The organism is Burkholderia sp. Bp8994 (genome assembly GCF_003853805.1).
Taxonomy (GTDB): domain Bacteria; phylum Pseudomonadota; class Gammaproteobacteria; order Burkholderiales; family Burkholderiaceae; genus Burkholderia.
This window is the reverse complement of the sequence record NZ_QTQH01000003.1, coordinates 1-224,764: the sequence shown is the minus strand read 5'-3', so window position 1 is coordinate 224,764 and position 224,764 is coordinate 1. Positions and strand designations below refer to the sequence as shown.

The following is a 224,764-nucleotide window of genomic DNA, read 5'->3' as shown; positions in this document are numbered from 1 at the left end:
GTCGCCATGGCGGCGAACAATGCGCGCCGACTCGCGTGCAATGCCCGTCGCCGGATGGAATATCCGGCCGTCGCGATCCGTTTATTTCGAGTGCGGACTCGCACGGCAAGACTGCGGATCCGCGCCGGACATCCGCGCGCTGCGCAGGCCGGCAGCCGGGATGACTGCTCGCGATCATCAACCGGAGTCATGCCATGGACCCTCTCCCATCCTGTCGTTCGCCCGCCCCGCCCGTGTTTGACGCCGCGTTTGCCGATCACCCGCCGATCCTCGCCCACGCCTGTCGCACGATGGCGCGCACGCTATGCCGCGCGGCTTGCGGCGCGGGACTGATCGCGTTGTCGTCGGCTTTCGCGTGGGCCGGCGGCGGCAATTCGATCCTGCCGGTCTCGTCGGTCACGGCGTCGACCGTGCCCGCCAACGGCGACGTCAATCCGTACGGCATCGCGTTCGTGCCGCGCGGCGTGCCGAGCTGGAGCACGCTGAAACCGGGCGACGTCGTCGTATCCAACTTCAACGCGGCATCGAACACGCAAGGCACCGGCACGACGGTCGTCAAGCTGTCGCCCGGCAAGACGCCGGCAACGTTCTTCCAGGGCAGCAATGTCGGCCTGACGACCGCGCTCGCGGTGCTGCGCAGCGGCTTCGTGCTGGTCGGCAACGTGCCGGCACCGGACGGCAAGACCGTGGTCCCCCCGGGCTCGCTGCTCGTCATCGGTCCGCAAGGCAATCTCGTCACGCAACTGTCGAGCACCACACTGCTCGACGGACCGTGGGACATGACCGTGATCGACCGCGGCCAGCGCGTGACCGCGTTCGTGTCGAACGTGCTGAACGGGACGGTCGCACGGATCGAGCTGATGATCGGCAGCGACGGCGTCAGGATGCTGCCGGGCTCGCAAATCATCGCATCGGGCTACGTGAACCGGACCGATCCCGCTGCGCTCGTCGTCGGCCCGACCGGCCTCGCGTACGATCCCGACATCGACGTCCTGTATGTCGCCTCGACCGGCGACAACGCGGTGTTCGCGATCCAGAATGCCGCGACGACGCATCGCAACGGCGGCGTCGGACGGATGATCTACTTCGATGCGGCGCACCTGCACGGCCCGCTCGCGCTGGCGCTCGCGCCGAACGGCCATCTCGTGACCGCGAACGGCGACGCGGTCAACCCCGACCCGCTGCAACCGAGCGAGATCGTCGAATTCACGGTGGACGGGCGCTTCGTCGCGCAGATGCAGGTCGATACCGTGCCGGGCGCGGCATTCGGGCTCGCGTTCGGGCGCGGCAGCAAAGGCCAGCCGGAATTCGCGGCCGTCGACGACAACACGAATACCGCGACGGTCTGGACACTGCGTTCGGACAACGGCAACGCACAATGACGCATCACGCGAACGGGCCGCGTGCGGCCCGTTCGAACCTGCGCGATCGACACATGCGATTCGCAGACGCCGGGCACCATGCCGCCTGACCGACGCCGCCCGGCGTCACCCGCCCCCACGATTGCCACCGCTCGCGCGAACCTGCGACACTGCCGGATCGTTGCCATCGTTGCCGGCCGGCACGCCACCGAGGACGCTCGCGCATGACGATCCCCTTCAAATCGCTGATCCTGCGCGGTGCCGCCGTCGCGCTCGTCGCCGCGGCCGGCTACACCGGCTACATGCTGTCGCGGCTCGCGCCCATCGCGACGGGCTATGCCGCGAAGGCGCTGTGTTCGGGCGTGTTCGTGTCGGGCCGTCCGGCCGCGTCGGTGATCGACGTCGACATCATGGCCGGCGTGCATCCGCTGCTGAAGCTGGTGCGTCCGTCGATCGATCCCGAGCATCATCGCGCCGTCGCGACCTTCGCCGGATTCGCGCAACGCGAGGCGGACTTCCGGCCCGGGCTCGGCTGCACGCTCGCGCTCGGACCGTCGCCCGGCGGGCTGCCGGCCGCGCTGCCGCCCGTCCCCGATCCGCCGCCCGCGCACGAAGCGGCGCCGGCCGCACCGCCCGCCGGCATCGACGCACGCAAGCTGCAGGCCGCGCTCGACCGCGCGTTCGACGAACCCGATCCGGCGCGGCCGCGGCGCACCCGCGCGGTCGTCGTGATGTGGCGCGGCCAGGTGATCGCCGAACGCTATGCGCCCGGCTTCGCGGCCGACACGCCGCTGCCCGGCTGGTCGATGACGAAGACCGTGACGGCCGCGCTGGCCGGCATGCTCGTCGCGCAGCACAAGCTGTCGCCGGACGCGTCGGCGCTGCTGCCCGAATGGCGCGACAGCGGCGATCCGCGCGCGGCGATCACGCTCGACGAGCTGCTGCGGATGACGAGCGGCCTGCAATTCAACGAGGACTACGACGACCCGCTGTCCGACGTCGCCGTGATGCTGTTCACGCAGCCGGACACCGCGCGTTTCGCGTCGGCCATGCCGCTCGCCGCGCAGCCCGGCACGCAGTGGTACTACTCGAGCGGCACGAGCGCGATCGTCGCGCGCGTGATGCGCGAGGCGATGGGCGGCACCGAAGGCGACTACCTCGCGTTTCCGCGCTGCGCGCTGTTCGCGCCGCTCGGCATGCGCAGCGCGGTGTTCGAGCCCGATGCGGCCGGCACGCTCGGCAGCGCGTCGTTCATGTATGCAAGCGCGCGCGACTGGGCGCGCTTCGGGGAGCTTCTGCGGCAGGACGGGGTGTGGGACGGGCAGCGGCTGCTGCCGCAAGGCTGGGTGCGCTACCTGACGCGCGCGACGCCGCTGTCGACGCGCCAGGAATTCGGCGCGCATCTGTGGGTGAAGGTGCCGGAGCCGTTCAACGATCGCGATGCGCACGCGAGCCCGCTGCCCGTCGACGCGTTTCATGCGGTCGGCCATGAAGGCCAGTTCGTGAGCGTGGTGCCGAGCCGCGAGCTGGTGGTCGTGCGGCTCGGGCTGTCGCGGCCGGAATCCGCATGGAATCACGAGGCATTTCTCGCGCGCGTGCTCGAGGCCGTACCGGCATCGGGCTCGTGACGGCCGCGGCGCGGCGGCGATGCGGCGGCACATCACGCCGCCGCGCCGCGCACGACATGCGATGCGTTACGGGTTCGCGCTGCCCGCGTACTGCTGGAAACCTTCGCGCGTCGCCAGGCGCTCGATGTAGCGCTTCACTGCCGGGAAATCCGGATGCTCGAACGGCGTGCCGAACCAGCGGTTCACCGACAGGCCGATCGGAATGTCCGCGAGCGTGAAGCGGTCGCCAGCCACGAACGCGCCGGTCGCTTCGAGCTGCGCGTTCAGTATCTGCATGTGCTTCGTCCAGCCCGCGATCGACTGCGCGATCGCCGCCGGGTCCTGGTGATCCGGCGACTTGCGCACGAGGCCGAGGAACGCGCCGACCCACGAGCGGTTCAGGTCCGTGCCCTGCCAGTCGATCCACTGATCGACCCGCGCGCGCGCCTGCGGCTCGGCCGGATAGAGCGCGTCGCCGCCATAGCGGTTCGCGAGATAGCGGATGATCGTGTTCGACTCCCACAACACGAAGTCGTCGTCCTTGATGACCGGCACGAGGCCGTTCGGATTCAGCGCGAGGTAGGCCGGGTCGTTGGTCGTGCGAAAGCCCGCGCCCCAGTCTTCCTGTTCGAACGGCAGGTTCAGTTCGGTGCACAGCCACAGCACCTTGCGGACGTTGATGGACGGGATCTTGCCGAGGATGTGCAGCATGCAGGCTCCTTGTGAGGTCGAATGCGAAGCGTTCGGGAGGCGCGACACGGCCCGGACGCGCTCCCGTCGAAGTTATACACGAGCCCGCGAGAATCGACAGCGCGTCAGGCGAAATCGCCGTTGCAGGCCCCACTGCCTCGCTCACATCGGCTTGAGCACCATCAGGAAATAAACGCTCAGCATCGCGAAGAACGCCGGATAGCCGAGCAGCTCCCAGCGCTTCGCATAGCGCCAGTACCGTTCCGGCAGCGCGGCAGCGCCGTTCGCATGCGCGAGCTTCGCCATCGCGGCCAGTTCGATCTGCAGCCATACGACCGGCAGCCAGCACGCGCCCGCGACCGCATACAGCACGATCGACGCGACCAGCCACGGCGTCGTCCACGGCCAGCCGGCCGTATGCGCGAGCCACAGCCCGGATGCGGGCTGGAACAGCACGGCCGGCGTCGTGAACCACCAGTCCGCGCGCACGACGAGGCGCGACACGGCGGCGATCGCCGGCACCGAGCGCGTGCGGTTCGCGAAGAACAGGTAGAACGCGGTGCCGAAACCCGTGCCGACCATCAGCACCGAGGACAGGATATGCAGCGTCTTGATCACGAGATAGGTGTTCATGCGTGTTCTTCTTCTGAAAAGAGGATCAACAGGATCGCCAGAATCGGCACGTTCTTGAGCACGGGGCCGAACGGCTCGGCGAGCAGGCCGGGCATCGTGACCGCGATGACGGCCGAATACGCGACGATCAGCGCGCCTTGCGCGGCCCACAGCCGGCGGGACGGCGCGACGACGGTCGCCACGCCGAACGCGAAGTCAAGCGCGCAGGCCGCGTAGAGCGCGATCAGCGCGGGCAAGCCAGTCAGGTGCGCGCGGGCGAGCATCGCGAGGCTGTCGTGCCGCGGATGGATGAACGCGCTGACGATGGCCGTCCAGATCCAGACGATCGCGAGCGCGCCCAGCAGCAGCGGCCGCCGCCACATCGCGAGCGCGTCGCGGCGCAGCGCGGGCGCGTCCGCGCCGATGAAATGCCGCAGCCCGCGCGGCGGCCGGCCGAGCACGGCCGCGAGCGCCGCGGGGTCGCCGGTGTTGCCGCCGCGCAGCATCGTCCACGTGTCGCGGGTCAGCATCGCGCCCGGCAGCGCGCCGAGCAGCGCGGCCGCCGCCCCGACCAGCGGGCCCGGCAGCGCGATGCGCGCCGCCGGCGGGAAGCCCAGCGCGGCGCGATAGACGCTCAGCATCTCGCGATACTCGACTTCGTCGCCGCCGACCGCGTCGATGACCGGGTTGCCGGCCGCCGGCGCATCGACGAGCCGCGCGACGAGTTCGGCGAGATCGTCGATGTGCACGGGGCGCAGCCGCTGATGGCCGCCCGTCGGCAATGCCTGCACGGGCAGGCTCGCGAGCATCCGGAAGAACCGTGCCGACGTGCCGGAAGCGCCGTAGACGAGCGCCGGGCGCACGATCCGGTAATCGAGCGGCAGCGTCCGCAGGAAGGTGTCGGCTGCGTATTTGCTGGCGAAATACGACGTGTCGCCGCGCTCGACGCCCAGCGCCGAGATCTGGATCACGCGTCGCACGCGGGCACGACAGCACGCGGTGAAGAGCGCGCAGGGCGCCGCGCGATGCACGGCGTCGAAGGTCGCGTCACGCCGGTCCGCAAGGATCCCGACCGCATTGATCACCACGTCGACGCCGTCGAGCCGGGCGAGCCACGCATCGGGATCGACGTCCTTCGTGAAGTCGATCGCGACGTCGTGCGGACCGACCGCATGCCGCACGCCGCGCAGCACGCGATGGCCGCCGGCTTCGAGCCGCGCGCCCAGCGCCCGCCCGATGAAGCCGTTCGCGCCGCAGAGGAGGATGTTCATGTCGCACTCCGCGGTGCGGCATGCCGGCGGATCGATCGCGATGCCCTGTTCATTTTCGTCCTTTACCTACAGTTATTTCTGTAAAGACAGAAATTTCAATTTCAAAAAAAGCGGGCTGCGTGCCCGCACGTCCGGTACCGCTTACTTCGACGACTTGCGCCTGACCGTCTGGCTGATCTTCGCGCCGATGCCGAGCGCCTTCATCAGCGTGTCGGGCTTGAGCCGCAGCATCTCGTCCGACCAGGTCGTGAGCGTCTCGACGAACTGCAGCGTGTCGCGGATGCGCTGTTCGGTTTCGCGGCTCTCGTCGGCGATCTCCGGGCTCGTCAGGCAATCGCGCAGCACCGTGAGCGTCGGTTCGATCTCGCGCTGCCGCCGCCCTTCGACGATCAGCTTGAACAGTTCCCAGATGTCGGTCGACGTCTCGAAGTGGTCGCGCCGGTCGCCCAGCACGTGCACGACCTTCGCGAGCCGCCATGCCTGCAGTTCCTTCAGGCTCGTGCTGACGTTGGAACGCGCGACGTTGAGCGTCTCGGCGATCTCGTCGGCCGCAACCGGCCGGCCGGCCAGGTACAGCAGCGCGTGAATCTGCGAGACGGTGCGGTTGACGCCCCAGCGCGAGCCCATTTCGCCCCAGTGGAGGATGAATCGTTCGGCAATCGGTGTGAGTTCCATGTCGGGGAATTTAGTTTTTTCAGTTATTTCTGTCAAGAGAGAAATAACGGGCGGCGACGCGAATGGCTGCCTCGACCGTCCCGCCCGCGGGCAACTGCGACCGCGGCCACGGCTCGCCTTTCCCGCCGTTGCGCCCGCTTCCATTACAATGCGCGGGATTTTTCCGATTTCAGGCCGTCCGCGCCTTTCTGACTAGAGGTTCTCCCATGATCATCAAACCGCGCGTGCGTGGCTTCATCTGCGTGACGACTCATCCGGTCGGCTGCGAAGCCAACGTCAAGGAACAGATCGACTACGTGACTTCGCACGGCCCGATCGCCAACGGTCCGAAGAAGGTGCTCGTGATCGGCGCGTCGACGGGCTACGGCCTCGCCGCCCGGATCTCGGCCGCATTCGGCTCGGGCGCGGACACGCTGGGCGTGTTCTTCGAGCGCGCCGGCAGCGAGACGAAGCCGGGCACCGCCGGCTGGTACAACAGCGCCGCGTTCGAGAAATTCGCCGCCGAAAAGGGGCTCTATGCGCGCAGCATCAACGGCGACGCCTTCTCCGACAAGGTCAAGCAGATCACGATCGACACCATCAAGCAGGATCTCGGCAAGGTCGACCTGGTCGTCTACAGCCTCGCGGCACCGCGCCGCACGCACCCGAAGACGGGCGAAACGATCAGCTCGACGCTGAAGCCGGTCGGCAAGTCGGTCACGTTCCGCGGCCTCGACACCGACAAGGAAGTGATCCGCGAAGTGTCGCTCGAGCCGGCGACGCAGGAAGAGATCGACGGCACCGTCGCCGTGATGGGCGGCGAGGACTGGCAGATGTGGATCGACGCGCTCGATGAAGCCGGCGTGCTGGCCGACGGCGCGAAGACGACCGCATTCACGTATCTCGGCGAGCAGATCACGCACGACATCTACTGGAACGGCTCGATCGGCGAAGCGAAGAAGGATCTCGACAAGAAGGTGCTGTCGATCCGCGACAAGCTGGCCGCGCATGGCGGCGACGCGCGCGTGTCGGTGCTGAAGGCTGTCGTCACGCAGGCGAGCTCGGCGATCCCGATGATGCCGCTCTACCTGTCGCTGCTGTTCAGGGTGATGAAGGAAAAGGGCACGCACGAAGGCTGCATCGAGCAGGTGTACGGGCTCCTGAAGGACAGCCTGTACGGCGCGACGCCGCACATCGACGAGGAAGGCCGCCTGCGCGCGGACTACAAGGAGCTCGACCCGCAAGTGCAGGACAAGGTCGTCGCGATGTGGGACAAGGTCACGAACGAGAACCTGTACGAGATGACCGACTTCGCGGGCTACAAGACGGAATTCCTGCGCCTGTTCGGCTTCGAGATCGCGGGCGTCGACTACGACGCGGACGTGAACCCGGACGTGAAGATCCCGGGCATCATCGACACGACGGTCTGACGAAACGCCCGCCGCCGCGCTCACCGAGCGGGCGGCGGGGTCGCGCTGCCGGCCGCGTCAACGCGGCGCCGGCTCCTCCAGATAGACGCCCGACGACAGCGTGGCCTTCACTTGCCGCGTGAACTCGTCGGTCGACACTTCCTCCTCCCCTGCTTCGATTGCCTCGTAGGCCTGGCGCACGACGTCGGCCGGCGTGGCCTTCGGCACGTCGAGGCCGGCCGTCAGGTCGGTATCGATGAACCCCGCATGCAGCCCGACGACCTGCGTATGCTGTTCGCGCAGCGAATGCCGCAGCCCGTTGGTCAGCGCCCACGCGGCCGACTTCGACACGCCGTAGCCCGACAGGATCGGCCGGTTCACCCAGCTCGCGACCGACAGCACGTTCAGGATCGCGCCGCCGCCGTGGCCGGCCAGCGTTCCCGCGAAGGCGCGCGACATCGCCAGCATCCCGAACACGTTGGTTTCGAAGTGATCGCGCAACGCGTCGAGCGCGCCGTCGTCGGTCAGGCTGCCGAGTCGTGCGATGCCCGCGTTGTTGATCAGCAGCGTGACGTCGCGCGCGATATCGGCGGCCGCGGCAACCGTCGCCGGATCGGTCACGTCGAGCCTCACGGGCACCACGCCCGGCAGCGTCACGCTGGCCGGATCGCGCGCGCCCGCATAGACCTTGCGCGCCCCGCGTTCGAGCGCCTGCTTCGCGAACTCGCGGCCGAGCCCGCGGTTCGCGCCCGTGACGAACACCACTGCACCTTCGATCTTCATGCTCGTTCCTTTCGGAGAAAGGATCCCGCTCGCGTCGGTTCGCCGCGCGCCCGGGATCCGGTGATAAACCACGCCGCCATCGCGGACCGAACCGTTGCTCCGCCGGTGCCGTGCCGGAAGCCGGGCAGTCCGCCGCCCACGCCACGCCGCACCGGGACCGATATCCATCCGTGCCGCGTCGGTCGCTTCGCTTCATTCGCGAAGTCGGCTACACTCGATGTCAATGTCGATCACCATTGTCTTTGCGGTGCATTGTGTCAGCGCGATTTCGACACGTCAATGGCGATCACCATTGTGTTTTTCAATCGACGCAATTGCCGGAATGAGGGAGGGATCGATGGGCGTCTCGAGACAACAGGCCGCCGAAAACCGCAACGCGATCGTCGCGGCCGCCGAGCGGCTGTTCCGGGTGCGCGGTGTCGACGCGGTGGGGTTGACGGAGCTGATGAAGGAAGCCGGCTTCACGCAGGGCGGCTTCTACAACCACTTCAAATCGAAGGATGCGCTGGTCGCCGCGGTGATGGAGAAAGCGATCCAGGACCGCGCGGATTCACCGAACGCCGGCAGCGTCGCGAAGCAGGCGACGGCGTACCTGTCGGCCGCGCATCGCGACAACGTCGAAGCCGGTTGCCCGCTGTCGGGTTTCGCGGGCGATGCGCCCCGGCTGACCGACGCGGCGCGCGCGTGCTACGCGCACGGCGTCGCCGCGTATCTCGACCGGCTGGAACGGATGGTGGCCGCCGAAGGCCCGGCCGCGGCGGACACGCGCCGCGACGCGATCGCCGTCTTCAGCCAGATGGTCGGGGCGCTCGTGCTGTCGCGCGCGATCGCCGGCACCGATCCGGCGCTGGCCGACGAGATCCTCGACGCGGGTCGGCGCACGCTCGGCGCGCAGCCCGACGATCCGGCCGTGCCGGCGTAGCGGCACGACGGGCGCCGGTCGCGCGCGATCGCTATTGCACGGCCCTGGCGGCATCCCACAACGGCCGCTGGCCGAGCGCCGCATGCCACGCCGCGAATTGCGTGCGCCACGACTCGAACGGCTCCGTCAGCGGATGACGCGGATCGTCGCTCAACGCATACGCCATCCCCTCGATCAGCCAGCGCGGCTTGGTGGCGACCGCGAGGTTGCCGAGCACTTCGGCCTGCCGGTGGTGGATCAGCTCGTGGGCAAGAAAGTAGGTCTGCCAGCCGCGCGGCGCGACGACCACGCCGAAATCCCCGAGCGTCAGTGCCGCCCGTTCGCCGAGACCGAACTGGTCGGCGCACGCGCGCGTCGAGCAGAACACGACGCGCGGCGCGTCGCGAAACGGGCCGACGGCCGCGGCCGCGCGCGCGTAGCCGTCGCGATAGAGCTGCTGCGCGATGCCGAGCTTCGCGGCATCGTCGGTGCAGATGTCCGCGCTCGGGCATGACACGCCGGGCAGCAGCGCGGGCGCGACGACGCGCAGCGGCTTGACGAGCGCGTAGGCGGCGATCGGCACCGCGACGAGCAGGCCCGTGAGGGCGAAGGCGATACGGGAGCGTTTCATCGAGGCGGCAATTCCGTTGGCGTGGCGGTGAGGTGTTCCAGCACGAATATATCGGAGCCGCGGCGGCGCCGGCCGGTTTTTCCGGTTCGCCCGGCTTCCGGCGGCGGTACTGCCGCGCCGCTGCGCCGCCGCGCATGCGCGCCGGTCGCGACCCGGATCGCGACCGCATCCGGCCCCGTTACGCGAGCTGCTTGTGAAAATAAGTCGTCGCGCACAACGCGCCGTCGGGCATCAGCGCATAGTTCGGCACGACGCCGACGCGCTGCCAGCCGGCCCGCTCGTACAGGCGCTCGGCATCGCCACCCGTCACGGTGTCGAGCACGAGCACGGTCTTGCCGGCGGCGCGCGCGGCGTCGTCGGCGGCCGCCATCAGCCGCGCGGCGACGCCCTGCCGGCGCGCATGACGCGACACGAGCATCTTCGCGAGGTCCGCTCGATGCGGCTGGTTCTCCGGCTGCGCGGTCACGAGTTGCACGGTGCCGACGATCCGGCCGGCCGCGTCCTCGGCGATCAGCAGGATGCGCTCGCCGCGCGCGACGCCGTCGGCAACTCGCGTCCAGAACGCGACGGCCGTCGAGCGTTCGATCGGCAACATGAAGCTGACGGACGCGCCGCCTTCGACGCAATCGATCAGCACGTCGGCCAGCGCGTCGATGCAGGCGCGGGCTTCGCTCGCGTCGACGCGGCGGACGGTCACAGGTTCTGTCATACCCTCTCCGGTATATCAGGCGGGGCACGCGCTCGGCCGGCGTGCGCCCGGATCGAATGGAATGCCGCCGTGCGGTCGCACCCCGCGCAACATCGGCGGATGCCCGGCAACACGACGCCCGGCCCGGTCGGCGCGTGTTACCACCCCATCATCCTAAGCGACGAAAATTCCCGTTGCATTGCCTATACTTAGCCGCATGGCTAACTTTCAACCCGGCATCACCGACGTATTCCAGGCGCTCGCCGATCCGACGCGCTGCGCGATCGTCAGCGCGCTCGGCAACGGCGTGCGGACCGTTTCGGAACTGGCCGCGCCGTTCGACATGGCGCTGCCGTCGCTGATGAAGCATGTCGCGGTGCTCGAGCGCAGCGGCCTCGTCACGACCCGGAAAACCGGCCGCACGCGCACCTGCGAGCTGGTCGGCGGCAGGCTGGCCGAAGCCGAGCAGTGGCTCGCCGCGCAGCGCGCACTGTGGGAAGCGCGCGCCGATCGCCTGGTGGAATTCGTCGAACGCCGCCACCAGGAGGAGCACGCGCATGTCAACCCGCCACGTCGACCCCGCCGAAGCTCATGACCTCGTCATCACACGCACGCTGCATGCGCCGCGCCAGGCGCTCTGGCGCGCGTGGACCGATCCCGAACTGCTGAAGGAATGGTGGTGCCCGAAACCGTGGACCACCGAAGTCCGTGCGTTCGACCTGCGCCCGGGCGGCGCCTTCCACACGTTCATGCGCGGCCCCGACGGCGGCACGAGCGACAACCCCGGGTGCTTCCTCGACATCGTGCCGGAAGCGCGCATCGCGTTCACGTCGATGCTCGCGGGCGGCTGGCGGCCGCAGGTGCCGTGGCTGGGCTTCACGGCGATCATCACGATGGCGGATGACGCCGCCGGTTGCCGCTACGAGGCACGCGTGATGCATCCCGACGCCGCGACGCGCGAGCGCCACGAGGCCCTGGGCTTCTTCGAGGGCTGGAACACCTGCATCACGCAGCTCGACGAATTTGCGTCCGCATTGCGCTGAATACGCACATGCGCGGGCCATTGCATGCCGCCGCGCGCGCGCCTAGGATTCCTGAATGAAGCGTGACGACACGCCGGCATCCGGCGTGCACCGTCGCGCGCGCTCCGCGGGAGGCCACATGCTGCAGATGCACACGCATTCGACCCGGGTCAGCCGGCACCTGAACGCACCGCGCGGGCGCGTCTACCGCGCGCTGCTCGATCCGCACGCCGTCGAACAATGGAAGGTGCCGGACGGGATGACGTGCCGCGTGCTCGCCTACGACGCGCGCGAAGGCGGCGCGCTGCGCGTGTCGCTGAGCTACGACGAACCGTCGGACGGCACCGGCAAGACCACCGCGCACACCGACACCTATCACGGCCGCTTCGTGACGCTCGTGCCCGACGAACGGATCGTCGAAATCGACGTGTTCGAAACCGACGATCCGATGCTGCGCGGCGCGATGACGATCACGATCACGCTGTCCGACGAAGCTGGCGGCACACGCGTCGACGCGGTGCACGACGGTGTGCCGCCCGGCGTGCCGGCAGCCGACAACGAGACCGGCTGGCGCATGGCGCTCGCCCGGCTGGCGGCGCTGGTCGAGACGGGCTAGCAGCGCGACGCGACGTGCTCGGTATGCGTCAACCGAGCCGGTACGCGTGCGAGACGGTCCCGCGGAACAGCGCATCGCGCTCGTCCGGGCTCGCGTGTGCGGTCAGCCGCTTGAACGCGTTCCAGCCGTTCACGTACGAATACGAGCCCTTGTCGACCGGAAAATTGCTCTCGAACATGCAGCGCTTCGCGCCGAACGCCTCGATGCACGTGAGCATCCACGGCTTCCACGCGGCGGCGAGCTGTTCGGACGACGGCGGCCGCGCGCCCTTCTCGAAATCGAACCCGTTGATCCGCATGCCGAGGCCACCGACCTTCACGAATACGTTCGGCAGCCGCGCGAGTTCGCGCATCGATGCCGACCAGCGCTGGAAGACTTCCGGCCGCTGGTCCACGTAGCTCGCGATCCGCACGACGCCGCCGCAGTGATTGACGACGATCCGCGTGTCGGGGTTCGCCTTCGCCAGATCGAACAGCTCGGGCAATTGAGGAAAGAACAGCCACGCGTCGTACGACAGTCCGAGCGGCGCGAGCTGCGCGACGCCAGCCCGGTACGCGGGGTCGAGCAACAGCCCGCGCGGCACCGCCGACAGCGGATTGGCGAGCGTCGGATCGGCATCCCAGGTACTCAGGTGTCGAACGCCGCGAAAGCGTCCGCGCCCCGCGTCGACATGCGCTTCGAGCACGTCGCGCACGCGCTCGCCGAGCCGCAGGTCCGCGTGCCCGACGATGCCTTTCGCGACGGCCGGGCCGCTGCGTTGCAGCGGCTCCGTCACGCCGGCGACGTAGGCCGTCTCGCCGACCGGCTTCAGTTCGGCCGGGCCCGCGTCGCGATAGCGCGTCAGCGCCTGCATGTAGACGGATGCCTGGACGTTGTGGCCGGATCGCGCGTCCTGCAGATAGTCGTCGAGCATGTAGATCCAGCCCGGCCGCTCGTAGAAGTGATGATGCGCATCGACGATCGGCAGATCCGGATCGAGTGCGGGTTCGAGCGCAGATGCGAGCCAGTCGCTTCGCACCGCGAGATAGTTGCCTTGGGTCGTCATGCGGGAGGGTCCGTTTTCAGCCGGCGCGCGCGTATCGGCCCATGCAGGGAGCGCGAGCGATGCGGCGGCCGCACCGAGCAACCGGCGTCGTTTGATCGAAATGGTCGCGTCCATGTCATTCGCTCCGGTCGAATGCGTACAGCGACAGCGTGAGCAGCGTCGTGATCGCCAGCACGATCGCGAGGCCGAGCATCCCGGCCGTGAAGGTGCCGAAGCCGTCCTTCAGGTAGCCGACGAGATAAGGGCCCGCGAATCCGCCGAGCGCGCCGATCGAATTGATCAGCGCGAGCCCGCCGGCCGCCGCCTGGCCGGACAGGAAGCGTGAAGGCAGCGTATAGAAGATCGTGCGACCGGCAATCGTGCCGATCAGCGCGAGCGTGATGCCGACGAGTGCGGGCCCGAGCGTCAGGAAGTGGGTCGACACGCCGAGCGCCACCGCGCCGATGGCCAGCCCGATCGCCAGGTTCGCGACCGGGCCGCCGCGCCGGTCCACCCGCTTCGCCCACCACAGCAGCGCGATGGTCGCGAAGAAGTACGGCACAGCGGAAAGCCAGCCCGTCTGCATCGTCGACATGCCGTGTGCCTTGAGCATCTGCGGCAACCAGATGCCGATCCCGTAAGAACCCATCGTGAAGCCGAACGAGATCAGCGCGAGCACGTACACGCGCACGTCGCGCAGCGCGACGCCGAAGTGCTTCTTGCGGCCGGCGGCCGCGCCTTCGCGCTCGAACGCGCGCTGCAGCGCGGCACGCTCGTCGCTCGACAGCCACGCGGCATCCGCGGGCGAATCGGACAGCAGCTTCAGCACGAGAAAGCCGAGCGCGCACGCGGGCAGCCCTTCGACGATGAACATCCACTTCCAGCCCGCAAGGCCGAGCACGCCGTCGAGCTGCAGCAGCCACGTCGACAACGGGCCGCCGATCAGCGACGACAGCGGTGTCGACACGGTGAACCACGCCAGCACCCGCGTGCGGTAACTCGCCGGAAACCACACCGCGAGGAAAAAGATCACGCCCGGAAAGAAGCCCGCTTCGCCGATGCCGAGCAGCAGCCGGATCGCATAGAAACTCGTCGGCCCGGTCGCGAGCGCGGTCGCCGCCGCCATCAGCCCCCACGTGATCATGATGCGCGCGAGCCAGCGCCGCGCGCCGAAGCGGTACAGCGCGAGATTGCTCGGCACCTCGAACACGCAGTAGCCCGCGAACATGATCCCCGCGCCCCAGCCGAACTGCGTCGCGGTCAAGCCGAGATCGCGGTTCATGGTCAGCGCCGCGAACCCGACGCTCGTGCGGTCGAGGTAGTTGAAGAAGTACGCGAGCGCGAGCAGCGGAATGAAACGCCACGCGGCCTTGCGCACGGCCCGTTGCTCGATCGACGCGTCGGTTTCGCGATCGGCGGCCAGCGCCGGGGAAGCGGATGTCATGGTTGTCTCCGTGGATACGGCGCTCCTCGCCCGCGCGATCGCACGGGCACGACGCCTGTTGTTCGTTCGATGGATCGCGGCGGCGCTACGCGCTCGCCACTTCGTTCGCCGAAGGCACATCGGCCGCCACGCCCGGCGGTTGGACGTCCGCACCATGTCCGTGCGACCCGGCGACGACGCCGGCAGCGATCAGCGCCCGGGCCTCGTCCGGCGTATAGCCGAGCTCGCCGAGCAACGCGCACGTGTCCTGACCGAGCGCGGGCGGCGCTGCGCGCAGCCGCAGGCGCTCGCCCGCGAGCGTGAGCGGCAGCAGCGCGGTGCGCGTGTCGACCGGCCGGCCGGCGCTGCTCGCGTCGGCCGGCAGCGTCACGGCTTCGAGCCCGCCCGTCGCGAGCAGATGCGGATCGTCGAACAGGTCCTGCGGCTTCGTGATCGGCGCATACGGCAGGCCGATCGATTCGAAGATCGCGCCGATCTCCGCGGCCGAATGCGCGGCGAGCCGCGCACGCAGTTCGGGCAGCAGCCACTCGCGGGCCTGCACGCGCAAGTTGTTGGTTGCAAGACGCGCATCGTCCTTCAGCGCGGCAAGGCCGAATGCATCGCAGAACAGCGCCCATTGCGTGTCCGATACGACCGCGAGAAAGATCTGCTCGCCATCCTTCACCGAAAACACGTCATAGACCGCCCACGCGGAAATGCGGCTCGGCATCGGCGACGCGGCCTGCCCCGTCACCGCGAACTGCATCATGTGCTGCGCGACGAGGAACACGTTGTTCTCGAACAGCGAACTCTGCACCTGCTGGCCGCGGCCGGTGCGTTCGCGCTGCGCGAGCGCGGCCATCGCGCCGATCGCGCCGAACATCCCGCCCATGATGTCGTTCACGCTCGAGCCCGCACGCAACGGCCGGCCTTCGGGGCCCGTCATGTACGCGAGACCGCCCATCATCTGCACCACTTCGTCGAGCGCGGTGCGATGTTCGTACGGCCCCGGCAGGAAACCCTTGTGCGACACGTACACCAGGCGCGGATTCAGCGCGGACAACGCGGCATGGCCGAGCCCGAGCCGATCCATCGTGCCGCTCTTGAAGTTCTCGCTGAACACGTCCGCCGTCGCGACGAGCCGCCGCACGATCTCGAGCCCGCGCGGATCCTTCACGTCGACCGCGAGGCTCTTCTTGTTGCGGTTGAACATCCCGAAGAAGCCCGCGCCGGAACCGCGCAGCGCACGCGTGCTGTCGCCCGCGATCGGTTCGATCTTGATGACTTCCGCGCCGAGATCGGCGAGCAGCATGCCGCAGGTCGGGCCCATCACCATGTGCGTCATCTCGATCACGCGCACGCCTTCGTACGGCAGCGCCGCAGCCGGTTGGCGATCGTTCATTGCGCGACTCCCGTCAGGCAACCTTCCGGCTGGGCCGCCGACGGCGCACGGCCGTCCGCGTAACGGAATCCCTTCGGCAGCCCCGCGTCCGGCACGTGGCCGTACAGCGGCTCGGCAGGCAGCGCCGCGTGCAGGATTGCGCGCGCGGCGAGCAGCGCATCGGCGTCGATGCCCGTGTCGATCCCCATCGACTCCAGCAGGAACACGAGATCCTCCGTGACGATGTTGCCGGTCGCGCCCGGTGCATACGGGCAGCCGCCAAGACCGCCCTGGCTCGCGTCGATCGTCGTCACGCCAGCGTCGAGCGCCGCGACGACGTTGGCGAGCCCCTGCCCCCGGGTGTTGTGGAAGTGCGCGCCGCCCGCCTTGTCGCCGACTTCGCGTTGCAGGCGCGTGAACAGCCGGCGCACCTGCACCGGATTCGCATAGCCGCTCGTATCGGACAGACCGATCTCGTCGACCCCGCATTCGGCCATCGCGACCGCCATCGCGATCGTCTCGTCGTCGGAGACAGCGCCGGCGATCGTGCAGCCGAACGCGACCGACACGCCGGCCTCGATCTGCACCGACGGAAACCGCGCGTCGCGCAGCGCGACGATCGCGCGCACCTCGTCGATCATCTGCGCCGGCGTCTTGCGGATGTTCGCCAGCGAGTGCGCCTCGGTCACCGAGACCGGCAACGTCAGCTTGTGGACGCCCGCCTCGAACGCGCTTTCGGCGCCGCGCAGGTTCGGCGCGAGCGCGGCGACGTGCAGCCCGGGAATCGCCAGCGCATGCGCGACGACTTCCCGCACGTCGGCCATCTGCGGCAACAGCCGCGCGGGCACGAACGACCCGACCTCGATCTCGCGCAGGCCGGCCGCGGCGAGTGCGGTGATCCAGCGCCGCTTGTCGGCCGTCTGCATCACGGCCTTGATGCTCTGCAGGCCGTCTCGCGGCCCGACCTCGCTGACCAGCACCTCTGGATACCCGGAAACGCTCATTCGACACCTCATAGTTCTATCTAAAAGAACATCGTTCTGTTTGACGGAACTTTAGAGGCACGTCGAATCGGCTGTAAGCGGGGTATACCCGTGAAATTGCGATTTTCTGGAACTTGTGTTCTATCAGGCAGAACGATATAGTGGATCGACCGTCACCCAAGGACCTGCAAGCCGTGCCTCCGACCTCGCTCCCCGCAGAACCCACCGGCACCGCCCCCGACTCGTCGGCCGACGCCTCCAGCGGCGTCGCCGTCCTCGATCGCGCGTTCGCGATCCTCCATGCCTTCGGGCAAACCGACGACCGGCTGTCGCTCGCGGAACTGTCGCGCCGCACCGGGCTGTACAAGAGCACGATCCTGCGCCTGCTCGCCGCGCTCGAGCACGGCGGCTTCATGCGCAAGCTCGACGACGGCCAGTACGCGGTCGGACACGAGCCGCTGCGGCTCGCCGCGCTGTACCAGCGTTCGTTCCGGGTCGGCCCGGTCGTCGAGCCGCTGCTCGAGACGCTGAGCCGCGAACTCGGCGAAACGGCGTCGTTCTACGTGCGCCACGGCGAGATGCGCTCGGTGCTCTATCGTGTCGAACCCACGCGCACGGTGCGCGTGTCGATCCGGGTCGGCGAGGAGTTTCCGGTTCACCAGGGAGCGTCCGGGAAGGTGCTGCTCGCGTTCACCGACCCGCACGATGCGCGCTGGAACGACATACGCGAACAGTTGTGGGCCGCGTCGTACGGCGAGCGCGACCCGGAGACGGCTTCGGCGTCCGTGCCGGTGTTCGGCGCGGCCGGCGATTGCGTCGGCGCGCTCACGGTGTCCGGGCCGAAATCGCGGCTGGCCGCCGCGCCGGCGATGGCCGCGGCGCTCGCGCTGCTGTTGCCGCTCGCGCAGAAGGCGACCGTCGCGCTCGGTGGCGCCGGCGCGCGCTACGACGCGCAGGCCGTGCGCGACAGTCTCGCGCGCTTCACCGCGGCCGCGGACGAACCCGCGCAGCCCTAGCCGGCACGCGCGTCCGGCGACGCGGCAGCGCAAACGCCGGCCGCATGCGACACTGGCCGCTGCCGCATGCAGCGCGCCGCCCGCCGGCGCGGCACATGCCACTGCCGTCCGGACACGCACAAGGGAACCCCACGATGAACGCCCCGCGCACCGCCACCTGGTATTTCGATTTCGTCTCGCCGTTCGCCTACCTGCAGCAGGAACGGTTCGACGAGTTGCCGCCGGCTGCCGCCTACGAGCCGAAACCGATCGTGCTCGGCGCCGTGCTCACGCACTGGGGCCAGAAAGCGCCGGCCGAGATCGCGGCAAAGCGCATCTTCACCTATCGCCACGCGCAGTACCGCGCGGACAAGCTCGGCATTCCATTCCGGATGCCGCCCGCGCATCCGTTCAACCCGATCCGGCCGCTGCGTCTCGCGATCGCGATGGGCAACACGCCCGATGCGATCCGGCGGATCTTCCGGCACATCTGGCGCGACGGCCAGGACGTATCGACGCCAGAGGGTTTCGCCGCGCTGTGCGAGGCGGTGGGCTTTCCGGAAGGCGTGACGGCCGTCGACGCGCAAGCGGTGAAGGACGCGCTGCGCGCGAACACCGATCAGGCGATCGCGCATAGCGTGTTCGGCGTGCCGACCTTCGAACTCGATGGCGACCTGTTCTGGGGCGACGATGCGACCGACATGTTCGTCGATTGCGCGACGTCCCGCGCGTGGCTCGACTCGCCCGAAGTGCGCCGCATCAGCGCGCTGCCCGAAGGCATCCGGCGCGGCTGACGGCGCGCCTCGGCGCTGGCGGCTCACGTGTCGCGTCGTTCGACGCGCAGCCGCCTCGACGCGGTGCTGTTCTCGGCATGTTCATCGGGATGACGAGCGGCGCCGCGCTCGGCGGTTCGTTGCTCGCGCAACTTGACCGGCATGCGGTGATCGCGCCGGCGCCGACAACGTCGCCACCGGCACTGGCCGTGCGCACGTGGCGCCGTCGATTTTCGGCAGTGCGATTGCACGGCAGGCGGGTCCGCAGGGCTTGCCCGCCTTTTCTTTTATTTTCGATCGGTGCTGTGCGGCCCCGCGCGGCACGGCCGATTCGTGCGAGAGACAGCCGGCATTCGTTCATCCGATGCAATACTCGGAACGCGTCGCCGGATTGCGCAGTTCAACCGATTATTTTTTCGCCCGCGCCCGGCGCACGCGCGCAATCATCGGATCATTTCTCACGGCCGCACCGCACGGCCCTCCCGAATCCGGCCCCATCGGCAAAGTAGGTTTTCTCAGGGGATTCCCGGTATTTTTTCCCATTTTCTTCGAAATTACCGGTGACATACTTGCCCCCCATTGCGCTCCGGTGCGAGCGCGCTTCCTGATCCCTGCCGGTCGCATGTCCTGTGCTGCGTGTCCGCCGGGGTCGCAGAACATGAACAATTTCGACACCACGATCCAGATCTTCCTCACCCACATTACGTTCGGACCGCTGATGAATCATGCGATCCGCGTGATCGCCGGCCTCTATACGTTCAAGGGCTTCGTCCTGATCCCCGTGCTGTGCTGGCTGTGGTTCCAGCCGGGACCGCAGCGCGAACGGCAACGCGAGCTGGTCATCGCGACGGTCGCGAGCGGGCTCGTCGCGCTCGCGTTCGGCCGGTTGCTCGCGAAAGTCCTGCCGTTCCGCGTGCGGCCGATCTACAACCCCGACCTGCACCTGCACTTCCCGTCCGAGGAATTGCGTGCGGCCACGCTGCAGGCCTGGAGTTCGTTTCCGAGCGATCACGCGATGCTGTGGATGGCGATCGCGACGGGCATCTTCATCATCGCGCGACGCGCCGGCGTGTTCTCGCTGCTGTACGCGGTCGTGTTCATCTGCGTGCCGCGCGCGTATCTCGGCTATCACTACCCCACCGACCTGATCGCCGGTGCCGCGATCGGCATCGCGCTCGCGTGGCTGCTGACGCGCGATGCGATTCGATCGCGCTTCGCGCCGCAGGTGCTGGAGGCGATCCGGCGCTTCCCCGCGCCGGCCTATACGCTCGCGTTCCTGCTGTGCTTCGAGCTGATCACGCAGTTCGACGAACTGCTGACGCTTGCGCAGTCGGTCAAGCATACGGCGATGTAACGGGACGGCGCCGCCATGCATCCGCTGCTGTCGACACGACGCCCGGGCACACGCTGCCGGCCCTGCGCGGCGGCATCGCGCCCGGCGCGCGCCGCCGTCCGGATCGTCGCCGCCGCGGCGACGGCGGCCGCGCACGTCAGTCGCGGTCGGGCGCCCCGAGCGGGAAGAACGAGCGATACGGCCGCGCTTCGTCGACCGCACGCGCGAACGACGGCCGCGCAAGCAGCCGCCGGCGATATGCGATCACGTTCGCGAACGACGGATCGATCCGGTGCGTCCAGTCCGCGTAGAACAGGAACGGTGCCGCGCCGCAGTCGGCGAGGCTGAAGCGGTCGCCGGCCGCCCATTCGCGATCGGCCATCGTGCGATCCAGCCATGCGTACGACGTTTCGAGCATCGCGCGCGCATCGGCGACACCCCGCGCATCGCGCTCGTGTTCCGGCCGCAACGCATCGAACACGACCTTCTGCTGCGGGGTCGCGACATAGTTGTCGAAGAAACGATCCATCATCCGCACTTCCAGCGCCGCGCGCCGGTCGTCGGGCACCAGCCGCGCGGGGCCCGGGTGGTAGAGATCGAGATACTCGACGATGATCGTCGCCTCGATCACGGTACGGCCCGCGTCGACGAGCACCGGGAAGCGCTTCAGCGGCCACAGCGCGGCCAGTTCCTGCATCGGCTTCGGATCGTCGTGCGCGAGCACGCGATAGTCGAACGGCGTGCCGTTCTCGTACAGCGCGGTCAGCACCTTCTGGCAATAGGACGAAAAGGGATGGGCGTAAAGCGTCGGCGTCATCGCGGGTCTCTCGGGGTTTCGGCGCCGCGTCATGCGGCGCCACGTGATCGGATACCTTGACGACGAACGGCGCCGGGCCGAATCGACACCGGGCCGAACATTTTTTTTCCGTTGCGCGGCATCGCGCCGCTACGACCGGCCATCCATCACGACGCGGCCTTCGCCGCGCCAGCGCAGCATCCCGCCGCCGAGGTTCGCGACGGCATCGAAGCCGGCCTTCAGCAGGATCACGGTCGCCTGCGCGGAGCGGCCGCCCGCGCGGCACACGGTCACGATCGGCCGGTCGCGCGCGAGTTCGCCGGTGCGCGCGGCCAGTTCGCCGAGCGGAATCGGCGTCGCGCCCGGCAGGTGGCCGAGCGGGCCGGTGAATTCGTCCGGCTCGCGCACGTCGACGACCTGCACCGCCGGCAGGTGATCCTCGAGCCACTGCGGATCGATTTCCCAGAATCCGGCGAACGTATAGACGAGCGGCGCCCAGTCGGGCGCCGCCTGCACGTCGGGCGCATTCGCGGCGAGTCCGCACTGCAGGTTCGCGGGCACCGCGACGTCGATCTGGCGCGGATGCGCGAGCCCGAGGTTGCGCATGTAGCCCGCGAAATCGTCCTCGCTGAGATCGCCGCCGAGGCGCGGATTGAAACGCCGCTCCTCGCCGACGCTCGTGACCGTGAGCCCGCGATAGTCGTGCGCGGGATACAGCAGGCATGCGGCCGGCAGCGTGAAAAGCCGGCCGTGCACCGCGCGATACAGCGCGCGCGGGTCACCCTGCTGGAAGTCGGTACGGCCGGTGCCGCGAATCAGCAGGCAGTCGCCGGTAAACGCCATCGATTCATCGTCGAGCACGAGGCTGATGCAGCCGCTCGTGTGGCCCGGCGTCGCGCGCACGGTCAGGTAGCGCGGGCCGAATGCGCAGCGATCGCCGTCGTTCAGGTAGCGGTCGGCGCCCTGCGCGCCGCTCGCGGCCGAAATCGCGATCGCGCTGCCGGTGCGCTGCTTCAGCAGCCACGCACCCGTCACGTGATCGGCGTGCACGTGCGTATCGACGGTCGCGACGAGCCGCAGCCCGAGCTCGTCGAGCAGCGCCGCATCGCGGCGCACCTGCTCGAACACCGGGTCGATCAGCAACGCTTCGCGCGATGGGCGGTCGGCGAGCAGGTACGTGTAGGTCGACGATTGCGGGTCGAAGAGTTGCCGGAAGATCATCGCGAAGTCGCTCCGTCGGCTGGGCGTGTCGGTCGGGTGAAGGGTGCGGGTCGTGCAACCCGCACCGCGTGTGGCGCCGGCTCGCGACGCACACGTTCATACAGCGTAGTTCAAAACACGCGCGCCACCGGCGTCGTTGCACGCGGCGAGACGTCACGCCGCATCCGGTCCGTCGCGCGTGCTGCCTTACACTACCGCCTGTTCTCGTCTTACGTTCACAAGAATTGCGTCGACATGTCTCTGACGATCGATCCGAAGCAAGCCGCCGCGCTGCTGGCCGTCGCCGATACCGGCAGCTTCGAGCAGGCCGCCGTGCGCCTGCACGTGACCGCGTCCGCCGTCACGCAGCGGGTCCGCGCGCTGGAGGCGAGCCTCGGCGCGCCGCTCGTGCTGCGCACGCGGCCGTGCCGGCCGACGGCGGCCGGGCAGCGCGTGCTGCAGCACCTGCGCCGCGTCGCGCTGCTGCAGGCCGACCTGCAAAGCACGCTCGCGACCGAGCGCGAATCGCCGATCTCGGTCACGATCGCGCTGAACTCCGACAGCCTCGGCACCTGGTTCCTGCCCGCATTGACGTCGGTGCTCGCGGGCGAGCGCATCCTGTTCGAGCTGATCGTCGAGGACCAGGACCACACGTTCGCGCTGCTCGAAAGCGGGATGGCCGTCGGCTGCGTGACGACCGAGCCGAAGCCGATGCGCGGCTGCGTCGCGACGCCGCTCGGCACGATGCGCTACCGGCTGCTCGCGGCCGCCGCGTTCGCGCTGCGCTGGTTTCCGCGCGGCCTGAACCGCACGGGCGCGCGCCATGCGCCGGTCGTCGCGTATTCGCGGCGCGACACGCTGCAGTCCTCGTTCCTGAAGGAGAAGTTCGGGTTGCCCGAAGGCGCGTATCCGTGCCACTACGTGCCGGGCACGCACGCGCATTTCGCGGCGGTGCGGCACGGGCTCGGCTACGCGATGGTGCCGGAGCCGCTGCTCGGCGGCACACCGCTCGACGCGCAGGGGCTCGTCGATCTCGCGCCGCTGCATCCGACCGACATCACGCTGTACTGGCACGCATGGACCGTGCAATCGCCGACGATGGCGTCGCTGTCCGCACGGGTGGTCGAAGCGGCGCGCCGGTTGCTCGCGCCGCTGCCGTGACGAACGGGTGATCGACACCGCCGGCGCGGCACGTCGCGCGGCATGCGTGGCCAAGAGAAACGCCGCCGCGCCGCCTATACTTTTTCCATCGGCCCCGCGAACGCGCCGCGCGGCCGATCACGCACATCCGGCCGTTCCCTTTTCCGTGAGGAGAACATCATGCCCCGCCGCTATATCGATTGCCGCGAGTTTCCCAGCGCGATGAATTGCTCGGTCGCAATTTCCGCCGACTCCGACGACGAACTGCTGGAGGCCGCCGTGCAACACGCGGTCTCGGTGCACCAGCACACCGACAGCGCCGAACTGCGCACGCAACTGAAAACACTGTTCCGCGACGGCACGCCGCCCGCCGACATGCTCCGGCAAGCGTAACCGCCGGCACGCCAGATATCGACAGACGGGCTGCATCGCCGCCCCCGTCGCTTCCTTGCTCCTGCTTCGCGCCACGACGCGCCGGCGCCCCCGCCGGCCGGCGCACTCGGCTTTACGTACGCCGCTGCGCGAAATACGCGCCGACCGCATCGATGAAGGTATCGATGTCCGCGCGCGACACGTCGCAGTGCGTGACGAAGCGCGACGCGTACAGCATCTGCGTGAGGATCCCGCGCGCCTTGAGCCATGCCTCGAGCGGCGCGCAATCGGCTTCGGGGAATTGCGCGAACACCATGTTCGTCGCATGCGACAGCACCTTCACCGGCTCGATGCGCGCGAGGCCTGCCGCGAGATGCGCGGCGTTCGCGTGATCGTCGGCCAGCCGCTCGACATTGTGGTCGAGCGCATACAGGCAGGCCGCCGCGAGAATGCCCGACTGCCGCATTCCGCCGCCCAGCACCTTGCGCCAGCGCTGCGCGCGCTCGACGAGCGCACGATTGCCGACCAGCACCGAACCGACCGGCGCGCCGAGCCCTTTCGAGAAGCAGATCGACACGGTATCGAACGGCGCGCACAGTTCCGCGATCGGACGGCCCGACGCGACGGCCGCATTGCACGCGCGCGCGCCGTCGAGGTGCGTGGCCAGCCCGCGGCTGCGCGCGAGCGCGACGGCTTCCTGCACATAGCCGTCCGGCAACACCTGGCCGCCGATCGTGTTTTCGAGCGCGAGCAGGCGCGTGCGGGCGAAGTGATTGTCGAGCGGCTTGATCGCCGCGGCGATCTTCGCGAGCGGCAGCGTGCCGTCGGGCGCGTTCTCGATCGGCTGCGGCTGGATGCTGCCGAGCACGGCCGCGCCGCCGCCTTCGTACTTGTAGGTGTGCGCGAGCTGGCCGACGATGTATTCGTCGCCGCGTTCGCAATGGGCCATCAGCGCGGCGAGGTTGCTCTGCGTGCCGCTCGGGAAGAACAGGCCGGCTTCCTTGCCGGCCCGCTCGGCCGCGACCGCCTGCAGGCGCAGCACGGTCGGGTCGTCGCCCCATACATCGTCGCCGACTTCGGCGGCAGTCATCGCGGCCAGCATCGCCTGGCTCGGACGTGTCACGGTATCGCTGCGTAAATCGATCATCTTCGTGCCCTGAGTGAACGCGGACCGGTACCGATGCGCCCGGCCCTGCCGAAACGAGACTCAGAGTGTACGCAATTCGCGCAGCGCTTGCCGATGCTTCGCGCCGGGCGAAAGCCACGTGACCGGGCGCCGCCGGTGCACGATCCGGATACAACCGGCACGACGCGACGCAGTCCACGCCGGCGCGGCATCGTCAACAACGCGGCGGCGGCCGGACACCCGGCATAGGCATCGGCATCGGCATAGGCCGCGCGTGCCAACGCGCGGCACCTTCGCGCACGCCGCATCGTTCCCGTGATGCGACGCGCCATATTGCCGCACGTGCGGCAGACCGCCACGCCACGACCGCCTGCGGCGCGCGCCGCGATCTTGATACGAATCAACGATTTATCTCGAAACCGCGCGCGCCGGGCTGGACATCTGCGACGAGTTGGCGCATTTCGCGGCGCAACATCGCGGCACATACTCCAGCCAACCCCGATGCCCCCTCCGGCCGGGGTCCGCCGGCACCCCGCCGGCGGGTATCGTCAAGCCTCGGTCAACTGGTATGGACACCGCATTTTCGGCCCTCGATCTGGCCCGCCTGCAATTCGCGTTCACCGTCTCCTTTCACATCGTCTTCCCGGCGCTGAGCATCGGCCTCGCCAGCTTCATCGCCGTGCTCGAATATCGCTGGCTGAAGACCGGCAAGCCGTACTACAAGACACTCTGCCTGTTCTGGTCGAAGATCTTCGCGGTCGCGTTCGGGATGGGCGTGGTTTCCGGCGTCGTGATGAGCTATCAGTTCGGCACCAACTGGTCGGGCTTCTCGAGCTTCGCCGGCTCGGTCACCGGCCCGCTGCTGATGTACGAGGTGATGACGGCGTTCTTCCTCGAAGCCGGCTTCCTCGGCATCATGCTGTTCGGCTGGAACCGCGTCAGCCCGCGCGCGCACTTCGGCGCGACGCTGATGGTCGCGATCGGCACGCTGATCTCGACGTTCTGGATCCTCGCGTCGAACAGCTGGATGCAGACGCCGCAGGGTTTCGAGATCGTCGACGGCCGCATCGTGCCGACCGACTGGTTCGCGATCGTCTTCAACCCGTCGTTCCCGTACCGCCTGTTCCACATGGCGATCGCCGCGTTCATCGTCGCCGCGCTGGTGGTGGCGGCGACGGGCGCGTGGCACCTGCTGAAGGGCCGCCGCGACAAGGGCGTGAAGAAGATGTTCTCGATGGCGCTGTGGCTGCTGCTGGTGCTCGCGCCGCTGCAGGCCGTGATCGGCGACCAGCACGGCATCAACACGCTGAAGCACCAGCCCGCGAAGATCGCCGCGATCGAAGGGCTGTGGGAAACCGAAAAGGGCGGCACGGCGCTCAACCTGTTCGGCATTCCGGACATGAAGGCCGAAACGACCCGCTACGCGGTCCAGGTGCCGCACCTCGGCAGCCTGATCCTCACGCACAGCTGGGACGGCGAGATCCGCGGACTGAAGGAATTCCGCCCCGAGGATCGTCCGAACTCGACGGTCGTGTTCTGGAGCTTCCGGATCATGGTCGGCCTCGGCTTCGCGATGATCGGCCTCGCCGCGCTCGCGTGGCTGCTGCGCCGCCGCGGCAGCCTGTATGAATCGAAGTGGTTCCAGCGCCTCGCGCTCGTGATGGGCCCGACCGGCTTCGTGTCGCTGCTCGCGGGCTGGGTGACGACCGAAGCGGGCCGCCAGCCGTGGGTCGTGTATGGCGTGATGCGCACCGCGCAGGCCGTGTCGCCGCTGTCGGTGCAGCAGGTCAGCCTGTCGATGATGACGTTCGTGATCGTCTACTTCCTCGTGTTCGGCACCGGCGTGTACTACATGCTGAAGCTGATGAAGGCCGGCCCCGCGCTGCCCGACGTCAAGCACGACGCGCGGCACGGCGAGCCCGACACGCGCCCCGATCACACCGCGCGCCGCCCGATGTCGGCCGTCGACGAGCTGATCGAGACCGTCTGAGCCCCCCACTTTCGCAAACGAGAAAACCTATGGACGTCACCGTAATCTGGGCCGCGATCATCGCATTGGGGCTCTTCATGTACGTCGTGCTCGACGGCTTCGACCTCGGCATCGGCATCGTCTTCCCGTTCTTCCCGGACGAGAAGGAACGCGACCTGATGATGAACACCGTCGCGCCCGTGTGGGACGGCAACGAGACGTGGCTCGTGCTCGGCGGCGCCGGGCTGTTCGCGGTGTTCCCGATCGTCTATTCGACGGTGCTGTCGGCGCTGTACCTGCCGCTGATCTTCATGCTGGTGTGTCTGATCTTCCGCGGCGTGTCGTTCGAGATCCGCGCGAAGGCGCGGCGCACGAAGCAGCTGTGGGATCTCGCGTTCATCGGCGGCTCGGCCGGCGCGACGCTGTTCCAGGGGATCGCGCTCGGCGCGTTCCTGCAGGGCATCGACGTGAAGGACGGCGTGTACGCCGGCGGCGCGTTCGACTGGCTCACGCCGTTCAGCCTGCTGACGGGCCTCGGGTTGATCGTCACGTACGCGCTGCTCGGCTGCTGCTGGCTCGTCGCGAAGACGGAAGGCGACCTGCAGCGGCGCCTGCATCGCGTCGTGTGGCCGCTGACCGTCGTGCTGCTCGGCTTCATCGCGGTCGTCAGCCTGTGGACGCCGCTGCAGGATCCGGCGGTCGCGCAGCGCTGGTTCGATTCGGGGCTGTTCTGGCGCCTGCTGCCGGTGCCGTTCCTGGTCGCCGGGTGCGCGGTGTGGATGCGTCGCGCGGTACGCAACCGGCACGACATGACGCCGTTCGTGCTCGCGCTGGCACTCGTGCTGCTCGGCTACGTCGGCCTGCTCGTCACGATGTTCCCGTATGCGATTCCTCAGACGATGACGATCTGGGAAGCGGCGGCGCCGCGGTCGAGCCAGACCTTCACGCTGGTCGGCGCAGCGGTTATCCTCCCGATCATCATCGCCTACACGACGATGGGTTACTGGGTATTCCGAGGCAAGGTGCGCCATGAAGACCAGCATTACTACCACCACTGATCCCGCCGCCCGCCGGCCCGACGCGCCGCGGCCGCGGATGCGCGGCTGGATGTGGTTCGTCGTCCTGTGGGCGGGCGGCGTGCTCGGCGCCGTCACGCTCGGCTATGCGTTCAAGATCTTCATGAACCTGACGCTGTTCGCGGTGAAGTAAAAGGCAGCGCGCCGGCCGGGCGATCGCGTCACGCGCGCGGCCCGGGCGCGGCGCGCATCGATCGCCCGATGGATGCGTGATCCGCTGCCTCTTCCTCCGCGTGCGTTATTGCGGCGCCCGCCGCACGACGCCGAGCTTCAATCCCAGCATGCCGAATATGCGGTTCATCGTCTGAACCGTCCCGTCGCTGCGGCCCTGCTCGATATCCTGAATCGTCTTTGTCGACACACCGGCGAGCTTCGCCATTTCGGCGCTCGTCAGCCGCATCGTCTGCTTCAGATGACGCACGGATTCGCGCAGCGACCACTCGGGATGCGCGAGAACGTCCTCGATCGCTTGCCGGCGCAACGCGAGCTGATCGGGAAGCGACATCGCGTTATAGCGTTTGTCCATCGTGTCGCCCTCGCCTAGCGCAGTGCATCCAGTTCGCGGGCGAGCCGCTCGATGCCCGGTTTCAGGAAAGCATGCACATCGTGCTCCAGTCCGAGATCGACACCCCGATCGGCGATCTCCTGCAAGCGCGGCGCCATTGCGTGCAGCCGTGCCCGCAATGCGTCGCGATCCAGCGCGGCATGCGCCTCCCCCGCCTGCGGCTCGCTCGACCGGACGACCGCATCGAGTACCCGCGCCCAGTCTGGCTGACCACCGTCATTTCCTTCCCAGCGGATGCGCCGTGCGATGCCGTCGGGGTGCAGATACATCGGTGCGAAGTCGTAAAGCGGCGTCAACGCAACGCGTCCATCGAAGTCGCGTTGCAATGCCGAGTTCCGTGCATGATTGTCTTTGTTCCCCAACGCGAGATTCGCGACGTCGCGGCACAGATACTCGGCCACCTCGGCTTGAGGATCCGTGCATCGGCGCACGAGATGCCCGCACACCTCGTCGTGACTCGGCACGACGCCGAAGCCGGCTTTTCCGGTCAGCGACGCAATACTTTCCTGAGCGAACCGGACAACGCTGCCACCAACGCGCGCGCGATCGAACCGCGGAATGAATAGCGACCGATCGCGCAGCGTCAGCGGCGCATGCACGCGCAATCCAAGACGCTGGGCCAATGCCATGTAGGGCGCTTCGTGACGAAGGATTTGTGCAAGACGCTCGTTCGTGCCACGTCCGAACTTGACGATGTAGTGCGCGACCGCGCGCGCATCGGGCAGCGTGTGATCGAGATAGAGCAGTCCGTCGTCGGCACGGGTCAGCAGCAGCTTCGGCCACTCGCCCTGCACACCCGAGGAGCCCGCGACGAAGAATCCATGTTCGGCAAGGTATTCGCTGAATGCGTCTCCGCGTGCGACAACGTCATCGTCGGTAAATCCTTGCCGCGGCCCCTGGCGCTCGGCGAGCCACTGCGCGGCTTCCTTGATCCGCAGATTGCCGATCGAGTTACCGGCTCCCGCGAGCAGCAACGGCCAGTCGGCACGCTCCTCGGCTGTTTCCGGCAGATCGAGGCGGCGCAACAACTCCTGACGGCCGAAGCCTTGCGGCAGCAAATCGATCAGGAAAGTCGGCCAATGGGGCGTCACCAGTGGCTCGAGATCGACCGGAAAACCGCATGCCATCGCGTGCGCATCGCGGGCGAATTGATGTCGAACGATCCATTCGACGTCGTAACCCGTACAGGCACGACTGCGCCAGCCCTCGTCAGGCTCGCCGAAAAGGGTGACGACGCCGATGTCGTGCCAAATACCATCGGCGTGGAGCTGGATCGTGCAGGAAGCGTTCATTTCAGCAGAAATCTATACAAATCATGCTGTTCATCGTAGCTGAATTATATAAATTTCTACCGAAATAGGAATCGAGCCCCTTGAACTCCGGAAGCAGCGGTCGAGGGAAACTGCCGCCGCTTACCGCCGCTCGCGCAGCGCCGCCTCGATCTTGCGATCGGTCTTGTACTGGCTCAGCGCATACACCGACCAGATCGCGGCCGGCAGCCAGCCGATGATCGTGAGCTGCAGGATCAGGCAGATCACGCCGGCGATCGGGCGGCCGATCGTGAAAAACTGGAACCACGGCAGCAAGAGGGCAAGCAGCAGACGCATCGGATTTCCTTTTTCGCATCGTTGAAGAACAGCGTACGCGGCCAATATGGCGCGTCACGCACCCCATTTCAAGCCGGCGCGCGCCCGGCACGCAGCCGACGCCCCGCGCCGGAACGTCCGCACCGCCCCGCCTTCTTCACCCGCCGGCCGCAAAAAAAAACGGCCCTCGCATCGCGCGAGAGCCGTATCGGAATCGCTGGAGAAGGTACTGCGCCGCGCCCGGAACATGTGCCGCATGCCGATCCGCACGCGCGTCCGCGTGTTCCCGTCAGCCGGGATGCCGACCTACGCCGAACCGGACAGCCATCGCGCAACCTGCGCGACGAGCGGATCCGCTTCGTCGAAACGCTCGACACCCGCCACCTGCGGCGCGTCGCAGATCGCGAACACCGGCTTGCCCCATTGCAGCCCCAGCGCGATTTCGGACAGCGTGCCGAGGCCGCCGCCGACCGCGATCAGGCACAGCGACGCGCGAGCGATCAGCGCGTTGCGCGTGATGCCGAGCCCGGTCGGCAGCACGACCGACAGGTACGGATTCGCGTCCCGCGCATCGTCCTCGGGCAGCAGCCCGATCGCGCATCCGCCTGCGGCCCGCGCGCCGCGCGCGGCCGCCTCCATCACGCCCTGCTTGCCGCCGCCGACGATCGCGATGCCCGTCGCCGCGATCGCGTGCGCGATCCGCTCGGCGACGGCGAGCTGCGCGTCGGTCGCGTCGCGCGGCCCGATCACGCCGACCGGCATCCGGTGCCGGCGTGCGCCGCGCTGTCGCTGTGCGAGCTGCGCCAGCGCGCCGCGCGTGTCGTCCGACCATTCAATGACGTCGTTGCCGTGCAAGTCCTTCCCCCAGTGCAAGAACGCAGGTGCAAAGCGCCGTCAGCACGATCGACAGTACGGCGGCCTGCGAGAAATCGGTCTGTCCGTCGGACAGCTTCAGGTACATCAGCAGCGGCAGGATGTTGACCTGCGTGCCGGCCAGCGCGAGCGCCGTGCCGTACGTGCCGAGCGCGATCGCACCGACGAGGCACCACGCCGACGCGATCGACGGCCACAGCTCGCGCCACGCGACGTCGAACCACGCGCGCCACGGCCGGGCGCCGAGCGTCAGCGCCGCCTCGAGCGGCCGCCGGTCGAGATTCGCGAGCGCCGGGTAGAGCATCAGCGCGACGCGCGGGATCAGGTAGTACGCGTAGGCGAACGCGAGCCCCGGCATCGTGTAGATCGCGCCGCCGACCACGGTCGGGTCCGCGCCGAGCGACGCCAGCAGCATCGTCACGAAGCCGGCGCGGCCGAACACGAGGATGAAGCCGTACGCGATCACGAGGCCGGAGAAGGCAAGCGGCACGCCGAGCAGCGCGAGCGACCAGCGGCGCCGCGCCGGCGACTGCCCGGCCAGCACGAACGCGACCGGCACGCCGACGGCGACCGACAGCGTGCCGGCGCCGATCGCGAGCGCCAGCGAGCGCACGATCGCGTCGGCGACGAGCGGATCGCCGAACACCGCGGCGAACGCACGGCCGCCGCCGTCGAACGCGGCGCCGACGAGCGCGGCGAGCGGCAGCACGAAGCACACCGCGAACAGCCCGGCCGCCGGCACCGCGCCGTAGCGGCGCAGGACGCCGCGCTGCATGGACGAAACCCGCATCGCGCGCCCCTTACTTGCCGAGCGTGGCCTGCGACCAGAGCTGGTCGACTTCGGCCTTGTGCGCCGCGGCCTTCGCGACGTCGAGCGGACGCACCTGCGGCGCGTTCGGCAGCTTCGCGGCGACATCCTGCGCCACCGGCGTGCCGGGTACGGCCGGACGCACGAAGCCCTGCGCGAACAGCCCCTGCCCGACGTCGCTCATCACGAGGTTGAGCCACAGCTGCGCGGCGGCCGGATTCGGGCCGTTCTTCACGAGACTCATCGCGTACGGCGCCGACACGCTGCCGTCCTGCGGAATCACGACTTCGGCCGCGTCACCCATGCCGTCCGCGTACTTGGCCTTGAGCCCGTCGTTCTCGTAGCCGATCAGGACCGGAATCTCGCCCTTGACGAATTTCGCGTACGGCGTCGTCCCCTCGACGCGCAGCACGTTGCCCGCCTGCTTGAGCTTGCCGAAGAAATCCGCGCCCGGCTTCGGGTTGTCGACGCTGCCGCCGTTCGCATAGGCGGCGGCGAACACGGCGACCTGCCCCTGCCCGGTCGAGCGCGGATCGAGATAGACGACCGCATTGCGATATTCGGGCTTCAGCAGGTCCGACCAGCGCTGCGGCACGTTCTTCACGAGCTTCTTGTTGACGAGCAGCGCGATGTTCAGCGAATGCACCGCGAACCAGCGGCCGTCGGCCGCGCGGAACACCGTGGGCAGCTTGTCGAAATTGACCGGCTTGAACGGCGCGACGACGTCCTTGGCCGTCGCATCGAGCGCCGACGCCGCGAAGTAGTACGCCGTGTCGGCCTGCGGGCGGCGGCGCGACTTGTCGAGCGCGACGACCGTGGCCGCCGAGCCGATGTCGTTGTACGTGATCTCGACCTTCGGGTAGCGCTTGCGGAATTCGGCGAACAGCGACTTCCAGTTCGCCCATTCCGGGCCCGTGTCGAACGACACGACGAGCCCTTCGTCGGCGGCCTTCTCGTACAGCGCGTCTTCGCCGGGATACAGCGGCGCGGCATGGGCCAGCGCCGGCGCGAGGGTCGCGAACGCGCAGAGCGCCAGCAGGCGGCGGCGCGTCGCATGAAGGAAATGGCGGCGTGCAGACATCGTGATTCTCCGTTGAATGAATGGGTCGCCCGCGCTCACGCGGCGGGCAGCACGAGCAGATGGCGCGGCTCGATCGACACGCAGCGCGCGGGCAGCTCGCGCCCTTCGCCGAGCAGTGCGTCGGTCGCGCCGGCCGGTACGAAGTCGAAGCGCTGGGTCGCGCCGAAGTAGCGCACCTCGCCGACCCGGCCGTCGATGCGGTTCGCGACGGACTCGGGCGGATCGGGCTGCAGGTGTTCCGGCCGGATCAGCACCTCGACCGGGTCGCCCGGCCGGTGCGCACCCGTATCCGCGCGCAGCGTCGTGAACCGCACGTCGACCGCGCCATGCGCGAGCACGCGGCCGCGCAGCAGCGTCGAATGGCCGACGAACCGCGCGACCTGCGCGGTCGCCGGACGCTCGTACAGGTCGCGCGGGGTGCCGGCCTGCAGCATGCGTCCGCCGTCGACGATCGCCACGCGATCGGCCATGCTGAGCGCTTCGTCCTGGTCGTGCGTGACGAGCAGCGTCGTCGCGCCGCATGCGCGCTGCAGCGCGCGGATCTCGTCGCGCAGCTGGTGGCGAATGCCGGCGTCGAGCGCCGCGAGCGGCTCGTCGAGCAGCAGCAGCTTCGGTTCGATCACGAGCGCGCGAGCCAGCGCGACGCGCTGCTGCTGCCCCCCGGACAGCAGCGCCGTGCTGCGCCCGGCCTGCGCGGCGAGGCCGACGCGTTCGAGCATCTCGAGCGCGCGGCGACGGCGCGGCGCCGCGGCCATGCCGCGCATCTTCAGGCCGTAGGCGACGTTGTCGACGACCGACAGGTTCGGAAACAGCGCGTAGTGCTGGAACACCATTCCGACCTCGCGCTGCCACACCGGCACGCCGGCCATGTCGCGGCCGCCGATCGCGATACGGCCGTCGTACCCGTCGAGCAGGCCGGCGGCGAGGCGCAGCAGCGTCGATTTGCCGGAGCCGCTGCGGCCCATCACGGCGAGCAGTTCGCCCTGGGCCGCGGACAGCGTGACCGCGTCGACGCCGTGACGGGCGCCCGGATACTGGAAGCTGACGTTTTCGAAATCGAGACTCATGACGGTTTCACTTCAGGCGTGGCACGGTGAGGACGGAGGCGAGCGTCGCGAGCACGGCAAGGACGAGCAGCACGACGGTGGCCGCGCAGGCCATCCCGGACGCGCCGTAGAACGCCTGCAGCAGCACGATCGGATAGTTGCGGTAACGGAAGCCCGCGATCAGGTTCGAGATCTGGAATTCGCCGATCGACAGCGCGGCGACCATCACGAGACCGGAAAACAGGCTGTGCCGCAGGTTCGGCAGCACGACCGTGAAGAACTGGCGCAGCGGCGTCGCGCCGAGCGTCGCCGCGCACGCCTCGAGATGCGCGAGCCCCAGGTGGCGCAAGTCGCTCAGCAGCGTCTGCAGCAGGTACGGCAGCGTCAGCACCGCGTGCGCGGCGATCATCAGCGGCAGCGTGCCGAGCCACGGCAGCGCATCGCCGCTGAAGATCGCGATGTAGCCGAACCCGAGTGTCAGCGCCGGCACCGCGATCGGCATCAGCATCACGATGCGCGCCGCGAAGCCGCGGCCGGCCAGTGCGCGGTGATGCAGCGCATAGGCGAGCGGCAGCGCCAGCACGGCATTGATCGCGCAGCAGGTGAGCGCGACGACGAGGCTCGTGCCGAATGCGCGGGTGAAGCTGCGATTCGCGGCCAGGTCCGCGAACCAGTGCGACGTGATGCCGGTCGGCAGCAGCGTGTTCGTCCACGACTGGCCGACCGAGCCGATCAGCAGCAGCACGATCGGCAACGCGAGGTACAGCCCGAAGACCGCGACGAGCGCCTGCAGCAGCAGGCGTCCCGCGATCGCGCGCGGCCGTTTGTTACGACGAATCGGAATAGCTTCGGCAAGGGCCGGAGCGGCTGGCGGATGCATGGCGAATCTCGCTGACGGACACGGAACGAGTCACGCAACGCCCGCCGGGCAGGGCCGGCACGCGTTGTCATGAAGGCCGCAGTGTGCGGATCCGACATGGCATCGTCATGAAAAAAACGTACAACGCCCGCATCGATCTGTGCGCGCAAGGAATAGTTCGCCGTGAAGCACCTGTTTCCCAACGTCGCGGAGCTGCACGCGTTCGCGACTTCCGTGAAGTACCTGAACTTCTCGTATGCGGCGCGCGAGCTCGGCCTGACGCCGAGCGCGGTCAGCCGGCAGATCGCGAATCTCGAGACGCTGTTCGGGGTGAAGCTGTTCGTGCGCGAGGGGCGCAATCTCGCGCTCACGCGGGCCGGGCAGGTTTATCACGCACGCGTGATCGGCCCGCTGCGCGAGATCGGCAACGCGTCGATCGAATTGCTGAGCGCGCGCGAGGACAGCGACCTGCTGACGATCGCAAGCGTGCCGACCTTCACGACGAAGTGGCTGGTGCCGCGCCTCGCGCGCTTTCTGGCCGGCGCGCCGGACGTCACGCTGAGTTTTCGCCGCCATCTCGCGCACGGCGACGTGTTTCCGTTCGGACTCGACGCGGCGATACGCTATGGCGACGGCGCATGGGAAGGCGTCCGCTGCGATTACCTGGACGGCCGCACGTTCGTGCCGGTCTGTTCCCGCGAATTCGCGGCGCGACATGCGCTGCGCACGCCCGCCGACACGGCCGCCGCGCCGCGGCTCGTGCATGAGCAGGCGGAAATCGCGTGGTCGCTCTGGGCGGAGCGCCACCGCGTCGCCCGGATGAACGCGCTGGCCGGGCCGCGCTTCGAACAGTATTCGGTGCTGATCCAGGCCGCGCAAGCCGGGCTCGGGCTCGCGCTCGTGCCGCGCTTCCTGATCGTCGACACGCTCGCGAGCGGCGCGCTCGTCGAACCGTTCGACGCGCCCGTCGACGTCGATGCGCAGGGGCACTACCTGTGCTATGCGCCGGAGCGCCTGGAGACGAGTGCCGCGTTGCGGCGCTTCAGGGAATGGATCCTCGGCGCATGCGCGGAGCGCTGAGCGTGCCCGGCATGGCCGGGCACGCCCGGACGGCACGGCGGCGCCGGTAACACGGCGCCGTGCCGCCCGTGCCGTTGCGTCAGTGGTCGATGCCGAGCCCCGGCAGCACGTGCGTGTTCTCGGCCACGACCGCGTGCAGCAGCTTCGGTTCGGCGCCGAGCAGCCCGAGGATCGTCGGCGCGACCTGCTTCGTGCCGACCACATCGCTCACGGTACGCGCACGATGGAGGCCCGGGTACGACACGAGCAGGCCGAGGTGGCTGTCGTCAGGCGCGTTGCCGCCGTGTTCCTCGTCCTTCTTCGTGCTCGACGTGTAGATCACGCCCGGATTCGGCTGGACGATGATGTCCGGCGTGCGGCCGTTGGCCGGATCGCCGAACCGGTCGGCCAGCGCCGCGCCGTACAGGATGGATGCCTGCGGGCCGTCGGCGCAGATCCCCGGCGCGTTGCAGCCGAGGTTCGACTTCAGCGTCTGCACCACGGCCGCGCGCTGGCTGCGGTCGCGCAGCCAGATCAGGCCGACGTCGTCGGTCTGCACGAAGCCCGTGCCGACCAGGCCCGAACCGTCGTTCAGGTTGCCCGTCGTCGTGTTGTTCTGGCCGAAGTTGCCGTTCGGGTCGACGTAGTTGTTCGCTTCGAGCAGCTTCGTCAGCGTGTCGCCGTTCTTCACGAGCTTCGTGTGATCGGTCGGCGACTGGCCGTGCTTCGCCGTGACGATCACGGCCGTCGACGTGTACAGGTTGCGCTGCTTCAGCTCGGCGACGATGCGGCCGATCGAGTTGTCGACGTACGTGATCGCGTTCGCGACCTGGCCGTTCGGCGTGAAGTTCGCGTCGAGGTAGCCGCCGCCCTTCGCGACCGGCGCCTTCTGCGCGACGCTCAGCGTCTGGAAGTTGGCGCCGAACAGCGTCGGCACCGGCGCGTTCTTCGTGCCCGTCGAATCGCGGCCGTCGATCTGGTTGACCAGCGCCTGCACGTGCAGGTTGTCGAAGCGCGCCGTGTGCGAATAGACGTCGGTATAGGCGGTGTTCGTCGCCGGGTCGATCGAGTTGATCTCGGTGCGCATCAGATCGTCGACGCCGGTGCCCGACGGGCCGTTCAGCCAGTCGTAGCCCCACGCGTGCTTGTCCGCCCACGCGGTGTAGGCGTTCGGCACGCCGGCCTTGACGGCCTCGAACACCGTGTTGGTCTTCACGTAGTTGTGCGGATAGACCGGCACGCACTGGCCGTCGACCTTCGCATGCGGAATCGCCTGCGGATTGAATGCGCCGCCGCCGTCGAGGTGCACGAGCGCGCCGCCGTTGAACGCATCGATGCCGGTCGTCTCGTCGAACACGACGTTCCAGCCCTGCTTGCCCGAGCAGGTCGTGTCGCTCGGCGCGTACAGGTTGCGGTCGTACGACACGTCGTAGAACAGGCCGGCCGTCTTCGGCGAGCCGCCCGTCACGAGCGCGGCGAGCCCCGGGAACGAGTCCGACAGGCCGGGCGTGTAGGCGTTCGTGTACGTGACGCCGCTTTGTGCGAGCACGGCGAGGTTCGGACACGTGTTCGCGCCGATGCAGCGTGCGAGATCCTGCTCGTGCAGCCCGTCGACGCTGATCAGCAGCACGTGCTTCACGACACGCCGGCCGTGGCCGGCGTCATCGCCCTGGCTGTTGCCGTCCTGCTGCGCCGCGTAGGCGCCGGCGCTTGCGAGCGCCAGCGCGCCCGCCACCATCACCGCCATTTTTCGTTGCTTAGCGAACCTGGAAATCATCACCCCACCTCATCGATTGACGTTGAACTGCGTGACCTGCCATCAGGCGCGCAAAATATCGCCGCGCCGTGGGGCGCTCGCGTGAAGCGGGGCTTTCTGTTTTCTGTCAAACGTAACCAATCGCAAGTGACACGACGCGGTCGCAAAACGAGGCGACCCGGCGCACGCCGCGACGTGTGCGCGCGAGGTTCGCACCGGGTCGGTGCATCGGGCGCGCCGTCGCCCGCCGCGCGAATTTTTTTCACGCTTGGCGTATGACTATTGGCGTGTGATAAAGGGTTTTCCCTGACCCGGAGCACGAGTATGTCGACCCTGGAAGCTCTCCGGTTCGTGCTGGACGATGCACGCACCCCCGAAATCATTCGCCACCACGTCGTCGACGCGCTGCAGTACGCGTTGCGCAACTACGGCCAGGTGTTCACCGCGAAGGAAGTCGAATGGCTCACGCATTGGGACGATGCGCGCCTGCCGCTGGCCGCGAGGAAGGAACTGGACAAGCGCGAACCGGCGATCGAGGTGCGCTGACGGGAAGCGCGCCGCCGCGCCCGATTGCCGATCGGACGCGGCGGCGGCGGATGAGGGCGTAACGCTTACTGCAGGCCGAAGTCGACGCGCGTCGTCGCGCCCTTGTCCTCGATGCCCTTCGCATCGAGCTTCGGCGCCACGACGAACATGCGGCTCGCATCGATCTTGCCGTCGAGGTACTGGCGCACGGCCTGCGCGCGCTGCTGCGCGAGCGCGCGCAGCGCGTTGTCGTCGGCCGGCGCGTGATCGGCGAGCGCCTGCTTCATGTCCGCATCGGGCAGCGTCTTCTGCAGGCCGATCAGGTTGCGCGGCTTCTTGAAGTCGGCGTCCTTGTAGGCGCGCGTCAGGTACTTGGTGTACTCGGCCGGCTCGACCTTCACCGACATCGGATCGATGCTCTCGCCCTGGCCGACCACGTCCTTCAGCTTCTGCTGGCGGACCAGCCGTTCGACGTACGCGTCGCGCAGCCCCGGCGTATCCTTCGCCGGATCGACGCGGCCGATCAGGTCCAGCCGGATCGACGGCTTCTCGGTCAGCATCTTCACGACGGTATCGAGCTTCTTCTGCTGCGCGTCGGTCAGCTCGTACGCGCCCGGCGCGAACTCGACGTAGCCGAGATCCTCGCCGCCGCTGCCGCCGAACGCATTCGCGAGCAGCGTGAACGGCGACGTGACGGCCTTCGCGATCAGGTTCAGCACCGCGCGCCAGATCAGCCCGCCGACGCTGAACTCCGGATTCGACAGCGAGCCCGACACCGGCAGGTTCACGTCGATCTGGCCGCGCGTGTTCTTCAGGAGCGAGATCGCGAGCTTCACCGGCAACTTGGTCGCCGTGTCGTTTTCGACGTGATCGCCGAACGTGAGCTGATCGATGAAGATGTGGTTGTTCGCCTGAAGCTGGTCGTTCGCGAGCTGGTAGTGCAGGTCGACGTTGAGCTTGCCCTTCGTGATCGGGTAGCCGGCGTACTTCGCCGAATACGGCGTCAGGTTGGTCAGTTCGATGTCGTGCGCGGTCGCCGTGAGATCCAGCGCGGGCTTGTCGATCAGCGGGTTCACCGAGCCCTTGATCGAGATCGGTCCGTTGCCCGCGAGGTTCGCGGCGACGTCGACCGGCGCGGACGTCGTCGAGTCAGTGCCGAACGCGCCGACCGTCCCCTTGATCGCGACCAGGTTCGCCGTGTAGTTCGGCTTGATGAAGTTGTCGGTGTAGGTCACGCGGCCGTCCTGCAGCAGGAGCTCGCCGAAATGCATGCGCACCGGATTCTGCGGCGGCGGCGCGGCCTTCACGACGACCGTCGCCGATGCGGCGGCCGGCGCCGACGCCTGCTGCGCGGCCGCGGCCGACGAGGCCTGCGCGGCGGCGGCCGGCGGCGTCATGCCCGGCGACAGCGGCACCGGTTCGGGCTTGCTCGCGTCGCGCGTCAGCGACTGCGCGGGGCCCGTCTCCTTCGCGACGACGTCCTTCAGGTTCAGCCGACCCTGCGCATCGAGCAGCACGCGGCCGTAGAAGTTCGAGAACGTCACGCGCGCGGCGTCGACGTCGGTGCCCTTCTCGTCGTGGTTCACCTTCAGGTTCGACAGCGCGAGCGAGCGCCAGCCGGCGAACGGGTCGGACGTCGCCTTGTCGAGCATCCGCACGTCGACCAGCGCGACATCGCCGCGATAGGTCGCGCGCGGCGTGTCCTTCACCTGCGCGAACGTCAGGTTGCCCTGCGCGTTGAGCAGCGCGCTCGCGATGGTCGCGTTCAGCGCGCTGCCGAAGTACGGCTCGAACGCGGCCGCGTCGAGGCGGTTGCCGTTGATCTTCAGGCCGAGCTTCAGCGGCTGCGCGGTCACGTCGCCCGACACGTTCACCGAGCCCTTGCGGTTCAGCGTCGCCTTCAGCTGCACCGGCAGCGGCTTCGTCAGGTCGTCGCTGATCTTCTGCACCGACAGGTCGAGCGGCTTGATCGCGAGCTTCACCGGGCGCGGCGTCGACAGGTCCGTGAAGTTCGCGGACGATTCCTTCACGTTCAGCGCGTCGATCCGGTAATGCCACGACGGCGCGGCCGCCGCGGCCTTGCGCGCGACCGTGCGCCTGGGCACCGCCGCCTGCGCGGGTTCGGCCAGCGCCGCCAGGTCGATCTTGCCGTCCTTCAGGCGCTTCACGTCGAGCGCGAGCCCGGTCGCGTCGACGCTCGCGATTTCCGCGCTGCGCGCGGCGACGTCGACCTTCGTGATCTTCGCGCTCGCGTCGGGCAGCACGATCGCGGGCGCCTTCGCGTCCGGCGTCGCGAGCTTCAGCGACTTCAGGCTCACCGTGCTGTCGGCGACCTGCGCGTCGAGCGGCGTCTTGCCCCAGTCGGCCTTCGCGTTGACGCTCGCGCCGAGCGTGCCGTCGAGCACGCGCGCGCGGGTCGCCTCGCCGAGATACGGCTGCAGCGCCGGCAGCGCGAGCGCATCGACCGTCAGCTTCGTGTCGGCCTGCTTCGCCGCCAGGCTGAACGCGCCTTCGGCCTTCAGGTCGCCGCCGCGCGACAACGACGTCGACAACGTGTATTTCGCGGGCGTCTTGCCCTGCAGCGTGAAGCCGTCGAGCGTCGCGGCCAGCTTCGTCAGCGACAGCGCGGTCGGCGTCGCCGGCACGCGGTCGTCGACGTTGATCGTGCCGCCGTCGATCGCGAAATGACGGATCGTCAGATCGAGCGGCGGCGCTTCCTTCGCGACGGCTTCGGCCTTCGCGCCGCTCGCGGCGGCGACGGCGGCGGCTTCGCTCGATGCGGCGGCACCCGATGCGGCAGCGGCCGGCTTGCCGGCGGCCGGCTTGCCGGCGGCCGCCTTCGGCGCGGCAGACGGCTGGCCGGCGAGCTTCTCGACGTTCAGCACGCCCTGCTTGTCGCGCGCCAGGTCGACGACCGGCTGGTCGAGCCGGATCTCGTCGAAATGCAGCACGTTGCGCAGCGGCTCGAGGCCGGCGGCCGCGACGTGCACGCCGCGCGCGGCGAACAGCGGCGCGGACGCGCGGTCGGTCACCTTCGCGTCGTTGAGATCGACGGTGCCCGACACGCGCAGCGCGGGTGTGTCGCCGCTCATCACGAAGTGCAGCTTCAGGTCGCTGCTCAGGAGGCCGCTCGTGACGATCACCGGCAGCTTCGCCGGCGCGTACGAAATCAGCTTCGGCACGTCGAGCCGGTCGAACGTCAGCGCGACTTCCGACTCGCGCGACTGCGCAAACGGCTTCGTCCTGCCGTCGATCGCGATCGGGCTGCCGTCGAACCGCGCGCGCAGCTTCGGCTGCACGAAGATGTCGGTCTTCGACGGCAGCGTCGCGATGAACGGGATGCCGAGCATCCAGTTGTCGACCACGTGCTTTTCGTTCAGCAGGCGGTCGTCGAAGTCGATCCGGCCGTCGTTGACCTGGATGTTCGACACCGAGAAAAGTGTCGGCTTGCTTTCGGGTTTGGACGGCGTCGAGAACTTCTCGATCAGGTCGGTGAAGTTGAAGCGCTGCGCGTCGTAACGGACGATATGGAAGCGCGGCGAGTCGACGCGCACTTCGTTGACGATCGGCGCGCCGCGGAACAGCGACGACCACGACGGCCTGACGACGAGCTTGCCGATGTCGATGAAGTCGCCCTGGCCGCCGCGCTCGCCGACGTGCACGCCGTCGGCTTCGAGGTTCAGCGTGTACGGGTTCAGCGCGACGCGCTGGACCGTGGACGGCCGGCCGAGCTGCTGGCTCAGTTGCTGTTCGGCGATGTGGCGGATCAGCGGCGGCGCCGCGAAGAACCCGAGCAGTCCGAATAAAACGAGGAAGATCAACACGCCAAGGCCGATACGCCGGGTCCGGCGCGAGCGTGCAACGCCGCCGAGGGCATGGAGGGTCGAGGGTACGGTTTCTTTGTCTGCGCTTGCCATGCTTGGATGCCTCGGGAATGGATGCCTGGCCGCGCCGGAAAACCGGCACGGCCGTGCACGCTATCCCGAAAGTATAGGCTCAGGTGGTAACGGAACGACGTTCGGGCGCGGCCGCCGCGCCCGCGGATCGGACAGCGGCGGCGCCCGTCGGTTCATTTCCGGACGACGACGGGCGGCATCCACGAGCCGTCGCTCGCTTGCGGCTTCGGCGCGTACAGCCGCAGCGCGAGCGCGAAATCGGTGCGCGGCGCCGGCAGCCAGTTGGCCGCATGCGTGCCGCCCGGCGATGCCGACACGACCACGTCGATCGAGCCGTCGTGGTTGCGACGCAGCCGGTCGCGGTCGCCGAGCGAGCGGCGCGCCGAGCCGACGTCGGGCAGCGCACCGTTCGTCGCGTACGGCGTGAGCGTCCAGAACCCGCGCACCGGCGGCAGCGCGCCCGGCGCGAAGTGCAGCACGTAGCGGTTCGCGCCGTTCAGCGCATGGCCGTCGCTGTCGACGCGCACGAACGCGAGCGTTTCGTCGTCGCGCGTCGCGGTGCCGAACTGCGTGTAGGCCGCGTACGCGCGCAGCGTGTAATCCTGACCGTACTTGCCGGCCGTGTCGCCGATCCAGCTCCAGCCGTTCGCGTTGAGCAGGTTCGACGGCGGTGTCGCGAGCCGCGCGCGCGCCTCGGCGACGCCGGCCGTCGCGGCGTTCAGGCGATCGCCCGTCCACAGCACCGGGTAGCCGGCCGTCACGCCGATGTCGTTCAGCTGCTCTTGCGCGTGCGCATCGTCGGCCGGCGCCGGGTTGTCCTGCAGCGCCCGCGCAAAGCGCGTGAAGAACGCCTTCGGGTCGAGCGCGGCCACCTGCTCGGCCGGCGTGCCGCCGCTCGCCGCTTCCGACGGCGCGCTGCCCGCATGGACCGCGACCGACGCGCCGCGCGCACTGCCCGTATAGACGGACAGCGGCACCACGCGGATCGTCCGCTGCAGTTTCTTCACGTTCGTGAGGTCGCGCCCGCCACTCGTCTGCAGCCGCACTTCGAGCCACGCGTTGGCCGACGGCACGTCGATCCGCAATGCGCCCTTCGGCAGCGTGCCCTGCCAGTCCTTCGCGGCGAAGGCAATCGTTTGCGCTCGCACGGCGCCGCGAGCGCCACGCGCCGCCACGCTCGACGCCGACCACAGCACGTTCGTCCACATGTCGAGCGCGCGGGCATCCCAGTAACGGCCGCGGGTGTCCGGCAGCGTCACGATCACCGGCTCGGCGCCGACGTCGAGCCAGCCGGTCGAGTCGAGCGTGTCGACGCCCGGCAGCGGCGGGTTCAGCGCGCCGACGGGCGGCAGCGCCTGCGCGTGACGCAGCGTGTTGAGCGGCGCCTGGCCCGGCTGAGCGCCGTCGCCGCCCGTCGCGGCTTCCTTCGCGACGTCCATCAGCACGAGCGGATACGCGTATACATAAGAGTCGGCCACTTCGGCGCGCATCCAGCCGGTTTTCCGCTGGATCGCATCCGGTTGCGACGCGCATCCTGCCAGCAGCATCGCCAGGGCCAGCGACGCGCCTGCCGCGCGCCGCAGAGAAATTGATTCTCGTAGGTTTTCAATCATTGAGTACTGGCCGAATATCGTTCTTGTCAGTCAACGCCTTGTTCGACTCACGATCGACGAAGGCAAGGCACCCCAGCCTGCCCGGTCGCCGCTTCGCCGGGCGGACGCTGATGTCAGGCCGGTATCATAGCGCCTGAGGGCATCCCCCAATATGCCGAATAACGGGCGCAGCAGTAGCCGGCCTGTCGTCAGCCTGAATCTCCGCTGATCCGGCCCCTTGTACGAAGCGGTCCGCCGCCTGCGCTGGCCGGGCATGACAGGCGAGAATGCGTTGGCCGTCGACACGATCCTGTATTGCATCCCCCCTTGACCTTCCCATCATGGGAATGTTGATACTGACATCACTCGCGGCTCGATCCGCGCTCCTGGGGAATCCGACATGACTGAACCACTCGCCTCCGCAGCCCTGCAAACGGTCGAACTGACCGTCGACGGCATGCATTGCGGCGGCTGCACCGGCCGTGTGCAACGTGCGCTGGCTGCGGTGCCGGGCGTCGTCGAGGCCGCGGTCGATCTCGACGCGCATGCGGCCACGGTCACCGCGCATGATGCGGTCACGCCGGCGCAGCTCGTCGACGCGGTCGGCGCCGCCGGCTATCGCGCTGCCGTGCGCGAAGCGACGAGCGCAGCCCCGGCGGCCTCGCCCGCGGGGCACGCGACGCGCGTCGCAGCACCGCCGGTAACGGCAACGGCATCGCCCGCCACCGCCACCGCCACCGCCACCGCCACCGCCACCACGATCGAACTCGATATCGACGGCATGACCTGCGCGTCGTGCGTGTCGCGCGTGGAGAAAACGCTCGCGAAAGTGCCGGGCGTCACGCGCGCAACGGTCAACCTCGCGACCGAACGCGCGACGGTCGACGCCGCAGCGGACGTTTCCGCGTCGCAACTGGCGGATGCCGTCAGGCAGGCCGGCTATGGTGCGACGCCGCTCGCGCCGGATACCGCCGCCCTCCCTGCCCCGTCCGCGTCTCCGGCATCCGCCAGCCTCGAACTCGCCATCGACGGGATGACCTGCGCGTCATGCGTGTCGCGCGTCGAAAAGGCGCTGGAGAAGGTGCCGGGCGTCACGCATGCGTCGGTCAATCTCGCGACCGAACGCGCATCGGTGCATGGCACCGGCGCGCTCGACGCCGCCACGCTGATCGCGGCGGTCACGACGGCCGGCTATCGGGCGTCGCTCGCCGCCTCGCCGGACGCGGGCGCCTCGACCGACGCCACCGCCCGCGCCGGCACCGGCGCCGCCGCGCAAGCCCCCGACGCCCGCAAGCAACGCGAAGCGATCCGCGAGCGCAATCTCGTGATCGGCTCGGCCGTGCTGAGCGCGCCGCTCGTCGTGCCGATGCTCGTCGCGCCGTTCGGTTTCGACGCGATGCTGCCCGGCTGGCTGCAGCTCGTGCTCGCGTCGATCGTCCAGTTCGGCTTCGGCGCGCGCTTCTACCGCGCCGCCTGGCATGCGGTGAAGGCACGCACGGGCAACATGGACCTGCTCGTCGCACTCGGCACGTCGGCCGCGTTCGGCCTGAGCCTGTGGATGCTGCTGCGCGACCCCGCGCACCCCGGCCACCTGTATTTCGAGGCATCGGCCGTCATCGTCACGCTGGTGCGCTTCGGCAAATGGCTCGAAGCGCGCGCGAAACGCCAGACGACGGAGGCGATCCGCGCGCTGAACGCGCTGCGTCCGGACCGTGCGCGCGTCGTCGAGCACGGTGTCGAACGCGACGTGCCGCTCGCGCAGGTGCGCGTCGGCACGACCGTCAGCATCCGTCCCGGCGAGCGCGTGCCCGTCGACGGCCGGATCGTGTCGGGCCGCTCGCACGTCGACGAATCGCTGATCACCGGTGAAAGCCTGCCGGTGCCGAAGGACGACGGCGACTCGGTCACGGCCGGGTCGATCAACGGCGAAGGCGCGCTCGTCGTCGAAACCACCGCGATCGGCGCGGAAACGACGCTCGCACGCATCATCCGCCTCGTCGAATCCGCCCAGGCGGAGAAAGCGCCGATCCAGCGGCTCGTCGATCGCGTCAGCGAAGTGTTCGTGCCGGCGATCCTCGGCATCGCCGTGCTGACGCTGATCGGCTGGCTGATCGCCGGCGCCGGCACCGAAACGGCGATCCTCAACGCGGTCGCGGTGCTCGTCATCGCGTGCCCGTGCGCGCTCGGCCTCGCGACGCCCGCGGCGATCATGGCCGGCACCGGCGTCGCGGCCCGCCACGGCGTGCTGATCAAGGACGCCCAGGCGCTCGAACTCGCGCAGCGTACCACCGTGATCGCGTTCGACAAGACCGGCACGCTGACCGAAGGCAAGCCATCCGTGACGGCGTTCGACGCCGTCGGCATCCCGCGTGAGCAGGCGCTCGCGCTCGCGGCCGCGGTCCAGCGGCAAAGCGATCACCCGCTCGCGCGCGCGGTAGTCGCCGCACACGATGCGGACGTCTTGGCCCGCGGCGGCGGCGCGGGCTCGGCCGAGATCGTCGCGGCCGATGCGCGCGCGGTGGCCGGACGCGGCGTCGAAGCGCGTGTCGACGGGCAGCTTCTCGCACTCGGCAGCACCCGCTGGCGCGACGAACTCGGCATCGTCGTGCCGCCCGAACTCGACGCGCGTGCCGCGGAACTCGAACGCGCGGGCAACACGATTTCGTGGCTGATGCGCGCCGATGCGCCGCGTGCGCTGCTCGCGCTGATCGCGTTCGGCGACACCGTGAAGCCCGGCGCGCGCGACGCGGTCGCGGCCCTGTCGGCACGGGGCGTCGCGAGCGTGCTCGTGACGGGCGACAACCGCGGCAGCGCCACGGCCGTCGCGGCGACGCTCGGGATCGGCGAAGTGCATGCGCAGGTGCTGCCCGACGACAAGGCACGCGTGGTGGCCGAACTGAAGCGGACGCACGGCGGAATCGTCGCGATGGTCGGCGACGGGATCAACGACGCGCCCGCGCTCGCCGCGGCCGATGTCGGCATCGCGATGGCCACCGGCACCGACGTCGCGATGCACACGGCCGGCATCACGCTGATGCGCGGCGACCCGGCGCTCGTCGCCGATGCGATCGACATCTCGAAGCGGACGTACCGGAAGATCCAGCAGAACCTGTTCTGGGCGTTCGTCTACAACCTGATCGGCGTGCCGCTCGCGGCGCTCGGCTGGTTGAATCCGGTGATCGCGGGGGCAGCGATGGCGTTTTCCAGCGTCAGCGTCGTGACGAATGCGTTGCTGCTGAGGAGATGGAAAGGGCGGGCGCGATGAGCCGGCGCGGCGCGAAAACGGGCGGGACTGCAACCCGCACGCTCGCCGCCGCGCGCAGGATTCAACGGCTTCGACGAATCCAGAAACAATACGCGCCGATCGCGACCAGCATTGCGCCATCGACAATACCCAGCAACGGGAGCGGATTCGTCCACTTGTCCATATTGGTCGTCCGCGCGTAGTAGGGTGGTCCGTCGCCGTATGCCTCTTCGAGATTGATCGCGTTGAACGCAAAAACGAGCAGGATCGAAATCAGCAGCGCCACACCAATCAAGATATGCAACGGGCGTTTTCGCATGTCAGTATTGAATCGTCAGTGGAACGTAGCACTCGGGCGCGTCCTTCGTCGCCGCCTCGATGTCTCGATGTCTCGATGTCTCGAACGACATTTTCCATTCCGGAATGAAGATTGATGCATCCGGCGGATCCCGCGTTCGTGCCGCCATGGATGAAGAATCCACCGCGACCGAACGCTCGGGTTCCGGGCATGACATGAATGGTCAGTCGGTGATCGCCCCATGCTGCGTATGAGTACGCCAAACTGTTGGCCCGCTCATCATAGGATCCACACTGGATTTCGGTTGCCATGCAGGTTGGGCGCCCCGCGTTCAAAAGACCAAATCGGGCTCGCGGGCCCGTCCAGAGCGCGCCACGGCCCACGCGTGTGCTTACGTCAAATCGTGTCGAAACGAAAACGTTGCGCCTGCGGTGTCGAATCTTCGTCGTTAGCCAGAGACGACCGGCTTGATCAGCGTCGTCGTGATCGGCGCGAAGCCGCACGCCCGATACAGCGCACGGGCAGCCGTGTTGTGATTGAACACCGACAGCCCGATCTCGGTGACGCCATGGCGGCGTGCCTCGGCCTCCAGCGCATCGAGCGCGCGTGTGGCCCAGCCCTGGCGGCGCCGTGACGGGACGATGTCGAGGTCGTAGATGAACAGCGTGCGGTTCGGCCCTTCGGGCACGATCGCGTACCAGAGATCGCCGACCGTGTCGCCGCTGGCAGCGTCGATCAGTTGGACGAGTGTCTGGCCGGAAGTGAGCAGGCCGTCGGGCAGCAGCGTATCGAAGCAGGCGCGGGCGCGGCTCGCCGCGTCGTCGGCCGCATTCTGCCCGGACGACACGAGATCGCGCGCGTAGCCGTCGATGGCGCGCGTGCGGTATGCGTGGAATTCACCGGCCGTCATCGGCCGCATCTGCAGCATGGCCCGGGTGTCGCGAGGGAAGTCGGACTTCCAGTGTAGCGGGACGGTCACACCGGCGCGCGATGCGACGGCGGAAAGCGGGCAGGCAGTTGCAGCGAGCGCTGCGCCGGATCAGCGAATCAGCGAATCAGCGAATCAGCGACGATACAGGACGATCGGCACGAGATTCGCACGACGCACGCGCTCGGCTTCGGCGCGACGCGCAGCGTACGAATATTCCGCGTCGAGCGGCAGGTGCGGGGAGACGAACAGGTCGTCGATCTTTTGCAGCAGGGCAAGAATGAAGCTCATGTGAGACTCCTGACAGATGGCTCTAGGGTTTTCCCTTAGATCGACTTCATTCTAAGGGTTTTCCCTGAACTCTGCCAGCGCGCCGCATCAGTTTGCCGCACCCGTGCAACCGCCAACGGTCGGTCTCCCGCGACGCGCCTTGCCAGGCCGGGGTTTGCAGGTAGGGTCGGACGATTTAGTGCGTTCGACGCACGCGCTTCGCGGCCGCCGCCTCGCGGTTCGCATTGCGTTGCAGCCGGTCGACCTGTGACAGCATCGCTTCGTGGTGTTCCGCGAGCGTCATCAGCGTTGCCTGCTGCGTCGACAGATCGGCAGCCAGCCGGTCGATCCGCTGTTGCCGGGCATCCAGTTCCTGCTTCAGGTGCGCAATCTGCCGTGTTTGCAGCACCAGCGCGGTGAGCCCCGCGAACACGACGATCGCCAGTGCCAGCAGCAGCCGGTTGACGCGACGCATCTCGCGATCGGCCGCCTGCTTCATGCCGGCCGTGTCGGCCTGCAGGGTGGCGAGCCGATCCGACAGCGGGCGCAGATGCGTGTCGGGATCGAAGGCTGGCCCGCTCGACGCGGCCGGTTGCGCGCGATCCGCCGACGGCTTCGTCACGAACGACGCCGCGGACGCCACCGGCTGCACGACCGGCGAGGCCGGCGCTGCGGCTGCTCGCGCAGCATCACGGGTACTCGCGGCAATCGCGGCAGCGACCGGCCCGGCCGGTTCGGCGGTCGCTTGCGGTTCGGCGGACGGCGGAGTGTGCTGCGCCGGAGGCACCTCCGCCCCGGCGCCGACAGCCGCTGCTTCCGGCACACTACGCACCGCTGGCGCTGCCGCTTCGCGCGTGCCGGCAGTCGCACGTCGCTTGCCGCCGGAGGATGCGCGACGCCCCTTCGTGGTCTCACCGGGCGCCCGCGCCGCGTCATCGCGTGTGACCGGCACGGCGGCACCTTCGGCCTCCCCGCCCGCTTTCACGAGACGATCGGCGATGGCCGCATCGACCGCACCACCCACCGCATCGGCATTCGCGGTCGAACGATCGGCGCTCGTCCCGGCCGCGCCGCCGGCTTCCGACACGCTGCCGGCCTTCATCTGGCCGCCGCCCGTTGCCGGCTCACCAGCTGCGCGCGCGCCGCCACCATCGGACAGCCGCGCCCCGCCGGGCTTCGTCGTGTCGGCAGCGGGCGCGGGCACGACATCGGCACCGACCGCATCGCCGTTTCCACGCGTCGAAGCAGGCTCCGTCGTCGTCGCGACGTCGGGAGCCGGATCGACCGCATCGGCAGCGGCGCCCGACGTGGCGAATCCATCCAGCGTCGCCTGCCGAGCGGCGTCCTCGCCGTCCACAACGGCGGCCACCGTCTCGGCGTCCGCCACCGCGTCATCACGCGAGACGGCCGGCGCACGCGCAGCCGGCTCGCGCACCGGATCGCCGAACAGGTCGAGCGTGTGTTCGTCCCGCGGCGCATCGCCGCCCGCGTTGCCGGACCGCGCGGTTGCCTTGGCGGCGGTGTCTGCCGCGGCCGCGACGGAACGCGGGCGCGAACGGGCCGATGAACGGTCGGAGCGGGAATGGGAACGGGAGCGAGGCACGGAAACGGATTCGGTCATGGAGTCGGATTGCAGGCCCGCGAGCGCGGAACCGAAGGTCGAACGGAATCAGTGACCGGCCATTGTCGCATGACCGATCGCCGATCCGGCCGATCGGATGCCGTCTATTCGTCGCCCGGCACGCCGCCGCCTTGCTCGAATCGCGTCACGCACGACAGCCCGCGCAGCTTGTCGCAGATCGCGCGGTATTCGAGATCCGACACGCGCCCGAGCGCGATGCGCACCTCATCGTGCTCGCCCGTGTCGTCGGCGCGCTGCACGATGAATTGCTTCACGCGCGCGCTGTCGGGGCCGAGCGCCGCGTGCAGCGAATCGAACGTCAGCGCGCCGCTCACCACCGTCAGCGCGAGCTGGCGCCGCTGCCGCACCGTGAAGTAGCGCCGCTCGAGCGGCTTGATGCCGGCCAGGATGATCAGGATGATGAGCGTCGCGGCAATCGCCGCGACGTACAGGCCACCGCCCACCGCGAGGCCGATCGCGGCGACCGACCACAGGCTCGCGGCCGTCGTCAGCCCGCGCACGATCTCGCCGCGCAGCAGGATCGAGCCCGCGCCGAGAAAACCGATCCCCGATACCACCTGCGCGGCGATCCGCGACGGATCGAGCACGACGTGGTCGCTGCTGCCCAGCACATCGGCGAAACCGAATGCCGATACGATCATGATGAGCGTCGAGCCGACACAGACCAGCATGTGCGTGCGCAGGCCGGCCGCCCAGGAAAGGCGCTCGCGCTCGATGCCGATGACGCTGCCGAGCGCAGCCGCGAGAACCAGCCGCATCACGAGTTCCAGGTTGCCGAGCATCCGATTTCTCTCCTTTTTTGGCGTCGGCCGCGCGGAATGTTTTATCCTTGGCCCCGGCCGCGCCGATCCTCCGGGCCGCGCCGACACGTTTCGATCCAAGCGCATAACCCCGTCATGTCCGTTTCCGACTCCGCTTCCGCCCAGGCCGCCCAGCTGCGCCGTCATTTCGCGCACGTCGTCTTGCCGATCTGGCAGGGTTCAGGGTTCGACCACACGCTGCGGCTACCGTTCGAGGCCGTCGACCCGGCCAGCCATGCACCGCTGCCCGTCACCCGTTATCGCGCCATGGCCTGCGCGCGGCAGCTGTTCGTGTTCGCGCAGGCCGGCAACATCGCGCACGCGGCCACGCTGTTCGATTCGCTGTGCGGCCGCTTCCGCGACCCGCGCCACGGCGGCTGGTTCTACAGCGTCGACGCGCAAGGCGCGCCGCTCGACACGACCAAGGACCTCTATACGCACGCGTTCGTCGTGTTCGCGTGTGCCGCGTGGCATGCGGCGTCGGGCGACGCCGCGGCACGCGCGGCCGCCGAGGACACCGCCGCGCTGATCCAGGACCGCTTCGCGCCGCAGCCGGGCGACGCGCTGCTCGACGCCGCGCGTCACGCCGATTTCTCGTCGTCGGGCAGCGGCGCGCTGCAAAACCCGCTGATGCACCTGACCGAAGCGTGGCTCGCGGCCGCCGATGCGTTCGGCGACGCGGCGTTCGACGATGCGCTCGCGCGCACCGCGCAGGCCGTCGAACGCACGTTCGTCGATACCGCGACCGGCTGCGTCGCCGAGCTGCCGCTCGGGGCGGCCGACAACCGCTTCGAGCCCGGCCATCAGTTCGAGTGGTTCTATCTGGTCGACGCGGCCGGCGCGCGCCTCGCGCAAACCGGGCTGCCCGGCGCACTCGCGCGCGCGTTCGCGTTCGCCGAGCAGCACGGGGTCGATCCGCAGACGGGCGCCGTGTGCGCGGCGGTCGACGCACGAGGCGCATGCCTCGACGGCACGCAGCGGATCTGGGCGCAGACCGAATACCTGCGCGCACTCGCGACGCACGGCGGCACGCCGGCGTCCGCGCCGCTCGCGCGGCAGATCGAGTGCTTCGCCGCGCGCTTCCTGCATCCGCGCGGCTGGTTCGAGTGCAAGACGGCCGACGGGCAGGTGTCGCGCGCCGACATGCCGTCGACGACGCCCTACCACCTCGCGACCGCTTACGCGGCGCTGCCCGCCGTTTCGTAACCGGCGTCGGCCGGCGACGGCGACCCGCGCTCGTGGCGAACCCCGCGAGCCGCGCGCGCGTCGCCCAGTTCGAACACCGACACCGCCTGCATCAGGTGCGCGGTCTGGTCGTTCAGCGACGCGGCCGCCGCCGCGACTTCCTCCACCAGTGCCGCGTTCTGCTGTGTCAGCTGGTCCATTTGCGTGACGGCCTGGTTGACCTGCTCGATGCCGACGGTCTGCTCGACCGACGCGGCCGTGATCTCCGACATCGTCTGCACGACCCGCGTGATCGACGCCGAAACCGTCCGCATCGCGTCGCCGGCCCGTTCGACGAGTTCCGAGCCGCCGTCGATCTGCGCGACCGACTCCTCGATCAGCGCCTTGATCTCCTTCGCCGATTGCGCGCTGCGCTGCGCGAGCGAGCGCACTTCGCCCGCGACCACCGCGAAGCCGCGGCCCTGCTCGCCGGCCCGCGCGGCTTCGACCGCCGCGTTCAGCGCGAGGATGTTGGTCTGGAAGGCGATGCCGTCGATCACCGAAATGATCTCCGCGATCCGCCCGGAGCTCTGGGCGATGCCGCGCATCCGGTCGATCACGCTGTCGACCACGCCGCCGCCGTGGCGCGTCGCGTCGAGCGCCGCGTCGGCCAGCGCGCTGGCCGCACGTGCGCTGTCGGTGTTCTGGCGCACCGTCGCGGTCAGTTCCTCCATGCTCGCGGCGGTTTCCTCGAGCGACGCAGCCTGCGTGCCCGTGCGCGCGGACAGGTCCGCGTTGCCGCCGGCGATCTCGCCCGCGCCGAGGTGGATCGCGTCGGACGCGTGACGCACGGTGCGCACGGTGTCCGCGATGCTCGCCTGCATCGCGGCGAGGCCGCGCAGCATCCGGTCGATCTCGAACACGCCACCCGCCCGCACGGCTTCGTCGAGCCGGCCCTGCGCGATCCGCTCGAAATGGCGGCCGGCTTCGTCCAGCGGCGCGACCACCGCGCGCCGCGCGGCCGCGTAAATGGCCGCGCTCGCCGCGAGCATCGCCACGAGCAGCACGATGCCGACCCACTTGAACCACTGCATCCCGCTGTCGATCGTGGCGAGCGCGTCGCGGCTCGACGCGCCGCCGTAGTCGGCGAAGCGGTGCAGTTCGGCGAGGTACGCGTCCTGGAAGCCTTGGGTCGGCTGGTCGAGGAACGCCTGGATGTTGTCGGCATCGAGGAACTGCACGAGTTCGCCCAGCGCGCCGCGCAGCGCGCGATAGCGCTCGGCGAGCGCGGCGACGCGCGCGCGGTTCGTCGCGTCGACGGCCTGTGCGGCCGTCAGCGCGGCGAACGCCTTGTCCGCTTCGCCGAGCGAAGCGCTGGCATGACGGATGATCTCGTCGGGCTTCGGGCCGCCGCGCACCATCCGCGTGCCGGCGCGCGACAGGTTCACGCGGGCGTCGAGCAGGCGCTCGGTCGCCTGGCTGGCCGCGTCGACCTGCGCGATCGCGACGTTCGACAGATCGTCGACGCCGCTGCGCGTCGACGCGAGCGCCCAGAAGCCGAGCGCCTCGATCGCGAACAGAAAGAGGCAAAACACGGTCAACACGCCGAGCAGACCCGACGCGAGCTTGATTTTTCCGAACATGGGGGAGATTCCTGGAGAGCCGACGATGGAGCAATGCCCCGGCATTAGCGGCATTTCTTCGTCGGACTTTAGGAACATCCGGCGAGAGGCGCCCGGCCAGTGCCCGCCATTCCCGTCGAATCGCCGGCAAACGAGGACAACGCGCGCGTTCGACGCAATCATCACGTCGCATCGCGCCGGCATCTGCGCGAAATGCGGACGAATTTCCTTGCTTATCCGCGGCCCCCTTCCTAGAGTTCAGCGCAAGCGGACACGCATTGGGGAAGTCGATGACGGACATCACGGACCACGCGCGCGGCGCATTGCGCGCGCAACCGTTCAGCATGCTGCTGGGCACGGAGCTGATGCATATCGGCGACAACGAAGTGTCGCTGTGCCTGCCCGTGCGGGAAGAACTGCGGCAGCAGCACGGCTTCGTGCACGGCGGCGTGATCGGCTATCTCGCCGACAACGCGCTGACGTTCGCCGGCGCGCTGGTGCTCGGCCCGCGCGTCATCACCGCCGAATACAAGATCAACTACCTGCGGCCGGCCGTGAACGGCACGCTCGTTGCGCGCGCGAAGGTCGTCTACGCGGGCCGGCACCAGGCGACCTGCCAGTGTCATGTGTTCGTCATCGACGGCGATCACGAACGGCTCGTCGCAATCGCGCAAGGCACGATCAACCGCGTCGGCGACGGCAAGATGCCGGATGCGCGGGAGGAAACGGCGTAAGGCAGATTCGTCGGCGAATCGTTCGGCTGTCTTATTGCTCGCCCTGAACCGAAAATTGAAATGGAATCTCGGGACGCGTAAATCGAAGCCGCACCTCGTTCAGGGCCGGAACAAAGCGCCGCTTTTCAAACGTGTAGTACGAAATTAATAGGCCGAGACGGGTCTCTTGTGCATCATCGAACAGATAGCTGTTCTTCGGAAATGCAAGCAATCCGGCCTTTGTTGCCAATACGGCCCGACAGGACGAAAGCAGACTCGGCAAATGAAGAAATGCCGCGCTTTTTCTAAACTCGAACGGGTTGGTCAGCAAGTAGATTTGGCGATGGCGGCCAGATTCACCAGACCCGCTGCTGTTTCCCTCCACACAGAGAGCCGACGGACGATGGTCCGCGGCTCCAGTAAAAAATATGCTCGCGCTTCCGGGGTAGATATCCACCGGATGTTCACCAGGGAAAGTCGTTGCGTTCGAAAAGCGATAGATCCTGCCGCCAATCGATATCTGGCGCTCCGCTACTGTGACGTGTACCGTCTTCCCGTCCAAGTCGATTTGAAAATCCTGGTATACGCCTCCATTGCCGCGATCGGAATATAGAAAGCTTGCGCGTTGCTGGACTGGACTGCCAAACAATGCACTCGATTGGGCCGCATAGAACTCGTCATAGCTGTCGTAGATCGTAGCGCCATGAGCGCTCCTTGCGAAGGCAACCAGGATTGCCACCAAGGTCATTGCGGGTTTCATCGGTATGCTTTTCCTCCGCTCGCCTTCAGATAGTCGGGATTGTGCTTCCAAAATACCGTATCCCCGTGCGCGGCTGTCGAAACCCACACCGAATCGTAACGCCCGCGCTCACCCCCATCGACGATCTTCCCGGTCCTTTTATTGCGGATTTTCCATCGAACGATGACCTCGCGCCGCTTCTCCGGCACGCCAAAAATGTTGTCCGATTGCGAACCCCATTTGAAGCCATCACGAACCTTGGGATGGTTTCCGTAATTGGTTTTGAAGTCCAGGCCGTCCCACCAAAATGCCCCATTCGAGGGGTCCAATCCTTCCGTAATGCTCGCACTGCCACCCTGATCGCCCTTCGCAAGGAAATAGCGGATCACGCGACGTCTCCTGGGCGTGCCGTAGTCGAACGCTTCACCAGCGTGAAGGTAAAGGCGGATACGAGACCCTCGCGCTCCGGGCTGTCCGTAATGATGTCGCCGTTATCGAGTTCGCTTCCGACAAAAGCCAGCGGCTCGAAGTCACGGTTATCCGCCAGGGCAAGACCGCTTACGATTCGCGCGGTCGAACCGTCCGCATAGTGGACCTGATTACCCACGATACCAGCCTTGCCAAGCCGGACACCGGTGTTCCAGGCACAGGTAGCGTTGCGCAGCACGCCACCTCGCGCAGTCGTTGCGCCTCGCACCGCGAGCCGGTGGCGCGGCGGCTCAGGCGAAGGCACATAAGCCGCATCGAACAAGCCTTCGACCGTCTCACCCGCCGGAACATGAATGCCCCATAACCGCTGAAGTGTTTCGACGATACGATCGCCATTGCTCAATCGGCTACCTACCAGTGCAAATGGCCTTTCTCGGCAAACCGCATAATTGCCCGCACCGTCGGTAATGACTGCCTCACTGCCATCCTCGTACGTGACGACATCGCCAACCCGGGCAACAGCAAGCCCAGCGACAGCAAGGCCGCTGCTAGCTTGGGTCACACGACCACCGCGCTCAGTGAGCGCTCCGATGGTGGCGAAAAGATAAGTCGGCGCGCTCTGCTCGTTCTTCATCTGGATCTCCTTTCTCGACGAATGGATAAGGATTGTTCGACGCAAAAATTTGCGTGATCGAGAAAGGAAAAACAATCAGACGAATTCGAAACTCCTACCGACAACGAGGATTATTTTTTTCTGTCTCAATACCTCGATGCGGTCGGCATTATCCGAGATATATCCGACTTGGGATGCGCTTAAGCTTCATCGCCCGTCAACGGCAGAAAACGTGGCGCCACGCGCGCCCGAACGTTGCCGCTCGCATCGGTACGATAGATCCCGCGCGCCGCATTGTGCGGATGCTCCAGCGCGTCGGCCACGCTCAGCACCGGCGCAAAGCATGCGTCCGTCCCTTCGAGCAGCGCGCGCCAGTGCGCGGACGGCTGCTGTGCGAACACCTCCGCGAAACGCACCTTCAGCGCCGGCCAGCGCGCGCGATCGTACTGCGACGCCGGATCGACATCGCTCAAACCGAGCCGCTCGACCAGCAACGCATAGAACGGCGGCTCGAGCGCGCCGATCGTCACGCATTCGCCGTCCTCGCAGCGATACACGTCGTAGAACGGCGCATCGTGGAAGAGGCTCGGCTGCGCGCCATCGAGCTGCCCGTTCGCGCGTGCCCACAACGCGAGCGAGCCGAGCATCGACACGATGTCGACGATCGCGCCGTCGACCACGCGCCCCGGGCCGCCGCCGCGCACGTCGAACAGCGCGCAGACGATCCCGAACGCGAGCCCGAGCGCGCCGCCCGCATCGCCGACGACGGTCGGCGGCACGCCGGGCCGGCCGTCGCGCGGTGCCGACAGCGACAGCAGCCCCGTCAGCGCGACGTAGTTCAGGTCGTGCCCGGCGGCCGTCGCGAGCGGTCCGTCCTGGCCCCAGCCCGTCATGCGTCCATACACGAGCTTCGGGTTGTGGCGCGCGCAATCGTCGGGCCCGAGGCCGAGGCGTTCCATCACGCCGGGACGCAGGCCCTCGATCAGCGCGTCGGCCTGCGCGATCAGCGCGAGCGCCGCGTCGCGGCCCGCCGGCGTCTTCAGATCGAGTTCGACGATCGTCTTGCCTTCGCGCAGCAGGTCGCCGTCGCGGCCCTGCAGCGCGTCCGGTGCGCTGGTGCGGCCGGCCGGACGCGCGATCAGCGTGATGCGCGCGCCCATCCCGGCGAGCATCCAGCCCGCGAGCGGGCCGGGGCCGAGGCCTTCGAATTCGACGATGTGGACGCCGGAAAGCGGCGCATCAAGCGACATGCGATTCTCCTGTCGATCCACGTTAGCGCTTTAGCGCTTACGTGGATCCCATGCTTCGCGGTCGATCCACGTTAGCGCTTTAGCGCTTACGTGGTCCCATGCTTCGCGGTCGATCCGCGTTAGCGCTTTAGTGCTCACGTGGGTCCCACGCTTTGGGATCGATCTGCGATGACTCACGCCAGCTCGGATCCGTGCATCACGACCGGAGTGCGCTTCCGCGCACCGGTACGGTCACCGATCCCACGCGTTGAATAGCGAATTGCCTTCGTCACGCATGCGCCAAACGAAAAAATCCCTGCGCAGCGGGCCCGCTTCGCAGGGATCGGTCCGGTTCAGCGCTGCAGGGTTGCACGCACGAACCGCGGCATGCTCAGAACGCATCCCCCGGCACCCGCACCCAGCCTTCCATCAGCACGCGCGCGCTGCGGCTCATGATCGCCTTCGTGACGGTCCATTCGCCGTTCTCGAGCTGCGCTTCCGCGCCGACGCGCAGCGTGCCCGACGGATGCCCGAAGCGCACCGCATTACGCTCACCGCCGCCCGCCGCAAGGTTGACGAGCGTGCCGGGGATCGCCGCGGCCGTGCCGATCGCGACCGCCGCCGTGCCCATCATCGCGTGGTGCAGCTTGCCCATCGACATCGCCCGCACCAGCAGGTCGACGTCGCCCGCATTCACGCGCTTGCCGCTCGACGCGACATAGTCGGCCGGCTTCGCGACGAACGCGACCTTCGGCGTGTGCTGCCGCGTCGCGATCTCGTCGAGCGTATCGATCAGGCCCATGCGCAGCGCGCCGTGCGCGCGGATCGTCTCGAACTTCTCGAGCGCCTTCGGGTTGCCGTTGATCGCGTCCTGCAGCTCGGTGCCCGTATAGCCGATCGCCTCTGCGTCGACGAAGATGGTCGGAATCCCCGCGTTGATCATCGTCGCCTTCAGCGTGCCGATGCCCGGCACGGCGAGGTCGTCGACGAGGTTGCCGGTCGGGAACATCGAGCCGCCCGCGCCCTCTTCGTCGGCGGCCGGGTCCATGAACTCGAGCTGCACTTCGGCGGCCGGGAACGTGACGCCGTCCAGCTCGAAGTCGCCCGTCTCCTGCACCGCGCCGTTCGTGACCGGCACGTGCGCGACGATCGTCTTGCCGATGTTCGCCTGCCAGATCCGCACTGTCGCGACGCCGTCGCGCGGCACGCGCGACGCATCGACGAGGCCGCCGCTGATCGCGAACGGGCCGACCGCCGCCGACAGGTTGCCGCAGTTGCCGGTCCAGTCGACGAACGCGCGGTCGATCGCGACCTGCCCGAACAGGTAGTCGACATCATGCCCCGGCCGCGTGCTCTTCGACACGATCACCGTCTTGCTGGTGGACGACGTCGCGCCGCCCATCCCGTCGATCTGCTTGCCGTACGGATCGGGGCTGCCGATCACGCGCAAGAGCAGCGCGTCGCGCGCGGCGCCCGGCGCCTGCGCGGCGTCCGGCAGGTCCTGCAGCCGGAAGAACACGCCCTTGCTGGTGCCGCCGCGCATGTAGGTCGCGGGAATCCTGATTTGAGGAATGTGAGCCATGTTTGCGTTGTCCCTGTATGACCCGGTCAAGCCGCCTGCGACGATTCGAGGAAGTCCTGCGCGAAACGCTGCAGCACGCCGCCCGCGTCGTAGATCGACACTTCCTCGGCCGTATCGAGCCGGCACGTCACCGGCACCTCGACGCGCTCGCCGTTCTTGCGGTGAATCACCAGCGTGAGATCGGCACGCGGCGTACGCTCGCCGATCACGTCGAAGGTCTCGGTGCCGTCGATGCCGAGCGTCGTGCGGTTCGTGCCCGGCTTGAACTCGAGCGGCAGCACGCCCATCCCGATCAGGTTCGTGCGGTGGATCCGCTCGAAGCCTTCGGCGACGATCGCCTCGACGCCCGCGAGCCGCACGCCCTTCGCGGCCCAGTCGCGCGACGAGCCCTGGCCGTAGTCGGCGCCCGCGATCACGATCAGCGGCTGCTTGCGATTCATGTACGTCTCGATCGCTTCCCACATCCGCATGACCTTGCCTTCCGGCTCGACGCGCGCGAGCGAGCCCTTCTTCACCGCGCCGTCGACGACCGCCATCTCGTTGATCAGCGTCGGGTTCGCGAAGGTCGCGCGCTGCGCGGTCAGGTGGTCTCCCCGGTGCGTCGCGTACGAGTTGAAGTCTTCTTCGGGCAGGCCCATCTTCGCGAGGTATTCGCCGGCCGCGCTGTTCGCGAGGATCGCGTTCGACGGCGACAGGTGATCGGTCGTGATATTGTCGCCGAGCACCGCGAGCGGGCGCATGCCCTTGAGCGTGCGCTCGCCGGCCAGCGCGCCTTCCCAGTACGGCGGGCGGCGGATGTACGTGCTCTGCGCGCGCCAGTCGTACAGCGGCGCCGCGCGCTCGCCCGCATCGGCCGCGCGCGCGAACATCGGTTCGTAGACCTTGCGGAACTGCTCGGGTTTCACGCTCGACGCGACGATCGCGTCGATTTCCTCGTCGGTCGGCCAGATGTCCTTCAGCGTGACGGGCTTGCCGTCCTGGTCGTGGCCCAGCACGTCCTTCTCGATGTCGAACCGGATCGTGCCGGCGATCGCATACGCGACGACGAGCGGCGGCGACGCGAGGAACGCCTGCTTCGCATACGGATGGATGCGGCCGTCGAAGTTGCGGTTGCCGGACAGCACGGCCGTCGCGTACAGGTCGCGATCGACGATCTCCTGCTGGATCTTCGGGTCGAGCGCGCCCGACATCCCGTTGCAGGTCGTGCACGCGAACGCGACGATGCCGAAGCCGAGCTTCTCGAGTTCGGGCAGCAGGTTCGCTTCTTCGAGGTACAGCTCGACCGCCTTCGAGCCCGGCGCGAGCGAGCTCTTCACCCACGGCTTGCGCGTGAGGCCCTTCGCGTTCGCGTTGCGGGCGAGCAAGGCCGCGGCGATCACGTTGCGCGGGTTGCTGGTGTTCGTGCAGCTCGTGATCGCGGCGATGATCACCGCGCCGTCGGGCATCTCGCCCGCCTTTTCTTCCCATTGGCCGGCGATCCCGCGCGCGGCGAGATCGGACGTCGGCAGCCGCTTGTGCGGGTTCGACGGGCCGGCCATGTTGCGCACGACGCTCGACAAGTCGAACGTCAGCGTGCGCTCGTATTGCGCGTTGGCGAGCGTATCGGCCCACAGGCCGGCTGCCTTCGCGTAGGTCTCGACCAGCTTCACCTGCTCGTCGCTGCGTCCGGTGAGGCGCAGGTAGTCGGTCGTCTGGCCGTCGATGAAGAACATCGCGGCCGTCGCGCCATATTCGGGCGCCATGTTCGAGATCGTCGCGCGGTCGCCGAGCGTGAGGCTCGCGGCGCCTTCGCCACGAAATTCCAGATACGCACCGACCACCTTTTCCTTGCGCAGAAACTCGGTCAGCGCGAGCACCACGTCGGTCGCGGTGATGCCGGGCTGGCGCTTGCCGGTCAGCTCGACGCCGACGATGTCGGGCAGGCGCATCCACGATGCGCGGCCGAGCATCACGTTCTCGGCCTCCAGCCCGCCCACGCCGATCGCGATCACGCCGAGCGCGTCGACGTGCGGCGTGTGGCTGTCGGTGCCGACGCAGGTGTCCGGGAACGCGACGCCGTCCTGCGCCTGGATCACCGGCGACATCTTCTCGAGGTTGATCTGGTGCATGATGCCGTTGCCCGGCGGGATCACGTCGACGTTCTCGAACGACCGCTTGGTCCATTCGATGAAGTGGAAGCGATCCTCGTTGCGGCGATCCTCGATCGCGCGGTTCTTCGCGAACGCGTCCGGATCGAAGCCGCCGCACTCGACGGCGAGCGAGTGGTCGACGATCAGCTGCACGGGCACGACCGGGTTCACCTTGGCCGGGTCGCCGCCGCGCTCGGCGATCGCGTCGCGCAGGCCCGCGAGGTCGACGAGCGCCGTCTGGCCGAGGATGTCGTGGCACACCACGCGCGCCGGGAACCACGGGAAGTCGCGTTCGCGCTTGCGCTCGATGATCTGCTTCAGCGAATCGGCGAGGATCGCCGGATCGCAGCGGCGCACGAGGTTTTCGGCGAGCACGCGCGACGTGTACGGCAGCGTGTCGTATGCGCCGGGAGCGATCGCTTCGACCGCGGCACGCGCGTCGAAGTAGTCCAGCGACGTGCCGGGCAGGGGTTTGCGGTTGGCGGTATTCATGATGTGGGGCGGAATTCGGGGTAAGACGTTGCGCGCGCGCCGGCGGCCCGCATCACGGGCGCCGGCGCGCGCGGCCGAAGATCAGCGCTTCTCGATCGGCACGAACTGCAGGTCTTCCGGACCCGTGTAGTTCGCGCTCGGGCGGATGATCTTGTTGTCGACGCGCTGCTCGATGATGTGCGCGCTCCAGCCGGACGTGCGCGAGATCACGAACAGCGGCGTGAACATCGCGGTCGGCACGCCCATCATGTGATACGACACCGCGCTGAACCAGTCGAGGTTCGGGAACATCTTCTTCGCGTCCCACATCACCGATTCCAGGCGCTCGGCGATGCTGTACAGCTTCAGGTCGCCCGCTTCCTTCGACAGCTTGTGCGCGACGCCCTTGATCACCTTGTTGCGCGGATCGGAGATCGTGTAGACCGGGTGGCCGAAACCGATCACGACTTCCTTGTTCTCGACGCGGCGGCGGATGTCGGCTTCGGCGTCGTCCGGCGAGCTGTAGCGGCTCTGGATTTCGTACGCGACTTCGTTCGCGCCACCGTGCTTCGGACCGCGCAGCGCGCCGATCGCGCCGGTGATCGCCGAGTAGATGTCCGAACCCGTGCCCGCGATCACGCGGCCGGTGAACGTCGACGCGTTGAACTCGTGCTCCGCGTACAGGATCAGCGACGTGTGCATCGCGTCGACCCACGACTTCGACGGCGTCTTGCCGTGCAGCAGGTGCAGGAAGTGGCCGCCGATCGAGTCGTCGTCGGTTTCCGTCTCGATGCGCTTGCCGTTGTGCGAGAAGTGATACCAGTAAAGCAGCATCGAGCCGAGCGACGCCATCAGGCGGTCGGCGATGTCGCGCGCGCCCGGCAGGTTGTGATCGTCCTTCTCCGGCAGCACGGTGCCGAGCACCGACACGCCGGTGCGCATCACGTCCATCGGATGAGCCGACGCCGGGATCTGCTCGAGCGCGGCCTTCAGCGCGCTCGGCAGGCCGCGCAGCGCGCGCAGCTTGGTCTTGTATGCGGCGAGTTCGGTCAGGTTCGGCAGCGTGCCGTGCACGAGCAGGTGCGCGATTTCCTCGAATTCGCACGATTCGGCGACGTCGAGAATGTCGTAGCCGCGATAGTGCAGGTCGTTGCCGGTCTTGCCGACCGTGCACAGCGCCGTGTTGCCGGCCGTCACGCCCGACAGCGCCACCGACTTCTTCGGCTTGAATGCGCCTGCGGCGGCCGGTGCTGCTGCGTCTTTCGTCTCGCTCATGTTTCCGTTCTCCAATGGGTATCTGGGGTGTCACGTCGGCCGGGCGCGGCGCTCGTGCGCGCGGCCCGGCTTCATGCAAAAGCGTTCCGGGAACCGTGTCCCGGCGCGCGGGCCGCGTTACTTCTTGCCCTGCGCGAACAGTTCGTCGAGCTTCTGCTCGTACGCGTGATAGCCGAGGAAGTCGTACAGCTCGGCGCGGGTCTGCATGGTCGGCACCGCCGCCTTCTGCGTGCCGTCGCGGCGCAGCGTCTCGTAGAAATTCAGCGCGGCCTTGTTCATCGCGCGATACGCGCCGCAGCAGTACAGCGCGATGTCGACGTTCGCCTCGCGCAGCTCGTCGAGTGTGAACAGCGGCGTCGAGCCGAACTCGGTCAGGTTCGCGAGGATCGGCACCTTCACCGCGGCCTTGAAGCGGCGATAGTCGTCGAGCGTCTTCATCGCTTCCGGGAAGATCATGTCCGCGCCGGCTTCCACGTAGGCGATCGCGCGCTCGATCGCGGCGTCGATCCCTTCTGCAGCGGCCGCGTCGGTGCGGGCCATGATCACGAACTGGTCGTCGGTGCGCGCGTCGACCGCGGCCTTCACGCGATCGACCATTTCGTCGGTCGGCACGACTTCCTTGCCCGGACGGTGGCCGCAACGCTTCTGGCCGACCTGGTCCTCGAGGTGCACGGCTGCGACACCGGCCTTGATGAACGAACGGACCGTGCGCGCGATGTTGAACGCGCCGCCCCAGCCCGTATCGATGTCGACGAGCAGCGGCAGGTCGGTCGCGTTGGTGATCCGGTTCGCGTCGATGAGCACGTCTTCCATCGTGCTGATGCCGAGATCGGGAATGCCGAGCGAATTCGCGGCGACGCCGCCGCCCGACAGGTACACGGCCTTGAAGCCGACGGCCTGCGCCATCTTGGCTGCGTACGCGGTGATCGCGCCGACCACCTGCAGCGGCTGCTCGGCCGCGACTGCCGCGCGGAATTTCGCGCCGGCGCTCTGAAGATGCGTGTTGCTCATGAACGGCCTCCTGAAGGAATGACCATGAACAGCAAGGACCGGGCCAGCTCGTGAATCGGGGCTAACCCACTGATTCTTAAGCAACCGGCACGGGCGAGGCAGCGCCCGATGATTTCATTTCAGCAATTTCATGTTTCAAAAATGAAATCGCGCGCGCATAATCGGTCGCCATGGACCTCTCCTCGACCAAGCCCGTCGGCCCGGCCGACCGCACGGTGCGTCCGCGCATCTGGGCGATGGGCATCAGCCGCCTGCGCGACCTGTTTCGCGAGATCGCCGGCGAATTCGACGAACGCGCCGACGTGCGCATCGTCACGCGGGCGTACGAAGACGCATTGAGCGCGATCGCGGAGGCCGGCACCGCGCGCCCCGACGTGATCGTCGCGGCCGGCTCGAACGGCGGCTTCCTGAAAACGCGGGCGCAGGTGCCGGTCGTGGTCGTGTCGCCGACCGGCTTCGACGTGATGCAGGCGCTCGCGCGCGCGCGGCGCGACGCGTCGCGGATCGCGCTCGTCAGCGCCGGCGAGACGCCGCCCGAAGTGCGCCGCTTCGTCGCCGCCTACGGCCTCGACGTGCAGTTTGCGTCATATCAGTCCGCGCAGGAAGCGGAAGCCTGCGTGCACGACCTGCACGACCGCGGCATCGAGACGATCGTCGGCCCCGGCCTCGTCACCGATCTCGCGGCGAGCGCCGGCATGGGCGCGGTGTTCCTGTATTCGCACGCGTCGGTGCGCAAGGCGGTCGAGACGGCGCTCGAGGTCGCGTACGCGACGCACGCCGAGGCGTTTCGCCGCCAGCGGCTCGACAACCTGCTGCAGCACCTGCGCGACGGCGTGGTCGCGCTCGACGCGCGCGGCCGCGTCGAAGCCATCAACGAGCGGCTCGCGTCGGCGCTCGGGGTCGAACCCGCGGCGGCCGTCGGCCGCGCGCTCGTCGACCTGCGTCCGGAACTGCGCACGCTGCGCGGCGAGGACGGCGACGCGCTCGCGACCGTGCGCGGCGTGCGCTACGTCGTGCATCGCGGGCCGCTCGTCGATCGCGGCGTCACGTCGGGCAGCGTGCTGACGTTCCAGGAATCGCGCGCGGTCGAACGGCTCGACCGCGCGCTGCGTTCGCAGCCGAACACGCAGCAGTTCGCGGCGCGCTACACGCTCGACGACGTGGTCGGCGCGTCCGCGCCGATGGCGCGCGTGCGCGATCTCGTGCGCCGCTACGCGAAATCCGATGCGACCGTGCTCGTGCTCGGCGAAAGCGGCACCGGCAAGGAAATGATCGCGCAGAGCCTGCACGCGCTGTCGGTGCGGCGCAGCTATCCGTTCGTCGCGATCAACTGCGGCGCGTTTCCGGAGGCGCTGCTCGAGAGCGAGCTGTTCGGTTACGAGGAAGGCGCGTTCACCGGCGCGCGGCGCGGTGGCAAGACCGGGCTGTTCGAGGCCGCGCACCGCGGCACGCTGTTTCTCGACGAGATCGGCGAGATGCCGCCGTCGCTGCAAAGCCGGCTGCTGCGCGTGCTGCAGGAGCGCGAGGTGATCCGTCTCGGCTCGACCGAGCCGATCCGCATCGACGTGCGCGTGATCGCCGCGACGCACCGGCCGCTGCTCGCGGCCGTCGAGGCCGGCACGTTCCGCGCGGACCTGTATTACCGGCTCAACATCCTGAACGTCGGCCTGCCGCCGCTGCGCGAGCGCGCCGCCGACATTCCGGCGCTCGCGGCCACGCTGCTCGTGCAGGCCGCGCGGCGCGAGCCGCGGCTGGCCGAACGCGTGCGCGAGGCCGACGATGCGATGCGCGTGCTCGGCGCGACGCAGGCGACGCTCGCGCGCTACCGCTGGCCCGGCAACGTGCGGGAACTGCAGAACGTGATCGAGCGGATCGCGGTGGAACTGGCCGAGGAGGTCGACGAGCACGATCCGGGCGCCGCGTGCGCGGCACTCGCGCCCGATGCGCTGCAGGCGATCGCACCCGAGCTGTTCGCGGCGCCGCCCGATGCGGCCGATGCCGACGCCACCGACGCGCAGACGCTCCACGCGCGCCGCCGTCGCGCAGAAGCCGACGAGATCCGCGCGGCGCTCGATGCGTGCGGCGGCGATCGCGATCGCGCGTGCGCGATGCTCGGCATCAGCAAGACGACGCTGTGGCGGAAGCTGTCGGCGAAATAGGTTCGGGCGGGATGGGCGCGATCGACGGGTGACGCACCGGGACGCGCGCCGCCGTCAATCGGCCTTGTGATAGTGGCGGTACGCCTTCGCGCGATTGCCGCAGGACGACATCGAGCACCAGCGGCGGCTGCCGTTCTTGCTGTCGTCGATGAACAGCCACTGGCATACGTCGTTCGCGCAGCGCTTGACCTTCGCGAGGCGCGCGCCGCCCAGCAGGTCGGTCGCCGACCACAGCACCGGGCTCAGCAGCCCCGCGAGCGTCGCGCCCGCTGCCCCGATCCGCCACGCGTAACCACCATCGATCCGCGCGAGCGCGACGCGCGGCGCCGCTTCCGCCAGAAAACCGCCCAGCAGCGCGAGATCGTCGGCTTGCGGCTCGCGCCGCTCGGCCTGCGCGTGAAAGAGCCGGTACAACGCCTCGCGCAGCGCGAGCGCGCGCGTCAGCATCGCCGGCGCGTCCTCCTTCTCGTTCTCTTGTGCTTGTGCGCGACACGCGTCGGCCAGGCCGGCCGGCACGCCAGCCTGCTCGCGGCACCACGTGAACAGGTCGTCCAGCGTGCCGAAGGTTTCGGTCGGCACGTCGGCGCCACGCCAGTACAGCGTGTTCGCGAAATCGATGCTCAGCGTTTCCGACGGCGCCGGAACCAGGCAGTCCGTCGTGACGGAAGGTTGCGTTTTGCTCATGACGCGATCGTATCTAACCACCATGCCGGTTGACAAGCATCCGGACGCTTCCTAATATAACCAGCATGGTGGTTAAAAACCGGTTTGCTGCTGTGATGTCCCCTCTTTAGTTCAAGGAGCCACAGATGATCGATCGTTTTTCGCACGACGTTGTCCACACCGGCCGCAGCCGCGCGTTCCACGACAGCATGCTCGGCGCGCTTCGTCACAAGCGGATGGCCTGGTGGTTGTAAACAGGTTTGCTGCACTGATGCCCCCCTTCAGTTCAAGGAGCCACAGATGATCGATCACCTTTCGTTCGGCGTTGCCCACATCGACCGCAGCCGCGCGTTCTACGACAGCACGCTCGGCGCGCTCGGCTACAAGCGGCTGTACAGCGACGACGGATCCCTCGGCTACGGCACCAGCGAACCGGTGCTGTGGTTGCAGCACGCGGCACGTCCGGTCGTCGCCGATCCCGATTCAGGGTTGCACCTGTCGTTTCGCGCGGCGTCGCCGGTGGAAGTCGATGCGTTCTACCGCGCCGCGCTGCAGCACGGCGGACAGGACAACGGCGGGCCGGGCAAACGCGAGCACTACGGCCCCGGCTATTACGCGGCGTTCGTCGTCGATCCCGACGGGTATCGCCTCGAAGCCCATTGCGAGCTGGGCAACGTCGTCTGATCCGCCGAGTCCCAACGCGGATGAACGACAAGGGCCCGGTTCCGCGTCATGCGGAGCCGGGCCCTTGTCTTTGTTGCACCGGGGTCGGCGTTCGACTCGCGTCGGTCGCCGCCGGCGATCCGGCGACGGGTCCGGCGGCGCTGGCGGATAGCCAGCCGGTTACGTCCGCCAGCCTCGCCCGCGCCGCGCGAGCGCTTACTGCGCGTTGCGCGTGCTCTGTAACTGCTCGCCGAGCCCCGCGATCCCGAGGCGCACCGTCTGACCGGCCTTCAGGAACACCGGCGACGGCTTGATGCCCATCCCGACGCCCGGCGGCGTACCGGTCGTGATCACGTCGCCCGGTTGCAGCGTCATGCAGGTCGACAGGTAGGCGATCAGTTGCGCGACGGTGAACACCATCGTGCGCGTGTTGCCGTTCTGATAGCGGTGGCCGTCGATCTCGAGCCACAGGTCGAGGCGCTGCGGATCGGGCACCTCGTCGCGCGTGACGAGCCACGGGCCGATCGGGCCGAACGTGTCGAAGCCCTTGCCCTTGTCCCACTGGCCGCCGCGCTCGATCTGCCACTCGCGCTCGGACACGTCGTTGACGACGCAGTAGCCGGCGACGTAATCCAGCGCGCGCGCTTCGTCGACGTCCTTGCACGTCGCGCCGATCACGACGCCCAGTTCGACTTCCCAGTCCGTCTTCACGGAGCCCTTCGGGATGTCGATGCCGTCGTTCGGGCCGCAGATCGAACTGGTCCACTTGCCGAACACCACGGGTTCCTTCGGCACCGGCATGCCGGCTTCGGCTGCGTGATCGGCATAGTTGAGACCAATGCCGATGAACTTGCCGACGCGCCCGACGCAGGCGCCGATGCGCGGCTCGCCGGAGACGAGCGGCAGCGTGGCCGGGTCGATCGCGCGCAGGCGCGCGAGACCGGCGTCGGACAGCGCGTCGCCGGCAAGATCCGGCACGTGCGCGGACAGGTCGCGAATCCGGCCGTCCGCGTCGAGAATACCGGGCTTTTCCTGGCCCGACGGGCCATAGCGAAGCAGTTTCATCGTGCTCAACCTCTGTTGTCGAATGTGACAGGATACCGGCCGACGCGGCCGCTGACGGCCACGCGCCGGACTGAATGCCGATCGTCGATGACGCGCGTCGGGCCCCGAATCCGGCAGGCCAATCGACACGCGAGGCTCGCGCAGGCGCAGCGATCGCGGCGCCGCACCGGGTGCGGCGCGCATCGAACGGGCGGCCGCCGGTCTGCGCATCGGCGACGACGGCCCGGCCTCCGCGCCATGTGCCGGCCGGTGCCGGTCGGCTTCACGCGCGGCCGCACCGTCGCTGGCCCGCCGCTCTTTGTACCATCGGCGGCCCGCCGTGAAATGGCGCGCGACGGATACCGACTATTGGTGCGCCTGCGGAGATTGCACAGCAGCATCGGGGCCGCCGAACCATCCGGCTTTACGCCCAATGCCGCGGTCCTTCGATACCGAAAGATGAATGTCGAATATTTCTTACGACCCTGTCATCGGGAACGGCACGTGATCCGTTCTTGCTGGACAACGATCGGCAAAAAGACGCCGCATTGCACACTGAACGTTTATTGTCAGGCTCGTCCGGACGGCAGTCACATCCGCATGCGGCTTCGCGAATCTGCGTGCAAACCGGCCAGCGTGCGTCGCCAACCGATTGGCCATTCCCGGACTTCCTACCATGACGCAAACGACCAATAACCCGCTCCCCGGCAGCGACGCACGGGCGTCGATGGGCGCAGCCGACCGCTATCGCGCACCCGCCCTCGACAAGGGGCTCGACATTCTCGAACTCCTGTCGGAACAAAAGGAAGGGCTCACCCGCACCGAAATCACGAAGGAGCTCGGCCGCAACGCGAGCGAGATCTACCGGATGCTCGAACGTCTCGTCGCGCGCCGCTACGTGATGCGCTCGAGCGGCGGCGACCGTTACACGCTCAGCCTGAAACTGTTCGCGCTCGCGCACCGCCATCCGCCGATGAACCGGCTGATCGCCGAGGCCTTGCCGCTGATGCAGCGCTTCGCCGATGCGGCCGAACAGTCGTGCCATCTGACCGTCTACGATCGCGGCAACCTGCTCGTGATCGCACAGGTGGACGGCCCCGGCCCGTGGGGCGTGTCGGTGCGGCTCGGCTCGCGCGTCGGGCTTGCCGATACGGCGTCGGGACGCGTGATGCTGTCGTTCCAGGGTACCGAGCAGCGCGCGCACATGCTGGTCGAGCATCGCAAGGTCAAGGGTGAAACGCCGATGAACGAGCAGGAACTCGCGCACGCGTGCCAGTCCATTCGCCAGTCCGGCTACGTGCGCCAGGACAGCCGCCAGGCATACGGCGTCACCGACCTGAGCGCGCCGATCCTCGGCCCGGCCGGCCATGCGATCGCGGTGCTGACCTGCCCATACATGCGCCGGATCGACGCGCACATGGCGCCGTCCGTGGAGGTGGTCGTCGCAAGGCTGCGCGATACGGCAGGCCAGTTGTCGATGTGCCGCGCGGAGACTTGCTGATTGTTGTCGAGCGGGCGACCGGGTTGAAATTGGTCGGGCGAGCGGGCGGGCGCGGCGGGCGGTCGTTCGGTCAGCGGGTCGGGCAGGCCGGTGCGACGCCGCCCACGCGGTATGCGATGTGCGCCGGTCGCGCAGGCGTTCGTACCGGCATTCCGCAGACCGTTTCCGGATGCGCGGACGCCGCGCTACGCTAGAATAGCGGCCCTCTCAAAAACTACGGCGGCCGGCTGTCGCGGCCGTCGTATCCGATGGATGTCATGGCCAAACTTCTGAACGATCAAGAATTCCAGCGTTTCTCCGAACTTCAGCAGAAGCAGGCGAGCTTCACGATCACGTCCGAGGAAGCGGACGAGCTGCGCGACATCGTCGCGCGCGCGCAGAAGAAGCGCGACGATCGCGCCGCAGCGATGCGGGCGATCGAGAACTACATCGAGCAGTTCGACATCACGCCCGACGAACTCTTTTCGCCCGAGCAGATCGGCGACGCCGCACGTACCTACGGCCTCATCACGGCCACCAAGAAGGAACGCACGCTGCCGCCGTCGATCACGTTCAACGGCAAGCCGTACCAATGGACCAAGACGCTTCCGGACGACGTGCGCGGCGCGCTGTTCGATGCATTCACGGCCGGCGAATCGGTCAAGCGCTTCATCGCGATGCCGAAGGACATCGCGCGTTGCGCGCTGACGATCGCCCGCCTCGAGCGCGAAACCGGCGGCATCTATGCCGACGCGCACCTCGAAGAACTCGCGATTTCGCGTGAGCAGGTGAACGACGCGGCATCGAAACTCGCTGCATAAACGCTGCCGCGGGCACGGTTCATGCGTGCCCGCACCGGTGCGGACGCCGGCAACAGCCGGCGCCGCGCCAGCCGGAGCACTGCGTTCGCAAGCTCCCGAAAAGTCTCACCGAAGCGTCCCGTAAACGCTCACCCAGACATCCCGGAAAAGCTCACCTGAAGCCCCCGGAGATGCTCACCAACCCCTTCCCGAACGTTCTCACCGACGCCTCCCGGAGATGCTCACCGGGCCCTCCCGGAAAGGCTCACCAGGGCTTCCCGCAAGGGCTCACCGGCAGATCCCCGGAAAGGCTCACCGAGCGCTCCCGTATCGGCTCACTCGACAGCTCCCGGAAAAGCTCACTCGTGGCTCCCGAAAAGTCTCACCTTTGCTCTGTTTCCGATCCTGCGCATGCGAAATGCCGGCGTTCATGCGCTCGACCATGACACCCCGGAACCGGTGATACGCGGAGGTCATCGGCACACGCAACGCGCCCGCCGCGGATGCCGTGACTCGACGCGTTCGCCGTTTCCCGCCGGTCACCGAGCGACTGTCGTACCGATCCGCGCAATCGAGCGAACCAGTCGAACGATCGGCATGCCGAACGTCGACGAATTCGCTCGGCAGTGCCTGTACACCATCGACATCATGCATGCCGTACCGACTCTGCACGATGCCGCCGGACGTGCGAGCATGCTCACCCACGCGATTACGGTTGCAGCTTCATCCTGAACCCCACCACGCCGGGTTCCTCCGTCGTCGACACGGCGAAGCCGCACGCCTTCGCCAGCGAGATCATCGCGGTGTTCTCGCGCAGCGCCTCGCCGATCATCCATCCGGTGCCGCGCGAGCGTGCATAGTCGATGATGCGGGTCATCATCAGCCGCCCGAGCCCCTTGCCCTTCTGATCGGGCCGCACGGCGATCGCGAACTCCGCCGTCTCGTTGTCGGGATCGGTAACCGCACGCGCCACCGCGAGCGTGTGCGACCGGCCCGACACGTCGGTGAACGACACGATGAAAGCCATCTCGCGGTCGTAGTCGATCTGCGTCATGCGCGCGACTTGCGAATGATCGAAGCTGCGCACCGCGCCGAAGAACCGCATCCGCAGATCGTCCGGCGTCATCGCGCCGAGCAGTTCGTTGTGTGCTTCCTCGTCTTCCGGACGGATCGGACGGATCGTCACGGTCTCGCCGCGCCATTCGAGCGTCTGCTCGAGATGGCGCGGATACGGCATGATCGCGAGCCGGCTGCGCCCGGCCGCCACCGTGATGCGCGGCGCGACCACGTATGCCCGATCGGACAGCACGCGCAGCGTGACCGACATCGCGACGACTTCGCGCACGTCGCAAACGACTTGCGACAGTGCCGTCAGCGCATCGAGCGTGGGTTCGACGGGCGTGCGGCGCGCATATGGCGAACGCTCCATCACCGCGCGGGCGAGCACCGTATTCAACGGCGGCAGCCCGTACACGACGAACGGCGCCGATACGCCATCCGCCGGCGGCACGGCATAACGGAACACCGGGCCGAAGTTCGAATCGTCGTACATGTCGACCGTGACGTCGACGATTCTGGCGCCGGCCGATTCGTCGGCCGATTCGTCGGCCGGTGAATCGGCCGGCTCGCCGTGCAGGCCGAAGTGGGAGAGCCAATGCAACGCCGCTTCGCCGGCCAGTTCATGCTCGCCGGCCTCGACCATCCGTCGCGCCTCGGCCTGCGCGGACGCAACGCATTCAGCCGGCTGCGGCGGCGTGCCCTCGGGCGTCTGCATCAGCAACTGCCGCCCGAGGTTGTAGTCGACGAGCCGTGCGTATGCGCGCGCAAGCCGCTGCGGCGTGGTGTGCACGGGAATGCCGTTCGCGTGCAGCGCGTCGCGCGTCGCCGCGTCGACCGCGCCGAAGAAACACGCGAGGATGCCGCGGTACGCGTACTGCCGCGACTCGATCAGCGTACGCGCGACCGCGTCGGCCGGCGCGCTGTGAGACGTCGAATGCACGACGAACAGCGTGCCCGTTTGCGGAAACGGCGCGAGCGCCTTGATGGCGGCGCCGAAATGTTCGGGACGCGCATCGTCGCCGAGCGTCAGCGGATTGCCGGGCGCGGCCAGATGCGGCAGCGCGGCCGCGACCGCCGACGTGGCCGCCGCGGGCCAGTCGGCCAGCACGTCGCGCACCTCCGCGACCGCATCGACCGCGAGTTTCGCGACGCCTGCGTCGCTCGTCACGAGCGTCGCCGCGCCACGCGCGGTGACGCGCCCGACGCCGAGCGTCTCGATCTCGTCGAGCAGATCGTCGAGCGCATCGACACGCACCAACCCCGCGCGCTGGAACGCCGCCGTGTAAAGCGCGTCGCCGGGATCGGCGCGCCCGGTGCGCAGCGCGAGCACCGGCTTGTTGCGCGCCGCTGCCCGCGCAGCCGACATGAACTTGCGCGCGGCGCACACGGTGTCGAGTTCCAGCAGGATCGCGCGCGTGCCGGGATCGCTGGCGAGGTAGTCGAGCACGTCGCCCGCGTCGACGTCGGCTTCACGGCCCAGCGCGACGACATGCGAAAAACCGAGGCCTCGCGCATCGGCCCAGCCGAGTACCGCGTTCGTCAGCGCGTTCGATTGCGACACCCACGCGACGCCGCCCGATCGTGCCGTATAGGCCGGCGCGCCGAAATGCGCATGCCGCGCGGGCGACAGCACGCCGAGACTGCCGGGCCCGACGATTCGGAGCACGAATGGCTTCGCGGCCTTGAGCGTGCGATCGAGCGCGGCGCGATCGGCGTCGGTGCGCGCCTCGCCGACGATCACCGCGACGCGCGTGCCGATCTCGCCGAGCTTGCGCACGATGCCGGCCCACGTGACAGGCGGCGTGCAGATCACGGCGACCGACGGCGGCGCTGGCAGCCGGTCGACGTCGGCCACGACCGAGTGCCCGTTCAGCTCGCGATGCTTCGGATTGACGGGCCACACGGGCCCCTCGAACGCACCGTCGAGCACGCGCGCCCACACCATCGCGCCGATACTGCCCGCGCGCGACGATGCACCGACGACCGCGACGGACCTGGGCTGGAACAAGGCATCGAGATGGCGGACGGTCACATCGGCTCCATACGGTAACGAAAGACGACCCGACCGGCACACGGGCACGGATGGCCGTGCACCGGTCGACGCGAACTCCAAGCATAGGCGAACCCGATGCGGCTGCCTATATGCCGAACGGCCGACTGTGCGACGCGCATCAATGCCCGCAACATGGGCCGGTCGCCGACGCCTTCGCACGACGGAATGGGCGAAGGCGACACGATGCGGTCATTCGGCCGTCACTTCAAAGGTGAGGATTTACAGGAACCATGGTGAGCAAGTTCGGGAATTGCACGGCGCAATGCGCCAATGCGCGAGAGGTGAAGGCAATCGGCGATACATCAGCACCGCGGCGATCGACAACACCAATGCACGCATGCCGCGTAATTGCAGGGTTGTTTACCGGAATTCGCGGCGATATCCGGTCGAATCGCGGTGAATTCGCAAAACGGGATCCGTCAATCGCGCGGCATTGGCGTTCAATTCGCGGTTTCAAGTCGTGCTGTCGCCACCCAAAAACAAAACGGTGCGACGGCCGCATGGCCGTTCGCACCGTCAGTCAGCGCACGAAAGGTGAGGATTTTCGGGAGTCAGTCCTTGATCAGGAAACGCGCGCGGTTCTTGCCGAGCCATGCCGGCGCACGCCCGCGGCCACTCCACGTTTCGCCCGTCTTCGGATTCAGGTACTTCGGCGGCAACGGACGCTTCGGTTTCGCGGCGGCAGCAGTGCCGATCGGCCGGAAACCGAGCTCTTCCGCGGTAATGTCGAACTCCTCGATTTTCGCCCGAATGGCGGCAATCGCATCGGCAATCGCCTTTTCGCGTTCCTTGTCGATCTTTTGCTGAAGTCTTTCGAGCTGCGCTGTCAGTTGCCTGTAGGTCGCCATATTGGATGGGACTCCGTGAGTGTTATTCATGAAAAATAGCCGACTCCAAGCGAATGGAAAAGCGCTTCACCCGATTATGGTCTCCTTATCCAGGCATATCAGGATCAATAGCCGCTTTTCCTCTTGCATGCGAAGAGAAGATTTCGCACGGCGTCATCGGTCGATTGCTGGAGGACGTCGTATTCCCCATTGCAGATGGCGCGGGCATTGTCCGTGCAATTGCTCCAGTCGCTGCCGGTGCACTGCACCTGCGTAGTCGGGCGCCCGTCAGAAGTGAACAGCGGCGCCCCACCGCCGCAGCCGCCGAGCCCCGCAACCAGGGCCAACAATCCGGCCCGACGCCAATGCGTTCGAGGCCACCGACAGACCGACGCAAGCATGTGATTCATTGTTCTTTCCGTCAACCGATTTTTGAATGCCGCGAGTATGCCACGCACCGTCGTCACACGTTCAGTCCCGCGCTCGGTCCGGCGTCCGGTCCGGGCGTCCTCGCGTCTTGTACGGCACGGCCCGGTGCGGATCGTCGGTGATGCGAACGAACACCTGCTCGACGTCGGGGAGCGCGCCGAGTTCGCGCGCCAGCGCCTCCCGATCGAATGCCGGATCGGCGCACCCTTCGACATAGATGAAGCGCCGCTGCACGGTGATCCACAGGCTCGTGCCCTGCAGACGATCGGTGCCCGCGAAATGCGCTTTCGCCGCCTCGGCGATCGGCGCGTCATACATATAGGAATTCGGTTTCGTGCAGCGGTGAGCGAGCCAGCAGGTGGTCCCGCGCTCGGCGCGGTAATGCGCGTCGTCCGTCATCTCGGCACGCGTCATCCACGGGCCGAGCGGCAGCGGGCATTCCGCGAAGCCCCGCGACAACGCGACGAACGGATCGTTGTACCAGTTGCGCCGCACCGCAGGCGAATCCTCGTCGGCCGCCTGAGCGAACGAGGACGTCGCCGCCAGTATGGCCAGCCATCCGGCCATGCCGATTCGCTTCATCGTTGTCTCCTGTCAGGCACATCACCGGTGCCGTTCGTCATGTCCGGGCGCATCGGCCACCGCTTGCTACCGCTCGATCCCGAGCGCCGCGAGTTTCTTGTAGAGCGTCGCCCGGCCAATGCCGATGCGGGCGGCCGCTTCCACGACCTTCCCGTCACAGGCCGCGAGCGCGTCGATCAGGAACTGGCGCTCCCACGCGGCCAATGCATCGGCATACGAAACGACCGGCACACCGGCGGCACCCGATGCGTCGCCCGCGTCTCGGCCGAGCGGCAACGGAACAGCCCGCATGCCCGCCGGCACGCTGTCCGGCGCCACGCGCACCGGCCCGAGGAACGGCGCGAGCGCACCCGCATCGATCACCGAGCGATCCGACAGCATCAGCGCGCGCTCGAGCGTGTTGCGCAACTCGCGCACATTGCCGGGCCACGGGTACGCGCACAGCATCCGCAGCGCATCGTCGGTCAGTTCGCAGTGCGCGGCACGGCCGTGCTGCGCGGCGAGTTCCTCGAGCGTCGCATAGACGAGCGCCGCGATGTCGGACGCGCGCTCGCGCAAGGGCGGCGCGTGAATCGTCAGCACGTTGAGCCGGTAATAGAGATCCGCGCGAAAGCGGCCGGCCTCGACCAGCGCGGGCAGGTCGGCCGACGTCGCGGCGATGATCCGCACGTCGGCGCGCACGATCCGGTTCGAGCCGACCGGTTCGAACTCCTTGTCCTGCAGCACGCGCAGCAGCTTGCCCTGCAGCGGCAACGGCATGTCGCCGATCTCGTCGAGAAACAGCGTGCCGCGATCGGCCAGTTCGAACTTGCCGACGCGTCCCTTGCGGTCGGCGCCGGTATACGCGCCCGGCGCCGCGCCGAAGAATTCGGTTTCGAGCAGCGTGTCGGGAATCGCCGCGACGTTGACAGTCACGAGCGGCTGGAGCGCGCGCGCCGACGCCGCGTGGATCGCATGCGCGAGCAGTTCCTTGCCGGTCCCCGTCTCGCCGAGCAGCAGCACCGGCGAATCGACCTGTGCCGCGCGCCGCGCCTGCCGCTTGGTTTCGAGGCTTGCGGCGCTCGTGCCGACGAAGCTCGCGAACGTGTATTTCGCGCGGCGCGCCTGCGCGAGCGAACGCTGTGTCGCGATCAGTTGCTGCTGAAGCTGCGCGTAACGGGAAAAGATCGGCGTGAGCGTCTTCAACTGGTCGAACAGCGCGAAGCCGATCGCGCCGACCGTCTCGCCCGCCTCGTTCTTCAACGGCAGGCGCGTGACGACGAGCGGCTCGCGGCCCGTCTCCATGATGTCGAGCAGGATCGGCTGTCCGGTCGACACGACCTCGCGCATCAGGCTGTTCGGAATCACCGCCTCGCAGTCGAGGCCGACTGCCTGCTGCGGATCGGCGAACCCGAAGCGCGCCGCATAACGCTCGTTCATCCACACGACGCGCGCGTCGCGATCGACGACCACCGTGCCCGCACTCGAATCCTCGAAGGTCCGAAACAGCGACTCGGCGGCGCGCAGCAGCACGTCGCCGTAATTGACGGGCAGGCGCGCCCAGTCGTTCATCATCGTGTCGTCGTCTCCGCATATGCTTGGCCGGATGTCTCCGGAACGGGACGCAGTATCTCATTTTGGAGACACGCCGGAATGCCTTGTCCGGGAAAGCCCTGCCCGATTCGATGGGCTGTCCCGACGGCCAAAGCGTCTCCGGATGGAGACGATTTATGTAGAATCTTCAGACATTGGCCGGCGCGGGCCCGCCGGCCTGCCCCGGACCCATGTCCGGCGGCGCAATGCGGCCGATGGCACGAAATCTGCAGGAACCTGGGCCGGTCCGCGGCGCGCTCCGCGATCGAACAACAACCAAAGCCATTCCAAGCTATTAGGAGACTCCCTTGTCTTTCGTGATCGTCCTCGCCGCGCTGGCGTTCCTGATGTTCGCCGCGTATCGCGGCTACAGCGTGATCCTGTTCGCGCCGATCGCCGCGCTCGGCGCAGTCCTGCTGATCGAACCCGCCGCCGTCGCACCGGTCTTCTCCGGCATCTTCATGGAGAAGATGGTCGGCTTCGTCAAACTGTATTTCCCGGTATTCATGCTCGGCGCCGTGTTCGGCAAGGTGATCGAACTGTCCGGGTTCTCCGAGTCGATCGTGCACGCCGCGATCCGCTACATCGGCCGCTCGCGCGCGAATGCGGTGATCGTCGCGGTGTGCGCGCTGCTCACCTATGGCGGCGTGTCGCTGTTCGTCGTGGTGTTCGCGGTGTACCCGTTCGCGGCCGAGCTCTATCGCCAGAGCAACATTCCGAAGCGGCTGATGCCCGGCGCGATCGCGCTCGGCGCGTTCTCGTTCACGATGGATTCGCTGCCCGGCACGCCGCAGATCCAGAACATCATCCCGACCACGTTCTTCAAGACGACCGCCTGGGCCGCACCCGCACTCGGCACGATCGGCTCGCTGTTCATCATCGTCGTCGGCCTCGCGTACCTGGAATGGCGCCGCCGTTCGGCGATGGCGAAGGGCGAAGGCTACGGCACGTCGCTCGTCAACGAGCCGGAGCGCGTCGAAGCGACGGCACTGCCGAATCCGGCGCTGGCGATCCTGCCGCTGCTCCTCGTCGGCGCGTCGAACTTCACGTTCACGAAGCTGATTCCGCAGTGGTACGGCGCTGCGTCGTACACGGTCGCGCCGGACGTGCTGCCCGGCGTGCACACGCCGGTCACGACGTCGATCAAGACCGTCGTCGCGATCTGGTCGGTCGAGGCCGCGCTGCTGCTCGGCATCGTGCTGGTCGTCCTGACCGCGTTCAAGCGCGTCAGCGACCGCTTCGCGGCCGGTTCGAAGGCCGCCGTCGGCGGTGCGCTGCTCGCCGCGATGAATACCGCGTCGGAATACGGTTTCGGTGGCGTGATCGCCGCGCTGCCGGGCTTCCTCGTCGTCAGCGACGCGCTGAAGAGCATTCCGAACCCGCTCGTGAACGCGGCCGTGTCGGTCAGCTCGCTCGCAGGCATCACCGGGTCGGCGTCGGGCGGCATGAGCATCGCGCTCGCCGCGATGTCGGACCTGTTCATCAAGGGCGCGCAGGCCGCCAACATTCCGATGGAGGTGCTGCACCGGGTCGTCGCGATGGCCAGCGGCGGCATGGACACGCTGCCGCACAACGGCGCCGTCATCACGCTGCTCGCGGTCACGGGCCTCACGCACCGCGAGTCGTATCGCGACATCTTCGCGGTCACCGTGATCAAGACGCTCGCGGTGTTCTTCGTGATCGCCGTGTACTACACGACGGGCCTCGTGTAAGCCGCCGCATCGGGCGGCGTTCCGAGCGCCGCCCAACCCTGCCGGCCGCATCGACGCGGCCGGCGCGCCTTCCTCCCTCCGCGTGTTCCCGGCTGTTCGACCGGCCGGCATTGCCGCAGCGGCACCACGGCGCGATGCTTGTCGCGACGCGCCGCACCTTCCCGATACCTCCGCTTGCAAACCAGCACGGATCGCCGGGATTCCCATCCGACACTTCGTCCCCGACCGACCGGAATCGCTCGACGCCACATTGCGGTGCAGACCGGACGGCCTGTCGCCCGTCACGTGCCGCCATCCGGGCCGTCCGCTCCACCGTTCATTGTTTCCGGCAGCAGAACACTGCGTTGGGAGCGATCGCATTTTTCCCGCGCGTGGTCGGGCCTACACTGCTTTCAACCGCCGCCGCTTCGTCAAACGAAGTCCGGCCGCCCAGCTGGAAACATGGAGGTCACGATCATGAAGCGCCTGATTCACGCAGTTGCCGTTGCCCTGGCTATATCCGCCCCGCTCGCCGCGCAAGCGCAGTCGAACCCGCCGCTCACGCGCGCGCAGGTCCGCGCCGAAGTGAAGGCGCTCAAGCAGGCCGGCTTCCAGCCGAGCGACTGGTTCTATCCGGCCAGCATCGTTTCCGCCGAAGCGAAGATCGCCCGCCAGCAAGGTGCCGGATATGACAACGACCGCGGTGCATCACCGGAGTCGGCCCGGTAATCGCCGCAACGACGCGGCCGCCCCGCCCGACCGCTCCGTCGCGAGCCGTCACGCCTTCACCGGCTCGATCAGTTTCGCGCATGGCGCTGCCTGCGGGTCGCCCGCCGGCAGCTTCGCGCACACTCCGTCGAACTGCTTCACGACCGACCTGACCGACGCATCGTGCGCGCCGCCGCCGCGCCAGCGATTCAGCTGCGTGACGACCTTGGTCAGCGCACGCAGGTTCGCCCCATAAAACGCATCCTTGGTCTTGCCGGCCTGCGCGAGCACGCTCGCGGCGATCGCTTCGATCCGTGCAGAATCGTCCGGCGCCAGCGCGACCGCATTCGCGAAATAGGTCGCGCCCCAGCGCAGCTTGGTCGCCGGTCCGCTCGCCGAGTCGTATGCCTTGCGGTACCAGTCGAGCGCCGCGGCCTTGTCGCCGCGCGCCTTCGCATTCGCGGCCAACCCCGACATGAAGTAGTACGGCGTCGCCGAACGCGGCAACTCGGCCTTCAGCAAGACGTCGGATTCGTCGTACAGCCCAGCGTCGGTCAGCGTGTCCGCCGCTTCGCTGACGAGCGCCTGCCGCTCGTACGCGTTCGCGGCGCCCTGCACCGATGCGGCAATCTGCTTGCGCGCGGTATCGACCAGCGCCGGCGCGGCGAGCGGCGCGCCGGCGTGCGCGTCGTTGCGCGCGAGCAGCACGCGGCCGTGCAGCGCCATCAGCCGGTCGATCGACGACAGCGTCGAATCGGTCGACAGGCGGGCGAGCGCCGTGTCGTACGCGTCGCGCAGCGTCGTGCGCTGCGCGGCGTCGCCGCCGAGGTATGCGACCACGCGCGCGGGCGCCGCGACCAGCACGTCCGAATCCGCCCGCGCCAGCGCCGGTTCGCGCAGCACCGCGCGCAGCGCGTCGGCGAGCGCCGCCTTGTCGAGCGCGCCGGCCTGTGCGGGATCGTCAGATGCCGCCACCACCGCCGACTTCAGCGCGAAGCGCGCGGCGTCCGCCTTCGCGCCGGCGGCACGCGCACGTTGCGACAGCGTCTGCAGCGTCAGCGCGACACGATCGGCCGGCACCGGCAGCGCGCCGTCGGTGTCCCAGGAATAGTCGGCCAGCAGATGCCATTCGGCCCGCGTCAGCGCCGCGCCGTTGTTCAGCGCGGTCGAGAGCGTCTGCCGCACCGGATGCGCGGCCGTCATCCCGAGCGACAGCGCCTGCATGTAGCGCTCGAGATCGGCCTCGCCCGGCAGCCGCGTCACTTCGGTGCCGTCCGGACGGAACAGGATCATCGTCGGATAGCCGTGCACCTTGAAGCGCTCGCCGAGCTTCTGCGCGCTTTCGGTATCGCCGTCGAGATACACGGGCACGAAGAACGACGAGCGAGCCTTGAATGCCTGCTGGCTGAAGATCGTCGACTTCACCTGGTTGCACGACGGGCACCATACGGCACCCCAGTACAGCAGCAGCGGCTTGCCGGTGCGCTTCGCGAGCGCGAACGCGGCATCGACGTCGCCCTGCTGCCAAGCGATGCCGGGCGGCAGATGCGCGCCGCCGCTCGACGGGCCCGATACGGGAGCGCCCTGCGGCGCGTTGGTGGCAAACGCCGCACCCGCGGCGGCGAACAGGCAGGCTGCAGTCAGGTTACGGAGGACGGTTTTCATCAAGGCGGGTTCCGTTGAAAGAGACGGTTGCGGATAGCGGCGTCGCGCGACGGCGGAACCGGTACGCTGCGATGGCCGGCCCTTGCGCACGAAACGGCGAAGCGAAAACACGACGAAGCGATGCAACAACGAAGGGCATCGACGGATGGCACGACGCATGCCGGCATCGGCCGTGGGCATCGCGTAGGGATCACGCAGGCATCGATGCGAAAGGCCCAGACCGGCCGCTGCATGCGCACACCGCGCAGCCGTACCAACCGCGACAACCACGGCGACCGGCAAATCATTTGACGATACGATTCTCGCCGCCGGTTGAAAACGAACGAATTCTCGAATGGATATGAAGCGTGACGTCGCCGACGTGCGCGCCTGGGCGGTCGACGCGACCACTCACTGCGCTGCATGCGGCGCTGCATTGACTGCCGTCGGTCGCTGCACGCGATCGGGTACACGGAGGCAGGCACGACAAGGCGCACGGCATGGCCAATACATGCACATGCCGCGGCCGATGCAACGACGCGCCGGCCCGCACGCGCTTCAGCACGCGTCCATCACTGCCGCCCCTTGATCCGCGCCATCTGAAACACCGATGCATACGCACCGTCGCGCAGCGCATAGTCCGGCGCCTCGCCTTCTATCCGGAAGCCGTGCTTTTCGTACAGTGCGATCGCCGCCGGATTGTCGATGAAACCGACAGCGACGCCAGCTTCTCCCGCCGCATGGCCGGCCGCGTCGAAACGGGCCGCCACTCGGTCAGCGACCCGGCGATGGGCCTCGCCGACCGCTTCTGACGGCACCCGCGCCTCCCGGCCGCGCACCGGCCGGGCGCCGGGCGCGGATCGGTCCGATCCGGCCAAAACGCCCGCCCGGCGCGGCTCAAACATCAGAAGGATGGCCGGTGCAGCCCTCATTCAGGGACCACGAAAATGCTCCGTGTTGTGGCCCATTCGCGTTAAACTTCGTCAAGCTGCATTCAACAACGACATCTTCGCCAACCTGGCACACACGATACGAGGATAGGTTCGATGCGCACTACCGGCTCATCCGGGGCAATGACCCTGCTCACCGAACATGACCCGGCCGACGGCCGCGAACTGCGCTCGCTCCGGCTCGAATCGACCGACGACGGCAAGAGCGTGCTGCTGATCGACATCGACGAGCGCAAGCCCGGCATTCACCGCGAGGTTCGCTACGAGATCACGCCGGCCGAGCTGATCGCGGCGATCCGCTCGCACGGCGCCGAACTGCCTGGCGAAAACCACGGCGCCGCCTCGCTCGTCCGCACCCCTACCCCTTCGTGATGTCGACCGGTGAGCCGCGCACAACGCACCGGCTCACCGATCCGCCCGCATCACCCTGCCGCCGTCAGGCGCTTTGCGTCATTCCCCGCCGTCCGCTTGAAAATGGCCGATAATCGGCCCATCTTCGTACCTTCCACACGCGCTTCCTTTTCGGCCAGCCGTCATGCTCCGTGACCTCGTCGCCCAATACGGGCCGCTTCTCGTCTTCGCCAACGTGCTCGCGGCGGCCATCGGCCTGCCCGTACCGGCGATGCCGACGCTCGTGCTGTTCGGCGCGATGGCCGCGATGAATCCGGCGATGATCGGCTCGCAGCTCCTGACGGTGCTGGCGCTGTCGGTGCTCGGCGCGCTGATCGGCGACACCGTGTGGTACGTCGCCGGGCGGCGCTACGGCGGCACGACGCTGAAGACGATCTGCCGGCTGTCGCTGTCGCGCGACACCTGCGTGAAGAAGACCGAACGATTCTTCGGCCGCTACGGCGTGCGCGTGCTCGCGGTCGCCCGCTTCATTCCCGGGCTGTCGCTCGTGTCGGTGCCGATGGCCGGCGCACTCGGCACGCGCTATCGCACGTTCGCCGGCTACGACGCGCTCGGCGCCGCGCTGTGGACGATCGTCGGCCTCCTCGCGGGGCTCGTGTTCTATCGGCAGATCGACTGGCTGTTCGCCGGCGCGAGCCGGCTCGGCCGCGCGGTACTGCTGGTGATCGTCGCACTGCTGGCCGTCTACGCGGCCGTGCGCTGGATGCGCCGCCGCGCGCTGATCCGCCAGCTCGCGACTGCGCGGATCGGCGTCGACGAGCTCGAAGAACTGCTGCGCGATGCGGCCGCGCCGGTGGTGCTCGACGTGCGTTCGCCCGAACACCGCAAGCTCGACCCGTTCACGATTCCCGGCGCGCAGTTCGCGGACGAACGGCACATCGAGGACATCGTCGCGCGCTATCCGTTCTCACAGAAGTTCGTCGTGTATTGCTCGTGCCCGAACGAAGTGACGGCCGCGCTGATGGCCAAGCGCCTGCTCGACGCAGGCTTCACCGATGCGCTGCCGCTGCGCGGCGGCCTCGACGCCTGGCGCGACACGGGCCGCCAGCTCACGTCGCTGGTGGAGGACATGCCCGCCGCGAACGATCCGGTGGCGGGGTTGCACAAGCCGGCCTGATCGAACGGGTCGCAGGCCGGCCGCGCGAGACGAAAACGACTGAAGGGGACGTTGCGTCCCCCCTTCGATCAGAACGCGTGCAGCGGCACGTTCACGACCAGGCGGTACTCCTTGTTGGTCGCGTCCGCGGTGTGCGTGGAACCGGTGTGCCACATCGCGATGAACGTGACCTTCGTGTCCTTCAGCTTGCCGCTCTGGAACGTGTACGACGGGATGAAGCCGAACTCGTGGTGACGGCCCTGCACCGGCGCGCCGTTGCTCCAGTAGATGCTCGACTTGCTCGGATCGTTCGCAGCCCCTGCGCTGCCGTCCGCGCCCCAGCCCGTCACGCCCCAGACCATCGCCTTGAAGCCCGGCAGGCCCGCTTCCTTGCCGTAGAACGTGTAACGCAGCTGCAGCGACTTTTCGTGCGGCGCGTTGTAGTCGACGTCCATCGAGTTGGTCAGGAAGATGCCGTTCGTTTCGTTCAGGTAGTCGAAGAACTGGTCGCCGAGCACCTGCTGATAACCGAGCAGCAGTTCGTGCGGGCCGTGCTGCGCAGCCACCGACAGGCTGTACGCGTTGTTGTTGATCTTGCCCTGCAGCGCGTCGCCCGTGTCGTGCGTCGAGTAAACGTTACCAAAGCCGGTCCACTTGATCGACTTCGTATCGCCGATGCTGTGCTTCACCGACGCGTAGTACTGGTGCCACACGTCGTCGGCCTGGTTGGCGTACAGCGCGACTTCGCCGTCCGGCGAATAGTCCCACGTGCCGCCGACGTAGGTCAGGCGATTGATGCGCGTGCCACCGTATTGCGTCGTGAGGTTGGTGAGCGTCGTGTGGCCGCGCGCATCGGTCTTCGTGAAGCTGCCGGCCTCGAGCATCACGTTCTTGAATTCGTTGCTGACGATCGTCGCGCCGAGGAACGTCGGCGGCAGCGCGCGGTTGTCGTGCTGTTCCATGAACGGGTTGTCGACGGCCTGCAGCCCGTACTTGACCACCGTGTTCGAGATGCGCGCCTTCACGTCGTAGATGCCCGGATAGGCCCATGCGAGCTGGTTCGAACCGCCGCCGCCCTTCGCGATGTGCACCATGCTGCCCGCGCCGGCACCGCCGTCGAGCTTCAGCGCCGCATACAACGACGCGTCGAAGCCGATGCCGATCAGGCCGGTCGTGTAGCCCGACTCGAAGTTCGCCATCGCGCCCTGGACCCACGCGTGACGGTGCGGGCCGCCCTTGTTGTCGAGCGTGTCCGCATAGTTGCGGAACAGGAAATTCAGGTGGCTGTCGGCAATGAAGCCGTTCGACTTCGACTGTGCCGAAGGCTCGTCGGGCGGCGTGACGGCCTGGGTCGCCTCGGCGTTGATAATGGCGTTCGGGGTCGTTGCCTGCGCAACCGACGTGCCTGCGCCGGCGGACGGCGCCGCCTGCGCGACCGTCAGCGGTGCGGGGGCCGCGTCGTCGGCGTACGCCACGCCGCTCAGCGATACGCCGGCAAGCGCCGGCAAGCCCCATGCAAGCAGCATCTTCGATGCCGTCCCGATCGTCTTTTGCTTGTTCATCGTCATTCTCGTCTTGTGTTGATGTCGTCCACGCCGGTTGCGATCCGCTTCCAGCCCCCCGGCGAGCCCGGTTAAGGACGCGCCTTTACCCGCGGCGCGAAGATCATTCGCGCCGCACCCTACCCCTGTTGACCTGCCTGGTTATGTTTGCTGCGTCACTTCACGCCGCCACGCCCGCCCGGATGCACGCGACACGCGCCGGCGAGCCCTGCCGCACTTCCGGCAACGGAACGTCCTGCGCGCACGCGTCGATCGCGACCGGGCAGCGCGTGCGGAACGCGCAGCCGGACGGCGGGTTGAGCGGCGACGGCATCTCGCCCGCCAGCAGCATCGGACGGCGAGCACGCTCGCGCGCCGGCTCCGGCGTCGGCGCCGCATCGAGCAGCGCCTTCGTGTACGGGTGCTGCGGCACGCCGTACACGTCATGCCGCGTGCCGAACTCCATCACGCGGCCGAGATACATCACGAGCACTCGCTGGCTGATGGCCTTCACCACCGCCAGGTCGTGCGCGACGAAAAGATAGGACAACGACAGTTCGCGTTGCAGGTCGCGCAGCAGGTTCACGATCTGCGCCTGGATCGATACGTCGAGTGCCGATACGGGCTCGTCGCAGATCACGAGCTTCGGCTCGCCGATCAGCGCGCGCGCGATGCCGACGCGCTGGCACTGTCCGCCGGAAAACTCGTGCGGATAGCGCAGCAGGTGATGCGCGTTCAGGCCGACACGTTCGAGCATCGTGACCACGCGGCGCCGCACTTCGGCGCGGCCGAGGCCCGCGTGGTGCGTGACGAGCGGCTCCGCGACGATTTGTTCGATCGTCATGCGCGGATCGAGCGACGCGAGCGGATCCTGGAAGATCATCTGCACTTCGCGGCGCATCGCGGTGCCGCGCAGGTGATCGGGCGCGACGGCTTCGCCGCGCCAGCGCACCGTGCCGGCCGTCATCGGCACGAGGCCGATCAGCGCGCGCGCAAGCGTCGACTTCCCGCAGCCCGACTCGCCGACGAGTCCGACCGTCTCGCCGCGCTTCACGTCGAACGACACGCCGTCGACCGCGCGCAGCGTGCCCTTCGGCGACCACGGATAGCCGCCGAGCGGCACGCGGAAATGCACCTTCAGATCGTCGACGGACAGCAGCGTATCGCTCGTCGTGCCCGTCGCGCCGGCATTGCGGCGTTCATCGACGCTCATCGCAGACCTCCCGTCAGATCGGCCAGCGGCCGGTGGCACGCGCGCACCGCGCCCGCCGCGCCATAGGTTTCGAGCGCGGGGCGTGCGGTACCGCAGCGCGCCTCCGCATACGTGCAGCGTTTCGCGAACGCGCAGCCGGCCGGCGCGGTGCCGGGCATCGGCGGATTGCCGGGAATCGCGACGAGCGGCGCGTCGTCGGCGTCGGTCAGGCGCGGCAGCGCGTTGAGCAGGCCGATCGTGTACGGATGCGACGGCGCCGCGAAGATCGAGTCGGCCGGCGCGTATTCGACGGTGCGGCCCGCATACATGACCATCACGTCGTCCGCGAGGCCCGCGACCACGCCCATGTCGTGCGTGATCAGCACGATCGCGGTGCCGCGCTCGCGGTTCAGCTCGCGCAGCAGGTCGATGATCTGCGCCTGCACGGTCACGTCGAGCGCGGTGGTCGGCTCGTCGGCGATCAGGATTTCCGGCTCGGACAGGAGCGCCATCGCGATCATCACGCGCTGGCGCATGCCGCCGGAAAACTCGTGCGGATACATGCGGATGCGGCGCGCGGCGTCGGGAATGCGCACCGACTCGAGCGCCTCGATCGCGCGCTTCGTCGCTTCCTTGCGCGACAGCTTGCGATGCAGCTGCAGCGTCTCGGTCATCTGCCGCTCGATCGTCAGGAACGGATTGAGCGACGTCATCGGATCCTGGAAGATCATCGCGATCCGGTCGCCGCGCACCGCGTTCAGCGCGCGCGTATCCATCTCGAGCAGGTTGTCGCCGCGATAGCGCGCGGCGCCCGTCGTCGCGCCGTTGCCGGCCAGCAGGCCGAGCAGCGCCATCACGGTCTGGCTCTTGCCCGAGCCCGATTCGCCGACGATGCCGAGCGTCTTGCCGGCTTCGAGCGAGAACGACACGCCGCTCACGGCGTCGATCGGCGGCGCGTCCTTGCGCGAGAAGCGCACGCCGAGGTTTTCTACTTCCAACAGAACAGCCATCTTCAGCGATCCTTCGGGTCGAGCGCGTCACGCAGGCCGTCGCCAACGAAGTTCACGCAGTAGAGCGTCACGCACAGCATGACGGCCGGTGCCAGCAGCAGCCACGGCATCGATTCCAGTTTCTGCGCGCCGTCCTGGATCAGCACGCCCCAGCTCGTCATCGGTTCCTGCACGCCGAGGCCGAGGAACGACAGCACCGATTCGGTCAGCACGATGTTCGGCACCGACACGGTCGCGTACACGACGACCACGCCGAGCAGGTTCGGCACGACGTGGCGCAGCACGATCGACGCCGGCGACACGCCGATCGCGCGCGCCGCGTCGACGAACTCGCGATTGCGCAGCGACAGCGTCTGGCCGCGCACGACGCGCGCCATGTCGATCCACGAGAACGCGCTGATGGTCAGCACGACCAGCATGAACGAGCGGCCGAACAGGGTCATCATCAGGATCGCGATCAGCAGGTACGGGATCGCGTACATCATGTCGACGACGCGCATCATCGCGGAGTCGACCCGCCCGCCCGCGAAGCCGGCGGTCGCGCCCCACGCCACGCCGAACAGGCCGGACACCAGCGTGCCGAGCAGGCCGACCTCGATCGACACGCGGCCGCCGATCAGCGTGCGCACGAGCAGGTCGCGGCCGAGCTCGTCGGTGCCGAACCAGTGCTGGTTCGCGAGCGTCGGTGCGAGGCTGATCGAGCCCCAGTCGCTCGCGGCGGGATCGGCCGCGAGCAGCCACGGACCGACGAAACATGCGAGCGTGATCAGCGCGAGCAGCACGAGGCTGAACACGGCCGCGCGGTTGTGAAGGAAGCGCGCGAACGCTAGCGCGAGCGGCGAGCGCGAACGCGGCGGCGAGTCGGTCTGCACAGGCAGACTGACGACGGGAGTAGTCGGAGTCATCGCAGTGCCTCGCTCAATAACGGATGCGCGGATCGAGCCATGCGTACGCGAGGTCGACCAGCAGGTTGAACAGCACGGCACAGACGGTCGTCAGCACGACGAGGCCGAGCACCAGCGTGTAGTCGCGGTTGATCGCGCCGTTCACGACGAGCTGCCCGAGCCCCGGCAGCGCGAACACCGATTCGGTGACGACGGCCGCCGTGATCGACGTGATGCAGACCGTGCCGAACAGCGACACGACCGGCATCAGCGCGGGCTTGAGCGCGTGGCGCAGCACGATCGTCGAGCCCGGCAGGCCCTTCGCGCGCGCGGTGCGGATGAAGTTGCTCGACAGCGTCTCGATCATCGAGCCGCGCATCACGCGCGCGAGCAGCGATACGTTGATGAAGGTCAGCAGCACGATCGGCAGCAGCCTGTACTGCCAGCCGCCGTCGCCCCAGCCGCCGGCCGGCAGCCAGCCGTTGCCGGCCGAGGTCTTCAGCAGGATCGCGAAGATCCACACCAGCACCGGGCCGAGCACGAACGGCGGCACGACGTTGCCGAAGTTGCCGATCAGCATCACGAAGCGGTCGATCACGCTGTCGCGGCGCACGGCCGCGACGGTGCCGAGCAGCACGCCGAACCCGATCGAGAGCGGGATCGAGATGCCGCCCACGCCGAGACTCACGGGCAGCGCCTTCTTCACGAGATCGTTCACCGACCAGTCGACGTAGCGGAACGACGGGCCGAGATCGCCGTGCAGCAGCGAACCGAGATACAGCAGGTACTGCTTCCACAGCGGCTCGTCGAGGTGGTACTTCGCGTTCAGGTTCGCGAGCGTCGCCGCGGACAGCTGCTTCTCCGTATCGAACGGACCGCCGGGCGTGAAGTGCAGCAGCAGGTAGCAGACGGTGATGACGGCGAGAATCGTCGGCACCGCCCACAACGTGCGTCTCAATGCGTAGGCCAGCATGATCGCTCCGCTCAGTGCTTGATCAGGTACATGTCCTGCGAAGCACGCATGTCGATCACGTTCTTCAGCGAGTAGCCGCCCACGTAGGGCTTCACGAGACGGTCGGCCGAGTACTGGAACAGCGGCACCATCGGCGTGTCGTTCATCGCCGCGTCGTGCGCCTGCGTGAGCAGCGTGGCGCGCGCCTTGTCGTCGAGCTTCTGGTTGCCTTCGTCGACGAGCGTGTCGGCCTGCTTGTTGCAGTAGCCGACGGTATTCTGCGAGCTGCCGCAGCGGATCAGGTCGAAGAAGGTCATCGCGTCGTTGTAGTCGGCGAACCAGCCGTCGCGCGCGATCTGCACCTTGCCGTCATGCCGCTCCTTCATCAGCACCTTGAACTCGACGTTCTCGAGCTTCGTGTCGATGCCGAGCTTCGTGCGCCATTCCGATGCGGTGAACAGCGCGACCTTCTTGTGCAGGTCGTTGGTGTTGTACGTGAGCGTGAACGACAGCGGCTTCGCATCGGAGAAGCCGGCCTGCTTCAGCAGGTCCTTCGCGGTCGCGACGCGCTTGGCCATCGGCCACGACGCCCATTCCGGCGTGAACGGGTGCACGCCCTTCGTGCCGTTCGGCATCAGGCCGTACATCGGCTTCTCGCCGGCCTGCGTGAGCTTCGACGTCAGCACGTCGCGATCGATCACCATCGACAGCGCCTGGCGCACGCGCTTGTCCTTCAGCGCCGCGTCGCTGTTGTTCAGGTAGTAGTAGTAGGTCGCGAGCTGCAGGCCCGGGCGCAGTTCGCCGCCGAACTGCTTGCTGACCTGCTGGAAGATGCCCGACGGGATCGAGTAGCTGTAGTCGATCTGGCCGGCCTGGTACATGCGCATCGCCGTTTCGTCGCTTTCGATCGGCAGGTACGTGACCTTGTTGATCACGACCTTCGGCGCGTTCCAGTACTTCGCGTCCTTCGAGATCACGATGCGGTTGTTCGGCTGCCAGTCGACGAGCTGGTACGCGCCGTTGCTGACGATGTTGCCGGGACGCGTCCATGCGTCGCCGAACTTCGCGACGGTGTCCTTGTTCACCGGCGCGAGCGGCACCATCGCGGTCAGTTCGGGGAAGAACGCGACCGGCACGTCGGTCGTCACTTCCAGCGTGTACGGGTCGACTGCGCGCACGCCGAGCGTCGTCGGCGCGGCCTTGCCGGCGATGATGTCCTTCGAGTTCTTCACGAACTCGACGAGGATCGTGTACTTCGAGCCCGTCTTCGGGTCGACGAGGCGCTGCCACGAGTAGACGAAATCGGCGGCCGTCACGGGCTGGCCGTTGCTCCACTTCGCATCGTGGCGCAGCTTGAAGATCCAGGTCTGCGGCGTCTTGCGCTCCCACGACTGCGCGACACCCGGCACGACCTGGCCGGCCGCGTCGATGCGGGCAAGCCCTTCGAACAGGTCGAGGCCGATCGTGTTGCCGGTCCACGATTCGATGTGCGCCGGGTCGAGCGACTCGACTTCGGCGGGCACCTGGCGCGTCAGGTCCTGTTGAGGAGCGAGCGTGACGTTCGACGGAACGGTAACGGCGTGGGCGACGGGCGTCGTCAGGGCGAGCGCGGCCAGCACGGCCGACATGGCATGCAAGGATTTCATCGTGGCAGTCTTGAGAAAGTTGTTCGGCGAGCGATGCGCGGCGGATGCCGCGGTTACGCGTGAGACGCTGACGGGTACAGCGATTGAGGAGGCCCGTGATTCTCGTATTGCATCTTAGTATTCCTTACGTTTCTTTCGACAGGCATTCCGTCTTGGAAACGAAGGAATACCTGTGCGTTAGAACAGCCGCGGCGTACCGACCCAGACCACCACCGACTCGACCTTCGCGGTGTTGACCCAGCTGTGCGGGACCGTCGACTGATAGTGCGAACTGTCACCGGCCTGCAGGACGAACGTCTTGCCTTCCAGCGTCAGCGACACTTCCCCTTCAATCACATACAGGAATTCCTCTCCTGCATGGGTCGTCACCTCCGACCGCTTCTGCCCCGGCGGCATCCGCACGAGGATCGCCTCGAGCTGACGCCCTTCGGTCACGTTGGTCAGCCTCGCGAACAGGTTCGCCGAATCGGCGAATCCGAAGAAGCGCAACTGATCGCCTCTGCAGACCGAGCGTTCCTCGCTCGGCGTATCCACGAAGTACTGCACCGTCACGCCGAGCGCTTGTGCGATACCGGCCAGCGACGTCAGTGACGGCGACGCGAGCCCGCGTTCGACTTGAGACAGAAACGGCTTCGAAATCCCCGCGGCGGTAGCGGTGTCGTCGAGCGTGCGCTTGAGTCGTTGGCGCAACGCGCGAATCTTGCTGCCGAGTGCGGCAGCGTCTGCCGCTCGCGAGTTTTCAGTGGGGGGAACCATAGCAGGCCGAAAAGTGGTCGTCAAAAAATGTTTGATGGAAAGTAACTAAGTTAATACGAGATAGCTTAATCTTCGGGTTCGCACACGTCTTCGGTGTTGAGCCCGGTGCACTAAACAGGGCACGAAGCGGGCGAAACGACGCGCTATCTTGCCAGACTCGCCGGCTTCACAGGCAAGCTGCAAGCGGCTCTCCGGGAATTTTCGGAGAACGGGCGCGAAGCTTACAAATAGATGATGAGACAAATTTTCCTGAAAGCTGCTGCCATATCGGGAGTTTCCCTGAGTGGCGCGGACCTGACGCACCGGACCGGCAAACGTTACCACTCGCGTGCCGGTCGGGGCCTCGCACCGCCTTATCGGGCGGAGTCCGACCCCGGCCCGGGCTAACCCGCCCGACTGCTCCATCGCCGACGCAAAGCCTACCCGGCCACCGTGCTCCGGCGCCAGTTCGACCCCAAGGCGACGCGCGATCCGCGCCGTCCGTTTCAAACGAGATTGATGATGCACGCACCTGTTTCACAGACCCGTTCGTTTACGACGGTCTTCCTCATCGAAATGTGGGAGCGCTTCGGCTACTACGGTATGGCCGCGCTCCTGGTCCTCTTCATGGTCGACCGGCTCGGTTTCACCGACAGCCATGCGAACCTGACCTGGGGCGCGTTCACCGCGCTCGTCTACGCGTCGCCGTCGATCGGCGGCTGGATCGGCGACAAGGTGCTCGGCGCACGTCGCACGATGATCATCGGCGCGGCCGTGCTGTGCGCCGGCTACCTGATGCTGGCGATCCCGAACGACGCGCTGGCGTACATGTACGCATCGCTCGGCGTGATCGTCGTCGGCAACGGCCTGTTCAAGGCCAACGCGGCGAACCTCGTGCGCCGCATCTACGAAGGCGACGATGCGCGCATCGACAGCGCGTTCACGATCTACTACATGGCGGTCAACATCGGCTCGACCGTGTCGATGCTCGCGACGCCGTGGATCAAGGATCACTGGGGCTGGCACACCGCGTTCGCGGTCTGCTGCGCCGGCATGCTGCTCGCGATCCTGAACTTCATGCTGATGCACCGCACGCTCGCGCACATCGGCTCGCAGCCCGACGACGAACCGATCCGCTGGAAGCGCCTCGGCGGCGTGGCGGCAGGCGGCGTTGCGCTCGCGCTGGTCACGCTGTACGTGCTGCAGCACAAGCAGCTCGCAGTCGCGAGCGTATGGACGGCGGCGTTCGCGATCCTCGCGATCTTCGCGTACATGATCGCGAAGTCGGAGCGTTCGGAACGCGCGGGCCTGATCGCGGCGCTCGTGCTGATCGGCCAGGTGATCCTGTTCTTCATCTTCTACGTGCAGATGTCGACGTCGCTCACGCTGTTCGCGCTGCGCAACGTCGATCCGCGCTTCATCCTGTTCGGCACGACGCTGTTCACGTGGAGCGCCGCGCAGTTCCAGGCGCTGAACCCGATCTGGATCATGATGCTGAGCCCGGTGCTCGTGTGGGTCTACAACGCGTTCTCGAAGAGCGGCCGTGACCTGCCGGTCGCCGCGAAGTATGCGTTCGGCTTCGGCGCGGTAGCCGCCGGCTACCTGGTGTTCACGATCAGCGGCCGCTACGCGGTGGACGGCCGCGTGTCGTCGTGGTTCATGGTGTGGGGCTACGGCCTCTACTCGCTCGGCGAACTGCTGGTGAGCGGCCTCGGCCTCGCGATGATCGCCCGCTACGTGCCGGCGCGCATGAGCGGCTTCATGATGGGCGCGTATTTCGTCGCGACGGGTGTGTCGCAGTATCTGGGCAGCGTCGTCGCGAACTTCGCGCAGATGCCGTCGCACGACCTGCCGGCCACCGAATCGCTGCCGCTGTACCTGTCGCTGTTCGAGAAGCTCGGCTGGCTCGCCGCGATCGGCATGCTGCTCGCCCTGCTGCTGCTGCCGATGATGAACCGCCTGTCGCGCCAGCATCAGCGCTGCGCGGAAGAGCGCCGCGAGGAAGAAGCGGTGCAGGCGCAGGCGATGGCCTCGGCGCAGTAAGTACTATCCCTCGGCGTGCGGCGTGCACGCCACATTCTCCCGCCAGCGCGGCCAGCACGTCCTACACTGGTTGCAACGGCGCATCCGCTCCGTCGTGATGCGCACTGGCGGGAGAAGATCATGAAAAACAAGACGACTCGGCTCTTGAGGATACTGTCGGACATCCGGCACGCGCAGCGCTGCACTACATTGCGCGCCGCCCGGGCCGCGGCCGAAGCCGATGCGGTGCTCGCGCAGCAGGACGATCCGAAGTCCGACGAACGCGACGACGCCGAATCCGACGACGCGACCGTCGTCCCCCGCTCCCGTATCGGCTCACCTCACTGAGCGCACAGCGCGGCACGTTGCGTGCCGCCTGCGCGTTTTCCCGCACCGTTCACGCGGCCGCGCCGCGCCGGCGTGCGAACCACGTTCCCGAACCGGCCACCGCCATCATCAGCCCGACCGCGCATGCGTCGGCCGCGAGGCCCACGCCGATATGCCGCAGCTCGGCGCCGTTCGCGACCGGATGCAGCAGCGAATCGATGACGAGCGAGATCGCCGCGCCCGCGACGAAGCAGATCAGGCCGCGCCGGCCGACCGCGACGACCGGCTGCACGGCCCGCGCAATGCGCGCGATCCAGCCGTAGCGCACGCAGTCGGCCATCAGCCAGGCAATCGCCGCGAAGCTCACGATGCGCGGCAGCGCGAGATCGCGCTTGAGAATACCTTCCGGCAACGGCAGCCCCGAGAACAGCTTGTAGCTCGCACAACCGAGCACGATCGCGCACGCGACGCCGGTCGCCGCGGCGCTCCAGCGCCCGAGCGCGACGTACCGGTAGAAAGGCTGGCAGCGGGCGAGCACGCCGGCGACGAACATCAGCTGCCACGCGAACGGGTTGAAGTTCCAGCGGAACGCATCGGTGTCCAGCAGCTCGGGGCCGAGCCAGCCCGCCGCGAGCCACGACGTCGCGCCGAACGCGACGAGGAGCCACGGATGGCGGCGCGCGAACGGCACGATCACCGGCGACGCGAGCGCGAACAGCACGTACATCGGCAGCACCGACGCGAGATACGGCTGGCGCTGGAACGTGAGCAGTTCGGCGAGCCCCGTGAGCGGCGACGCGAGCATCACACTGACGTCGTCGAGCGCGAGGTTCGGCGTGTCGATCCCGTAATGGTCGAGCACGGCGGACACGACGAGCATCAGCGTCGACGTCGCGAGAAACGCGCGGTAGATCTGCATCGCGCGGCGCACGAACCGCCGCTGCGCCGCGCGCGCGCCGTGCCGGTCGGCGATCGCGCCGTACGCGCTCGCGGTCGCGAAGCCGCCGAGGAACACGAACACCTCGGCTGCATCGCACAGCGCGAATGCATGGAGCGTCACGCGCGACAGCACGCTCGCGCCGATGTGATCGACGACGATCATCAGCAGCACGATGCCGCGGAAGAAATCGACTTCGATCAGGCGCGCGCTACGGGTCGGCGGCATCGGGACGGCAGGCGGCGTGTTCAACGACATGGCCGCACCTGCACGACGACGGTGCGGCATGCACCGAAGGAGGATTCGGAAGGGAGAAGGCGAACGCGATCGGCGGCGCTACGCGTATGCTCGTATCGCGCCAACCCGGCCGGCCCGGCACGAAAATGACCGTTCATGGAAAAGCCGCATACGAAGAGGAGGCGGTCAGATCAGTCTAGCGGCCGGTCGGGAGATACCCTAAGTAACAAAGTGCAACGGAATCTTCTGTTCGATTACAGGCGTGACATCGGCGATGCAACGCTGGCGAGGCCGCCAGCCAGACGTCAGCTGCACATCAGCGCGATGCCGGTTCGACGCCGGCATCGCGTGACGCGACGCAAGCAATGCGCACTGCGCGGCACGTTCGTTGCCGCCGTCGCACGGCCGGGCGGCGATGCTCAGCCGCGCGCGGGCAAGCGCCGCATCAGCATCGCGCTGTGCCACGCGGTCAATGCAACGGCCGCCCAGATCGGCCCGTACGTCGCGAGCTGCGCGACGCTCAGCGTCTCGCCGAGCAGCAGCAGCGACACCGCGACGAGCAGCACCGGTTCGACGTAGCCGAGGATCCCGAACAGCGCCATCGGCAGCATCCGGCTCGCCTTCAGGTAGCTCGCGAGCGCGAGCGTGCTGAGCACGCCGAGCCCCGGCAGCAGCACGGCCCACAGCCGCGGATGGCTGGCGACCGGCGTCGCGCTCGCCGACACCATCGCGAACGCGACCGGACACAGCAGCACGATCTCGAGCGCGAACGCGGCCAGCGAATCGGCGTTGATCCGGCGGCGCAGCACGAAATACGGCGGATAGCCGAGCGCGACGACGAGCGTCGGCCACGCGAACGCGCGCGTCGCCCATACCTCGTGCGCGACGCCGAGCGCCGCGCATGCGACCGCCGCCCATTGCAGCGGATCGAGCCGTTCGTGATAGTAGAAGCGGCCGACGAGCACCATCGTCAGCGGCAGCAGGAAATAGCCGAGCGACACTTCGAGCATGCGTCCGTGCAGCGGCGCCCACAGGAACAGCCACAGCTGCAGGCCGAGCAGCGCCGCGCTCGCGGGCAGCGCGACCAGCAGGCGCCAGTCGCGCACGCCGCGCCGCACGAGTTCGACGAGCGCCGGCCAGCGGCCGCGCAGCGCGATCAGGGCGAGCGCGCCCGGCGCGGTCCACAGGATGCGCCACGCGAAGATGTCGAGCCCCGTGAGCGGCGCGAGCAGTTTCGCGTAGGCGGACATCAGCGCGAACAGCGTCGACGCCATCACCGACAGCGCGATGCCGCGCCCGGCCTCCGGATACCCCGTCATGTTCTTTTAGCCTTGCGCGTTACTGCTGCTGGAAGCGCTCGAAGCGCTTTTCGACGTGGCGCTCCTCGAACGTCACCTCGGTCACGCGCGCGGACGGCGGCCCGTGGCGCAGCCACGCGAGCATCCGGTCGATCTGCGCGCCCGGGCCCTGGATCATCGCCTCGACGCTGCCGTCCTCGAGATTCGCGACCCAGCCGCGCAGCTTCAGCGCATGCGCCTCGCGCACCGTCGCGTGACGGAAACCGACGCCCTGCACGACGCCGCGCACCCGCACGTAGTAGGTCTCGATCCGTTCGTCCAGTTCATTGCGGCTCATCGCGTCGCCCTCCCGTCGTGCAATCCATTCAAGCCCGGCATTGTAGTCGCGTCGGCCGCTTCGCACACGGGCCCGGCGGGCCGGCTCGGCGCCGTCGCCAGTGCAGCCGCCCGCGCGAGCACGCAACTGCGGGTTTGCTGCCCGGCGATGCGTGCGTGCCGGAGGACGGCGCTCGCGTCGCCGGGCGCGCCGACCACGTACAATCTCGCCGACGCACAACCGCCGCGCCGCCCGCGCGCGGCCCTGAAGGAAACGCATGACTGATACTTCCCGCGATCTCGTTCTCGTCACCGGCGCGTCCGGTTTCGTCGGCTCGGCCGTCGCACGCATCGCGCAGCAGAAAGGCTATGCGGTGCGCGTGCTGGTGCGCCCGACCAGCCCGCGCACGAACGTCGCGGATCTCGACGCCGAGATCGTCACCGGCGACATGCGCGACGAGACGTCGATGCGCGCCGCGCTGCGCGGTGTGCGCTACCTGCTGCACGTGGCGGCCGACTACCGGCTGTGGGCGCCGGACCCGCACGAGATCGAGCGCGCGAACCTCGAAGGCGCAGTCGCGACGATGCGCGCGGCGCGCGCCGAAGGCGTCGAACGGATCGTCTACACGAGCAGCGTCGCGACGCTGAAGGTCACGAGCGCCGGCGATCCGTCCGACGAGAACCGGCCGCTGACCGCCGAGCAGGCGATCGGCGTGTACAAGCGCAGCAAGGTGCTGGCCGAGCGCGCGGTCGAGCGGATGATCGCCGACGAAGGGCTGCCGGCCGTGATCGTCAACCCGTCGACGCCGATCGGCCCGCGCGACGTAAAGCCGACGCCGACCGGCCGCATCATCGTCGAGGCCGCGCTCGGCAAGATTCCCGCGTTCGTCGATACCGGGCTGAACCTGGTGCACGTCGACGACGTCGCGCACGGCCACTTCCTCGCGCTCGAGCGCGGCCGGATCGGCGAGCGCTACATCCTCGGCGGCGAGAACCTGCCGCTGCAGCAGATGCTGGCCGACATCGCACAGATGACGGGCCGCAAGGCGCCGACGATCGCGCTGCCGCGCTGGCCGCTCTACCCGCTCGCCGTCGGTGCGGAGGCCGTCGCGAAGTTCACGAAGAAGGAGCCGTTCGTGACCGTCGACGGGCTGCGGATGTCGAAGAACAAGATGTATTTCACGTCCGCGAAGGCCGAGCGCGAGCTCGGCTACCGTGCGCGTCCGTACCGCGAAGGACTGCGCGATGCGCTCGACTGGTTCGGCTCGGCGGGCTACCTGAAGTAACACAAAGCGGCGTATTTCACGCCGCTTTGCGCACTTTGTTACACGTCGCTGACGGACCGGCACCGGCGCAGCGGTTAAAATCGCGGGTCTTACGCAGAGAAGACACGCATGAACCTGAACGAACAGATCGATTCGCTCAACGCGGGCGTCGATCAGCTCCTCCACGATCACCACGCCGCGCAGCAGGCGGCACGCAGCGCGGAAGCGTTCGCGCGCGCCGCCGCGGCGGAAGCCCAGGCCGCCGCCGCACGTCACGCCGCCGCGGAAGCCGAAGCACAGGCCGCCGCGCAGCGCCACACGGCCGCAGCCGCCGACGCCGATGCCGCGCAGCAGCGCCACGCCGACGCCACCGCCGCGGCCGAAGCCGCCGCCCAACGCCACACCGAAGCCGCCGCGCAGGCCGAGGCCGCCGTCCAGCGGCACGCCGAAGCGACCGCGCTGACCGAGGCGCTCGCGCAGCGCCACGCGGATGCCGAAGCCGCGTCGCAGCGTCATGCGGCCGCGATCGCCGAAGCCGAGGCCGCCGCGCAGCGTCATCACGCCGCCGCGACCGAAGCGGACGCGGCCGCGCAGCGTCATGCGGCGGCCGCCGCGGAAGCCGAAGCCGCCGCGAAGCGCCATGCGGAGGCGACCGCCGCAGCCGAGGCCGCGACGCAGCGCCACGCGGCCGCGATCGCCGAGGCCGAGGCACTCGCGCAGCGTCACACGCAGGCGATCGCCGAAGCGGAAGCGGCTGCGCAACGCCATGTCGAGGCAACCGCCGAAGCCGAAGCGATCACGCAGCGTCACGCCGAAGCGATCGCGCAAGCCGACGCGGCCGCGCAACGCCATGCGGAGGCGACCGCCGAGGCCGAGGCCGTCGCGCAGCGCCATACCGAAGCGATCGCGCAGGCCGAAGCGGCCGCCGAGCGTCACGCGAAGGCGATCGCCGACGCGGAAGCGCTGGTCGAAGCCGTCGTGAAGGACGCCGCGACGAACGCGGCAGCTTTGGCCATCGAGCCGGCCGTCGCGGCTGAGGCGGTCGAACCGGCCGTCGGGTCCGCCGTTGAGCCGATGACGAACGCCACCGCGCCGGCTGCCGCCGATGAAGTCGCCGCTGCGGCGGCCGACGCGATCACCGACGTCGTCGCGACCACCGTCGCCGACGCCGCGATCGAAGTCGCACCCGCGGCCGAAGCAGGCGCCGACGCCCCCGCGGACAAGGCGACGCTGCACGTCGCGCGCCCGTCGCAGAACGAACTGACGCTGACCGTCAACGGCCAGTCGATCACGTTGCACCCGGAACAACTGGGCCAGCTGATCGAGGAACTCGCGCATGCGCGCGCGTCGATGCAGCCGGAACCGCCGCCGGGCATCCCGGCCGGCTGGCGCTTCGTGACGACGAAGAACCCGATGATGGCCGTGCAGAAGCAGTCGAACGGCGATCGTCTGCTGGTCGCGCGCCACACCGGCTACGGCTGGGTGCCGTTCACGTTCTCGCCGGACGTCGTGATCCAGATGTACATGATGCTGACGCAGCGGTAAGCACGCGCGCAGCGGCGACCGGACGTCGGCCGGAAAGCAAACAGCCCGAATCGGCTCACGTCGATTCGGGCTGTCTGTTTTCAGCAATCCGGTGGTCCTGACGGCCGGCATCCGCCGGCCCGCTTCAGCGCTCCACCGGCGCCTGCACCCGCGCCTTCCACTGACCACCCTTGCCGCGCCAGTAGCGCCACGCGGACGCGAACGTCGCGCCGACGTAGAACAGCGCCACGAGCGGCAGCGCGGGCGCCCACAGCGGCGAGCGCCGGTAATAGCGCAGCATCGGCGCATACGCGGTGCACATCGACGCCCATGCCAGCCACGCCGGCCAGGCCCGCGCGCCGTATGCGAGCGCGGCCACAGGCGGCACGAGATAGATGATCGTCATCCCGAGCAGCGTGCCGGCGAGCAGCAGCGGCGAATAATGGAGCTGCGTGAACGCGGTGCGCGCGATCATGTTCCAGATGTCGCGCCAGCTGTCGTACGGACGCAGCGACACGCTGCGCTCGGCAAGGTCGAGCCGGATCGGATGCCGGCCGCTGCCGCGATGCTTGATCTGCGCGGCGAGGCTGCAGTCGTCGATCAGCGCGCCGCGGATCGATTCGATGCCGCCGGCCTCTTCCAGCGCGCTGCGCTTGACCAGCATGCAGCCGCCCGCGGCGCCGGCCGTCCGTTTGCGCGGATTGTTGATCCACGAGAACGGATAGAGCTTCGCGAAGAAGAACACGAACGCCGGGATCAGCGCCTTTTCCCAGAACGAATCGCAGCGCAGCCGCACCATCAGCGACACGAGATCGCGCTGTTCGGCCTGCGCGCGCGTGACGAGCTGGGCCACCGCGTCGGGCGGATGGCCGATGTCGGCATCCGTCAGCAGCAGATAGTCGGCCGGCAGCCCGAGCGTGCGCACCGCGGCGATGCCCTGCGACTGCGCCCACACCTTGCCCGACCAGCCGGCCGGCAGCGGCTTCGCGGCCAGCACGGTCAGGCGGTCGGCGCGGTTGATCGCGAGCGCCGCCGCGCGGGCCGCGGCGGCGGTGCCGTCGTCGCTGTGGTCGTCGACAATGATCAGATGAAAGTCGCCCGGATAATCCTGCTCGAGCAGCGACGTCGCCGCTTGCGCGATCACGTCGACCTCGTTGCGCGCCGGCACGACCGCGACGACCGCCGGCCAGCCGGCCTCGGCCGCGGCGCCGCGCGCTTCCGGCGGCAGGGCCCGCGCGGGTCGCGCGCGCCAGAAGCCGCCGCGCGCGACCAGCAGCACGATCCAGATCACCAGCGACAGGCCGGACACCAGGAAGGTAATCGCCAGCATCATCGGCACGCCTCCTGCCGGACGCCGGCGCCAGCAGCCCCGGATCGTTCGATCTCAATCGGGGTCGGAGTGAAAACACCCTTGACCGCACCAGCGGCAGGGCAATACGCGTAAGAATCGACGGTCATCGAATGGCCTTGAAATGAGCGCGACGCCGGGCAGCCGGACGGGCTGCCCGCGAAACCGCGCAGTTTACCGGGTTCCGCACGCACGAGCGCCGACGCGGCGCTGCGGCGGATGCAACACGGCCGATACAGCACCAGAGCAAGGACGGCCCGATAGGGTTAAAATGCGCGATTAATTCGGGGTTCCGGGGCCTGGCCTGGCCGGTTCGTTCCTGCCTTCATAACATCAAGCCGGGGCGAGCGAGCGGTGCCAGCTCTTCGAACCCGGCGTCTGTCGTCGGAGTTCGCTCACTTATGCGAGTCATCCTTGCCCAGCCCCGCGGCTTTTGTGCGGGGGTTGTCCGCGCGATCGAGATCGTCGATCGCGCGCTGCAACAGCACGGCGCGCCGGTCTATGTGCGTCATGAGATCGTGCATAACCGGCACGTCGTCGAAAACCTGCGTAATAAAGGGGCTCGATTCGTCGAGGAGCTCGACGAGGTGCCGCACGGCGCCGTGGCGATCTTCAGCGCGCACGGGGTCGCCCAGACGGTCGAACGCGACGCGGAAACGCGCGGGCTCGACGTGCTGGACGCCACCTGCCCGCTCGTCACGAAAGTGCACGTGCAGGGCCGCCAGTACGTCGCGGCGGGCCGCCGGCTGATCCTGATCGGCCATGCGGGCCATCCGGAAGTCGAGGGCACGATCGGCCAGATCCCGGCCGAGGTGATCCTCGTGCAGAGCGAGGCCGAAGTCGATACGCTGACGCTGCCGGTCGACACGCCGGTCGCGTACGTCACGCAGACGACGCTGTCGGTCGACGACACGCGCGGCATCATCGAAGCGCTGCAGCGCCGGTTTACCGACATCGTCGGCCCGGACACGCGCGACATCTGCTACGCGACGCAAAACCGCCAGGCCGCCGTGCGCGAGCTGAGCGGCCAGGTCGACGTGCTGCTGGTCGTCGGTGCGACGAACAGCTCGAACTCGAACCGCCTGCGCGAGATCGGCACCGAAAGCGGTGTACCGAGCTATCTCGTCGCCGACGGCTCGGAAGTGAAGGCCGAATGGTTCGCGGGCGTGCAGACGGTCGGCCTGACCGCCGGCGCGTCGGCACCCGAGGAAATGGTCGAGGATGTAATCGGCGCGCTGCGCGCGCTGGGGCCCGTCGATGTCACGACGATGGCGGGCCGTGAGGAAAAAGTCGAATTCAAGTTGCCGGCGAAGCTTACGCAAGCTGTCGCCCGCGAAGTTTAAGGAGGACATCTCTTGTCTATTCCGCTGCTCCAGCAAGTCCGCGTCGGCGCATACATCATGCGCCAACACCTGTCCGGCAACAAACGCTATCCGCTCGCGCTGATGCTCGAGCCGCTGTTCCGCTGCAACCTCGCCTGCAACGGCTGCGGCAAGATCGATTATCCGGACCCGATCCTGAACCAGCGCCTGTCCGTCGAGGAATGCCTGGAAGCCGTCGACGAGTGCGGCGCGCCCATCGTGTCGATCGCCGGCGGCGAGCCGCTGCTCCACAAGGAGATGCCGGAGATCGTCAAGGGCATCATGAAGCGCAAGAAGTTCGTGTACCTGTGCACGAACGCGCTCCTGATGGAAAAGAAGATGGACGACTACGAGCCGAATCCGTACTTCGTCTGGTCGGTCCACCTCGACGGCGACAAGGAAATGCACGACCATTCCGTGTCGCAGGAAGGCGTATACGACAAGGCGGTCGCGGCCATCAAGGAAGCGAAGCGCCGCGGCTTCCGCGTGAACATCAACTGCACGCTGTTCAACGATGCGATCCCCGAGCGCGTCGCGAAGTTCTTCGATACGCTGGGGCCGATCGGCGTCGACGGCATCACCGTGTCGCCGGGCTATGCGTACGAGCGCGCGCCGGATCAGCAGCACTTCCTGAACCGCGACAAGACGAAGAACCTGTTCCGCGAAATCCTGAAGCGCGGCGAAGGCGGCAAGCGCTGGTCGTTCAGCCAGTCGTCGCTGTTCCTCGACTTCCTGGCCGGCAACCAGACGTACAAGTGCACGCCGTGGGGCAACCCGGCGCGTACCGTGTTCGGCTGGCAGAAGCCGTGCTATCTGGTCGGCGAAGGTTACGTGAAGACCTTCAAGGAACTGATGGAAGACACGAACTGGGACAACTACGGCGTCGGCAACTACGAGAAGTGCGCGGACTGCATGGTCCACTGCGGCTTCGAAGCCACCGCCGTGATGGACACGATCGCGCATCCGCTGAAGGCGTTCGCCGTGAGCCGGAAGGGCATCAAGACCGAAGGCGCGTTCGCGCCGGACATCTCGATCGCGAAGCAGCGTCCGGCCGAGTACGTGTTCTCGCGCCACGTCGAGATCAAGCTCGAGGAAATCCAGCGCGCCGGCAAGGGCAAGCTGCAGAAGCCGGCCAAGCCGGCAACGGCGGCTTAAGCGCGTGTCGCCATGCGGAGGTTCGCGCCTCCGCATCGGCCGGCATCGAAGAAGCGCCACGGAGTTCGCTCCGTGGCGCTTTTGTTTTGTCGGGCTTGGGTTGTGTCGGCGTTCGTGCGGGGAGCGGCGCGCATCCGCGCACACATGAGCAGGCGAACGCCGCTCGCCTAGTGTCTCGACTCCGCGGCCGCGATCAATTGCCATGCCGTCGGGCCGGGGTCGAGCAGCGGGTCGGACGGCGGATCGAGATCGTGCCGATGCTCGTCGTCGGACGGCAGCGTCTGCCGCTTCGCAATGCCGATCTCGTCGCCGCATACGGTGCATCGATAGATGCCCGCGATCGTCACTTCGCTGCCCGGCGGCAGGTTCTCGCTGAATGCGCGGCCGCTTCCGCACGTGAAGTAGCCGCCGATCCTGTATAGCGCCATCGCTCCTCCTGATCGAAACGGATGCGTTCACGCCGACACGTACGATCATCGCCCACGCGACGATGGATCGTCATCGACCGAACCCGTCCGGTTCCCGTCATGACATTAGACGGCGAGCGTCGGCGCCGGGGAATGGGACAGGTATGAAACATCGCGCGGCGCCGGTCGCGTCGACGATGCTCAATGCAGAACGGCCGGTTCCCGCATCTTCGCCGCGGCTTGCGCGACGAGGGCCGGCTGGTCGGCCGACGCGAACGCACTGACGTGACGCCACAGCTCGGCGAGCCGGTGCCGCGTGAGCGTCGCGACGCACGCATCGTTCGCGGCGAGGATGCGCTCGAGCACCGCGCATTCGTCGTCGTGCAGCGTCCATGCGCCGCTTTCCGCCGCGCGCGCGACGCTCGCATCGAGCATGCGCTCCGCATCGACGCACAGGTCGATGCTCGCGTCCGCCGATACCGCGTCGTCGAGCGCGAGGAACACCAGGTAGACGCTCGTGCGCAACCGCATCAGCAACGTTTCGCTGCCGTGCTCGCCACGCAGCGCGACGAGCGCCATGTGGCATTTCAGCGAGATGTCGCGCACATGCGCGGGCGGCAACGGCAGCAGCCATTCGCGCGTCAGCGGCGGATGGCGACGGCTTTTCCGGACGGCCTTCATGATCCGCTCTCGCTGGCGGCAACGTCGTCCGCGTCGAAGCGCGGCAACCCGGTGCGGCACGCGACTGCGCCGGGGCGCGCGGCGCGATGGCCGTTCGCGCGGCGCCGCGCGGCGTACGGATCGTCACGCCGCCGCGTCGCGCACGCGCGCGGCAGCCGGCGGATCGTCGACGCGCGCCACGCGTCGGCGAGTCGGTTCGCGCATGCCATGCTCGTCTCCCGCATCAGAACGTGTTCTCGCCTTTCAGGTAGTACGCGGTCTTCACGAAGAACGCCTTTACCGGATGGCCGCTCTGCGCGGCGCTGGCCGCACGCGCTTCCATCGCGGCCTTCTCGTCGCGCGAGCGGTCGGGCACCGGGTTCCGTACGCGTTCGAGCGCACGCTGCATCGCGAGCGGATAGTTCTGGTTGCCGGCCGTCGTCGCGCGATAGCCGGCGCGCGTCATCTGCATCAGTTGCGCGTCGGTTTCGGCACGCGCCGCGGACCAGGTCAACGGCGCGACGTTCGACTGCCGCTCGGTGTCGACGGACTGCGCGAAGCTCGCGGCGGGCAGCGCGGCAAGCGCGCCGGACAGCACTGCAAGGGAAACAACGGATCGCATCATGGCCTCCAGATGGTTGCGTCCGCATCGATCTTCGACGTCGATGCGGTGAAACCATCGTATGTCGCGCGGCCGCGCGCTTGAATAGCCGATTCCGCAATTGATATTTTCGGCACTGACGGCCGGCGCGTGACGCGCGCGACTCGCCAATGCCGCCCGAGTGGAATTTCTTTATTTCATTCAACGACCTGATCGCGTTTTTGCAGACGATTCGATGCAGTGCGCGAATCGCTTTTGCCATTTTCGAAATGACGTATTGCCGAAGCGATTTCGCTCGGAGCCCGCGCCGGCCGGGCTTGCGGCACGATGCCGCGCATGCCGGCCCGCGCGGGAAATACCTCAACGAACCCGCCGGTTTCTTTGACGCGCAACCATTCTTCACGCCGATTTATCGCTTCGCGACAAGACGTGTCCGACAAGGACGCGCGATAATTGCCCATCGCGCCGCAAGTGACGGCGCTCATGCCTTCCCTATTCCTCTCACGAGTCCCGTCATGGCTGATATCGATTCCACCGCGATCAACAGTTGGCACGCACACGTCTACTTCGACGCCGCCAGCCGCGACGCGGCCTGGGCGTTTCGCCTCGTCGTCGAAGAGCGGTTCGGCGCGATCATCGAGCTCGGCCGCTTTCACGAACGCCTCGTCGGCCCGCATCCGGCCTGGTCGTACCAGATCGCATTCGACGCCACGCGGTTCGACACCATCGTGCCGTGGCTCGTGCTGAATCACGGCGCGCTCGACATCTTCCTGCATCCGAATACCAACGACGAACTGCGCGACCATCGCGACAGCGCGGTGTGGATCGGCAAGTCGCATGAACTGAATCTCGGCGCGCTGGGGGGCTGACGCGAACGGCGGAACGCGGTTGCGGTTGCGGTTGCGGTTGCGGTTGCGGTTGCGGTTGCGCTCGGCGCACGCACCATCCACGTTTCGGCCTGCGGTGAAACGTCCGACAGCGTTGCATCAATACAGTGGTGCCGTTATCCACGCTTGCCGGAACGCACCATGACCCACGCCGACACCGATGCGCACCGCATCCATCGAGACTGGCACGCCGCCGTCGTCGCACGCGACCTCGATGCGCTGATGTCGCTGTACGCGGACGACGCGATCCTCGAAACGCCGCTGATCGTCGCCACGCTGCCCGATCACGGCTCGGGCGTGCTGCACGGCAAGCCCGCGATCGGCGCGTTCTTCGCGGCAGGGCTGCGCAATCCGGGCAACCGGCTCGGACGCTGGTACCGCACGGGCCTGTTCTTTTCGAACGGCAAGCAACTCACCTGGGAATATCCGCGCGAAACGCCGGACGGCGATCAGGTCGATCTCGTCGAGGTGATGGATCTGCGCGACGGGCTGATCGCGCATCATCGCGTCTACTGGGGGTGGGTCGGGTTCAACACGCTGCGCAACGTCGCGCCAGCGGCCGGTCGCACCTGACGCCGACGACCACGAAGAACGCACGGCGCGCCTGCTCCGGCTGACACGGCCGCAGCCGCATGCGGCTGCGCCTTCGTCTGCGTCCCGCGTCGCTCACGCCACATACATCGCGACACTGACGAACTGGCACAGGCTGCCGGCCAGCACGAAAAGGTGCCAGATACCGTGCCCGTGGCGGATGCGTTCGTCGTTGATGAAGAAGTAGATCCCGGCGCTGTAGATGACGCCGCCGGCCACGAGCCATGCGGTACCCACCGGCGGCAACGCATGGATCAGCGGGCGGATCGCGACGAGCGCGAGCCAGCCCATCAGCACGTACAGGATCATCGACACGATGCGCGTGCGCCGTCCGAGCGTGAGCTCCTGCACGATCCCGAACGCGGCGAGCCCCCAGCTCACGCCGAACAGCGACCAGCCCCACGGGCCGCGCAGCGTGACGAGCGTGAACGGCGTGTAGCTGCCCGCGATCAGCAGATAGATCGCCGAATGGTCACACTTCTGCAGGATCGCCTTGAGCCGCGGGTTGCGCACGCTGTGATACGCGGTCGAGATCCCGTACAACAGGATCAGCATCGCGCCGTACACGCTGAAGCTCACGATCTTGTAAGGATCGCGGTCGAGCGCACCCATCGTCACCAGCGCGACCAGCCCTGCCACCGACAATACCGCGCCGACGAGATGGGAAATGCTGTTGAAACGCTCACCGACATGCACGACGGGTTCTCCTGCGCGGATTCATCGGAAAAAAGTAGAGCCCTATGATACCGGCGGCCGGATCAAGCCGCGCTGAAGCGGGCCAACCGCCGCAACCACGACAGGCAGCAAACATGCCCGCCCCGGCCCGCCAAATAAAAAGCGCCGCGAATGCCTTCGCGGCGCTTCCTGGTCCGTCACCGGACTGCCCTTGGTGGTGCCCTTACCGGCCGGCTTTGCCGGCCCGCTTCAGCAACACTTCCCTGCCCCCGACCCGTACCGCGCATTCTGACGCTCGCGGAAGAATTCCTCATACGTCATCGGCTCGCGGTCCGGATGGGTGTCGCGCATGTGCGCGACGTAGGTGTCGTAGTCGGGCAGGCCGACCATCAGCCGCAACGCCTGCCCGAGGTAACGCCCCGCGCTGCGCAGGTCGCTGCCCAGATCGCTGAACATCGCGGCCTCCCTTTAACGTCCGCTGCCAAGCGCCTGCGCGGCCGGCATCGCTTCGTACGGCGTCTCGCGCACGGTCGGCTTCGACTCGCGGCGCGCGCGCAGCACGGCGAGCAGCCCGTACCCCGCGATCGCCACGACGACGAAGATGAACAGGCCGGCCAGCGCCGCATCGATGTAGTCGTTGAAGATGATCCGCTGCATCTGCGCGATCGACTTCGCCGGCGCGAGCACCTTGCCTTCGTCCACCGCGGCCTGCAGCTTCGCCGCGTGCGCGAGGAAGCTGACCTTCGGGTTCGCATCGAAGATCTTCTGCCAGCCGGCCGTCAGCGTGCAGATCAACAGCCATGCGGTCGGCACGATCGTCACCCACGCGTAGCGCTCGCGCTTCATCTTGAACAGCACGACGGTGCCGAGCACCAGCGCGATCGCGGCGAGCATCTGGTTCGAGATGCCGAACAGCGGCCACAGCGTGTTGATGCCGCCGAGCGGATCGACCACGCCCTGGTACAGGAAGTAGCCCCACGCGGCCACGCACAGCGCGGTGGCGACCAGGTTCGCGGGCAGCGACTCGGTGCGCTTGAGCGCCGGGTGGAACGTGCCGAGCAGGTCCTGCAGCATGAAGCGGCCCGCGCGCGTGCCGGCGTCGACCGCCGTCAGGATGAACAGCGCCTCGAACAGGATCGCGAAGTGATACCAGAACGCCATCATCGCTTCGCCGCCGATCACCTGGTGCAGGATGTGCGCCATGCCGACGGCCAGCGTCGGCGCGCCGCCCGCACGCGCGATGATCGTCGTTTCGCCGACGGCCTTCGCGGTCTGCGTCAGCATGTCGGGCGTCAGCACGAAGCCCCATTGCGTGACCGTGTTCGCGACGGCTTCCGGCGTGGAGCCGAGCACGGCGGCCGGCGCGTTCATCGCGAAGTAGATGCCCGGCTCGATCACGCACGCGGCGACCAGCGCCATGATCGCGACGAACGATTCCATCAGCATCGCGCCGTAACCGATGAAGCGTGCGTTGGTTTCGTTGTCGATCAGCTTCGGCGTCGTGCCCGACGAGATCAGCGCGTGGAAGCCCGACACCGCGCCGCACGCGATCGTGATGAACAGGAACGGGAACAGGTTGCCCGACCATACCGGGCCCGTGCCGTCGACGAACTTCGTCAACGCGGGCATCTTCAGTTCCGGCGCGACGACCAGGATGCCGATCGCAAGGCCGAGGATCGTGCCGATCTTCAGGAACGTCGACAGGTAGTCGCGCGGCGCGAGCAGCAGCCACACCGGCAGCACCGATGCGACGAAACCGTAGCCGATCAGGATCCACGTGAGCTGCGTGCCGCTGAACGTGAACCAGGCGGCGAGCGCCGGCGAATCGTGCACGGTCTGGCCGAACGCGATCGACGCCATCAGCAGCACGAAGCCGATGATCGACACTTCGCCGATGCGGCCCGGACGGATGTAGCGCGTGTAGACGCCCATGAACAGCGCGATCGGAATCGTCGCGGCGACGGTGAACGTGCCCCACGGCGAATTCGTCAGCGCCTTCACGACGATCAGCGCGAGCACCGCGAGGATGATCACCATGATCAGGAACGCGCCGAACAGCGCGATCACGCCGGGCACCGTGCCGAGCTCCATCTTGACGAGGTCGCCAAGCGAGCGGCCGTCGCGGCGCGTCGAGATGAACAGCACGATGAAGTCCTGCACCGCGCCGGCGAACACGACGCCGGCCAGGATCCACAGCATGCCGGGCGTGTAGCCCATCTGCGCGGCGAGCACGGGGCCGACGAGCGGCCCGGCGCCGGCGATCGCGGCGAAGTGATGGCCGAACAGCACGTACTTGTTGGTCGGTACGTAGTCGAGGCCGTCGTTGTGCCGGACGGCCGGCGTCATCCGCAGCCCGTCGAGCTGCATGACCTTGCTGGCGATGAAACGGCTGTAGAAGCGATATGCGATCAGATATACGCAGACTGCGGCGATCACGATCCACAGCGCGCTGACGCGTTCGCCGTGCGCGAGTGCGATCGTCCCGAACGCGAATGCGCCGAGCAGCGCGACGGCGATCCATAGCAGGGTACTGGAAGCCCGATTCATGGCGTCTCCTGGTCTCCAATGTGGTTTTGAGTGGATCCGGCCAGGCGCCGAACCCGCGTGACGTCGATGCGTCGTGCCGCGTCTCGTGGATGCCGCGGCGATGGGCCGTAGTATTCCGCGCGACAGGGGCAGCTTACAAGCGCACAACTACGTATGCGGGGCTACGTAGAATTACGTAGACCGAGCGCGGGCGCGCACTGCGCCCGTAATGGATCGGCGCGCGACGCGACGTGGCGCGGCCCGGCGCGCGGCCGGCCGGGCATGGCAGGTCGCGCGCCGGGCCGCGTGGATCAGTGCTTGTCGTCGGCCTTCTTCGGCTTCGGCGGCGACGGCACCTTCGCGTACTGGAATGCCGGCGTGGCCTTCAGCGCGTCCTTCGTCGCGCCCGGCAGGTAGATGTTGCCGTTGCGCACGTCGAGCGACGCGATCGGCACCGCGACGTCATGCGCGGCCACGCCGAGGAAGCCGCCCGCCGACACGATCGCCGCCGACACCGAGCCGTCCGGCGCGACGATCAGGTCGCGCACCGTGCCGACTTTCTGGTTCGCGTCGTTGTACACGGCCTTGCCGAGCACGCTCTTCTTCACGCTCCAGCCTTCGAGCAGCGCCTGCGATTGCTCGACGGTCACGCTGAGCGGCTGCGCGCCGGCGATCTGCGCGTGCGCGCTGACGCTCGATGCGAGGACGGTTGCCGCGATGAGGGTCTTGTAGAACTTCATGTATTGCACTCCGGTTCGGTTGTTGTTGATTCCGGGAGCGAAGCGACGCGGGCGCAACGGCTGATCGGTGAGCGCCCCGCGCTTCGTCGGTCGCGTGGCGGCCAGCCGCGCCGCCACTGCGTGTGTGCATGACGGACCGGCGTGGCCGGACCGCAGCGTGCAACACGGCTTCATGGTAGCGGCATTCGCCGGATCGTGCGTTCGGAGTGCGACGTGACAGGCGGGGCGACACGGATGAAGATCAATGTCCGTGCGGACAGGATGTGCGCGCCGCGGCATGTCGATCGGGAGAACGTCGGAGACGGGCATCCGGTCGTCACCGGCGCACGGACCGTGCGGCGGACGTCCCCGGCCCCGCCACGCAGTCACACCGCCTCACGCGTTGCGCGAATACACCCTGCGATGCCGCACCGCCTCCGCCAGCACGTCGAGCACCGGCTCCGTCTGCGTCCAGCTCAGGCACGCATCGGTGATCGACACGCCGTACTGCAGCGGCACGCCCGGCTTCAGATCCTGGCGCCCGGCCTCGAGATGGCTCTCGACCATCACGCCGACGATCCGGTGCTCGCCCTGCGACAGCTGCCGCGCGAGATCCTGCGCGACCTCGATCTGCCGCTCGTGCGACTTGTTGGAATTCGCATGCGAGCAATCGACCATCACCTGCTCGCGCAACCCGCTCTTGCGCAGCACCGCGCAGCTCGCCTCGACGTGTTCGGCGTCGTAGTTCGGCCCGTTCTTGCCGCCGCGCAGGATCACGTGCGCGTCGTCGTTGCCGCGCGTCTCGAAGATCGCGGCCATGCCCATCTTCGTCATCCCCATGAACGCATGGCTCGCGCGCGCGGCGACGATCGCGTCGGATGCGACCTGCACGCCGCCGTCGGTGCCGTTCTTGAAACCGATCGGACAGCTCAGCCCCGATGCCAGCTGACGATGGCTCTGGCTCTCGGTCGTGCGCGCCCCGATCGCGCCCCACGCGATCAGGTCCGCGATGTACTGCGGGCTCAGCAGGTCGAGGAATTCGGTCGACGCAGGCAGGCCGAGCGCGTTGATGTCGAGCAGCAGTTGCCGCGCCGCGCGCAGCCCTTCGTTGATGCGGAAGCTGCCGTCGAGGCGCGGATCGTTGATGTAGCCCTTCCAGCCGACCGTCGTGCGCGGCTTCTCGAAGTACACGCGCATCGTGATCAGCAGGTCGTCCTTCAGCGCATCGGCGGCGGCCTTCAGGCGGCGGGCGTACTCGAGCGCCTGGTCGTGATCGTGGATCGAGCACGGGCCGACGACGAGCAGCAGCCGGTCGTCGCGGCCGTGCAGGATGTCGCCGATCGCGCGGCGCGTGTCCTCGACGAGCGTCTGCGTGGCGGCCGGCACCGGCAGTTCGTCCTGCAGCAGCGCCGGCGAGATCAGCGGACGCACGGCGCCGATGCGGACGTCGTCGATACGCGTGGTGTCCTGCGTCGCGTCGGCACTGCCTACCTCGCGATCATGGGAAGGATTGTCGAGGTTCTGCATGGTGATTCTCCGGGGGACGTCTGGAATGAGGTGCAGGCTCGATTATGGCACTCGCGCAAGGCGGCAGCGAGGCGCGGCGGGGGCATGCGATCTGCGTCAAGAGGCCGGGCGAAAGAACGGCGATCCGCAACGGATCGCCCGGGCATTCGGCGCGTTGCGCCGATGCCGCGCGTTTCGGGCGCGCGCCTGCCGACGTTTCCGGGCCTGTCGACAGGGCTTCATGGAACGGGCTTCATGCAAGCGCCGCCGGTCGCCAGCCGCAACGCGACCCGGGGCGCCGGCCGTTCGGCCGAGTGGTCGCGTGTGGCCGACGTACCGTACGATCATCGCTGTCCGCTGCCGATGACGCCTCGCCTTCTGCGCAGGCGGCACGACGCACCACCTGTCTGTGATTGATCGTACGCAACATGACCCGACACGCCACGATGACCGTATCCGAACTGCTCAGCGCCATCCGCCAGCCCTACGCCGACCTGCTCGCACAAGCGGCAGCGCAACCGGCGGCCGTCGTCGAACCGGCCTACCGGAAAGCCGACGGCACGCTGGCCACCGAAGGCCCGCTCGCACTGCCGTGCCGCGCCGACATCGTTCACACCGAAGGCGAATCGGCCGGCCAGCCGGCAATGGTCGACTCGACCACGCAACTGGACTTCGAACCGTTCGCGTTCGAACTCGAAACGGCGGCGGTGTCGATCCGGCCGTTCGTGTGGGACTGGGCGACGATCGAAGCCGACGGCATCGGCGAGGCCGCGGCCACCGACGCGTTCAGGACATGGTTCTTCGCGTGGTTCGACGCCGACGACGTAGGCGAGCCGGCCGAGGACGGCCTGCACGGCATCGTTCACTATCTGTCGGAACCGGCGGGCACGGAGCAAGGATGGCGCGTCAATGCGGACCTGGGCTCGGCGCCGGGCGCGGCCGTCGAGGATCTGCTGTTCCGGCTCGTCGACGCAGGTGCCACGCGAATCAGCATCGGCTGAATCGCTTCTCCATCCACGACTCAAATGCGCGCCGGTGTCGAGTTGGCTCGGGCGGGCAATCAGCCGGCGTCGCCCGGGGTATCGACGTCGATCCCGAGTTCGGTCGCCATCCGCTGCACGAGTGCGTTCAGCCGCGCCACTTCATCCGCAAGCCGCTTCTGCTCGGCCTTGAGCGCCTCGAACTCCGACGGCGGAACGGAATCCGCGCCGCCGCCCGCGTCCGCACCGGCGTAGTCGGCGACGTTCACCTCGCCGCACATCAGGTGCATCCAGCGGTTCTCGCGCGCACCGGGCGCGCGCGGCAGCCGGACGACGAGCGGCTGCGCACGCGCCGCGAGTTCGTCGAGGAACGCCTCGACCGACGAGATGTCCGCGAAGCCGTGCAGGCGTGCGCTGTTCAGGCGCAGTTCGGCGGCCGTCTGCGGGCCGCGCAGCAGCAGGATCGTCAGCAGCGCGATCGCCTGGCTCGGAATCCCGAGCACGCGGTTCACATTGTGCTCGAAACGCGGCACGCGGCTGCTGCTGCCCTCCATCACGAGGCTCAGGTGCTTGAGCCCGTCGAGCGCGGTCGTGACTTCGTCCTCGCTGACGTTCATCACCGGCGAGCGCGCGGTTTTCTGGTTGCAGCCCGCGGTCAGCGCATTCAGCGACAACGGATAGGTGTCCGGCACCGTGTGCTGCTTCTCGACGAGCACCCCGAGAATGCGGGCCTCGAGGGGCGTGAGTTCGCGCAGGGCGCGTGGCGTGGGCATGTCCGGCGTGGTGTTCATGGATGGCGTCGCAGCGTGCAGCGGGTGAAGGGAAACGGTCGCGGCCCGTCCGGCGTCGCGAACGGGCGAGCCATATGATAGCTCGCGACGTGAGGCCCGGCGCCACTCGCCGCCGCGGCGCGCGCACTTGCCGCGGCCGGTTTTCGTCCAACGGTTCGGCCGTGCGGCGGCGCACGGCGACGCCTGCGTTCGGCCGCACGAACGCATGCTCCGCGCTCACGCGCGGCGTCGTCCCGCGTTTGCGCGTCGCGCAGGCCGGCGCTACGATATGCGTACACCCGGACGCGCGGCGCTCGGCCGGATTCGTCCGCCAGGTCAATACCGCGCATCGCCCGTCCCGCACGCCGTGCCGCCCCGCCTGCGCGCCGCGCCTGTCAACACGCTTCAACCGTTCACTCGTTCACTCGTTCACCGCCATGATCGCCTCCTCTCTCGCGCCGCACGTGCGCGCCATCGTCACCGGACACACGCGCGGCCTCGGCGCGGCGCTTGCCGAACAATTGCTGCAGGAAGGCATCGCCGTGCTCGGCGTATCGCGCAGCGGTCATCCGTCGCTCGCCGCGCAGGCCGGCGACCGTTTCGCCGAAATCGAACTCGACCTGTCGGACACGTCGGCCGTCGCAACCTGGCTCGCCGGCGACACGCTGCGCCGCTTCGTCGACGGCGCGTCGATCGTGCTGCTCTTCAACAACGCGGGCATCGTCGATCCGATCGGGCCGCTCGACGCACAGGATCCGGCGCTCGTCGCGCGCGCGGTCGGCCTGAACGTCGCGGCGCCGCTGATGCTGTCGGCCGCGCTCGTGCAGGCGGCAGCGGCGCCGACCGAATGCCGGATCCTGCACGTGTCGAGCGGCGCCGCGCGCAACGCGTACGCGGGCTGGAGCGTCTACTGCGCGACCAAGGCCGCGCTCGATCATCACGCGCGCGCCGTCGCGCTCGATGCGAACCGCGCGCTGCGAATCTGCAGCGTCGCGCCGGGCGTCGTCGATACGGGCATGCAGGCGACGATCCGCTCGACCAGCGAAGCGAACTTCCCGATGCGCGAGAAATTCGACGAACTGAAGTCGAGCGGCGCGCTATCGACACCCGAGGCTGCCGCGCGGCAGCTGATCGGCTATGCGCTGAGCGATGCGTTCGGATCCGTGCCGACGGCCGACGTTCGCGAACTGCCCGCGCCCTGATCCGGGATAGAATTTCGCGATTGCCCTTCCCCAAGGATCCCCGATGGTCACGAAGACCACCGCACCGTTCCAGCAGATCAAGACACTCGTTCGCCAGAACGTCGATGCGGGCGACTGGCGCCCGGGGGACCGCATTCCGTCCGAACTCGATCTCGCCGCGCAATTCGGCGTCGCGCGCATGACGGTCAACCGCGCGCTGCGCGAGCTGACCGAGGAAGGCGTGCTGAAGCGCATCGCGGGCGTCGGCACCTTCGTCGCCGAGGTGAAGCCGCAGTCGAACCTGCTGATGATCGCGCACATCCGCGACGAGATCCGCGCGCGCGGCCACGAGTACCGCTGCCGCGTGCTCAGCCAGTCGCGCGAGCCCGCGTCGTTCGACGTCGCGGCCGCGTTCGGGCTGGCGGTCAACACGCCGGTGTTTCACGTGGTGTGCGTGCACGAGGAAAACGGCCGCCCGATCCAGCTCGAGGATCGCTACGTGAACCCGGCCGCCGCGCCCGAATTCATCGATCAGGATTTCCAGGCCGAGCCACCGTCCGAATACCTGTTCAACAACGTGTCGCACTACGAACTGGAGATCGAGCACGTGGTCGACGCGTCGCTGCCGTCCGGTGAACAGGCGCGGCTGCTCGACATGCGCGCCGACGAGCCGTGCCTCACGCTCACGCGCCGCACCTGGACGAACGGGCTGCCCGTCACGTTCGTGCACTTCCTGCATCCGGGCAACCGCTACCGGCTCGGCTCGCGCTTCAAGCCGGGCGCCGGACGTCACCAGACCTGAACCTTCCTCAGCGCGGGTAAGAGACCACGCGCGGCGCGCGCATGGCGTCGCTGAAGGTCGCTTGCCGTCGCTTGCCGTCGCTTGCCGTCGCTTGCCGTCGCTCGATGTCGCTCGATGTCGCTCGATGTCGCTCGATGTCGCTCGATGTCGCGCGACGTAGTCGATCCGCGCCGCTCAGATCGCCCCGACCTGCCCCGCGCCGCGCGACCACACGACCGGAAACAGCGCATGCTCGAGCGGCGCGCCGTCGGGCAGTTCGTCGGCCAGTCCCGGGAAATCGGGCGACGTCTTCCAGCGGCGCGGCGCATGACGGATATCGTCGCCGACGAAGCGGATCGAGAACGCGCGCCGGCGGTTCTGCGTCCCGCCCGACGCATGCAGCGTCAGCATCCGGAAGCACACCATGTCGCCCGGCTCGAGCGCCCAGTGACGGATCGGGAACGCCGCGCGGTCGGCTTCGATGTCGGGCAGGTCGGCGAGGCTGCCTTCCGGGAACCACTTCGCCTCCTTGTCCATGAACGTGCGCGGCATCAGCCATGGCCCCTGGTGCGAACCCGCGACGAATTCGAGCGTCGATTCGAGCGGCACCGGATCGACCGGAATCCACATGCTGACGTTGTCGTCGCCTTCGATGTTGTAGTACGGCTGGTCCTGGTGCCACGGCGTGCGCTGCCGCGTGCCAGGCTCCTTCACGAGCAGGTGGTCGTGATGCAGCCGCACCGTCTGCGTGCCCATCAGCGCCGCGGCCACCGACGGCGCGGGCGACCGCACGATGAAGTCGCGATACGCGTCGTTGTGCTGCCAGTTGCAGAAGTCCTCGAAGAACCAGCCCGGATCGTCGGGCCGGCTCGCGACCTTCGCGCGCGCGCTCGGCTGCGCGAGGTTCGCGTCGATGCCGGCACGCAGCGCGGCCACTTCGTCGGGCGAGAAGATGCCCTTGATGCATACCGCGCCTTCGTCGCGGAAGGCGGCGATCAGTTCGGGCGTCACGGCTTTCGCGACGCGTTCCTGGATACTCGTCATGGGTTGCCTGTCGATTGATTGAGCCACGGGGTCATGGAATTGCAGGGTCACGGGTTCACGGCGCGGAAGTCAGCTGCTGCTTGGCGCCGTAGATGTCGAAGTCGAAATATTTCGCGGCGATCTTCTGGTACGTGCCGTTCGCGCGGATCGCGACGATCGCGTCGTTCAGCCGCTTCTTCATCTCGGCGTCGCCTTTGCGCACGCCCATCGCGACGCCGTAGCCGGTGATGCGCACGTCGGTCACGTCGGGCCCCGCGAATGCATAACCCTTGCCGCGCGGCGTCTTCAGGAACGAATAGCCGGCTTGCGTCTTGTCCTGAAAGGTCGCGTCGAGGCGGCCGTTCACGAGATCCTGATACACCTGGTCCTGGTTCTGGTACGACACGATCGTCACGCCCTTGGTCGCCCATTCGGCCTTCGCGTAGGCCTCCTGCGTCGTGCCCTGGTCGATCCCGACGCGCTTGCCCGCAAGCGACGCCGCGGTCGGCAGCAGCTTCGAGCCGGCCGGTGCGACGAGCGCGCCCGGCGACGCATACAGCTTGTTCGAAAAGTCGATCTGCTTGAGCCGCTCGTCGGTGGCCGTCATCGCGGACATGATCACGTCGAACTTGCGCGCGCGCAGCGCCGGAATCATCCCGTCGAAACCCTGCTCGACCCACACGCATTTCGCGCGCAGCTGCTCGCAGATCGCATTGCGCAGGTCGATGTCGAAGCCGGCGAGCGAGCCGTCGGGCTGCTTCGCCTCGAACGGCGGATAAGTGGGATCGATGCCCCAGCGGATCGTCGCCGTGTCCTGCGCGAACGAGACGAGCGGCGCGAACGCCAGCGCGGAAGCGAGAAGCCTTGCAGTGCGGTTCATGGTGTGTCCTTTTGGTCTCGACGTGGCGGGGGAAGGCGCCGGGCGTCCGTTGGGGAGCGTCGTGCCGGCTGGCCCGGCGCGGTACGCGAAAGACGGGGACTTCGATGAAGCTGCGATGCAGTCTAGACCGCTTGATTTTCGAGCGCAAGCGGAAGGAATGGATGTGGGGCGGATTGAGGGAGTCGGGGAAATTAAATCGGGGCAAGGAGCGGGATAGATGAGCAAAAAATGGACATTTACACGATTTTCTCCATATTTTGAGCGTTTACCCGGGGTGATGCTTGACTGCCACAGAACGAGTTTTCACGGATTTCCGTCGAGCGAGTATGTCTATACAGCGCGACCGATCGCCGTCTCTCGCAACATTTTCTTCGCTTGAATAGACCATCCATCCTATACCGCACCCGCGTCCATGCGTGACAATGCATACCATCGAGATGTAAGATATAACTTACATTTTCGTGCGGTGAACCTGCGTCGGGAGGTGAACATGCAACTCTATGAAATCGGTCAGGCCGTTGCCAAACGGCGGGCGGAACTCGATCTCACACAGGCCCAGCTTGCAAAACTCGCCGGATTGTCTCGTCTCACGGTGAACCAGCTCGAAACCGGCAAGGTCAAGGATCTTGGAATCAACAAGCTCATCCCGTTGCTCAGCGTGCTCGGCATCGAACTCCTGGCGCAGCCGCGATCGGCCCAAAGCGGCCTCTACAAGGCCGTCGTGAGCTCGAACGTCAGCTATAAGGGTGAATTGACCGAGCGACTGCTGGCGGACGCGCTGACCACGGGACAAATTCCGGCAGGGTACGAATCGCAGATCTCCGTCATCCTCGACGAGGTACCGTTGCCGGTGGTGGTGAAGGCCGCCGAAGAAGCGGCCGCACGCTCCGGCACGCCGCTTCGCGCCATCTGGAAAAACCTGGCCGCATGGTCGAAGGACCTTCATCTGTACCGGGAGGTATGGGCATGACTGCACCGGCCGAATTGCCCGACGGCCCGTGGCAGGGGCTTTTCCGCAAAACGCTGACGCTAATCGACGAGATACGCCAGTACGGCACGGCACATCCGTTCTGGACATTTGGCGGCGGCACCGTCCCATGCTGCGTCACGGACATCGTGTCAGCAAGGACATCGATATCTTCGTACCCGACCCGCAGTACCTCGGGTACGTGAACCCACGCATCAGCGACGCCGCATCCGACATCACGACCGAGTACGAGGAACACGCCGGTTTCGTGAAACTGGTGTTGCCCGACGGTGAAATCGACTTCGTGGTCTCCCGAAACCTGATGTCTCCCGGTTACGACAAATGGATGCTGATGGACCACATCGTCAAGGTCGAGACTTCAGCGGAAATCGTGGCCAAGAAAATGTGGCATCGCGGAGATCGTCCCACCGCGCGAGACCTGTTCGATCTCTGCCTGGTCATCGAGCGGGAGCCGGAGAGCCTGATGGAGGCAAGCGCATTTCTCGTTCGCCATCGAGATACCTTCCTGCATCTGCTCGACGAACGTCGCACGTTCGTTCAGTCTCGCTTCAACGATATCTCGACACTCGGTTACACGCCGTCGTTCGACTACTGCGTGAATCTGGCCGGCGAGTTCCTCCGCCAGCTTCCCGACACCGGCACCGCGCGCAAATCGCATCCCCGCTGACGCCACTGCCCTTTCGCTGCCCCCGAAATCCGCTCGATCTTCGTATACCTCGGCTGCGCGCATGCCACAGCGGTGTCTCGCCGTTCGAATCGGCCAGGTTCACGTCCGCCTTCGCATCCACCAGCAACTGCACGATCCGCACATGGCGCTCGCCGCCGTCGCCGAGCGCAATCGCTTCCAGCAGCGCGGCCGCGCCGAGCCGGTTCACGTGATCGACCTTCACGCCCGTGTCGATCAACGTGCGCACCGTGTCGCCGTGGCCACGCTCGGCCGCCCCTCGAGCGCGCCACCGTCGGCGGCGGCACTCGTGAGCTTCATCAACACAAACGCGCCGACGATCGCCATCCGTTTGAAAAACCCCCGGTGCCTCCTTGCAAGTCCGCCCGCACAGCCGCGCCGGGTCCGGCGAAACCGCGATTGCCCGCGGTCTCGGGCCATGTTAAAAGTCGTCGCACGCATTTGAAAATGAAATGCTCGAATCCGCAAAAGTGCAGAAATGAATAGACCTTTGTTCGACCTCGACCTGTTGCGCGCGCTCGTGATGGTCGCCGACTGCGGCAGCTTCACGACCGCGTCCGCGCGCCTGCATTCGACGCAGTCGACGGTCAGCCAGAAGGTGCGGCGGCTGGAGGAGATCGCCGGGCATCGCCTGCTCGACCGCGGCACGCGCGACGTGCGGCCGACCGACGCCGGCGTGACGGTGCTCAGCTACGCGCGGCGCATGATCGCGCTGAACGACGAGATGCTGGAAGCGCTGTCGGGCGCGACCGTCGCACTGACGATCCGGCTCGGCGTGCCCGACGACTTCGCGGCGGGCCGCACGACCCACGCGCTCGCCGCGTTCAAGCGCGATCATCCGCAGGTGAAGCTCGAGGTGACGTGCGGGCTGAGCCGCGACATCTGCGCGGCCTACGATCGCGGCGAGCTCGATCTCGTGCTGATCAAGCAGCGGCGCGACAGCCGCGAGGCGGTGGTGCGCTGGCCGGAGAAACTGCGCTGGATCGACAGCGCGCAGCATCCGACGATCGACCTCGACCCGGTGCCGATCGTCGTGTTCCCGCCGCGCGGGCTTTATCGCGACGACATGATCAAGGCGATCGAGGAACGCGGCCGCCGCTGGCGGATCAGTTTCACGACGTCGAGCCTGAGCGGGATCCAGGCAGCCGTCGCGGACGGGCTCGGCATCAGCGTGCTGCCCGCGCGCGTGGTGACCGACGACCACGTCGTACTGACCGACGCGCACGGCGGCTTCGCGCCGATCGAGCACATGGACATCGCGATCCTGCATCGGCCGACCGCCGATCCGATGGTCAGCGAACTGACGAAGGCGCTCGCGGCGATGCTGGAGCACGAGCAGGAATGAGCGCAGCGATGCGGGCGGGCATCGACCGGGCGGCGGCGGATGTCGAGAAAACCGACCGTCAGAACATCGTGTTCCCGTTCGCCGCCTGCTCCGGCACCGGCTGGTTCACGTCCCAGTGTTCGACGATCTTGCCGTGTTCGAGCCGGAAGATGTCCACGATCGCGCTGCCGCGCGTGCCGGGTTCGCGCACCGCGTGCACGTGCAGGATCACGTAGTCGCCGTCGACGAACGAGCGCTTGATCTCGCTGTGCGACTGCGGATACTTGTCGCGCAGGAACGCGACGAACTTGCGGAAACCGTCGCGGCCGTCGGCCGCGTTCGGGTTGTGCTGCACGTACCGGTCGCCGACGTACGCGAGGGCGGCATCCGCATCCTTCTCGTTCAGGCCTTTCTCGTAGAACGCGAGCACCGTGCGGCGATTCGCCTCCTGCTGCGCGCCGTCCGCGCCCGCCGCCATCGCCTGCGCGGCCGCCGTCGCGAACGTCGCCGCGGCGATCCATCCTGCGGCCCGTGCGGCCATCGTGCGTGTGCGTCGCATCGTCGTCTCCCGGAAGATCAGGCTGAAGGAAGCCCGATCATAACCGGCACGATGCGGCGCCCGGTTCAGACCAGCGCGCCGTCGCGCGCGACGATCTTCCCCGACGACACGACGAGCCGCCGCGTCGGCCGCGCGACGACGGCCTCGGCGAACGTCAGCGCATCGACCAGCACGACGTCCGCGCGCTTGCCTGCTTCCAGGCCATAGTCGGCGAAGCCGCAACCGCGTGCCGCGCCGTGCGTCACGCAGTCGAGCGCGACTTCGAGCGCGTCGTCGCGGCGGAAATCGTTGCGCATGCCGATCAGCATCGCGCGTTCGAGCATGTCGGGCGAGCCGTACGGCGTCCACGTGTCGCGCACGCCGTCGTTGCCGCCGATCACGGTCACGCCGGCCGCGCGGCACGCAACGACCGACGGCACCGGCACCGCGGCCGGCGCGGTCGTGACGATCGCGACGCCGAGTTCGGCCATCCGCGCGAGCAGCGCGTCGCGCTCGCGCTCGGCGATGTCGCCGAGGCAGAAGCCGTGGCTGATCGTGACCTTGCCCTGCATGCCGAGCGCAGCCGTGCGCTGCAGGATCAGATCGAGCGAATACGCGCCCATCGATCCGCGTTCGTGCAGATGCAGGTCGAGGCCGCGGCCATGACGCTCGGCGATCCCGAACAGCACGTCGACCGCCTCGACCGGATCGCCTTCGATCGCGCACGGGTCGAGGCCGCCGAGCAGGTCGGCGCCCGCGCCGAGCGCGTCGGACAGCAGCGCGGCCGTGCCGGGCCGCTTGAGCACGCCCGACTGCGGAAACGCGACGATCTGGATCTCCACCTGGCCGCGCAGCGTCTCGCGCGTCGCGAGCACGCCGTGCAGATGGCGCAACCCGGCTTCGGTGTCGACGTCGACGTGCGTGCGGATGCGCGTCGTGCCGGCCGCGAGGAACGCGCGCGACAGCGCGAGCGACGCGGCGCCCGCGTCATGGCCGCTCGTCGCGCGGTAATTGCGCTCGTTCTCGATGCGGTCGACGAGACGCGGCCCCACCGCGTTGCGATACCACGGCATCCCCCAGTGGGTCTTGTCGAGATGCGTGTGGCCTTCGACGAGGCCGGGCAGCGCGAGCGCGCCCGCGCCGTCCTCGATCGCGCAGCCGGCGGGCGCGTCGAGCGACGGGCCGACGCGCGCGATGCGCTCGCCGTCGATCAGGATGTCGAGCGCTTCGTCGGCGTGCGTGCGGACGTTGCGGATCAGCAGGTTCGTCATGTCGGTTCCGGTGTGGTCGGTCAATCGTTCAGTCAGTTTGAAGCCGTCGCGATGCACGCACCGCGACGGCGGTCGGGTCGTCAGCGCGTGAAACGCAGCGCCGGCGCGAACGGCGCGCCGGTGTCGCTTTCGCCGCGCCGGAACACCCAGCGTTCGGCCGGCACGCCGGCGACGGCGGCCGCCGCATTCGGCGCGCGCACCGCGACGAAGCTCGCGTCGCAGCCGACCGCGATGCCGTAGTGCGCGAGGCCGAGCGCGCGCGCGCCGGCGTGCGTCGCCATGTCGAGCGCGATGCCGAGCGCTTCGTCGGTATGGAAGCCCGAGCGGTAGCCGACCATCATCGCGCGCTGCAGCATGTCGCCGTTGCCGTACGGCCACCACGCGTCGCGAATGTTGTCGTTGCCGGCGAACACGTGGACGCCCGCGTCGCGCAGCTGCTGAACCGGCGGGAATGCGCAGTCGCCCGGCGCGTTGGTCAGGATCGACACGCCGGCGTCGGCGAGTGCCGCGGCCGCACGCTCGACGTCGCCATGTTCGACCTGGCCGAGCGCATACGCGTGGCTCACGTTCACGCGGCCGCCGAGGCCGGCTGCGCGCGTGCGCGCCGCGATCCGCAGCAGTTGCGCGATGCCGGTCTCGCCCGGTTCGTGCAGGTGGATGTCGATCTTCGCGCCGCGCTTCTCGGCGATGCCGAACACGATGTCGAGCTGGCCGTCCGCGTCGCCGTCGAGCGTCGTCGGGTCGATCCCGCCGACCACGTCCGCGCCTTCGCGCACGGCCGCATCGAGGAGCGCGGCAGTGCCCGGGCACGTCGCCACGCCGGCCTGCGGAAACGCGACCAGTTCGATGTCGACGATTCCGCGCCACTGTTCGCGCGCGGCCATCACGGCGTGCAGGTTCGACATGCCGGTCGTCGCGTCCACGTCGACGTGGCTGCGCATCGCGATCGTGCCGAACGCGGCGGCCTGCGCGATCAGCGCATTCGCGCGCTCGACGATCGGCGGCGCGGCCGCGAGCTGGCGCTTCTCGACCACGAGCCGCTCGCGCAGCGAGTCGACCGATTGGTGCGGCACCCAGCGGTCGCCGACGAAACTCTTGTCGAGATGGATGTGGCCGTCGACGAAGCCGGGCAGCACAACGCGGCCGCCGAGGTCGATCGTTTCGGCGCCGGGTGCGGCAGTGCAATCGGTGCCGATCGCGACGAAGCGGCCGTCATGGACGACGAGGTTGACGGGCCGGCCGCCGGCATCGACGGCGTTGGTGAAGAAGCGATCGGTCATGAGTCGGAATGAGTGGGGCGGCCGCTGCGCGACGCCGACGCGGACAGGGGAAGGCACCGCAGCCGGCACGGCGCGACCGTTGGCAGGGATGTGCGGTCACGATATCGGACGGGGCGGCCAGTGGCCAATTAAATGTCGCGATGCCGCGCATTCGATTTCGCGATATGCGGGCGAGCTGCCCGTCGGGCGTGGCGCGAAGATGGGGTGTGATCACCGGGCGGGCGCCCGCGGGTGCCGATCGTCGCACAATCGGCGCCCTCACGCGGCTGCCGGACGGCGAACCGCATCGTCGAATCTCGGCCGCGCCGCACCGCGATTTGCGCGGCAACAGACTTTACACGTTGTTACCCGGCCGCACCGGACGCGCATCCGCCCTTTCCTTATACTCACGCCGAGTTCGCCACCCGTCCCGGAATTCGTCGGCGAACACGTTGCCGATGCAGGAAACATCATGATGCGCATGCCTTCCACGAAGACCGTTCTGTTCGCCACGCTCGTCGCCGTGGCGGCGCTTCCGCTGACCGCCTGTGTCGCGCCGGGCTACTACGGCGCGCAACCGGGCTATCCGCAGCAACAGTACGCGACGCCCGGCTACGCGCAACCCGCGTATTCGCAACCGGGTTACGTGCAGCCGCAGCAGCCGGCCTATCCGAACCAGGCGCCGCAGTACGACCAGTACGGCAACCCGCAGCCTTACGGCGGCCAGTACGGCAACGGCTACGGCACGCAATACGGCACCGTCGCGAACATCCAGCCAGTCAACGGCTCAGTCGGCACGTCGGGCGTCGCCGGCACCGTCGTCGGTGCGCTGGTCGGCGGCCTGGTGGGCAACCAGTTCGGCCGCGGCCACGGCCGCGATGCGGCCACCGTGATCGGCGCGCTCGGCGGCGCCGTCGCCGGCAACCAGATCGGCCAGCAGATGGGCGCGGCCCAACCGCCGAGCAGCTACCGGATCGACGTGCGGGTGAGCGACGGCTCGACGCGCTCGTTCGACGTGCAGTCGCCGGGCGACCTGCGCCCGGGCGATCGCGTGCAGATCAACGGCAATCAGCTGTCGCGGTATTGAGGCGGATCGCATGCGCCTGAGCTGATCGGGCGCATCACACGTATCGCGGACACCTCACGTCGCGGAGGCGGTATCGAGGCGGATCGCATGCGCCTGAGCTGATCGGGCGCATCACATATATCGCGGCCCCCTCACGTCGCGGACGTATTTCGCGTGTCCGGCGGCGCTTCGTCGCAATGGCCGGCACGCGCTTCACTTCATCCCTCTTCCACGAGTCGGCGCGGCATGCCTGTCGCGCACGGCACTGCGTCGTCACGTTCCTCACGTCGCGCGCCACATGCACGCGTTCGCGTCCAACGCAACGGCAGGTGCGTTCGCATCCGGCTCGTTTCCACGCGCATGCGTTCGGCGCCCCGAGCACGATTGCCTGCGGACTTCGCGAACGCGCAGCGATGCTCCACGCGTCATCCCGACCATCACTCGCGCCTCGGTAGCGCGCTTCACGCCTGTCGATGCGGCGTGCCGATCGCACCGGCAAATGCGTGTGTTTTCGATTAGCATCGGTCGATGCCTTGCCGCGCACGGCGCCGCAGATTCCGACCTTCCGGCACACCAACGACAACACCGACCGATGATCACGATCCGCCTGCTCGACGCCGCCGACGCGGCGCAATTCCAGTCCGTCCGCCTGCGCGCGGTCGACTCGTCGCCGACTTCGTTCCTGCCGACCCGCGACGAGGAAGCCGGCGTCCCGGTCGACGAATTCGCGACGCGCATCACGCCCACCCACGAGCGCGCCGTGTTCGGCGCATTCGACGATGCATCGCTCGTCGGCATCACGGGCGTGCGCCGCGACGCGCGCGCCAAGGTCGCGCACAAGGCGACGATCTGGGGCGTGTTCGTCGACCCCGCGTATCGTGGCCGCGGCATTGCGCAATCGCTGCTCGACGGCGCGACCGCGCATGCGGCGCATGCGTGGAAGTGCAGGCAACTGATCCTGTGCGTGAACGAGATCAACGGCACCGCGGAACGCTTGTATGTGTCTCAAGGGTTCGTCCGGTTCGGCACGGAACCGCGTTCGCTGTTCGTCGACGGCCGCTTCTACGATGAACATCACATGGTCAAGACGCTGGCATGACGCGTCGCGTTCGCGCGCATCGGCCGGCCGCACGCGAACGCCCCTCCACCCCGTTGCGCCACCGCTTGCCGGTGCTCGTCGCGTTGCTGCCTGCCTGGCGATCGTCACGTTCGTCAGCGTCATCGCGCTCACGTTGAATGCATGGATCGCCCCCGGCGATGTGACCATCGGCATGCCCGATACACCGGCGTGCCGAAGTCGTAGTTGCCGATCGTCACGCGGGAAATCGGCTGCACGGCGGGCAGCGGCGGCGTGCCGTTGTAGTCGAACGCAACCGGCCCCTGCACGACGATCGCCTGGAAACACGACGCAGTCACGCCGCTCAACGTCACGTCCGAGATCGCCACGTTCCGCGCGACCGGCGGCCGCGTGTGTACCGCATCGTTCGCGGGCTGATCGTCGCGGTCGAACGCGCCCCATTCATATGTCGTCGTACCATATTGTGCAGCCTAGACGCGATCGAGGCTGGGGATGAATTGGTTGTTTACTCCGTTTATATTGGTTTAATGCCGTAAATGTGAGTACACACTCACTTCCAATTTCGCGCCCCTAGAGATAGGTTGTCGTATGTTTATGCGCAAAAACTTCGACTGAAAAACCCCGCCCGATACGTCCGACGGGGCCACGGCCTTACTCGCCGACTGCGGAAACCCGCTCCACCGCCGGCTCGCGACCAGCCGACGCGGCCGGTTCGAACACCAGCACGACACTGGCCGGATTACGGCCGACAGTCGGCTGCCCGGTTGCGTGCACGTCCTGCACGTGCGCGCTGATCTTCACGTCATGCGTTTCGTCGTAGCCGTCGAAACCGTCGTGTCCGCGCTTCGCCAGCCTGACCGGCCGGCCGGCGCCAGGCACCGTGCCCCGGTCGCCCGCGTTGTCCGTCAGACCGACCTTCACATCGGCCAGGCCGTCAACGCCGCTCGGCGATCCGGACGGCCGCAACAGTACGACGTTGATATCGGGATTCGTCGCGCGCACGCGAATCGGCAACGTTGCGCCGACGGTCTGCTGCGCGCCGCCCGTCGCGTTCAGTTCGACCACATCGCCCAACGCCGAGTTGTCCGGCCTCGAAACGAACAGACTGTCGCCGATGTTCGCGGTCAGCGTGATCTTCTTGACGACCGCCTGCGGCGATGTCGGCCCGGCGTACGTCAGGCCGGCCAATGCGCAGCAAGCGGCGAGCGCGGCGAGTTGATGGTGGATCTTCATTGTGAGGTCCCGCTTTCAGGATGGTTGAAACCCGGTTGCCGAAATAGCCGGCCCGTTTCGAGCGCCCGATCACCATCGCATGAAAAATCGGCATTCCGTTATCCCGAAATTGGCCTGCAATGCGAGGTGGAATTCGCTTCGCTCAGCCGTATGCGTGTGCGATCGAAGCACCCGCCAGCCATTGCGATCGTGCGTCGGATACGCTGCACAGCCAGCAACGATGGCATCCGGCAGATCGCATGCGCCACGGCTTATCACCACGATAGGTCGCGAAACCTCATACCAGAATCCATGAAAACCTTCATGTTTCTGCCGGGTTTCGATTTACCTGTGCAATCTCGAAATCAAACAGGAATTCGCCGCGAACATGCCGTACTCACTTGCGCATCGGTGTCGGTAATTCTGCGTCTGTTCAGCCCCCGCCCGCCGCGCTATCGTTGCTCCACCTTCACAGCCCAGGAGTTGCCTTTGCCTTCCCGCCACGGAGTCGACCTCATCCGCGCCCGCGCGCTGTTCGATCGCGAGCGCCGTGCATTCACCGAAGCCATGCCGATCTCCCGCGCGTTGTCCGCGGAAGCGTCCGAGCATTTGCTGTTCGGCGTGCCGCTGCACTGGATGCAGGACTGGTCGACCCCGTTCTCGCTGGTCGTGAAGGAGGCGCGCGGCGCGACCTTCACCGACGTCGACGGTCATCGTTACGCGGACTTCTGTCTCGGCGACACGGGCGCGATGTTCGGCCATGCACCCGAGCCGGTCGCACGCGCGCTCGCCGAACAGGCGACGCGCGGCTACACGACGATGCTGCCGAGCGAGGACGCCGCCTGGGTGTCGCGCGAACTCGCGCGCCGCTTCAGGCTGCCGGTCTGGCAGTTCGCGCTGAGCGCGAGCGACGCGAATCGCTTCGTGCTGCGCTGGGCGCGCGCGGCCACCGGCCGCAACACGATCGTCGTGTTCAACGGCTGCTATCACGGCACGGTCGACGACGTGTTCGTCGATCTCGTCGACGGCCGCCCGGTGCAGCGCGACAGCCTGCTCGGGCAGTCCTACGACCTGCTCGCGAACACGCGCGTGGTCGAGTTCAACGATCTGGCCGCGCTCGAGGCGGCGCTGAAGGATGGCGACGTCGCATGCGTGCTCGCCGAGCCGGCGATGACGAACATCGGGATGGTGCTGCCCGAGCCGGGCTTCTGGGAGGCGGCGCGCGAACTCACGCGCCGCTACGGCACGCTGCTCGTGATCGACGAAACCCACACGATCAGCAGCGGCCCGGGTGGCTACGCGGCCGCACACGGTCTCGAACCGGACGCGCTGGTGGTCGGCAAGCCGATCGCGGGCGGCGTGCCGTGCGCGGTGTACGGATTCAGCGCCGAATTCGCGGAACGCGCGAAACAGGCGAAGCTGAGCGCACCGCCCGGCCATTCCGGGATCGGCACGACGCTCACCGCGAACATGCTCGCGATGCATGCGATGCGCGCGACGCTCGCCGACGTCGCGACCGATGCCGCGTATGCGCATATGTTCGAACTGGCCACGCGGCTAGCGACCGGGCTCGAACAGGCGATCGCGAAGCATCGGCTGCCGTGGTGCGTGACGCGCATCGGCGCACGCACCGAGTTCCAGTTCACGCCGGTGCCGCCACGCAACGGCACGATCGCCGGCGAGCAGCTCGACAGCGAACTCGAGCACATCGTGCATCTGTATCTGCTGAACCGCGGGGTGCTGATCACGCCGTTCCACAACATGATGCTCGTGTGTCCGCAGACGACGGCCGACGATGTCGACACGCTCGTCGCGCAGTTCGACGCGTGCCTGGGTGAACTGGTGTGATGTGGGACACGCGGTGTGTCCGGCCCGCCTGCATCGGGCCGACCGGACACATGCCCGACGCTACTTCGGCAGATCCGTCGAATCGACCTGCGCGCCGGGCACGCCCACGGAGCACGCACTCACTTCCCGCTCCACACGCAGCGCCGCACACGTATCGACGCGCCTACTTCGGCAGATCCGTCGGATCGAGCTGCGTGCCGGGCACGCCCGCGGTGCGCGCACTCACTTCGAGTTCGTCGCGCAGCGCCGCAAGCGTATCGCCGGCGCCGCCGCCCTGCCCCGACGCCGCACCGCCATCGAGCGCCGGCAGGATGTAGCCGTTCACCATCCGCCGGAACAGCTTCACGTTCTCCGCGTCGCGCAGGCCGCCGCCCACCGGCAGCACGCCCGTCATCACGATCACCGTATTGCGCTTCGGCAACACCGTGATGAATTGCCCCTTGAAGCCCATCGCGTCGAATTCCGGCTCGCTGTCGACGATGTTGTTGATCCACCAGTAGTAGCCGAAGTGCGGCGACACGCGCGGCGCCGTCATCTGCGCGATCCACGCCCGCGGCACCACCTGCCGCCCCTGCCAGTGCCCGCCGTCGAGCACGAGCATGCCGATCTTCGCCATGTCGACGGCGCGCAGCCGCAGCCCCCAGCCGGCCGACACGAGCCCGGTGCGATCCGCGCGCTCCCATGCCGCGCGCTTCATGTCGAGCGGGCCGAACAGGTGCGTGCGCGCATAGCGCTCGACGGGCTCGCCGGCCGCCGCGCTCAACATCGCCGACGCGAGGATCGGGTTCACGTCGGTGTACTCGAACGCGGTGCCCGGCGCGACCTTCGGCGCGGCCGACGCGGCGAGCTTCAGCCGGTCCGGCGCGGTGTAGTAGATCGGATCGTCCTTCGGGCTGAAGTCGTAATGCAGGCCGCTCGACATCGACAGCACGTGCTTCAATTCGATGCCGCGCTTGTCCGCGAGCGCGCCGCCGAGCTCGGGGCGCCACGCGGCAAGCCGCGCGGCCACCGGCTCGTCGAGCTGCACGGCGCCCTGCTCGACCAGGATGCCCGCGACGAGCGACGTCACGGCCTTCGTCACCGAGTACAGCTCGTAGGTCGAGTCGCGCGACGCGTTCGCGCCGTAGCGCTCGAAGATCAGCTTGCCGTCCTTCACGACGAGCAGGCTGTACACGTCGAGCTTCTGCTCGCGGATCCAGCGCGACAGCGCGACGAGCCTGCGCGAATCGACGCCGACGTCTTCGGGTGCGGCCGCCGCGATGCCGGTTTCATGCAGCGGCAACGCGTCGGCCGCGTGCGCCACGGACAGCATCGGTGCCGATGCCGAGGCCAGCGCCCCGCCGCCGATCAGCAACGCGGCAACCCGTGCGAGCAGCCGGCGCATGAACGGCGCAGCGGGCCGCCGTGCATCGGAACGCCACACGGACGAATGGTCACTGAAATTTGCAATCCTCATCAAATCTCCGGTGCATCGTTGAACGCGGTGGCGGTACCGGGCACCCCCTTCGTCTGCCGGCTGCGCTCGAGTTCGTCGCGCAGCGCCTGCGTGGCTGCCGCGCTTTCGACCGGCGGCCGCGCGGGCGTGAGCGCCGGCAGGATGTAGTCGCCGACCATCCGCCGATAGAGGTTCAGGTAGGTCGCGTCGCGCAACCCGCCGTCGGTCGGCAGCAGGCTCGTCATCACGACGACCGCGCGCTGCGCGGGCAGCACCGTGATGAACTGCCCCTTGAAGCCCATCGCGCCGAATTCCGGCGTGCCGCGCTCGACGACATGGCCGATCCAGCAGTAGTAGCCGTAGTCGGCCGCGGCCGGCGATGGCCTCGTCATCTGCCGGACCCAGCCGGCCGGCACGACCTGCTTGCCGTTCCAGCGGCCATTGTCGAGCAGCAGCATGCCGATCTTCGCCATGTCGACGGCGCGCAGCCGCAGGCCCCAGCCACCCGCCACCGCGCCGGTGCCGTCGGCGCCGCTCCAGCGGTAGTGCGCGAAGCCGAGCGGCTCGAACAGCCGCTCGCGCGCGAAGTCGTCCTCGCGCTCGCCCGCGGCGATCGACACGGCCGTACCGACCAGCACCGGGTTCACGTCGATGTAGTCGAAATGCGTGCCGGGCGGCTGCGCGGCACGGCTCGTCACGGCAACCTGCAGCCGGTCGGGCGCGTCGTAGTACAGCGGATCGGTGCCTTCGCGCGTCGTGTAGCGCAACCCGCTCGACATCGACATCAGGTGCCGCAGCTCGATATCCTGCTTGTCCGCGAGTTCGCCCGCGAGATCGGGCCGCGCGGCCGCGATCAGCGGCGCGACCTTCGTCGACGGGCCGAGCTTGCCCTCGCCGTCGAGAATGCCGGCGAGCAGCGCGGTGATCGTCTTCGTCACCGAATACAGCTCGTAGTTGTTGTCGCGCGTGAGGCCGTCGCCGTAGCGCTCGAACACGATCTTGCCGTCCTTCACGACGACCAGGCTGCGCACGTCCATCCGGTCGCGGCGCAGCCATTCGGACAGCCGCACGAGCGGCGCCGAATCGACGCCGGCCGCTTCGGGCACGACGCTCGGCGGGTCCTGCGGCGCGCCGCCGGCAGCCAGCGCCGGGCCGCCGCCGCATGACCCGGCGACGATCGCCGCGGCCGCGAGGCCGCGCATTGCGAGGGAAACGCTCATCGTAGCTCCTGTTGAAACGGCGCCCGCCGCGTCGCGCGGGCGCTCACATCGCAATCGCATCGCGCGACATCAGTCGAGGCACGGCTTGCCGGCCGGCAGGAACTGCCCGCGCCCCGGCTCCGCCGCGAGCAGCCGGCCGTCCTCGACGAGCAGCTCGCCGCGCGACAGGCAATGACGCGGCCAGCCCGTCACCTCGATCCCTTCATAAGGCGTGTAGTCGACCGCATGATGCAGCGACGCATTCGCGATCCGCACGCGCTTGTCCGGATCCCACACGACGATATCCGCGTCGGCGCCGACCGCGATCGTCCCCTTGCGCGGATACAGCCCGTACAGCTTCGCGGGGCGCAGCGACGTCAGCTCGACGAACTGGTGCAGCGACAGGCGCCCGTTGCGCACGCCGTCGAACAGCAGCGGCAGGCGCGTCTCCAGCCCCGGAATGCCGTTCGGGATATGGTCGAACGAGACGGCCTGCCCGCCCGGATGCTTGCCGCACGGATCGTCGTAGTTGAACGGCGCGTGATCGGACGAGAATACCGAGAACACGCCCTGCTTCAGCGCCTTCCACACCGCCTGCTGGTTCGCCGGATCGCGCGGCGGCGGGCTGCATACGCATTTCGCGCCTTCGTAGCCGTCGTGACCGTGATGACCGAGATCGGCGGCCGTCAGATACAGGTACTGCGGGCAGGTTTCGGCGAGAATTGGCAGCCCGCGCGACTGCCCCCAGCGAATCTGCTCGATCGCCTCGGCGCCCGATACATGCACGATCAGGATCGGCACGTCGACGAGTTCCGCGAACGCGATCGCGCGATGCGTCGCCTCGCGCTCGACCACGGCCGGCCGCGCGTGCGCATGAAAATGCGGCGCGACGTGGCCGTCGCCGAGCAGCCGCTCGGTCAGCCAGCCGATGCAGTCCGAATTCTCCGCATGCACCATCACGAGCGCGCCGTGCTCGCGCGCGACCGACAGCACGTCGAGCATCTGCCGGTCGTTCAGCTTCAGGTCGTCGTAGGTCATGTACACCTTGAACGACGTGTAGCCGTTCGCGATCAGCCGCGGCAGCTCGTCGGCCAGCACGTGCGGCGTCGGATCGGCGACGATCAGGTGAAAACCGTAGTCGATCAGCGCGCGCCCTTCCGCGCGCCGGTGATAGTCGTCGACGGCCGCCTGCAGCGACTGCCCCTTCGCCTGCGCGGCGAACGGCACGACGGTGGTCGTGCCGCCGCACAGCGCGGAGCGCGTGCCGGACAGGAAATCGTCGGCCATCTTCAGCCCGTCGGGCATCGGCTGGTCGAGGTGGCAGTGCGCATCGACGCCGCCCGGCATCACGAGCATGCCGCTCGCATCGAGCTCGCGCGGCGCGCGCGGCAGCCCGTGGCCGAGCATGGCCACGCGCCCCGCGCGGATGCCGATGTCGCACGAGAACCGGTCCGCCGCCGTCACGACGTCCGCGTGACGGATCACGAAATCGAGATCGTTCGACATGACGCGCGCCTCAGATCACGTCGCTGAAGAGACGCCCCCAGCCCTTCACCTGCCGCGTGTCGTAGTCGGCGAGCTGCAGCGACTTCCACACGACGGTCGAGATCGTGTCGTAGATCGGAATGCCCGTCTCTTCCTCAAGCGCCGGCACCAGGTGCGCGGCGTTCAGGTTCGTGCAGAAGATCGAGATCGCGCGCGGGCCGGCCTTCGCCACTTCGCGCACCATCCCGCCGATCTGGTCGCCCGTCACTTCGGAGAACGAGAAATTGACCTTCAGGTTCAGATGGCGCTCGGCGATGCAGTTCAGCCCCGAGCGGCGATAGTTGTCGACGATCTTCGTCTGCACGTCGTCGAGATACGGCGTGACGAGGCCGAACTCGTGCGCGTTCGTCTTCTTCAGGATCTCGTTGAGCGCGAGCACCGAGGTCGTGGCGGGGATCCCGGTCGCTTCGGTGATGCGCTGGCACAGCCGCTCGTCGGCCTCGAAGCCGAGCCAGCCGGACGACGTGCCGTTCCATGCGATCACGTCGACCTTCGCGTCCGCGAGCAGCATCGCGGCCTGGATGATCTTGTCGTCGTCGAACTGGCCGAGCGCCTGGCCCGTCAGCGAGATTTCGGTGACGGGAAAGCGCGCGAAGTGCGCGGACACGCCCGGCAGGCCGGCGACCATCGCGCTCGTCAGCGGTTCGAGCGACGTGTTGGACGAAGGGGTGAGCATGCCGAGCAGGGTACGTTTCTTCATGATGGGTTTTCTCTCTACCAATGAATGCAGTCGATGCAGTGAAAGGGGTCGGTCAGACGGGGAGCTTGTTTTCGTAGTCGATCGCGCTGGAGCACACGAACAGGCCGACGCCGGCCGCCGCGAACACCATCAGCGCAAGGAAGTAGGAACCGGTGAACTGCACGATCGCGCCGACGAGGATCGGCACGGTGATGCCGCCGATGTTGCCGCCGAGGTTCATGAGGCCGCCGAGGAAGCCGATCTTGTTGCGTGTGCCGAGCGACGACGGGATGCACCAGTACAGCCCGCACCAGCGCAGGAAGAACAGCGTCGTCGACAGCAGCGCGACGCACACGACCGGGCTCTTCACGTAGGCGACGGAAAAGATCGACACGGTCGCGATCACCGCGGCGATGCCGAACAGCGTGCGCATCACGACGTTCGGACGCCCGCCCGCGGCTTTCCACTTGTCGGCGATCCAGCCGCCGAGCAGCTCGCCGACGAAGCCGCAGAAAAAGATGATGAAGGTCGACCCGCCCATCTGCTTGATGTCGAAGCCGTGCACCTTGTGCAGGTAGTTCGGCATCCACGTGAGCAGCCCGTAGAACACGCTGTTGAAGCACATCCAGCCGAAGAACATGCACCACACCGAGCGGTATTTGAAGAAGTCGCGCGAGCGCCCCGATGCACCGGCCGGCTCGGCCGCGAGGTCGCTCGCGTGCGACGCCTCGATGTAGTCGGCCTCGAGATCGTTGACGCCCGGATGCTCGCGCGGCGTGTTGCGGATGTAGTACCACGCGAGGAAACCGGCCAGCACGGTGCCGACGCCGGCCACCGCGAACGCGAGCCGCCACGAGCCGAGCAGCGCGATCAGGCCGGCGATCAGCACCGCGCCCAAGGCCGCGCCGAGCGGCGCGCCGCCGTCGAGCAGCGTGGCGCCGCGGCCGCGCTCGGTCTGCGTCATCCAGATCGCGTTGAGCTTGCCGCCGGCCGGATAGATCGGCGCTTCGGATGCGCCGAGGCCGAGGCGCGTGAGCAGCAGCGACGGCGCGTTCGTGCACAGCGCGGCGATCGCCTGGAAGAAGCCCCAGAACACGGTCGCCGTCGCGATCACGATGCGCGGCTTGAACCGGTCGGCCAGCATCCCGCCCGGGATCTGCATCACCGCATAGGTCCAGAAGAACGAGCTGAGGATCAGGCCCTCCATCGCCGGCCCGATCTTGAACTCCTGCGAGATGTAAGGCATGGCGACGGACAGCGACGCGCGATCGACGTAGTTGATCGCGATGAGGCTCAGCATGACGACGAATATCTTCCAGCGGACGGCGGACTTGCCGACCGTCAGGGCGGCGACACCGGAGGTTGAAGACATGGACGGACTCCAGGGATGAACGAGGATGGTCAGGACGTCGCGCAACGTTGAGCCGAGTATAGGATTAGAAATTTATAATTACCGTTAGCGTAAACGCTTGGTTTCATTGAATTTGTTTTATCACTATCGTGGTGCAGGGTAAGCCCCGATATCGTGATAAGCTTGCGCCATCATGAGCCAGACACCCCGCAATCCCCTGCTTCTGCGCACGCGCGGCATGGCCGCGGAGATCGCCGCGCGCCTGCGCGTGATGATCGACGAGGGCGAACTGCCGCCCGGCGCGCGGATCGACGAAAAGGAACTGAGCCTCGCGTTCGACGTGTCGAAGACGCCGCTGCGCGAAGCGCTGAAGGTGCTCGTCGCGGAAGGCGCCGTCACGCATCGCCAGTACATCGGCTATCGCGTCGCGTCGATCGACATCGACGATCTCGTGTCGACGTTCGAGCTGCTGCACGGGCTCGAGGCAATGGCGGGCGAATTGCTGCGCAAGCGGATCGGCACGTCGACGCTCGCCTCGCTGCAGGCGAAGCACCGGCGGATGGTCGAGTGTCACGAGGCCGGCAAGCGGGTCGAGTATTTCCGGCTGAACCAGCAGATTCATCAGATGATCATCGACGCGGCCGGCAACCCGGTGCTGTCGGGCATTTATGCGTCGCTGATGTCGAAGGTGCACCGCGCGCGCGGCGCCGCGAACGCGGACACGCTGCGCTGGGCCGAATCGCTGCACGAGCACGAAGCGATCATGGCTGCGCTCGCCGATCCCGACCACGCACGGCTGCCGCAGGTGCTGCGCAGCCATTCGGAGAACACCGCGCGCGAAGTGCTGGCGATCCTCGATCGCACCGGCACGGCCGACGTGTCGGCCAAGCGGGCGGCCGAAGCGTAACGGCCTGCCGGCGAACCGAACGCGTAGCGGGGCCCTGCGAACAGACCGCCGACGGCCTGCTACGCCGCCTTCAACGCCCGTCGCGCCACCTCCGCGAAATACCGCGCGCCGACCGGCAGAATCTCGTCGTTGAAATCGTACGCCGCGTTGTGCAGCGGCACCCCGCCGCGCTCGGCCGCTTCGCCGTTGCCGATGAACACGAAGTTGCCCGGCACCGCCTGCAGGAACGCGCCGAAGTCCTCCGAGATCATCATCGGCTGCACGTCGGCGTTCACCGCGTCGGCGCCCGCGACGTGCGCCGCGGCCTCGACGGCCGTGTCGACCCATTCCGGGGAATTCACCGTCGGCGCGAACTCGTGCGTGTATTCGAACGTGCAGGTCGCACCGTGCGCGCGGCAGATCCCTTCGCTGATCTCGCGCATCCGCGTTTCGAGCAGCGTTTGCACGTCGCGCGCATAGCTGCGCGTGTCGCCCTTGATCGTCACCGTCGACGGCAGCACGTTGCGCAGCCCGTCGGTGATGAACTCGGTGCACGAGATCACCGCCTGCAGGCCCGGATCGAGATTGCGCGACACGATCGTCTGCAGCGCGAGCACGATCTGCGAGCCGATCACGATCGGATCGATGCCCATGTGCGGGCGCGCCGCATGCGTGCCGCGCCCGTCGATCCGGATCACGAAGTTGTCCTCGCTCGCCATGATGCCGCCCGCGCGCGTCGCGAACGTGCCGGCGCGCATGCCCGGCATGTTGTGCGCGCCGAAGATCGCGTCGACCGGGAAGCGCTCGAACAGCCCGTCGGCCATCATCGCCTTCGCGCCGCGGCCATGTTCCTCGGCCGGCTGGAAGATGAAGCGCACGGTGCCGTCGAAGTCCTTGCGCTCGGCCAGCAGTTGCGCGGCGCCGAGCACCATCGACATGTGGCCGTCGTGCCCGCACGCGTGCATCTTGCCCGGCGTGCGCGACGCATGTTCGCGGCCCGGCGCGTGCTCGGCGATGTTCAGCGCGTCCATGTCCGCGCGGATGCCGATCGCGCGCGTGCCGGTGCCGGCCGTCAGGTTCGCGACCAGCCCCGTGCCGCCGATCCCGCGCTGCACGTCGAGCCCGAGCGTCGTCAGGATCCGCGCGACGTAGTCCGACGTGTTCACTTCCTCGAAACCCGTCTCCGGGTGCTGGTGCAGATGCCGGCGCCAGGTTTTCAGCCGGCCCTGCAGCGTGCTTCCTGCCGTTGCGTCCAGTGCGTCCATCGTGCTTGCCTCGTCGGTCGTCAGGTCGTTCGGGGCGCTCAGGCTTCCGCGGCCGCGCGGGTCCGCGTCAGCCAGTCGCGCTGGCGCGCCAGCACCGCGTCGGCCGTCTCGCCGACACACCGCCGGTAGACGCTCGGCGCGGTCGCGCCTTCCGTGTTGATCGCCAGCACACGCGCGTTCGCATCGAGCCCCGCCTGCCGCGCCAGCGCCGGATCGCGCATCAGCACGGTCAGCCCCGCGATGCCCGCCGCGCCCGACTCGCCGGACACGAACGGCACGTCGCGTTCGCTGCCGGCGGCCAGCGCGCGCATCGCCTGCACCGCGTCGTCGTCGTCGATCAGCATGAAGTGATCGATGCCCGGCTCGAGAAAGTCCCATGCGAGCGGCGACGCCTCGCCGCACGCGAGCCCCGCCATCACCGAGTCGACGCTGCCGGTCGCCTTCGTCGCGCGCCCGGCGAGCGCGCTCTGGTACAGGCAATCGGCCTGGCGCGGCTCGACGACGATGAAATGCGGCCGCCGTGCGCCGGCATGCTCCCACAGATAGCTCGCGACACCGGCCGCAAGGCCGCCGACGCCGCCCTGCAGGAACACGTGCGTGAACGGCCGGTTATCGCCGCTGCCATCGCCGTCGCCGAGGTTGCCCTCTCCCGCCGCCTGCGCGAGCGCCTCGGCCGCGATCACGCCGTAGCCCTGCATCACGTCGCGCGGAATCGCCTCGTAGCCGTCGTACGACGTATCGGACACCACGTGCCAGCCGTTCGCGTCCGCGAGCTGCGCGGCGTGCACGACCGATTCGTCGTAGTTGCCGGCGATCCGCACGATCCGTGCGCCATGCGCGGCGATCGCATGCTCGCGCTCCGCGTCGACGTGCGCGTGCAGCACGATCACGCAGCGGCAGCCGATCGCGCGCGCGGCGGCGGCCAGCGCGCGGCCGTGATTGCCGTCGGTTGCGCTGATCACCGTCAGGTCGGCCAGCGACGCCGCGTAGCGGCCCGTGACGAGCCCCTGCGGATCGAGCGCCTCGTTGCGCCGCAACCGCTTCACGAGCCGCATCAGCGCGATCGGCGCGCCGAGCGCCTTGAAGCTGCCGAGCGGCGAACGGCACGCTTCGTCCTTCACGCTGACGCTCGCGACGCCGAGCCGCGCGGCCAGATCGGGCAGCGCGCGCAACGGCGTGCGAGCCGCGCCGACGAGCGGCCAGTGCGCGAGCCACGCGCCGCTCTCGTCGGCCGCGGCGATGTTCATGATGCGGCGCAGCGTGTCGGGATAGTCGGTGCGCGACGCGCGGGGATTGGCGATCAGCATGGCTGGAAGGGCTCCGGAAATGGGCCGCGCGGGCGGCCCGGCGGTGAATGCGGTGCGGGCGCATACGGGTTGCGCACGCCGTCGGTCCGAAAAATAATATTGCGCATCCCGGTCAATAAAATCGCCAAATCGGCGCTCCGGACGCAAAAATTTCTCATTCTTTCGAGGCTGCCGCACCATCATGCCCACTCCACTCGATGCGTTCGATCGCAAGCTGCTGATGGAAGTCCAGCGCGACGCGAACACGCCGCAGACCGAACTCGGCGCCCGCGTGAACCTGTCGACCGCCGCCGTGAACCGCCGCCTGCGGCGGCTCGCGGAAGACGGCGTGATCGTGCGCTACACGGCGGTCGTCGCGCCGGAGAAGGTCGATCATCCGCTGACGATCGTCGTGAACGTCGAGGTCGAGCGCGAGCAGATCGACCAGCTCGACGCGATGAAGCGGACCTTCGAGCGCTGCCCGCAGATCCAGCAGTGCTACTACGTGACCGGGGAATGGGATTTCGTGCTGATCCTCGCCGTGCGCAACATGGATCAGTACAACGCGCTCACGCGCGAGCTGTTCTTCGCGAACAACAACGTGAAGCGCTTCAAGACGCTCGTGAGCATGAGCCGCGTGAAGGTCGGGCTCGAGGTGCCGATGGATCCCGGCGAGTGACGCTCGAACGTCAGCGCCTGTCGGCAGCCAATGAACCGAAAAACGTCGCGACCTTCGCCTTGCTCGTCGTCTGCAATCGCGACATCAGCCCGTGATCGACCTGCCGCAACCCGTAAGTCTCGCCGATGTCGCGCTGCATCCGGCACCACAGATGGCTCGCGATCTCCGCGTCGACCATCGCGCGGTGGGCACGGCCCGTCTGCGGCAAGCGCAGCATGGTCGCGAGGTTCGACAGCCGGTGACTTTGCGCGTGCGGGTAGAGGCGCCGCGCGACGAGCATCGTGCATGCGAACGCATGCTCGGCCGCCATCCCGAGCATCGCGAGTTCGGCCTGCCAGAACCGCTTGTCGAAGCCGGCGTTGTGCGCGACGACGGGATGGCTGCCGACGAACGCGGCGGCTTCCTTCATGACCTTCGCCACCGGCGGCGCCGACGCGATCATGTCGTTCGTGATCCCCGTGAGCGCGACGACGTCGGACGGAATGCGGCGGCCGGCGTTCATGAGGCTCTGGTAGCGGTCGACGATCTGGCCGTCGCGCAGCAGGATCACGGCGATCTCGGTCGCCCTGTCGCCCATGTTCGGAGAAAGCCCGGTTGTTTCGAAGTCGAGTACCGCTACGGTTTGCATGGTCGAATCGGAGGAAGGATAGCTGGCGGCGCACGTCGGCCGGGACGTGTCTCGCCGACGCGAAAGCGCCACAGTGTATCCCCGGATGCCGCGTCGGGCGGCAAACTCGATCGTCATGCGCGGCGCACCGCCGTTTCCATCCGGACGGACCGGCACGCTCGCGCCATCCGCCGCCGAACGGCGGCGAATGTACCGAAGCTTCCGCGCGTCGGTACATCCCCCTTCCCTACATCATCGACAACTGAAGCTCGCCGCCGAATTCACGTCGCCCGAGCCGTTGTAGCGCGCGACCTGCGGATACGGGCACAACGGCCGCGTGCGTCCCGCGCCCCACGACGTCGGCACGTCCGCGTTCGGCACCGCGTTCGTCGTGTCGCGCGCCGTGGCGACGATCGCCGCGGGCGCCTGCCCCTGCTCGACCCACGCGACGAGCGGCGTCAGCATGTCGAACTGGTCGGCCGCTGGCCCGCCCGAGCAGTGGTTCATGCCCGGCACCGGATAGAAGCGCGCGAAGCCCGACGCGTCGCCGCCGTTCGCCTGCGCGAGCCGCCCGTACCAGTCGCTCGTGTCGTTGAACGAGAACACCGGGTCACCGGTGCCGTGATAGACGAGCAGCTTCGCGCCGCGCGATTTCAGCGCGGACAGGTTGGTCTCGTCAGGCGGCGTCATGAACGACCACGACGATTGCGTGTACACGCCGTTCGTCGCGAAGATCGCCGGCGCGTCGTTGTCCATGTCGAAGCCGAGCGCGAAGCCGGTGAGATTCGCGAGCGTCGCGGCGGTTTTCGGCGGCGTCATGAACGTGAATGCCATCGCGGCCGGGTCGAGCGTGACCGAATTCGACTGCTTCCACGCGGCCCAGCCGCCGCTGGCCATGCCCGGATCGTACGGAAAGCTCGCATAGAGCGCCGTGCCCGCGCTGTTGCGCGCGCCCGCGAACACGTTCTCGAGCGCGCTCTTCTGCGCGGTCGTGAGGCACGCGCCGGTGCGCGTGCCGTTCGCGCAGGTCGGGATGTCCGTCTCGACGCTGAAATGCGCCTGGCACGCGGCGACGTCCTGCACCATCCCGTCGGCCACGCCATCGAGCGCATCGCACTTGTCGAGAATCTTCGCGCCGACGAACCGGCGCTCCGCATCGGTGAAGCCGCTGCGGATGTCGGGCAGCCCGTTCGAGCCCGTCGCCGATGCGATCTTCGCGAACTGCTGCGCGCCGTACATCTCGCCGATCGCCGCCTTCGGCAGATGGAAGCCCGGATCGCCCGCGATGATCCCGTCGTAGTCGCCCGCGTTGCGCACGGCCGTGACCATCGCGTGCCGGCCGCCGTTCGAGCAGCCACCGAAATAGCTGCGGTCGGGCGTCTTCCCGTATGCGAGCCGGATCACCTGCTTCGCCATCGGCGTGAGCGCGTCGACCGCGCCGTAGCCGTAATCGATGCGCGCCTGCGGATCGAGGCCGAACAGCGGGTTCTGCGCGGCGCTGTGCCCGGAATCCGAGCTGATCACCGCAAAGCCCTGGTTCAGCGCGTCGGTCAGCGGGCCGCCGCCGCCGATTTCGCCGGTCGCGGTCACGACGTTGCCGTCGAGCCCGCCGTTCGCCTGGTAGAAGAAGCGGCCGTTCCACGCTTTCGGCAAGCGCATCTCGAAGCCGATCGCATAGGTCTTGCCGTCCACCGCGCTCACGCGCTCGTTCATCTTCCCGTCGATCACGCAGTGCTCGGCGATCGGCTTGCCGGCCACCGTCAGCGCGCCGGCGGGCGCGGTCGTCACCGACGTGAACGACGTGTTCGCATACGCGAGCTTCGCGGCGAGCGCGTCGCACGTCTGCGCCATCGCGGCCGGCGTCGCGGCGCTCAGGTGCGTCGGCGTGGCGCTGACCGAATCGTCGCCGCCGCAGCCGGCGAGCATGGCCGCCGCGGACAGCGGCGCAATACAGAGGAATGCAGATTTCCTGTTCAAGATAGCTCCCGTTCGTCTGGCTGCCGGATCAGAACATGTGCCGCACGCCGACCATCGCGCCGAGCTGCCCCATCCCTGCGCCGGGCGTCGTGCCGGGCCCGCCGCCGCTGACCGCGTAGCGTGCATGCGCGCTGTTCCACAGATACGACGACTGTGCGTAGACGGCCGTGCGCTTGCTCAGCAGATAGGTCGCGCGCAGCGTGGCCATCGTCGCGCGCGTGTCGTGCGCGCTGTTGACGATCCGGTAGCCTTCGCCGTCGACGACGAAATCGGGCTTCACCGCATACGACGCGCCAAGGAAGAACAGGTCCGAATGCGCGCCCGGCGCGGCCGGCGAACCGGTCGACACGCGCCGCCCGATCCAGCCCGCGCCGATCCGCGCGCCCGCCGCCTGCGCATACGCGCTCACGTGCGTGCGCGCGTCCTTGCCGCCGCTGCTGGTAAAGGCGACCGGCGCGACGCCGTCGAAGAAGTTCGCGGCCGCGCCGGTGCCGCCGCGCTGCTCCTCGTACGACGCCGCCGCACCGAAATACGCGCTGTCGTACTTGAGCATCACCGACCAGTTGCGGCACTGGACGGCATCGCCCGGCACCTGCCCCGCGCAGGTGCCCTGCCCCGGCGAGTTGCCGGTGCCCGCGCCGTCGCGGCCGAACGAATACGCGGCGCCGAGCGTCACGCCGCGATAGGTGCCGACGTAGGTCACCGCGTTGTCGGCGCGGCCGTTAGGCACGTATGCGTCGAACGAGCCGAGCCCGTAGATGTCGGGGCCGATGATGTCCGCGCCCTGCAGCGCGAGATAGGTCATCGTGTACTGGCGGCCGAACGCGAGCGTGCCGAAGCCGCTCTTCAGCCCGACGAACGCCTGCCGCCCGAACAGCCGGCCGCCCTGGCCGAGATCGCCGCCGCGCACGTTGAAGCCGCTTTCGAGCGTGAATACCGCCTGGTAGCCGCCGCCGAGATCCTCGGTGCCGCGCAGGCCCCAGCGCGACGGCAGCTCGCCCGTCACGCCCGGCATGCGCACGACGTGGTCGCCGGCCGCGTTCGCGTGCGACACGAACTCGACTCCCGTATCGATGATCCCGTACAGCGTCACGCTCGACTGCGCGTGCGCGCCGGTCGCGGCGAGCGCGCATGCGCCGGCCGCCAGCAAGGCTTTGGTGTGCTTCATGGTGTTCGTCTCCAGACCTGTGTCGTAATCGCGCTCTACCGGCGCTCGTGGTTGAAATGGGAAGAAATCAGTCGTGCGCCTGCGGGCGCCGGATCAGCACCAGCGCAGCGACGGCGGCGACGAGCGTGACGGGAATGCTCGCGCCGATCACGACCGACGCGCTGCGGCCCATTGCGAGCAGTTCGGCGGCGGCGAGCGGCCCGACCACCGAGCCGAGGCGGCCGACGGCAACGGCGGAGCCGACGCCGGTGCCGCGCATCGCGGTCGGGTAATAGATCGCGGCCAGCGCATACAGCACCGACTGGCCGCCGACGACGAACATCCCGGCCGCGAACGCGGCGGCGGACAGCCACAGGAGTCCAGGTGCGATCGCCAGCGCGGCAAGCGACAGCACGATCCCCGCGTACATGCCACCGACCACGCGCGATGGACGCAAGCGGTCCATCGACATGCCGATGCCGAGCACGCCGAGGCCGCTGCCGATGTTGAAGAAGATCTGCACGATACCGGCCTGGCTGCGAGCGAGCCCCTTCGCGGCCATCAGCGACGGCAGCCAGTTCAGCAGGAAATACAGCACGATCAGCGTGCAGAAGTAGCTGAGCCACAACGCCAGTGTCGTGCCGGTGCGCGAGCCGCCGAACAGCGTCTGTCCGACGCTGGGGCGCGCCGCGCCCGATGCGCTGACGTCGAGGAACGCACGCGATTCGGGCAGCAGTGCGAGCAGCAGCGGCGCGAGCAGCAGCGGGCCGACACCCCCGACATAGAAAATGTGCCGCCATTCGGTGTCGCCCGCGAGCAGCACGCCGATCAGCGACGCGATCACGCCGCCGAACGGAATCCCGCAGTACATCACGGCCACCGCGCTGCTGCGCGAGCGTGCGTCGACCGCTTCCGACGACAATGCAATGAGGTTCGGCATCGCGCCGCCAAGGCCGAGGCCGGTCAGCGCACGAACGGCGACCAGCATCGCGAAGCTCGACACCTGCGCGGTCGCGATCGACAGCAGCCCGAACAGGCAGACCGACGCGATCAGCACGTGCTTGCGGCCAACCCGGTCGGCCAGCCAGCCGCCGAGCATCGCGCCCGGCAGCAGGCCGAACGTGCCCGCGCTGAACGCGAGCCCCATCTGTGAAACCGAGAGCCCGAATTCGTGGGCCATGCGCGGTGCCGCGACGCCGACCGACTGCAGGTCGAGCCCCTCGAGCAATGCGATCGCGAAACACAGGCCGAGCGTCGTCGCGACGGCCGGCCTTGCGGCAACGGAAGTGTCCATGTCGTCTCCTAACCGTGACTCGCGCGGCATACGCGGAACGCATGCGCGGTGTCCTTGCTTTATCGTGATCGGGTCTCGTCAATTTATCAGGTAACCTGATTAAGAACCCGAAAGAAAATCCCGTCGAGGGACGGGATGATTTAATAACAGGTAACCTGATATTTCAAGTGTCGCGAGCGCGGTGTTAACCCGCAACCCGTTCGCAACCCGGGCCACGCTGCGGCGTGGCCCGGCGCGGCCGGCGGAACCGGAACGAAAGACGCGGCGGCGTGCTCAGTCGCGCAGGTTGCGCACGAACAGTTCGAGCGTGCGGTGAACCTGCGCGACGTCGTCGGCGCTCACGTCGTCGCCGAGCATCCGGCGTTCGAGCGGCCGCAGCACCTGCTCGCATTCGCGCAGGATTGCCGAGCCCTCGTCGGTCAGACGCAGCAGGATCACGCGGCCATGGCTGGGATCGGCCTCGCGCGTCACGAAGCCGCGGGCGGCCATCGCAACCATCACTTCGTTCGCGGATTGCGGCGTGATGAACGAGCGCACCGCGAGTTGCGCATTGGACAGCGCGCCGCGCGCCTCGAGCACCGACAGCGCCGTGTACTGCGCGAGCGTCACACCGAGCGGCGCGAGCGCATCGCTCATCTGGCGGCGCAGCAGCCGGTCGAGATTGCCGATCAGGTAGGTAAGCCGCTGCTGCGAACGCATGCGCGGCCTGGCTTCGCTGGCGCGGGCCGTGCGTTTCGTGCCGGCCGGTTTGACGGGTGTCGAGCTCATGAACGTGTCGGAAGGAGGATCGCGGGCCATCTTACCTCACGCGGTCCGTATATCGGCCCGCACGGCGGCTCGTGCCGGCCGCGAGCCGCCCCGGGCCGTCCACGCCCGGCTCGGACGAACCTTATGCCGCGGCAGCCGGCAACGCCGCGCGGCAGCCCGCGTCCACCAGCGCGAGCCGGTGTGCGAATGCCGCGAGCGGATAGTCGAAGAAGTAGGTGCCGACCGCGCGCTTGCCCGCACGGAACGAATCGTCTCCCGGCGCATCGCCGACGATGCGCAGCGTGCGCGCCCACGCGAACGCGAGCAGCAGCCAGCCGACCAGCGCGAGATAGTCGTCCGCGACCCGGTAGGGCAGATCCGGATCGTGCTCGCTCGCGCGGATCACGCCGGCCGTCACGCGCTCGAGCTCCGCGCACAGCGTGGCGACGCGCGCCCCGGCGTCCCTCGCCCGCTCGTCCGCCGCCTGGACGCTCTGCGCGGCTTCCGCGCGAATCAACTCGAGCAGCGCATGCAGCGCCTCGCCGCGATCCCCCAGCACCTTGCGCACCAGCAGATCGATCGCCTGGATCTCGTTGGTCCCTTCGTACAGCATCGACACGCGGCAATCGCGCACCGTCTGTTCGATCCCGTATTCGTGAACGTAGCCGTAGCCGCCGAATACCTGCAGCGCGTTCGACGCGGCCGCGAAGCCGTTCGCGGTGAAGAACGCCTTGGCAATCGGAGTGAGCAACGATGCCAGCCGCGACGCCGCGAGCCGTGCCGGCGGCTGCGGATCGTGCGCGGCGACGTCGAGCCAGTGCGCGATCCAGTAGCCGATCGCGCGCTCGCCTTCGACGATCGCCTGCGCATCGAGCAGGATGCGGCGGATCGCGGCATGTTGCGCGATCGGCGCCGCCCTGCCCTGCACGCGTTCGCGCGCATAGGCCGACGCGGCCTGCCACGCGCTCTGCGCATGCCCGACACCCTGCATGGCGACCTGCAGGCGCGCCGCGTTCATCATCACGAACATCGATGCGAGCCCGCGATGCGGCTCGCCGACGAGCCAGCCCGCGGCCGCGTCGAAACGCATCGTGCAGGTCGGGCTTGCCTTCAGCCCCATCTTCTTCTCGATGCCGTCGCACCAGACGCCGTTGCGCACACGGCCGCCCGGCGCGTCGAGCCACTTCGGCACGACGAACAGCGACAGCCCCTTCGTTCCCGCCGGCGCATCGGGCAGCCGCGCGAGCACGAGGTGCACGATATTGTCGGTCAGGTCGTGCTCGCCGCCGGTGATGAACAGCTTGCTGCCGCTGATTCGGTAGCCGTCGGCGGCCGGGTCCGGCACTGCCTGCGTGCGCAGCAGGCCGAGATCGCTGCCCGCCTGTGGCTCGGTGATGCACATCGTCGTCAGCCACTCGCCGCTCGCGATCTTCGGCAGCACGTCGCGCTTCAGGCGCTCGCCGCCGTGCGCGCGCAGGCACGCCACCGCGCCGTGCGTGAGCCCCGGCGACATCAGCCACGCGTGGTTCGCCCCCGCGAGCATCTCCTGCAGCGCGACGTCGAGCAGATGCGGCAGCCCCTGGCCGCCGCAATCGGCGTCGAGCGCCAGCGTCGGCCAGCCGGCGTCGACGTAGTCGCGGTACGCGTCGCGAAAGCCCGCCGGCATCGTCACTCCGGCACCGTCGAACCGGCAGCCCTCGAGATCGCCGGTCGAATCGAGCGGCGCGATGCGTTCGACCACGAAGCGGGCGGCTTCGTCGAGCACTTGCCCGGCAGTCGACAGGTCGAGCTCCGCCCAGTCGGGCACGCGGCGCCACAGCGCCGGCGCATCGAGCCATTCGCCGATCACGAACAGCATGTCGCGCAATGGCGCGCAATACGCGTTGCTCATCGCGCGCACCTCATGCCCGGCGCGCCGTGCCGGCGACGATCACGCCCGTGTCGGCCGCGCCCGGTTCGTACATCGCGTCGACCACTGCCGCACGGTGCATGAGCACCGCGCGCTGGTTGATCGAGCCCTTGTCGGTGACTTCGCCGAGATCGAGCGAAGGCGGCGTATCGAGCACGCACAGCCGCGTGACGAACGTCGCGCTGCCGGTCGCATCGCGGTTCAGGCGCTCGAGCAGGTCCGCGAAGAACGCCCGCACCGCGGGCGCCTCCAGGACGGTGCGCACGTCGGCATCCGGTGCCACGCCGGCCAGGCGACGGCAATCGTCGACGCGCGGGAAGATCATCACGCCGACGTCGTCGCGGTTCATCCCCGTGACGACCGCGTCCTGCACGTACGGCGCGCCGTTCGATACGATCCGCGCGCGCATGGGCCCGACGCTCACGAAGGTGCCGGACGATAGCTTGAAATCCTCCGCGATGCGCCCGTCGAACATCAAGCCGATCTCCGGCCGCGCGGGATCGACGAAACGCACTGCATCGCCGCTGCGGTAGTAGCCCTCCTCGTCGAATACCTCGCGCGCGTCGTCGCCGCTCGCGCGCCAATAACCGGCCATCACGTTCGGCCCGCGAAAGCGCGCCTCGAGCTTGCCGTCGACCGGCACCAGCTTCGCGTCGCAGCCGGGCGCGGGCAGGCCGATGTAGCCGGCCCCCGACACCGGCCCGGTGGTGAACATGCACGATGGCGCGGCCTCGGTCATCCCGAGGCCCGCCATGATCCGGATGCGCTCGCCGCAGTGCGCGAGCGTCACGCGCTCGAGCCGGTCCCACGCGGCCTGCGACAGTCCGGCGCCCGCGAAGAAATACATCCTCACGCGCGAGAAGAAGGTTTCGCGCAGCGCGGCATCCGTTTCGAGCGCCGCGGTCAGCTCTTCCCAGCCCTTCGGCACGTTGAAATACACGGTGGGCGCGATCTCGCGCAGGTTGCGCAGCGTCTCGCCGAACTTGCCGGCGACCGGCTTGCCGTCGTCGATGTACAGCGTGCCGCCGTTGTACAGCGCGATGCCGACGTTATGGCTGCCGCCGAACGTGTGATTCCACGGCAGCCAGTCGACCAGCACCGGCGGCTCCAGACCGAACTGCGGAAACGTCTCGAGCAGCATCTGCTGGTTGCTGCACAGCATCCGGTGCGTGGTCGGCACCGCCTTGGGCAGCCGTGTCGATCCCGACGTGAACAGGAATTTCGCAATCGTGTCGCCGGTGATCGCATCGTGCGCGGCATCGACGCTGCCCGGTGTCGTGTCGAGCAGCGACGAGAAACGCGTGACGCCGTCCATCCCGTCGGGTGCCGACACGACCACGCGCTCGACATCAGGCGGCACCGACGCGTCGAGCGCGGCACGAAACGCCGCGCCGTCCGACGCGAAGACCAGCCCCGGCGTGAGCAGGGCGAGCGCGTGGCGCAGCTTGCCGTAATCGCTCGACACGAGCGAATACGCGGGCGACAGCGGCGCATGCGGAATGCCGGCCCACATCGCGCCGAACGCGAGCTGCAGATGTTCGAGGTCGTTGCCCGACAGGATCGCGACGGGCCGCTCGGCCGACAGCCCGCGATCGAGCAGCGCCTGGCCGATCGCGCGGGCGCGCTCGAGCATCTGCGCATACGTGATGCCGATCCACGTACCGTCGGGCCCGCGCCGCGCGACCAGCCAGCGGTCCGGATGCGCGCGCGCGCCGCTCGCGAGCCGGTCGGTCAGCCGGTGCGGGTACGCGCCGAGCGGGGTCGTCGCGCGCAAGGTCCAGCAGCCGTCACGTTGCACGATCTCCGGCGGCGCCGTGCCGATCGCCACGGGGCGATAGCCGGCGGGAACGCGCTGTGCGGCAGCCGCGTCGCGCAGTTGGGTCGGATCCGCATCCAAGTTCTGTCTCCGGTCGGTTCCGCCCCGCGCGCGTGCGCGCGCCGGGCGGAGACTTCATTGTGTCGTTGTCTTAACTGGGGCGCCGCGGCGCCCGGGACTGCTCAGATCGGGTAGTGACGCGGCGTGGTCTGGACCGTGATCCAGCGCAGGTCGGTAAACTCGGCGATCGACGCCTTGCTGCCGAACCGGCCGTAGCCGCTTGCCTTCACGCCGCCGAACGGCATCTGCGCCTCGTCGTGCACCGTCGGCCCGTTGATGTGGCAGATGCCCGATTCGATCTGCTTCGCGACCTGCATCGCGCGCGCGATATCGCGGCTGAACACCGCCGCCGACAGCCCGTACTCGCTGTCGTTCGCGGCCGCGAGCGCGGCGGCGTCGCCGTCGACGCGCTGCACGGTCACCACCGGCCCGAACGATTCGTCCGCATACAGCTGCATGTCGCGCGTGACACCGTCGACGATCGTCGGCTGCATCACCGCGCCGCTGACTTCACAGCCGAGCGGCAGCGCGGCGCCGTGCTCGCGCGCGTCGTCCACCATCGCCGCGATCCGCTGCGCGGCGGCCGCGCTTTCGAGCGTGCCCAGCACGGCACCCGGCGCGGCCGGGTTGCCGGCCTTCAGCGTGCGTGCCTTCGCGACGAGCCGTTCGACGAACGCATCGGCGACCTTGCGATCGACGATCACGCGCTCGGTCGACATGCAGATTTGCCCCTGGTTGAAGAACGCGCCGAATGCGACTGCCTCGACCGCCGCGTCGAGATCGGCGTCGTCGAGCACGAGCACCGGCGCCTTGCCGCCGAGTTCAAGCAGCGCCGGCTTCAGGTGCTGCGCGGCGAGCGTCGCGACGATGCGGCCGACGCGTGTCGAACCGGTGAAGTTCACGCGGCGCACCGCCGGGTTCGCGATCAGCCGCTCGACGATCGCCGGCGCATTCTGCGGCGCATGCGTGATCACGTTGACCACGCCGTCGCCGAGCCCTGCGTCGTGCAGCACGCTGCCGATCAGCCGGTGCACGCCCGGGCAACCCTCGGACGCCTTCAGCACCACCGTGTTGCCGCATGCGAGCGGCATCGCGAGCGCACGGGTCGCGAGAATCACCGGCGCATTCCACGGCGCGATCCCGAGCACGACACCGCACGGCTGGCGCACGGCCATCGCGAGGCTGCCGGGCACGTCCGACGGGATCACCGCGCCGTCGATCTGCGTGGTCATCGCGGCCGCCTCGCGCAGCATGTTCGCCGCGAGCATCACGTTGAAGCCGTACCAGTTCGCCATCGCACCGGTTTCCGCGCGGCCGGTTTCGATGAATTCGCCCGCGCGCGCGTCCATCCGGTCGGCCGCCGCGAGCAGCCGCCGACGGCGCTCGGTCGGCGCGAGCGCGGCCCACGCGGGGAATGCGCGCGCCGCTGCCGCGACCGCTGCGTCCGCGTCGGCAAGCGTCGCCGCGGCGGCGCGCGACGCCACCTGTCCCGTCGCCGGATCGATCCGGTCGAAGGTCCCGCCGTCCGACGCGCCGCGCGACACGCCGTCGATCAACAAACTCACTTCGTGCATTTCCGTGTCTCCACTCGGATCCGGTTGCGTGCGGCGGCGCGCGTCAGCGCTTGTACGCCTGCAGGCCCGGCTTGATGCTCTTGTCGTCGAGGAACTGCTTGAGGCCCTGCTCGCGCCCGCCTTCCGGATCGCGGTAGTTCGCCTGGTCGAGCTTCGCGTACAGGTAGTCCTCGTTCTGCTCCCAGGTCAGTTCGCGGCAACGCTTGAAGCCGTGCTTCGCGTTACGGATCACGACCGGGTTCTTGTCGAGCAGCTTCGCGGCCAGCGCGCGCACCTCGTCGCGCAGCTGCGCGCGCGGCACGCTCTTGTTGACGAGCCCCATCTGCGCGGCCTGCGGGCCGGTGAAGGTGTCGCCGGTCATGATGTAGTAGAGCGCCTGGCGATGTCCCACGGTGTCGGCCATCGCCTTGCTGACGAGGTTGCCCGGCGGGATGCCCCAGTTGATTTCCGACAGGCCGAACACAGCTTCGTCGGCCGCGATCGCGAGGTCGCACGCGACGAGCGGCGAGAAGCCGCCGCCGAAGCACCAGCCGTTGACCATCGCGATCGTCGGCTTCGCATACATGCGCAGCAATTGCCACTGCCAGCGGCTCGCGTCGCGGCGAATCTTTTCCTGCAGGATTTCCGGGCCCGCGTCGACTTCGCGGAAATACTCCTTCAGGTCCATCCCGGCCGTCCAGGCGTCGCCCTCGCCGGTCAGCACGAGCACCTGCGCCTCGGCATCGAGTTCGATCGCCTCCAGCACGTCGATCATCTCCGCGTTCAGCGTCGGGCTCATCGCGTTGCGCTTGTCCGGACGGTTCAGCGTCACCCATGCGATCCCGCCCTCGACCTCGACCTTCACCGTTTTCCAGCGCCCTTCGTAACCCATTTTCGTTCTCCAATGACGATGCCGCCCTGTGCGACTCGCGACCAATTTACTATCAGGTAACCTGATATGTAAAGTAGAATGGAAGCGGCTCCGGACAAACCCCTAAACGGGCCCGGACAGCCGATTTCGCGCCGTGCCGGCCGACGAATCACGACATGAGGAGACACGCTTGGATATCGACAACCTGATCGCCATCGACACGCACGTGCACGCCGAAGTGTCGTGCTGCCAGCCGCCGGACCTGTTCGCGAAGGCATTCGACGACGCGGCCGACAAGTACTTCGGCACCGTGCTGAAGCAGGGCCGTCGGCCGACCATTCCGGAGACGATCGCGTATTACCGCGAGCGCCGGATCGGCTTCGTGATGTTCACCGTCGACTGCGAGACGAACATCGGCCGGCGGCGCATTCCGAACGAGGAAATCGCGCAATTCGCGCAGGACAACGCCGACGTGATGATCGCGTTCGCGAGCATCGACCCGCACAAGGGCCGCTTCGGCGCGCGCGAGGCGCGCCGCCTGATCGACGAGCATGGCGTGAAGGGCTTCAAGTTCCACCCGACGATGCAGGGATGCTTCCCGAACGACAGGCTCGCATATCCGATCTACGAGGTGATCGCGGAATACGGGTTGCCGGCCGTATTCCACAGCGGGCATTCGGGGATGGGATCGGGGATGCGCGGCGGCGGCGGGCTGCGTCTGAAGTATTCCGAACCGATTCACCTCGACGACGTCGCGGCCGACTTCCCGGACATGAAGATCGTGATCGCGCACCCTTCATGGCCGTGGCAGGAGCAGGCGCTGTCGATCGCGCTGCACAAGCCGAACGTCTACATCGACCTGTCGGGATGGTCGCCGAAGTACTTCTCGCCGGAGCTGGTGAAATACGCGAGCACGCTGCTCAGGCACAAGGTGCTGTTCGCGTCCGATTTTCCGCTGATCCGGCCGGACCGCTGGCTCGAGGATTTTCAGGGTGCCGGGTTCCGGCCCGACGTGCATTCGCTGATTCTGAAAGACAACGCAGTCGCGTTGCTGGGGCTGCAGGCCGCGCAGCAGTCGTGACCCGTCCGGCCGTGACGGCGCCGGCAGCGCGCGGCGGCGCGACCGACCGCGCTGCCGCCCGCACCGGCGCGCTCAGTTCGCGGGCTTGCCCGCGAATCGCGCGGTCGGCAACCCCGCGTAGCGCGTCCGGGCGACGAACACGCCGCCGGCATCGGCATCGCTCGCCAGCGCGTCGTCGCTCAACCCGACACGCGCGCTCGTCACGTACAAGCGGCCTTCACCGTCGATTGCGACGCAGCTGGGCTGCGCGGTCGGCACGGCCACGCGATCCGTCTCGACGCCATCGGGCCCATAACGCACCACCCGCCGGCCGCCCCACTGCGCGTTCCACAGCCCGCCGTCGCGATCCATCGTCGAGCCGTCCGGGTCGCCGTCTGCATCGGTCAGTCGCGCGAACGGCCGCACGTTGGCCACGTCGCCGCCCGCGCGGTAATCGCAGACGAGAATCTCGCGCACCATCGAATCGCAGAAATGCATCTTCGCGCCGTCCGGCGAGAACGCGATGCTGTTCGCGATCGCGGCCGCCGGCAATGCAAGCCGTTCGAGCGTGAGGTCCGGATTGAGCCGGTAGAAGCCGCCGACCGCGCGCGGCGGATCGCCGCCTTCGTCCTTCATCCCGAACACGAACGCGCCGAACGGATCGCAGCGGCCGTCGTTCAGCCGCGTCGGCAGGTCGGATTCGACGTCGACGATCCGCGTGAATTCGCCGCTGCGCAGATCGAAGAACGCGAGATGCGTCGCAAGCCCGACCAGCAGCACGTCGGGATCATGCGTGAGCGCGAAGCACGCGAGCCGTTCGGGCATCGGCCACTGTGCGAGGTCCGAGCCGTCCGCGCGGCAGCGCCACAGCCGCGCGCCTTCGATGTCCGTCCAGTACAGCGCGTGCGTCGCGTCGCACCACGTCGCGCCTTCGCCGAGCGTGTTGCGGCTGTCGACCAGCAGCGCCGCCGCCGTGCCCGGATGAGTCTGTTGCATGCCGTCTCCCGATGTCTTTCGCATTCGCAGGCGGCCGCGCGTTCGTCAGGGTCAGATCTTCATCGCGCGCCGCTGGTTGCGACGATACTGGTCGAACAGCACCGCGAGCAACAGAATTCCGCCGCGTATCAGATATTGGTAAAAGGTCGGCACGTTCAGGAGGCTCATCGCGTCCTGCACGGAGCCCATGATCAGCACGCCGACCAGCACGCCGGAGATCGTCGCGACGCCGCCCGTCAGCGACACGCCGCCGAGCACGCACGCGGAGATCACGCCGAGTTCGAGACCGACCGACGTCTTCGGGTCGCCGAGGCTCATCCGCGACGCGAGCATCACGCCGGCGAAGCCGGTCACGAGGCCCTGCAGCACGAACACCGCGATCTTGATGCGCATCACCGGCAGCCCCGCGAGCAGCGCGGCCTCGCCGTTGCCGCCGACCGCCAGCACGTTCTTGCCGAACACGGTCTTGCGCAACAGGAAGCCGAACACGACGAAGCCGACGATGTTGCTCCAGATCGGATACGAGATGCCGAGGAACGAGCCGCCGCCGAGATCGAAGAAGCGCTCCTCGGAGATCATCACCGCGTCGCCGTTCGACGTGATGAACGCGAGCCCGCGCACGACTTCCATCATCGCGAGCGTGACGATCAGAGAGTTGATCCGCCAGCGCGCGATCAGCACGCCGTTCACGAGCCCGACCGCACCGCCCGCGAGCACGCCGGCGGCGATGCCGAGCACGACGCTGTGCGTCGCGGTGATCAGCGTCGACGCGACGACGCCCGAGAACGCGACGATCGACGCGACCGACAGGTCGACTTCGCCGAGCGCGAGCACGAACATCATCGTCACCGCGATCGAGCCGATCAGCGTGACCGACAGGAGCAGGCCCTGGATGTTGCGCGGCGTGAGGAAGTCCGGCACGGTCAGCGACAGCGTCGCGAACAGCACGAGAAACACCATCACGATGCCGGAGCGGTTGATCAGTTGCCACACGCCGCCGCGCGCCCGCGCGGGCGCGGCTGCGGCATCGGGGGACGGGGAAGTGCGTTGGGGTTGCATTGCCTGGCTCATAACGTTTGCTTTCCGGTTGACTGCAGGCCGCTAGCGCGGCAGCGCGAGCTTGATCAGCGCGTCGGGTGTCGCCTGCGCCTTCGCGACCTCGCCCGCGATCCGTCCTTCCTTCATCACGATGACGCGGTCCGCCACGCCGATCACCTCGGCCAGATCGCTCGACACGATGATCACCGTGCGGCCCGCTTCCGCGAGTTCGTAGAACAGGTTGTAGATTTCCGCGCGCGCGCCGACGTCGATGCCGCGCGTCGGCTCGTCCATCAGGAACACGTCGATGCGCTCGGCCAGCCAGCGCGCGAGCACGACCTTCTGCTGGTTGCCGCCCGACAGCGCGCCGATCGGCGTCTCGCCGTCGCGGGTCTTGATCGCGAGCCGCTCGATGTATTGCTGCGCCAGCTCGCGTTCGCGCCGCGCGTCGAGCAGCACGCGCGCCGGGCTGAAATGTCGGCGCGCGCTGATGTTCAGGTTGTCGGCCACCGACGCGATCGCGACGATGCCTTCCTGCTTGCGGTCCTCGGGGCACAGCGCGATGCCGGCGCGCACCGCGTGCCGCGGGCTCGCGAACGCCACGCGCTTGCCGCCCAGCTCGACATGCCCGCCCGTGGGCCGTGCCGCGCCGTACAGCAGCTTCATCAGCTCCGAGCGGCCCGCGCCGACGAGCCCGAAGAAGCCGACGATCTCGCCGCGCCGCGCGGCGAACGACACCGGCTCGGACAGGCCGGGCCCGACGAGCCCCTTCGCCTCGATCAGCACGTCGCCGGCCGTGCGCGGCCGGTAGCCGTACACGTCCTCGATCGAGCGACCGACCATGCAGCCGATCAGCCGGTCGCGATCAAGGTCGGCGACCGATTCGAACGTCTCGATCCGGCGGCCGTCGCGGAACACCGTCACGCGATCGCACAGCGCGTCGACTTCCTCCATCCGGTGCGTGACGTAGATGATCGCGCGGCCCTCGGCGCGCAGCGAACGGATGATGCGGAACAGCTGCGTCGTCTCGCGCGCGGACAGCGAACTCGTCGGCTCGTCGAACGCGATCACGCGTGCGTCGCGCATCAGCGCCTTGCCGATCTCGATCATCTGGCGCTGGCCGATCGACAAATACTTCACCGGGATGTCCGGGTCGATGTGCTCGCCGAGCCGCTCCAGCGCATCGAGCGCGCGCACGGCAAGCGCGCGCTCGTCGACCACGCCGAGCCGGCTCGGCAGCTGGCCGAGCATCAGGTTCTCGGCGACCGTCAGCTCGGGTACCAGATGCAGCTCCTGGTAGATGATCGCGATGCCGGCCTCGAGCGCGGCGCGCGTCGACGCGAAGCGCTGCACCGCGCCGTTCAGCGTCAGCGTGCCGGCCTGCGGCTGATTTACGCCGGACAGCACCTTCAGCAGCGTCGACTTGCCCGCGCCGTTCTCGCCCATCAGCCCGTGCACCTCGCCGGCGCGCACCGACAGCGACACGCCGTCGAGCGCGCGCACGCCCGGGAACGTCACCGTAATGCCGTCGAGCGCGAGCAGCGCGCCGCCGGCCGGCGGCGGCGCGGTGCCGGGCGTGGCCACGTCGTCGTGGCGCGAACTGGCCGTCATCATCTGCATCGTCATCGCGTCGTCGCCCCGCACGTTCAGATGCCGAGCTCGGCGCGCACGGCCTGCCAGTTCGCGCGCGTCATCAGCTTGCCGCTCGTCTGCGTGTCGGCCGGCGGCGTCTTGCCGTTGCGGATCCAGTCGACGAGGTTCTGCGTGCTGTCCTTGCCGTGATTCGTCGAGCTGACCGCGATCGTTCCGTAGAAGCCGGTCGGCTCCTTCTTCTGGAACTCGGCGAACGCCTCGCCCGCGCCATTGATGCCGACGCCGATCACGTCCGCGGCCGGGATGTGCAGCTGTTCGGTCGCGCGTACCGCGCCGAGCACGGTTTCCTCGTTCAGCGCGTAGACCACCCACTTCTTGATGTTCGGATGGCGCGCGAGCACGGGCGCCGCCGCGCTGAAGCCGCCTTCGTCGTCGGTCGTCTTCTGCGGCGCGTCGAAGATGTTTTCCTTGCGGAAGCCGTTCGCGAGCAGCGCCTGCGTCGCGCCGTCGGTGCGCAGCTTCGCGGTCGGCAGCTCGTAGTTGGTGACGCGCAGCGCGCCGACTTCCTCCGGCTTCCAGCCGCGCCGCTTCATCTCGTCGGCGATCGCCTGGCCGACCTGGTTGCCGATCTTGGTCGCCGACATCCCGAGGTGCGGCACGTTCGGCAGCGGCTTGCCGGTCGAGTCGACGAGCTGGTCGTCGACCGTCACGAACTTCATGTTGTAGCGCTTCGCGCGCGACGCGATCGCCGGCCCGAGGCGCACGTCGGGTGCGCAGATCACGAAGCCCTGCGCGCCTTGCGAGCCGAGATTGTCGATCGCGGCGAGCACCTTCTCGCCGTCCGGCGTGCCGATCTTCACGACCGAGAAGTTCTCCTTCTGGCCGAGCGCGGACGCCGCGTTCTGCTCGTTGATGAACCATGCCTGCTCGGGCATCTTCACCAGGAAGCCGATCTTCAGCGGCGCGTCGGCGTGCGCGGCGCCCTGCATCCCGAGCGGCGCGAGGCAAAGCGCGGCCAGCAGCGCGCGCAGCGTGTGGCGGCGGATCGTGTGGGTCGTGCGGTTCATGCGGTGTCTCCTTGTCTGTTGGCTTGGGTCTTCAACTTGCGTCGTGCGCGTTTCGTCGTGCGCGGTCGCGCTCGCGGCGGCACGGTGTCAGCGGCCGAACGCGTCGGTCCCGACGCGCCGGCCGAACAGGAATGCGTCGGCGACGAGCCGCAACGGCCGCACGTCGACGTCGCTTTCGCCGCGCGCGATCAGCGCGCGGAACTGCGCATACAGCGCGGGGTACTCGCGCTGCGGCCCGATCTCGACCGGCTCGCCCGCAATCGACAATTGCGCGCCGCCGCGGCTGATCGCGAGCACGCCGTCCGACGTGTCGACCGCGATCTCCCATTGCTCGACGGGGCCGTGCCGCCAGTCGAATTCCGCGCGCACGGGCACGCCGTGCGTATCGGCGCACTCGAGGTCGGCCGCGATCGGCATCTGCGCGTCGCTCGGCACGTAGAGCGTCGCCTCGCGCAGCACGAGCTCGCGCGGCAGGATCCGCGTGACGATCGACAGCGCGTTGATGCCGGGATCGAACACGCCGAGGCCGCCGGGCTCCCAGATCCACTGCTGGCCCGGATGCCAGCGCCGCACGTCCTCCTTCCAGCGCACCTGCACCGCGCGGATCGTGCGCGTCGCGAGCCACGCGCGCGCCGGTTCCACCGCGCTCGCGCAGCGCGAATGCCAGGTCGCGAACAGCGTGAGGCCGCGTTCGCGCGCGAGCGCGTCCAGCGCGGCCACTTCGCCGAGCGTCGCGCCCGGCGGCTTCTCGAGCATCACGTGCTTGCCGGCCTCGAGCGCGGCACGTGCCTGCGCGTAGCGCACCTGCGGCGGCGCGCACAGCGACACGGCGTCGAGCTCGGGCTCGGCGGCCAGCAGCGCGCCCAGGTCCTGGTAGTTGCGCACGCCGTCGACTTCCGCATGACGGCTCGCGCACGCGGTCAGCACGAAACCCGGTTCGGCGGCGATCGCCGGCAAATGCTGGTCGCGCGCGATCTTGCCGATCCCGATCACGCCCAGTGAAATCACGTCGCTCATCTGCGTTTCTCCTTCGCCACTTGCTCAGTGCGCCCAGCGCAGCACGAGCGGATCGAGCCGGCGCGCGATCGCGAGCAGCTCCGCGCGCGTGTCCGGGTGCAGTTCCGGCATCGGGTGCCGTGGCCGCTCGCACGCGATCACACCGCCGGCGCGCATCAGCGCCTTCGCGGTGAGGATCCCGGACTGGCGGTTCTCGTGATTGATCAGCGGCAGCCACGTCTGATAGCGCGCGAACGCCTCGTCGTGCCGCCCTTCGCGGAATGCTTCGAGGATCGGCCGGATGCCGTCCGGAAAGCCGCCGCCGGTCATCGCACCGGTCGCGCCGGCATGCAGGTCGGCGAGCAGCGTGATCGCCTCCTCGCCGTCCCACGGCCCTTCGATCGCGTCGCCGCCGAGCCGGATCAGCTCGCGCAGCTTGTTCGCCGCACCCGGCGTCTCGATCTTGAAGTACGCGACCTGCTCGATCTCGCGCGCCATGCGCGCGAGGAACGGCGCGGACAGCGCGGTGCCGCTCGCGGGCGCATCCTGGATCATGATCGGGATGTCGATCGCGTCCGACACGCGCGCGAAGAACTCGAAGATCTGCGCTTCGGGCACGCGGAACGTCGCGCCGTGATACGGCGGCATCGCCATCACCATCGCCGCGCCGAGTTGCTGCGCGCGCAGGCTGCGCGCCGCGCACACCTGCGTGCCGTAGTGCGACGTCGTGACGATCACCGGCACGCGGCCGGCGACGTGTTCGAGGATCGTGCGCGTGAGCACGTCGCGTTCGTCGTCGGTGACCGCGAACTGCTCGGAGAAGTTCGCGAGGATGCACAGCCCGTCCGAGCCCGCGTCGATCATGAAGTCGACCGCGCGCTTCTGGCTTGCGAGGTCGAGCTCGCCGGTCTCGGAAAACGTCGTCGGGACGACGGGGAAGATGCCGCGATAGCGCGGCGTGCTGCTCGATGTCATGGTTCGGTCCTGCGTCGGTCGAAGCGGCGTTCAGCCGGAAAACACGGGGTTCAGGATTCGCCGGCGAATGTGCCCGCGGCCGGCTCGGGCGCGCGCAGCGCGGCGCGCACCACGAACGTCATCAGCACCGCGAACAGCAACGTCGCCGCGAGGAAGTACAGGCCGGCCGCGAGGCTGCCGGTCGACGCCTTGATCAGGCCGATGCCGTACGGCCCCAGGTAGCCGCCGAGATTCGCGAGCGAATTGATCGCGGCGATGCCGACCGCCGCGCTCGTGCCGGCGAGGAATTCGCCGGGCAGCGCCCATACGACGGCCTGGATCGAATACAGCGAGAACGCGGTCAGGCAGATGAACAGGAACTGCAGCGCCGGTTCGCGCACCCACGCGCTCGCGCCCATCGTCACGGCGGCGGCCGCCGACACGACGACGATGTGCCAGTAACGCTCGCGCTTGCGATCCGAATGACGCGGCACGACGAGCAGGCCGACCACCGCGAACAGGTACGGCACCGCGGACAGCATCCCCGTCGCCGCATCGCCGGTGCCGAACGCGTGGATGATCGTCGGCAGCCACAGCGACAGCCCGTAGATGCACAGCGGAAACGGCAGGAACAGCGCGGCGAGCAGCAGTACGCGGCGGTCGCGCAATGCGGCGAGCGGATTGCCGTGCGAATCGGGGCGATACGTGTCGCGATCGGCGGCGAGCTGCCGCGCGATCCAGCGGCGCTCGTCGTCGTTCAGCCAGCGCGCATGCGCGGGCGATTCGGGCAGCAGCCGCAGCGTGGGCCACGCGAGCAGCACGGCCGGGAGGCCGCTGACGACGAACAGCGTCTGCCAGTCCGACAGGCCGAACAGCCCGTGCGTCGACAGCAGCCAACCGGCGAGCGGGCCCGTCACGATGCCGGCAAGCGGCTGCGCAAGGACGAGCAGGCCGATCACGCGGGCACGGTCGCGCATCGGGAACCATTGCGTGAGGAAGTACAGGATGCCGGGATAGAGACCGGCTTCCGCCGCGCCGAGCAGGAAGCGCAGCACGTAGAAGCTGGCCGGCCCCTGTACCAGCGCCATCGCCATCGTGATCACGCCCCACGTCGCGAGGATGCGTGCGAACCAGACGCGCGCGCCGAAGCGTCCGAGCGCGAGGTTGCTCGGCACCTCGCACAGGAAGTAGCCGATGAAGAACAGTCCGGCGCCGAGTCCGTATGCGGCATCGCCGAGGCCGATCGCCGCGTTCATGTGCAGCTTCGCGAAGCCGACGACGGTACGGTCGACGTAGGCGACCACGTAAATCAGCGCGAGGAACGGCACGAGCTTGCGCGTGAGCAGGCGGGTCAGTTGCCGTTCGTCGACGGCTGCCGGCGAATCGGACCGGTCCGCCACGGCGTGCGCGGGGGGGTACTGCGTCGTCATCTTGTCTCCTGTCGGCGTACGTTGGCGCTTTAGCGCTTACGTACGCCCCATGCTTCGCGGTCGGCCACCGTTAGCGCTTTAGCGCTTACGGGGGCCCCATGCTGCGCGGTCGGCGTACGTTGGCGCTTTAGCGCTTACGTACGCCCCATGCTTTGCGGTCGGCCTACGTTGGCGCTTTAGCGCTTGCGTACGCCCCATGCTTTGCGGTCGGCCCGCATTAGCGCTTTAGTGCGTGCGTGCCCCCCATGCTTCGCGCTCGACCACGGCCGGCGCGTCACTCGTTTCCCTCAGGCCCCGCCGCGGTCCGCGTCCCTGCACGGCTATGCGCCGCTCAATGCGAATGGCTCGGCACGTCCGCGCCGCGCGTGCCGACCAGGAAGTCGAGGTCGCACCCCTCGTCCGCCTGCAGCACGTGATCGATATACAGCCGCGCATAGCCGCCCTTGCCGAGCTGCCCGGCCACGCCCGGCGCCGCTGTCGGATCGACGTCCGACAGGCGCCGCTGCAGTTCGTCATCCGAAATGTCCAGATGCAGCGTGCCGGCCTCGCAGTCGAGCTCGATCCAGTCGCCGTTGCGCACGGCGGCCAGCGGGCCACCCGCGGCCGCTTCCGGCGCGACGTGCAGCACGACCGTGCCGTACGCGGTGCCGCTCATCCGCGCATCCGAGATCCGCACCATGTCCTTCACGCCCTGGCGCAGCAGCTTCGGCGGTAGCCCCATGTTGCCGACCTCGGCCATCCCCGGATAACCGCGCGGCCCGCAGTTCTTCAGCACCAGCACCGAGCTCGCGTCGACGTCGAGCGCTTCGTCGTTGATCGTCGCCTTGTAGTGATCGAGATTCTCGAACACCACCGCGCGGCCGCGATGCTTCAGCAGCTCGGGGCTCGCCGCCGACGGCTTCAGCACCGCGCCGCGCGGCGCGAGATTGCCGCGCAGGATGCAGATTCCGCCGTCGGCGATCAGCGGCCGGTCGAGCGGGCGGATCACCTCGTCGTCGTAGTTCGGCGCTTCGCGCACGTTGTCCCACAGCGACTTGCCGTTGACCGTCAGCGCGTCCGGGTGCGGCAGCAGCCCGCCTTCGCCGAGCCGGCGCAGCACGGCCGGCAGCCCGCCCGCGTAATAGAACTCCTCCATCAGGAAGCGCCCCGACGGCATCAGGTCGACGATCGTCGGCGTGTCGCGGCCGATGCGCATCCAGTCCTCGAGTTCGAGCGGCACGCCGATGCGGCCCGCGATCGCCTTCAGGTGGATCACCGCGTTGGTCGAGCCGCCGATCGCCGCGTTCGCGCGGATCGCGTTCTCGAATGCGGCACGCGTCAGGACCTTCGACAGCACGAGCCCTTCGAGCGCCATCTCGACGATGCGGATGCCCGACATGTGCGCGAGCACATAGCGGCGCGAATCGACCGCCGGAATCGCTGCGTTGTGCGGCAGCGCGACGCCGAGCGCCTCGGCCATGCACGCCATCGTCGACGCGGTGCCCATCGTGTTGCAGGTGCCGGCCGAGCGCGACATGCCGGCCTCGGCAGACAGGAAGTGGTGCAGGTCGATCTCGCCTGCCTTCAGCGCTTCATGCAGCTGCCACACGGCCGTGCCCGAGCCGATGTTCTTGCCTTCGAGCTTGCCGTTCAGCATCGGCCCGCCCGACACGACGATCGCCGGCACGTCGCAGCTCGCCGCGCCCATCAGCAGCGCGGGGGTCGTCTTGTCGCAACCGGCGAGCAGCACGACCGCGTCGATCGGGTTGCCGCGGATCGCTTCCTCGACGTCCATCGACGCCAGGTTGCGCGTGAGCATCGCCGACGGCCGCAGGTTCGATTCGCCGTTCGAGAACACCGGGAACTCGACCGGGAACCCGCCCGCCTCGGAGATCCCGCGCTTCACGTGCTCCGCGAGCTTGCGGAAGTGCGCGTTGCACGGCGTCAGTTCGGACCACGTGTTGCAGATGCCGATGATCGGCCGGCCGTCGAACTCGTGATCGGGGATGCCCTGGTTCTTCATCCAGCTCCGGTACATGAAGCCGTTCTTGTCGTTGGTGCCGAACCATTGGGTGGAGCGCAGCCTGGGTTTCGTTGCCGACATCGTCAGTCCTGTGGTGACGGGATACCGGCGCAGTCTAGGCAGAATTTTGATAACTGGCTAATGACGTTTTAGGCGATTAAGATATCGATTCCGATATCGATATAAACCCGTACGATGCCCGAAGCCAGCCCGTGGGGAAACCGCAGCCGCCTGAAGACGCGCCAGCTCCTGCTGGTCGTCGCGCTCGCCGACGAAGGCAGCATCCACCGCGCGGCGGCCGCGCTGAGCATGACGCAGCCGGCCGCGTCGAAGCTGCTGCGCGAGCTCGAGGAATCGATCGGCGCGGTGTTGTTCGAGCGGCTGCCGCGCGGGATGCGGCCGACGCTGTACGGCGACGCGCTGATCCGCCACGCGCGCGCGGCGCTCGGCAGCCTCGACCAGGCGCGCGAGGAGCTGGCCGCGCTGAAGGCCGGCCATCTCGGGCACGTGGCGGTGGGCGCGATCACGTCGCCGGGGCTGCGGCTCGTGCCGCCGGCCGTCGCGGCCGTCAAGGGAACGCATGCGAACGTGCGCGTGTCGGTGACGATCGACACGAGCAACGCGCTGCTCGAACACCTCGCGCAGGACAAGCTCGACATCGTGCTCGGCCGGCTGTCCGCCGAACACGACAAGCTGCACCTGCGCTACGAGCCGCTGACCGGCGAGCCGGTCGCCGCGGTCGTGCGGCCGGGCCATCCGCTGCTCGCGCAGGCGCCGCTGTCGCTCGCCGACGTGCAGCGCGCCGCGTGGGTCATGCCGCCGGCCGGCAGCGTGCTGCGTCATCGTTTCGAACTCGTGTTCCAGCGCGCGAGCCTGGCGCCGCCCGCGAACGTGGTCGAGACGGCGGCGCTGCTGTTCATCACGCAGCTGATCGAGCAGAGCGACATGATCGCGGTGCTCGCGGAGGACGTCGCGCTGTACTACGCGCGCCACGGGATCGTCACGGTGCTGCCGCTGGAGATGGATTGCCGGATGGACGATTTCGGGATCATCACACGCACGGACCGGCTGCCTTCGCCGGCTGTCGAGGTGATGGCCGATGCGATTCGGGCGGCGGCGCGGGAGGTGTACGGGGTCGTGTTGTAACGCGACGCGGCCCGGTTTCGTCGAGCCTGCTCGCCTGTCGAAAGACACGCGTGCGCTCGCGTCCCGCGTTTCGGTTACGCCCGGTACGCAGCGAACCCCGCCCGTTTCACGGCATGCATCACGCTTCCGCGACCTCGATCACCGGCTCGCACCGGATCGGGAAGTTCACGGAGTTCGCCACATAGCACTTCGCATGCGCGTCATGATGCAGCCGCTCGGCGAGCGCACGATCGTCGCCCGCCTGGATCGTCACGCGCGGATGCAGCACGATTTCGGTGAAGCGCCCCGGCCCGGGGCTGTCGAGCATCGTCCCTTCCGCGTCATCCACATACGCCAGCACGCGGATGCCCGCATCGGAACACAGATGCAGATACCAGAGCTTGTGACACGCCGAGGCCGACGCGAGCAGCAAGTCTTCCGGATTCCAGCGCGCCGCGTCGCCGCGGAACGCCGCGTCCGACGAGCCCGGAATGTCCGGCTTCGAACCCGCGCGGATCACGTAATCGCGGCCGTATTCGCGATACCCCGAAGTGCCGGTTCCCCGGTTGCCGGTCCACTCCACTGCCACGCGGTACTTGTGTTCGCCATGCGCCATCTCGCTCTCCTTCGATATCGGAACGTGAGGCCGTCATTGTGGCACCGGAATGTCATTTGGTATACCATTATTCCAAAATGAGGAGCACGGGAACATGGAAGCCAGACTCGATTCGACGGCGGACGCGGTGGCTGCATCGTTGCGGGAGATGATCATCAACGGCGAGTTGCAGGCAGGCGAGCGGCTCGTCGAGCGCGACCTCGCCGAACGCTTCGGCATCAGCCGGATTCCGATGCGCGAGGCGATCCAGCGCCTCGAACGCGAAGGATTGCTGGATATCTTCAGGAATCGCGGCGCGGTCGTGCGGATGCTGAGCGCATCCGACGTGCAGGAGATCTACGACATGCGCGCGCTGCTCGAAGGCGACGCGATCTACCGCAGCGTGAAGCGGCTCGATGACGAAACACTCGCGCGCGCCGAACTCGTGCACAGGCTGCTCGGCGAATCGAACGTGCCGCGCCGGCAAGGCGAGCTGAACCGCGAATTCCATGCGCTGCTGTATTCATGCTGCGGCAACGAGCGGCAGTTGAAAGCGATCGCGGAGCTGCGCAGCCAGGTCGAGCGCTACGAGCGACTGCAGGCGACGTTGCTCGCGGATACGCCGTCATTCCAGGTCGAGCATGAGGAAATCCTGCAAGCGTGCCGCGAACGCAATGCACGTGGCGCCCGCGCGATGACGGTCGCGCACCTCGATTCGGCCCGACGCATCGTGATGCGGCTCGTCGAGGACGATCTGCGCCTTGGGGCGTGATCGAGCCACTCGTGTGATTCCATCTACCGGCCCGCGGCCGGCCTCTACTCAGGCTTAGCCCGTCGGCTTCGGCTTCGGCTTCGGCAAGCATGACACTACGCGACGCGCCCCGCGTGGCCGCCTTCTCCCGCTAAGCCATCGCGCACCGCCCCCGTCGTCCCTCGCACCACCAGCCGCGGCACCGACGCCGTCCGCACGCGCGATGCATCGTCGACCTGACCGCCCGCCTCGCGCAACGCGTTGAGCAGTTCGACCGCGAGCCCCGCGGCCTCGGCGGTCGGAATCGCGACGGTCGTCAACGTAGGACGCGTATCGCTCGCCAGATGAATATCGGTGATGCCGACGATCGACAGATCGTCGGGCACACGCCGGCCGCGATCGGCGGCCGCATGCAGCGCGCCGATCGCGGGCAGGTCGTTGGTCGCGACCAGCGCGGTCAGCCCGGGATGAGCGTCGAGCAGCCGCCCGGCCGCACGCACGCCGCCTTCGATCGAATCGGGCTCGGCCGCGACGATCGACGCGTCGAGCCCCGCTTCGCGCATCACATCGACGAAGCCGTCGTAGCGCGCCGCCTGCACACCGCTCGCCGAGCCGCCGACGATCACACCAATGGACTTGTGCCCGAGCTCGACCAGATGCCGCGTCGCAATCCGCCCCGCCTCGCGAAAATCCACCGCGACGCACGGCAAGCCTTCGGGCGGCGCATCGGGCCGCTCCCACAGACACAGCACGACCGGCACGCCGCGCCGCGCGACGTCGACCAGATCCGGCAGGTGCAGGTTCGCGTTGGTCACGAGAATCCCCTCGGAAATCGTGCCGGCGATCTGGTCGAGATACGCGCGCCCCTGCAACGGATCTTCGTTCGTATTGCAGACGATCAGGAATTGCCCGTTGCGCCGCACCGCGCGCTCGACCGCGAGCGCGAACTCCGGATAGAACGGGTTCGCGATGCTCGACACCATCAGCGCGACCGTCGGCGCGCGCCCTTCAGCCAGCGCCCGCGCGGCCAGATGCGGCCGGTAGCCGAGCGCCTGCACCGCTTCGAGCACCCGCGCGCGGGTGGCTTCGCCGACCCGGCCGCGGTTGCGCAGCACGTTCGAGACCGTCGCGGCCGTCACGCCGGCGCGACGGGCCACTTCATCCAGTGTCGCCATGATTTGCCCACTATATGAGACGTCGATCCAGTATTTGCTTCGCTCACCGAAGCGGCGCACTATCGCCGCACACCCTGCCGCCCGACCGACGGGCGCGACTCGGCCGCGATCGCGATCGGCTCTTTTTTTGATCGCGATGCTTAAGCGCTTAAGCATCGACGAAAGCGCATTAGAACATGGAGCGGAGACAATGGCGAGCATCTCGATGCGACGCGTGCAGAAAGCCTATGGCGAGCACGCGCCGGTCATTCGCGACGTCGATCTGGAGATCGGCGCGCACGAGTTCTGCGTGTTCCTCGGCCCGTCCGGCTGCGGCAAGTCGACCCTGCTGCGGATGATCGCGGGCCTCGAGGACCTGAGCGACGGCGAGCTGTCGATCGACGGCCGCCGCGTCGACGACGTGCCGGCCGCCGAGCGCGGCGTCGCGATGGTGTTCCAGAGCTACGCGCTGTTTCCGCACATGACGGTCTACGAGAACATGGCGTTCGGGCTGAAGCTCGCGCGCGTGCCGAAGGCCGAGATCGACCGGAAGGTGCGCGACGCCGCGCGGATCCTGCAGCTCGACACGCTGCTCGAGCGCAAGCCGAAGGCGCTGTCCGGCGGCCAGCGGCAGCGCGTCGCGATCGGCCGCGCGATCGTGCGCGAGCCCGGCGTGTTCCTGTTCGACGAGCCGCTGTCGAACCTCGACGCGGCGCTGCGCGGCCAGACCCGCATCGAGATCGCGAAACTGCACCGGCAGTTCGAGCGCGCGAGCGTCGTCTACGTGACGCACGACCAGACCGAAGCGATGACGCTCGCCGACAAGATCGTGCTGCTGCACGCCGGCGCGGACACCGCGCGACACGGCAGCATCGCGCAGGTCGGCGCGCCGCTCGACCTCTATCACCATCCGGCGAGCCGCTTCGTCGCCGGCTTCATCGGCTCGCCGCGGATGAACTTCCTGCCAGCCGTCGTCACCGCCTGCGACGCGCGGCGCACGATCGTCACCGTCGTGTTGTCCGGCGAAACCTTCACGCTGCCGCGCGACGGTTCCGCGCTCGCGGTCGGCGCGGCCGTCACGCTCGGTATCCGCCCCGAACACCTGACGCTCGACGCCGCGCACGACGCGACGACGCTCGCGCGCGACGTCGCGCTCGTCGAACGCCTCGGCGAGCAGACCTACGTGCACCTCGACCAGCCCGGCGGCACGCCGCTGATCGCGAAGGTGCCCGGCGACGCCCCGCTGCGCCGCGGCGAACGCGTGCACGCGCATGCGCCGGCCGCCGCCTGCCACCTCTTCACCGAAGACGGCCGCGCGGTGCCCGCGTGCGCCGACCTTCCCGTCCACCACTACGCATAAGGATCGGGCATGCGCCTCGGAGTCTGTTACTACCCGGAACACTGGCCGGAATCGATGTGGGCCGACGACGCCCGCCGGATGAAGGCACTCGGCATCGCGCAGGTGCGGATCGCCGAATTCGCGTGGAGCCGCATCGAGCCGTCGCCGGGCGAATACGACTGGGGCTGGCTCGACCGCGCGATCGACGTGCTCGGCACGACCGGCCTCGAGATCGTGATGTGCACGCCGACCGCGACACCGCCGAAATGGCTCGTCGACCGTCACCCCGACATCCTCGCGATCGGCGCGGACGGCCGGCCGCGCAAGTTCGGCTCGCGCCGCCACTACGACTTCTCGTCGCCGACCTATCTGGAAGCGTCGCGCCGCATCTGCACCGCGGTCGCCGAGCGCTACGGCCGCCACCCGGCCGTGCGCTACTGGCAGACCGACAACGAACTCGGCTGCCATCAGACGGTCGTCAGCTACTCGCCCGCCGCGCTCGTGCGTTTTCGTGCATGGCTGCAGGCGCGCTACGGCACGATCGACGCGCTGAACCGTGCGTGGGGCACCGTGTTCTGGAGCATGGAGTACCGGCATTTCGACGAAGTCGATGCGCCGGTCGGCACCGTGACCGAAGCGCATCCGTCGCACCGCCTCGACTACCGGCGCTTCGCGTCGGATGAAGTCGCACGCTATCACCGGATGCAGGTCGACGTGATCCGCGCGCATTCGCCGGGCCGCCCCGTCGCGCACAACTTCATGCAGCTCTTCACCGAGTTCGATCATTACGAAGTGGCGCGCGACCTCGACGTCGCGACCTGGGACAGCTATCCGCTCGGCGCGCTCGAGGAGCAATGGTTCGCGCCCGACGTGAAGGCGCGCTGGCTGCGCACCGGCCATCCGGATTTCGCGTCGTTCAATCACGACCTCTATCGCGGCATGTCGAAGCTGCCGTTCTGGGTGATGGAGCAGCAGCCGGGCCCCGTGAACTGGGCACAGTGGAACCCCGCGCCGCTGCCGGGCATGGTGCGGCTGTGGAGCTGGGAAGCGTTCGCGCACGGCGCCGGCTGCGTGTCGTACTTCCGCTGGCGGCAGGCGCCGTTCGCGCAGGAGCAGATGCATGCGGGCCTGCACACGCCCGACGACCGGCTCGACGAAGGCGGCCGCGAAGCGCAGCGCGTCGCGCAGGAGATCGCCGCCGTGCTCGACGCAGGTGCCGATGCCGACGCGAACGGCGCGGTGCGTGCACCCGTCGCGCTGGTGTTCGACTACGAAGCGAAGTGGCTGTTCGAAGTGCAGCCGCAAGGCGCCGATTTCCACTACCCGCGCTTCGCGTTCGAGTACTACTCGGCGCTGCGTTCGCTCGGCCTCGACGTCGACATCGTGTCCGCGCACGCGCCGCTCGACGGCTACCGGCTCGTCGTCGTGCCGCCGCTGCCGGTCGTGCCGGACGACTTCGCGGCACGGCTCGCCGCCTCCGGCGCGCATGCGGTGTTCGGTCCGCGCACCGGCTCGAAGACCGCCGACCTGCGGATTCCGCCGACGCTGCCGCCCGGCCCGCTCGCGTCGATCCTGCCGGTGCGCGTGTGGCGCGTCGAATCGCTGCGACCGAACGTGACCGAGCGGATCGACGGCACGCTGCGCGACGGCGCGCCGCTCACCGGCGACGCGCGTCACTGGCGCGACCTCGTCGAACTGCGCGACGACGACGCGCGCAGCGTCGTGCGCGCGCGTTTCGCCGACGGTCATCCGGCCTGCGTGTCGCACGGCACGCTGCACTACTGGGCCGCGCTGTTCGACGACGCGACCACCGCGCGCCTGTTCGCCGACGTCGCGGCCGAAGCCGGCCTGACACCGTCGCCGCTCGGCGACGGCGTGCGCGTGAGCCGGCGCGGCGGCCTGACCTACGTATTCAACTACGGCAGCACGCCGCACACGATCGATGCAGTGCCGCCGTCCGCGTTCGTGGTCGGCGCCGCGCAGGTCGAGCCGCAAGGCGTCGCCGTGTATCGAAGCGGTTCGTAGCAGCCGTTCGTAGCAACCGCCCCCGGCGCCGCGACGCGCCGGTCACGCACAACGACAGACAGGAATGGAGACACCCATGACACATCGCCCCCTTCGCGTCGCCGCCCGGCTTGCGACCGCCGCCGCCATCGCGTTCGCTTCGTTCGGCGCCGCGGCGCCGGCCGACGCGGGCACGCTGACGATCAACATCGCGTTCAAGGGCGCCAGCCAGCGCGCGGTCTGGCAGTCGACGATCGAAGCGTTCCACAAGGCCCATCCCGACATCGACGTGAAGCCCACCTTCGTCGACGAGGAAGCGTACAAGGTGCAGCTCCCCGCATGGCTCACGACCGTCGCGCCCGACGTCGTGAACTGGCACGCGGGCGAGCGCATGGCGTACTACGCGAAGCGCGGGCTGTTCGAGGACCTGAGCGGCGACTGGAAGAAGAACGGCTGGGATGCGATGTACGCGTCGACGCGCAGCGCATCGTCCTATAACGGCAAGCAGTATGCGGCGCCGACCGTCTATTACTCGTGGGGGCTGTTCTACCGCAAGGACCTGTTCGGCAAGGTCGGCATCGCCGACGAGCCGAAGACCTGGGACCAGTTTCTCGATGCATGCAGGAAACTGAAGGCGGCCGGCATCACGCCGATCGCGATCGGCGGCCGCGACGCGTGGACGCTCGCCGGCTGGTTCGACTATCTCGACCTGCGCCTGAACGGCAACGCGTTCCACCAGCAGCTGATGGCTGGCGACGTGCCGTATACCGATCCACGCGTGAAGAAGGTCTACACGACGTGGAAATCGCTGATCGACTCGGGCTACTTCATCGACAACGCGCTGTCCTACGATCTCGACGGCGCGCAGCCGTTCCTGTTCCAGGGCAAGGCCGCGATGATGCTGATGGGCACCTTCATCGCCGCGGGCTTTCCGCCGAACGTGAAGCAGGAAATGGGCTATTACCGTTTCCCGATCATCGACCCGAAGGTGCCGACCGCCGAGGACGGCCCGGTCGAATCGCTGCACATCCCGACCAAGGCGAAGAACAAGGCCGACGCGCATACCTTCCTCGCGTTCGTCGAAACGCCCGAGATGGGCGCGAAGCTCGCCGAAGGGCTCGGTTCGCTGTCGGCCAACGGCAAGTCGCCGGAGCCGGCCGATCCGATCTCGCGCATCGGCTTCCGGATCCTCGCCGACACCCGCGGCGGCGTCGCGCAGTTCTACGACCGCGACATGACGAAGGAAATGGCCGACGAAGGGATGAAGGGGATGCAGCAGTTCGTCGCGAATCCCGCGCAGCTCGACACCGTGCTCGCGCAACTCGAACAGACCCGCAAGCGGATCTACAAGAAGTAGCCGCGTGACCCCTGCGGCGGCCGAGTGCCGCCGCGTCCGCCCAGGAGGCTTGCCGTGTCCAGTCCGATCACGTCCAGACCCGTTGCAACGCCGGCTACCCCGGCCGCACCGCCCGCCGCCGCGCCGCCGGCCCGCAGCTCGCCTGCCGCGCTGCGCGCGCGCCGCCCGTCGCCGGCCGTGCGGCGACAACGGCGCGCCGCGTGGCTCTTTCTCGCGCCCGCGTGCGCAATGGTTGCCGTCTATGTGATCTGGCCGATCCTGTCGACGCTGTGGCTGAGCCTCTGCAACTGGGACGGGATGACCGAGCGCACGTTCGTCGGCCTCGCGAACTACGCCGAGCTGCTGCAAGCGCCGACGTTCTACACCGCGCTGCGCAACAACGTGATCTGGCTCGCGCTGTTCATGCTCGCGCCACCGCTCGGCCTCGCGCTCGCGCTGTACCTGAACCAGGCGGTCGCCGGCATCCGGCTCGTGAAGTCGCTGTTCTTCGCGCCGTTCGTGCTGTCGGGCGTGGTCGTCGGCCTGATCTTCTCGTGGTTCTACGATCCGACCTTCGGGCTGCTCGCGCTGATCGCCGGGCACGGGATTCCGGTGCTCGGCGATGCACGCTATGCGACCTTCGGCATCGTGTTCGCCGCGCTGTGGCCGCAGACCGCGTACTGCATGATCCTGTACCTCACCGGCCTCACGTCGGTGAACCCGGAGCAGATCGAAGCGGCACGGATGGAAGGCGCGCGCGGCTTCGCGCTGCTGTGGCACGTCGTGCTGCCGCAATTGCGGCCGACCACGTTCATGGCGATCGTCGTCACGGTGATCGGCGCGCTGCGCAGCTTCGACCTGATTTCGGTGATGACGGGCGGCGGCCCGTTCGAGAGCTCGACCGTGCTCGCGTATTACATGTACGACCAGGCGATCAAGTATTACCGGCTCGGCTATTCCGCGTCGATCGCGGTCGTGCTGTTCGCGATCATGCTCGTCTACATCGTGTTCCAGTTGCGCCGCATGCTGCGCAACGAGCAGTGATTTGACCTTCCGGGGAACCATTCATCATGTTTCCAACGCCCGTTGCCCACTGGAAGCCGGTATCGCGCCGGCTGTACAAGCTGTCGCTGCCCGTCGCGCTCGTGATCTGGCTGCTGCCGATGATCGCGGTGTTCGTCACGTCGGTGCGCTCGACCGAGGAACTGGTCGAAGGACACTACTGGGGCTGGCCGCGGCACTTCTCGATGATCGAGAACTATCGCGACGCGCTGACCACGTCGCCGATGCTGCATTACTTCTGGAACAGCGTGCAGATCACGGTGCCGTCGGTGCTCGGGTCGATTGCGCTCGCGGCGATGGCCGGGTTCGCGCTGGCGACTTACCGGTTTCGCGGGAATGCCGCGCTGTTCGGGACCTTCGTCGCGGGGAATTTCGTGCCGGTGCAGGTGCTGATGATTCCGGTTCGCGACTTGTCGCTGAGGCTCGGGGTGTTCAATACGGTCGAGGCGCTGATTCTCTTTCACGTCGCGTTTCAGACGGGGTTCTGTACGCTGTTTCTGCGCAATTTCATCAAGCAGCTGCCGTTCGAGCTGATCGAGGCGGCGCGGATCGAAGGCGCGGGCGAGTGGACGGTGTTCTGGCGGATCGTGTTGCCGTTGATCCGGCCGGCGCTGGCCGCGCTCGCGATTCTCGTGTTTACGTTCGTGTGGAACGATTACTTCTGGGCGCTGTGTCTCACGCAAGGTGACGAGGCCGCGCCGATTACCGCGGGTGTGGCGGCGCTGAAGGGGCAATGGACGACGTCCTGGAACCTTGTTTCGGCCGGGTCGATTCTCGCGGCGCTGCCGTCGGTCGCGATGTTCTTCGCGATGCAGAAGCATTTCGTCGCGGGGCTCACGTTTGGGGCGACGAAAGGGTGAGCCGACGCCGAGCGCTGATCGCGGCTGTCTGCTCGCGGATTCGCATCTCCCCCTCTTCATCGAGAGGATTGCCCGCTTCGGCGGGCTTTTTTGCGCGTTTCGGGTACGAACTACACCCCAATTTCGCCCGATTCAACCGCCTGAGCGCATGTCGCGCAGCGGCTAAACAGGTCGTGTCGGGCCACGCATCGAATAGGCCGCATCGCCAGCTCGACATGCTTGACACACGCCCTGACGTCATCGGCCACGCTGGTTCACGTGACTCAAGTCCACCCTTCGAGCCGCAACGTCGAGCGCACGAGCCGCTGCTCCTCCTCTTCGATCTCGCGCAGATACTCGACGCACTGCCGGATATGCTCGCTCGCCGCCTTGCGCGCCTGGTCGGGCAGCCGCCCCGTCACCGCGTTATAGAGCCGCGCGTGCTGGCGGTCGATCTGCTTCTTCAGCGGCTCGCGATGATAGAGGTTGTTCACCGACGCGAACACGGAGCTGAGCAGCAGATCGGTCAGCGACTGCAGCGTGTTGACCAGCACCGGATTGTGCGACGCCTCGCAGATCGCGAGATGGAACGCATGGTCGAGCTTCGCGCGCGCGGCCGGATCGAGATCCTGCGCATCGGCCGCCGTCATCTCCTCGTAGCGGCGCTTGATCAGGATGAAGTCGGCGGGTGTGCCGCGCAGCGCGGCGAGCCGCGCGGCTTCGGTCTCGAGCATGCCGCGCACCTCGAACAGGTCGTACAGCGTGCGCGGCTGCGAGCCGAGCAGATGCATCATCGGCGAGACTTCGCGCTGCGGGGTCAGGCTCGCGACGAACGAGCCCTTGCCGTGCGTCGTGTCGATGATCCCGCGCGCGCGCAGCAGCTTCATCCCTTCGCGCACGGCCGTGCGCGACACGCCGAGCTTCTCGGTCAGCCGACGTTCGGACGGCAGCGCCTGCCCGGCCTTCAACACGCCGTCGACGATCAGCTGCTCGATCCGCTCGGCGACGACATCGGCGACATTGCGCGCCGGCGCTTGTCGATTCTGCATTTCCATACTGGTATGACCACTTTGGACCGATGTCGCCGATTTTCGCACAAACCCTTGTGCGGATTGCGTTTCCTGTCACATCGAGTCACTTCTCAAAAACACTCTAGGAAAAACTGGTATGACCACGCGGGCGGCATCTGGACACGCCCCCGCCGCCCGCCAAGAATGCCGTCCATCGGCGTGCCGCGCGTCCTGCGGCCGCCTGCACGATGAAGATGGTGGAGACGGAGACACACGATGAGTTTCACCTACGACGAACGGATCGACGGCCCGTTGGCGACCGTCGACCGCGACACGCTCGTCGCCGCGCTCGACGCGGCGGCGCCCGGCCTCGACGTGCTGCACGAGCGCGAGGCGCTGAAGCCGTTCGAATGCGACGGCCTCGCCGCGTACCGCACGGTGCCGCTCGCGGTCGTGCTGCCCGACACGGTCGAGCAGGTGCGCGCGGTGCTGCGCGTCGCGGCCGCGCACGGCGTGCCGGTCGTCGCGCGCGGCGCGGGCACCGGGCTGTCGGGCGGCGCGATGCCGCTCGAAAAAGGCATCCTGCTCGTGATGTCGAAGTTCAACCGGATCCTGGAAATCGACGCCGACGCCGGCATCGCGCGCGTGCAGCCGGGCGTGCGCAACCTCGCGATCTCGCAGGCCGCGGCACCCTACGGCCTCTACTACGCGCCCGATCCGTCGTCGCAGATCGCCTGCTCGATCGGCGGCAACGTCGCCGAAAACGCGGGCGGCGTGCACTGCCTGAAATACGGGCTGACGGTGCACAACATCCTGAAGGCCGAGACCCTGACGATCGACGGCGACACGCTGACGCTCGGCGCCGACGCGCTCGACGCCCCCGGCTTCGACCTGCTCGCGCTGTTCACCGGCTCCGAGGGGATGCTCGGCATCGTCACCGAGGTGACGGTGAAGCTGCTGCCGAAACCGTCGAGCGTGAAGGTGCTGATGGCGAGCTTCGACGACGTGGCCGAAGCCGGCGCGGCGGTCGCGCGGATCATCGGCGCGGGCGTGATTCCCGGCGGGCTCGAGATGATGGACAACCTCGCGATCCGCGCGGCCGAGGACTTCATCCACGCCGGCTACCCGGTCGACGCGCAGGCGATCCTGCTGTGCGAACTCGACGGCGCCGCGACCGATGTCGACGAAGACGCCGAACGCGTGGCCGCGCTGCTGCGCGACGCCGGCGCGTCGGAGATCCGCGTCGCGCGCGACGAAGCGGAGCGGCAACGCTTCTGGGCCGGCCGCAAGAACGCGTTCCCGGCGGTCGGCCGCATGTCGCCCGACTACTACTGCATGGACGGCACGATCCCGCGCCGCGAGCTGCCGCGCGTGCTCGAAGGGATCGCCGCGCTGTCCGCGCAATACGCGCTGCCGGTCGCGAACGTGTTCCATGCGGGCGACGGCAACATGCATCCGCTGATCCTGTTCGACGCGAACCGTCCCGGCGAGCTCGACCGCGCGGAAGCGCTCGGCGGCAAGATCCTCGAACTGTGCGTCGCGGCAGGCGGCAGCATCACCGGCGAACACGGTGTCGGGCGCGAGAAGATCAACCAGATGTGCGTGCAGTTCAACGCCGACGAAATCACGTTCTTCCACGCGGTGAAGGCCGCGTTCGATCCGCAGCGCCTGCTCAACCCCGGCAAGAACATCCCGACGCTGCACCGCTGCGCCGAGTTCGGCGCGATGCACGTCCATCACGGCAAGCTGCCGTTTCCCGAACTGGAGCGCTTCTGATGCGACGCGAACGCGAACCCGAATCGATCGACGACAGCGCGGCGCTCGTCGCGCAGGTCGACGCCGCGATCCACGCGCGCCAGCCGCTGCACATCCGCGGCGCGGGCACGAAGGCGTTCGTCGGCCGCGCGGTCGAAGGCCGCGCGCTCGACGTGCGCACGCACCGCGGCATCGTCGCGTACGACCCGACCGAACTTGTCATCACCGCACGCGCGGGCACGCCGCTCGCCGAACTGGAAGCGATGCTCGACGCGGCCGGCCAGATGCTGCCGTGCGAGCCGCCCACGTTCGGCGGCACGGCAACGGTCGGCGGCATGTTCGCGGCGGCGCTGTCGGGGCCGCGCCGCCCGTGGGCCGGCGCGGTGCGCGACTTCGTGCTCGGCTGTCGCGTGATCACCGGCCACGCGAAGCACCTGCGCTTCGGCGGCGAGGTGATGAAGAACGTCGCGGGCTACGACGTGTCGCGGCTCCTCGCGGGCAGTTTCGGCTGTCTCGGCGTCGTGACGGAAGTGTCGCTGAAGGTGCTGCCGAAGCCGCGCGCGACCGGCGATCTCGCCTTACAGCTCGCTGCCGCCGAAGCCGTGCAACGCGTCGCGGCATGGCGTCGCGCGGGGCTGCCGCTCGCGGGTGCGTGCCACGCGGACGGCGTGCTGCGCGTGCGGCTCGAAGGCGGCGAGGGCTCGGTGAAGGCCGCGCGCGACACGATCGGCGGCGAGCGGATGGACGATCGCGACGACGGGTTCTGGGCGCGGCTGCGCGACCTGTCGCTGCCGTTCTTCGACGATCCGCGCCCGCTGTGGCGCGTATCGGTGCCGGCGGCCGCGCCGCTCGATGCGCTGCCCGGCGCGCTGCTCGTCGACTGGGGCGGCGCGCAGCGCTGGCTGAAAAGCGACGCCGCGCCGGCCGACGTGCAGCACTTCGCAGCGCAGTGGGGCGGCCACGCGAGCTGCTTCACGCCCGGCACGACGCCCGAGCCGTTCCAGCCGCTGCCGCCCGCGCTGCTGCGCGTGCATCGGCAGCTGAAGGCGCAGCTCGATCCGCATGCGATCTTCAATCCCGGCCGCCTGTACGCGAACGTCTGACGCCAACCCGACTTCGAACCGCCGATATGCAAACCAATCTCAGCGAAGCCAGCAAGGCCCTCGACCGGGCCGACGAAGCGGAAGCGATCCTGCGCGCGTGCGTGCACTGCGGTTTCTGCAATGCGACCTGCCCGACATACCAGGTGCTCGGCAACGAGCTCGACGGGCCGCGCGGACGCATCTACCTGATCAAGCAAATGCTCGAAGGCGAGCCGTGCGGCGAGCGCACGCAGCAGCATCTCGACCGCTGCCTGACGTGCCGCAACTGCGAGACGACCTGCCCGTCCGGCGTGCGCTATCACACGCTGCTCGACATCGGCCGCGCGGAAGCCGAGAAGCGCGCGCGGCGGCCTGCGCGCGAGCGCCTGCTGCGCGCGGGCCTGCGTCACGTGGTGCCGCGGCCGGCAACCTTCGCCGCGCTGCTGAAGGCCGGCCGCGCGCTGCGCCCGCTGTTGCCCGGCACGCTGCAGGACAAGATTCCGGCCGCCGTGCCCGCCGCCACGCCGCGCCCGCCGGTACGCCATGCGCGGCGCGTGCTGATGCTGGAAGGCTGCGTGCAGCCTTCGCTGTCGCCGAACACGAACGCGGCCGCCGCGCGCGTGCTCGACCGCCTCGGCATCAGCGTGACGCCCGCGCGCGAAGCCGGCTGCTGCGGCGCGACCGAATATCACCTGAACGCGCAGGATGCCGGGCTCGCGCGCGCACGCCGCGACATCGACGCGTGGTGGCCTGCGATCGAAGCCGGCGCGGAGGCGATCGTGCTGACGGCGAGCGGCTGCGGCGCGTTCGTGAAGGAATACGGCGACCTGCTGCGCTCCGACCCCGTCTATGCGGACAAGGCGCGGCGCGTCAGCGCGCTCGCGCGCGACCTCGCGGAAGTGATCGCGGCCGAGCCGCTCGACGCGCTGGCCGAGTCGACGCGACGCCGCGTCGCGGTCCACTGCCCGTGCACGCTGCAGCACGCGCAGCGGCTCGGCGGCGCGGTCGAAAGCATCCTGACGCGGCTCGGCTTCGATCTGACGAATGTCGCCGACGGCCATCTCTGCTGCGGCTCGGCCGGCACCTATGCGCTGACGCAGCCCGAACTCGCGGCCAGGCTGCGCGACAACAAGCTCGACGCGCTCGAAGCCGCGCGGCCGGACCTGATTGTCACGGCCAACGTCGGCTGCCAGACTCACCTGAACGGCGCGGGCCGCACGCGCGTGCGCCACTGGATCGAGCTCGTCGACGACCGACGGGTCGACTGATTCCACCGACCGCTGATTCCGGAGGAACATGATGCAAACCAAACCCGAACTCCAGCTCGCCGACGCCGAACGCATGCTCGCGGCCGCCCGCGTGGAAGCCGCACGGCACGGCTGGGCCGTATCGATTGCCATCGTCGACGACGGCGGCCACCTGCTCGCGTTCGCGCGCCTGGACGGCGCGTCGCCGGCCAGCGCCGTCATCGCGCAGGACAAGGCGCGTGCGGCGGCCCTCGGCCGGCGCGAGACGAAAGCGTATGAGGATATGATCAACGGTGGCCGCACCGCGTTTCTCAGCGTGCCGCTGACGGGCTTGCTCGAAGGCGGCGTGCCGGTAGCGTTCGACGGCCGGATTGCGGGCGCAATCGGCGTGTCTGGCGTAAAGTCCGAGCAGGACGCGCTGATCGCCCGCGCCGGCGTACAAAGCGTCGCGACATGAGTCAGCCAAGCCGCGCGCGAATTTTTTCCCCGGGAGGAATCACGATGATCGACCAAGCAGGACTGCAAGTCGCGCCAGCGCTGAGCCAGTTCATTGAAAACGAAGCACTGCCGGGCACCGGTATCGACAAGGCCGCGTTCTGGAGCGGTTTCTCGGCCCTGGTACACGACCTCGCGCCGCGCAACCGCGAGCTGCTCGCGGAACGCGACCGCCTGCAGCAGGAACTCGACACGTGGCATCGCGCGCACCCCGGCCCGGTGCGCGACCATGCCGCGTTTCGCGCATTTCTCGAAGAGATCGGCTACCTCGTGCCGGTCCCGTCGAACGTCGCGGCAGCCACCGCGAACGTCGACAGCGAGATCGCGACGCAGGCCGGCCCGCAGCTCGTCGTGCCGCTGTCGAACGCGCGCTATGCGCTGAACGCCGCGAACGCACGCTGGGGCAGCCTGTACGACGCGCTGTACGGCACCGATGCGCTGCCCGAGGACGGCGGCGCCGAGCGCACCACGGCATACAACCCGACGCGCGGCCAGCGCGTGATCGACTACGCGCGCGGCGTGCTCGACAACGCGGCGCCGCTCGCGAGCGGCTCGCACCGCGACGCGCTGCGCTATCGCGTGGAAGACGGCCAGCTCGCCGTCGAAACCGGCAAGGGCGTCGTGCACCTCGCGCAGCCGGCACAGTTCGTCGGCTACCAGGGTGCGGCGGGCGCGCCGTCCGCGATCCTGCTGAAGCACAACGGCCTGCACCTCGAGATCCAGATCGACGCGTCCACCCCCATCGGCCGCGCCGATCTCGCGAACGTGAAGGACGTCGTGCTCGAAGCCGCGGTCAGCACGATCATCGACTGCGAGGATTCGGTCGCGGCGGTCGACGCCGACGACAAGGTCCAGCTCTACCGCAACTGGCTCGGCCTGATGCAGGGCACGCTGGTCGAGGAGGTTGCGAAGGGCGGCAAGACCTTCACGCGCCGCCTGAACGCCGATCGCGAGTACACCACGCCGGCCGGCGGCACGCTGGTGCTGCACGGCCGCTCGCTGCTGTTCGTGCGCAACGTCGGCCACCTGATGACCAACGGCGCGGTGCTGGACCGCGACGGCAACGAGATTCCGGAAGGCATCCTCGACGGTGTCGTCACGACGCTGTGCGCGCTGCACGACCTGAAGGCCAAGCGCAACTCGCGCACCGGCTCGATCTACATCGTGAAGCCGAAGATGCACGGCCCGGTCGAAGTCGCGTTCGCCGACACGCTGTTCGCGCGCATCGAGGATCTGTACGGCCTGCCGCGCAACACGCTGAAGATGGGCATCATGGACGAGGAGCGCCGCACCAGCGTGAACCTCGCCGCCTGTATCGCGGCGGCCGCCGCGCGCGTCGCGTTCATCAACACCGGCTTCCTCGACCGCACCGGCGACGAGATGCACACCGCGATGGAAGCGGGCCCGATGATCCGCAAGGGCGACATGAAGTCGTCGGCGTGGATCCAGGCGTACGAGCGCAACAACGTGCTCGCGGGCCTGTCGGCCGGCCTGCGCGGCCGTGCGCAGATCGGCAAGGGCATGTGGGCGATGCCGGACCTGATGCACGCGATGCTCGAGCAGAAGATCGCGCATCCGCGCGCCGGCGCGAACACCGCGTGGGTGCCGTCGCCGACCGCCGCGACGCTGCACGCGCTGCACTACCATCTCGTCGACGTGCAGGCCATCCAGCAGGAACTCGAGAAGACGCCGTACGCAAGCGAGCGCGACACGCTGCTCGAAGGGCTGCTGACCGTGCCGGTCGTCGAGCGCGCCGCCTGGAGCGAGAGCGAAATCCTGAGCGAGGTCGAGAACAACGCGCAGGGCATTCTCGGCTACGTCGTGCGCTGGGTCGAACAGGGTGTCGGCTGCTCGAAGGTGCCGGACATCCACGACGTCGGCCTGATGGAAGACCGCGCGACGCTGCGCATCTCGAGCCAGCACATCGCGAACTGGCTGCGCCACGGCGTGATCACCGAGGCCTTCGTGCTCGACGTGTTCAAGCGGATGGCGCGCGTCGTCGACCAGCAGAACGCCGGCGACCCGAACTATCGCCCGATGGCGCCCGGCTACGACCAGTCGACCGCGTTCAAGGCCGCATGCGCACTGGCGCTGCAGGGCACGTCGCAGCCGAGCGGTTATACCGAGCCGCTGCTGCATCGGTTCCGGCTCGCGTACAAGGCGCAACAGCACGGCGCGTAAGCCTTCGCATGCGGGCTTTCCCGCATGCGGTTTTCACGAAGCGGGCAGCCATTACGGCTGCCCGTTTTTACATTCGAATTCATGCAAACGCTGAAACGGATAATCGATCCGAATCGCACGATTTAAGGTTCCGCGTCCGCCTGCCGTTAAAGCATGTAAATCGGCGACGGCGGTATGCGCGCTGCCCCCTCCTGGCGCAAAGCCTTGCGCTGCAACGTTCCCCACGCGACTGGCAAGTCTCTGCCAGGGCGATAATTTGATCCGGATCAACGGTCCGCAACATTTTCCGCGTGCACGAATGCGCGCGTTATACTCGGACCAATCCGCGCCGCCCGATTCGTCGGATCGTCGAATCGCGGCAACTCTTGCCGGTGAGCAGGTGATGCAGCGGTTTATCCGGCCGCCATCGCCGATCATCGGCATCATGTTCCAGATCGGTCGGGCGGAATGCGCACCGGGGGGTGCATTCCGGATCATCGCCGGCAAATCATACGAACAATCGCATCGGCCCGCCGCCCCGGCGACGATGCCCATCGATCCACGGACCATGGCAGAAACCGACTACGCAATGCCCAGCGAATCCGGCCTGACAAGCCGCGTCGCCGCCCAATTGCGCCGGTTCCTGCTGCCGCACCTGATCTTCTATTCAGGGCTGCTGATCGCACTGATCCTGTTGTTGCTGTGCGGCATCCTGCTGTACGAAGGCCGGATCGACGCACGCGATCGCGCGCGCACCACCCAGCAGAACATCGCGCTGATGGCGTCGTGGGACATCGAGCGCAACATCGAGTTCTATGCGCTGTCGCTGCAGGCGGTCGTCGAAGGCGAGAACGATCCCGCGGTCCTCGCGCTGCCGATGCCGCTGCGCCGCCAGGTGCTGTTCGATCGCGCGACGACGGCCAAGTATCTCGGCGGCATCTACGTGCTCGACTCGAACGGTGACATCGCGGTCGACGGCAAGAGCGACGTGCCGCGCAAGGCCAACTTCGGCAACGAGTCGTACTTCACGGTGCACCGCGACAACCCGGACGTCGGCCTGTACGTCAGCGACCCGTACCGTTCGCGATTGCGCGGCGGCTCGCCGAGCATTGCGCTCAGCCGGCGGATCACGCGGCCCGACGGGTCGTTCGGCGGCGTCGCCGTGATGTCGATCCGGCTCGAATATTTCCAGGACCTGTTCTCGCGCCTCTCGCTCGGCGATCGCGGGTCGATGGCGCTGATCAATACGAAGGGCCTGATGCTCGCGCGCCAGCCTTACGATCCGGCGATCGTCGGCCGCAACATCAGCAAGGCCAGCACGTTCCGCCGGTTCATGACCGCCAACGAAGGGAGCTTCGCCGATACCGCGTCGATCGACGGCGTGCGGCGCCTGTACGTGTTCCGGCACCTCGACCACCTGCCGCTGATCATCATGGTCGCACGCTCGGAGGCGGACACCTACGCCGCCTGGTACGACCGCGCGATCCCGATCGGCTCGGCGATGGCCTTGCTCGCGCTCGGCTTCGTCGGCCTGTCGATGCTGCTCGACATCCAGCTGCGCAAGCGGCACCGCGCGGAAACCGAGCTGGAAGCGCTCGCGCGCACCGACGGCCTCACGGGCCTCGACAATCGCCGGATGCTCGACGTCACGCTCGCGCGCGAATGGCGCCGCGCGGCGCGCTCGCAGCACGCGCTGTCGCTACTGTTCGTCGACGTCGATCACTTCAAGCGCTACAACGACACGCAAGGCCATCAGGCCGGCGACGATGCGCTCGCCGCGGTTGGCCGCTGCATCGCCGGATGCCTGCGCCGCCCGGCCGACTATGCAGCGCGCTACGGCGGCGAGGAGTTCGTCGTGGTGCTGCCGGACGTCGACACGCCCGGCGCCGTGACGATCGCCGAATCGATCCGCACCGCCATCCTCGATCTCGGCATCCTGCACGACACGGATGCGTCGGACCGCCTGACCGCGAGCATCGGTGTGACGACCTGCTATCCGGAACTCGACGACAGCATCCAGGCCGCACTGAAGCTCGCCGACGACGCGCTGTACCGCGCGAAGGAAGGCGGGCGCAACCAGGTCGTCGTGCAGACGGCCCCGTCCGCCGAGCGCACGCTGCGGCGCGCCTGAGCCACGGCTGGCCGCCCGGCCGCCACAGCGCCGGCCGCGGGCGAAATCGCCGACAATGTCGGCTCGCCCGGCCGCCGCGCGACACGCGCGCCCGCCGGCTCGCGCCCGCTTCACACCACCATGAGACTCAAGGCAAAGATTTTCCTTCTGGCCATCGTGCCGTTCCTGCTCGCGATCGCCGGCATCGGCTTCGGCGTGCGCCAGCAGGCGACGTCGCTCGCGCGCACGCAGCACGCGACGATCCAGGCCGCCTACCTGTCGAGCAAGGAAGTCGAGCTGAAGCATTACGTCGAACTCGCGACGAGCGCGATCATGCCGCTGTACGACGCGAGCGGCCGCAATGCGCGCGACGACGGACTGCTGCGCACGCAGGCGCTCGCGATGCTGCAGAAGATGGATTTCGGCCCCGACGGCTATTTCTTCGTATACGACCTGCACGGCAATGCGCTGATGCATCCGCGCGAGCCCGAGCGCGTCGGCCACAACTACTGGTCGATGCGCGACCCGCAGGGCGCGCTGACGATCCAGCAGCTGATCAGCGCCGCGTCCCACGGCGGCGGCTACGTGCGCTACACGTGGCAGCGGCCGTCGACGGGCAAGCCCGCGCCGAAGCTCGGCTACGTCGTCGCGCTCGAACGCTGGGGCTGGATGGTCGGCACCGGCATCTATCTCGACGATGTCGACACCGCGCTGCAGCGCATCGACGCGCGCGCGTCCGCGAACATCGAGCGCACGATGAGCTGGCTCACCGCGATCGCGCTGACCGGCGCGGCGGCGATCGCCGTCTGTGCGCTGGTGCTGAACGTCAGCGAGTCGCGCAGCGCCGACGCGAAGCTCAAGCAGCTCGCGCAGCGCGTCGTCGAATCGCAGGAGCAGGAGCGCGAGCGGCTGTCGCGCGAGCTGCATGACGGGATCAGCCAGATGATGGTGTCCGCGAAGCTGATGCTCGAATCCGCGCTCGCGCGCTTCGAGCGCGGCACCGCGCGCATGCCTGAGGCCGAGCAGGCGCTCGCATCGGGCGTCGGGCGGCTCGGCGACACGCTGCGCGAAGTGCGCCGCATCTCACACGCGCTGCGCCCGGCGATGCTCGACGATCTCGGCCTCGCCGCCGCGCTCGAGCAGCTCGTGCGCGAGCTCGGCGCGGAAAGCGGCATCGACATCGGCTATACGCAGGTGGCGCACAGCGGCGCGCGGCCGCTGCCCGCGCCGGTCAACACGGCGCTGTTCCGGATCGCGCAGGAAGCGCTCAGCAACATCGTGCATCATGCGCAGGCATCGCGCGCGGCCGTCACGCTCGACGTCGGCGCGCATGCCGTCACGCTGACCATCGCCGACAACGGCTGCGGCTTCGACGCCGAGCGTACGCAGACCGACGCGCGCCGCGGCATCGGGCTGCGCAACATGCGCGAGCGGCTCGACGCGCTGGGCGGCATGCTGACGATCACGTCGCAGGTCGGCCACACCGTCGTAGCCGCGCGCGTGCCGCTGCGCGCCGCCTGAACACGATCCCCATAACCGGAGACCTTGCCCATGAGTGCCCCCGACACCGCCCGGCCCGCTGCCCGACTGCTGCTGGTCGACGATCATCCGCTGGTGCGCGACGGCCTGCGGATGCGGCTCGAGGCGGCCGACCTGTCGGTGGTCGGCGAAGCCGGCAACGCGGACGAGGCGCTTGCGCTCGCCGCGTCGCTCGAGCCCGACCTCGCGCTGATGGACGTCGGCATGAACGGGATGAACGGCATCACGCTCGCCGGCGTGTTCCACGAGCGCTTTCCGGGGATTCGCGTGCTCATGCTGTCGATGCACGACAACATCGAATACGTGACGCAGGCCGTGCGCGCCGGCGCGAGCGGCTACCTGCTGAAGGATTCGCCCGCGAGCGAGATCGTGCGCGCGATCGGCTCGGTGCTGGCCGGGCAGACGTTCTTCAGCGAAGGGCTCGCCGCGCGGATGATCCAGGCGAGCGCGACCGCGTCGCCCCTCGACCGGTTGACGCCGCGCGAGCGCGACATCCTCGATGCACTGGCCGAGGGGCTGTCGAGCAAGCAGATCGCGCAGCAGACGGGGCTGTCGGTCCGCACGGTGGAAACGCATCGGCTCAACCTGAAGCGCAAGCTCGAGATCGAAGGGCAGGCGGAGCTGATCAAGTTCGCGGTCGAGCATCGGCGGCGGTAGGGCGGCGACGTGCGGCGCCGCAAAAGGCACTCTGCGCGTCGGTCACATTGATCAGCTCTACGATGCTGTTTTTTCTCGCTTCGCATGTGATTCGCCGAGTCGGCATCGCGCAGTGGAATCACCGCTCGACCGCTCGACTGACCACGAACGAAAAAGGCGCCCGGAGGCGCCTTTCACTCATCCAAAATCCAGACTGCGCGCAGCGACGCTCAATTCGTCCGCGAATTGTGCTTCTGCAGATACGCGATCAGGCCGTCGATCCCGCCCGACGCGAGCTGGCTCTTGAACTGCCCTTGGTAGACCTGGATCAGCCACGCACCCGACATGTCGATGTCGTAGATCTTCCAGTCGCTGCCGACCTTGCCGAGACGGTAGCCGACCGACTGGCTGTCGCCCGGCGTCGTGACCGTCGACTGCACCAGCGCATCGGCACCCGACGCGCCGCCGGCCTTGAACGAGAACTTCGCGTCCTGGCTGCCGAGCTGCGCGAGCGACGCGGCATAGGTACGCGTCATCAGCAGCTTGAACTGCTTGTACAGCTCCTGCTGCTGTTGCGGCGTCGCCTGCTTCCAGGCATCGCCGACCGCGATGCGGGTCGTGCGCTCGAAGTTCGTCGCGGGCAGGAAGCGCTGCTCGACGACTTGCGTGACTTTTGCCATGTCGCCGCCGCGCGCACCCGGATCGGCCTTCATCGCGTTGACGGTGCCTTCGACCGCATTACGGACGATGTCGACCGGCGCGCTCTGCGCGAAAGCGGAAACCGACACGGCGGCCGCCGCGACGAAAGCAAACAGATGACGTTTCATACGGATATTCGCACTCGGTGAAAAAAACGGACGGCGGATTGCATCGATCGCATCGGCCGGTGGGTCGAAGTATAGCGGCCCGGCGGCCCGCCTGCCGTGCGGTGACCGACTGTTACCTTTCAGCCCCTTTTGTCACAGGGTGCCGGCCGCTGCGCGATCGGTGCCGATTATGTCAATTTCCGCCGCCCATTCGTCCGACGATTCGCGGCGATTCCCTCCCGGCGCAGCAAATATCCTTCCCGCCCCTTTACGCTCCAACGTGGCGACCGACGTCACGTGGCGCCGGTATACTCTTTGCCTTGTCCTTGCCAGCCCCTCCCCACCGCCACATGGTGACTTCTCTCATCGTCCGACTCGTCGCATTGTCGGTACGCCGCCCCGTCTGGGTCGTCGTGCTGTCGCTCGTCATCGCCGTCTTCAGCGGCGTCTACGTCGCGCAGCACTTCAAGATCAACACGGACATCAGCAAGCTCGTCGACGCGGAACCGCAGTGGGCCGCGCTCGGCCAGGCCGTCGACAAGGCCTTCCCGCAACGCAACGGCACGATCCTCGCGGTAGTCGAGGCACCGGCCCCCGAATTCGCGACGGCCGCCGCGCACACGCTCACCGAAGCCCTGCGCAAGCAGGCCGACGCCGGCCGCATCGGCCAGGTCGCCCAACCCGGCGGCGGCCCGTTCTTCGAGCACAACGGGCTGCTGTTCCTGTCGCCGCAGGAAGTGTCGGATACGACGTCGCAGCTCGCGAGCGCGCGGCCGCTCGTCAACGAACTCGCGAAGAACCCGAGCCTGACCGGGCTCGCGACCACGCTGTCCACCACGCTCGGCCAGCCGCTCCTGACCGGCCAGGTGAAGCTGCCCGCGATGGCGAAGCTGCTCGCGCGCAGCGCCGCGACGGTCGACGACGTGCTGGCCGGCAGGCCCGCCGCGTTCTCGTGGCGCGGGCTGGTCGACAGCGATGCCGCACGCCAGCCGGCACGCGCGTTCGTCACGGTGCAGCCGGTCGTCGACTATGGCGCGCTGAAGGCCGGTGCCGAAACGACCCGGGTGATCCGCGACACGGCGAAAGCGCTCGGCATCGAGCAACGCTACGGCGCGGTCGTGCGCCTGACCGGCGAACAGCCGCTCGCCGACGACGAATTCGCGTCGGTGCAAGACGGCGCCGCGCTCAACGGCGTGCTCACGCTGCTCGCCGTGCTCGTGATCCTGTGGCTCGCGCTGCGCTCGAAGCGGATGATCGGCTCGGTGCTCGTCACGCTGTTCGTCGGCCTCGTCGTGACGGCCGCGCTCGGCCTCGCGATGGTCGGTTCGCTGAACATGATCTCGGTCGCGTTCATGGTGCTGTTCGTCGGCCTCGGCGTCGACTTCTCGATTCAGTACGGCGTGAAGTACCGCGAGGAACGCTTCCGCGATCCGCGCATCGATCACGCGCTGGTCGGCGCCGCGCACTCGATGGGCATGCCGCTCGCGCTCGCCACCGCGGCGGTTGCGGCGAGCTTCTTCTCGTTCATTCCCACGGCCTATCGCGGCGTGTCCGAGCTCGGCCTGATCGCGGGCGTCGGGATGTTCGTCGCGCTGCTGACCACGCTCACGCTGCTGCCCGCGCTGCTGCGCCTGTTCGCGCCGCCGGGCGAATCGAAGACGCCGGGCTTTCCGTGGCTCGCCCCCGTCGACGACTTCCTCGATCGCCATCGCAAGCCGATCCTGATCGGCACGCTCGCGGTCGTGATCGGCGCGCTGCCGCTGCTCGCGTTCCTGCACTTCGATTTCAACCCGCTGCACCTGAAGGATCCGAACAGCGAATCGATGGCGACGCTGCTCGCGCTGAAGGATTCGCCCGAAGCGGCCGTCAACGACGTCACGCTGCTCGCGCCGTCGCTCGCCGAGGCCGACGCGGCCGCGAAGCGCCTCGACGCGCTGCCGGAAGTCGGCCGCACGACGACGCTCACGACCTTCGTGCCGGCCGACCAGCCGGCCAAGCGCGCGGCGATCGCCGCGGCCGCGAGCGAGCTGCTGCCCGCGCTGACGCAGCCGGCCGCGCCGGCCGCGACCGATGCGCAGCGCGTCGCCGCGCTCAAGCGCGTGTCGGACCTGCTCAGCTACGCGGCGGAAGATCACCCGGGCCCCGGTGCCGCCGCCGCGCAGCATCTGTCGGCGTCGCTCGCGAAGCTGGCCGCCGCCGACAGCGCGGCGCGCGATCGCGCCGAACGCGCGTTCTCCGACACGCTGCGCATCGCGCTCAACCAGCTCGCGACGCTGCTGCAACCGCAGGACATCACGCGCGAATCGCTGCCGCCGCAGATCGTGCGCGACTGGGTCGCGCCGGACGGCCACGCGCTCGTGCAGATTTCGCCGAAGGTGCCGAAGGGCGTCGACCCGAACGACGACACGATGCTGCGCCGCTTCGCGAAGACGGTGAAGGCGGCGGAACCCGGCGCGACCGGCGGGCCGATCTCGATCCTGCATTCGGCCGACACGATCATCAACGCGTTCCTGCACGCGGCGCTGTGGTCGATCCTCTCGATCACGATCCTGCTGTGGATCACGCTGCGCCGCTTCGGCGACGTGCTGCGCACGCTGGTGCCGCTGCTCGTGTCGGGGCTCGTCACGCTCGAGATGTGCGTCGTGCTCGGCATGTCGCTGAACTTCGCGAACATCATCGCGCTGCCGCTGATGCTCGGCGTCGGCGTCGCGTTCAAGGTGTACTTCGTGATGGCGTGGCGCGCAGGCCAGACGGGCCTGCTGCATTCGAGCCTCACGCACGCGGTGCTGTTCAGCGCCGCGACGACCGCAACCGCCTTCGGCAGCCTGTGGCTGTCGCATCATCCGGGCACGTCGAGCATGGGCAAGCTGCTCGCGCTGGCGTTGACCTGCACCCTGATCGGCGCCGTGGTGTTTCAGCCCGTCCTGATGGGCAAACCGCGCGTCAAACGCGCCAAGAACCAATTGCAAGGAAACAATGAATAAGGTGCGAATCATTGCGGCGACCGTCGCTGCCAGCGCAGTGCTGAGCGGCTGCGCGACGGGCCCGAACCGCAACCCCAACGACCCGCTCGAGCCGATGAACCGGGCGATGTACAAGTTCAACGACACGGTCGACACGAACATCGCCGTGCCGATCGCGAAGGGTTACCAGAAGATCACGCCGACGCCCGTGCGTACCGCGATCAGCAATTTCTTCTCGAACCTCGGCGATCTCGGCAACATGGCGAACAACCTGTTGCAGCTGCGCATCACCGATGCAACGCAGGACCTGATGCGCGTGGCGATGAACTCGGTGTTCGGCGTCGCCGGCCTGATCGACATCGCGACGCCGGCCGGGCTGCCGAAGCATCACCAGGATTTCGGGCTGACGATGGCGCGCTGGGGCATGCCGTCCGGCCCGTACCTCGTGCTGCCCGTGTTCGGGCCGAGCACGATCCGCGACGGCGTCGGCCGCGCGGTGGACGTCCGCTTCAACCTGCTCAACTACATCGAGCCGGCCGTGCGCAATCCGATGTACATCGCGCAATTCATCAGCGCGCGTTCGGATCTGCTCGGCGCGACCGATCTGCTGAAGCAGGCGGCACTCGATCCGTACTCGTTCGTCCGCGATGCGTATCTGCAGCAGCGCAAGTCGCTGACGTATCACGGCCAGTCGGCGTCGGCCGCGCCGCCGAACTACACGGAGCCGGGTGAAGCGGGGGCGGTGCCGGCGGCCACGCCGGCCGTGCCGGGCTTGCCGAACTACGAGGATCCGGGCGAGTCGGGCGGCGCGCCGAACAACGCGCCGGCGGCGCCGGGCTTGCCGCAGTACGACGATCCGGGTGCGGACGGCGCGATGCCCGCGAGCGCGCCTGCCGCGGCCTCGGCCGCTGCGCCCGTGGCGGCGCCGAGCGGGGCGACGACGGCGCCGGCCTCCAACGGCGCGCCGATCGCGCCAGCGATGCCGACCCTGCCCGCGAGCGCACCGGCCGCGCAGTAACGCGGCACGGAACCCGCCGACAAGCCGAAGCGCGCTGCATCACGCAGCGCGCTTTTTTTGTGCGTCCGGAAAACGGGAACGGAAGGGGGAGAGGAGAAGCGGCGAACGCCGCTCAGACGATCCGCATCGCGCCCGCACGCTCGAATGCGTGCCGCGCCTGGATCAGCGTCGTGCGTGCCGCGCGCGCGTCGCCCGCGACCTGCAGCAGCGGGCCGAGCTGCGACGGCTGCTTCAGCAGTTCGCGCAGGATCGGCAGGATGGCCGTGCTGCCGTCGTCGCGCAGGCCGGCCGTCGCCGCGCGCGGCAGCGTGCGCCACGCCGGGTCGACGATCGCGCGGCACACCGCGAACGGTACGCCGCGCGACGCCGCGAAGGCCGCGGCGATATGCGATTCCATGTCGACGGCGAGCGCGCCCTTCGCGCGATGCAGCGACGTCTTTTCCTGTTCGCTGACCACCGGCGCGCCGACCGCCGCCATCGTGCCGCGCGTGACGCGTGCCCATACCGGCGTGTCGTGCAGTGCGGCGACGAGCCGCGCGCTCCAGCCCGGATCGGTCTGCACGCGGCCGAACGGCCCGTCGATCGCGTCCGCGATCACGAGCGCGCCGGGTGCGAGATCGGGCGCGAGCCCGCCTGCCGTGCCGAAGCTCACGATGCCCGCGCAACCGCGCGCGGTCGCCTCGGCCAGCGCACGCTCAAGGCGGTCGGCCCGCGCGGCAAACACGGCCTCGACGCCCTGACCGCGCGCGATGCGCGCCTCGAACGCCATCCCCGTGACGGCGATGACGGGCAACGTGCCGTTGTGCTGCGTCGGCGCCACGCGTTACATCCCGACCGTCACGCGCGTCGCGTTGGCGCGCTTCAGGTTGCGATAGCGCGCGAGCGCCCACAGCGGGAAGAACTTGCGATAGCCGTGATAGCGCAGATAGAACACGCGCGGGAAGCCGGTTGCCGTGAAGCGCGTCTCGTCCCACAGGCCTTCTTCGTTCTGCTGAGCGATCAGGTAGTCGACGCCGCGTGCAACGGCCGGGTTGTTCACCTCGCCGGCCGCCATCAGGCCGAGCAACGCCCAGGCCGTCTGCGACGCGGTGCTCGGCGCCTGCTCGAAACCGCGGTAATTCAGCTTGTAGCTGTCGCCGTCCTCGCCCCAGCCGCCGTCCTTGTTCTGGATCGACAGCAGCCACTGCGCGCCGCGCTTCATGCGCGGATCGTCCGGCGTCAGGCCGGCCGCGTTCAGCGAGCACAGGGCCGTCCACGTGCCGTACACGTAGTTCATCCCCCAGCGGCCGTACCAGCTGCCGTCCGGCTCCTGCTCCTTCAGCATGTAGTCGAGCGCGCGACGGGCCGGCTCGCTGTTCAGCGGCGTCTCGCCGAGCTGCGACAGCATCGACAGGCAGCGGCCCGACACGTCGGCGGTCGGCGGATCGAGCAGCGCACCGTGATCGGAGAACGGAATGTTGTTCAGGTAGTACTGCGTGTTTTCCGGTTCGAACGCGCCCCAGCCGCCGTCGCTGCTCTGCATGCCGACGACCCATTCGCGCGCGCGCGCCATCGAGTCGCGATACGTGTCCGTCTGCCTGAGCTTCTGCGCGCGGTCCATCGCCATCACGACCACAGCCGTGTCGTCGACGTCAGGGTAGTGCGCGTTCGCGTACTGGAACGCCCAGCCGCCGGGCCGCACGTGCGGCCGGCGCGAGATCCAGTCGCCGCGCACGTCGAGGATCTGCAGCGGGCGCAGCCAGTCGAGGCCGCGCAGCACGGCTTCCTCGGCACGCGCGTCACCGGTTTCGAGCAGCGCATGCGCGACGAGCGACGTGTCCCACACCGGCGACAGGCACGGCTGGCAATACGCTTCGTCCTCGTGCACGACGAGCAGTTTCTCGAGCGCCTTGCGCGCGATCGCGCGGTTCGGATGATCTTCCGCATAGCCGAGCACGTCGTACATCATCACCGCGTTGGCCATCGCCGGATAGATCGCGCCGAGGCCGTCCTCGCCGTTCAGGCGCTCGTCGATGAACGACACGGCCTGGCGGATCGCGCGTTCGCGCGTGTAGTTCGGGAACAGGCCGTCGACCGCGCGCAGCGCATGGTCAACCACGCGGAAGAACGCGAACCAGCCGGGGCTCTGGTGGCCCTGGCGCGGCAGCAGGCCGGCGTTGACGGGCGGGTCGATGAACAGCTCGTCGATGCGCACGCCGCGCGGGTTCTTTGCGATCGGGCGCTTCGCGTTCAGCACCAGCAGCGGCACGATCACGGTCCGCGCCCAGTACGACACCTTCGACAGGTGGAACGGGAACCACTGCGGCAGCAGCATGATCTCGACCGGCATCATCGGCACCGCGCGCCACGGAATCGCACCGTACAGCGCGAGCTGGATGCGCGTGAACACGTTCGACATCTCGGCGCCGCCCATCGCATGGATCGCACGGCGCGCACGCTGCATGTGCTCGGCGTTCTCGTCGTCGCCGATCACCTTCAGCGCGAAATACGCCTTCACGCTCGCGCTGATGTTCGGCGCGCCGTCGGTGAACAGCGGCCAGCCGCCGTCGGCCTGCTGGATGCGGCGCAGATACTTGCCGATCTTCCGTTCGAGCTCGAGATTCGGCGTCTCGCCGAGATAGTGGACGAGCAGCACGTATTCGGCGGGAATCGTCGAATCGGCCTCGAGTTCGTAGACCCAGTGTCCGTCCGCGTTCTGCGCGGCCAGCAGCGCGTCGGTCGCGCCGGCGACGGCCGCGTCGAGCCCGGCCGGCACGGTGCCGGCGGACAGGGTGGCCATTTCGGTGAGATCGTTCATCGGTCCCTCTGTTGCTTACTGTGTCTGGAGCACGTCCGCGGCCAGCTGGCCGGAACGGATCGCGCCCTCGATCGTGGCGGGCAAGCCGGTGGCAATCCAGTCGCCCGCCAGCACGAGATTGGTCCAGCGCGTACGCACGGCCGGACGTTTCATTTCCTGCGACGGCACCGCCGCAAACCCCGCGCGCGGCTCGACCACGAGCTGCCACGCCGGCATGGTTTCCGGGTTCGCGCCGGTCACGCGCGCGACGTCTTCCCAGATGCGCCGCGCGAGCGCATCGCGCGGCATGTCGAGCCAGCGGCCCGCGTCGCGGATGGTCGCCGCGAGCGGACCGCCGCCGGTGCGCACCGCGTCGACGACGCCGTTGACGACGGTCGTCTGCAGCGGGCCGTCGGCCGGTGTATCGACCGCGAAATACGCGGTCACGACCGCACTGAACGTGTCGGGCGCGGTGAGATCCGGGACGAGCGGCTGCGCGACCTCGGGCGGCACGGCCAGCACGACCGCGTCGCCCGGTGCGAGATCGACGCGCTCGCCGCCGATCGCGACCGCATCGACCGCGTTGCCGTGCGCGCCGAATTCGAACGCATCGAGCCGCGAATTCAGCCGGATCTGCGCGCCGCCGTGCTGCAGCATCCGCAGCGCCGGTTCGACGAATGCGCTGCCGAGCCCGTGGCGCGCGACGAGCGGGCGCCATCCGGGGCCGCCCGCGGCAAACGTGCCGCACAGCGCCGCGCGCGCGAGTTCGGCGCTCGCGTGGCGCGGCTCGACGTTCAGCACCCCGAGGAAATACGGCCGCAGCCAACGGTCCCACAGCACGCCGTCGCAGCGCATCGTCTGTGCGAGTGAGCGGCCGGTGCGCGCGAACGCGAGCGAGGCCAGCGCAAGATAATCGAGCGGCGTGGTGCCCGGCGCGCGCGATGCGGCGTCGAACAGCCACGACGGCCAGCGCCCGTTGCCGAAACGCAGCGTCCAGCGCTGCTGCGACGCGACGTCGACCACCGGACATTCAGGCAGCGCGGGCCCCGTGAGCCGATCGGCCGCGCCGATCGCGCGCAGGTAGCGCTGGGTCGCGGATTGCCCCGCGAATACCTGATGCAGCCCGCTGTCCAGCGTCGTGTTCAGCACGCCGTCGAACCATGAGCGGCAGCGGCCGCCCGCATGCGCATGCGCGTCGTGCAGCACGATGCGCCGCCCGCGGCGTTGCAGCTCGACGGCGGCCGACAGCCCCGCGAGTCCTGCACCGATCACGTGGACGGTTCTGGGCATCGGCTCAGAACAGCGCGTAGCGCGCGGCGATCATCAGCATGCGCGCCTTCGGCTTGCGCAGCGGCGCGCGCGGGGCGGCGAAGCCGCGCGCGATCGCGGCCTCCAGGATGCAGCGATACGCGCCCGACATGATGCGCGGCGCCTTCACCTGCGCACGCGTGCACGTATCCATCACGGCGTCCGCTTCGCGGAAGTGCTCGAGCGCGCGCTCGACGAGCGTCGCGCATACGCGCGGCAGCGCCGGATCGCGCACGATCGTCGCCGGATCGGTGATCGCGATGCCTTCGCGCGCGAGCAGCTCGCGCGGCAGGTAGCAGCGGTTGATCGCCGCGTCGTCGTCGATGTCGCGCAGGATGTTCGTCAGCTGCAACGCGCGGCCGAGGTGGTGCGACAGCTTGATGCCTGCCGCCTCCGGGATCCCGAAAATCCTCACCGACAGCCGGCCGGCCGCGCTCGCCACGCGATCGCAGAACAGGTCGAGCGTCGGTTCGTCCGGCGCACAGATGTCCTCGGCGGCGTCCATCGCCATCCCGTCGATCATCGCGTGGAAGTCCTCGCGCTTCAGGTCGAACGCGCGGATCTCGCGCTCGAGCGCGACCAGATGGCGCGGCGGCTGGCCGGCGAAGCACGCATCGATGTCCGCGCGCCAGCGATCGAGGCCCGCGTTGCGCTCGGCGCGCGGCAGGTCGCTGTCGGCGATGTCGTCCACCGCACGGCAGAATGCATAGACCTGGAACATCGCGTCGCGCTGCACGGCCGGCAGGATGCGCATCGCCAGATAGAAAGAACTGCCCGATGTGACGGCAGCGGCGTCGGTTTCTTGTTCGTCCACGACGAGATTGGAAACGGCCAAGACGAGCTCCACGGAGACACCCACGCGGGGCGATTGAAGAAGCCATGCCCGGCTGGGTTGGTCAGGGCGTCAAATGCGTGCGAGATATGCGAACGATCGACGCAGACAGGCACAAATTACCGGCCGGAAGCCGGAATTGGGCGAAAGTATAGCAATCTTTGACGTTCGATGGCGGACACCGCCGCGCCCGGGGGCCCGCGCGGGGCTTGGGAGACCGGCCGCGGCGGGGAGCGGCGCCGCGCCGCCCGTCAGCCGTAGACGATGTCGCGCTGCAGGTCGAGCGCGATGAGCCCCATTTCGCGGGTCAGCTGCAGCATCGAGCGGCGTTCGAGCCGCGAGCCCATGAAGCTCGTCACGCGCCCGTCGGGCTCCGCCGTGAACTGGAACGACGGGCCGCCGGTGCCGAACCACGCGCCCGGCACGTCGGGCGATTCCTGCCAGTCGATCTGCTCGAATACGCGCGCGATCCCCGCGCGCACCATGTCGCTCGGGCCGATCGGCGGCGCGGTCTCGCCCAGGTCGTCGAGGGAATAGGGGCCGGGTTTGTCCGGCCGCCGGTAGAAGAGGTAATCGACGTTCATGGGGCGCAATCGGGAGCAAAGCGTCAAATTAGCGCGCTTCGGCGCAAATTCAAATCAGATCAAGACGAAATGTGGCCTGTACGAGACAAAAGCGCCGCATCGCGAGAGCCGGTGCGCGCCCGCGCACGCCCGGGCCGTGCGTTCATGCCGGGGCGCGCAGCTTCGTCGACGCGGCTTCGTCTAAGATGAACATCTTTCTCAAAAAACACGGACACCATGGAGACGAACGTAACCGCCACCGCGCCATCCGACCATCCCGTTTTCGTGCTGGTGCACGGCGCGTGGCACGGTGCGTGGTGCTACGCGCACGTCGCGGCCGCGCTGGCCGCGCGCGGCTACCTGTCGATCGCGCGCGACCTGCCCGCGCACGGCATCAACGCCCACTTTCCCGCATCCTATCTCGAACGGCCGCTCGACAAGGACGCCTTCGGCGCCGAGCCGTCGCCGGTCGCGAACACCACGCTCGACGATTACGCGACGCAGGTGATGCAGGCCGTCGACGACGCGTATGCGCTCGGCCGCGGCAAGGTCGTGCTCGTCGGGCACAGCATGGGCGGCCTCGCGATCACGGCCGCGGCGGAGCGTGCGCCGGAGAAGATCGCGAAGATCGTCTATCTCGCGGCGTTCATGCCCGCGTCGGGCGTGCCGGGCCTCGACTACGTGCGCGCACCCGAGAACAAGGGCGAAATGCTGGGCCCGCTGATGCTCGCGAGCCCGCGCGTCGCGGGCGCGCTGCGGATCGATCCGCACAGCGGCGATGCCGCGTATCGCGGGCTCGTGAAGCGCGCACTGTATGACGACGTGCCGCAGGCCGACTTCGAGGCGGTGGCGAACCTGATGACCTGCGACGTGCCGGCCGCGCCGTTCGCGACCGCGATCCCGACGACCGTCGCACGCTGGGGCGCGATCGATCGTCATTACATCAAGTGCCTGGCCGATCGCGTGATCCTGCCCGCGCTGCAGCAGCGCTTCATCGACGAAGCCGACGCGTTCGTGCCCGGCAAGCCGACGCACGTGCACCAGCTCGACAGCAGCCATTCGCCGTTCGTGTCGCAGCCGGCCGTGCTGGCCGGCGTGCTGGCGGATATCGCGAAAAGCTGACGGAGGCGCGGCACGCGCGGTGTGCGGTGTGCGGTGTGCGGTGTGCGGTGTGCGGTACGCCGCAGGTAACCGCGCTGCGGCCGCGCCGCGCTTACGCGTATGCGATCGACCGGTCGCGCCCGAGCCGCTTCGCGCGATAGAGCGCGGTATCGGCCTCGTTGACGAGCACGTCGCACGCCAGCGCGCCGGCCGTCGCGCACGCGCCGCCGACGCTCGCCGTCACCGGCACGCTGACGCCTTCCGCGTCGACTGGCGTGCTGCCGATCGCGTAGCGCACCTTGTCCGCTACCCGCATCGCTTCGTCGAGATTCGTGCACGGCAGCAGCAGCGCGAATTCCTCGCCGCCGAAACGGCCGAACGTATCCTGCGCGCGCACGATCGACGCGACGCGGCGCGCCGTCTCGCGCAATACCGCATCGCCGGCCGCATGCCCGAACCGGTCGTTGATCGTCTTGAAGTGGTCGAGGTCGAACAGCAGCACCGACAGGTCGCCGCCGTAGCGCTGCCAGCGCGCGAACTCGTCACTGAGCCGCGCCTCGAAGAAGCGCCGGTTCGCGATGCCGGTGAGGCCGTCGAGATTCGCATGCTCGCGCAGCTTCGCGACCGCCTCCTCGCGCTCGCGCTGCATCACGCTCACGTGCGTGACGTCCGAGATCGTCACGCACACGGCCTCCACTTCGCGGCCGCGCGTGAGCGGCATGAACGTGCAATCCTGCTGCATGTAGTCGACGCCGCCCGTGATCGGCCGGTCGTGCTCGAAGCGAAACAGGTAGGGCCGCTGCTCCCAAGAGCTGAACGCGAAGCTGCCGAGCTGGAACACGCTCTCGAGCTTGCGCTCGAGCCACGCGCGCGGCAGCGCCGGAAAGCAGTCGAACAGGTTGCGGCCGATCACCTCGGCGGCCGGGATGCCGCTGTGGTCCTGCATGAAGCGATTCCACATCAGCACGGTCATCGCGCGGTCGAGCACGAACAGGCCGAAGCCCACCCGTTCGATCACGAGATCGCTCAACGACGCGGCAGTGGCGGTGGCGGCGGCGGTCGCGTTCATAGCGCGGACAGCAACGCGTCGAGCGCTTCGCCCATCAGCCGGATCGAGTCCTCGGCCATCAGCATCACGAAATGTGCGCGGAACGCGTGATCCTCGAGACCGAAGTTCACTTCGAGCAGCAGCGCGACGCTCCAGGCCAGCGCGGTCGGCTGGAACACGTCGTCGAACGACACGTTCGCGCCGAGCAGCCCCGGCGGGAAAAACACGGGCTTGCGGCCGAGCTCGTCGAGGATCGACGCGACGCATGCGCTCATCAGCACGTTCGAGACATCGAACACGAGTTCGTCCTGCGTGGCCATGCCGGCATACACGCCGTCGCCGAACGTGCGCTCCATCAGCGACATGAGCCGCGCGACGCCCGCGCTGCGGCACAGCACGATCGCCTCGCCCTTGATGTCGGAACGGAATCCCTGGCGCACGGCCGTCACGTTTTCGTGGATGCCCGTCATCTCGCGCAGCGCGTCGCCCGCATCGGCGGCCTTCACGACGCGCACGCGCGGTACCGACAGCTCGATGAAGTGCCCGAGCAGCAGCGCGAGCCGTGCGGCGGCACGGCCCATCGCGAGGTTGGCGATTTCCTGCAACGCGTCGCGTTGCTCCGCCGTGAACACCGATTCAGGCATACAACCCATACTCCTTGAGAATGGGCAGCAACGCCTCCGACGTCACGGGCTTGGCAACGAATGCGATCGCGCCCAACTCGCGCACGCGTGCTTGCGCCTGCGGCTGGATATCGGCGGATACCACGATCACGAACGTGTTCAGGTCTTCGTGGCGCAGTGTCTCGAGCACCTGATAGCCGTTCATGTCGGGCATCGTCAGGTCCAGAAACATCACGGAAGCCTTGCCGTCACGATAGAGCGCCAGGGCCTCGCGACCATTCGCCGCATACGCGACGTCGACGTCCCAGTCTCCCGGCAGTGCCTTTGTCAGAAGTTTGCGAGCGAGCAAGGAGTCGTCGGCGATCACGATCGGCAAAGGCATGGCGGCGAAGCGGTATACGGAATGGTCTCTCTCGCGTTAACGACCGCGCGGCGCGCTTCTTTAGGCGCCATGCGATCAAGCGCGGCCACCGCCGTGCGGCCGCGCGCGGGCGCCGCGGCGCGAGGCACGCGACACACCGCGCCGCAAACGCCGGCGGGCGCATATATCTGTCATGGGGAAAGCAAGGCGCGATTCTCTGAGTAAACCGAAGGCGGTGCAACTCGCCATTTTCACCATTTCGAACAAAATCGCTTCATTCGCCCGGCATTCCGAAAACAGCCGCGACCATTTTCGAGATAAGCACGCAAAATTTTTCTTTGTGTACGTTTGCGCTGCCGGATTCATAGCGTTTTCAAACTTTCACCGTGCCCCTGTCGGAATCACCAGGTTGCACATCGGTGCGGCGGTACGGCGCACGTGCGCAACTCGTTTATGATGGAACACCTCCGCTTCACCCGCTTTCTTCGATGACGTCCGAACGTCCCGCCGACTCCCGCACGCACACCGCACCGCCCGCCGACGACTGGCAGGACGACGGCAACTATGCGTCCGGCGCGCCCGAGCACGATTTCGCGGTCCGGCGCGTGACGCTGATCGTGCTGCTGGTCGCGGCGATCGTGCTGCCGTGCATCTACGTGTCGGTCATGGCGTACAACGACCTGAAGGCCCGCGAAGCCGCGGCGAGCGACGTGACGATGCGCACCGTGCGCGTCGCCGAGGAACATGCGCTCAAGGTGTTCGACCTGAGCGAGACGCTCGATGCGCGCATCGTCGACCTCGTGCAGGACATGGACGACGCCACCGTGCGCCGCCACGAATCCGACATCCACGAAGCGCTGAATACGATCGGCGGCGGCTATCCGCAGGTGGCCGCGGTGTCGATCTTCGGTGCGAGCGGGATGCTGCTCGCCAACAGCCTCTACTATCCGGCGCCCTATGCGTCGATCGCGAACCGCGACGACTTCGCCGGCATCCGCGACGGCCGCGTGATCGAACACATCTCGAAGCTGATGATGGGGCCGCTCAAGCTCGAGAACATCCCCGTGTTCAACACGGGCGTCGCGCGACGCCATAGCGACGGTTCGTTCGCCGGCATGGTGTCGATCGCGCTGAAGTCGTCGTATTTCAACGCGTTCTACCGCGACCTGCTCGGCGGCGCGGCCACCCCGATGACGATGGCGCTCGCGCGTTCCGACGGCGCGGTGATCGCGTCGTATCCGCCGCCGCCGTCGCTCGCGCACACCGATCTCACGACCACCTTCGGCAACGCGCAAAGCGATCCGCGCGCGGGCGTCGTGCGGGTGCGCCACGACGGCGCCAGCAGCGAGATCGTCGCGTACCGCCAGGTCGGCAGCTACCCCGTGTACGTGACCTGCGCGTACCGCACGTCGGCGATCTGGCGTGAATGGTACGAACACCTGAGCGTGCTGTTCATCTCGATGTTCGCGCCGTCGATCGCGCTGTGGTCGGTGATCTGGCTGTCGCTGAAGCGGCTGAAGGCGGAAGAGGAGGCCTGGGACCGCTGGCAGGCCGAAGCGTCGATGCGACGCTCGATCGAATCCGCGTACCGGCAGTCGCGCAAGATGCAGGCGCTCGGCAACCTGGTCGGCAGCGTCGCGCACGACTTCAACAATCTGCTGATGATCATCTCGAGCAACGTGCAGATCGCGCGGCGACGCGGCGTCCAGCATCTCGACAAGGAACTCGGCGCGATCGAACGCGCGCTGAAGAACGGCCAGTCGCTCACGCGCCAGTTGCTCGGCGTCGCGCGCAAGCAGCCGCTGCACAGCGAGACAATCGACGTCGGTCAATGGCTCGGCACGTGCCGCGAACTGCTGAAGACGTCGCTCGGTTCGAAATCGCTGCTGGTCGTCGCGATCGAGCCCGGCGTATGGCCGATCCGGGTCGATGTCGCGGAGCTCGAGCTCGCGGTGATCAATCTCGCCGTCAACGCGCGCGATGCGATGACGGTCGGCGGCCGCTTCACCGTCGGCGCGCGCAACGTGACGCTGCGCCGCGAGGACGGCTTTCCGCTGACCGGCGACTTCGTGCAGATCTCGCTCGACGATACGGGCTCGGGCATGCCGCCCGACGTGCTCGCGCGCGCGTTCGAGCCGCTCTTCACGACGAAGGCGCAGGGGATGGGAACGGGGCTCGGGCTGCCGCAGGTGTTCGCGTTCTGCGAGCGCTCGGGCGGACTCGCGACGATCGACAGCGCGGTCGGCGCCGGGACCTCGGTGCGCCTCTACCTGCCGCGCGCACGCGTCGAGGACATCGTCGCGCGACCGCAGGCCGCCGTGCACGACGCGGGCGGGCTTGCCGGCCTGCACGTGCTGCTGGTCGAGGACAACAGCGAAGTCGCGGCCGGCACCGAGGCGCTGCTCACGCTGCTCGGGCACCGCGTCACCTATGCGCCCACCGCCGACGACGCACTGCGCCTGATCGAAGGCGCGGCCGCGAACGACGCATTCGACCTGGTGATCTCGGATATCCACATGCCGGGCCGCCTGAACGGCATCGATCTCGCCGAAGCGATCGACAAGCGGCCGGGGAAGCTGCCCGTGATCCTCGTCACGGGTTACGCGGAGGAACTCGACCGCACGCGTACCGTCGACGTGCGCGTGCTGTCGAAGCCGTTCGACATCGCGCTGCTCGACGAGATCCTGCTCGGCATCCGCGAAGCGCGCGACGCACGGCACGCCGGCGCCTGACCCGCGGCATGCGGGCCGGTGCCGGCGGCGACAAGGAAACGGCGATCAGGCCGCCTTCAGCACGCGCACCCAGTCGACGTAGCGGTCGACGAAACCCTGCAGGAACTTGCGGGTGTCTTCGCTGACGATCTGGCCCTCGTCGTCGATACGCGCCGGGTCGTGCTTGATGAACATTTCCGGCTGGCCGAGCGTCTTCACGTCGAGATACGCAAGCACGTTGCGCAGGTGCTGCTGCGCGAGCGCGGTACCGGTCGCACCCGGTGACGTGCCGAGTACCGCACCCGGCTTGCCGGACCACGAGTTGTGCCCCCACGGGCGCGAGCCCCAGTCGAGCGCGTTCTTCAGCACGCCCGGGATCGAGCGGTTGTACTCGGGCGTCACGAACAGCAGCGCGTCGGCCGCCTCGATCGACTGCTTGAAGCGCTTCGCGACTTCCGGAAAGTCCGCGTCGTAGTCCTGGCTGTAGAGCGGCAGTTCGCCGATCTCGACGAATTCGAACGAGAAATCGGCGGGGGCGAGCGAGATCACGGCTTGCGCGAGCGCGCGGTTCCAGGAACCGCGACGCAGGCTGCCGACGACGACTGCAACACGATAGGACATGGCTTTCTCCTTCCGGTGAGTAAGGAATCGGGTCGATTGATTCTGGACAGGCGACAAAGGTCTGTTTATAGGCAAGCCAGCCCGCGAGCCGTCCCACGGGGCCGACCGGCCGACTTTCCACAAGGTTTTCCACAGAAATTGTGGATAACTTGACCGTCATGGTCTGATGTTACAGACCGCCCGCGTCGCGATTTCGCGGCGCGCGACGCCGGGCTTCGGCAAGCATAGCGCAGCGCGCCAGCCGGCTTCGTGAATTCGCGACGGAACATGCGTTGCAGCGCAGCGTCTCGCCCAGTAAGCTGCTCGCACACCGCGATGCGCCCGCCCGGTGGCGCGCACGCGAGCGCTTTCGCTTCGTAAGGCTCCCGACCTGCCATGCTGTCCGCGTACGACGATCCTGCCTATCTCGCGCAACTGCGGCGCGACCTGCTGCGCTTCGCGCGACTCCAGCTCCGCGACACCGATGCGGCCGAGGATGCCGTGCAGGAAGCGCTGACCGCCGCGTGGTCGCATGCGGGCGAGTTCGCGGGACGGTCCGCCCACAAGACCTGGGTGTTCGGCATCCTGCGCAACAAGCTGATCGACATCCTGCGCGCGCGGCAGCGGACGGTGAGCCTGTCCGCGCTCGATGCGGAACTCGACGGCGAATCCGCGCTCGATCGCGAACTCTTCAAGGAAAACGGGCATTGGGCGCCGCACACGAAGCCGCGGCCGTGGCCGCGCCCCGAAACGCTATTGCAGCAACAGCAGTTCTGGATGCTGTTCCAGGTCTGCCTCGACCACTTGCCGGAACACATCGGGCGCGTGTTCATGATGCGCGAATTCCTCGACGTCGAGATTGCCGACATCTGCAGCGAACTGACGTTGACGACGAATCATTGCAGCGTGTTGCTGTATCGGGCGCGCACGCGCCTGCGCACCTGCCTCAGCGAAAAAGGAATGACGACCGAAGATGCTGCCGGGGAAATGTAGGGACGTGACGCGACTGCTGTCGGATGCGCTCGACCGGTCCTTGACGCTTCATGAGCGCATGCAGGTGCATGTGCATCTGCCGACTTGCGGCGGATGCCGCGTGTATCGCGGGCAGATCGCGCTGCTGCGGACGGCAGCGCATGCGGCGGCAGGACGGGGGACGGGGGATGAAGCGGGTGGCGATCGGGATGAGTCGTCGGGCGACCGGCAGGGCTGAGTTGCTGCCTTGTGATTTCTGCTACGAGCGGTTCATTTGATGACGGCTGGGAGCGTAGCCACGGTGGACGGTTGTGATATTCGAATTCAGTCGAGCGATCCGACGCGTCTCGTGATTGCTGCTACGAGTGGTTCCATCGATGACTGCTGGCAGGGCAGCCACGGTGGACGGTTGTGCTACTCGAATTCAACCGGTCGATCCGATGCGTCTCGTGATTTCCGCGACGCGCGGCTCATTTGATGACCATCGGCAGCATAGCCACGGTGGTCGGTTGCGGCCCGCGAATTCAGCCGCATCATCCCGGCGCGCTCGCGCCGGGATGATGCGATAAGAAAAATACGCCGAACAACAATTATTCGAACAGCGCGCGCACCGACTCGGGCGGACGACCGATGGCCGCCTTGCCTCGATACACGACGATCGGACGCTGCAACAGAATAGGATGAGCCGCAATCGCTTCATAGGCCTCCGCGTCGGTCAGACTCGCACGGGCAAGATCCAGCGTCTTGTACGGCTCTTCGCCGTCGCGAAGCATGTCGCGCACCGGGCGCCCGAGCTGACGATGCAACGCTTCCAGTTCCTCGACCGTCGGCGGCGTCTTCAGATACTCGACGACATTCACCTGCGTGCCGGCGGTGTTCAACGTCTCGACCAGTGCGAGCGTCTCGCGGGACTTCGAGCAGCGGGGGTTGTGGTAGATCGTGATCATCATTCGGACCTGGATAGGAAAGGCACGTATTGTAGCCAGTCTGGTTGCGTGCGTTTCGGCGGGGACCGGCGCGCGGGCGAAAGGGGAGTTGGAGTACGGTGCGGCGTGCGGGGAGGAATCGTTCGCGCTGACGCGCGTGCAGAGCGCGTGATGCCTTTATGCGCATAAAGTGCGTTGTATGGACCATCGCCAAGGCCGTCTACGGCGGGGAGCGCAGATGAACAACGACGCATCGCTCTGGCGTGTTGCAGGTTCCGACGCGAGGGCCACCCGCACGGTTTATGCGTCGCCGAGTTTATGCGCATAAAGCTATCGCTTCGCGAGGTGGGGAGGTCCACTGATATCGCGACTGGCCCGGACACTTCGATGCCTCGAACGATCAGCGGGGCGATACGCGATCGCGTCCGTCCGGGGCATTGTCGCGGGACGTATTAATGCGCGCTTGCCGACGTGGGGCCGCCGATCGCGGCCGAGCCTCTCGATGGTTTATGCGCATAAACGCTGGGGGCGGCCAGCGCTTCACCGCTTCACCGCTTCACCGCTTCACCGCTTCACCGCTTCACCGCTTCACCGCTTCGCCACTGCACGCTGCACGCTGCACGCTGCACGCTGCACGCTGCACGCTGCACGCTGCGCACGGCACACGGCACACGGCACACGGCGTGAGTATCGCGCCGGCCTGGGTCGCGCCGCGTTCGTCATCCAGGCTCGTGCTCAAGCGAGGACGACGACTCGCAGATGCTCTCCAGCACCGCCGAAGTTTATGCGCACAAACTCCTCCGTCACCAAGGCCCCGCGCGTTCGGCTATCGACGGGGCAGGCGCCAACACATTGCGCCGATCAGCTTCTCGAACGAGGGGGCAGAAACGCCTGTCGTCACGACGATCCATCCGCTCATCATCCACCGCAGCAATCTCGCCGCCATCCGCTGCAGTCAGCCAGCGTCCCCATTCGTTTATGCGCATAAACCGATAGCCCGAATGGTTAACGCGTAGTTGGCAAACGACAATTTCATTGAAATATAAATATCGTCCTGTAGAATTCCAACGACCAAAAACAGGAGTGAAAATTGGCCGCGGAAATCATTGCAGTCACTCAACAAAAAGGTGGCGTCGGCAAAAGCACGATTGCCATGCACCTCGGCGCGGCATTCCATGAGAAAGGGAAGCGCGTCCTCGTCATCGACGCCGACGGTCAAAACACACTGGTTCACTGGTCGAGCGCATCCGGTGACAGCGACGCCGGCATCCCGTTCCCGGTCGTCAATCTCGCCGAAGCCGGCGGCCAGATCCATCGCGAGATCAAGAAGTTCATCAACGACTACGACATCATCGTCGTCGATTGCCCGCCGTCGATCACCGAGAAAGTCTCCGGCGTCGTGCTGCTGGCCGCATCGATCGCCGTGATTCCGACTTCGTCGTCGCCAGCCGATTACTGGTCGAGCGTCGGGCTGGTCAAGCTGATCCAGCAGGCGCAGGTGATGAACGAAGACCTCCGTGCCGTCTTCCTGCTGAACAAGACCGAAGAGAAGCGCATGCTGACCCGCGAGCTTAAGCGTGCGCTCGAGGAGCTCGGCTTCCCGTTGCTGAAGACGCAAATCCCGACCCGGGAAGCGTATAAGCAGGCAATGGCGCTCGGTCAGACCGTGCTGCAGATGAACGATCGCGGCGCCAAGCTGGCCGCCGCGGAAATTCGCGCATGTGCCGACGAAATCGTCGCCATGCTGCCCTGACTTTATGCGCATAAAGGAGTCACATGAAACCCTCCCAATTTGCAAAAGGATTCCAAGCGCGCCCGGATATCACGACGAGCGAGAAGCGCACGGCGCTTGATCGGCTGAATGCCATCGACGGCATCGTCAAATCCGAGACGGCCACGCCGGTCCCGACGAAGTCCGCCAAGAAGGACATCACGCCGCCACCGTCTCCGGACGTCCTGCTCGATCCGTCGATCGACGAGTCGCCGCAATATCGCGCGTGGCGCCTCGAGAACCGCTATGCGCCCGGCCAGGTAATCGAACTGCCGTTGAAGGCGATCAAGCATAGTCCGTTCAACCCGCGGCACTTCTATCTGAAGTCGTCGATTGCCGAACTCGCGGTCAACCTCGCGAAGCAGGGGCAGCAGCAGGCGATCCACGTGATTCCGGACTATGACAATCCGGGTTCGTATTTCGTCAGCGATGGCGGCCGCCGCGTGCGCGCGCTGAAGGAAGCGAACAAGGAGTCGGTAAAGGCGATCGTGATCGACGTGCCGATCGGGATCCAGAGCTACAAGCTCGGCTACGACCTGAACGTGCAACGCGATTCGCAGACGGTGTTCGACAACGCCGTCGTATGGCGCCGCTTCCTCGACGACAAGCACTTCCTGAGTCAGAAGGAACTGTCCGAGCATCTCGGCCTCGACGAGTCGACGGTCGCGGTCGCGCTGTCGATCGGCAAGCTGCCGGAAAGCGTGATGCAGGAGATGGTCGCGCGTCCCGATCGTTTCGGTTCGAACATGGCGTATCAGGTCGGCCGTTACCACAACGCGCGCGGCACCGAGGCGACGCTGCGCCTGATCAACAAGATCGTGTCCGACGATCTCAGCACGCGTCAGGTGTCGGACATCGTCAAGGGCCGCGTCGCGGCGCAGGAAACGCCGAAGCCGGCGGGCCGCCAGCGCTATGCGCAGCGTCTCGAGATCAAGCTCGGCGGCAAGTCGGTCGGCGACCTGAAGTCGTATGGCGAAGACCGCATCGAACTGCGCCTGCGCGGCCTCCCGAAGGACAAGCGCGACGCGATCCTCGAGCAGCTCGAGCGGATGCTGTTGTCGGACTGATGGAAACGGCCGGCAGGGCCTGGCGATGCGCCGGGCCCGCCGGTTGGGCGGGCGGCCGGCGGCGGCCCGTCAGAGGGGCCTGAACAGGCCTCAGGCGGCCCGCGATTGATTCAGGGTGAACGACAGCAGGTCGCCGTCGGTCGGCTCGCCCCAGGTCTTCTGAGCCAGCCAGTCGAAAAACGCCGTCTCGGCCAGCTTCGAATCGAGGCCGCGCTTGCGCCAGTCGTCACGCAGGTGCGAGCCCATCGTCGGCAGCACTTCCGACTCGAACGACTCGCGCGCCACTTCGCGCTCCGCGTCGCCCTGCTCCTCGTACAGCACCTTCGCTTCCTTGCGGCGGAACGCCGCGAATTCGCTCAACAGACGCGCCTTCAGATCGTCCGGCTGCGCCGCGACGACCTTCGCGGCAGGCGCGCCCGACGGCAGCGCGTCGACGGACTCGACCGGCGGCGCATAACCCTTCTTCAGCGCATCCTTGAACAACGCGGGCGCGCTGCGCACCGGCGGCAGCGTCGTGCTGCGCATCCGTTGCTCGGTCATCTGCAGCGCGGCGCGAATCCGGTTTTCCTCGCTGTCCGCGTAGAGCGTCTGCGCTTCCTTGAGCGGAATCCCGAGCTTCACCATCCGGTCGACCAGCGTGCTGTCGAACACGTTCGGATGCTCGTCGAGCGCGAGCATCGGCTGCTTGCGCTCGGTCACACGGAACTGGATCTCCGCGACCCGGCGCCCTTCGCGATGTTCGATCAGTTCGACGAAGATATTGGTGACCGCATTGACCTCGGCGATCGCCGGACGCAGGTAGTCGCGCTTGAAGTACTTGTACTCGCGCTTCGCCTCGTCGCCGGCTTCGGTATCAGGCGTGCCCGACAGGATCGGCCGCCACCATTCCCACGGCTCGCGCATCGTCAGGTGGCTCGGGTTCGTCAGGTAGCGCACGCAGATCTCGTAGAGCGCGAGACCGGCGCTGCTGCGCAGCTGGCTCTGGAACTGCAGGCTCAGACGCGCGTACTGGACCGGGTCGAGCAGCTTCTTCTTGATCTTCGGTGCGAACGAGAATTCGACCCACACGCGGCGGGTAGCCGGATCCTCGAGAATTTCGGCATCGGCGATCAGCGTCGAGATCCCCCACTTGCGGCCCGGCTTCTGGCTCGACGTCCCCGTGCTCCATTCAACCTGGACCGACACCATGCGGCGCAGGTGTTCCTTCACCAGCGCGGTGTCGTTCGAATCGAAGGCGGAGTTGGCGACGATATCCGACAGCAGCGCGCGATACGTATCGCCCGAGTCGTCGGCCTGCTGCGCGACGGCGAGCAGGACGTTGAACAGCTTGCGGGTCAGGAGCGTGATCTTGCCGCTCTTCGGCTGAATTGCGATCGCCTCGACGGCCTTACGCAATTCGGCTGAACTGGCACTCACCACATCCACATCGGTTTTCTTGGCGCGCTTCGTGGCCATGCGTCGGGTCGGAGGAGAAGTTTCACGGAAGGATAGCGCCTGTGGTGATGTGCGTCCAGAACGACATGCTCACCATAGCGGGTGAAGTGCGCGTGTGAAACGGCACTCACCCCAACCCTCTCCCGAAAACCCTCACCGGTCCGGATTTACAGCGTTTCGGACTCGTCCAGACGTGTCGCGGGATGCGCGGATTCACAGATTTTCGCCTGTGCTCGACACGTGCGAAACTTGCTCCCGTATCGGCTCACCTTTCGATTTGTCGTAATTTTGCGACTGCACTTCCGGGGTCCTCGTCACAGGGTCGCCACTGGACGTCGCGACATCGAGCGGACAGGCCCGCACCGGCCTGTATGCATGTACAGGCGTGGCTGTACCGAGGCGACCGCAACCACGCCCGGCACCCGGGAAGCGCGCCAAAAAGGATGCGCCTCGAGGCCATCGAAGCCGATTCACAGGCCCGGGCGCGCATTGTACAGCGCACGGAAACCGTTCGGTCCCGAAAATTCTCACCTCAACGGCTCGGAATTCTGTGCCCCGGATCCAGACGAGTCCCCGGCACACGCGGGATCGCCAGCCAGGACCTCCCGAAAAGCCTCACCTTATTGAAAAAGTGGCGCTCCAACGGACGCGGATATGGCTCCCGAAAAACCTCACCGTAACCGCCGCGGTATCAAAAATGTCAATGCCGTCCGATACTTATGTGCAGCAGGCGTTCCGCTGTGTCCGGCGATCGCCCCCCGAAAAGCCTCACCTTTGCGTTAGGCGAACGTCGGCGGCAGCTGTGTATCGACTCCTGAAAACTCTCACCTGTGCCAAAAAGTGGCACAGCAAAAATCAGATTTCTGCCAGTCCCGGCGGGCTTTTCAGCGAATTCGCCCCGTTATGGGTCCCGAAAAGCCTCACCTTTGCCCTATTTTCGAGCAAATGGCGCTCCCGAAAAGACTCACCTATCAGGCAAACGGCAGCCTGTGATCGATGTCCCGAAAAAGCTCACCTCAACGGGATCCGGGCAGGAAAACCCGGATTTCGCTCCCGAAAAGCCTCACCTTTCAGGCTTCACAGGCCCCACAGGGCACTTTTGCTGTGCAAAATGACCGTCGGTTCCCGGAAATCCTCACAGCAAATCCCTGTGGAGTCCCGTGAAACCTCACCTTTCATGAAAACTGCCCAAAAGATGGGCAGAATAGGGGCGCGAGTAAGGTCCCGCAAATTCTCACCTATGTCTGCACAGGCAGAAAACTGTGCGCGCAGGCACAGCGCGGGTTCCATGGCTGTGCGGCCCCGAAAAACCTCACCTTTGGGAAATCTCGCATTTCACTGTGATCCCGAATCCGCTCACGACCTTTCCTGCATCGGCTCACGCAGATCCCCGAACCCCATCACTTCAGCTCCCGCAGAAGATCACCTTGGTTCCCGTAAAACTTCACCTTGTCGGCCGGAAAGCCTTGCTACATAAGGCTGTGCCGTGGCGTTAACGTTTTTAACTAAGGGTTCAAGGGTGTTTACTTCTAATACTCTCAAGACATCGGTCGTCGAGTTTTCCACAGAGACCCCAACCCCTGAACACCGACAGTGAGCGTGACGCCCATCATGTGAAACAAATGCCCTTTTTCGGGGCTTGCTAAAAAACGCTTTCAGCACAAGTACTTGGCTCGCTTTCTTCGCTTTGTTTCACGGAATCGGGACGCTGGCTCATCCAGATCGGCTCACAGCGCCGATTTCTGTGCACAGTGACGTAAATTCACCGCGGCCGACAAAAACAGGTATCAAAAAATACGTATTCCGTTATGATCACAACATTTCAATGTCTGTGAGTCCTGCTATGACGCTGGATGAAATACGTGAAGCCATCCGGGAAGAACTCGAATCGCTACGCGCGAGCGGCGCGCGCCGCCAGGAGTTGTCGCTGCATGCCTGCAAGCGCCTGTTTTTCGATCTCGGCATCCGGCCGTCGGCCGCCAATGTCCGCGATCTGACCCAGACCGGCAGTGCCAGCGACATTCCGAAGGACATCGATCATTTCTGGGAACGGATCCGTGCCGCGTCGAAGGTTCGGCTCGACGGTGCGGCGATTCCGAAAGCGGTCGAGGAAAAGGCGGGCGCATTGCTTGGCGCGCTATATGAAGAGGCGTTGAAAGCGGCCAGGGAAAGTCTCGATGTCGACCGCGAGCAGATCCGCGCCGGCGTGACCGATGCGGAACAGCGGCTGCGCGACGCCACGGTTCGCCAGGAAACCCTCGAGGGCGCGCTGACGCGCAGCGAAGCCCGCAACGAGCAGCTGCAGGCGCGTGTGACCGAGCTCGAGGTGCAGCTGGCCTCGCAATCGACGCACGGTTCGGCAAACGAGGCGACGCTGCTCACCACAGTCGCCCGACTCGAAAAGGAACTGGCCGCCATGGCCGGCCGCGTCGATGCCGAACAGACGCAGAACGCGGCGCTGCGCGACCGTATCGACACGCTGCAAGCCGAATTGCAGCAGCGCACCGAACACTATGCGCAGCAGATCAAGGATGCGGTGGCGGAAGCCGAGCGCCGCGTCAAACCGATGCTGGTCGAGCTGGACTCGCTGCGCAGCATGGCGTCGACCTATCAGAGCGGTTTGCGCGACGTGCAACGCAAGGAATTCGATTTCCTTCAGCAACTGAGTTCGACCAAGGCCCGCGCGGACCGGCTCGAGGAACAGCTTCGCAGCCAGGGCGACGAGTTGGAGCGCGCGACGCGCGAGGTGAATACGCTGCGCGCGAGCCGCGGGATGAACCCGGAGATTTCCGCGCTGATTCGGCGCCTGGCCGATGCCGGTCAGCTGGATGCCGATGCGTTTTCCGCGATCGGAACGTCACTGGACCATGAAATTCCCGTGCCGACCCAGTGCCCGCATTGCGACGGCGAACCGGAGTTGTCGCACGGCGACGACGGGTTCGAAGTATCGTGCCCCGAATGCGAACATGCGTCGGGGCCCTGGCCTTCACGATTCGAAGCGATCGCACGCTTTGCACGCGATTGACGCGCCGGTCGGCACAGCGATCACACAGGTGAGGTGATTCGGGACGTGTGAGGTGAGGTTTTTCGGGAGCTGGGAAACGGTGAGGCTACGCCGCACAAGGCTGCTCACGGATCACGTCGCGTGAGCAGCCGGTTCGTCATCAGTGAGTTTCGTCCTGGTCGGAAGCGTCACCATTCGCGAGATCGTCACGCCAGTTTTTCCACGCGCGGTGCAGCCGGTTCGACGAGATCGGCCGCACGAAGCCGAGCCATTTGCCGACCCGCTCGGGCGGTACGTCGTGTTCGAACAGCTCGGCCGCATAGGTATTGCGCAGCGTTTGCGGACTCGCGCGCGCTGTGCGCGACGACGTCAGCCCGGCGGATTCGACGATCGCGTCGATCGCGCGCAGCATCGTCGCCTTGTGCATCGGCCGCCCGGCGTGCGATGCGGGAAACACGAGCTCGCCGGGAATCTCCTGGCGCTTGCGCTCCACGAGCCATGCTTCGAGCAACGCGATCGCGAACGACGCCAGATGGGTTTCGCGCGCGAAATCGGGATGCGTCGACGGGATCTGCAGCGACGTTCCGCTCGTATTGATGCAACTAATCGTGAGCACGCGTGCTTCGCCGGTCTTCACGCCGGCGCCGAGAAACGCGGCGACGAGCGCGCGGTCGCGGCGCTCTTTCCAGTACGCGGAGCCGGACACGCCGATCGGCGAAAACAGATAGGCCAGCAACTTTGCGCGTTCGGCCGGCGTCAGGAAACCGGTTGGCTCGTTGTCGCGTGCCTGACGCCAGTTCGCTTCGCCATCCTGAGCAATGAAGCGGGCCGGGTTGGTGGACGCGAACTCGGTGCGCCGGATGTGGTCGAGCACGCGTTCGATCAGCCGCAAATAACGCATTCGCTGCGTTTTCCGGATCGGAAGCTCGCCGACGAAGTTCGCGATCGTTGCGGTATCGACCGTGGCCAGGTTTTTCTGGTTTGCACGCAGCCACGCAAGAAAGGCGCCCCATTGCGCGCGGTAGACGTCGGCCGACGAACGGCGGTAGTCCTGCATGGCAAGCCACGCGTCGAACGCGGCTTCGGGCGAGATGATCCAGTCGGACGCGCCGCGGTCGAACAGATCCTTTTCTTCCGGGCGTGCCGGGGTGTCGGAGGGCGTGGGAAGGGACATGTCATTTATTCCGTTAGTTGCGTATATGGTAGCCCTTTCCGCGACGTCGCGGACAGCAGGATGCGGGAGCCGCCCACCGTGTCGGACGCTCGGGGCCTGACGTCAGTCGCCCCACGCCTTCGACGGGCGGTGAACGCGCTCGCGGGGCGCCGCTTCCTGCGATTTGGCCGCGGCTTCATACGCGAGGACCGCGAACGAGAACACGGCGGGCAGCGCGTTCGATCGGCCGAAGTCGATCGGATCGTCCGTTTCGGGAAAGGTCATGTCCGATGGCCGTTCGAACAGTTGACGCATGCCGGCCTCGTGCCGGCTGGCAAAACCGAGATCGGCGAGCGCCTCGGCTTCGATCGCGTGCAGCAGGCGCCACGACAGCGGGACGCGCTGACGGATGTAGCGCCCGGCTATATGGCGGACGATCAGTTCGAGGTCGTGCGCGGCAGCCTTGAAGCTGAGCGCGGCCAAATCTTGTTCTTCTGTCATCGCAGGCTCCTGTCGACCGGCGCGGGCGCCTCGGTGCGCCGCCCCGGCCATGCATGGCGGAATGTCCGTTTACTGTACAAACATACAGTATTTTCCGCAACTGGCCTTTCGGCCAGCTAGCCGCATCGTCAGCGATGAATCACGATCAGCAGTGCGCGCGCCTCGGCCTTGCCGGGGTTGCGGATCGCGTGCGGCGTGTCGGCCGGGTAGCGCGCGGTGTCGCCCGCCTTCAGGCGTCGGCTCGCCGCCGCGGCTTCGATTTCCATCGCGCCCTGCAGCACGGTGAGGTGCTCGCGCGTGCCGGGTTCGTGCGCGTTCGACACGAGCGCGCCGCCGCCCGGCAGCGTCAGTTCGTACCACTCGAACTTGCCGGCCAGGTCGATCGGGCCCCATACGCGCAATTGATAGCGGCCGTCGTGGCCGGCGAGCGTCGGGATGTCGTGCGGGCCGTCCACGCGGATCGTCTCCGGCGCTTTCGGCTGAGAGAACAGCTCGTCGAGCGTGATGCCGAGCGCATTCGTGAGCCGCCATGCGACCGCGATCGTCGGATTGGCCTTGTCGCGCTCGATCTCGGAGAGCATCGACTTCGATACGCCAGCCGCGCGCGACAGGTCGTCGAGCGTCAGCTTGCGCTCGTTGCGCAGGCGCTGGATTTGCTCGCCGACGCGCGGCGGCGTCACGCCCGGCGCTTGCGGTGCGGCGCTGGCAGGCGTGCGCCGCGACGCGGAGGAACTTGCCATTTGGTTTCCGTTCGCTTAGAGTTGTTCGGTATTTCGAATTTTAGTTCGGAATATCGGATAAATGCGGTCAACCGAACGACCGACTATAACAGTAGCAGGCCGTTGCGCTGCCGCCACGAGTGGCGCGCGACGGGATGCGAATCCCTGTCAGGAGCTTTGAGATGCGTGATGCCTTTCTCGCCCAGGTGCGCGGGACGCTCGACCAGATCCGCGCGGACGGTTTTTACAAGACCGAGCGCGAGATCGCGAGTCCCCAGGCGGCGGCCGTGCGGCTCGCCGGCGGTGCCGGCGTGCTGAATTTCTGCGCGAACAACTATCTCGGTCTGGCGAACGATCCGCGCCTGATCGCCGCGGCGCAGGCCGGTCTCGACCAGGACGGCTTCGGCATGGCGTCGGTGCGCTTCATCTGTGGCACGCAAACCGTGCACAAGCAGCTCGAAAGCGCGCTGGCATCGTTTCTCGGCACCGAGGACAGCATCCTCTATTCGAGCTGCTTCGATGCGAACGGCGGCCTGTTCGAGACGCTGCTCGACGAGAACGACGCGGTGATCAGCGACGAGCTGAACCACGCAAGCATCATCGACGGCATCCGTCTCTGCAAGGCGAAGCGTTTCCGCTACAAGAACAACGACCTGTCCGACCTCGAGGCGAAGCTGAAGGAAGCCGACGCCGCGGGCGCGCGCCACAAGCTGATCGCGACCGACGGCGTGTTCTCGATGGACGGCATCATCGCCGACCTGAAAGGCATCTGCGACCTCGCCGATCGTTACGGCGCGCTCGTGATGGTCGACGATTCGCACGCGGTCGGCTTCATCGGCGCGCATGGCCGCGGTACGCCCGAGCACTGCGGCGTCGACGGTCGCGTCGACATCATCACCGGCACGCTCGGCAAGGCGCTGGGCGGCGCATCGGGCGGCTACGTCGCGGCCCGCCGCGAGATCGTCGAATTGCTGCGCCAGCGTTCGCGCCCGTACCTGTTCTCGAACACGCTGACGCCGAGCATTGCCGCGGCGTCGTTGAAGGTGCTGGAACTGCTCGGCAGCGACGAAGGGGCGAAGCTGCGCGAACGCGTGCGCGAGAACGGCGCGCGTTTCCGCGAGCAGATGACGGCCGCGGGTTTCACGCTCGTGCCGGGCGCGCATCCGATCATCCCGGTGATGCTCGGCGACGCGCAGCTTGCGACCAACATGGCCGACAAGCTGCTCGCCGAAGGCGTCTACGTGATCGGCTTCTCGTTCCCGGTCGTGCCGCGCGGTCGCGCGCGCATCCGTACGCAGATGAGCGCCGCGCATACGCCCGAACAGATCGATCAGACGGTCGCCGCGTTCGTGCGCGTCGGCAAGTCGCTCGGCATCGTCTGACGGAGGCGCGACCATGAAAGCACTGGCAAAGCTCGAACGCGGCCCGGGCCTCACGCTCACGCGCGTGAAGCGCCCCGAAGTCGGACACAACGACGTGCTGATCAAGATTCGCCGCACGGCGATCTGCGGCACCGACATCCATATCTGGAAGTGGGACGACTGGGCGCAGAAGACGATTCCCGTGCCGATGCACGTCGGTCACGAATACGTCGGCGAGATCGTCGAGATGGGGCAGGAAGTGCGCGGCTTCGCGATCGGCGATCGCGTGTCAGGCGAAGGCCACATCACGTGCGGCTTCTGTCGCAACTGTCGCGCGGGGCGCCGGCATCTGTGCCGCAACACCGTCGGCGTCGGCGTGAACCGTGAAGGCGCGTTCGCCGAGTACCTGGCGATTCCCGCGTTCAACGCGTTCAAGATTCCGCCCGAGATCTCCGACGATCTCGCGTCGATCTTCGATCCGTTCGGCAACGCGACGCATACGGCGCTGTCGTTCAATCTCGTCGGCGAGGACGTGCTGATCACCGGCGCGGGCCCGATCGGCATCATGGCCGTCGCGATCGCGAAGCACGTCGGCGCGCGCAACGTCGTGATCACCGATATCAACGACTACCGGCTCGAGCTCGCGCGCAAGATGGGCGCGACGCGCGCGGTCAACGTCGCGCGCGAGTCGCTGCGCGACGTGATGGCCGACCTGCGCATGACGGAAGGCTTCGACGTCGGTCTCGAGATGTCGGGCGTGCCGAGCGCGTTCACGAGCCTGCTCGAGGCGATGAATCACGGCGGCAAGGTCGCGCTGCTCGGCATTCCGCCCGCGCAGACGGCGATCGACTGGAACCAGGTGATCTTCAAGGGGCTCGAGATCAAGGGCATCTACGGTCGCGAGATGTTCGAGACCTGGTACAAGATGGTCGCGATGGTGCAAAGCGGTCTCGATCTGTCGCCGATCATCACGCATCGCTTTGCTGCGGACGATTACGAGAAAGGCTTCGCCGCGATGCTGTCGGGTGAAAGCGGCAAGGTGATTCTCGACTGGACGGTCTGAGCGCCGGCGGGGCGGTTCGGTACGTTTGCCGGCTGCCCCGCTCGTGCGGGCATGAGCGTTTGTCGGGGCTGGGCCGCTTCGACGAACGCGTAAGGTGAGAATATTCGGGAGCTGTGTTTGCGTACCGAACGGCGGCTCGATCATGCTGCCGCGTGTCGCGCAGGCGTGGAATTCAACGGGCTGCACGTCGTTTCTCGTCAGCGATACGAGGGCGATCGCACTTCGATTCCGCAGCACTCATCGGTGACATTCAATCGCGCATGCACCTCACCCATCAGCGCCGCTCCGCTGCCCACTCCGTCGCGTCGCTCGGCGCGTGCCTTTCTTCCTGCCCTTCCGTTTTCGCTTGTCGTGCCTGAATAGTGGGCCCTTGCCGCATCATCGCGTGTCATGGTTTTGCCCTGCGTCAGCGCCAGCACGTCACCACGCAACCCGGTCACGGCTCGGCCTCGAGGCGTGAGCCGATCACCGACATGCAACTCACCCATCAGCCCGCCAGCCGGCATCGATCGGTGCGCTGCCTGCTATTCGATCCGCTCACCGTTCGGCCATCGCGGCTCGAGTTGCAGACTCAACACGACGAGCCAGCGTTTCGGGCATTGCGGTGCGATTTCGATCAGATCGCCATGCGCGCCGGACACCGTCACGAGTCCGTTTTGCGCTGCATTCCGATACGCGCGCGATGCGTCCGCCTGAAGCCAGAAGCTGACCAGCGCGCACGTGACGAAGCGGAACAGCAGCAATGTCGCGGCTTCCGGCGTGTCGCCCAGCAACACGAGCAGGCTGTCGAACGCGAGCGTCAGCATCTGCGTGACCGCGATCGTGATGACCGTCAGCTTCACCAGCCCGCGCATGCGCAGTGCTGCCCGCGTGCGGGCGCGACGTAGTGCGAGCCGCGCGCGATCGTCGTCGCTTTCGCGTCTCACGACGCCGCTCCGGCGCGCTGCGCGACGTCGATCGATGTCGTGTCGGATACAGGCATCGGCGCGCCCGCTACGCCAACCGCCTTGCACAGGATCGCGCTGTCGTAGCTGTGTCCTGCAAACCGCATCACGTCGATCAACCGAAACCCTTCGCGACGATAGAAGTCGACGAGCCGGACAGCCGCATGCGGCGCATCGAGCGCGATGTGCGTCGCGCCACGCGCGGCAGCCCGCCGTTGCGCGAACGCGAGCAGCGCACGGCCGATGCCGCGGTCCTGCCAGACCGGATCGACGGCCAGCTGGCCGAGCGTCGCGACGCGTCGGCTGCGATACGGATCGCAACGCGAATCGGGATCGTGCGGTTGCATCGTGATCGTCGCGACCAGATGCGCGTTGCCGAGCGCGACGAAACACTCGCTGGTGAGCATGCGTTCGCGCGTCGCCGACGCCGGCTGGTCGACGCCCGGACAGTTGAAGCCCGCGGCGCCGAGTGGCGCGTACGCACGATGCAGCAACGCGGTCAGCGACTCATACGAATCGCTGCGCGGATCGAAACGCCGTACCACGACGCGGCCGTCGAGCCGCTTCGCATAAGCCGCATAGGCACGCGCGGAGCGTGCGGATTCCGGTCGCTGCATGATGTCCTTTCGGCCAGACAGGGTGACCGAAGTGTAGTGAGCCCCCCGCGCCAGCTTCAAGAAAAAATGTCGTAAACGCCGGCTGCAATGCGCCGCTCGCCATCGGGACCATGCGGCGATCGGCCCTTCCGACGGCAGGGCCTTTTCACGCGGCTGTTGACGAGGGAGAACGATCGTTCTACCGTAAACCCATGAACAACACACATGATGACCTCTCCGGCGAACCGGCCGTTCGCGACCGGCTGCTCGACGCGGCCGAGGCGCTGATCTACTCGGGCGGCATCCACGCCACGGGTGTCGATGCGATCGTGAAGCGATCCGGTGCCGCGCGAAAGAGCTTTTATTCGCATTTCGAATCGAAGGAGGCGCTGGTCGTGGCCGCGCTCGAGCGCCGTGACGAACGCTGGATGCGCTGGTTCGTCGACGCGACGCTGGCGCGCGGCAAGTCGCCGCGTGCGCAGTTGCTCGGCATGTTCGATGTGCTGCGCGACTGGTTCGTGGAACCCGATTTTCACGGCTGCGCATTCCTGAACGCGTCCGGTGAAATTGCCGACGCCGACGATCCGGTGCGCGTCGTCGCGCGCATGCACAAGGCGCGCTTGCTCGCGTTCGTGCGCGAGCGGTTCGACGCGTATGCCGACGCAGCCGGGATCGAGCGCCGCGGGCTGGCCCGCCTCGCGCGTCAATGGCTGGTGCTGATCGACGGCGCGATCGCCGTGGCGCTCGTCAGCGGCGATGCCGTCGCGGCGCGCGATGCGCGCGCAGCCGCCGAATGCTTGCTCGATACGGTGTCTCGAGCGTCGCGGTAACGCGTCCCAACCGGCTGCGTTCGTGCGCGGCCCCAACCTTGAACAGGAGCATCCCATGTCCGCTTCCTCGGAAGTTCGTCCGCCCGTTCCGCCCTTCACGCTCGACACGGCGCGCCAGAAAGTGCGCGCCGCGGAGGATGCGTGGAACACGCGCGACCCGCAGCGCGTGTCGCTCGCCTATACGCCGCAGAGCCGGTGGCGCAATCGCGCGGAGTTCGTGACGGGCCGCGACGAGATCGTCGGCCTGCTGCAGCGGAAATGGACGCGCGAGCTTGACTACCGGCTGATCAAGGAGCTGTGGGCGTTCGGCGGCAATCGCATCGCGGTGCGATTCGCCTACGAATGGCATGACGACGCCGGCAACTGGTTCCGCTCATACGGAAATGAAAACTGGGAGTTCGACGAAAACGGCTTGATGGCGCATCGCCACGCGAGCATCAACGATCTGCCGATTCGCGAAGCGGACCGCCTGTACCACTGGCCGCTCGGCCGCCGTCCGGACGATCATCCCGGCCTGTCCGATCTCGGGCTGTGACGCAGCACGATGACGACGCGTGAACGCGTTCGATCACGCATCGAGCGCGCCGCCTGTGCTCAACGGTGAGGAAATTCGGGAGCCGTGTATTGAGGTGAGAGTTTTCGGGAGAAGGAGCGATTCCGTGCGGGACGGTGTGATTCTTCACGTCCCGCGTCTCACCGATCATTCTTCGCAGGAAATGGCGCGATTGCGCTGACGGAAGCGCCGTGCGCATTGCAGTGCTCGCGCTTTCGTTGCGTTGCCCGCGCGCGAATCGAATGCGACATCGACACTGGCGGGATTCGATCGGTGTGTAGCGATGCGCGATGCAACTCACCGCTCGACTTCGACGTGATGCCGGTTACGGCGATGGATCGACACGTGACCGTGCGTGTCACCGCATCGCGTTGCTCACCGTTCGAAATCACATCGATACCGACACGCGCGCGTCCAGGCCCGCACATCGGAATCAACCAGGGTGCGCGGCAGCCGGTCGTGTTGCTCACCCCTGAACATGCATCCATCGACCACCTGCGCGCGCCCTGCGCATCGTTCCGTCAGCCTGCGATCCGCGCCGCGATCGCTTCACCCACTTCCTGCGTCCCTGCCTGGCCGCCGAGATCGCGCGTGCGCGGCCCAGTGCGCAGCACGTCCTCGATCGCCGCGACGATCGCATCGTGCGCTTCGCGTTCGCGGCCCGCGCCGTTGCCGAGGAAGTCGAGCATCATCGCCGCCGACCAGATCATCGCGATCGGGTTCGCGACGTACTGGCCCGCGATGTCCGGCGCGGAGCCGTGCACCGGTTCGAACAGCGACGGAAACGTGCGATCCGGGTTCAGGTTCGCCGACGGCGCGATGCCGATCGTGCCCGTGCAGGCTGGCCCGAGGTCGGACAGGATGTCGCCGAACAGGTTCGACGCGACCACGACGTCGAAGCGGTCGGGCTGCAGCACGAAGCGCGCGCACAGGATGTCGATGTGCTGCTTGTCGACGGCGATCTCGGGATAGCGCTCGCCCATCTCGGCCGCGCGCGCGTCCCACCACGGCATGCTGATCGCGATGCCGTTGCTCTTCGTCGCGACGGTCAGGCGCTTCGCGCGGCGCTGCGCGAGCTCGAACGCGAACTTCAGCACGCGCTCGGTGCCGTGACGCGTGAAGATCGACTGCTGCATGACCACTTCGCGCTCGGTGCCTTCGAACATCGTGCCGCCGACCGACGAATATTCGCCTTCGGTGTTCTCGCGCACGATCATGAAGTCGATGTCGCCCGCGTTGCGGCCGGCGAGCGGCGACGGCACGCCGTCGAACAGGCGCGCGGGCCGCAGGTTGATGTACTGGTCGAACTCGCGGCGGAATTTCAGCAGCGAACCCCACAGCGAAATGTGGTCGGGCACCGTCGCGGGCCAGCCGACCGCACCGAACAGGATCGCGTCCATGTCCGACAGCTGTGCCTTCCAGTCGTCCGGCATCATCTTGCCGTGCTGCGCGTAGTAGTCGCAGCTCGCCCAGTCGATCTGTTCGAACTGGAAACGGATGCCGAAGCGCGCCGTCACGGCGTCGAGCGCGCGCAGGCCCTCGGGCATCACTTCACGGCCGATGCCGTCACCGGGGATGACGGCAATCCTGTACGTCTTGTCGCTCATGCAAGCCTCCTTGGCTGTTCGGGCCGCCGGCAGCGTGCGCAGCGGAACGTGACGCCATTTTATTTATTTCCATTCAGATTAAAATCGTGCGAAAGGTTAATCGACTTTCCACGAATCGTGAACAAATCGCCGAATCTCGACGACCTGCGCGTCTTCAGCCTGGTCGTCCGCCTGACGAGCTTCAGCGCGGCCGCCGAGCAGCTCGCGGTGTCGCCCGCGTACGTGAGCAAGCGCATCGCGCTGCTCGAGGCGCAGCTCGGCACGCGGCTGCTGCATCGGTCGACGCGCCGCGTGACGGTCACCGAGGCCGGTGAACGCGTGTTCGCGCGTGCCGAGAAGATTCTCGACGACGTCGATCATCTCGTCGAGGATGTCTCGACCACGCGCTCGGTGCCGCGCGGCACGCTGCGCATTTCGAGCAGCTTCGGCTTCGGCCGCCACGTCGTCGCGCCGGCGTTGCTCGACTTCTCCGCGCGCTATCCGCAGCTGAACGTGCGGCTCGATCTGTTCGACCGGCTCGTCGACGTCGCGGGCGAAGGCTACGACCTCGACGTGCGCATCGGCGACGAGATCGCCGATCACCTGATCGCGCGCCGCCTTGCCGCGAACTACCGCGTGCTGTGTGCGTCGCCCGACTATCTCGCACGACGCGGCACGCCGCGCACGCTCGCGGATCTCGCGTCGCACGACTGCCTCGCGATCAAGGAGCGCGACCATCCGTTCGGCGTGTGGCGGCTGAACCTGCGCGGAGAAACGGCAACGGTGAAGGTCGGCGGCGCGCTGTCGACGAACCACGGCGAGGTGGCCGTGCAATGGGCGCTGGCCGGGCGCGGGATCGTGCTGCGCTCGATCTGGGAGGCGGGGCCGCTGATCGAACGCGGCGCGCTGCGGCGCGTGCTGCCGGACGTGATTCAGCCGGCGAACATCTGGGCGGTCTATCCGGAACGCGTCGCGGCTTCGGCGAAGGTGCGCGTGTGCGTCGATTTTCTGGCGGAGGCGCTCGCCGGGTTGAATGCCGCGGCGAGCGACGATGCGGGCTGAAATCGGCGAAAGGTGAGCTTTTACGGGGGCATGTCTGCGACGTCGGCACATGCCCGTTTTGGGCGTGCCATCGCGTCATGGGCCGACACGACGCAACAGGCGGCGATACGTCGATGGCCGCGAGGCACGAGCCCGACCGACGATGATGCCCGCACCCGCACCCGCACCCGCACCCGCACCCGCACCCGCACCCGCACCCGCACCCAAACCGCGGCTCAAACCCGCGGCTCCGGCGTCAAGCCGCTTTCGCAGCGCTCTCCGTGCCGAGCATCAGGTCGAGATTCTGCACGGCCGCGCCGGATGCCCCCTTGCCGAGATTGTCGAACACGGCGGACAGCAGCACCTGACCGTGATCGTCATTGACGAACACGCTCAGCCGCAGGTCGTTCGTACCGTTCAGCGCCTGCGGATCGAGATGCGTGATCGTGCGCGTATCCGCGAGCGGCGTGACCTCGACATGGCGCGCGCCGGCGTAATGGTGCGCGAGACACGTGTGCAGCAACTCACCGGTCACGCCGGCCGGAAGAAGGCGCAGCTCGATCGGCACCGTCAACACGATGCCCTGCCGATAGGCGCCGTAAGCCGGCACGAACAGCGGACGATGCGCGAGCCCGGCATGCAGCTGGATCTCGGGCGCATGCTTGTGCGCGAGCGCGAGGCCGTAGACCTGCAGCGGTTTCGCGCGCGCGGCGTCGTTCGATTCGAATGCGTCGACGGCGGCGCGGCCGCCGCCCGAGTAACCGGACACCGCATGGATGCTCACCGGGTAGTCGCGCGGCAGCAGGCCGGCCTGTTGCAGCGGCCGCAGCAGCGCGACCGCGCCCGTCGGATAGCAGCCCGGATTGGTGATGCGCCGTGCACGTGCGATGGCCTGGGCGTGCCCGTCGGCCATCTCGGGGAAACCGTAGACCCATTCCGGTTCGGTGCGATGGGCCGAGCTCGCATCGATCACGCGTACCGCCGGATTCCGGATGAAGCCGACCGCTTCGCGCGCGGCGGCGTCGGGCAGGCACAGAATCGCGATATCGCACGCGTTGATCGCTTCGCCGCGCCGCGTGGGGTCCTTGCGCTCGGCATCCGGCAGCGTGACGAGCCGCAGGTCGGTGCGATCCCGCAGGCGCTCGTGGATCTGCAGTCCGGTCGTACCTTGGTCGCCGTCGATATAGACAGTAGGGAGGCTCATGATGGTCGCGTTCCTCGTTTCGGGCATCGGAAAGCCGTATCGTCCATCGAACGCCTAGAATAGGAAAAGTTGAATTTCCTGATGACCGGATTCAGTTTTCCTGAACGAGAGGTGGGCATGCGCGAGATCAGTTTGGACCGGCTGCGTACGCTGGTCGCAATCGCCGACCAGGGATCCTTCGTGGCCGCCGCGCAATTGCTTCATCTTGCGCCGCCGACGGTCAGCCTTCATGTCGCCGAACTCGAAAGCCGCATCGGTGCGCCATTGCTGTCGCGCACGCGCGGCAACGTACAGCCGTCGACGATCGGTGCGGTGCTGGTGGAGCGGGCGCGCCGTCTGCTGGCCGAGGTCGAGTCGACCCTCGACGACGTCGAGCGGCAAGTGCAGGGCCTGACCGGGCGGGTGCGCCTCGGAGCATCGACCGGGGCGATCGCCCATCTGTTGCCGCAGGCGGTGGCCCGGCTGCGCGAGCAGCATCCGGACATCGATGTCCAGATCGCGGTGCTCACGTCGCACGACACACTGGCGCGGCTTGCGCAGGGCTCGCTCGACGTCGGGCTGGTCGCCCTGCCGCAGGCGGCGGTCGCGGGGCTGTCCATCCGCGCGTGGCGGCGCGATCCGGTGCTGGCCTTTCTGCCCGCGGACTGGCGGCTGCCGGCACGCGTGACGCCGGCCTATCTGGCCGCGCGCCCGCTGATTCTCAACGATGCGACCACCCGCCTGTCGCGGCTCACGACGGAATGGTTCGCGCTCGGCGGCCACCGGCCCGAGCCGCGCATCGAACTCAACTACAACGATGCGATCAAGAGCCTAGTCGCCGCGGGTTACGGCGCGACGCTGCTGCCGCACGAGGCGGGCGCCCCGTTGCCCGACCCACGCATCGTCATGCGGCCGCTGCGTCCGGCGTTGTGGCGCGAACTGGGCATCGCGCATCGGGCCGGCCCGGTCGAGCGGTCGACCCAGCACGTGCTCGACGCGTTGTGGGCACTCGGCGCGCGCTAGGGCGCTCAGGGAACCGCGCCGCCGTCCTACAGCCGGTTGTCCTTCGCGAGCATCAGCACGCGCGCCCAGCGCTGCGCATCGCGCTTGTCCATCATCGGCAGTTTCCATTCGCCGCGCACCGCGTCGCGCACGCGCACGACGAGATGCCAGCGGCCGCCGATCGGCGCCGCCTCGCAGCCGTCGAGCTGCGACAACGTATAGCGGCCGTCCGCGCCGTCGTGCGACAGCCACAGCAGCCCCTGCGTCGCGGACACGCGCACCTCGCCCCACGCGCGATGCACGATGTGGGTCCAGCCTTGTTCCTTCGTGTTCGGTGCGATGTCGCGGCGGCGCTTGATCCACCATGCGATCAGCGCGATCAGGATCGCGGCGGCGAGCACGGCGGCCGCGATCGCGACCGGCTGGCCGAACTGCGCGGCGATGACGTGAAACAGGTGGACGGCGCCCCATCCCAGGGCGATGAGCGCGAACAGCGCAATGAAGATCGGCATGTCGAATCGGAACAGAGGACGGACCGGCGCAGCCTGCACGCCGGTCCGTCGCACACGGCATCACCGGCGGCGGTGAATGTCGTGCGTGACGAAGCCCGCGTCGTTGGTGGGCAGCGCGAGGCCGTCCTTGACCGCGAGCGTCTTGCGGATGTCGTCGAGACCCGCGCACCAGTGGTCGCGCATCGTCGACAGACCGAACTGATAGTCCTTGTAGTGGTGCTCGTACGCCTTCTGCTGATAGATCAGGTGCTGGATGTTGTATTTCTTCCCGCTCGACATCGCTTCGGCCTCGATGCACCACGGGTCGTTCTTGCGCTGCTCTTCCGGCACCTGCTCGAGCACGTGGCGCAGCACGTTGCGGTAGCGCTGTTCGCGCTGCAGCGTATCGGTGACGAAACGCGTGCGGCTCGAATACTGCACGTCCTTCGTGCGTTCCGCGACGTCGGCCATCGTGCGCGGCAGCGGCCCGCGCGCGCTCCACAGATCGACCTGGAACGCGAGCGTGTCGCGCCGCGGACGCGCGCGCAGCACTTCCATCAGCGGCGTGTTCGACACGACGCCGCCGTCCCAGTAATACTCGCCGTCGATCTCGACCGGCGGAAACGCGGGCGGCAGTGCGCCGGACGCCATGAAGTGCTCGGGCTCGAGGCGGATGCGCGAGTTGTCGAAGTACACGAAGTTGCCGGTGCCGACGTTGACCGCGCCGACCGACACGCGCGTCTCGCCCGAGTTGATCCGGTCGAAATCGCACAGCTTGAGCAGCGTCGCGCGCAGTGCCGACGTGTCGTACCAGCTGATCTTTTCCGGATGATCGGACACGCCCGGCAGCGGCGGCGGGAAGCGCGGCGAGAAGAAGCCCTGCTGGCCCTGCATCATCGCGCTTGCGGCCTGCGATGCGGTGAAGAACGTGCGGACCTGGTCGATGCTGTTGAACAGCGCGAATTCGAACGCGGCCGGAATCGCGGGAAAGAACGCCGGCTGGCAGATCGTTTCCCAGAATTGGCGCAGCCGCTCGACGCGATGTTCGGGCGCATTGCCGGCGATCAGCGCGGTGTTGAGCGCGCCGATCGAGATGCCTGCGATCCAGTCGAGCGGAACGCCCGCTTCGTGCAGCCCTTCGAACACGCCGGCCTGATACGCGCCGAGCGCGCCGCCGCCCTGCAGGACGAGCGCGATGGTTTCGTACGGCAGCGACCGCGCAGCGGCCGGCGCGCCGGCTTCGTGTTGCAGGTCCGCCGCATCGACGGCCTGCTTTTCTGTACGCGCGTGCGGTTTCATCAGTTGCTCCGAGAAATCCCGCCGTGGACGGCGGTGACGGATGGCGTGGCGTCGACTGACGGCACGCCATCGCAAGAATGGGCGGTAGTACGGGAATCGCCTCCCGTCAGGGAGGCGAGGACCTTACTGCATGAACCAGCCGTGGCTGACGACGAACGACTGGCCCGTGAGCGCGGCGCTCGGGAACGCCGACAGGAACA

Annotated in this window: 205 protein-coding genes and 3 pseudogenes; 80 read left to right on the top strand and 128 right to left on the bottom strand. The window is 67.8% G+C overall.

The annotated features are described in order from the left end of the window. Positions 1–194: 194 nt before the first annotated feature. Together DIE04_RS04580 and DIE04_RS04575 are read left to right on the top strand one after the other, a co-directional pair. Positions 195–1,382: a hypothetical protein gene (locus DIE04_RS04580; protein WP_185500309.1), complete on the top strand. Its 1,188-nt coding sequence runs from the start codon at positions 195–197 to the stop codon at positions 1,380–1,382. 203 nt (positions 1,383–1,585) lie between these two features. After that, positions 1,586–2,989 carry a serine hydrolase gene (locus DIE04_RS04575; protein WP_124486107.1) on the top strand — a complete coding sequence of 468 codons (1,404 nt, stop codon included), beginning with the start codon at positions 1,586–1,588 and terminating at the stop codon, positions 2,987–2,989. A gap of 66 nt (positions 2,990–3,055) precedes the next feature. On the opposite strand, the gene DIE04_RS04570 is transcribed toward DIE04_RS04575, so the two are convergent. From DIE04_RS04570 to DIE04_RS04555, 4 genes are all read right to left on the bottom strand, one after another. Further along, positions 3,056–3,679, bottom strand: coding sequence for a glutathione S-transferase family protein (locus tag DIE04_RS04570; RefSeq protein ID WP_044848521.1), 624 nt, complete (start codon positions 3,677–3,679; stop codon positions 3,056–3,058). A gap of 141 nt (positions 3,680–3,820) precedes the next feature. Beyond that, positions 3,821–4,291, bottom strand: coding sequence for a DUF2269 domain-containing protein (locus DIE04_RS04565; protein WP_124486106.1), 471 nt, complete (start codon positions 4,289–4,291; stop codon positions 3,821–3,823). Continuing rightward, positions 4,288–5,541: an SDR family oxidoreductase gene (locus DIE04_RS04560; RefSeq protein ID WP_124486105.1), complete on the bottom strand. Its 1,254-nt coding sequence runs from the start codon at positions 5,539–5,541 to the stop codon at positions 4,288–4,290. The genes DIE04_RS04565 and DIE04_RS04560 overlap by 4 nt, the downstream gene beginning before the upstream one ends. Positions 5,542–5,682: 141 nt before the next feature. After that, positions 5,683–6,216 (bottom strand): GbsR/MarR family transcriptional regulator, encoded by a 534-nt coding sequence (locus DIE04_RS04555; protein WP_006760784.1) that lies wholly within the window; start codon positions 6,214–6,216, stop codon positions 5,683–5,685. Between the two features lie 206 nt (positions 6,217–6,422). On the opposite strand from DIE04_RS04555, the gene fabV reads away from it, so the two are divergent. After that, entirely contained in the window at positions 6,423–7,625 is a 1,203-nt protein-coding gene (gene fabV / locus DIE04_RS04550; RefSeq protein ID WP_124486104.1) for an enoyl-ACP reductase FabV, read from the top strand. 57 nt (positions 7,626–7,682) lie between these two features. Here fabV and DIE04_RS04545 read toward each other — a convergent pair whose 3' ends face one another. Then, positions 7,683–8,387, bottom strand: a complete 705-nt coding sequence (locus DIE04_RS04545) for an SDR family oxidoreductase (protein ID WP_044848517.1) — start codon at positions 8,385–8,387, stop codon at positions 7,683–7,685. 337 nt (positions 8,388–8,724) lie between these two features. Here DIE04_RS04545 and DIE04_RS04540 point away from each other — a divergent pair, with 337 nt between their 5' ends. Continuing rightward, positions 8,725–9,309: a TetR/AcrR family transcriptional regulator gene (locus tag DIE04_RS04540; protein ID WP_124486103.1), complete on the top strand. Its 585-nt coding sequence runs from the start codon at positions 8,725–8,727 to the stop codon at positions 9,307–9,309. 31 nt (positions 9,310–9,340) lie between these two features. Here DIE04_RS04540 and DIE04_RS04535 read toward each other — a convergent pair whose 3' ends face one another. Beyond that, the gene (locus DIE04_RS04535; protein ID WP_124486102.1) at positions 9,341–9,919 is read right to left on the bottom strand and encodes a hypothetical protein; all 579 of its coding nucleotides are present in this window, start codon (positions 9,917–9,919) and stop codon (positions 9,341–9,343) included. 178 nt (positions 9,920–10,097) lie between these two features. Then, positions 10,098–10,628 (bottom strand): GNAT family N-acetyltransferase, encoded by a 531-nt coding sequence (locus DIE04_RS04530; RefSeq protein WP_044848514.1) that lies wholly within the window; start codon positions 10,626–10,628, stop codon positions 10,098–10,100. 196 nt (positions 10,629–10,824) lie between these two features. On the opposite strand from DIE04_RS04530, the gene DIE04_RS04525 reads away from it, so the two are divergent. From DIE04_RS04525 to DIE04_RS04515, 3 genes are all read left to right on the top strand, one after another. After that, entirely contained in the window at positions 10,825–11,202 is a 378-nt protein-coding gene (locus DIE04_RS04525) for a helix-turn-helix transcriptional regulator (RefSeq protein WP_124486101.1), read from the top strand. Then, positions 11,165–11,650: an SRPBCC family protein gene (locus DIE04_RS04520; RefSeq protein ID WP_124486100.1), complete on the top strand. Its 486-nt coding sequence runs from the start codon at positions 11,165–11,167 to the stop codon at positions 11,648–11,650. Before DIE04_RS04525 ends, DIE04_RS04520 begins: the two co-directional genes overlap by 38 nt. Before the next feature lie 118 nt (positions 11,651–11,768). After that, positions 11,769–12,245 carry an SRPBCC family protein gene (locus tag DIE04_RS04515; protein ID WP_044848511.1) on the top strand — a complete coding sequence of 159 codons (477 nt, stop codon included), beginning with the start codon at positions 11,769–11,771 and terminating at the stop codon, positions 12,243–12,245. A gap of 28 nt (positions 12,246–12,273) precedes the next feature. On the opposite strand, the gene DIE04_RS04510 is transcribed toward DIE04_RS04515, so the two are convergent. The 4 genes from DIE04_RS04510 to DIE04_RS04495 form a co-directional block, all read right to left on the bottom strand. Further along, complete coding sequence (locus tag DIE04_RS04510) at positions 12,274–13,404, bottom strand: amidohydrolase (RefSeq protein ID WP_124492197.1); 1,131 nt, start codon at positions 13,402–13,404, stop codon at positions 12,274–12,276. 1 nt (position 13,405) lies between these two features. Beyond that, positions 13,406–14,713: an MFS transporter gene (locus DIE04_RS04505; protein WP_124486098.1), complete on the bottom strand. Its 1,308-nt coding sequence runs from the start codon at positions 14,711–14,713 to the stop codon at positions 13,406–13,408. Positions 14,714–14,798: 85 nt separating this feature from the next. After that, positions 14,799–16,094, bottom strand: a complete 1,296-nt coding sequence (locus tag DIE04_RS04500) for a CaiB/BaiF CoA-transferase family protein (RefSeq protein WP_124486097.1) — start codon at positions 16,092–16,094, stop codon at positions 14,799–14,801. Continuing rightward, positions 16,091–17,077: a hydroxymethylglutaryl-CoA lyase gene (locus DIE04_RS04495; RefSeq protein WP_124486096.1), complete on the bottom strand. Its 987-nt coding sequence runs from the start codon at positions 17,075–17,077 to the stop codon at positions 16,091–16,093. Before DIE04_RS04495 ends, DIE04_RS04500 begins: the two co-directional genes overlap by 4 nt. Positions 17,078–17,250: 173 nt before the next feature. Here DIE04_RS04495 and DIE04_RS04490 point away from each other — a divergent pair, with 173 nt between their 5' ends. The 4 genes and pseudogenes from DIE04_RS04490 to DIE04_RS04475 all read left to right on the top strand — a co-directional run bounded on the left by DIE04_RS04490 (position 17,251) and on the right by DIE04_RS04475 (position 20,178). Beyond that, positions 17,251–18,072: an IclR family transcriptional regulator gene (locus DIE04_RS04490; protein ID WP_124486095.1), complete on the top strand. Its 822-nt coding sequence runs from the start codon at positions 17,251–17,253 to the stop codon at positions 18,070–18,072. Between the two features lie 134 nt (positions 18,073–18,206). Continuing rightward, positions 18,207–18,845 (top strand): 2-hydroxychromene-2-carboxylate isomerase, encoded by a 639-nt coding sequence (locus tag DIE04_RS04485; protein ID WP_044848505.1) that lies wholly within the window; start codon positions 18,207–18,209, stop codon positions 18,843–18,845. 39 nt (positions 18,846–18,884) lie between these two features. Further along, positions 18,885–19,051: pseudogene (locus tag DIE04_RS30340) on the top strand (MFS transporter); the annotation flags it as partial. Between the two features lie 431 nt (positions 19,052–19,482). Further along, positions 19,483–20,178 carry a phosphatase PAP2 family protein gene (locus DIE04_RS04475; protein ID WP_044848504.1) on the top strand — a complete coding sequence of 232 codons (696 nt, stop codon included), beginning with the start codon at positions 19,483–19,485 and terminating at the stop codon, positions 20,176–20,178. Positions 20,179–20,314: 136 nt separating this feature from the next. Here DIE04_RS04475 and DIE04_RS04470 read toward each other — a convergent pair whose 3' ends face one another. Beyond that, positions 20,315–20,974, bottom strand: coding sequence for a glutathione S-transferase family protein (locus DIE04_RS04470; protein WP_124486094.1), 660 nt, complete (start codon positions 20,972–20,974; stop codon positions 20,315–20,317). 129 nt (positions 20,975–21,103) lie between these two features. Further along, positions 21,104–22,174 carry an MBL fold metallo-hydrolase gene (locus DIE04_RS04465; RefSeq protein ID WP_124486093.1) on the bottom strand — a complete coding sequence of 357 codons (1,071 nt, stop codon included), beginning with the start codon at positions 22,172–22,174 and terminating at the stop codon, positions 21,104–21,106. Positions 22,175–22,408: 234 nt separating this feature from the next. Here DIE04_RS04465 and DIE04_RS04460 point away from each other — a divergent pair, with 234 nt between their 5' ends. Beyond that, positions 22,409–23,314: an HTH-type transcriptional regulator ArgP gene (locus DIE04_RS04460; protein ID WP_124486092.1), complete on the top strand. Its 906-nt coding sequence runs from the start codon at positions 22,409–22,411 to the stop codon at positions 23,312–23,314. Between the two features lie 159 nt (positions 23,315–23,473). Further along, complete coding sequence (locus DIE04_RS04455; protein WP_044848500.1) at positions 23,474–23,686, top strand: DUF1059 domain-containing protein; 213 nt, start codon at positions 23,474–23,476, stop codon at positions 23,684–23,686. A gap of 112 nt (positions 23,687–23,798) precedes the next feature. Here DIE04_RS04455 and ltaE read toward each other — a convergent pair whose 3' ends face one another. Next, positions 23,799–24,812 (bottom strand): low-specificity L-threonine aldolase, encoded by a 1,014-nt coding sequence (ltaE, locus tag DIE04_RS04450; protein ID WP_124486091.1) that lies wholly within the window; start codon positions 24,810–24,812, stop codon positions 23,799–23,801. 547 nt (positions 24,813–25,359) lie between these two features. On the opposite strand from ltaE, the gene DIE04_RS04445 reads away from it, so the two are divergent. Genes DIE04_RS04445 through DIE04_RS04435 form a run of 3 tightly spaced genes read left to right on the top strand, consistent with a single transcriptional unit; the run spans position 25,360 to position 27,969 of the window. After that, positions 25,360–26,781 (top strand): cytochrome ubiquinol oxidase subunit I, encoded by a 1,422-nt coding sequence (locus DIE04_RS04445; RefSeq protein WP_124486090.1) that lies wholly within the window; start codon positions 25,360–25,362, stop codon positions 26,779–26,781. A gap of 29 nt (positions 26,782–26,810) precedes the next feature. Next, entirely contained in the window at positions 26,811–27,818 is a 1,008-nt protein-coding gene (gene cydB, locus DIE04_RS04440) for a cytochrome d ubiquinol oxidase subunit II (protein ID WP_124486089.1), read from the top strand. After that, positions 27,790–27,969 (top strand): hypothetical protein, encoded by a 180-nt coding sequence (locus DIE04_RS04435; RefSeq protein ID WP_044848496.1) that lies wholly within the window; start codon positions 27,790–27,792, stop codon positions 27,967–27,969. Before cydB ends, DIE04_RS04435 begins: the two co-directional genes overlap by 29 nt. 105 nt (positions 27,970–28,074) lie before the next feature. Here the strand turns inward: DIE04_RS04435 and DIE04_RS04430 are convergent, their stop codons facing one another. The 8 genes from DIE04_RS04430 to DIE04_RS04395 all read right to left on the bottom strand — a co-directional run bounded on the left by DIE04_RS04430 (position 28,075) and on the right by DIE04_RS04395 (position 34,675). Next, the gene (locus DIE04_RS04430; protein WP_044848495.1) at positions 28,075–28,362 is read right to left on the bottom strand and encodes a helix-turn-helix domain-containing protein; all 288 of its coding nucleotides are present in this window, start codon (positions 28,360–28,362) and stop codon (positions 28,075–28,077) included. A 14-nt stretch (positions 28,363–28,376) separates the two neighbouring features. After that, positions 28,377–29,693 (bottom strand): type II toxin-antitoxin system HipA family toxin, encoded by a 1,317-nt coding sequence (locus DIE04_RS04425; RefSeq protein WP_124486088.1) that lies wholly within the window; start codon positions 29,691–29,693, stop codon positions 28,377–28,379. 120 nt (positions 29,694–29,813) lie between these two features. Beyond that, a complete protein-coding gene (locus tag DIE04_RS04420; RefSeq protein ID WP_044848494.1) occupies positions 29,814–30,008 on the bottom strand; it encodes a YqaE/Pmp3 family membrane protein in 195 nt (64 codons plus the stop codon). A 285-nt stretch (positions 30,009–30,293) separates the two neighbouring features. Further along, entirely contained in the window at positions 30,294–30,749 is a 456-nt protein-coding gene (locus DIE04_RS04415; RefSeq protein WP_124486164.1) for a TIGR00725 family protein, read from the bottom strand. A 70-nt stretch (positions 30,750–30,819) separates the two neighbouring features. Continuing rightward, a complete protein-coding gene (locus DIE04_RS04410) occupies positions 30,820–31,650 on the bottom strand; it encodes an ABC transporter permease (RefSeq protein WP_124486087.1) in 831 nt (276 codons plus the stop codon). Positions 31,651–31,660: 10 nt separating this feature from the next. After that, positions 31,661–32,749 (bottom strand): extracellular solute-binding protein, encoded by a 1,089-nt coding sequence (locus tag DIE04_RS04405; RefSeq protein WP_124486086.1) that lies wholly within the window; start codon positions 32,747–32,749, stop codon positions 31,661–31,663. A gap of 35 nt (positions 32,750–32,784) precedes the next feature. After that, entirely contained in the window at positions 32,785–33,816 is a 1,032-nt protein-coding gene (locus tag DIE04_RS04400) for an ABC transporter ATP-binding protein (protein ID WP_124486085.1), read from the bottom strand. A gap of 7 nt (positions 33,817–33,823) precedes the next feature. Then, positions 33,824–34,675, bottom strand: coding sequence for an ABC transporter permease (locus tag DIE04_RS04395; RefSeq protein ID WP_124486084.1), 852 nt, complete (start codon positions 34,673–34,675; stop codon positions 33,824–33,826). Positions 34,676–34,837: 162 nt separating this feature from the next. On the opposite strand from DIE04_RS04395, the gene DIE04_RS04390 reads away from it, so the two are divergent. Continuing rightward, on the top strand, positions 34,838–35,734 hold the full coding sequence (locus DIE04_RS04390) for a LysR family transcriptional regulator (RefSeq protein ID WP_044845028.1): 897 nt from the start codon (positions 34,838–34,840) through the stop codon (positions 35,732–35,734). A gap of 79 nt (positions 35,735–35,813) precedes the next feature. Here DIE04_RS04390 and DIE04_RS04385 read toward each other — a convergent pair whose 3' ends face one another. Then, positions 35,814–37,490: an alkaline phosphatase family protein gene (locus DIE04_RS04385; RefSeq protein WP_124520065.1), complete on the bottom strand. Its 1,677-nt coding sequence runs from the start codon at positions 37,488–37,490 to the stop codon at positions 35,814–35,816. A gap of 303 nt (positions 37,491–37,793) precedes the next feature. Between DIE04_RS04385 and DIE04_RS04375 the strand changes: the two genes are divergently transcribed. Beyond that, on the top strand, positions 37,794–38,015 hold the full coding sequence (locus tag DIE04_RS04375; protein ID WP_185500307.1) for a hypothetical protein: 222 nt from the start codon (positions 37,794–37,796) through the stop codon (positions 38,013–38,015). Positions 38,016–38,080: 65 nt separating this feature from the next. Here DIE04_RS04375 and DIE04_RS04370 read toward each other — a convergent pair whose 3' ends face one another. After that, on the bottom strand, positions 38,081–41,911 hold the full coding sequence (locus tag DIE04_RS04370) for a DUF748 domain-containing protein (protein WP_124486081.1): 3,831 nt from the start codon (positions 41,909–41,911) through the stop codon (positions 38,081–38,083). Between the two features lie 152 nt (positions 41,912–42,063). Continuing rightward, the gene (locus DIE04_RS04365; protein WP_124486080.1) at positions 42,064–43,503 is read right to left on the bottom strand and encodes a DUF1254 domain-containing protein; all 1,440 of its coding nucleotides are present in this window, start codon (positions 43,501–43,503) and stop codon (positions 42,064–42,066) included. Positions 43,504–43,882: 379 nt separating this feature from the next. Here DIE04_RS04365 and DIE04_RS04360 point away from each other — a divergent pair, with 379 nt between their 5' ends. Beyond that, positions 43,883–46,747 (top strand): heavy metal translocating P-type ATPase, encoded by a 2,865-nt coding sequence (locus DIE04_RS04360; RefSeq protein ID WP_124520067.1) that lies wholly within the window; start codon positions 43,883–43,885, stop codon positions 46,745–46,747. A 61-nt stretch (positions 46,748–46,808) separates the two neighbouring features. On the opposite strand, the gene DIE04_RS04355 is transcribed toward DIE04_RS04360, so the two are convergent. From DIE04_RS04355 to DIE04_RS04335, 5 genes are all read right to left on the bottom strand, one after another. Continuing rightward, complete coding sequence (locus tag DIE04_RS04355; RefSeq protein ID WP_124520069.1) at positions 46,809–47,045, bottom strand: hypothetical protein; 237 nt, start codon at positions 47,043–47,045, stop codon at positions 46,809–46,811. Positions 47,046–47,472: 427 nt separating this feature from the next. After that, positions 47,473–47,952 (bottom strand): N-acetyltransferase, encoded by a 480-nt coding sequence (locus DIE04_RS04345; RefSeq protein WP_124486078.1) that lies wholly within the window; start codon positions 47,950–47,952, stop codon positions 47,473–47,475. 135 nt (positions 47,953–48,087) lie between these two features. Next, positions 48,088–48,243: a hypothetical protein gene (locus DIE04_RS29665; RefSeq protein ID WP_167359264.1), complete on the bottom strand. Its 156-nt coding sequence runs from the start codon at positions 48,241–48,243 to the stop codon at positions 48,088–48,090. 175 nt (positions 48,244–48,418) lie between these two features. Continuing rightward, positions 48,419–49,843 (bottom strand): flagellar hook-length control protein FliK, encoded by a 1,425-nt coding sequence (locus DIE04_RS04340; RefSeq protein WP_124520071.1) that lies wholly within the window; start codon positions 49,841–49,843, stop codon positions 48,419–48,421. Between the two features lie 104 nt (positions 49,844–49,947). Beyond that, entirely contained in the window at positions 49,948–50,646 is a 699-nt protein-coding gene (locus DIE04_RS04335) for an MgtC/SapB family protein (protein ID WP_124486076.1), read from the bottom strand. 114 nt (positions 50,647–50,760) lie between these two features. On the opposite strand from DIE04_RS04335, the gene DIE04_RS04330 reads away from it, so the two are divergent. Then, entirely contained in the window at positions 50,761–51,870 is a 1,110-nt protein-coding gene (locus tag DIE04_RS04330) for an AGE family epimerase/isomerase (protein ID WP_124520073.1), read from the top strand. Here the strand turns inward: DIE04_RS04330 and DIE04_RS04325 are convergent. Next, complete coding sequence (locus DIE04_RS04325; protein WP_124520075.1) at positions 51,843–53,471, bottom strand: methyl-accepting chemotaxis protein; 1,629 nt, start codon at positions 53,469–53,471, stop codon at positions 51,843–51,845. The two genes, DIE04_RS04330 and DIE04_RS04325, sit on opposite strands and share 28 nt — an antisense overlap. A gap of 269 nt (positions 53,472–53,740) precedes the next feature. On the opposite strand from DIE04_RS04325, the gene DIE04_RS04320 reads away from it, so the two are divergent. Further along, the gene (locus DIE04_RS04320) at positions 53,741–54,184 is read left to right on the top strand and encodes a PaaI family thioesterase (protein WP_044845017.1); all 444 of its coding nucleotides are present in this window, start codon (positions 53,741–53,743) and stop codon (positions 54,182–54,184) included. 31 nt (positions 54,185–54,215) lie between these two features. On the opposite strand, the gene DIE04_RS04315 is transcribed toward DIE04_RS04320, so the two are convergent. The 8 genes from DIE04_RS04315 to prpB form a co-directional block, all read right to left on the bottom strand. Next, positions 54,216–54,923 (bottom strand): hypothetical protein, encoded by a 708-nt coding sequence (locus DIE04_RS04315; RefSeq protein WP_124520077.1) that lies wholly within the window; start codon positions 54,921–54,923, stop codon positions 54,216–54,218. Next, positions 54,920–55,291: a hypothetical protein gene (locus DIE04_RS04310; protein ID WP_260426215.1), complete on the bottom strand. Its 372-nt coding sequence runs from the start codon at positions 55,289–55,291 to the stop codon at positions 54,920–54,922. Before DIE04_RS04310 ends, DIE04_RS04315 begins: the two co-directional genes overlap by 4 nt. Next, positions 55,288–55,965, bottom strand: a complete 678-nt coding sequence (locus DIE04_RS04305; RefSeq protein WP_124520079.1) for a PAAR domain-containing protein — start codon at positions 55,963–55,965, stop codon at positions 55,288–55,290. Before DIE04_RS04305 ends, DIE04_RS04310 begins: the two co-directional genes overlap by 4 nt. 179 nt (positions 55,966–56,144) lie before the next feature. Continuing rightward, positions 56,145–57,194 (bottom strand): CaiB/BaiF CoA-transferase family protein, encoded by a 1,050-nt coding sequence (locus DIE04_RS04300; RefSeq protein ID WP_124520081.1) that lies wholly within the window; start codon positions 57,192–57,194, stop codon positions 56,145–56,147. A 370-nt stretch (positions 57,195–57,564) separates the two neighbouring features. Then, positions 57,565–58,755, bottom strand: coding sequence for a 2-methylaconitate cis-trans isomerase PrpF (gene prpF, locus DIE04_RS04295; RefSeq protein WP_124520083.1), 1,191 nt, complete (start codon positions 58,753–58,755; stop codon positions 57,565–57,567). 26 nt (positions 58,756–58,781) lie between these two features. Further along, entirely contained in the window at positions 58,782–61,376 is a 2,595-nt protein-coding gene (gene acnD, locus DIE04_RS04290; RefSeq protein ID WP_124520085.1) for a Fe/S-dependent 2-methylisocitrate dehydratase AcnD, read from the bottom strand. 81 nt (positions 61,377–61,457) lie between these two features. Continuing rightward, a complete protein-coding gene (prpC, locus tag DIE04_RS04285) occupies positions 61,458–62,630 on the bottom strand; it encodes a 2-methylcitrate synthase (RefSeq protein WP_044845011.1) in 1,173 nt (390 codons plus the stop codon). A gap of 117 nt (positions 62,631–62,747) precedes the next feature. Next, a complete protein-coding gene (gene prpB / locus DIE04_RS04280) occupies positions 62,748–63,641 on the bottom strand; it encodes a methylisocitrate lyase (protein WP_044845010.1) in 894 nt (297 codons plus the stop codon). Positions 63,642–63,811: 170 nt separating this feature from the next. Here prpB and prpR point away from each other — a divergent pair, with 170 nt between their 5' ends. Then, complete coding sequence (prpR, locus tag DIE04_RS04275) at positions 63,812–65,800, top strand: propionate catabolism operon regulatory protein PrpR (protein WP_124520087.1); 1,989 nt, start codon at positions 63,812–63,814, stop codon at positions 65,798–65,800. Positions 65,801–65,854: 54 nt separating this feature from the next. On the opposite strand, the gene DIE04_RS04270 is transcribed toward prpR, so the two are convergent. Further along, entirely contained in the window at positions 65,855–66,508 is a 654-nt protein-coding gene (locus tag DIE04_RS04270) for an ABATE domain-containing protein (RefSeq protein ID WP_124520089.1), read from the bottom strand. A gap of 255 nt (positions 66,509–66,763) precedes the next feature. On the opposite strand from DIE04_RS04270, the gene DIE04_RS04265 reads away from it, so the two are divergent. Next, the gene (locus DIE04_RS04265; RefSeq protein WP_044845007.1) at positions 66,764–67,147 is read left to right on the top strand and encodes a VOC family protein; all 384 of its coding nucleotides are present in this window, start codon (positions 66,764–66,766) and stop codon (positions 67,145–67,147) included. 195 nt (positions 67,148–67,342) lie between these two features. Here the strand turns inward: DIE04_RS04265 and DIE04_RS04260 are convergent, their stop codons facing one another. Beyond that, positions 67,343–68,191: an ureidoglycolate lyase gene (locus tag DIE04_RS04260; protein ID WP_044845006.1), complete on the bottom strand. Its 849-nt coding sequence runs from the start codon at positions 68,189–68,191 to the stop codon at positions 67,343–67,345. Between the two features lie 655 nt (positions 68,192–68,846). On the opposite strand from DIE04_RS04260, the gene DIE04_RS04250 reads away from it, so the two are divergent. Both DIE04_RS04250 and DIE04_RS04245 read left to right on the top strand, forming a co-directional pair. Continuing rightward, a complete protein-coding gene (locus DIE04_RS04250) occupies positions 68,847–69,671 on the top strand; it encodes an IclR family transcriptional regulator (RefSeq protein WP_185500306.1) in 825 nt (274 codons plus the stop codon). 248 nt (positions 69,672–69,919) lie between these two features. Continuing rightward, entirely contained in the window at positions 69,920–70,471 is a 552-nt protein-coding gene (locus DIE04_RS04245) for a hypothetical protein (RefSeq protein ID WP_044845005.1), read from the top strand. Between the two features lie 688 nt (positions 70,472–71,159). Here the strand turns inward: DIE04_RS04245 and DIE04_RS04240 are convergent. The 5 genes from DIE04_RS04240 to DIE04_RS04220 all read right to left on the bottom strand — a co-directional run bounded on the left by DIE04_RS04240 (position 71,160) and on the right by DIE04_RS04220 (position 76,954). Then, entirely contained in the window at positions 71,160–73,541 is a 2,382-nt protein-coding gene (locus DIE04_RS04240) for a GNAT family N-acetyltransferase (RefSeq protein ID WP_124486054.1), read from the bottom strand. 572 nt (positions 73,542–74,113) lie between these two features. Continuing rightward, on the bottom strand, positions 74,114–74,410 hold the full coding sequence (locus tag DIE04_RS04235) for an H-NS family nucleoid-associated regulatory protein (RefSeq protein ID WP_044845003.1): 297 nt from the start codon (positions 74,408–74,410) through the stop codon (positions 74,114–74,116). Positions 74,411–74,514: 104 nt separating this feature from the next. Then, positions 74,515–74,799 (bottom strand): hypothetical protein, encoded by a 285-nt coding sequence (locus tag DIE04_RS30030; protein ID WP_235879175.1) that lies wholly within the window; start codon positions 74,797–74,799, stop codon positions 74,515–74,517. Between the two features lie 61 nt (positions 74,800–74,860). Continuing rightward, complete coding sequence (locus tag DIE04_RS04225; protein ID WP_124520091.1) at positions 74,861–75,400, bottom strand: BON domain-containing protein; 540 nt, start codon at positions 75,398–75,400, stop codon at positions 74,861–74,863. Between the two features lie 66 nt (positions 75,401–75,466). Then, the gene (locus DIE04_RS04220) at positions 75,467–76,954 is read right to left on the bottom strand and encodes a sigma-54-dependent Fis family transcriptional regulator (protein ID WP_124520093.1); all 1,488 of its coding nucleotides are present in this window, start codon (positions 76,952–76,954) and stop codon (positions 75,467–75,469) included. Between the two features lie 326 nt (positions 76,955–77,280). On the opposite strand from DIE04_RS04220, the gene DIE04_RS04215 reads away from it, so the two are divergent. Further along, a complete protein-coding gene (locus tag DIE04_RS04215) occupies positions 77,281–78,684 on the top strand; it encodes a GntP family permease (protein WP_044845000.1) in 1,404 nt (467 codons plus the stop codon). 456 nt (positions 78,685–79,140) lie between these two features. Next, a complete protein-coding gene (locus tag DIE04_RS04210; RefSeq protein ID WP_124520095.1) occupies positions 79,141–79,392 on the top strand; it encodes a DUF4148 domain-containing protein in 252 nt (83 codons plus the stop codon). A gap of 48 nt (positions 79,393–79,440) precedes the next feature. Here DIE04_RS04210 and DIE04_RS04205 read toward each other — a convergent pair whose 3' ends face one another. Next, positions 79,441–81,036, bottom strand: coding sequence for a thioredoxin family protein (locus tag DIE04_RS04205; RefSeq protein WP_124520097.1), 1,596 nt, complete (start codon positions 81,034–81,036; stop codon positions 79,441–79,443). Positions 81,037–81,587: 551 nt separating this feature from the next. Beyond that, positions 81,588–81,725 (bottom strand): annotated as a pseudogene (locus DIE04_RS04200) (GNAT family N-acetyltransferase); the annotation flags it as partial. A 336-nt stretch (positions 81,726–82,061) separates the two neighbouring features. Between DIE04_RS04200 and DIE04_RS04195 the strand changes: the two are divergent. Together DIE04_RS04195 and DIE04_RS04185 are read left to right on the top strand one after the other, a co-directional pair. Continuing rightward, positions 82,062–82,337 (top strand): hypothetical protein, encoded by a 276-nt coding sequence (locus tag DIE04_RS04195; RefSeq protein WP_044844996.1) that lies wholly within the window; start codon positions 82,062–82,064, stop codon positions 82,335–82,337. 163 nt (positions 82,338–82,500) lie between these two features. Then, on the top strand, positions 82,501–83,493 hold the full coding sequence (locus DIE04_RS04185; RefSeq protein WP_044844995.1) for a DedA family protein/thiosulfate sulfurtransferase GlpE: 993 nt from the start codon (positions 82,501–82,503) through the stop codon (positions 83,491–83,493). A gap of 68 nt (positions 83,494–83,561) precedes the next feature. Here DIE04_RS04185 and DIE04_RS04180 read toward each other — a convergent pair whose 3' ends face one another. The 7 genes from DIE04_RS04180 to DIE04_RS04150 all read right to left on the bottom strand — a co-directional run bounded on the left by DIE04_RS04180 (position 83,562) and on the right by DIE04_RS04150 (position 91,453). Next, a complete protein-coding gene (locus DIE04_RS04180; RefSeq protein ID WP_044845036.1) occupies positions 83,562–85,034 on the bottom strand; it encodes an OprD family porin in 1,473 nt (490 codons plus the stop codon). A 160-nt stretch (positions 85,035–85,194) separates the two neighbouring features. Continuing rightward, positions 85,195–86,226, bottom strand: a complete 1,032-nt coding sequence (locus DIE04_RS04175) for an ABC transporter ATP-binding protein (protein WP_044844994.1) — start codon at positions 86,224–86,226, stop codon at positions 85,195–85,197. Next, positions 86,223–87,215: an ABC transporter ATP-binding protein gene (locus DIE04_RS04170; protein WP_124520099.1), complete on the bottom strand. Its 993-nt coding sequence runs from the start codon at positions 87,213–87,215 to the stop codon at positions 86,223–86,225. The genes DIE04_RS04175 and DIE04_RS04170 overlap by 4 nt, the downstream gene beginning before the upstream one ends. 2 nt (positions 87,216–87,217) lie before the next feature. Further along, positions 87,218–88,120 (bottom strand): ABC transporter permease, encoded by a 903-nt coding sequence (locus tag DIE04_RS04165; protein ID WP_044844992.1) that lies wholly within the window; start codon positions 88,118–88,120, stop codon positions 87,218–87,220. Between the two features lie 13 nt (positions 88,121–88,133). Beyond that, positions 88,134–89,072, bottom strand: coding sequence for an ABC transporter permease subunit (locus DIE04_RS04160; RefSeq protein WP_124486048.1), 939 nt, complete (start codon positions 89,070–89,072; stop codon positions 88,134–88,136). Positions 89,073–89,083: 11 nt separating this feature from the next. Continuing rightward, positions 89,084–90,697 carry a peptide ABC transporter substrate-binding protein gene (locus tag DIE04_RS04155; RefSeq protein WP_124486047.1) on the bottom strand — a complete coding sequence of 538 codons (1,614 nt, stop codon included), beginning with the start codon at positions 90,695–90,697 and terminating at the stop codon, positions 89,084–89,086. A gap of 177 nt (positions 90,698–90,874) precedes the next feature. After that, complete coding sequence (locus DIE04_RS04150) at positions 90,875–91,453, bottom strand: cupin domain-containing protein (RefSeq protein WP_044844989.1); 579 nt, start codon at positions 91,451–91,453, stop codon at positions 90,875–90,877. 498 nt (positions 91,454–91,951) lie between these two features. Here DIE04_RS04150 and DIE04_RS04140 point away from each other — a divergent pair, with 498 nt between their 5' ends. Both DIE04_RS04140 and DIE04_RS04135 read left to right on the top strand, forming a co-directional pair. Further along, entirely contained in the window at positions 91,952–93,475 is a 1,524-nt protein-coding gene (locus DIE04_RS04140; RefSeq protein WP_044844988.1) for a peptide MFS transporter, read from the top strand. Positions 93,476–93,595: 120 nt separating this feature from the next. Then, the gene (locus tag DIE04_RS04135; RefSeq protein ID WP_044844987.1) at positions 93,596–93,802 is read left to right on the top strand and encodes a hypothetical protein; all 207 of its coding nucleotides are present in this window, start codon (positions 93,596–93,598) and stop codon (positions 93,800–93,802) included. 49 nt (positions 93,803–93,851) lie between these two features. Here the strand turns inward: DIE04_RS04135 and DIE04_RS04130 are convergent, their stop codons facing one another. The 3 genes from DIE04_RS04130 to DIE04_RS04120 form a co-directional block, all read right to left on the bottom strand. Continuing rightward, positions 93,852–94,976, bottom strand: coding sequence for an OpgC domain-containing protein (locus DIE04_RS04130; protein ID WP_124486046.1), 1,125 nt, complete (start codon positions 94,974–94,976; stop codon positions 93,852–93,854). A 398-nt stretch (positions 94,977–95,374) separates the two neighbouring features. Continuing rightward, a complete protein-coding gene (gene rarD, locus DIE04_RS04125) occupies positions 95,375–96,274 on the bottom strand; it encodes an EamA family transporter RarD (RefSeq protein ID WP_124520101.1) in 900 nt (299 codons plus the stop codon). Between the two features lie 19 nt (positions 96,275–96,293). Then, a complete protein-coding gene (locus tag DIE04_RS04120; protein ID WP_124486044.1) occupies positions 96,294–96,590 on the bottom strand; it encodes an acylphosphatase in 297 nt (98 codons plus the stop codon). 256 nt (positions 96,591–96,846) lie between these two features. Here DIE04_RS04120 and hpnA point away from each other — a divergent pair, with 256 nt between their 5' ends. Together hpnA and DIE04_RS04110 are read left to right on the top strand one after the other, a co-directional pair. Next, the gene (gene hpnA, locus DIE04_RS04115) at positions 96,847–97,854 is read left to right on the top strand and encodes a hopanoid-associated sugar epimerase (protein ID WP_044844982.1); all 1,008 of its coding nucleotides are present in this window, start codon (positions 96,847–96,849) and stop codon (positions 97,852–97,854) included. Positions 97,855–97,962: 108 nt separating this feature from the next. Next, on the top strand, positions 97,963–99,378 hold the full coding sequence (locus tag DIE04_RS04110; protein WP_124520103.1) for a phage tail protein: 1,416 nt from the start codon (positions 97,963–97,965) through the stop codon (positions 99,376–99,378). A 124-nt stretch (positions 99,379–99,502) separates the two neighbouring features. Here DIE04_RS04110 and DIE04_RS04105 read toward each other — a convergent pair whose 3' ends face one another. After that, a complete protein-coding gene (locus DIE04_RS04105) occupies positions 99,503–100,690 on the bottom strand; it encodes a glycosyltransferase (RefSeq protein WP_124520105.1) in 1,188 nt (395 codons plus the stop codon). A 416-nt stretch (positions 100,691–101,106) separates the two neighbouring features. Here DIE04_RS04105 and ispH point away from each other — a divergent pair, with 416 nt between their 5' ends. Beyond that, entirely contained in the window at positions 101,107–102,048 is a 942-nt protein-coding gene (ispH, locus tag DIE04_RS04095; protein WP_044844980.1) for a 4-hydroxy-3-methylbut-2-enyl diphosphate reductase, read from the top strand. Between the two features lie 12 nt (positions 102,049–102,060). Continuing rightward, positions 102,061–103,221 carry an adenosyl-hopene transferase HpnH gene (hpnH, locus tag DIE04_RS04090; RefSeq protein ID WP_124520106.1) on the top strand — a complete coding sequence of 387 codons (1,161 nt, stop codon included), beginning with the start codon at positions 102,061–102,063 and terminating at the stop codon, positions 103,219–103,221. Between the two features lie 167 nt (positions 103,222–103,388). Here the strand turns inward: hpnH and DIE04_RS04085 are convergent, their stop codons facing one another. The 5 genes from DIE04_RS04085 to DIE04_RS04065 form a co-directional block, all read right to left on the bottom strand. Beyond that, on the bottom strand, positions 103,389–103,649 hold the full coding sequence (locus DIE04_RS04085; protein ID WP_124486042.1) for a hypothetical protein: 261 nt from the start codon (positions 103,647–103,649) through the stop codon (positions 103,389–103,391). 180 nt (positions 103,650–103,829) lie between these two features. Then, positions 103,830–104,309 (bottom strand): hypothetical protein, encoded by a 480-nt coding sequence (locus DIE04_RS04080; RefSeq protein ID WP_124520107.1) that lies wholly within the window; start codon positions 104,307–104,309, stop codon positions 103,830–103,832. After that, positions 104,306–104,518, bottom strand: a complete 213-nt coding sequence (locus DIE04_RS04075) for a hypothetical protein (RefSeq protein ID WP_124486040.1) — start codon at positions 104,516–104,518, stop codon at positions 104,306–104,308. The genes DIE04_RS04080 and DIE04_RS04075 overlap by 4 nt, the downstream gene beginning before the upstream one ends. Before the next feature lie 14 nt (positions 104,519–104,532). Further along, a complete protein-coding gene (locus DIE04_RS04070; RefSeq protein ID WP_124486039.1) occupies positions 104,533–104,910 on the bottom strand; it encodes a hypothetical protein in 378 nt (125 codons plus the stop codon). A 176-nt stretch (positions 104,911–105,086) separates the two neighbouring features. Continuing rightward, the gene (locus DIE04_RS04065) at positions 105,087–105,374 is read right to left on the bottom strand and encodes a hypothetical protein (RefSeq protein WP_124486038.1); all 288 of its coding nucleotides are present in this window, start codon (positions 105,372–105,374) and stop codon (positions 105,087–105,089) included. 30 nt (positions 105,375–105,404) lie between these two features. On the opposite strand from DIE04_RS04065, the gene DIE04_RS04060 reads away from it, so the two are divergent. Both DIE04_RS04060 and DIE04_RS04055 read left to right on the top strand, forming a co-directional pair. After that, positions 105,405–105,758 carry a DOPA 4,5-dioxygenase family protein gene (locus DIE04_RS04060; protein WP_044844975.1) on the top strand — a complete coding sequence of 118 codons (354 nt, stop codon included), beginning with the start codon at positions 105,405–105,407 and terminating at the stop codon, positions 105,756–105,758. Between the two features lie 159 nt (positions 105,759–105,917). Beyond that, entirely contained in the window at positions 105,918–106,349 is a 432-nt protein-coding gene (locus DIE04_RS04055; protein ID WP_124486037.1) for a nuclear transport factor 2 family protein, read from the top strand. Between the two features lie 93 nt (positions 106,350–106,442). Here the strand turns inward: DIE04_RS04055 and trhA are convergent, their stop codons facing one another. From trhA to DIE04_RS04025, 5 genes are all read right to left on the bottom strand, one after another. Beyond that, positions 106,443–107,063, bottom strand: a complete 621-nt coding sequence (gene trhA / locus DIE04_RS04050; protein ID WP_044844973.1) for a PAQR family membrane homeostasis protein TrhA — start codon at positions 107,061–107,063, stop codon at positions 106,443–106,445. Between the two features lie 228 nt (positions 107,064–107,291). After that, on the bottom strand, positions 107,292–107,498 hold the full coding sequence (locus DIE04_RS04045; protein WP_006766647.1) for a YbdD/YjiX family protein: 207 nt from the start codon (positions 107,496–107,498) through the stop codon (positions 107,292–107,294). 12 nt (positions 107,499–107,510) lie between these two features. Next, a complete protein-coding gene (locus DIE04_RS04040) occupies positions 107,511–109,589 on the bottom strand; it encodes a carbon starvation CstA family protein (protein ID WP_124520108.1) in 2,079 nt (692 codons plus the stop codon). Between the two features lie 290 nt (positions 109,590–109,879). Then, positions 109,880–110,308, bottom strand: a complete 429-nt coding sequence (locus DIE04_RS04035; RefSeq protein ID WP_124520109.1) for a PRC-barrel domain-containing protein — start codon at positions 110,306–110,308, stop codon at positions 109,880–109,882. 375 nt (positions 110,309–110,683) lie between these two features. Next, on the bottom strand, positions 110,684–111,814 hold the full coding sequence (locus DIE04_RS04025; protein ID WP_014900794.1) for a 3-deoxy-7-phosphoheptulonate synthase: 1,131 nt from the start codon (positions 111,812–111,814) through the stop codon (positions 110,684–110,686). Between the two features lie 425 nt (positions 111,815–112,239). Here DIE04_RS04025 and DIE04_RS04020 point away from each other — a divergent pair, with 425 nt between their 5' ends. Continuing rightward, positions 112,240–112,794, top strand: coding sequence for a hypothetical protein (locus DIE04_RS04020; RefSeq protein WP_124520110.1), 555 nt, complete (start codon positions 112,240–112,242; stop codon positions 112,792–112,794). Positions 112,795–112,853: 59 nt separating this feature from the next. Here the strand turns inward: DIE04_RS04020 and DIE04_RS04015 are convergent, their stop codons facing one another. Next, positions 112,854–113,564 carry a YceH family protein gene (locus DIE04_RS04015; protein ID WP_044844969.1) on the bottom strand — a complete coding sequence of 237 codons (711 nt, stop codon included), beginning with the start codon at positions 113,562–113,564 and terminating at the stop codon, positions 112,854–112,856. A gap of 416 nt (positions 113,565–113,980) precedes the next feature. Between DIE04_RS04015 and DIE04_RS04010 the strand changes: the two genes are divergently transcribed. After that, complete coding sequence (locus tag DIE04_RS04010) at positions 113,981–114,745, top strand: SDR family oxidoreductase (RefSeq protein ID WP_124520112.1); 765 nt, start codon at positions 113,981–113,983, stop codon at positions 114,743–114,745. A 43-nt stretch (positions 114,746–114,788) separates the two neighbouring features. Next, positions 114,789–115,526 carry a histidine utilization repressor gene (gene hutC, locus DIE04_RS04005; protein ID WP_044844967.1) on the top strand — a complete coding sequence of 246 codons (738 nt, stop codon included), beginning with the start codon at positions 114,789–114,791 and terminating at the stop codon, positions 115,524–115,526. A gap of 174 nt (positions 115,527–115,700) precedes the next feature. Here hutC and DIE04_RS04000 read toward each other — a convergent pair whose 3' ends face one another. Further along, the gene (locus tag DIE04_RS04000) at positions 115,701–116,549 is read right to left on the bottom strand and encodes a phytanoyl-CoA dioxygenase family protein (RefSeq protein ID WP_044844966.1); all 849 of its coding nucleotides are present in this window, start codon (positions 116,547–116,549) and stop codon (positions 115,701–115,703) included. 55 nt (positions 116,550–116,604) lie between these two features. Continuing rightward, on the bottom strand, positions 116,605–117,408 hold the full coding sequence (locus DIE04_RS03995; RefSeq protein WP_124486032.1) for an ABC transporter substrate-binding protein: 804 nt from the start codon (positions 117,406–117,408) through the stop codon (positions 116,605–116,607). 490 nt (positions 117,409–117,898) lie between these two features. On the opposite strand from DIE04_RS03995, the gene DIE04_RS03990 reads away from it, so the two are divergent. Continuing rightward, entirely contained in the window at positions 117,899–118,378 is a 480-nt protein-coding gene (locus tag DIE04_RS03990) for a helix-turn-helix domain-containing protein (RefSeq protein ID WP_124486031.1), read from the top strand. A 127-nt stretch (positions 118,379–118,505) separates the two neighbouring features. Next, entirely contained in the window at positions 118,506–119,063 is a 558-nt protein-coding gene (locus tag DIE04_RS03985; protein ID WP_260426214.1) for a nucleotidyl transferase AbiEii/AbiGii toxin family protein, read from the top strand. On the opposite strand, the gene DIE04_RS30335 is transcribed toward DIE04_RS03985, so the two are convergent. Beyond that, entirely contained in the window at positions 118,945–119,286 is a 342-nt protein-coding gene (locus DIE04_RS30335) for a hypothetical protein (protein ID WP_409333438.1), read from the bottom strand. The genes DIE04_RS03985 and DIE04_RS30335 overlap by 119 nt on opposite strands. On the opposite strand from DIE04_RS30335, the gene DIE04_RS30290 reads away from it, so the two are divergent. Together DIE04_RS30290 and DIE04_RS03975 are read left to right on the top strand one after the other, a co-directional pair. Further along, on the top strand, positions 119,206–119,526 hold the full coding sequence (locus DIE04_RS30290; RefSeq protein WP_185500305.1) for a hypothetical protein: 321 nt from the start codon (positions 119,206–119,208) through the stop codon (positions 119,524–119,526). The genes DIE04_RS30335 and DIE04_RS30290 overlap by 81 nt on opposite strands. A gap of 33 nt (positions 119,527–119,559) precedes the next feature. Continuing rightward, complete coding sequence (locus DIE04_RS03975) at positions 119,560–120,426, top strand: LysR family transcriptional regulator (RefSeq protein WP_124486029.1); 867 nt, start codon at positions 119,560–119,562, stop codon at positions 120,424–120,426. 58 nt (positions 120,427–120,484) lie between these two features. On the opposite strand, the gene DIE04_RS03970 is transcribed toward DIE04_RS03975, so the two are convergent. The 3 genes from DIE04_RS03970 to DIE04_RS03960 all read right to left on the bottom strand — a co-directional run bounded on the left by DIE04_RS03970 (position 120,485) and on the right by DIE04_RS03960 (position 123,494). Continuing rightward, positions 120,485–120,964, bottom strand: coding sequence for a nuclear transport factor 2 family protein (locus DIE04_RS03970; RefSeq protein WP_124486028.1), 480 nt, complete (start codon positions 120,962–120,964; stop codon positions 120,485–120,487). A gap of 65 nt (positions 120,965–121,029) precedes the next feature. Next, on the bottom strand, positions 121,030–122,214 hold the full coding sequence (locus DIE04_RS03965) for an amidohydrolase family protein (RefSeq protein ID WP_124520114.1): 1,185 nt from the start codon (positions 122,212–122,214) through the stop codon (positions 121,030–121,032). A gap of 80 nt (positions 122,215–122,294) precedes the next feature. After that, complete coding sequence (locus DIE04_RS03960) at positions 122,295–123,494, bottom strand: amidohydrolase family protein (protein ID WP_124520116.1); 1,200 nt, start codon at positions 123,492–123,494, stop codon at positions 122,295–122,297. Positions 123,495–123,945: 451 nt separating this feature from the next. Here DIE04_RS03960 and DIE04_RS03950 point away from each other — a divergent pair, with 451 nt between their 5' ends. Both DIE04_RS03950 and DIE04_RS03945 read left to right on the top strand, forming a co-directional pair. Then, on the top strand, positions 123,946–124,560 hold the full coding sequence (locus tag DIE04_RS03950) for a glycine zipper 2TM domain-containing protein (protein ID WP_124520120.1): 615 nt from the start codon (positions 123,946–123,948) through the stop codon (positions 124,558–124,560). Positions 124,561–125,131: 571 nt separating this feature from the next. Next, on the top strand, positions 125,132–125,638 hold the full coding sequence (locus tag DIE04_RS03945) for a GNAT family N-acetyltransferase (RefSeq protein WP_124486024.1): 507 nt from the start codon (positions 125,132–125,134) through the stop codon (positions 125,636–125,638). 90 nt (positions 125,639–125,728) lie between these two features. Here DIE04_RS03945 and DIE04_RS30020 read toward each other — a convergent pair. Then, positions 125,729–126,087: pseudogene (locus DIE04_RS30020) on the bottom strand (endopolygalacturonase); the annotation flags it as partial. Positions 126,088–126,268: 181 nt separating this feature from the next. After that, positions 126,269–126,850, bottom strand: a complete 582-nt coding sequence (locus DIE04_RS03935) for a hypothetical protein (protein ID WP_124520122.1) — start codon at positions 126,848–126,850, stop codon at positions 126,269–126,271. A gap of 468 nt (positions 126,851–127,318) precedes the next feature. Between DIE04_RS03935 and DIE04_RS03930 the strand changes: the two genes are divergently transcribed. Continuing rightward, positions 127,319–128,677 carry an aspartate aminotransferase family protein gene (locus tag DIE04_RS03930; RefSeq protein ID WP_124520124.1) on the top strand — a complete coding sequence of 453 codons (1,359 nt, stop codon included), beginning with the start codon at positions 127,319–127,321 and terminating at the stop codon, positions 128,675–128,677. Between the two features lie 163 nt (positions 128,678–128,840). On the opposite strand, the gene DIE04_RS03925 is transcribed toward DIE04_RS03930, so the two are convergent. The 5 genes from DIE04_RS03925 to DIE04_RS03905 form a co-directional block, all read right to left on the bottom strand. Further along, positions 128,841–130,061 (bottom strand): serine hydrolase, encoded by a 1,221-nt coding sequence (locus DIE04_RS03925; RefSeq protein WP_124520201.1) that lies wholly within the window; start codon positions 130,059–130,061, stop codon positions 128,841–128,843. A gap of 71 nt (positions 130,062–130,132) precedes the next feature. After that, entirely contained in the window at positions 130,133–131,332 is a 1,200-nt protein-coding gene (locus tag DIE04_RS03920) for a serine hydrolase (RefSeq protein ID WP_124520126.1), read from the bottom strand. A gap of 69 nt (positions 131,333–131,401) precedes the next feature. Further along, on the bottom strand, positions 131,402–132,817 hold the full coding sequence (gene hydA / locus DIE04_RS03915) for a dihydropyrimidinase (protein WP_124486019.1): 1,416 nt from the start codon (positions 132,815–132,817) through the stop codon (positions 131,402–131,404). Positions 132,818–132,827: 10 nt separating this feature from the next. Further along, positions 132,828–133,556 carry an aspartate/glutamate racemase family protein gene (locus DIE04_RS03910; protein ID WP_124486018.1) on the bottom strand — a complete coding sequence of 243 codons (729 nt, stop codon included), beginning with the start codon at positions 133,554–133,556 and terminating at the stop codon, positions 132,828–132,830. 52 nt (positions 133,557–133,608) lie between these two features. Further along, entirely contained in the window at positions 133,609–134,907 is a 1,299-nt protein-coding gene (locus tag DIE04_RS03905; protein ID WP_124486017.1) for an MFS transporter, read from the bottom strand. A gap of 172 nt (positions 134,908–135,079) precedes the next feature. Between DIE04_RS03905 and DIE04_RS03900 the strand changes: the two genes are divergently transcribed. Continuing rightward, entirely contained in the window at positions 135,080–135,793 is a 714-nt protein-coding gene (locus DIE04_RS03900) for a GntR family transcriptional regulator (protein WP_124486016.1), read from the top strand. Positions 135,794–135,852: 59 nt separating this feature from the next. Here DIE04_RS03900 and DIE04_RS03895 read toward each other — a convergent pair whose 3' ends face one another. Further along, positions 135,853–137,037, bottom strand: a complete 1,185-nt coding sequence (locus DIE04_RS03895; protein ID WP_124520128.1) for a M20 aminoacylase family protein — start codon at positions 137,035–137,037, stop codon at positions 135,853–135,855. Between the two features lie 38 nt (positions 137,038–137,075). After that, complete coding sequence (locus tag DIE04_RS03890; protein WP_124520130.1) at positions 137,076–138,344, bottom strand: diaminopropionate ammonia-lyase; 1,269 nt, start codon at positions 138,342–138,344, stop codon at positions 137,076–137,078. Positions 138,345–138,525: 181 nt separating this feature from the next. Here DIE04_RS03890 and DIE04_RS03885 point away from each other — a divergent pair, with 181 nt between their 5' ends. Continuing rightward, positions 138,526–139,002, top strand: a complete 477-nt coding sequence (locus DIE04_RS03885; protein WP_124520132.1) for an Lrp/AsnC family transcriptional regulator — start codon at positions 138,526–138,528, stop codon at positions 139,000–139,002. 10 nt (positions 139,003–139,012) lie between these two features. Here the strand turns inward: DIE04_RS03885 and DIE04_RS03880 are convergent, their stop codons facing one another. The 9 genes from DIE04_RS03880 to DIE04_RS03840 form a co-directional block, all read right to left on the bottom strand. After that, positions 139,013–139,630, bottom strand: coding sequence for a PolC-type DNA polymerase III (locus DIE04_RS03880; protein WP_124520134.1), 618 nt, complete (start codon positions 139,628–139,630; stop codon positions 139,013–139,015). A gap of 231 nt (positions 139,631–139,861) precedes the next feature. After that, positions 139,862–141,586 (bottom strand): tannase/feruloyl esterase family alpha/beta hydrolase, encoded by a 1,725-nt coding sequence (locus DIE04_RS03875; protein WP_124520136.1) that lies wholly within the window; start codon positions 141,584–141,586, stop codon positions 139,862–139,864. Positions 141,587–141,614: 28 nt separating this feature from the next. Continuing rightward, positions 141,615–142,754 (bottom strand): porin, encoded by a 1,140-nt coding sequence (locus tag DIE04_RS03870; RefSeq protein ID WP_124520138.1) that lies wholly within the window; start codon positions 142,752–142,754, stop codon positions 141,615–141,617. Positions 142,755–142,821: 67 nt separating this feature from the next. After that, complete coding sequence (mhpT, locus tag DIE04_RS03865; RefSeq protein WP_124486009.1) at positions 142,822–144,027, bottom strand: 3-(3-hydroxy-phenyl)propionate transporter MhpT; 1,206 nt, start codon at positions 144,025–144,027, stop codon at positions 142,822–142,824. A 273-nt stretch (positions 144,028–144,300) separates the two neighbouring features. After that, positions 144,301–144,795: a MarR family winged helix-turn-helix transcriptional regulator gene (locus DIE04_RS03860; RefSeq protein WP_027790251.1), complete on the bottom strand. Its 495-nt coding sequence runs from the start codon at positions 144,793–144,795 to the stop codon at positions 144,301–144,303. A 121-nt stretch (positions 144,796–144,916) separates the two neighbouring features. After that, positions 144,917–146,665: an acyl-CoA dehydrogenase gene (locus DIE04_RS03855; RefSeq protein ID WP_124520140.1), complete on the bottom strand. Its 1,749-nt coding sequence runs from the start codon at positions 146,663–146,665 to the stop codon at positions 144,917–144,919. 10 nt (positions 146,666–146,675) lie between these two features. Then, complete coding sequence (locus DIE04_RS03850; RefSeq protein ID WP_124520142.1) at positions 146,676–148,580, bottom strand: feruloyl-CoA synthase; 1,905 nt, start codon at positions 148,578–148,580, stop codon at positions 146,676–146,678. Positions 148,581–148,681: 101 nt separating this feature from the next. Further along, the gene (locus tag DIE04_RS03845) at positions 148,682–150,133 is read right to left on the bottom strand and encodes an aldehyde dehydrogenase (protein ID WP_124520144.1); all 1,452 of its coding nucleotides are present in this window, start codon (positions 150,131–150,133) and stop codon (positions 148,682–148,684) included. A 43-nt stretch (positions 150,134–150,176) separates the two neighbouring features. After that, the gene (locus tag DIE04_RS03840; RefSeq protein ID WP_021163522.1) at positions 150,177–151,004 is read right to left on the bottom strand and encodes a p-hydroxycinnamoyl CoA hydratase/lyase; all 828 of its coding nucleotides are present in this window, start codon (positions 151,002–151,004) and stop codon (positions 150,177–150,179) included. A gap of 169 nt (positions 151,005–151,173) precedes the next feature. Between DIE04_RS03840 and DIE04_RS03835 the strand changes: the two genes are divergently transcribed. Continuing rightward, positions 151,174–152,064, top strand: coding sequence for an amidohydrolase family protein (locus DIE04_RS03835; RefSeq protein WP_124486005.1), 891 nt, complete (start codon positions 151,174–151,176; stop codon positions 152,062–152,064). A 72-nt stretch (positions 152,065–152,136) separates the two neighbouring features. On the opposite strand, the gene DIE04_RS03830 is transcribed toward DIE04_RS03835, so the two are convergent. From DIE04_RS03830 to DIE04_RS03795, 8 genes are all read right to left on the bottom strand, one after another. Continuing rightward, a complete protein-coding gene (locus tag DIE04_RS03830) occupies positions 152,137–153,039 on the bottom strand; it encodes an SMP-30/gluconolactonase/LRE family protein (RefSeq protein WP_124486004.1) in 903 nt (300 codons plus the stop codon). Positions 153,040–153,090: 51 nt separating this feature from the next. Continuing rightward, a complete protein-coding gene (gene araH / locus DIE04_RS03825) occupies positions 153,091–154,110 on the bottom strand; it encodes an L-arabinose ABC transporter permease AraH (RefSeq protein ID WP_044847378.1) in 1,020 nt (339 codons plus the stop codon). A 30-nt stretch (positions 154,111–154,140) separates the two neighbouring features. After that, entirely contained in the window at positions 154,141–155,703 is a 1,563-nt protein-coding gene (gene araG, locus DIE04_RS03820; RefSeq protein WP_124520203.1) for an L-arabinose ABC transporter ATP-binding protein AraG, read from the bottom strand. A 20-nt stretch (positions 155,704–155,723) separates the two neighbouring features. Beyond that, on the bottom strand, positions 155,724–156,737 hold the full coding sequence (locus DIE04_RS03815) for an arabinose ABC transporter substrate-binding protein (RefSeq protein ID WP_124486002.1): 1,014 nt from the start codon (positions 156,735–156,737) through the stop codon (positions 155,724–155,726). An 87-nt stretch (positions 156,738–156,824) separates the two neighbouring features. After that, a complete protein-coding gene (locus DIE04_RS03810; RefSeq protein ID WP_124520146.1) occupies positions 156,825–157,754 on the bottom strand; it encodes a Gfo/Idh/MocA family protein in 930 nt (309 codons plus the stop codon). Positions 157,755–157,778: 24 nt separating this feature from the next. After that, positions 157,779–158,708 carry a dihydrodipicolinate synthase family protein gene (locus DIE04_RS03805; RefSeq protein ID WP_124486001.1) on the bottom strand — a complete coding sequence of 310 codons (930 nt, stop codon included), beginning with the start codon at positions 158,706–158,708 and terminating at the stop codon, positions 157,779–157,781. 50 nt (positions 158,709–158,758) lie between these two features. After that, complete coding sequence (locus DIE04_RS03800; RefSeq protein WP_124520148.1) at positions 158,759–160,117, bottom strand: MFS transporter; 1,359 nt, start codon at positions 160,115–160,117, stop codon at positions 158,759–158,761. 331 nt (positions 160,118–160,448) lie between these two features. After that, positions 160,449–162,200: an IlvD/Edd family dehydratase gene (locus DIE04_RS03795; protein ID WP_124485999.1), complete on the bottom strand. Its 1,752-nt coding sequence runs from the start codon at positions 162,198–162,200 to the stop codon at positions 160,449–160,451. 114 nt (positions 162,201–162,314) lie between these two features. Between DIE04_RS03795 and DIE04_RS03790 the strand changes: the two genes are divergently transcribed. Next, positions 162,315–163,265: a LysR substrate-binding domain-containing protein gene (locus tag DIE04_RS03790; protein ID WP_124485998.1), complete on the top strand. Its 951-nt coding sequence runs from the start codon at positions 162,315–162,317 to the stop codon at positions 163,263–163,265. A gap of 118 nt (positions 163,266–163,383) precedes the next feature. Here DIE04_RS03790 and DIE04_RS03785 read toward each other — a convergent pair whose 3' ends face one another. Beyond that, positions 163,384–163,860, bottom strand: coding sequence for an OsmC family protein (locus DIE04_RS03785; RefSeq protein ID WP_124520151.1), 477 nt, complete (start codon positions 163,858–163,860; stop codon positions 163,384–163,386). 94 nt (positions 163,861–163,954) lie between these two features. Between DIE04_RS03785 and DIE04_RS03780 the strand changes: the two genes are divergently transcribed. After that, positions 163,955–164,611 carry a GntR family transcriptional regulator gene (locus tag DIE04_RS03780; protein WP_124485996.1) on the top strand — a complete coding sequence of 219 codons (657 nt, stop codon included), beginning with the start codon at positions 163,955–163,957 and terminating at the stop codon, positions 164,609–164,611. A 95-nt stretch (positions 164,612–164,706) separates the two neighbouring features. Here DIE04_RS03780 and DIE04_RS03775 read toward each other — a convergent pair whose 3' ends face one another. Then, the gene (locus DIE04_RS03775) at positions 164,707–165,765 is read right to left on the bottom strand and encodes a LacI family DNA-binding transcriptional regulator (protein ID WP_124485995.1); all 1,059 of its coding nucleotides are present in this window, start codon (positions 165,763–165,765) and stop codon (positions 164,707–164,709) included. A 190-nt stretch (positions 165,766–165,955) separates the two neighbouring features. Between DIE04_RS03775 and DIE04_RS03770 the strand changes: the two genes are divergently transcribed. The 5 genes from DIE04_RS03770 (at position 165,956) to DIE04_RS03750 (ending at position 172,345) form a co-directional block, all read left to right on the top strand. After that, entirely contained in the window at positions 165,956–167,104 is a 1,149-nt protein-coding gene (locus DIE04_RS03770) for an ABC transporter ATP-binding protein (protein WP_124520153.1), read from the top strand. Between the two features lie 9 nt (positions 167,105–167,113). Continuing rightward, positions 167,114–169,108, top strand: a complete 1,995-nt coding sequence (locus tag DIE04_RS03765; protein ID WP_124520155.1) for a beta-galactosidase — start codon at positions 167,114–167,116, stop codon at positions 169,106–169,108. 76 nt (positions 169,109–169,184) lie between these two features. Further along, a complete protein-coding gene (locus tag DIE04_RS03760; RefSeq protein WP_124520157.1) occupies positions 169,185–170,444 on the top strand; it encodes an ABC transporter substrate-binding protein in 1,260 nt (419 codons plus the stop codon). 54 nt (positions 170,445–170,498) lie between these two features. Next, positions 170,499–171,467 carry a carbohydrate ABC transporter permease gene (locus tag DIE04_RS03755; RefSeq protein WP_409333437.1) on the top strand — a complete coding sequence of 323 codons (969 nt, stop codon included), beginning with the start codon at positions 170,499–170,501 and terminating at the stop codon, positions 171,465–171,467. A 26-nt stretch (positions 171,468–171,493) separates the two neighbouring features. Further along, positions 171,494–172,345: a carbohydrate ABC transporter permease gene (locus DIE04_RS03750; protein WP_039318652.1), complete on the top strand. Its 852-nt coding sequence runs from the start codon at positions 171,494–171,496 to the stop codon at positions 172,343–172,345. Positions 172,346–172,608: 263 nt separating this feature from the next. Here DIE04_RS03750 and glcC read toward each other — a convergent pair whose 3' ends face one another. After that, positions 172,609–173,379, bottom strand: a complete 771-nt coding sequence (gene glcC, locus DIE04_RS03745; protein ID WP_044848878.1) for a transcriptional regulator GlcC — start codon at positions 173,377–173,379, stop codon at positions 172,609–172,611. 231 nt (positions 173,380–173,610) lie between these two features. Between glcC and glcD the strand changes: the two genes are divergently transcribed. The 5 genes from glcD to DIE04_RS03720 are packed head-to-tail and all read left to right on the top strand — an operon-like array spanning position 173,611 to position 180,094. Beyond that, positions 173,611–175,110, top strand: coding sequence for a glycolate oxidase subunit GlcD (glcD, locus tag DIE04_RS03740; RefSeq protein WP_124485990.1), 1,500 nt, complete (start codon positions 173,611–173,613; stop codon positions 175,108–175,110). Beyond that, positions 175,110–176,192: a glycolate oxidase subunit GlcE gene (gene glcE / locus DIE04_RS03735; RefSeq protein WP_124485989.1), complete on the top strand. Its 1,083-nt coding sequence runs from the start codon at positions 175,110–175,112 to the stop codon at positions 176,190–176,192. Before glcD ends, glcE begins: the two co-directional genes overlap by 1 nt. A 26-nt stretch (positions 176,193–176,218) precedes the next feature. Further along, complete coding sequence (gene glcF, locus DIE04_RS03730; RefSeq protein WP_124520159.1) at positions 176,219–177,439, top strand: glycolate oxidase subunit GlcF; 1,221 nt, start codon at positions 176,219–176,221, stop codon at positions 177,437–177,439. A 31-nt stretch (positions 177,440–177,470) separates the two neighbouring features. Continuing rightward, on the top strand, positions 177,471–177,875 hold the full coding sequence (locus DIE04_RS03725; RefSeq protein ID WP_044848880.1) for a heme-binding protein: 405 nt from the start codon (positions 177,471–177,473) through the stop codon (positions 177,873–177,875). A 44-nt stretch (positions 177,876–177,919) separates the two neighbouring features. Beyond that, on the top strand, positions 177,920–180,094 hold the full coding sequence (locus tag DIE04_RS03720; protein WP_124520162.1) for a malate synthase G: 2,175 nt from the start codon (positions 177,920–177,922) through the stop codon (positions 180,092–180,094). 51 nt (positions 180,095–180,145) lie between these two features. On the opposite strand, the gene DIE04_RS03715 is transcribed toward DIE04_RS03720, so the two are convergent. Then, a complete protein-coding gene (locus DIE04_RS03715; protein ID WP_124520164.1) occupies positions 180,146–180,520 on the bottom strand; it encodes a hypothetical protein in 375 nt (124 codons plus the stop codon). A 121-nt stretch (positions 180,521–180,641) separates the two neighbouring features. Here DIE04_RS03715 and DIE04_RS03710 point away from each other — a divergent pair, with 121 nt between their 5' ends. From DIE04_RS03710 to DIE04_RS03700, 3 genes are all read left to right on the top strand, one after another. After that, positions 180,642–182,204, top strand: a complete 1,563-nt coding sequence (locus tag DIE04_RS03710; RefSeq protein ID WP_124485985.1) for a sensor domain-containing diguanylate cyclase — start codon at positions 180,642–180,644, stop codon at positions 182,202–182,204. A gap of 120 nt (positions 182,205–182,324) precedes the next feature. Beyond that, the gene (locus tag DIE04_RS03705; protein ID WP_124520166.1) at positions 182,325–183,704 is read left to right on the top strand and encodes a cache domain-containing protein; all 1,380 of its coding nucleotides are present in this window, start codon (positions 182,325–182,327) and stop codon (positions 183,702–183,704) included. A 30-nt stretch (positions 183,705–183,734) separates the two neighbouring features. Next, positions 183,735–184,379 (top strand): response regulator transcription factor, encoded by a 645-nt coding sequence (locus DIE04_RS03700; protein ID WP_044848871.1) that lies wholly within the window; start codon positions 183,735–183,737, stop codon positions 184,377–184,379. A 209-nt stretch (positions 184,380–184,588) separates the two neighbouring features. Here the strand turns inward: DIE04_RS03700 and DIE04_RS03695 are convergent, their stop codons facing one another. After that, positions 184,589–185,185, bottom strand: coding sequence for a phospholipid-binding protein MlaC (locus DIE04_RS03695; RefSeq protein ID WP_124485984.1), 597 nt, complete (start codon positions 185,183–185,185; stop codon positions 184,589–184,591). Between the two features lie 329 nt (positions 185,186–185,514). On the opposite strand from DIE04_RS03695, the gene DIE04_RS03690 reads away from it, so the two are divergent. Together DIE04_RS03690 and DIE04_RS03685 are read left to right on the top strand one after the other, a co-directional pair. Next, entirely contained in the window at positions 185,515–188,148 is a 2,634-nt protein-coding gene (locus DIE04_RS03690; RefSeq protein WP_124520168.1) for an MMPL family transporter, read from the top strand. After that, positions 188,141–189,145 carry a VacJ family lipoprotein gene (locus DIE04_RS03685; RefSeq protein ID WP_124485982.1) on the top strand — a complete coding sequence of 335 codons (1,005 nt, stop codon included), beginning with the start codon at positions 188,141–188,143 and terminating at the stop codon, positions 189,143–189,145. Before DIE04_RS03690 ends, DIE04_RS03685 begins: the two co-directional genes overlap by 8 nt. A 112-nt stretch (positions 189,146–189,257) precedes the next feature. Here DIE04_RS03685 and DIE04_RS03680 read toward each other — a convergent pair whose 3' ends face one another. From DIE04_RS03680 to DIE04_RS03660, 5 genes are all read right to left on the bottom strand, one after another. Next, a complete protein-coding gene (locus DIE04_RS03680; RefSeq protein WP_082088758.1) occupies positions 189,258–189,965 on the bottom strand; it encodes a phosphorylase in 708 nt (235 codons plus the stop codon). A gap of 3 nt (positions 189,966–189,968) precedes the next feature. Next, entirely contained in the window at positions 189,969–191,942 is a 1,974-nt protein-coding gene (gene shc, locus DIE04_RS03675) for a squalene--hopene cyclase (RefSeq protein WP_124485981.1), read from the bottom strand. 15 nt (positions 191,943–191,957) lie between these two features. Continuing rightward, positions 191,958–193,211, bottom strand: a complete 1,254-nt coding sequence (gene hpnE, locus DIE04_RS03670; RefSeq protein WP_044848865.1) for a hydroxysqualene dehydroxylase HpnE — start codon at positions 193,209–193,211, stop codon at positions 191,958–191,960. A 4-nt stretch (positions 193,212–193,215) separates the two neighbouring features. Beyond that, a complete protein-coding gene (gene hpnD, locus DIE04_RS03665) occupies positions 193,216–194,064 on the bottom strand; it encodes a presqualene diphosphate synthase HpnD (protein ID WP_044848864.1) in 849 nt (282 codons plus the stop codon). Between the two features lie 248 nt (positions 194,065–194,312). Continuing rightward, on the bottom strand, positions 194,313–194,645 hold the full coding sequence (locus DIE04_RS03660) for a hypothetical protein (protein WP_044848863.1): 333 nt from the start codon (positions 194,643–194,645) through the stop codon (positions 194,313–194,315). 216 nt (positions 194,646–194,861) lie between these two features. Between DIE04_RS03660 and DIE04_RS03655 the strand changes: the two genes are divergently transcribed. Next, the gene (locus tag DIE04_RS03655; protein WP_124520170.1) at positions 194,862–195,746 is read left to right on the top strand and encodes an alpha/beta fold hydrolase; all 885 of its coding nucleotides are present in this window, start codon (positions 194,862–194,864) and stop codon (positions 195,744–195,746) included. Between the two features lie 91 nt (positions 195,747–195,837). Here DIE04_RS03655 and DIE04_RS03650 read toward each other — a convergent pair whose 3' ends face one another. The 3 genes from DIE04_RS03650 to DIE04_RS03640 are packed head-to-tail and all read right to left on the bottom strand — an operon-like array spanning position 195,838 to position 197,778. Further along, complete coding sequence (locus DIE04_RS03650) at positions 195,838–196,794, bottom strand: diguanylate cyclase (protein ID WP_124520172.1); 957 nt, start codon at positions 196,792–196,794, stop codon at positions 195,838–195,840. Beyond that, positions 196,791–197,417 (bottom strand): chemotaxis protein CheC, encoded by a 627-nt coding sequence (locus DIE04_RS03645; protein WP_124520174.1) that lies wholly within the window; start codon positions 197,415–197,417, stop codon positions 196,791–196,793. Before DIE04_RS03645 ends, DIE04_RS03650 begins: the two co-directional genes overlap by 4 nt. Next, positions 197,410–197,778 carry a response regulator gene (locus tag DIE04_RS03640; RefSeq protein WP_040138947.1) on the bottom strand — a complete coding sequence of 123 codons (369 nt, stop codon included), beginning with the start codon at positions 197,776–197,778 and terminating at the stop codon, positions 197,410–197,412. The genes DIE04_RS03645 and DIE04_RS03640 overlap by 8 nt, the downstream gene beginning before the upstream one ends. Before the next feature lie 467 nt (positions 197,779–198,245). On the opposite strand from DIE04_RS03640, the gene DIE04_RS03630 reads away from it, so the two are divergent. Further along, positions 198,246–200,489 (top strand): hybrid sensor histidine kinase/response regulator, encoded by a 2,244-nt coding sequence (locus DIE04_RS03630; protein ID WP_124485975.1) that lies wholly within the window; start codon positions 198,246–198,248, stop codon positions 200,487–200,489. A 45-nt stretch (positions 200,490–200,534) separates the two neighbouring features. On the opposite strand, the gene DIE04_RS03625 is transcribed toward DIE04_RS03630, so the two are convergent. Then, positions 200,535–201,089 (bottom strand): NADPH-dependent FMN reductase, encoded by a 555-nt coding sequence (locus DIE04_RS03625; RefSeq protein ID WP_044848764.1) that lies wholly within the window; start codon positions 201,087–201,089, stop codon positions 200,535–200,537. A 375-nt stretch (positions 201,090–201,464) separates the two neighbouring features. Here DIE04_RS03625 and DIE04_RS03620 point away from each other — a divergent pair, with 375 nt between their 5' ends. After that, positions 201,465–202,061, top strand: a complete 597-nt coding sequence (locus DIE04_RS03620; protein WP_124485974.1) for an RNA polymerase factor sigma-70 — start codon at positions 201,465–201,467, stop codon at positions 202,059–202,061. Further along, complete coding sequence (locus tag DIE04_RS03615) at positions 202,042–202,278, top strand: zf-HC2 domain-containing protein (RefSeq protein ID WP_124520176.1); 237 nt, start codon at positions 202,042–202,044, stop codon at positions 202,276–202,278. The genes DIE04_RS03620 and DIE04_RS03615 overlap by 20 nt, the downstream gene beginning before the upstream one ends. Positions 202,279–202,630: 352 nt before the next feature. Here DIE04_RS03615 and arsC read toward each other — a convergent pair whose 3' ends face one another. Next, complete coding sequence (gene arsC / locus DIE04_RS03610; RefSeq protein WP_044848770.1) at positions 202,631–202,987, bottom strand: arsenate reductase (glutaredoxin); 357 nt, start codon at positions 202,985–202,987, stop codon at positions 202,631–202,633. Between the two features lie 1,069 nt (positions 202,988–204,056). On the opposite strand from arsC, the gene parA reads away from it, so the two are divergent. Then, positions 204,057–204,719: a ParA family partition ATPase gene (gene parA, locus DIE04_RS03605; protein WP_040138954.1), complete on the top strand. Its 663-nt coding sequence runs from the start codon at positions 204,057–204,059 to the stop codon at positions 204,717–204,719. Between the two features lie 23 nt (positions 204,720–204,742). Beyond that, a complete protein-coding gene (locus DIE04_RS03600; protein ID WP_124485972.1) occupies positions 204,743–205,804 on the top strand; it encodes a ParB/RepB/Spo0J family partition protein in 1,062 nt (353 codons plus the stop codon). A 90-nt stretch (positions 205,805–205,894) separates the two neighbouring features. Here the strand turns inward: DIE04_RS03600 and DIE04_RS03595 are convergent, their stop codons facing one another. After that, positions 205,895–207,259 carry a replication initiation protein gene (locus DIE04_RS03595; protein ID WP_044848760.1) on the bottom strand — a complete coding sequence of 455 codons (1,365 nt, stop codon included), beginning with the start codon at positions 207,257–207,259 and terminating at the stop codon, positions 205,895–205,897. A 1,822-nt stretch (positions 207,260–209,081) separates the two neighbouring features. Between DIE04_RS03595 and DIE04_RS03590 the strand changes: the two genes are divergently transcribed. Next, positions 209,082–210,263 carry a DNA-binding protein gene (locus DIE04_RS03590; RefSeq protein ID WP_044848759.1) on the top strand — a complete coding sequence of 394 codons (1,182 nt, stop codon included), beginning with the start codon at positions 209,082–209,084 and terminating at the stop codon, positions 210,261–210,263. Positions 210,264–210,402: 139 nt separating this feature from the next. Here the strand turns inward: DIE04_RS03590 and DIE04_RS03585 are convergent, their stop codons facing one another. From DIE04_RS03585 to DIE04_RS03575, 3 genes are all read right to left on the bottom strand, one after another. Further along, a complete protein-coding gene (locus tag DIE04_RS03585) occupies positions 210,403–211,416 on the bottom strand; it encodes a tyrosine-type recombinase/integrase (RefSeq protein WP_124485971.1) in 1,014 nt (337 codons plus the stop codon). 102 nt (positions 211,417–211,518) lie between these two features. After that, positions 211,519–211,896 (bottom strand): DUF2471 family protein, encoded by a 378-nt coding sequence (locus DIE04_RS03580; RefSeq protein WP_124485970.1) that lies wholly within the window; start codon positions 211,894–211,896, stop codon positions 211,519–211,521. Positions 211,897–212,024: 128 nt separating this feature from the next. Then, positions 212,025–212,636, bottom strand: coding sequence for a helix-turn-helix domain-containing protein (locus DIE04_RS03575; RefSeq protein ID WP_124485969.1), 612 nt, complete (start codon positions 212,634–212,636; stop codon positions 212,025–212,027). A gap of 161 nt (positions 212,637–212,797) precedes the next feature. On the opposite strand from DIE04_RS03575, the gene DIE04_RS03570 reads away from it, so the two are divergent. Together DIE04_RS03570 and tdh are read left to right on the top strand one after the other, a co-directional pair. Further along, on the top strand, positions 212,798–213,997 hold the full coding sequence (locus DIE04_RS03570) for a glycine C-acetyltransferase (protein WP_124485968.1): 1,200 nt from the start codon (positions 212,798–212,800) through the stop codon (positions 213,995–213,997). Positions 213,998–214,010: 13 nt separating this feature from the next. After that, the gene (gene tdh / locus DIE04_RS03565; RefSeq protein WP_124520178.1) at positions 214,011–215,039 is read left to right on the top strand and encodes an L-threonine 3-dehydrogenase; all 1,029 of its coding nucleotides are present in this window, start codon (positions 214,011–214,013) and stop codon (positions 215,037–215,039) included. A gap of 524 nt (positions 215,040–215,563) precedes the next feature. Here the strand turns inward: tdh and DIE04_RS03560 are convergent. Then, the gene (locus DIE04_RS03560; RefSeq protein ID WP_124520182.1) at positions 215,564–215,965 is read right to left on the bottom strand and encodes a hypothetical protein; all 402 of its coding nucleotides are present in this window, start codon (positions 215,963–215,965) and stop codon (positions 215,564–215,566) included. Further along, the gene (locus tag DIE04_RS03555; protein ID WP_124520184.1) at positions 215,962–216,600 is read right to left on the bottom strand and encodes a GNAT family N-acetyltransferase; all 639 of its coding nucleotides are present in this window, start codon (positions 216,598–216,600) and stop codon (positions 215,962–215,964) included. Before DIE04_RS03555 ends, DIE04_RS03560 begins: the two co-directional genes overlap by 4 nt. Before the next feature lie 191 nt (positions 216,601–216,791). Between DIE04_RS03555 and DIE04_RS03550 the strand changes: the two genes are divergently transcribed. Both DIE04_RS03550 and DIE04_RS03545 read left to right on the top strand, forming a co-directional pair. Beyond that, a complete protein-coding gene (locus DIE04_RS03550) occupies positions 216,792–217,409 on the top strand; it encodes a TetR/AcrR family transcriptional regulator (RefSeq protein ID WP_124520186.1) in 618 nt (205 codons plus the stop codon). Positions 217,410–217,464: 55 nt separating this feature from the next. Continuing rightward, positions 217,465–217,944, top strand: coding sequence for a nuclear transport factor 2 family protein (locus DIE04_RS03545; RefSeq protein WP_124520188.1), 480 nt, complete (start codon positions 217,465–217,467; stop codon positions 217,942–217,944). Positions 217,945–218,102: 158 nt separating this feature from the next. Here the strand turns inward: DIE04_RS03545 and DIE04_RS03540 are convergent, their stop codons facing one another. Then, complete coding sequence (locus tag DIE04_RS03540; protein WP_124520190.1) at positions 218,103–218,432, bottom strand: hypothetical protein; 330 nt, start codon at positions 218,430–218,432, stop codon at positions 218,103–218,105. Positions 218,433–218,483: 51 nt separating this feature from the next. Then, positions 218,484–219,569, bottom strand: a complete 1,086-nt coding sequence (locus DIE04_RS03535; RefSeq protein ID WP_044848750.1) for a tartrate dehydrogenase — start codon at positions 219,567–219,569, stop codon at positions 218,484–218,486. A 117-nt stretch (positions 219,570–219,686) separates the two neighbouring features. Here DIE04_RS03535 and DIE04_RS03530 point away from each other — a divergent pair, with 117 nt between their 5' ends. Beyond that, positions 219,687–220,610 (top strand): LysR substrate-binding domain-containing protein, encoded by a 924-nt coding sequence (locus tag DIE04_RS03530; protein ID WP_124520192.1) that lies wholly within the window; start codon positions 219,687–219,689, stop codon positions 220,608–220,610. 235 nt (positions 220,611–220,845) lie between these two features. Here DIE04_RS03530 and argC read toward each other — a convergent pair whose 3' ends face one another. Further along, positions 220,846–221,793 (bottom strand): N-acetyl-gamma-glutamyl-phosphate reductase, encoded by a 948-nt coding sequence (argC, locus tag DIE04_RS03525; protein WP_124520194.1) that lies wholly within the window; start codon positions 221,791–221,793, stop codon positions 220,846–220,848. 117 nt (positions 221,794–221,910) lie between these two features. On the opposite strand from argC, the gene DIE04_RS03520 reads away from it, so the two are divergent. Continuing rightward, positions 221,911–222,795 carry a LysR family transcriptional regulator gene (locus DIE04_RS03520; protein ID WP_044849281.1) on the top strand — a complete coding sequence of 295 codons (885 nt, stop codon included), beginning with the start codon at positions 221,911–221,913 and terminating at the stop codon, positions 222,793–222,795. Between the two features lie 26 nt (positions 222,796–222,821). Here DIE04_RS03520 and DIE04_RS03515 read toward each other — a convergent pair whose 3' ends face one another. Both DIE04_RS03515 and DIE04_RS03510 read right to left on the bottom strand, forming a co-directional pair. Next, positions 222,822–223,286, bottom strand: coding sequence for a hypothetical protein (locus DIE04_RS03515; protein ID WP_124520195.1), 465 nt, complete (start codon positions 223,284–223,286; stop codon positions 222,822–222,824). Positions 223,287–223,346: 60 nt separating this feature from the next. Then, positions 223,347–224,564, bottom strand: a complete 1,218-nt coding sequence (locus tag DIE04_RS03510; RefSeq protein WP_185500303.1) for a patatin-like phospholipase family protein — start codon at positions 224,562–224,564, stop codon at positions 223,347–223,349. Positions 224,565–224,764 lie beyond the last annotated feature (200 nt).

What these genes read in the sequence shown, in the direction of transcription:
- DIE04_RS04410 (WP_124486087.1), bottom strand. Translation starts at nt 31,650, where the DNA reads ATGCGGGTTTCGTCCATGCAGCGCGGCGTCCTGCGCCGCTACGGCGCG.
- DIE04_RS04545 (WP_044848517.1), bottom strand. Translation starts at nt 8,387, where the DNA reads ATGAAGATCGAAGGTGCAGTGGTGTTCGTCACGGGCGCGAACCGCGGG.
- DIE04_RS03975 (WP_124486029.1), top strand. Translation starts at nt 119,560, where the DNA reads ATGAATAGACCTTTGTTCGACCTCGACCTGTTGCGCGCGCTCGTGATG.
- DIE04_RS04520 (WP_124486100.1), top strand. Translation starts at nt 11,165, where the DNA reads ATGTCAACCCGCCACGTCGACCCCGCCGAAGCTCATGACCTCGTCATC.
- DIE04_RS04500 (WP_124486097.1), bottom strand. Translation starts at nt 16,094, where the DNA reads ATGAACGATCGCCAACCGGCTGCGGCGCTGCCGTACGAAGGCGTGCGC.
- DIE04_RS03960 (WP_124520116.1), bottom strand. Translation starts at nt 123,494, where the DNA reads ATGACCGATCGCTTCTTCACCAACGCCGTCGATGCCGGCGGCCGGCCC.
- DIE04_RS04025 (WP_014900794.1), bottom strand. Translation starts at nt 111,814, where the DNA reads ATGCAGAACCTCGACAATCCTTCCCATGATCGCGAGGTAGGCAGTGCC.
- DIE04_RS04560 (WP_124486105.1), bottom strand. Translation starts at nt 5,541, where the DNA reads ATGAACATCCTCCTCTGCGGCGCGAACGGCTTCATCGGGCGGGCGCTG.
- DIE04_RS04035 (WP_124520109.1), bottom strand. Translation starts at nt 110,308, where the DNA reads ATGAAGTTCTACAAGACCCTCATCGCGGCAACCGTCCTCGCATCGAGC.
- DIE04_RS04435 (WP_044848496.1), top strand. Translation starts at nt 27,790, where the DNA reads ATGAAGACCAGCATTACTACCACCACTGATCCCGCCGCCCGCCGGCCC.
- DIE04_RS04370 (WP_124486081.1), bottom strand. Translation starts at nt 41,911, where the DNA reads ATGGCAAGCGCAGACAAAGAAACCGTACCCTCGACCCTCCATGCCCTC.
- DIE04_RS04320 (WP_044845017.1), top strand. Translation starts at nt 53,741, where the DNA reads ATGACGGACATCACGGACCACGCGCGCGGCGCATTGCGCGCGCAACCG.
- DIE04_RS04330 (WP_124520073.1), top strand. Translation starts at nt 50,761, where the DNA reads ATGTCCGTTTCCGACTCCGCTTCCGCCCAGGCCGCCCAGCTGCGCCGT.
- hpnA (WP_044844982.1), top strand. Translation starts at nt 96,847, where the DNA reads ATGACTGATACTTCCCGCGATCTCGTTCTCGTCACCGGCGCGTCCGGT.
- DIE04_RS04570 (WP_044848521.1), bottom strand. Translation starts at nt 3,679, where the DNA reads ATGCTGCACATCCTCGGCAAGATCCCGTCCATCAACGTCCGCAAGGTG.
- DIE04_RS04150 (WP_044844989.1), bottom strand. Translation starts at nt 91,453, where the DNA reads ATGGTTCCCCCCACTGAAAACTCGCGAGCGGCAGACGCTGCCGCACTC.
- DIE04_RS04245 (WP_044845005.1), top strand. Translation starts at nt 69,920, where the DNA reads ATGGATGTCATGGCCAAACTTCTGAACGATCAAGAATTCCAGCGTTTC.
- DIE04_RS03845 (WP_124520144.1), bottom strand. Translation starts at nt 150,133, where the DNA reads ATGCACGAAGTGAGTTTGTTGATCGACGGCGTGTCGCGCGGCGCGTCG.
- araH (WP_044847378.1), bottom strand. Translation starts at nt 154,110, where the DNA reads ATGAGCCAGGCAATGCAACCCCAACGCACTTCCCCGTCCCCCGATGCC.
- DIE04_RS03585 (WP_124485971.1), bottom strand. Translation starts at nt 211,416, where the DNA reads ATGTCCCTTCCCACGCCCTCCGACACCCCGGCACGCCCGGAAGAAAAG.
- DIE04_RS03515 (WP_124520195.1), bottom strand. Translation starts at nt 223,286, where the DNA reads ATGCCGATCTTCATTGCGCTGTTCGCGCTCATCGCCCTGGGATGGGGC.
- DIE04_RS04360 (WP_124520067.1), top strand. Translation starts at nt 43,883, where the DNA reads ATGACTGAACCACTCGCCTCCGCAGCCCTGCAAACGGTCGAACTGACC.
- shc (WP_124485981.1), bottom strand. Translation starts at nt 191,942, where the DNA reads ATGAACGATCTCACCGAAATGGCCACCCTGTCCGCCGGCACCGTGCCG.
- DIE04_RS03945 (WP_124486024.1), top strand. Translation starts at nt 125,132, where the DNA reads ATGATCACGATCCGCCTGCTCGACGCCGCCGACGCGGCGCAATTCCAG.
- prpC (WP_044845011.1), bottom strand. Translation starts at nt 62,630, where the DNA reads ATGAGCGAGACGAAAGACGCAGCAGCACCGGCCGCCGCAGGCGCATTC.
- DIE04_RS04260 (WP_044845006.1), bottom strand. Translation starts at nt 68,191, where the DNA reads ATGAAACTGCTTCGCTATGGCCCGTCGGGCCAGGAAAAGCCCGGTATT.
- prpB (WP_044845010.1), bottom strand. Translation starts at nt 63,641, where the DNA reads ATGAGCAACACGCATCTTCAGAGCGCCGGCGCGAAATTCCGCGCGGCA.
- DIE04_RS04015 (WP_044844969.1), bottom strand. Translation starts at nt 113,564, where the DNA reads ATGAACACCACGCCGGACATGCCCACGCCACGCGCCCTGCGCGAACTC.
- DIE04_RS03900 (WP_124486016.1), top strand. Translation starts at nt 135,080, where the DNA reads ATGAGCCAGACACCCCGCAATCCCCTGCTTCTGCGCACGCGCGGCATG.
- DIE04_RS03700 (WP_044848871.1), top strand. Translation starts at nt 183,735, where the DNA reads ATGAGTGCCCCCGACACCGCCCGGCCCGCTGCCCGACTGCTGCTGGTC.
- DIE04_RS04315 (WP_124520077.1), bottom strand. Translation starts at nt 54,923, where the DNA reads ATGAAACCCGCAATGACCTTGGTGGCAATCCTGGTTGCCTTCGCAAGG.
- DIE04_RS04425 (WP_124486088.1), bottom strand. Translation starts at nt 29,693, where the DNA reads ATGAACGCTTCCTGCACGATCCAGCTCCACGCCGATGGTATTTGGCAC.
- DIE04_RS04155 (WP_124486047.1), bottom strand. Translation starts at nt 90,697, where the DNA reads ATGAAATCCTTGCATGCCATGTCGGCCGTGCTGGCCGCGCTCGCCCTG.
- DIE04_RS03935 (WP_124520122.1), bottom strand. Translation starts at nt 126,850, where the DNA reads ATGAAGATCCACCATCAACTCGCCGCGCTCGCCGCTTGCTGCGCATTG.
- hydA (WP_124486019.1), bottom strand. Translation starts at nt 132,817, where the DNA reads ATGTCGAACGATCTCGATTTCGTGATCCGTCACGCGGACGTCGTGACG.
- DIE04_RS04555 (WP_006760784.1), bottom strand. Translation starts at nt 6,216, where the DNA reads ATGGAACTCACACCGATTGCCGAACGATTCATCCTCCACTGGGGCGAA.
- DIE04_RS03555 (WP_124520184.1), bottom strand. Translation starts at nt 216,600, where the DNA reads ATGCAGCGACCGGAATCCGCACGCTCCGCGCGTGCCTATGCGGCTTAT.
- glcC (WP_044848878.1), bottom strand. Translation starts at nt 173,379, where the DNA reads ATGGAAATGCAGAATCGACAAGCGCCGGCGCGCAATGTCGCCGATGTC.
- DIE04_RS03720 (WP_124520162.1), top strand. Translation starts at nt 177,920, where the DNA reads ATGATCGACCAAGCAGGACTGCAAGTCGCGCCAGCGCTGAGCCAGTTC.
- DIE04_RS04120 (WP_124486044.1), bottom strand. Translation starts at nt 96,590, where the DNA reads ATGAGCCGCAATGAACTGGACGAACGGATCGAGACCTACTACGTGCGG.
- tdh (WP_124520178.1), top strand. Translation starts at nt 214,011, where the DNA reads ATGAAAGCACTGGCAAAGCTCGAACGCGGCCCGGGCCTCACGCTCACG.
- DIE04_RS04065 (WP_124486038.1), bottom strand. Translation starts at nt 105,374, where the DNA reads ATGAGCGCCGTCACTTGCGGCGCGATGGGCAATTATCGCGCGTCCTTG.
- DIE04_RS03775 (WP_124485995.1), bottom strand. Translation starts at nt 165,765, where the DNA reads ATGGCGACACTGGATGAAGTGGCCCGTCGCGCCGGCGTGACGGCCGCG.
- DIE04_RS04365 (WP_124486080.1), bottom strand. Translation starts at nt 43,503, where the DNA reads ATGATTGAAAACCTACGAGAATCAATTTCTCTGCGGCGCGCGGCAGGC.
- DIE04_RS03590 (WP_044848759.1), top strand. Translation starts at nt 209,082, where the DNA reads ATGACGCTGGATGAAATACGTGAAGCCATCCGGGAAGAACTCGAATCG.
- DIE04_RS03815 (WP_124486002.1), bottom strand. Translation starts at nt 156,737, where the DNA reads ATGAACCGCACGACCCACACGATCCGCCGCCACACGCTGCGCGCGCTG.
- DIE04_RS04405 (WP_124486086.1), bottom strand. Translation starts at nt 32,749, where the DNA reads ATGTCTGCACGCCGCCATTTCCTTCATGCGACGCGCCGCCGCCTGCTG.
- DIE04_RS03640 (WP_040138947.1), bottom strand. Translation starts at nt 197,778, where the DNA reads ATGCCTTTGCCGATCGTGATCGCCGACGACTCCTTGCTCGCTCGCAAA.
- mhpT (WP_124486009.1), bottom strand. Translation starts at nt 144,027, where the DNA reads ATGGACACTTCCGTTGCCGCAAGGCCGGCCGTCGCGACGACGCTCGGC.
- DIE04_RS04130 (WP_124486046.1), bottom strand. Translation starts at nt 94,976, where the DNA reads ATGTCGTTGAACACGCCGCCTGCCGTCCCGATGCCGCCGACCCGTAGC.
- DIE04_RS04235 (WP_044845003.1), bottom strand. Translation starts at nt 74,410, where the DNA reads ATGGCGACCTACAGGCAACTGACAGCGCAGCTCGAAAGACTTCAGCAA.
- DIE04_RS04475 (WP_044848504.1), top strand. Translation starts at nt 19,483, where the DNA reads ATGAACAATTTCGACACCACGATCCAGATCTTCCTCACCCACATTACG.
- DIE04_RS03550 (WP_124520186.1), top strand. Translation starts at nt 216,792, where the DNA reads ATGAACAACACACATGATGACCTCTCCGGCGAACCGGCCGTTCGCGAC.
- argC (WP_124520194.1), bottom strand. Translation starts at nt 221,793, where the DNA reads ATGAGCCTCCCTACTGTCTATATCGACGGCGACCAAGGTACGACCGGA.
- DIE04_RS04195 (WP_044844996.1), top strand. Translation starts at nt 82,062, where the DNA reads ATGCGCACTACCGGCTCATCCGGGGCAATGACCCTGCTCACCGAACAT.
- DIE04_RS04165 (WP_044844992.1), bottom strand. Translation starts at nt 88,120, where the DNA reads ATGACTCCGACTACTCCCGTCGTCAGTCTGCCTGTGCAGACCGACTCG.
- DIE04_RS04270 (WP_124520089.1), bottom strand. Translation starts at nt 66,508, where the DNA reads ATGGTGGTTAGATACGATCGCGTCATGAGCAAAACGCAACCTTCCGTC.
- DIE04_RS04160 (WP_124486048.1), bottom strand. Translation starts at nt 89,072, where the DNA reads ATGCTGGCCTACGCATTGAGACGCACGTTGTGGGCGGTGCCGACGATT.
- DIE04_RS03520 (WP_044849281.1), top strand. Translation starts at nt 221,911, where the DNA reads ATGCGCGAGATCAGTTTGGACCGGCTGCGTACGCTGGTCGCAATCGCC.
- DIE04_RS04105 (WP_124520105.1), bottom strand. Translation starts at nt 100,690, where the DNA reads ATGATGCTGGCGATTACCTTCCTGGTGTCCGGCCTGTCGCTGGTGATC.
- DIE04_RS03600 (WP_124485972.1), top strand. Translation starts at nt 204,743, where the DNA reads ATGAAACCCTCCCAATTTGCAAAAGGATTCCAAGCGCGCCCGGATATC.
- DIE04_RS03630 (WP_124485975.1), top strand. Translation starts at nt 198,246, where the DNA reads ATGACGTCCGAACGTCCCGCCGACTCCCGCACGCACACCGCACCGCCC.
- DIE04_RS04400 (WP_124486085.1), bottom strand. Translation starts at nt 33,816, where the DNA reads ATGAGTCTCGATTTCGAAAACGTCAGCTTCCAGTATCCGGGCGCCCGT.
- DIE04_RS03595 (WP_044848760.1), bottom strand. Translation starts at nt 207,259, where the DNA reads ATGGCCACGAAGCGCGCCAAGAAAACCGATGTGGATGTGGTGAGTGCC.
- DIE04_RS04210 (WP_124520095.1), top strand. Translation starts at nt 79,141, where the DNA reads ATGAAGCGCCTGATTCACGCAGTTGCCGTTGCCCTGGCTATATCCGCC.
- araG (WP_124520203.1), bottom strand. Translation starts at nt 155,703, where the DNA reads ATGACGATGCAGATGATGACGGCCAGTTCGCGCCACGACGACGTGGCC.
- DIE04_RS04375 (WP_185500307.1), top strand. Translation starts at nt 37,794, where the DNA reads ATGTCGACCCTGGAAGCTCTCCGGTTCGTGCTGGACGATGCACGCACC.
- DIE04_RS04020 (WP_124520110.1), top strand. Translation starts at nt 112,240, where the DNA reads ATGACCGTATCCGAACTGCTCAGCGCCATCCGCCAGCCCTACGCCGAC.
- DIE04_RS04580 (WP_185500309.1), top strand. Translation starts at nt 195, where the DNA reads ATGGACCCTCTCCCATCCTGTCGTTCGCCCGCCCCGCCCGTGTTTGAC.
- DIE04_RS04495 (WP_124486096.1), bottom strand. Translation starts at nt 17,077, where the DNA reads ATGAGCGTTTCCGGGTATCCAGAGGTGCTGGTCAGCGAGGTCGGGCCG.
- DIE04_RS03870 (WP_124520138.1), bottom strand. Translation starts at nt 142,754, where the DNA reads ATGAAGCACACCAAAGCCTTGCTGGCGGCCGGCGCATGCGCGCTCGCC.
- DIE04_RS03795 (WP_124485999.1), bottom strand. Translation starts at nt 162,200, where the DNA reads ATGTCGGCAACGAAACCCAGGCTGCGCTCCACCCAATGGTTCGGCACC.
- DIE04_RS03580 (WP_124485970.1), bottom strand. Translation starts at nt 211,896, where the DNA reads ATGACAGAAGAACAAGATTTGGCCGCGCTCAGCTTCAAGGCTGCCGCG.
- DIE04_RS03510 (WP_185500303.1), bottom strand. Translation starts at nt 224,564, where the DNA reads ATGAAACCGCACGCGCGTACAGAAAAGCAGGCCGTCGATGCGGCGGAC.
- hpnE (WP_044848865.1), bottom strand. Translation starts at nt 193,211, where the DNA reads ATGCCCAGAACCGTCCACGTGATCGGTGCAGGACTCGCGGGGCTGTCG.
- DIE04_RS03690 (WP_124520168.1), top strand. Translation starts at nt 185,515, where the DNA reads ATGGTGACTTCTCTCATCGTCCGACTCGTCGCATTGTCGGTACGCCGC.
- hutC (WP_044844967.1), top strand. Translation starts at nt 114,789, where the DNA reads ATGGTCACGAAGACCACCGCACCGTTCCAGCAGATCAAGACACTCGTT.
- DIE04_RS04335 (WP_124486076.1), bottom strand. Translation starts at nt 50,646, where the DNA reads ATGCTCGGCAACCTGGAACTCGTGATGCGGCTGGTTCTCGCGGCTGCG.
- DIE04_RS04060 (WP_044844975.1), top strand. Translation starts at nt 105,405, where the DNA reads ATGGCTGATATCGATTCCACCGCGATCAACAGTTGGCACGCACACGTC.
- DIE04_RS04510 (WP_124492197.1), bottom strand. Translation starts at nt 13,404, where the DNA reads ATGGACGCGACCATTTCGATCAAACGACGCCGGTTGCTCGGTGCGGCC.
- DIE04_RS03790 (WP_124485998.1), top strand. Translation starts at nt 162,315, where the DNA reads ATGCCCGAAGCCAGCCCGTGGGGAAACCGCAGCCGCCTGAAGACGCGC.
- ispH (WP_044844980.1), top strand. Translation starts at nt 101,107, where the DNA reads ATGCGAGTCATCCTTGCCCAGCCCCGCGGCTTTTGTGCGGGGGTTGTC.
- DIE04_RS03990 (WP_124486031.1), top strand. Translation starts at nt 117,899, where the DNA reads ATGCAACTCTATGAAATCGGTCAGGCCGTTGCCAAACGGCGGGCGGAA.
- DIE04_RS03885 (WP_124520132.1), top strand. Translation starts at nt 138,526, where the DNA reads ATGCCCACTCCACTCGATGCGTTCGATCGCAAGCTGCTGATGGAAGTC.
- DIE04_RS04420 (WP_044848494.1), bottom strand. Translation starts at nt 30,008, where the DNA reads ATGCGTCTGCTGCTTGCCCTCTTGCTGCCGTGGTTCCAGTTTTTCACG.
- DIE04_RS04000 (WP_044844966.1), bottom strand. Translation starts at nt 116,549, where the DNA reads ATGACGAGTATCCAGGAACGCGTCGCGAAAGCCGTGACGCCCGAACTG.
- prpR (WP_124520087.1), top strand. Translation starts at nt 63,812, where the DNA reads ATGGACCTCTCCTCGACCAAGCCCGTCGGCCCGGCCGACCGCACGGTG.
- DIE04_RS04140 (WP_044844988.1), top strand. Translation starts at nt 91,952, where the DNA reads ATGATGCACGCACCTGTTTCACAGACCCGTTCGTTTACGACGGTCTTC.
- DIE04_RS03685 (WP_124485982.1), top strand. Translation starts at nt 188,141, where the DNA reads ATGAATAAGGTGCGAATCATTGCGGCGACCGTCGCTGCCAGCGCAGTG.
- glcD (WP_124485990.1), top strand. Translation starts at nt 173,611, where the DNA reads ATGAGTTTCACCTACGACGAACGGATCGACGGCCCGTTGGCGACCGTC.
- DIE04_RS03705 (WP_124520166.1), top strand. Translation starts at nt 182,325, where the DNA reads ATGAGACTCAAGGCAAAGATTTTCCTTCTGGCCATCGTGCCGTTCCTG.
- DIE04_RS04395 (WP_124486084.1), bottom strand. Translation starts at nt 34,675, where the DNA reads ATGCATCCGCCAGCCGCTCCGGCCCTTGCCGAAGCTATTCCGATTCGT.
- DIE04_RS03615 (WP_124520176.1), top strand. Translation starts at nt 202,042, where the DNA reads ATGCTGCCGGGGAAATGTAGGGACGTGACGCGACTGCTGTCGGATGCG.
- DIE04_RS04175 (WP_044844994.1), bottom strand. Translation starts at nt 86,226, where the DNA reads ATGAGCGTCGATGAACGCCGCAATGCCGGCGCGACGGGCACGACGAGC.
- DIE04_RS03625 (WP_044848764.1), bottom strand. Translation starts at nt 201,089, where the DNA reads ATGTCCTATCGTGTTGCAGTCGTCGTCGGCAGCCTGCGTCGCGGTTCC.
- DIE04_RS03880 (WP_124520134.1), bottom strand. Translation starts at nt 139,630, where the DNA reads ATGCAAACCGTAGCGGTACTCGACTTCGAAACAACCGGGCTTTCTCCG.
- DIE04_RS04465 (WP_124486093.1), bottom strand. Translation starts at nt 22,174, where the DNA reads ATGATCTTCCGGCAACTCTTCGACCCGCAATCGTCGACCTACACGTAC.
- DIE04_RS04505 (WP_124486098.1), bottom strand. Translation starts at nt 14,713, where the DNA reads ATGACATCCGCTTCCCCGGCGCTGGCCGCCGATCGCGAAACCGACGCG.
- DIE04_RS03890 (WP_124520130.1), bottom strand. Translation starts at nt 138,344, where the DNA reads ATGCTGATCGCCAATCCCCGCGCGTCGCGCACCGACTATCCCGACACG.
- DIE04_RS04455 (WP_044848500.1), top strand. Translation starts at nt 23,474, where the DNA reads ATGCCCCGCCGCTATATCGATTGCCGCGAGTTTCCCAGCGCGATGAAT.
- DIE04_RS04055 (WP_124486037.1), top strand. Translation starts at nt 105,918, where the DNA reads ATGACCCACGCCGACACCGATGCGCACCGCATCCATCGAGACTGGCAC.
- DIE04_RS03660 (WP_044848863.1), bottom strand. Translation starts at nt 194,645, where the DNA reads ATGAACGTCGATTACCTCTTCTACCGGCGGCCGGACAAACCCGGCCCC.
- DIE04_RS03995 (WP_124486032.1), bottom strand. Translation starts at nt 117,408, where the DNA reads ATGAACCGCACTGCAAGGCTTCTCGCTTCCGCGCTGGCGTTCGCGCCG.
- DIE04_RS03535 (WP_044848750.1), bottom strand. Translation starts at nt 219,569, where the DNA reads ATGAGCGACAAGACGTACAGGATTGCCGTCATCCCCGGTGACGGCATC.
- DIE04_RS04135 (WP_044844987.1), top strand. Translation starts at nt 93,596, where the DNA reads ATGAAAAACAAGACGACTCGGCTCTTGAGGATACTGTCGGACATCCGG.
- DIE04_RS04340 (WP_124520071.1), bottom strand. Translation starts at nt 49,843, where the DNA reads ATGACCGAATCCGTTTCCGTGCCTCGCTCCCGTTCCCATTCCCGCTCC.
- DIE04_RS03800 (WP_124520148.1), bottom strand. Translation starts at nt 160,117, where the DNA reads ATGACGACGCAGTACCCCCCCGCGCACGCCGTGGCGGACCGGTCCGAT.
- DIE04_RS04415 (WP_124486164.1), bottom strand. Translation starts at nt 30,749, where the DNA reads ATGCCGGTCGGCGTGATCGGGCCGCGCGACGCGACCGACGCGCAGCTC.
- DIE04_RS04445 (WP_124486090.1), top strand. Translation starts at nt 25,360, where the DNA reads ATGGACACCGCATTTTCGGCCCTCGATCTGGCCCGCCTGCAATTCGCG.
- DIE04_RS04205 (WP_124520097.1), bottom strand. Translation starts at nt 81,036, where the DNA reads ATGAAAACCGTCCTCCGTAACCTGACTGCAGCCTGCCTGTTCGCCGCC.
- rarD (WP_124520101.1), bottom strand. Translation starts at nt 96,274, where the DNA reads ATGACGGGGTATCCGGAGGCCGGGCGCGGCATCGCGCTGTCGGTGATG.
- arsC (WP_044848770.1), bottom strand. Translation starts at nt 202,987, where the DNA reads ATGATCACGATCTACCACAACCCCCGCTGCTCGAAGTCCCGCGAGACG.
- DIE04_RS03840 (WP_021163522.1), bottom strand. Translation starts at nt 151,004, where the DNA reads ATGGGTTACGAAGGGCGCTGGAAAACGGTGAAGGTCGAGGTCGAGGGC.
- cydB (WP_124486089.1), top strand. Translation starts at nt 26,811, where the DNA reads ATGGACGTCACCGTAATCTGGGCCGCGATCATCGCATTGGGGCTCTTC.
- DIE04_RS03750 (WP_039318652.1), top strand. Translation starts at nt 171,494, where the DNA reads ATGTTTCCAACGCCCGTTGCCCACTGGAAGCCGGTATCGCGCCGGCTG.
- DIE04_RS03575 (WP_124485969.1), bottom strand. Translation starts at nt 212,636, where the DNA reads ATGGCAAGTTCCTCCGCGTCGCGGCGCACGCCTGCCAGCGCCGCACCG.
- DIE04_RS04220 (WP_124520093.1), bottom strand. Translation starts at nt 76,954, where the DNA reads ATGATGAACGACTGGGCGCGCCTGCCCGTCAATTACGGCGACGTGCTG.
- ltaE (WP_124486091.1), bottom strand. Translation starts at nt 24,812, where the DNA reads ATGATCGATTTACGCAGCGATACCGTGACACGTCCGAGCCAGGCGATG.
- DIE04_RS04325 (WP_124520075.1), bottom strand. Translation starts at nt 53,471, where the DNA reads ATGTTCGGAAAAATCAAGCTCGCGTCGGGTCTGCTCGGCGTGTTGACC.
- DIE04_RS04010 (WP_124520112.1), top strand. Translation starts at nt 113,981, where the DNA reads ATGATCGCCTCCTCTCTCGCGCCGCACGTGCGCGCCATCGTCACCGGA.
- DIE04_RS04300 (WP_124520081.1), bottom strand. Translation starts at nt 57,194, where the DNA reads ATGTCGCTTGATGCGCCGCTTTCCGGCGTCCACATCGTCGAATTCGAA.
- DIE04_RS04575 (WP_124486107.1), top strand. Translation starts at nt 1,586, where the DNA reads ATGACGATCCCCTTCAAATCGCTGATCCTGCGCGGTGCCGCCGTCGCG.
- glcE (WP_124485989.1), top strand. Translation starts at nt 175,110, where the DNA reads ATGCGACGCGAACGCGAACCCGAATCGATCGACGACAGCGCGGCGCTC.
- glcF (WP_124520159.1), top strand. Translation starts at nt 176,219, where the DNA reads ATGCAAACCAATCTCAGCGAAGCCAGCAAGGCCCTCGACCGGGCCGAC.
- DIE04_RS04250 (WP_185500306.1), top strand. Translation starts at nt 68,847, where the DNA reads ATGACGCAAACGACCAATAACCCGCTCCCCGGCAGCGACGCACGGGCG.
- acnD (WP_124520085.1), bottom strand. Translation starts at nt 61,376, where the DNA reads ATGAATACCGCCAACCGCAAACCCCTGCCCGGCACGTCGCTGGACTAC.
- DIE04_RS03805 (WP_124486001.1), bottom strand. Translation starts at nt 158,708, where the DNA reads ATGACATCGAGCAGCACGCCGCGCTATCGCGGCATCTTCCCCGTCGTC.
- DIE04_RS04045 (WP_006766647.1), bottom strand. Translation starts at nt 107,498, where the DNA reads ATGTTCAGCGATCTGGGCAGCGACCTGCGCAGCGCGGGGCGTTACCTC.
- DIE04_RS03570 (WP_124485968.1), top strand. Translation starts at nt 212,798, where the DNA reads ATGCGTGATGCCTTTCTCGCCCAGGTGCGCGGGACGCTCGACCAGATC.
- DIE04_RS03910 (WP_124486018.1), bottom strand. Translation starts at nt 133,556, where the DNA reads ATGAAGAAACGTACCCTGCTCGGCATGCTCACCCCTTCGTCCAACACG.
- DIE04_RS03765 (WP_124520155.1), top strand. Translation starts at nt 167,114, where the DNA reads ATGCGCCTCGGAGTCTGTTACTACCCGGAACACTGGCCGGAATCGATG.
- DIE04_RS03695 (WP_124485984.1), bottom strand. Translation starts at nt 185,185, where the DNA reads ATGAAACGTCATCTGTTTGCTTTCGTCGCGGCGGCCGCCGTGTCGGTT.
- fabV (WP_124486104.1), top strand. Translation starts at nt 6,423, where the DNA reads ATGATCATCAAACCGCGCGTGCGTGGCTTCATCTGCGTGACGACTCAT.
- DIE04_RS04385 (WP_124520065.1), bottom strand. Translation starts at nt 37,490, where the DNA reads ATGATTTCCAGGTTCGCTAAGCAACGAAAAATGGCGGTGATGGTGGCG.
- DIE04_RS04485 (WP_044848505.1), top strand. Translation starts at nt 18,207, where the DNA reads ATGAACGCCCCGCGCACCGCCACCTGGTATTTCGATTTCGTCTCGCCG.
- DIE04_RS04170 (WP_124520099.1), bottom strand. Translation starts at nt 87,215, where the DNA reads ATGGCTGTTCTGTTGGAAGTAGAAAACCTCGGCGTGCGCTTCTCGCGC.
- prpF (WP_124520083.1), bottom strand. Translation starts at nt 58,755, where the DNA reads ATGGCTCACATTCCTCAAATCAGGATTCCCGCGACCTACATGCGCGGC.
- DIE04_RS04305 (WP_124520079.1), bottom strand. Translation starts at nt 55,965, where the DNA reads ATGAAGAACGAGCAGAGCGCGCCGACTTATCTTTTCGCCACCATCGGA.
- DIE04_RS04185 (WP_044844995.1), top strand. Translation starts at nt 82,501, where the DNA reads ATGCTCCGTGACCTCGTCGCCCAATACGGGCCGCTTCTCGTCTTCGCC.
- DIE04_RS04075 (WP_124486040.1), bottom strand. Translation starts at nt 104,518, where the DNA reads ATGGCATGCGCGAACCGACTCGCCGACGCGTGGCGCGCGTCGACGATC.
- DIE04_RS04180 (WP_044845036.1), bottom strand. Translation starts at nt 85,034, where the DNA reads ATGAACAAGCAAAAGACGATCGGGACGGCATCGAAGATGCTGCTTGCA.
- DIE04_RS04460 (WP_124486092.1), top strand. Translation starts at nt 22,409, where the DNA reads ATGTCTCTGACGATCGATCCGAAGCAAGCCGCCGCGCTGCTGGCCGTC.
- DIE04_RS03780 (WP_124485996.1), top strand. Translation starts at nt 163,955, where the DNA reads ATGGAAGCCAGACTCGATTCGACGGCGGACGCGGTGGCTGCATCGTTG.
- DIE04_RS03920 (WP_124520126.1), bottom strand. Translation starts at nt 131,332, where the DNA reads ATGAGCGTTTCCCTCGCAATGCGCGGCCTCGCGGCCGCGGCGATCGTC.
- DIE04_RS03655 (WP_124520170.1), top strand. Translation starts at nt 194,862, where the DNA reads ATGGAGACGAACGTAACCGCCACCGCGCCATCCGACCATCCCGTTTTC.
- DIE04_RS04515 (WP_044848511.1), top strand. Translation starts at nt 11,769, where the DNA reads ATGCTGCAGATGCACACGCATTCGACCCGGGTCAGCCGGCACCTGAAC.
- DIE04_RS04470 (WP_124486094.1), bottom strand. Translation starts at nt 20,974, where the DNA reads ATGACGCCGACGCTTTACGCCCATCCCTTTTCGTCCTATTGCCAGAAG.
- DIE04_RS03545 (WP_124520188.1), top strand. Translation starts at nt 217,465, where the DNA reads ATGTCCGCTTCCTCGGAAGTTCGTCCGCCCGTTCCGCCCTTCACGCTC.
- DIE04_RS03770 (WP_124520153.1), top strand. Translation starts at nt 165,956, where the DNA reads ATGGCGAGCATCTCGATGCGACGCGTGCAGAAAGCCTATGGCGAGCAC.
- DIE04_RS30290 (WP_185500305.1), top strand. Translation starts at nt 119,206, where the DNA reads ATGGCGCTCGCCGCCGTCGCCGAGCGCAATCGCTTCCAGCAGCGCGGC.
- DIE04_RS04525 (WP_124486101.1), top strand. Translation starts at nt 10,825, where the DNA reads ATGGCTAACTTTCAACCCGGCATCACCGACGTATTCCAGGCGCTCGCC.
- DIE04_RS03785 (WP_124520151.1), bottom strand. Translation starts at nt 163,860, where the DNA reads ATGGCGCATGGCGAACACAAGTACCGCGTGGCAGTGGAGTGGACCGGC.
- DIE04_RS03855 (WP_124520140.1), bottom strand. Translation starts at nt 146,665, where the DNA reads ATGAGCAACGCGTATTGCGCGCCATTGCGCGACATGCTGTTCGTGATC.
- DIE04_RS03715 (WP_124520164.1), bottom strand. Translation starts at nt 180,520, where the DNA reads ATGATGCCGATGATCGGCGATGGCGGCCGGATAAACCGCTGCATCACC.
- DIE04_RS04540 (WP_124486103.1), top strand. Translation starts at nt 8,725, where the DNA reads ATGGGCGTCTCGAGACAACAGGCCGCCGAAAACCGCAACGCGATCGTC.
- DIE04_RS03950 (WP_124520120.1), top strand. Translation starts at nt 123,946, where the DNA reads ATGATGCGCATGCCTTCCACGAAGACCGTTCTGTTCGCCACGCTCGTC.
- DIE04_RS03710 (WP_124485985.1), top strand. Translation starts at nt 180,642, where the DNA reads ATGGCAGAAACCGACTACGCAATGCCCAGCGAATCCGGCCTGACAAGC.
- DIE04_RS03905 (WP_124486017.1), bottom strand. Translation starts at nt 134,907, where the DNA reads ATGTCTTCAACCTCCGGTGTCGCCGCCCTGACGGTCGGCAAGTCCGCC.
- DIE04_RS03895 (WP_124520128.1), bottom strand. Translation starts at nt 137,037, where the DNA reads ATGGACGCACTGGACGCAACGGCAGGAAGCACGCTGCAGGGCCGGCTG.
- DIE04_RS03620 (WP_124485974.1), top strand. Translation starts at nt 201,465, where the DNA reads ATGCTGTCCGCGTACGACGATCCTGCCTATCTCGCGCAACTGCGGCGC.
- DIE04_RS04225 (WP_124520091.1), bottom strand. Translation starts at nt 75,400, where the DNA reads ATGAAGCGAATCGGCATGGCCGGATGGCTGGCCATACTGGCGGCGACG.
- DIE04_RS03725 (WP_044848880.1), top strand. Translation starts at nt 177,471, where the DNA reads ATGCAAACCAAACCCGAACTCCAGCTCGCCGACGCCGAACGCATGCTC.
- DIE04_RS03970 (WP_124486028.1), bottom strand. Translation starts at nt 120,964, where the DNA reads ATGCGACGCACACGCACGATGGCCGCACGGGCCGCAGGATGGATCGCC.
- DIE04_RS04085 (WP_124486042.1), bottom strand. Translation starts at nt 103,649, where the DNA reads ATGGCGCTATACAGGATCGGCGGCTACTTCACGTGCGGAAGCGGCCGC.
- DIE04_RS04345 (WP_124486078.1), bottom strand. Translation starts at nt 47,952, where the DNA reads ATGCTGCAGATGCGGCCGATGACGGCCGGTGAATTCCACGCATACCGC.
- DIE04_RS04530 (WP_044848514.1), bottom strand. Translation starts at nt 10,628, where the DNA reads ATGACAGAACCTGTGACCGTCCGCCGCGTCGACGCGAGCGAAGCCCGC.
- DIE04_RS03985 (WP_260426214.1), top strand. Translation starts at nt 118,506, where the DNA reads ATGCTGCGTCACGGACATCGTGTCAGCAAGGACATCGATATCTTCGTA.
- DIE04_RS03925 (WP_124520201.1), bottom strand. Translation starts at nt 130,061, where the DNA reads ATGCGCCGGCTGCTCGCACGGGTTGCCGCGTTGCTGATCGGCGGCGGG.
- DIE04_RS04535 (WP_124486102.1), bottom strand. Translation starts at nt 9,919, where the DNA reads ATGAAACGCTCCCGTATCGCCTTCGCCCTCACGGGCCTGCTCGTCGCG.
- DIE04_RS03965 (WP_124520114.1), bottom strand. Translation starts at nt 122,214, where the DNA reads ATGACGAACCTGCTGATCCGCAACGTCCGCACGCACGCCGACGAAGCG.
- DIE04_RS04430 (WP_044848495.1), bottom strand. Translation starts at nt 28,362, where the DNA reads ATGGACAAACGCTATAACGCGATGTCGCTTCCCGATCAGCTCGCGTTG.
- DIE04_RS04070 (WP_124486039.1), bottom strand. Translation starts at nt 104,910, where the DNA reads ATGCGATCCGTTGTTTCCCTTGCAGTGCTGTCCGGCGCGCTTGCCGCG.
- DIE04_RS04355 (WP_124520069.1), bottom strand. Translation starts at nt 47,045, where the DNA reads ATGCGAAAACGCCCGTTGCATATCTTGATTGGTGTGGCGCTGCTGATT.
- DIE04_RS04110 (WP_124520103.1), top strand. Translation starts at nt 97,963, where the DNA reads ATGAACCTGAACGAACAGATCGATTCGCTCAACGCGGGCGTCGATCAG.
- DIE04_RS29665 (WP_167359264.1), bottom strand. Translation starts at nt 48,243, where the DNA reads ATGAGCTTCATTCTTGCCCTGCTGCAAAAGATCGACGACCTGTTCGTC.
- DIE04_RS03760 (WP_124520157.1), top strand. Translation starts at nt 169,185, where the DNA reads ATGACACATCGCCCCCTTCGCGTCGCCGCCCGGCTTGCGACCGCCGCC.
- DIE04_RS03860 (WP_027790251.1), bottom strand. Translation starts at nt 144,795, where the DNA reads ATGAGCTCGACACCCGTCAAACCGGCCGGCACGAAACGCACGGCCCGC.
- DIE04_RS04080 (WP_124520107.1), bottom strand. Translation starts at nt 104,309, where the DNA reads ATGAAGGCCGTCCGGAAAAGCCGTCGCCATCCGCCGCTGACGCGCGAA.
- DIE04_RS03830 (WP_124486004.1), bottom strand. Translation starts at nt 153,039, where the DNA reads ATGCAACAGACTCATCCGGGCACGGCGGCGGCGCTGCTGGTCGACAGC.
- DIE04_RS04265 (WP_044845007.1), top strand. Translation starts at nt 66,764, where the DNA reads ATGATCGATCACCTTTCGTTCGGCGTTGCCCACATCGACCGCAGCCGC.
- DIE04_RS03645 (WP_124520174.1), bottom strand. Translation starts at nt 197,417, where the DNA reads ATGCCTGAATCGGTGTTCACGGCGGAGCAACGCGACGCGTTGCAGGAA.
- DIE04_RS30030 (WP_235879175.1), bottom strand. Translation starts at nt 74,799, where the DNA reads ATGAATCACATGCTTGCGTCGGTCTGTCGGTGGCCTCGAACGCATTGG.
- DIE04_RS04040 (WP_124520108.1), bottom strand. Translation starts at nt 109,589, where the DNA reads ATGAATCGGGCTTCCAGTACCCTGCTATGGATCGCCGTCGCGCTGCTC.
- DIE04_RS03810 (WP_124520146.1), bottom strand. Translation starts at nt 157,754, where the DNA reads ATGAGCGACGTGATTTCACTGGGCGTGATCGGGATCGGCAAGATCGCG.
- DIE04_RS03650 (WP_124520172.1), bottom strand. Translation starts at nt 196,794, where the DNA reads ATGAACGCGACCGCCGCCGCCACCGCCACTGCCGCGTCGTTGAGCGAT.
- DIE04_RS04565 (WP_124486106.1), bottom strand. Translation starts at nt 4,291, where the DNA reads ATGAACACCTATCTCGTGATCAAGACGCTGCATATCCTGTCCTCGGTG.